Consider the following 230,686-nt stretch of genomic DNA (forward strand, 5'->3'; position numbering starts at 1 on the left):
ATCCGCACCGGCCGGCCCGCCTGTTCAGGGACCGCTCAGCGGTCTGTCGCTCGGAGGGCCGGCTTCGTGAAGCCCGGCCGTCCGGGTCAGAAGGTCAGCGCCCAGCTGTTGAGCGTGCCCGTGTCGTAGGACGCGACGTCCTGGACGCGCAGCTTCCAGGTGCCGTTGGCCGCCTCGCTGGAGGCGTCCACCGTGTAGGTGGTGTTGACGTTGTCCGCGGAGTCGGAGGAGCTGGAGTTCTTCAGCCGGTAGGCGGTGCCGTCGGGCGCAACCAGGTCGATGACCAGGTCGCCCCGGTAGGTGTGGGTGATGTTCACCGCGACCTTCAGGGTGGCGGGCGCGTTGCCGCTCAGGCCGCTGACCGCGAGGGACGAGGTGATCGCGGAGCCGGCGTCCGGGATGGCGACCGCGGTGGAGTTGGTGAAGGTGGTGCCCCCCGTGGAGCCGCCGGAGCCGCTCACCGCCTGCACGGTCTTCGCCGCGTCCGCGAGGCCGGCGCCGCAGCCGCCGGAGCAGGTGCCCGGCAGCGGGCGGGCGTTGGCCTTGATCGCCGACTCGATCTGCGCCGGGGTCAGGGACGCGTTGGCGGACTTCATCAGCGCGACCAGGCCCGCGATGTGCGGGGTGGCCATGCTGGTGCCCTGGTAGTAGGCGTACGACTCGGTGGACGGCGTCCGGGTGCCGGAGTTCAGCGTGGACAGGATGCCGTTGGCGGTGCCGGTGCTGGTCTGGCCGCCGGGCGCGGAGATGTCCACCAGGGAGCCGTAGTTGGAGTAGGAGGCCTTCGAGCCGGTGCGGTTGGTCGCGGCGACCGAGATGACGTTGTTGCAGTTGCCCGGCGAGTGGTTCGCGACGTTGTCGTTCTCGTTGCCCGCGGCCACGACGACGGTGGTGCCGCGGCTGACCGCCGCGTTGATGGCGTTCTGGGTGGCCGAGGTGCAGGCGCCGTCGCCGCCCAGGGACATGTTGATGACCTTGGCGACGTTGGAGTTGGCGGGCACGCCGGAGACGGTGCCGCCGGACGCCCAGGTGATGGCGTCGATGATGTCGGAGTCGTAGCCGCCGCACTTGCCGAGGACGCGCAGCGGGGAGATCTTCGCGCCGTAGGCGATGCCGGCGACGCCCTTGCCGTTGTTGGTGACGGCGGCGATGGTGCCGGCGACGTGGGTGCCGTGCCAGGAGGAGTTGCTGCCGGGGACGTTGGTGCCGCACTCGTTGTCGGCGTACCAGTCGCCCGGGTCGGCCGGGTTGCTGTCGCGGCCGTCGCCGTCGACGGAGACGGCGGTGTCGGAGATGAAGTCGTATCCGCCGACGATGTTGGCGGCCAGGTCGGAGTGGGCGACGTAGCCGGTGTCGATGACGGCGACGGTGACGCCGCTGCCGGTGGCGATGTCCCAGGCGCCGGGCACGCGCATGCCGGCGGTCTCCTCGAACAGGTCCCACTGCTTGCCGTACTCGGTGTCGTTCGGCGTGGCCATCGGCTTGTTGAGGCGGTCCGGCACGACGTAGGCGACCTGCGGGTCGGCCCTGAACTCGGCGACCACGTCGGCGACGTCCGCGCGGGTGGCGCGCGCGCCGAGGTCGACGAGGGCGGCGCCGGTGCCGAGGCGGCGCCGGAAGTCGGCGTCCGTTCCGGCCTCCTTGCCCTTGGCGGCGGCGTCGGCCTCGGCGGCCCGGTTGGAGGTGGCCTCCTCGGCGCCCGGCTTGTAACCGACGATGAGCCGCTCGGCGGGCACGCCCGGTGCGGCCTCGGTCTGGGCGGCGGGAACGGCGGCCTCGGCCGTGGGGGCCTGCGGGGCGGCGGCGACCGCGGCGGTGGCGGCCGTGAGCAGGGCCGCGGAGACCGCGGCGACGGATATCAGCTTCCGTCCGGTGGCGTGGGGTGTACGCAAGGGCTTTGCCTTTCGTGGCCGATTCCGCGCAGGGCGGAGCGGCGGGTGGACGCGCTTCGTCGTCGAAGCGGAGGGGGGTGTGCCGAAAAGCGGCGCGATGGCCGGCCGTGCGCGGGTCGCCGTCCCACCGGGGTTACCTGTGGGTCAGCTGTGCAGGAACGATAGGCAAACCGCAGGTCGCGGGGATACAGAGGAAACCCTCGATCTGGCCGGAAACTCCCCCTGCCCTACGGCGGGTTGGGCGGGTTTTACGGCCCTTCGTCACCCTCCGGGCGGCCGGTGCCGGCCGTTGAACGCACGGAACCGGATGCCCGTACTGATGGGTGCAGGCCATGCCCCTCCCCCGGCCGAGGAGACCTCCCCGATGCCCCGGAAGACCACGCCCCGCCGCCGTACCGCCCTGGCGGCCACCGCCGCCGCTCCCCTGCTGCTCGGGCTGTGGGCGGCGGGCCCGGCCGGGGCGCACGGCGCGCCGACGGACCCGGTGAGCCGGGTGTACGCCTGCTCGCCGGAGGGCGGCGCGGCGGCCCGGTCGGCGGCGTGCCGGGCGGCGGTCGCGGCGAACGGCGGGACGCCCTTCACGGCGTGGGACAACCTGCGGGTGGCGGACGTCGGCGGCCGGGACCGCCGGGTGATCCCGGACGGTGAGCTGTGCAGCGGCGGGCTCGCCGCCTACCGCGGCCTGGATCTCGCCCGCACGGACTGGCCGTCGACACGGCTGACGCCGGGGACCACGGTGACGCTGCGGTACGCCTCGACGATCCCGCACACCGGCACGTTCCGGCTCTATCTCACCGAGGCCGGCTACGACCCGTCCCGGCCGCTGACCTGGTCGGACCTGCCCGAGCGGCCCCTCGCCGAGGTCAAGGACCCGCCGCTGACGGACGGGGCGTACCGCATCCCGGTCAGGCTTCCGGCGGACCGCACCGGACGCCATGTGCTGTACACGGTCTGGCAGAACAGCAGCACGCCGGACACCTATTACTCGTGTTCCGACGTGGTGTTGGCGGGAGGTGCGCCAACGAGGCCGAAGCCGTCCCAGGCGGCCCCTGCCGCCGGCCCGAAGCCGTCCGGCGCAACCCCCGCCGGCACGACGCCCGCGAGCACGACCCCTGCCGGCACGACACCCGCGAGCACGCCCCCCGCCGGCACCGCGCCCGCACCGACCGCTGTCGTCGGCGCTGCCCGTACGGCCGCGGACACCGGCGGCGCCTCCTTCGCCCCCGGTGCCCCGCTGCTCGCGGGCGGCGCCGCCGCGGTGCTGCTGCTCACCGGGGGCGCCGCCCTGGCCGTACGGCTGCGCAGGCGCTGAACTGACCGGCTTGGTCGCTCAGTTGACGTAGACGGCGGCGCCTCCGGTCGTCACCGGGGCGTACTTCGCGGTGAAGTAGGCGTTCGAGAAGCACAGGGACGAGCCGGAGATCTTCGTGAAGTGCTGGTCGTCGAACGTGATGGAGTTGTCGGCGTTGCTCGCGGTGCCGGACAGGCCCGGGCCCTGGTAGACACAGGTGACGGTGCCGAGCAGGGTGCGCAGCTTGACGGTGGTCTGCACGGTGGAGCCGGCCGGCGGGGTGACATCGAGCGCGCCCGCGGAGGTCACGGTGGCGGTGTAGGGCAGGTGGTCGACGGTGATGCCGCTGACGCCGAGCACCCCGGTGACGTTGCTGGTGCAGCTCGCCGCGTCGAAGGTGTGGGCGGTCACGGACTCGGTGGCCGTGCCGGGCGCGCTGGGGTTGCCGGTGACGGTGGCGGTGAACTGCGAGGACGTGCAGCGCAGACCGCTGGTGCCGTCGGCGCTGGAGTAGAAGGTGGCGGCGGTGCCGCTCGCCAGGGAGGCGGTGAGGACGGAGCCGGTGGCGACCGGGGTGCCGCCCGCGCCGCCGGTGGTGAGGACCGCGGTGTCGGCGGCGGAGGCCGGCAGGGTGGCGGGGAGCGCGAGGGCGACGACGGCTCCGGCGACGGTGAGCAGGCTGCGAGTACGCATGCGGGTGCCTCTTTCTCAGGAAGTGGGGGTCGAACGAGGGCTGCACGCAGGACGCCCGTCGTGCGCCCGGCCGAAGGGCGTGGGGGGTGTGGGGAGACCTTCGGCCGGGCCGGGCGGAAAGGGCTTGTGCCGGACGATGTGTGGCGGCGCGCCACGGGCATGCCGGGCGCAGTGGATCCGGCGCCACGGATCCGGGCTGACGTAGCAGAGTTGTAGACCTGAATTTCTGTCAACGTCAAGGCTTCACAGGGAAGTTGAAGTACGTGCACGGATCATGCACAACACCCTTGACCCCCGACTGTAACCATCGGTAACTTCCGATTGGCTACTACCGCGTAACACGAAAGCCCTTGCGGCCCACGGAAGGTGCGGAGGGCGGGCGCGGCAGTCGCCGTCCGCGCCAGGACATCGCGTCAGTGCACGTCAGTGAAGGTCAGCGCACTCCATCACCCCGCGTTCACCATGCTTACGGGAGCAGACATGGAAAGCGGTTCCGCAGCCAGCGCACCGGAAGAGACGGCGGGCAGCGCCCCGGAGGACACCGAAAGACGCGGCCGGGTCCGGCTGCGGCGCGCCGCCGTGCTCGCGGTGCCCGCGACCCTGGTCGCCGCCGGCCTCGCGGTCCTCACCGCGCAGGGCGCCCTCGGCGTGCAGTTCGCCATCTCCGGCATGCCGTTCACCGTCACCGCCACCGACCTCGAAGGGACCGGCTTCGAGCAGTTCGGCGCGCTGGACAACATGGCGGAGGGCAGCCCCAACGCCGGTGACACCGGCGGTCAGGTGCTGGTCGTCACCTCCGCGATCAAGAACGCCACCCTGACCAAGCTGTGCCAGAGCGTCGACCTCGGCGGCACCAACCTGCTGATCACCGCGGGCGGCGGCAAGGACAAGGTGACCGCGACCGACCTGACCACCGACTCCACCGAGCTGTCCGGCAACGCCGACTTCGGCAACATCGAGATCGGCAACGACGCCAGCACGCTCACCAAGGCCGGGGTGAAGGGGCCGATCGGCGTCTTCAGCCAGCAGGCCGACACCGTGCACATCGGCGACCTGCGGCAGACCAACTACGCCACGACCGCCGCGGTGTTCCGGCTGCCCGGTCTGAAGCTGCGCTTCAGCGACAAGGGCTGCTGAGCCGATGCCCGGGCGCGCACGGACGGGGCCGCGGGCGGCCTTCCGCCGCTGGCGGCACGGGCGGCCGTTCTGGGGTGGGCTGCTGCTCGCCCTGGGCGGCGGCGAGATCCTGCTGACCGAGAAGGCGTCGCTCAAGGTCGTCCTGCACATCGGGATGCAGGGGCTGGCCGGGTATCTGCTGCCGGCCCTGATGGTGCTGCTCGGCGTGCTGATCCTGGTCAACCCGGCCCAGCGGCTGTTCTACTCGCTCACCGGCATCCTGCTGTCCCTGGGCACCTGGCTCACGTCCAACCTGGGCGGCTTCTTCCTCGGCCTGCTCCTCGGCGCGACCGGCAGCTGCCTGGCCTTCGGCTGGCTGCCGGACCAGGAGCCGCGCCGCGGCCCGCTGCGCCGGCGCAGGGAAGCCGCCGCACGACGGCGGTCCCCGGCGCCGGTCACCACGGGCGAGGAACCGGCATGAGTCGGGGCGGGCCCGCGCCCCGACTGCGTCAGGCCAGGCCCGCCGACTCCAGCCACGCCCGGGCCACGTCCAGCGGGTCCTTGTCGTCCAGCTGGACCTGGGCGCCGAGGTCGAGCAGCGTCTTGGTGTCGAGCTTGGCCGAGACGGCGTTCAGCGCGTCGACGCCCTGCTGGGACAGGCCGCCCTTGTAGACGAGCGGCTGCACGTTCGCGAAGCCGAAGAGGTTCTTCGGGTCCTGCAGGACGACGAACTTCTCCTTGGCGATGGTGGGGTCGGTGGTGAAGATGTCCGCGGCCTGCACGGTGTTCTTCTTCAGCGCCTCCTTGGTGAGCGGACCGCCCGCGTCCAGCGCCTTGAAGGACTTGAACTCCAGGCCGTAGACCTCCTTGAGGCCGACCAGGCCCTGCTGCCGGGTCTGGAACTCCGGCGAGCCGCCGATGACCAGGTCCTTCGCGATCCCCTTGAGGTCGGCGATGCTCGACTGCGAGGTCAGCTTGTACTTGCTCGCCGTCTCGGCGTTGAGCGTGACCGAGTCCTTGTCCTGGGCCGCGGACGGCTGCAGCAGCGTCAGCTTGTGGTCGAGCTTGGCGTTGATCGCCGCGGTCGTCTCCTCGGTGCTCTTCGGCGCGGCCTTCTTGTCGAGGTAGGCGAGGAGCGAGCCGTTGTACTCGGGCAGGACCGTGATCGAGCCGTTCTTGATCAGGCCGTACGTCGTCTCGCGGCTGCCGATGTTCGGCTTGTAGGTGACCTTGACGCCCTTGGCCTTCAGTGCCTCGCCGTAGATGTCGGCGAGCAGGATGCTCTCGGGGAAGTTGTTCGAACCGACGACCACGGTGCCGCCGTCGGCCTTGCCGCCGTCCAGCGGGTCGCCGCCGTCGGAGGAGGAACAGCCCGCCAGCAGGCCGGTCGCGGCGAGAAGCGCCGCGGCCGTGGCCGCCGTACCCGAGAGCCTGCTGAGGGACCTGTTGCTGCCGCCGGTAGAAGTCACGGTTCGATCCAAGCCAGCACCTTCTCGATCAGTCAAGCGAATTCGGACCGCCGCGCGGCTTCGTTACGCGGCCGGAACACCCCGGACGCACCCGTCCGCAAGGGCCACGGCGGCCAGGGCAGTTGGGGCGGAGTGAGCCGTCAGCCGCCGCGGCGCACCCCCGGTGACACGGCGAGACGGCCCGCCGCCCAGAAGAGCGCGAGGGTCGCGAGGGCGAGGGCGGCCACCAGGGTGGCGCCGCCCACGACCTTCTCGTAGTCGTGCTGGTAGAGGCCGTCGATGATGTAGCGGCCGAGGCCGCCGAGGCTGACGTACGCCGCGATGGTGGCCGTCGAGACGATCTGCACGGCCGCCGAGCGCAGGCCGCCGAGGACGACGGGGAGCGCGACCGGCAGTTCCACCTGGAGCAGGACGCGGCTCTCGGACATGCCCATGCCGCGGGCCGCGTCCACCGGGGACGGGTCGACGGACCGCACCGCCTCGTACGTGGTGACGAGGATCGGCGGGACGGCGAGCACGACCAGCGGGATCATCACCGGCACCAGTCCGAACCCGAACAGGATGAACATCAGCACCAGCAGCCCGAAGCTGGGCAGCGCGCGGGCGGCGGTGGCGAGGAACGCCAGGACGTTCCCGCCGCGTCCGGTGTGCCCGGTGAGCAGGCCGGCCGGCAGCCCGACGGCGGCGGCGATCGCGAACGCGGTCACCGAGTACCGCAGGTGTTCCAGCAGGCGGGCGGGGATGCCGTCGTAGCCGTGCCAGTGGGCGCCGTCGCCGAAGAAGGCGCTGACGAAGTGGAGTACGTTCACCGGGCTGCGTCCTTGCGTGCGGTGGCGGCCGGTCCGGGCCCGTCCGTGGCGAGGCGGTCCGCGGCGGCCGGGTCCACGGCGGGCCGGGGCCGGGTGCCGCGCGGCATCCAGGGGGTGAGGATCCGGCGCACCAGGACCAGCAGCGCGTCCACGGCGATGGCCAGGACGGCGGTGCTGATGACGGAGAGCCAGATCAGGCGGGGGCGGCCGTACGTCATGCCGGTGTAGAGCATGTTGCCGAGGGCGCCCTGGTTGCCGATCAGCATGCCGACGCTGACCAGGGAGATGCTGGACACGCTCGCCACCCGCAGGCCGGCGACGATCGCGGGCGCCGCGATCGGCAACTGCACCTGGAAGTAACGGCGTACGGGGCCGAGGCCCATGCCGGTCGCGGCGTCCAGGGTCTCCTGCGGGACCGAGCGCACGCCGTCCACGATGGCGGGGACGAGGACGACGAGGCTGTAGACGGCCAGCGGGATCATCACGGTGGTCTCGGTCTGGCCGGTGTAGTCGATGAGGACGACGAAGAAGGCGAGGGACGGGATCGCGTACAGCACGGTCGTCAGCCCCAGCACCGGCGCGTACAGCCAGCGCAGCCGGACACACAGCTGGGCGACGGGCAGCGCGAGCAGCAGTCCGGCGGCGACCGGGATCAGGGCCTCCCGCAGATGCAGGCCGACGAGGCCGAGGTAGCTGTGCTGGAGGTCGCTCGGGAGGTCGAACAGGCCACTCATCGCGCGGCCTTCGCGGCCGTGCCGTCGGTCCCCGGTTCTGCCGTGCCGTCGGGCTCCGCACCGGTCGCGCCCTCGGTCTTCGCCCCCGCCGCGTGGGCGGTGCGGATGGCGTCGCCGATGGCCTGCTGGGAGACGACGCCGGTGACGCGGCCGGTGTCGTCCACGGCGACGGCCCAGCCGGTGGGTGACAGGACGGCACAGTCGAGGGCGGCCCGCAGCGAGTCCCGGCCGGCCACGAACGGACGCCCGTACGACAGCAGTCGGGCGGCATCGACCGGCCCGGCGGCGAGCGCGTCGGGCTCGGCCCAGCCGAGCGGCCTGCCCTCGGGGTCGGTGACGAGCAGGCGGGGGGAGCCGCCGGTGTCCCGGGCGGCGATCTCCTCGGCAGTGGCACCGGCCGGGACGACCGGGCCGGTGAGCAGGTCCAGCCCGGCGGAGGAGAAGAAGGAGAGCCGGCGGATGCCGCGGTCGGCGCCGAGGAAGTCCTCGACGAAGGCGTCGGCCGGGTCGGACAGCAGCTCGGCGGGCGGCGCGTACTGCGCGAGCCGCCCGCCGGTGCGCAGGACGGCGACCATCGTGCCGAGCTTCACGGCCTCGTCGATGTCGTGCGTGACGAAGACGATGGTCTTGCCCAACTCGTCCTGGATCCGCAGCAGTTCGTCCTGGAGGCCCTTCCTGACCACCGGGTCGACGGCCGAGAACGGCTCGTCCATCAGCAGCACCGGCGGGTCGGCGGCGAGCGCCCGCGCCACGCCGACGCGCTGCTGCTGTCCGCCGGACAGCTGGTAGGGGTACCGCTCGGCGAGGGAGGCGTCGAGACCGACGCGTTCCATCAACTCGCGTGCCCGGTCTCGTGCCTTGCCCTTGTTCCAGCCGAGCAGGCGCGGCACGGTCGCGATGTTGTCCACGATGGTGCGGTGCTGGAAGAGGCCGGCGTTCTGGATGACGTATCCCATCGACCGGCGCAGGGTGTTCACGGGCTGCTGCCGGCTGTCGACGCCGTCGATGAGGATGCGGCCCTCGCTCGGCTCGACCATCCGGTTGATCATGCGCAGGGTCGTCGTCTTCCCGCAGCCGGAGGGGCCGACGAGGACGGTGATCGCCCCGTCGGGTATGTCGAGGGAGAGCCGGTCGACCGCCACCGTGCCGTCCGGGTACCGCTTGGTGACTGCATCTATCCGTATCAAAACGCCGAATGCCCTTCGGGTCTGGCAGCTTCCGCCCGCTCGGCTACCGAACGTGATCATGCGGGCGCCGTTGCCGGGCAGTCTAGACGTCGGGTGTGACAGGACTTCGGCGGTGATGTGAAGGACGCCGGCCGGCCGCGGTGGGGCGAGCCGGCCGGCGCGGTGTCTCAGTCCTCCGCGGGGGTCAGCCGCAGGGAGATGGAGTTGATGCAGTAGCGCTGGTCGGTGGGGGTCGGGTAGCCCTCGCCCTCGAAGACATGGCCGAGGTGGGAGCCGCAGCGGGCGCAGCGGACCTCGGTGCGGACCATGCCGTGGGAGCGGTCCTCCAGCAGTTCGACGGCGTCGGTGTCCTTCGGGTCGAAGAAGGACGGCCAGCCGCAGTGCGACTCGAACTTGGTGTCCGAGGTGAACAGTTCGGCGCCGCAGGCCCGGCAGGAGTAGACACCCTGGGTCTTGGTGTCGGTGTACTCACCGGTGAACGCGGGCTCGGTGCCGGCCTGGCGCAGGACGGCGTACTCGGCCGGGGTCAGCTCCGCGCGCCACTGCTCGTCCGGCTTCTCGACGTCGTATGCCATGAGCCTCAGCCCCTCACTTCGCCAGTCGGTCCAGGATGCGCGGTCCGAGGTCGGTGACATCGCCCGCGCCCATGGTGAGAACGAGATCACCGGCCCTGGCCATTCCCGCGACGGCGTCCGGCACCTCGGCCTTGTCGTGTACGGCGGTGACGTCGGCGCCGGCGGCGCGGGCGGCGTCGATGATCAGCTCGCTGGTGACGCCGGGAACCGGGTCCTCGCGGGCCGGGTAGATGTCGAGGACGAGGGAGGCGTCGGCCAGGGCCAGCGCCTCGCCCATCTCCTTGCCCAGCTCCTGGGTGCGGGAGAACAGGTGCGGCTGGAAGACGACGAGGATCCGGGCGTCGCCGGCCGCGCCGCGCATGGCCTCCAGGTCGGCGGTCATCTCGGTGGGGTGGTGGGCGTAGGAGTCGATCACCTGGACGCCGGCCGCCTCGCCCTTGAGCTGCAGGCGGCGCTTGACGCCGGTGTACGCGGCCAGCGCCGGGGCCAGCTCGGCGGCGGGGATGCCGAGCGCGGCGCCCGCGGTGAGGGCGGCGACGGCGTTGAGGGCGTAGTGGCGGCCGGGCACGGAGACGGTGAAGGTGATCTCCTCGCCGTCCAGGCGGACGGTGACCTCGCTGCGCAGGCCCTGCGGCACCACGGACAGGACCCGCACATCGGCGTCCTCGGCCTCGCCGTAGGTGACGACGCGCACGCCGCTGACGCGACGGGTCAGTTCCCGGGCGCCCTCGTGGTCGGCGGAGATCACCAGGGTGCCGCCGGGCACGATCTTCCCGGCGAAGGTCTCGAAGGACTCGTAGATCTCGTCCATCGAGGCGTAGTTGGCGTGGTGGTCCAGCTCGACGTTGAGGACGATCGCGACCTCGGGGGCGTACTTGTGGAAGCTGCGGTCGCTTTCGTCGGCCTCGGCGACGAAGATGTCGCCCTCGCCGTGCAGGGCGTTGGAGCCGGGGGCGTCCAGGTCGCCGCCGATGGCGTACGACGGGTTCAGGCCCAGCTCGCCCAGCGAGACCGCGAGCATGGAGGTGGTGGTCGTCTTGCCGTGGGTGCCCGCGACGGCGATCGGGCGCAGGCCCTCCATCAGCGCGGCGAGCGCGTCGGAGCGGTGGACGACGGGGATGCCCAGCTCGGCGGCGCGGGCCAGCTCGGGGTTGTCCTGGCGGATCGCCGAGGAGACGACGACGCAGCTGGCGTCGTCGGCGAGGTGCCGCGCCGCGTGCCCGATGTGCACGGTCGCGCCCAGCGCCCGCAGCGCCTCGGCGGTGGCCGACTCCTTCGCGTCGCTGCCGGCCACCTTCGCCCCGCGCTGCGCGAGGATCTTCGCGATCCCCGACATCCCGGCGCCGCCGATACCGATGAAGTGCGGTCGCTCCATGGCGGGGGGAAGACCGGGTGCCATGCGTGTCTCCTGCGTACTGGGGTGGGACGGACGTACAGCGCCCCACCCTACTGGCCGTGCGGTGCGCGGCCGGTCCACGGGGACGCGGCGCGGGGAGGCCGCGGGCGGGGACGCGGTCAGGCCTTGCTGTGCGAGAACAGCTTCAGCACCGGGACGCCGACCTTGTGCCGGGCCCGGGAGGCCCAGTCGCGGTGGAAGAACTCCTCCACGTAGTGCGGGTCGGTCAGCACGATCACCTCGTCCGCGCCGACCTCGTCGACGAGGCGCTTGAGCGCGTCCAGCGGGTGGTCCTCGATGAGCCGTCCGTCGGCCGCGCTGCCGGCCGCCCGCAGTGCGGCCAGCGACACGTCCAGCGCCTGCTGCCCCACGCTGCGGGCCTGTGGCCCCTCCGGCGTCTCGTTCTCGCGGGCCGCCTCGTCCAGCTCGCCGAGGGCGATGTCGTCGATGGCCCGCAGCAGGCGGTCGGCCTGGTCGCCGCGGGGCTGGAGCAGCACATGGAAGGTGACCGGCTCGTCGCCGTGCAAGGTGGTGACGAACTCCACGTCGGCGGACGTGAGGGCCTTCTCGATCATCAAAACGCTGGTGAACACCGGGCGCCCCTTCTGCTGTGCGGGCCCCCTGGGCCCTTCGTCCTCCGTGGGCCGCACCAGGCCCTGAGGAAACCATCCTGCCCCGTGATCGCACGGGTACTGCCGGGGATTAGTGTGCCCGGCCGCGGCTAAACGGAACGACAGATTCCGTTAATGTCGGACCCACGGGTGACGATCACCGCGCGGCGGGCGGCCCGAGACCGGCCCGGCCGCCCTCGGCACGCTCATGACCTGCGGTAACGGCTGTACAGGAACCCGTCCTCCTCCAGTAGGGACATCAGTGCGAAGCGGTGCGGAACGGTGACGGAGGGGCCTCCGGCGATGCGCTGGGCGTCGCCTGCGGTGAGCATCGGGGAGACGGTCAGGCACAGCTCGTCCAGCACCTCGGCGGCCACCAGCTGACCCAGCAGCCGGGGACCGCCCTCGGTCAGCAGACGGGTGTGGCCCAGCTCGGCCAGGGCCCGGACGGCCCGGACCGGGTCGACGCCTACCCCGTCACCGGCGATGACCACCCGCGCGCCGGCCTTCTCGGCGGCCGCCCGGCGCTCCGGGGAGGCCGCGGCGCCGGTCAGCAGCAGGGTGGGCACGAGCGGGGAGGTGAACAGGGGCAGCGAGAAGTCCAGGTCCAGGCTGGCGGTGACCACGGCGATGGCCGGCGCGGGGCCCTGCCCGGCCGCCGCGCGCCGCTCCGCGAACTCCTCCCGCGCGCGTGCGGGGCGGTAGCCCTCCTGGCGTACCGTTTCCGCACCGACGATCACCACGTCGGCGAGGGCCCGCAGGGTGCCGAAGACCCGCATGTCCGTGGCGTTGGAGATGGGCTGCGAACGGCCGTCGTGCTGGGCGGCGCCGTCGAGGGTGGACACCATGTTGGCCCGCAGCCAGGGCCGCGGCTCCCCCGGTGGCAGCTGCGGATACGCGTAGGCGTCCGCCAGCTCGGCGAGACTCCACTCCCGCGCCTGGACCGCGGCCCCCACCCCCTCGTCCGTCGCTGGACCGGCCGCTTCTTCGCTCACAGGGAACAGGCGTCGCATGCCGTGCAGTCTGGCACGCCCGTGGCCGGAACGAGTGGGTGGAGGGACGGGAGGGGCCGCGGGTGCGGGCTGGTCGTCTCCGGTGAGGGCGGTGGTGGCACAGGCCACGACCGGCATCGGCCGTCCACCCCCTAGCATGGGGAAACGTGTCGTCCTCCACCCCCGCCTCCGACCTCGCCCCCATAACCGGCGCGGCCCCTCTGTCCCTGTGCGCCCGTGAGCCGCACGTGCCCGCGGACCGGCTGGTCGCCGAGATGGTGCCGCCGCCGCGCTTCGACTCGGTCCGGTTCAGCACCTACATCCCGGACCCGAACCAGCCGAGCCAGACCGAGGCCGTACGGGTGCTGGAGTCCTTCGCGGCGGGCCTCGGCGGCGCGCACGCCACCGGCGGCGGCCGGCGCGGCTTCTTCGGCTTCGGGCGGGCGGCGAAGGCCCCGAAGACCCCGGCAGGTCCCCGCGGGGTCTACCTCGACGGCGGTTACGGCGTCGGCAAGACCCACCTGCTCGCCTCCCTCTGGCACGCCACCCCGGCCGCCCCCGAGCTGAAGGCGTTCGGCACCTTCGTGGAGCTGACCAACCTGGTCGGCGCCCTCGGCTTCCAGCAGACCGTGCGGACCCTGTCCGGCCACCGCCTGCTGTGCATCGACGAGTTCGAGCTGGACGACCCGGGCGACACCGTCCTCGTCTCCACCCTGCTCGGCAAGCTGGTCGAGGCGGGCGTCGCGCTCGCCGCCACCTCCAACACCCTGCCCGGCAAGCTCGGCGAGGGCCGGTTCGCCGCCGCCGACTTCCTGCGCGAGATCCAGGGCCTGTCCGCCCACTTCCGCACCCTGCGCATCGACGGCGAGGACTACCGCCACCGCGGCCTGCCCGAGGCACCGGCGCCCTACGCCGACGAGCAGGTCACCCGTGCCGCGCACGCCACCGAAGGTGCCTCGCTGGACGCCTTCCCGCAGCTGCTGGAGCACCTGGCCAAGGTGCACCCGAGCCGTTACGGCGCCCTCACCGACGGCCTGAAGGCCGTCTGCCTCACCGGTGTGGCGCCGGTGCCGGACCAGTCGACGGCCCTGCGGCTCGTCGTGCTGGCCGACCGGCTGTACGACCGCGAGGTGCCGGTCCTCGCCTCGGGCGTTCCCTTCGACCAGCTGTTCAGCGAGGAGATGCTGAACGGCGGCTACCGCAAGAAGTACTTCAGGGCGATCTCCCGGCTCACCGCCCTCGCCCGCGACGCGCAGCGGCTCGTGCGGTAGTCGATCGCCCCACCTTGATCAAGAGCGGGTTCCGGCCATCGGACCCGCTCTTTTCACGCTCTCTCGCGCTGGAAACCTGTTGTTAACCCAGCAAAGGCCTTTACCGGGTTAACGTCTTTCTTGACCAGTTGTTGACCAAGCATTGGTCCGTACTTGAGACGCGCGAGCTGCCGGAGGGGGGCGTATGTTCCGAGGTGCGACGGCCCGGACGGTGATCGGCGTCCTCGCCGCCGTCCTGCTCGCCCTCCAGATCTTCGCGCCCACCGGAACCTTCGCATCCGCGCATACGGGCCGTCATGCCGAGGCCAAGGCCCTGCCCGGGGTGATCCCCCAGGGCGCGGCACCGCGCGACGAGACGGCGACGCCGCACGACTGCGGCCCCGCCGGCGGCACGGGCGGCACCGGCGGTCCCGTCGGACCCCGCGACCGCCACCGGCACGCCGACCTCTCGCCCCAGGCTCCCGACCGGCCCCTGCCGGTCCCCGATCCGACGGCGGCCGTACCCCGGCCCGCCGTGCCCGCGGCCGCCTACTCCCGACCGTCGAGACCCTCGGCGGACCGCACACCCGCCGCGCTGCAGGTCTTCCGCTGCTGAGCACGGGGCCCTCCCCGCCCCGCCTCTGTCAGTGCGGAGCAGTCTCCGCTCCCGAGCAGAGCCCCACCTCTGTCCACGAGACCCGACGCGCCCCCGTGGGCGCGCCAGGAGGAGTCACCACTCATGCAACCCCTCATCGACAACGCCCGTTCCTTCGGACAGCGCCCTGAGGAGTTCGCCGGGCTGGCCGCAGGCCAGTCGCCGCAGGTCCTGTTCATCACCTGCTCCGATTCCCGGGTCGTCCCGGCCCTGATCACGGGCGCCCGCCCCGGCGAGCTGTTCGAGCTGCGCACCGCGGGCAACATCGTCCCGCCGTACGGCTCGGGCACCCCCACCGGTGAGGCCGCCACCATCGAGTACGCCGTGAACGTGCTCGGCGTGCAGGACGTCGTCGTCTGCGGCCACTCGCACTGCGGGGCCGTCGGCGCGCTGGTGCGCGGCGACGACCTGGCCGCCGTACCCGCCGTGCGGGACTGGCTCGCGCACGCCGCGGAGGATCCCAAGGCGTCCGACCCGCAGGACCCCACCGTCGCCGAGGCGGTGCAGAACCACGTCCTGACCCAGTTGCTGCGGCTGCGTTCCTACCCGTGCGTGGAGCGGCGGCTGACGGCCGGTCAGCTCCGGCTGCACGGTTGGTACTACGAGGTGCACACCGGCCGGGTCCGCGCGCACCGCGCGGAGACCGACTCCTTCGAGGCGCTGTGAGGAGGTGGCGACCATGCTGACATCTCTTTCCAAGTTCCCTTGTCTGAGGCAGGACTTCCTCGCCTCCATAGTCGTCTTCCTGGTCGCCGTGCCGCTGTGCGTGGGCGTGGCGGTGGCCTCCGGGGTGCCGGCCGAACTGGGCCTGATCACCGGCATCGTGGGCGGCCTCGTCACCGGACTCATGCCCGGCAGCAGCCTCCAGGTCTCCGGCCCGGCCGCCGGTCTGACGGTGCTGGTGTTCGAGGCGGTCAGCGAGTTCGGGGTGGCCACGCTCGGGGTGATCGTGCTGATCGCCGGGCTGCTCCAGCTCGCCATGGGCTTCGCGCGGATCGGCCGCTGGTTCCGGGCGATATCCGTGTCCGTCGTCGAGGGCATGCTCTGCGGCATCGGCCTGGTGATCATCGCCGGGCAGATCTACGCGGCGGCCGGTCTGAAGGCCCCGGAGACCGGGATCGGCAAGATCGCCGGGCTGCCCGGAGCGTTCGCGGACACCTTCGGCGACGGCGACGCGCTGGTCTCGCTCGCGATCGGCGCGGGCACCATCGCCGTGATCGTGCTGTGGCGGAAGCTGCCGAAGGCGCTGCGGTCGGTGCCGGGCGCGCTCGCCGCGGTCGTGCTGGCCACGGCCGTCACCCAGGTCTTCGGGCTGAAGGTGGCCACCGTCGAGGTGGAGGGCCTGCTGGGCGTCGTCCAGCCGCCCGGCGCCGAGGCCTTCGGGGAGCTGGCCTCCCCGGCGATCTGGGGCACGATCGTCGCCTTCACGCTGATCGCGTCCGCGGAGAGCCTGTTCAGCGCGGCGGCGGTGGACCGGCTGCACGACGGGCCGCGCACCCAGTACAACAAGGAGATGATCGCCCAGGGCGCGGGCAACACCGTGTGCGGGCTGCTCGGGGCGCTGCCGATGACCGCGGTGATCGTGCGCAGCTCGGCCAATGTGGCCGCGGGCGCGCGGACCAAGGCCTCGCGGGTGCTGCACGGCGTGTGGCTGCTGCTGTTCGCCGCCGCGCTGCCCTCCGCGCTCGCGCTGATCCCGATCCCGGCGCTGGCGGGCATCCTCGTGCACGCGGGCTGGAAGCTGATCCCGTTCCGCCAGATCGCCGACATGTGGCGGGACCACAAGGGCGAGGCGCTGATCCTCGTCGTCACGGCGGTGTCGATCGTCGCGGTGAACATGTTCGAGGGCGTGCTCATCGGTCTGGCCCTGTCGGTCGTCAAGACCGCCTGGGAGGCCAGCCACGTCCGGCTGGAGGTCGTCGACAAGGGCGCCGGCCCCGTCCAGGCGTACCTGACGGGCAATGCGACCTTCCTGAGGCTGCCGAAGATCCTCGACAGCCTGGAGTCCCTGCCGCAGGACCGCCCCGTGGAGCTGGACCTGTCGGGTCTGCACCACCTGGACCACGCCTGCCGTACGGCCCTGGAGTCCTGGGCCGAGCGGCACAGCGCCACCGGTACGGAACCGGTGAAGCTGACGAGGCTGACCACGGCGGCGTAACCGGGTGCCGGTCTCCGGTCTCCGGTCCGCGGGGTGCGGCCCCGCGGACCGGGGAACCGGGCATGTCGCCGTACGGACTTCCGGCCTATCGTGGCAGGAGCAGGCGAAGCGGCCCTCTGCCGGAGGAGGTCGTGATGCTCCAGGAGCTGGTCACGGTGGTGGTGGCGGCCGGTGCCGCGGGCGCGGTGTACGCCGCCGCGGCGGCGCGGGTCGTCAAGCAGTACGAGCGCGGCGTGGTGTTCCGTCTCGGCCGGCTGCGCGGGACCGTACGGCCGCCCGGGCTGGCCATGATCGTGCCCGGCGTGGACCGGCTGCGGCGGGTGAACATGCAGATCGTGACGCTGCCGATCCCGGCCCAGGAGGGCATCACCCGGGACAACGTGACCGTGCGGGTGGACGCGGTGGTCTACTTCAAGGTCGTGGACCCGGCCGCGGCCGTGGTGAACGTCGAGGACTACCGGTTCGCCGTCTCGCAGATGGCGCAGACCTCGCTGCGCTCGATCATCGGCAAGAGCGACCTGGACGACCTGCTCTCCAACCGGGAGAAGCTGAACCAGGGCCTGGAGCTGATGATCGACAGCCCGGCCATCGGCTGGGGCGTGCAGATCGACCGCGTCGAGATCAAGGACGTGTCCCTGCCGGAGAGCATGAAGCGGTCGATGGCCCGTCAGGCCGAGGCCGACCGGGAGCGGCGGGCCCGGATCATCAACGCCGACGCCGAGTTGCAGGCGTCGAAGAAACTCGCCGAGGCGGCGCAGCAGATGTCCGAGACCCCCTCCGCGCTGCAACTGCGGCTGCTGCAGACGATCGTGGCCGTCGCCGCCGAGAAGAACTCCACGCTCGTGCTGCCCTTCCCGGTGGAACTACTGCGCTTCCTGGAGCGCGCCCAGCAGACGCCTCCGGGGCCGCTCCCCGGGTGACACGTGCTACAGGCGTGGTTCCCGAGCCGCGCGTCGGGTGATAGACACAGCGGGTCACAGTTCCTGTCCGCCAGCAGGAAGGTCGCACCGCCATGTCCGCAACACGACGTCAGATGCTCGCGCGCACCGGTGCCCTGGGGGCGGGGATCGCCTTCACCGGCGCCCTGTCCGAACTGTTCGCCGGGACCGCCGCCGCCCAGCCGCTCGGCCACACCGGCTACGGCCCGCTGATCCCCGACCCGGACGGCCTGCTCGACCTGCCGGAAGGTTTCCGCTACCGGGTGCTGTCCCGCGAGGGCGACCAGCTCCGCTCCGGTGAGGGCAGGGTTCCCTCCCACCACGACGGCATGTCGGCCTTCCGGGGCAGAGGCGGCCGTACCCATCTGGTCCGCAACCACGAGAACCGCGTCACGGCGGAGATCCCCGTGCCCACCGTGGCGGGCCTGACCTACGACCCCGCGGGCAAGGGCGGCTGTACGGCGCTGACGGTCGACGCCCGTCTCGACGTGCTGTCGGAGCGGGTCGCGATCGCCGGTACGGCCGTCAACTGCGCGGGCGGGCCCACCCCTTGGGGCACCTGGCTGACCTGCGAGGAGACCGAGGACCGGGCGGGCACCAACGGCTACACCAAGGACCACGGCTTCATCTTCGAGGTGGACCCGGTCGACCCGCACCGCACCGGCGCCGTCCCGCTGACCGCGATGGGCCGCTTCCAGCACGAGGCGATCGCCGTCGACCCGCACCGCGGCATCGTGTACGAGACGGAGGACGCCTTCCTCAAGCCGTTCGGCCTGTTCTACCGGTTCCTGCCGGAGAAGCCGCTCGGCGGCACGGGTTCGCTGCGCGCGGGCGGCCGGCTCCAGGCGATGCGGGTGCCCGGGGTGCCGGACCTGTCGACGATCCAGGAGACCGGCGCCTCCTTCGACGGCATCGAGTGGGTGGACGTACCCGACCCGCTGGCCGCGCAGACGCCCACCCGGCTGCAGGACTACGGCCCGAAGGGCATCACGCACGCGCAGAAGCTGGAGGGCTGCTACTGGGGCGGCTCCTGCGTCTACTTCGTGTCGTCCTTCGCGCGCAGCGCGGACGGCTCGGCGGCCGACCACTACGGCCAGATCTGGCGCTACGACCCGCGACGGCGCCGCCTGACCCTGGTGGTCGTCTTCGGCCCGGACACCGACGTCCAGCTGCCCGGCGAGTCCCCGGACAACATCTGCCTCGCCCCGAGCGGCGGCCTGATGGTGTGCGAGGACGGCAACGGCGCCCAGCACGTCTTCGGCGTCACCCGCACCGGAGAGGTCTACGCCATGGCCCGCGGCCGGCAGAACATCGGCACCCCGGAGGAGCCGGAGTGGGGCGAGTTCGCCGGGGTCACCTTCTCCCCCGACGGGCGGACGATGTTCGTCAACTGCTACACGCCCGGCACGACGTTCGCCGTGACGGGCCCCTGGCGGGGCTGATCACCGCCGGGGGGACGCGGCCGTCTCCCCAGTGAAACGGGGCGAGCGGGGTACTCGTCGCCCCATGTCCGAAAAGCAGCAGGTCAGCGGCTCGTACTGGCTGGAGACGGCCCCGGGCGGGCCGCCGCACCCGGCCCTGGCGCAGGATCTCGTCGTGGACGTCGCGGTGATCGGCGCCGGGGTCGCGGGGCTCAGCACGGCCTGGGAGCTGGCCCGGGCCGGGCTCGGCGTGGCGGTGCTGGAGGCCGGGCGGGTCGCGGCCGGCGTCACCGGGCACACCACCGCCAAGCTCAGCGCGCAGCACACGCTGGTCTACGACAAGCTGCGGCGCACCCGCGGCCGCGAGGGCGCCCGGCTGTACGCGCGCTCGCAGACGGAGGCGATCGAGCGGGCCGCCGGGATCGTGGAGGAGCTGGGCGTCGCCTGCGCCTGGGAGCGGCGCAGCGCCTTCACCTTCGCCCGGGAGCCGGGCCGGGTGGGCGAGCTGCGGGCCGAGGCACGGGCCGCGCGGGAGGCGGGGCTGCCGGCGTCGTTCGTGACGGAGACCGAGCTGCCGTTCCCGGTGGCGGGCGCGGTGGAGGTCACCGGGCAGGCGCAGTTCCATCCGCGCCGCTACCTCCTCGCCCTCGTCGACGAGCTGATCGCCCGGGGCGGCCAGGTGTACGAGAACACGCGGGTGACCGGCCTGCGGGAGGGCGAGCCGTGCCGCGTGACGACCGAGGGCGGTGCCGTGGTCACCGCGAAGGACGTGGTGGTCGCGACCCACTACCCGGTCTTCGACCGGGCGATGCTGTTCACCCGGCTCTCCCCGCGCCGTGAGCTGGTCGTCGCGGGCCCGATCGACGCGGAGCGGGACCCGGGCGGCATGTACATCACGCCCGAGGAGAACACCCGCTCGGTGCGGACCGCGCCGTACGGTCCCGGGCAGCGGTTCCTGGTGGTCACCGGCGAGCACTTCACGCCCGGCACCGGCGACACCCGCGCCCGCTTCGCCGAGCTGGCCGGCTGGGCCACCCGGCACTTCCCGGACCTGCGGATCACGCACACCTGGGCCACGCAGGACAACGACCCCACCGACACCGTGCCGCTGGTCGGCCCGCTGCACCCGGGCGCCCGGCACACGTACGTGGCGACCGGCTTCGGCGGCTGGGGAATGAGCGGCGGCATCATGGCGGGCCGGCTGCTGACCTCGCTGATCCGGGGCGAGCCGTGCGCGTGGAGCGGACTGTACGACCCGCGGCGGATGCGCAGCCAGGTCCGCGAGGCGCCGGCCTTCCTGAAGAACCAGGCCAAGGTGGCCCGGCACTTCGTCGGCGACCGGCTGCGGCCGGGCCGGTCCGTGGCGGACCTCGGCCCCGGCCAGGGCGCGGTGGTCCGCGTCGGCGCGGACCGCCTGGCCGTCTACCGCGACGAGGACGGCGAGACGCACGCCCTGTCCGCGCGCTGCACCCACATGGGCTGTCTGGTCTCCTTCAACTCCGCCGAACGCGCCTGGGAGTGCCCCTGCCACGGCTCCCGCTTCGACACCGACGGCACCGTCGTGCAGGGCCCGGCGGTGAAGCCGCTGGAGCGGCGGCGGCTGCGCGGCCCGGACGAGGAGCCCCCGGCCGGGTGAACCACCGCCGGACGCGGGGCGCGGCGCCCCCGGACGCCCCGGAAGGCATTCGTAATGTCATACGGTGATCAGACCTCTCCGCCGTGTCACCGCCGTCTGTGCCCTGGCCGCCGCCGCGCTCACCGCGTGCGGCACGGCCCCCTCCGGTCCGCCGGCCCATCGGCAGGCCGCCCACCCCGCGCCGTCGGTGGCCGTCTCCCGGCCGCCGACGCTCGCCCCCGGCCCGGCGGGTCTTACCCCCGTCTTCGAGCACGGGCCGCGGGCCGGCCGGGAGAAGACGGTGGCGCTCACCTTCGACGCCGACATGACCGCGGACCAGGGGCCGCGCGCGGCACGGGGCGAGCGCTTCGACAACCCGGGGCTGATCGCGGCGCTGCGCGCGCTGAAGGTGCCGGCGACCGTGTTCATGACCGGACGGTGGGCGGAGCAGTACCCGGTCCAGGCCCGCACCATCGGCCGGGACCCGCTGTTCGAGATCGCCAACCACTCCTACAGCCACTACGCCTTCACCGGTGACTGCTACGGCCTGCCGACCGTCTCCGCGGAGCGGATGCGGGCCGACGTGGAGCGGGCCTACGCCGCCTTCCGCCGGGCGGGGGTGCGGGACGCGATGCCGTACTTCCGCTTCCCGGGCGGCTGTTACGACCGGCAGGCGCTGAAGGCGCTCAGCGGCACCGGGGTCACCGCGGTGCAGTGGGACGTGGTGAGCGGGGACGCGTTCGCCACGGACGCGGACGCGGTGGCCCGGCAGGTCCTGGACGGGGTGCGGCCGGGTTCGGTGGTGGTCCTGCACTGCACCCGCAGCGCCGCCCCGACCACCGAGCGGGTGGTCCGCACGGTCGTGCCCGAGCTGCGGGCGCGCGGCTACCGCTTCGTGAAGGTCTCCGAGCTGATCGGCGCCACCGGCGCCCGGCGCTGACCGGCCCGCGCGCCCTACGCTGGGGGTATGAGCGAGGACTACTGCACGATCGGCACGGCCGAGAAGCCCCCGAAGGCGGACGGCCCGCCGTACGCGGAGTGCGTGCTGTGCCGGGAGCCGACGGAGTACCCGGAGTCGTACAAGGGGATCACGCTCTGCCCGGTCTGCGAGTGGCAGGAGGCGCAGCGCACCGCCTGCTCGGGGTGACGCTCAGGGTGCCCGGCGGGCGGTGAGCGCGCAGGCCAGGGCGGTCGCCCCGGCCGTGAGCAGGGCCGCCGCGGCGAGCGGGAGCAGGGGCAGCGGCACCTTCCCGGACTGCGAGCCGGTGACCAGCCCCTCGACCGCCGCCTGGGCCGGTGACCCCGTCACCACCAGCGCCAGCAGGGCCGCGAGCAGCAGCGCGGGCACGGCACGGCCGGTCGAGCGCAGCAGCGGCCACGCGGTGAGCGCGCCGACGGCCGTGCCCAGCAGGACGCAGACCAGCACGGCGAGCAGGCCCGCACCGGCCGCCGGGAGCAGCGGCACGCGCGTGCGGTGGTCGGTGCCGACCGGGTCGCCGACCAGCGAGACCAGCACGACGGCGGCCGTGCCCAGCACGGTGGCCGTGGCGGCCGCGACCAGCAGGCAGGCCAGGTGGGCGCGGGCGGGACCGGCCGCCGCGGCGACGACCGCGCGGGCCGCGGGCGGCTCGCCCGTGACGCAGATCCGCACCAGCCAGGCGGCGACGGGCAGGAGTCCCGCGGCGGCGTACCCGAGCGAGTCCAGCACCGGCTGCCCGGCCTGGACACCGACGGCGAGGAACGCGGCGTACAGGATCACCGGCGGCAGCCAGCGCTGCGAGCGCAGCAGCAGGGCGGCCTGATAGCGCAGCAGGGCGGTCACGGACGGCTCCTGGGGGTGTCGGCGGGCGGGGAGGCAGGGGCGACGCGGACGACGTGGCGGGGCGGACGGCCGGTGGGCAGGGGGCGCGGGATCGCGGTCACCGGTGGCTTTCGGGGGTGTCGGTGGGCGGGGTGGCGGGGGCGACGCGGACGACGTGTCGGGGCGGACGGCCGGTGGGCAGGGGGCGCGCGATCGCGGTCACCGGTGGGTCCCGGGGGTGTCGGTGGGCGGGGAGGCGGGGGCGACGCGGACGACGTGTCGGGGCGGACGGCCGGTGGGCAGGGGGCGCGGGATCGCGGTCACCGGTGGGTCCCGGGGGTGTCGGTGGGCGGGGTGGCGGGGGCGACGCGGACGACGTGTCGGGGCGGGTCGGCGGTGAGCAGGGCGCGCAGCACGGTGTCGGAGTGGGTCGCGGGGACGGTCAGCCGGTGGGTGCCGGGGGCGGTCTCGGTGGCCGTGGCGGTCATACGGAGCACGTCGGGCGGCGGGGGCGGTCCCTGGACGACGACGGTGACGCACGGGCCCGGCTCGGACGGATCTTCCGCCGGGGTACGGCGGACCAGGGTGCCGTCGGCCACCGTCCAGACCGCGTCGACCGCGCCGGCGAGGCGCCGCGGGTCGTGGTCGACGAAGACGACCGCCCCGCCGGCGGCGGTCCGCTCCCCCACCGCCCGGTCCAGCTCGTCGCGCGCGGCGGTGTCCAGCCCGGTCCACGCCTCGTCCAGCACCAGCAGCCCCGGCTCGGCGAGGAGGGCCTGCGCGACCGCGACCTTCTGGCTGCTGCCCTTGGACAGCCGCGCCAGCGGGGTGCCGGCGTGGGCGTCCGCGTCGAACCGCTCCAGCCAGGCCCGCGCCGCCCGGGCCGCCTCGGGCCGGGACAGGCCGTGCACCGTGCCGAGGTGGGTGAGGTAGCCGGCCGCGGTGAACGGCAGCGCGGCCGGGAAGCGTTCGGGCACATAAGCCGTGCGGGGACGGCCGCTGACCCGGCCCTCGCTGGGCGCGTCGAGTCCGGCGAGGACACGCAGCAGGGTGGACTTGCCGGTCCCGTTGGCGCCCTCGACGCGGGTGAGCGTGCCGGGCGCGACCGCCAGGTCGACATGCCTGATCACCCACCGTCCGCGCGGCCCGTACCGGCGTCCCACGTCGCGGAGTCGAAGCTCACGGTGCATGCGGGCCATCCTCTCGTGCCGTGGGGCACGCCCGGGGGCCGATCGCCGGGAACCGCACAGCCCGTGCGGCTCGGTCGGCGTCCGGGCGGCTTGGCAGACTGAACGGCGTGAACAGTGAAGCGACCCCCGTCCAGGACAGCCCCTTCCGCCCCGAGCGCAGCGACCGCGACACGGCACCGCAGTTCGTGCTGCCGATGGTCGTACGGATCGAGCGCGCCGCCCCGCCCGCGCGGACCGACGCGCTGGAGACCGCGGCGCGTGCCGTGCTGGTGATGCTGGCCGACGAGCGGTCGGTGGGCGACGGCGAGTGGGCGCAGGCCGTGCGGGACTGGCAGGACGCGCGGATCCGCAAGGTAGTGCGGCGGGCGCGGGGTGCGGAGTGGCGGCGGGCCGAGGCGCTGCCCGGGATCACGGTGACCGGCAAGGCGGCCGAGGTGCGGGTCTTCCCGCCGGTGCCGCTGGACGGCTGGCCCAAGGATCTGGCGCGGCTCCAGGTCTCCGGCACCGATCTGGACGACCCGGAGCCGCCCGCGGCGCCGGACCCCGCCGGGCCGGTGCTGTGGATGAGCCCCGAGGTGGAGATGTCGGCCGGCAAGGCGATGGCTCAGGCCGGGCACGGCGCCCAGCTCGCCTGGTGGGAGCTGTCCGGCGAGGAGCGCGCCGCCTGGCGCGACTCCGGCTTCGCCCTCTCGGTGCGCACCGCCGACCCGGACCGCTGGCGTGACCTCACCACCAGCGGCCTGCCGGTGGTGCGGGACGCGGGCTTCACCGAGATCGCCCCGGGCAGCTGCACGGTCGTGGCGGACCACCCGGCGCTACGGCCCTGAGCACCCAACCTCAAATGTTGCTCTGAACCTCCCCGGCCCGCGGTTCGGCACCGCCGGGCGGGGCCATACCCCCCTCACCGAGAAGGAGGGGGAGACATGCGGCGACTGGGTACGGGCATCGGATGGCGGCCGGAGATCGCGGACGCCGTGGAGCGCATGCCGGGCATCGACTGGGTCGAGGTCGTGGCGGAGAACGTGTGCCCCGGCCACCTCCCCGACTCGCTGCGCCGGCTGCGCGAGCGGGGGGTGACGGTCGTCCCGCACGGCGTCTCCCTCGGCCTCGGCGGCGCCGACCGCCCCGACGAGGGACGGCTGCGGGCCCTCGCCGAGCGGGCCGAGGCACTGGGCTCGCCGCTGGTCACCGAGCACATCGCGTTCGTCCGCGCGGGCGGGCCGCTGACCGCTTCCGCGCACCTGGAGGCCGGCCACCTGCTGCCGGTGCCGCGCACCCGGGACGCCCTCAACGTGCTGTGCGAGAACGTCCGTATCGCCCAGGACGCGCTGCCCGTGCCGCTCGCGGTGGAGAACATCGCCGCGCTGTTCTCCTGGCCCGGCGAGGAGATGACGGAGGGCCAGTTCCTGTACGAGCTCGCCGACCGCACCGGCGTGCGGCTCCTCATCGACGTGGCCAACCTGCACACCAACCACGTCAACCGCGGCGAGGACCCGGCCAAGGCGCTCGCCGAACTCCCGCTGGAGGCCATCGCCTACGTCCATGTCGCGGGCGGCTACGAACGCGACGGCGTCTGGCACGACAGCCACGCCCACCCCGTCCCGCGCCCGGTCCTGGACCTCCTCACCGACCTCGCCGCGCAGGTCAGCCCGCCCGGGGTCCTCCTGGAACGGGACGAGAACTTCCCCGCACCGGCGGAGCTGGAGCGTGAGCTGGGATCCATCCGGGACGCGGTGGAGCGGGGCGGGGCGGCGGCCGGGCCCCGGCAGGCCGGGGGCGGGCCGGTGACCGAGCCCCGGCAGGCCTCGCCACGTCAGAGCGGGCACGAGTCGGCGTGCGGCGCGGTGGACGAGGTGCCCCGGCAGCGGCTCGCCCTCGCCCAGACGGCGCTGCTGTCCGCGCTGGTGGCGGGCACCCCCGCGCCGGAGGGCTTCGACCGGGTCCGCCTCGGTGTCCAGTCCCGCGCGCTGGCCGCCAAGCGGGCCGGGGTGGTGGCCAAGGTCGCCCCGGAGCTCCCGGAGATCCTCGGCGAGCTGTACCGCCCCGCCTTCCTCGCGTACGCCCACACCCACCCCATGACCGCGGGCTACCGCCACGACGCCCTCGCCTTCGCCGCGCACCTGCTGCGCGAGCGCCGGGTGCACGACCCGGCGGCGCACCGGGAGTTGAGGGAGTGGTGGCTGGACCGCTCGGGCCCCGAGCCGCGCTCGCACCGGCCGGCGGCCCGGCTGGCGCGGGCCACCCGGAGGGTGCTGCTGCGCAGGTGAGGCGGGCCGGGGCCGCCCGGCACCCGCACCGCCCGACCGGACGGCCGGGCACCCCGCAGTAATATTCGGTGCCGCAAGCAGGAGGGCACCATGCGACCCCGACCCCCCATACCCGGCCGACGATTCTTCAGCGGCACCGGTCTCATCATCACCGGCCTCGCGGCCACCCTCGCCGCCCTGGTGTTCCCGATCTGGTCGTACGCCGACCGCTCCGGCACCGCGGCCGCCACCCTCGACGCCGAGTCCGTGTCGACGCCGTACGGACCGCTGTCCGCCCTGGACCGGGACTTCATCACCAAGGTGCGCCTGGCGGGCCTGTGGGAGCTGCCCGCCGGCGGGCTGGCGCTGCGGAAGGGCACCACGGACGCCGTACGCGTCGCGGGCCGGCACCTGATCGAGGGGCACACCTTCCTGGACCAGCGGGTCCGCGACGTCGGGGCGCGGCTCGGGCTGGCGCTGCCCGAGGAGCCGAACGAGCAGCAGCGGGGGTGGCTGAAGGACCTCACCGCGGCGCAGGGCACGGAGTTCGACCGGACGTTCGCCAATGTGCTGCGGGTCGCGCACGGCCGGGTGTTCTCGGTCGTCGCCCAGGTCCGCGCGGGCACCCGCAACACCCTCGTCCGCGACCTGGCCGACGACGCCAACACCACGGTCCTGGACCACATCAAGGTGCTGGAGGCCACCGGGTACGTCGACTACGACGCGATGGCCCGCGACCTCGCCGCCGACAGCGCTCCGCCGCCCGCCGGCTCCTCGGTGCCGCCCGGCCCGGTGTCCGACCCGCCGCCGGCGCTCCCGGCCACCCCCGGCCCCACGGACCCGGCGAGCCCGGCGAACCCGCCCGATCCGGCGGACCCGGCGACCGGTTACCCGCTGCCGCCGCCTGCCGTCAGTCCGCCGCCGAGCCGGGCCGGGACGACCGGCTGAGCGGGCCAACCGAACGGAACGTCACATACCGGCAACGCTGTGTCCGGATAATGAACAGGGCATGGCGCGGCCCCTTCCCCCTGGCATAGAAACACGGCATGTTCTGGGTCCTTCTCCTGCTGCCGGCCTGGGCCGTCGCCGGCCTCGCGTGCACCCGGCTGTGCCTGGCCGCCGTCCGCGCGGCGGCGGTCGAGAGGCAGGACACGGCCGTGGTCCGGGAGCACGATCTGACGCTGTACGAGGCCGCGTTCCTCTCCGGCGGCCCCGCCCGGGTCGCCGACCTGACACTGGTGTCGATGGCCCGGCAGCGCCGGCTGCTGCTCGCCCACACCGGCTGGGCCACCGTCGTCGACCCGCGCGCCCGGGACGACATCGAGCGGTCGGTGATCGGGGCGATCGGACCGGAGGGCCAGTCCCGTATCGCGCCGGTACGGGCCGCCGCGTCCGCCGCCGACGCGGTCCGCCACCTCGCCGACCGGCTGGTCAGCGCCGGGCTCGCGGTCCCCGACGGGGCCCGTACGACGGTCGCCTCCGGCATGCGCCAGGTACGGCTCGCCGCGGTCGCGGTCCTCGCCCTCGGCGCCACCGCGCTGCTGCTGCCGGTGCCGTCGGACCTGCCGCGCACCCTGATGGCCCTCTGGTTCACGCTGCCGCTCGCGCTCACCCTGAGCTGCCTGGCGATAGCCCGGATCGAAGTGCACCCGTACGGGCGCTGGGCCTCCCCCGCCGGTCAGCGCCTGCTGGCCGCCCTTGCCCGGCGCGCGGGCGGCACCGCGAGCGGCGACGACCGCTCCTTCCTCGCCACCGTCGCCGTCCGGGGCGTGCGGGCGATAGGCGAGCCGGAGCTGCGGGCCGCGTTCTCCCACCGCGACGCCGCCTTCGGGGAACGGCCGTACTGACCGGCACCGCCGGCCGCGGCCGCCCGGGGGCGCACAGGGGGCATTGACGCCGACACCGGCGAACGGTGCTTGCCTTCCCCACCCCGCGAACCAACGATCCCTTGTGTCGCCGCCGCGCACGAAAGGGATCCGCCATGCGAGCTGCCGCCCTCCCCTCGGCCGCCGGGTCGTTGCTGCTGACCGTCCTGGCCGCCGCCCCGGCCGGCGGCGCGCCGGACGTCCCCGGCACCGGGGCCACCGCCGCCGAGCTGCGCGGCACGCTGGTGGCCACCGCGCGGGCCGCGGCCGAGGGCATCGCGTTCGGCCCCTGCGCCGACGCCCAGGACATGCCCGGCAGCATGCAGTGCGGCACGGTCGAGGTGCCGCTCGACTACGCCCACCCGGACGGCCGGAAGATCAACCTCACCGTCAGCCGGGTGCAGGCCACCCAGCGCGACCCGCTCAACAGCAAGCGCCGCGTCCCCCGGCAGGGCGCCCTCGTCTTCAACCCGGGCGGCCCCGGCGGCGACGGCCTGTACTTCCCGCTGACCGGCCTGCTGCCGCAGTGGAAGCGCCTCGGCGCGGCCTACGACCTGATCGGCTACTCCCCGCGCGGCGTCGGCCGCTCCGCCCCCCTGTCCTGCCAGGACCCCCGACAGCTGTTCAAGGGGCCGTCGCAGGCGCCGACGCACCCCACGGAGTCGTACAAGCGGGAACGGATCGCGCAGGCGAAGGCGTACGCGCGCGGCTGCGCCCGGCGGGCGGGCAGCGCGCTGCGGCACTACACCTCCCTGAACAACGCCCGCGACCTGGACGTCCTGCGCGCCGCGCTCGGCGAGCACCGGCTGACCTTCATGGGCGCCTCCTACGGCACCTACTTCGGCGCGCTGTACGCGACGCTGTTCCCCTCCCACGTACGGCGGATGGTGTTCGACTCGGCGGTCAACCCGGACCCGGAGCAGATCTGGTACCGCAACAACCTGCGGCAGTCCGCCGCGTTCGAGAGCCGCTGGGCGGACTTCCGGGAGTGGATCGCCCGGCACGACAAGGTGTACGGCCTCGGCGACACCCCCGAGAAGGTACTGCGCAGCTACGAGCGGGCGCGCGCCCGGCTGGCGCGGAAGCCCGCCGGCGGGAAGGTCGGCCCGGGGCAGCTGCAGGGCGCGTTCCTCCAGGCCGGCTACTACGACGACTACTGGCCGCACCGCGCGCACGCCCTGTCCGCCTACCTGAAGGGCGACCCGCGGCCGCTGATCGAGCAGGCCGCGCCGGTCACCGAGGCGGCCGCCGAGGCGGAGAACGCGGACGCGGTCTACACGGCGATCGAGTGCAACGACGCGCCCTGGCCGACGGACTTCCGCGTCTGGGACCGGGACAACACCCGGCTCGCGCGCGTCGCGCCGTTCGAGACGTGGGACAACGCCTGGACGAACCTGCCCTGCGCCTACTGGCCCGCGCCCCGGCAGCAGCCCCTCGACGTACGGACCGGGCCGGGTGAGCTGCCGCCGGTGCTGATCCTGGCGGCCGAACGGGACGCGGCCACGCCGTACGACGGGGCGCTGGAGCTGCACCGGCGGCTGTCCGGCTCGGTACTGGTCACCGAGCGGGACGCCGGCACGCACGGCCTCGCCGGCGGGCCCAACCGGTGCGTCAACGGGCACCTGGAGGCGTACCTGCTGGAGGGGCGGCTGCCGGCGCGGCGGGCGGCGTGCGCGGGGCACGCCGAGCCCGAGCCGCGCGCGGGCGGGCGCTGACCGGCGCCCTGAACAGGCCTGTTCGGGCGTGCACAGGCCTGTTCGGGCCTGACCAGGCCTGTTCAGGCCTGACCAGGTATGGGACCGGTCAGGTCGGGGGCGGCGTCAGGCGAGGCCCGCGATCAGGTCCGAGACGTCCTTGCGGCGGCCGGTGAAGAACGGCACCTCCTCGCGGACGTGCATCCGGGCCTCCGAGCCGCGCAGGTGGCGCATGAGGTCGACGATGCGGTACAGCTCGTCGGCCTCGAAGGCGAGGATCCACTCGTAGTCGCCGAGCGAGAACGAGGCGACGGTGTTGGCGCGCACGTCCGGGTAGCCGCGGGCCATCTTGCCGTGGTCGGTGAGCATCCGGCGGCGGTCCTCGTCGGGCAGCAGATACCAGTCGTAGGAGCGCACGAAGGGGTAGACGCTCACGTAGTTGCGGGGCGTCTCGTCGGCGAGGAACGCCGGGATGTGCGAGCGGTTGAACTCGGCGGGGCGGTGCAGCGCCATGTTCGACCAGACCGGCTCCAGGGCGCGGCCCAGCCTCGTGCGGCGGAAGAGGTTGTACGCCTCCTGCAGCTGGTCGCTGGTCTCCGCGTGCCACCAGATCATGAGGTCGGCGTCGGCGCGCAGGCCGGACACGTCGTAGGTGCCGCGGATCGTCACGTCCTTCGCGGCGAGCTGGTCGAACAGCTCCTGGACTTCCTCGGCGTACCCCGAGCGGTCCTCGGGCAGCACGTCCTTGAGCTTGAAGACGGACCACAGCGTGTAGCGGATGACCTCGTTAAGGTCCTTGGCCAGCTTGCCCTTGTTCGGGATGCGCTCGTTCGGGATGCGCTCGTCACTCATGGTTCTTATTCTCCCGCTCCGCCGTGCAGGCTCTGCACCGGGTGGGCGGTGAGCTGCTGCACACCGGTGAGATCGCCGCCGAGCTGGTCCACGGCGGCGTACGCGCTCGCGATGCACGCGGGGATGCCGACGCCGTCGTACGGCGCCCCGCACACCGCGAGGCCCGGCAGTGCGGCGACGTGCGCACGGATGCGGGCCACGCGCGCGTGGTGGCCGACGGGGTACTGGGGCAGGCCGTCGTCCCAGCGGGTGACGCGGGTGCGGAGCGGGGTGGCGTCCAGGCCGGTGGCCTCCCGCAGGTCGCCACGGGAGATCTCGACCAGGTCGTCGTCGTCCCGCTGGAGGATCTCCGTCTCGCCGTACCGGCCGAGCGAGGTGCGTACGACCACCACGTCCGGGTCCTCCTCGGCGATCCAGGCCCACTTGTGCGAGGCGAATGTCGACGCCTTGATCGTGTGGTCGTCGACCGGCGGGACGAGGAAGCCACTGCCCTCGGGGAGGCGGGCTTCGGTGTCGGAGCGGCGGTAGGCGAGGGTGACCAGGGCCATGGAGGCGTATTCGATCGCGCGCAGCTCGGCGGCGGCGGGCGGGGACTCGGGGCCGAGGAGGCTCGCTGCGGCTCGGGCGGGGGTGGCGACGACCACGCCGTCGGCGTGGAGGGTGCGGTCGCCTGCGGTGACGCGCCAGCCGCGTTCGCCGTCCCGGCGGAGGTCGGTCACCGGGGTGCCGGTGAGGATCTCGGCGCCGCGGGCGCGGAGTGTCTGCGCGACGGCGAGGGGGAGGGTGCCGATGCCGCCGCGGAGGCCCATGAAGACGGGGGCGGGGGTGGTGGGGGTCGTGGGGGTTGGGGTGCTGGGGGCGTTTGCGGTGGCCTTTGCCTGGATCTCTCGGACCGCCTCCGTGAGGGAGGTGTGGGTGCGGGCGGCCTCGAAGAGCTGGGGGACGGCCATGCGCATCGAGATGCGGTACGCGTCACCGGCGTAGACGCCGCCGAGGAGCGGTTCGACGAGGCGGTCGACGACCTCGCGGCCGAGGCGGGCCGCGACGTACTCCCCCACCGCCACGTCGTCGCCGATGTCCGTGGGGGGCAGGTCGGCGTCGCGCTCGATGCGCGCCAGGCCCTGTTCCGAGAGGATGCCGGCGACGGCGGCCGCGGTGCCGGGTACGCCCATGACGTGGCCCTTGGGCATGGGGCGCAGGGCGCCGCGGGTCCAGAGCGAGGCGGTCGCGGTGGCGGGGGGCTGGAGGTGGTCGGCGAGGCCGGTCTCGCGGGCGAGGGTGACGGCCTCGGGGCGGCGGGCGAGCATCGACTCTGCGCCGAGGTCGACGCGGACGCCGGCGATCTCGCCGGGGAGCAGCTTGCCGCCGACGCGGTGGTCGGCCTCGACGACGGTGACGCGGGTGGTCTGGTCGAGGAGACGGTGCGCGGCGGCGAGGCCGGCGATGCCGGCCCCGATGACGACGACGTGGCGAGATCCGCTCATGGGTCCACCTTCTCAGGTGGTTGCTCGTCTGCGGGTGGTGGGTGGTTGCGCGCAGTTCCCCGCGGTGTGCCTGCGGCGGCCTGTGCGGGTGGGTGGGTGGTTGCTCGCGGTGTGCCTGCGGCGGCCTGTGCGGGTGGGTGGGTGGTTGCTCGCGCAGTTCCCCGCGCCCCTGAATGCCTGCGGCGGCCCGTGCGGGTGTGTGGGTGGCTGGTGTAGCGCGTTGTGCCGGAGGGTGGGTCGGGGCCGCGCCGGGGGGTATCCGTCCTCGGTGCGCCGCTGCGTACGGTCAAATTCGTGCCGCTTCTTTCCGGCGCCCGCTGCGGGCGGACACCCCCCGACACGTCCCCTTGCCGCCGTGGGCGACTGCGGCCCGCCAGTGGCGCGCCCGCCCCGCTGGAGTAGCGGGCAGCCCTCCCACTTAGCTGCGGGCAGCCGCACCGCTGGGCCGGCGCCCACCCAGCAGCGGCGGGCCGTATGCCTGCGTAGCTGCGGGCAGTCGTGCCGCTGGGGCGGCACGGGTGGGCGCAGCGGCACCCCCGTAGCGCCGGGCTGCGCGACCCACCCCCGGCCAGCACCAGCGCCGGGTGCGGAGGGCGTGCCGTTGTCTGAACGTGACCCGCAAGAACCAACGTCCGGTGTGGTCCGTGCGTCGAAGGTGCGTCTGTGATTCAGCGACCCGGGGGAAGCCCATGGTTCACCTGCGTACCCGACGCCCCGTCCACACCCTGGCCGGCCTGCTGCTGGCCACCGCGCTCGCGCTCACCGCCTGCTCCGGTGCCGCCGACTCCGGAGGAGGGAGCAGCGCCGATGCCAAGGCGGCCGTGCCGGAGGGCGCGGCGGGGAGCGGCGCGCGGAAGGCCACCGCCGCGCCCCGGCTCCCCGCGGCGCACATCATCCGCACCGCCTCCCTGACCGTGCAGGTCAAGAGCGTCGGCAAGGCGCTGGCCGACGCACGGAGCACCGCGGAGACCGCGGGCGGCTACGTGGGCGAGGAGAACACCACCCGCGACGAGGAGGGCCACGAGGAGACGCGCGTCGTGTTGCGCGTGCCGGTCGAGCGGTACGACGCCGTGCTCACCGAACTGCAGGGCGCGGGCAAGTTGCTGGAGCGTGAGGCGAAGGCGCAGGACGTCACCGACCAGGTGCTGGACGTCGACAGCCGCGTCAAGTCCGCGCGGGCCAGCGTGGCCCGGGTGCGCGAGCTGATGGATCAGGCGACCCGGCTGAGTGATGTCGTCGAGCTGGAAGGGGAGTTGAGCCGCCGCCAGGCCGACCTGGAGGCGCTGCTCGCCCGGCAGGCATCGTTGAAGGACCGGACGAGTCTCGCCACGATCACGCTCGCGCTGTCGCAGACGCCCGTCGAGATGGCCGCGCGGGACGACGGGCCCGGGTTCGTGGACGCGCTGGCCGGCGGCTGGGACGCGTTCGTGACGATGCTGCGGTGGGTGGTCGTCGGTGTCGGTGCCGTTCTGCCGTTCGCCGTGGTCCTCGCCCTGCTCGTGTGGGGGTGGGTGAGGGTCGTCCGGCCGCGCCGGCGGCAGGCCGTCGCCGTGGCGTCCGCGCCGGAGCAGCAGGGCGCGCGGGAGTGAAATGCCTGGCCCCCGTAGCGTGTTCGCATGGACATGAGTGCTGCGCGGGGTGCGAGGGAACGACTGGTCGTCGTCGGGGGCGACGCCGCGGGGATGTCCGCGGCGTCGCAGGCACGCCGGATGCGCGGGCCGGACGAGCTGGAGATCGTGGCGTTCGAACGCGGCCACTTCACCTCGTACTCGGCGTGCGGCATCCCGTACTGGGTCGGCGGGGATGTCGAGGAGCGTGAGCAGTTGATCGCCCGTACGCCCGAGGAGCATCGGGGGCGGGGCATCGATCTGCGGATGCGTACGGAGGTCGTCGAGATCGACGTGGCGGGGCAGCGGGTCCGCGCACGGGACGTCGACACCGGGGCCGAGTCCTGGGCGTCGTACGACAAGCTCGTCCTCGCCACCGGCGCCCGTCCGATCCGGCCCGACATGCCCGGCGCGGACGCGCCCGGCGTGCACGGTGTGCAGTCGCTGGACGACGGTCAGGCCCTCCTGGACACGCTGGCCCGTACGCGTGGCCGCCGCGCGGTCGTCGTCGGCGCCGGGTACATCGGCGTGGAGATGGCGGAGGCGCTGATCAACCGCGGGTACGAGGTGACGGTCGTCAACCGGGGCTCCGAGCCCATGGCGACGCTCGACCCGGACATGGGGCGCCTCGTGCACGAGGCCATGGAGGGGCTCGGCATCACCATGGTCGGCAACGCCGAGGTCACCAAGGTGCTGACCGGCGAGGACGGGTGGGTGCGTGCCGTCGCCACCGAGGATGCCGAGTTCCCGGCCGACGTGGTGGTGCTGGGCATCGGCGTCCGGCCGGAGACCTCGCTCGCCGCCGCGGCCGGGCTGCCGCTCGGCGCGCACGGCGGGCTCCTCACCGACCTGGCGATGCGGGTGCGGGGGCACGAGAACATCTGGGCCGGCGGGGATTGTGTCGAAGTGCTGGATCTCGTGTCGGGGCAGGAGCGTCATATCGCCCTCGGCACCCATGCCAACAAGCACGGCCAGGTCATCGGCACCAACGTCGGCGGCGGCTACGCCACCTTCCCGGGGGTGGTCGGTACGGCGGTCAGCAAGGTGTGCGACCTGGAGATCGCCCGTACCGGCCTGCGCGAGAAGGACGCGCGCAGGGTCGGCCTCCGGTTCGAGACGGTCACCATCGAGTCCACCAGCCGCGCCGGCTACTACCCTGGTGCCGCCCCCATGACGGTGAAGATGCTGGCCGAGCGCCGCACCGGCCGTCTGCTCGGCGTGCAGATCGTCGGCCGTGAGGGCGCCGCCAAGCGGGTGGACATCGCGGCGGTGGCCCTGACGGCCGGTATGACGGTGGAGCAGATGACGGCCCTGGACCTGGGCTACGCTCCCCCGTTCTCACCGGTGTGGGACCCGGTGCTGGTGGCGGCGCGGAAGGCCGTGGCCAAGGTGCGGGCGGCCGCCGACGGCTCCTCCGGCGGCCCGGCCGGCGGTCCTATGCCGACCCGCTGATCCTCGGCAGTGCCGAGACCGCCGCGGGCTGCTCGGCCGGCTTCGCGTGCGCCGCGGGCACCCGCGCGGAGCGCAGCCGGTGGCTGACCGCCTCGTCCAGCGTCACCGGCCGCTGCATCTGCGCGGCGAGGCGTCCCGCCTCCTGGCCCAGCCGTGCCACGTCCTCCCACGGCAGCCGCACCACGAGGGCCAGCTCGGCCTCGCCGTCCGGCAGCGCGTGCATGGCCGGAGAAGCAACCCGCTCGTTCATCGCCCGATCCTCACGTCGTTCCCGGGGCGCGCCTCGGCCGCGCCCCGGACGGTCGAGGAGTCATACGCAGACCCGGCCCCGCGTGTTCACCGATTCGCCGCACGCAGGGCGGGCAGTAGTTCCTCGTGGTCATCCCCGTCCATGACGTGAATCCGGTCCGCCGTACGCCCTGGGTGACGTACGCGCTGATCGCCGCGAACGTGCTCGTGTTCCTGTTCATGCCCGGCCTCGCCGGTTCCGTGGCCGGGGAGTCGAGCCTGGCCCAGTCGTGCCATCTGCACGCCTTCCTGGAGCAGTACGCGGCGGTGCCGCAGGAGCTGATCCACCATCGGATGCCGCAGATGGTGCCCACCGGCGAGGTGGGGATCGGCGCGCACGGCGCGGGCTGCCTGGTCGGGCCGCCGTCGTACGACAAGTCGCCGGCGCTGAGCGTGTTCACGGCGATGTTCCTGCACGGCAGCTGGCTGCACCTGCTGGGCAACATGCTGTTCCTGCTGATCTTCGGCAACAACGTCGAGGACCGCATGGGCCACGTCCGCTTCGCGCTGTTCTACGTGGCGTGCGGCTACGCGGCGTCGTACGGCTTCGCGCTGCTCAACGCCGGCTCCGGCGACCCGCTCATCGGCGCGTCCGGCGCGATCGCCGGGGTGCTGGGCGCCTATCTGGTGCTCTACCCGAAGGCCCGGGTGTGGGTCCTCGTACCGTTCCTGGTCTTCCTGCCGCTGCGCCTGCCGGCCTGGCTGGTGCTGGGTTTCTGGTTCGTGCTGCAGGCGGTGTACTCGTCCGGCGAGGGCGTCTCCGACGCGGGCACGGTCGCCTACGCGGCCCATGTCGTCGGGTTCCTCGCCGGCATGCTGCTGGCCTGGCCGCTCAAACCGGGCACGCCCCCGCCGCCGGAACCGCGCGGCCTGCTGTTCGGCAGGAACGCGCGGCCCCGGCAGACCTGGTGAGTCGGGTCAGCGCGCGCTCCGCGCATGAACGTACTCCACGAGCCGCGTCAGCGCGTCCGGGTCGGTGGACGGCATGACGCCGTGGCCCAGGTTGAAGATGTGGCCCTCCAGGGCCTGTGCCGCGTCCAGTACCTCGCGGGTCTTGGTCTCCACGGCCTCCCGGGAGGCGAAGAGGACCGTGGGGTCGAGGTTGCCCTGGAGCGCCTTGCCGGGGCCGACGCGGCGGGCGGCCTCGTCGAGCGGGACGCGCCAGTCGACGCCGACGACGTCGGCGCCCGCCTCGCCCATCAGGCCGAGCAGTTCGCCGGTGCCGACGCCGAAGTGGATCCGCGGGACGCCGTATCCCTCGACCGCGCGGAAGACCTTCGCGGAGGCCGGCAGCACGGAGCGGCGGTAGTCGGCGGGGGCCAGGGCGCCGGCCCAGGAGTCGAACAGCTGGACGGCGCTCGCGCCCGCCTCGATCTGCACCTTCAGGAAGGCGGCCGTGATCTCGGCGAGGCGGTCCAGCAGGTCGGCCCACAGCTCCGGGTCGCCGTACATCATCGCCTTGGCGTTCTCGTACGTGCGTGACGGACCGCCCTCGACGAGGTAGCTCGCGAGGGTGAACGGGGCGCCCGCGAAGCCGATCAGCGGAGTGCTGCCCAGCTCGGCCGTCAGCAGGCCGATGGCCTCGGTGATGTAGGGGACGTCCTCGGGGGTGAGGTCGCGCAGCTGCGCGAGGTCGGCGCGGGTGCGGATCGGGCGCTCGACGACCGGGCCGACGCCCGGCTTGATGTCGAGGTCGACGCCGATGGCCTTGAGCGGGACGACGATGTCGCTGAAGTAGATCGCCGCGTCCACGCCGTGCCGGCGCACCGGCTGCAGGGTGATCTCGGTGACCAGCTCGGGCCGCATGCACGACTCCAGCATGCCGACGCCCTCACGGACCTTGCGGTACTCCGGCAGCGAGCGCCCGGCCTGCCGCATGAACCATACCGGGGTGTGCGGGACCGGTTCACGCCGGCACGCCTTCAGGAAGGGGCTGTCGTACGTCGCTGTCGGCTGCTTGCCCGAGGGGCTTCCGTTGGCACTCACGTCGGCAAGTCTCGCACGGCGGTACGCCCGCCCCGGCCGCGCCCGGCCCTTTACGCCCTTGGCCGACGAGGGGTGTCTTGCCCTGCGCGACGGCCCCGTTCCCCTTACTCTTCCCCGCATGGCTGCGGCTCAGGGACGACTGTCGGACGGCGCTGGCGGAATGGACGAGGCGAAGGACACCAACGAAGAGGGACCCGGGGGCGGGTCGGTTCCGCTGCCGTTCCGGGCCGCGGTGGAGGCGCTGCGCACGGCGCGGCTGCGCCCGCAGATCGAGATCGAGCCGACCCGGCCCCCGCAGCGGCTCGCGCCCTTCGCGTACGCGCTGGAGGCCACGGTCGTCGACGGGGACCAGGACCTGGCGGACGGGCGGCTGGTGCTGCTGCACGACCCGGCCGGGCACGACGCCTGGCGGGGGACCTTCCGGCTGGTCACGCTGGTGCGGGCGGAGCTGGAGCCGGAGATGGCCGCGGATCCGCTGCTGCCGGAGGTGTGCTGGTCCTGGCTGACGGGCGCGCTGCAGGCGCGCGGGCTGACGTACGGCGAGCCGAGCGGCACCGTAACGCGGGCCGGTTCCCACTACTTCGGCGGGCTGTCGGCGCGGCCCGCGGCCTCGCAGATCGAGATCCGGGCGTCGTGGACGCCGCGGGAGGGGCTGGGCGGGGTCCCGGACACGGCGGCCCATCTCGCGGCCTGGTGCGATCTGCTGGCGCAGGTCGCGGGGCTGCCGCCGGCCGGGCCCGGCGACGCCTCCGTGGTGACGCTGCCGCAGCGCCGGGGGCCGCAGTCCCGCTGACGCCCTCGTCCGTCGAGGCCGTGCCGTCCGTCCGACGGCACGGCCTCTCGTTTGTTCAGCCCTCCCCCCGGCTCCCGCGGGGACCGTCGGCCGCCCGCACTCCTGTCCGCCGGTTCAATCCTCCACGGCCGCACTTTGGGGATCTCTTTGTCGATACGGACACTTTGTGACCTGTCTCGCCACCCAAACGGGCCCGATCGCACCCGACCGATCCGATTCGATCTTCGGATGATCGAGCACCTGTCCGAATTGCACGTATTGTTACTCACTAGATCGTGATCATTTCCTAAAGCCCACCGGGCTCGGTGCCGAAGACGACTGTGACCTTGAAAGCAGGGTTCGTCCCCATCCCGCACCCCAGGAGGCCTGGTGTCCGTTCTCCTCGAGCAGCCCTCAAGCCTGGTCGCCTACCGCCCGAACAAGCCCACCGCCATGGTCGTCGTCGCCGACCCGCGCGTCCGCTCCACCGTCACCCGCCACCTGTGGGCGCTCGGTGTGCGCGACGTCATCGAGGCCTCGTCCATCGCGGAGGCTCGTCCCCGCATCGGCAACCCCCGCGACATCTGCGTCGCCGACGTCCACCTGCCCGACGGCAGTGGGCTGACCCTCCTGTCGGAGACGCGCGCCGCCGGCTGGCCCAACGGGCTCGCCCTCTCCGCCGCCGACGACATCGGCGCCGTGCGCAACGCCCTCGCGGGCGGCGTCAAGGGCTACGTCGTCACCGGCACCCGCACCAACGTCGGGCTCCCCACCCGGCCCGGTGCCGCCCCCATCGGCGCCGCCGCCGCGCGCCTGCACCGCCGCCCCCCGGGTGCCCCGAGCCACCCGGGCGGCTACCGCGAGCTGTCCGGCCGCGAGGTGGAGGTGCTGCGGCTGGTGGCGGAGGGCCAGTCGAACAAGGCGATCGGCGTCTCGATGGGCCTGTCCGCGCTGACCGTCAAGAGCCACCTCGCCCGCATCGCCCGCAAGCTGGGCACGGGCGACCGGGCCGGCATGGTCGCGGTCGCCCTGCGCACCGGCATCATCCACTGAGCCCACGCCACAACGTCCCCCTTCGCCTTCGCCTTCGCCTTCGCCTTCCCCTTCGCCTTCCCCTCGCCCCTCCCCGTCCCTTCCCTGCCTCTCTCCCCTCCTGCACCGGCCGTTTGACGAAACCCGGGCGCCTGTCGACGGAACGTTCCGTCGGTGGGCGCTCCGGCGTGTGCGGGCCGAAAAATCGGGCGCGGACGCGGTGCGGGCCGTGCCAGGCTGGCGGATCGCCCGGACCGGTCCGACCCAGGAGCGTCGATGACGACCCCGCCCCGCCTGTCCCCCCTGCTGGAGCAGTACGACTTCGCCCGCGAACGCCTGACCGCCCGCCTGACCGGCCCGGTCATGGACAGCGGCGACGGCTCGGACACGAAGGTCGGCCCCCTCACCGACGAGGAGTACCTCTGGGAGCCGGTGGCCGGCTGCTGGTCGGTACGGCGGCGTACGGACGGGCCGGGAGCGCGGGCGACCTTCCTGGCCGGGGCCGGGGACTGGGGGCGCGACGCGGCGTCGTACCCGCACCCCTGGCCGCCGCCGTTCACCACCCTCGCCTGGCGCCTGAGCCACCTCACCGAGATGCTCGCCCTGCGCGCCGACCACACCGCCGGCACCCGCGCGCTCACCCGCGACGACCACACCGTCAGCGGCACCGCCGCGGAGGCGATCGCGGCGTTCGACACGGCGGCCGGGGCCTGGCGCACGGCGCTGCTCGGCGCCGACGACTCCGCGCTGGACACCGTCGGGTACTGCACCTACCCGCATGGCAGCGACGCGGAGGAGCCGTTCGTCGACATCGTGTGGTGGGTCAACCAGGAACTGCTGCACCACGGGGCCGAGATCGCGCTGCTGCGTGACCTCTACCGGGAGCGCGGCCCTCGGCAGGGGTGAGCCGGGCCCGCCGACGGGGGTGTCGATTTCGCGACGGCACATCCGGGGCACACAGGACGAGTGGCACCCGGAAACCGTGACACATGCTGAGAAGTCGTTTCTGCAGGTCAGCCGAACTTTCGACCGAAACCGCAGGTCAGGCGTTCGCTCGTTACGGATACCCTTGACAGGTGACCGACGCCCAAGACACCGCAGCAGACACTTCACTGCGAACCACCGGAGGCGCCCCTCCGGACGACGGCGGATCGACTGCTGAGGGGGCGCCGATTCCTTTGCTGGAGCCACGGGAGGGCATTCCGCCCGTGATCGCGGACGAGTCCGCGCTCGCCGAGGTGATCGCCGCCTTCGCCGCCGGGTCCGGGCCCGTCGCCGTCGATGCCGAGCGGGCCTCCGGCTACCGGTACGGGCAGCGCGCCTACCTCGTGCAGCTGCGCCGCGAGGGCGCCGGCAGCGCGCTGATCGACCCCGTCGCCTGCCCGGACCTGTCGGGTCTCGGCGAGGCGCTGTCCGGCGTCGAGTGGGTGCTGCACGCCGCCACCCAGGACCTGCCGTGCCTGCGCGAGATAGGCATGGTGCCGACGCGGCTGTTCGACACCGAGCTGGCCGGACGGCTCGCCGGTTACCCGCGGGTCGGCCTCGGTGCCATGGTCGAGAACGTGCTCGGCTTCGTCCTGGAGAAGGGCCACTCCGCGGTCGACTGGTCGACCCGCCCGCTGCCCGAGCCCTGGCTGCGTTACGCCACGCTGGACGTGGAGCTGCTGGTCGACCTGCGGGACGCGCTGGAGAAGGAGCTGGACCGGCAGGGCAAGCTGGAGTGGGCCCTCCAGGAGTTCGACGCCATCGCCGCTGCCCCGCCGGCCGAGCCCCGCAAGGACCCCTGGCGGCGCACGTCCGGCATGCACAAGGTGCGGCGGCGCCGGCAGCTGGCCGTCGTACGGGAGCTGTGGCAGACCCGCGACCGCATCGCGCAGCGGAGGGACGTTTCGCCGGGGAAGGTGCTCTCCGACGCGGCGATCGTGGAGGCCGCGCTGGCCCTGCCGGCCAATGTGCACGCGCTGGCCGCGCTGAACGGTTTCGGCCACCGGATGGGGCGGCGCCAGCTGGAGCAGTGGCAGGCCGCCGTCGACCGCGCCAAGGCGCTGCCGGAGGCGGAGCTGCCGCAGCAGGGGCAGCCGGTGCTCGGCCCTCCCCCGCCGCGGGCGTGGGCCGACAAGGACCCGGCCGCCGCGCAGCGGCTGTCCGCGGCGCGGGCCGGGGTGACGGCGCTGGCCGAGGAGCTGAACCTGCCGCAGGAGAACCTGATCACGCCGGACACGGTGCGCAGGGTCTGCTGGGAGCCGCCGAAGGTGGTCGACGCCGGGTCGGTGAGCGCCGCGCTGGCGGGCCACGGCGCCCGTCCTTGGCAGATCGAGCTGGTCACGCCGGTCCTGGTGAAGGCCCTCACGGCGGCGCCCCAGGCGTAAGGCCGTCGTAGACCGGCCCGGCCCGCCCGTCGGCGGCGGACACCCGACGTGCGCGGGCCGGCCGGCGACTTCTCCAGGGGCGCTCCCGGTGTGACCTTCACCGCTTGCGGCTCCGGGACTGTGCAGCAACATTACCCATGAGTAGCATGGGCCTGAGCGCGCGCTCAGCGTGTCGCAGCAGTGCCATCCCGCACCCTGGAGGAGAGCCATCGTGCCTCGTACCGTCAGGGACGTCGTCTTCGTCGACGGCGTCCGCACCCCGTTCGGCAAGGCGGGCCCGAAGGGCATCTACCACGAGACCCGCGCCGACGACCTTGTCGTGAAGGCGATCCGGGAGCTGCTGCGCCGCAACCCCGGCCTGGACCCCAAGAAGATCGACGAGGTCGCCATCGCCGCGACCACGCAGATCGGCGACCAGGGCCTGACGCTGGGCCGCACGGCCGGCATCCTCGCCGGGCTCCCCCAGTCCGTGCCCGGTTACTCCATCGACCGGATGTGCGCGGGCGCGCTGACGGCCGTGACGACGACGGCCGGCTCCATCGCCTTCGGCGCCTACGACGCCGTCATCGCCGGCGGTGTCGAGCACATGGGCCGCCACCCGATGGGCGAGGGCGTCGACCCGAACCCGCGGTTCGTCTCCGAGAAGCTGGTCGACGAGTCCGCCCTGTTCATGGGCATGACCGCGGAGAACCTGCACGACCGCTACCCGTCGATCACCAAGCTGCGGGCCGACGAGTACGCGGTGCGCTCGCAGGAGAAGGCCGCCAAGGCCTACGCCAACGGCAAGATCCAGGCCGACCTGGTGCCGATCTCCGTGCGCCGCACCAGCCCCGAGGCCGGCGAGACCGGCTGGGGCCTGGTCACCGCCGACGAGCCGATGCGCCCGGGCACCACGCTGGAGAACCTCCAGGGCCTGAAGACGCCGTTCCGTGTGCACGGCCGGGTCACCGCGGGCAACGCGGCCGGTCTGAACGACGGCGCCACCGCGTCGATCATCGCGAGCGAGGACTTCGCCCGCGAGCACGACCTGCCGGTCAAGATGCGCCTGGTCTCCTACGCCTTCGCGGGCGTGGAGCCGGAGGTCATGGGCTACGGCCCGATCCCCGCCACCGAGAAGGCGCTCGCCAAGGCGGGCCTGTCGATCTCCGACATCGGCCTGTTCGAGATCAACGAGGCCTTCGCCGTGCAGGTGCTGGCCTTCCTGGAGCACTACGGCATCGCCGACGACGACGCCCGCGTCAACCAGTACGGCGGCGCCATCGCGTTCGGCCACCCGCTCGCCTCCTCCGGCGTCCGTCTGATGACGCAGCTGGCCCGCCAGTTCGAGGAGCAGCCGCACGTCCGCTACGGCCTGACCACCATGTGCGTGGGCTTCGGCATGGGCGCGACGGTCATCTGGGAGAACCCGCACTTCGACGGAGGCGACAAGTGAGCACCACCGCTGAACTCCTGAAGGGCGCGGCCGAGCTGTTCCCGGACGAGGTCGTCACGCAGGCGCACGTACGCCACTTCGACCTGCCGCTGGGTGCGGGCCGCTTCGCGCTCATCACCCTGGACAACGGCCACGACCACACCAAGCCGACCACCTTCGGCCCGCAGTCGCTGGCGAACCTCAACGCCGCCATCGACCAGGTCGAGAAGGAGGCTGCCGAGGGCGGAATCGTCGGCGTCGGCATCACCGGCAAGCCGTTCATCTTCGCCGTCGGCGCCGACCTCAAGGGCGTCGAGCTGCTGAAGGAGTGGGACCACGCCTACGCCATCGGCAAGGGTGGCCACGACGTCTTCAAGCGGCTGTCCGGCCTCGCCGTGCCGACCTTCGCGTACTACAACGGCGCGGCCATGGGCGGCGGCGTCGAGGTGGGCCTGCACTGCACCTACCGCACGGTGTCCGCGGCGATCCCCGCCTTCTCGCTGCCCGAGGTCTTCCTCGGCCTGGTGCCCGGCTGGGGCGGCTGCACCCTGCTGCCGAACCTGATCGGCCCGGAGAAGGCCGTCTCGGTGATCATCGAGAACAGCCTGAACCAGAACAAGCAGCTCAAGGGCAAGCAGGTCTACGAGCTGGGGATCGCCGACGCGCTCTTCGAGGGCGCCGACTTCCTGGAGCAGTCCCTGATCTGGACGGCGTCCGTCCTCAAGGGCGAGATCGTCGTCGACCGACCGGTGATCGACCGCGGCGAGGCCTGGGACCAGGCCATCGCCAAGGGCCGCTTCATCGCCGACTCCAAGGTGCACGGCGCGGCCCCGGCCGCCTACCGCGCCCTGGACATCATCGCCGCCGCGAAGAACGGCGACCTCCAGCAGGGCTACGACGCCGAGGACAAGGCGCTCGCCGACCTGATCATGGGCGGCGAACTGCGCTCCGGCATCTACGCGTTCAACCTGGTGCAGAAGCGCGGCAAGCGCCCGGCCGGCGCGCCGGACAAGAGCCTGGCCCGCCCGGTCACCAAGGTCGGTGTCGTCGGCGCCGGTCTGATGGCCTCGCAGCTGGCCCTGCTCTTCCTGCGCCGCCTGGAGGTCCCGGTCGTCCTCACGGACATCGACCAGGAGCGCATCGACAAGGGTGTGGGCTACGTCCACGCCGAGATCGACAAGCTGCTCGGTAAGGGCCGTATCAACCAGGACAAGGCCAACCGCCTCAAGGCGCTGGTGACCGGCGTCCTGGACAAGGCCGAGGGCTTCGCGGACGCGGACTTCGTCATCGAGGCCGTGTTCGAGGAGATGGGCGTCAAGCAGCAGGTGTTCGCGGAGGTCGAGGCGGTCGCCCCGGCGCACGCGATCCTCGCGACGAACACGTCCTCCCTGTCGGTGTCGGAGATGGCGTCGAAGCTGAAGAACCCCGAGCGGGTCGTCGGCTTCCACTTCTTCAACCCGGTGGCGGTCCTGCCGCTCCTGGAGATCGTCCGCGGCGAGAAGACCGACGACGCCTCGCTGGCCACGGCCTTCGCCGTCGCCAAGAAGCTGAAGAAGACCGCGGTCCTCGTCAAGGACGCCCCGGCGTTCGTGGTGAACCGCATCCTGACCCGCTTCATGGGCGAGATCCAGAACGTCATCGACGAGGGCACCCCGGTCGAGGTCGCGGAGAAGGCCGTCGAGCCGCTCGGCCTGCCGATGTCCCCGCTGGTCCTGCTGGAGCTGGTCGGCCCGGCGATCGGCCTGCACGTCTCGGAGACCCTCAACGGGGCCTTCCCGGACCGCTTCAAGGTCTCCCCGAACCTCAAGGCGGTCGTCGAGGCGGGCAAGCGCGGCTTCTACGTCTACGACAGCGGCAAGCCCGAGCTGGACCCGGAGGTCGCCGCCCTCCTCAAGCAGGGCGACGTCGTCCTGACCGAGGAGCAGGTCCGCGCCCGCGTCCTGGACGCGGTGGCCCAGGAGATCGCCCTCATGCTCGACGAGGGCGTCGTCGCCGAGGCCCAGGACATCGACCTGTGCCTGATCACCGGCGCCGGCTGGCCCTTCCACCTGGGCGGCATCACGCCGTACCTGGACCGCGAGGGCGTCTCGGAGCGGGTGAACGGCAAGCGGTTCCTGGAGCCCGGGGTGGCTTCGGTCCCGGCGTAACACCGATCCGGTCCTGAACAGGAGAGGGGGCCTCCGCCGCGGCGGAGGCCCCCTCTCCTGTCGTCTGCCGTCAGACGGCCTGCCAGGGCGACAGCGCCAGCCCCGGCTCGTCCTTGCGACGGGTCAGGAACAGCCGGCCCGTGGAGGGCGAAAGGGCCGCCGCGGCGACACGGCCGTCGGCGTCCACGGCCAGGGACACCTCGACGTCCGCGGGCAGCTGCGGGCCGGACGCGGTCCACGAGGCGCCGGCCGACTCCTGCTCGCTCGGGTAGGCCGCGAAGGCGACCCCGCCGTCGGCCGAGCGCTGCGCGAGGACGGTGACGTCGTGGCCGTCCAGCTCACAGCGCAGGGCGGAGAGCCGGCCGGGGCCGGCCGCCGCGAGCAGGACGACCGGCTTGCTGCCGGGGCGCCAGGCGCAGACCTGCCCGGAGTCGTCGTCGGTGTAGAGGAGCGTGGTGCTCTCCGCGGAGGTGGCCAGCGCGCGCAGGGTGCCCGGGCGGACGGTGACCTCCAGCGCCTCCTCCAGCTCGAAGTGGGTGGCCGGCTTCTCCTGCCGCCAGTACAGGACGGCACCCGGGACCGTGGCGTACACCTCGATACGGCCGTCCTTGCCGGCGACCGCCGAGGGCGCGCCCTGGATGTCGGCGCCCTTGAGGTCCCGCCACGGGCCCCAGCCGCCCTTCAGCGCCTGGGCGCGCATGCTCAGGCCGCCCTCGTCGTTGCGGACGAAGACATGGGCGCGGCCCTGGTGGTCGACGGCGACTGCGGGCTCGGCGGTGCGGTCGCCCTTGCCGTTGGGGTGGCCGATGGGCTCCCAGTCCAGCGCGGCCAGCAGCGGCCGGAAGTGGGTGGAGTGCACCAGCCCGGACTCGCCGGGCACCGTGGGCCGCCAGGAGACCAGATGACCGTAGGAGTCGATGCCCTGGCCGACCGCCGGCACCGGGTACACCCGCTGCTCCCCGCCGATCCTGCGGGGGGCGTCCCAGGAGCCCCCCGGTACCCGCTCCGCCCGGCACAGCACGGCGTCGCCGGAGAGCTGATAGACACTGAGGCGGCCGTCCCGACCGCGTATGAGCCACTCGCCGTTCACCGGATCACTCTAAGCCGCCCCCGGGAGTGCCGCCGCACCCGGGGGCAGGCGCTCGGATGCGCGTGGGAGGCTTGCCGCATGGACGACGGCACCCCCCTTCTCGTGATCGTCGACGGCGCGAACGTCGTCGGGTCGGTGCCCGACGGCTGGTGGCGGGACCGGCAGGGGGCGGCGCGGCGGCTGCGGGACCGGCTCGCGGCCGACGGGCTGCCCGGGCACCCCGGCCCCGTGGAGATCGTGCTGGTGGTCGAGGGCGCGGCGCGGGGCGTGGAGGCGGTGCCCGGGGTGCGGGTGGAGGAGGCCGACGGCAGCGGCGACGACCTCATGGTCGACCTGGTCGCCCGCGCCGCCGGCCGCCCCGTCCTCGTCGTCACCGCCGACCGGGAACTGCGCCGCAGGGTCGTGGACCTGGGCGCGGAGGTGACGGGACCGCGGGCGGTGCGGCCCGGGCGTTAGGGAGTACCGGGGCCGGGCCGCATGGCCTCTTCCGGGGTGGTCTCCTCGCGGCGGGCGAGGCGGCTGTGGGAGCGGCCGTAGAGGAAGTAGACGAGGAAGCCGATCGCCATCCAGATGCCGAAACGGATCCAGGTCTCGGCGGGCAGGTTGAGCATCAGCCACAGCGAGGCGCAGACCGACAGGATCGGGATGACCGGGACCCACGGGGTGCGGAAGGCGCGGGGCAGGTCCGGCCGCTTACGGCGCAGGATGATCACGCTGATCGCCACGACGACGAACGCGAACAGCGTGCCGATGTTCACCAGCTCCTCCAGGGTCTTCAGGCTGGTGAAGCCGGCGACGACGGCGATGATCACGCCGAGCAGGATCGTCGGCCGGTACGGCGTCCGGAAGCGCGGGTGGGTGTGGGAGAAGAACCGCGGCAGCAGCCCGTCGCGGCTCATCGCGAAGAACACCCGGGTCTGCCCGAGGAGCAGGATCATGCAGACGGTGATCAGACCGATGGTGGCACCGAAGCTGATCGTGCCCGCGAAGAAGGGGTGCCCGGTGGCCTTGAAGGCGTTCGCCAGTGGGGCTTCCTTGATGAGTTCCGTGTACTTCTGCATGCCGGTGACGACGATCGACACCGCCACGTAGAGCAGCGTGCAGATCAGCAGGGAGCCGAGGATGCCGCGGGGCATGTCGCGCTGCGGGTTCCGGGTCTCCTCGGCGGCGGTGGCCACCACGTCGAAGCCGATGAAGGCGAAGAACACGATGGAGGCGCCGGTGAAGATGCCCATGACGCCGAAGTCGGACGGTGCCCAGCCGAAGATCAGCTGGATCAGCGGGGCCTTGAGACTGCTGCCGGCGGGCTTCGGCTCGCTCGGCGGAATGAAGGGGTCGTAGTTGGCGGAGTCGACGATGAACGCGCCCGCGATGATCACGATGAGGACGACGGTGACCTTGACGGCCACGACCACCGAGGTGACGCGCGCGGAGAGCTTCATGCCCAGGACGAGCAGCCCGGTGAGGGCCAGCACCAGCAGGGCCGCGAAGAGGTCGAAGCCGAACCCGTGGGCGTCCTGACGGCCGCCCAGCGCTTCGGGTACCTGCCAGCCGAGGATGTGGTCCAGGAAGTCCCGGAAGTAGGCCGACCAGCCCGTGGCCACCACCGCCGTGCCCAGCGCGAACTCCAGGACGAGGTCCCAGCCGATGATCCAGGCGGGAAACTCGCCGATGGAGGCGTAGGAGAACGTGTACGCGGAGCCCGCCACCGGCACGGTGGAGGCGAACTCGGCGTAGCAGAGGGCTGCGAGTCCGCAGGCCACGCCGGCGACGACGAAGGAGATCGCGATCGCCGGACCCGTGGTCGACCTGGCGACGGCTCCCGTGAGGACGAAGATGCCCGTGCCGATGATCACGCCCACGCCGAAGACGGTCAGGTCCAGCGCGGAGAGGGACTTCTTGAGCGCGTGCTCGGGCTCCTCGGTGTCGCGGATGGACTGCTCGACGTTCTTCGTCCTGAAGAGGGTTCTGCTCACGGGCGTACCTCCCACGCTGTGTCGTCCTCGACATGATCGAGAGGGGGCGTGGTACGTATGCCCCGGCACGGGCCCTTTCACGCGAATGGGCCGGTTTCACCACTCTCGCAGAGGTGAAACCGGCCCGCTCGTCAGCAGGGTCGGCCGGGTCAGTCGCGCGCGGCCTCGACCGGGTCGGCGTCGGCCGCGGTGCGCTCGTAGCGCCCGTCGAGCTTGGCGACCAGGCCGGTGACCTGGCGCGCGATGTCCGGCGCGGTCAGCCCGATCTCGGCGAGGACCTCGGCGCGGGAGGCGTGGTCGAGGAAGCGCGGCGGGATGCCGAAGTCCCGCAGCGGCACGTCCACGCCCGCGTCGCGCAGGGCCTGGGCGATCGCGGAGCCGACGCCGCCGACGCGGGAGTTGTCCTCGACGGTGACGACGACCCGGTGCCGCTCGGCGAGCGGGGCCATGGCCTCGTCGACGGGCTTGACCCAGCGCGGGTCGACGACCGTGGTGGAGATGCCCTGCCTGTCGAGGAGGGCGGCGACCTCCAGGCACATCGGCGCGAGGGCGCCGACGGAGACGAGCAGGACGTCGGGCCGGTCGGTGCCCGGCTCGCGCAGGACGTCCATGCCGCCGACGCGGCCCACGGCCGGTACGGCGGGGCCGACGGCGCCCTTGGAGAAGCGGACGACGGTCGGCGCGTCCTTCACCTGGACCGCCTCGCGCAGCTGGGCGCGGACCTGGTCGGCGTCGCGCGGCGCGGCGAGCCTGAGGCCGGGGACGACCTGGAGGATCGACATGTCCCACATGCCGTTGTGGGAGGCGCCGTCGGTGCCGGTGATGCCGGCCCGGTCCAGCACGAAGGTCACCCCGCACTTGTGCAGGGCCACGTCCATGAGGACCTGGTCGAAGGCGCGGTTGAGGAAGGTGGCGTAGACGGCGAAGACGGGGTGCAGGCCGCCGGTGGCCAGGCCCGCCGCGGAGACCGCGCCGTGCTGCTCGGCGATGCCGACGTCGAAGACCCGCTCGGGGAAGCGCTTGGCGAACTTGTCGAGGCCGACCGGCTGGAGCATGGCGGCGGTGATGGCGACGATGTCGTCGCGCTCCTCGCCGAGCCTGACCATCTCGTCGCCGAAGACGGAGGTCCAGTCGGCGCCGGAGGAGGAGATCGGCAGGCCCGTGTCGGGGTGGATCTTGCCGACGGCGTGGAAGCGGTCGGCCTCGTCCTGGAGGGCGGGCTGGTAGCCGCGGCCCTTCTCGGTGAGGCAGTGCACGATGACCGGGCCGCCGAAGCGCTTGGCCCGGGCGAGCGCGGACTCCAGCGCCTCGATGTCGTGGCCGTCGATGGGGCCGACGTACTTCAGGCCGAGGTCCTCGAACATGCCCTGCGGGGTGATGAAGTCCTTCAGGCCCTTCTTGGCGCCGTGCAGGGTGTCGTACAGGGGGCGGCCGACGACCGGGGTGCGCTCCAGGAGGTCCTTGGTGCGGGCCAGGAAGCGCTCGTAGCCGTCGGTGGTGCGCAGGGTCGCCAGGTGGTTGGCGAGGCCGCCGATGGTCGGCGCGTAGGAGCGCTCGTTGTCGTTGACGACGATGACGAGGGGGCGGTCCTTGGCGTCGGCGATGTTGTTCAGCGCCTCCCAGGCCATGCCGCCGGTGAGCGCGCCGTCACCGATGACGGCGGCGACGTGGCTGTCGCGCTTCAGGAGCTGGTTGGCCTTGGCGAGGCCGTCGGCCCAGCCGAGCACCGTGGAGGCGTGGCTGTTCTCGATGACGTCGTGCTCGGACTCGGCCTGCGAGGGGTAGCCGGACAGGCCGCCCTTCATCTTCAGCCGGGAGAAGTCCTGCCGGCCGGTGAGCAGCTTGTGCACGTAGGACTGGTGGCCGGTGTCCCACAGCACCTTGTCCTTGGGTGAGTGGAAGACCCGGTGCAGAGCGATGGTGAGCTCGACCACACCGAGGTTGGGGCCGAGGTGGCCGCCGGTCTTGGAGACGGCGTCGACGAGGAAGGTGCGGATCTCCTCTGCCAGCTGGTCCAGCTCTTCCAGGCTGAGCCGGTCCAGATCGCGCGGTCCCCTGATGCGGGTCAGCAGCGGCACCCGTGCCTCCTTGCAGTAAGAGCTGATCGAGCTGTTGCCGGGCTTGTCGAGTCTAATGTTCCGCCCCGGCGGGCGGCGCCCGGACCCGTGACACACCCGTGCCCGGCGCCTTGTGGGCACCGGGCACGGGCAGGGCGTGGGGGGCCGTGGGGCCCCCGCGGACCCGCGTCTAGGCGCGGCCCGCGGCCTTCTGGCTGCGGCGGGAGACCGAGTCGATGACCACGGCGCCTAGCAGAACACCACCGGTGATCATGTACTGGATCGAGGTGTTCATGTTCAGCAGGTTCAGGCCGGTGGTGATCGACTGGATCACCAGCATGCCGAGCAGCGCGGACCACACGGAGCCGCGGCCGCCGAACAGGCTGGTACCACCGATGACCGCGGCGGCGATCGCCAGCATCAGGGTGTTGCCGCCACCGGCGCTCAGCGTCGCGGACGCCGTCTGGCCGGCGAAGAACATGCCGCCGATCGCGGCGAAGCCGCCGGAGATGGCGAACACGCTGATGCGGACCATGGGCACGCTGATACCGGCGCGGCGCGCGGCCTCGATGCCGCCGCCGACCGCGAAGACCTTGCGGCCGTACGTCGTACGGCGCAGCACGAAGTCCACGATCACCAGCGCCGCGAGGAAGATCACCAGCGCGTTGGAGACGCCCTGGGCGTTGTTCAGCACGGCGGCCGCGACGAAGGACGCGATCGCCAGCAGGCCGACCCGGAAGAGGATCTCGCCGGTGGGCCGGAAGGGCACACCCGCGGCCTTGCGGCGGCGCTGCTCGCCGAAGTTGCCGATCAGGGACAGCACGACACCGAGGCCGGCCAGCAGGTAGGCGCCGATGATGGCCTGGTCCATGAAGAAGGAGCTCTGGCCGAACAGCTTCACGGGGCCCTCGTCGGAGGGGATGTTGATGGTGCCGCTGGAGCCGAGCAGCCACAGCATGAGGCCGTTCCAGCCGAGGAAGCCGGCCAGGGTCACCACGAACGCCGGTACGCCGATCTTGGCGAAGAACCAGCCGTGCAGGGCACCGATGGCGACGCCGGTGATGATCGCGAGGACCAGCGCCAGCCAGCTGTTCATGCCGTGTTCGACCACGAAGACGGCGAACAGGGTGGAGGCGAGGCCGCTGACCGAGCCGACGGACAGGTCGATCTCGCCGAGCAGCAGGACGAACACCAGGCCGATGGCCAGCATGCCGGTCGCCGACATGAAGAAGCTGATGTCCGACAGGTTGGCGGCGCTCAGGAAGCGGTCGTTCTTGGCCTGGAAGATGGCCCAGATGATGATCAGGCCGATGACCACCGGCAGCGAGCCCAGCTCGCCGCCCTTGACCTTGCGCTTGAACTCCGTGACGTAGCCCTTGAGGCCCTCTTCGCGGACCAGCAGGCGCGGGTCGACGACGGGCACCGCGGCGGCGGTGGGGTCCTCGACGGACGCGGTGGTGGCGCCGGCGTCGGTCGTGCCCGCGGTCACGCCCTTCTCCGGTCCCGAGTCGCTCTTCACGGTCTTGGACGTGTCGCTCACTTTGCCGCCTCCGTGGTGCGACGCCCCGCACGACGGGTGACGGCATTGTCCGTGGCACCCGTGATCGCGGCGATGATCTCTTCGTGGGTGGTGTCCTTCACGGGGAAGGAACCGTTGTTCTTGCCCAGGCGCAGGACGGCGACGGTGTCCGCGACCGCCTTGACGTCGGCCATGTTGTGGCTGATGAGGATGACCGCGAGGTCGCGCTCGCGCAGCCGCTCGACGAGGTCGAGGACCTGGGCGGTCTGCTCGACGCCGAGGGCGGCGGTGGGCTCGTCGAGGATGACCAGCTTCGGCTCGCCGATCAGGGCGCGCGCGATGGCGACGACCTGACGCTGACCGCCGGAGAGGCTCGCGATCGGGATGCGCACGCTCGGGATGCGGATGGAGAGCGTGGACAGCAGCTCGCGGGCCTTCTTCTCCATCGTCACCTCGTCGATGACGCCGCGGTGGAGCAGCTCACGCCCGAGGTAGAGGTTGCCGACGACATCGAGGTTGTCGCACAGGGCGAGGTCCTGGTAGACGGTGGCGACGCCGAGTCCCTGGGCGTCGTGCGGCTTGTTGATGCTGACCGCCTTGCCCTCCCACTCGATGACGCCGTCGTCGATGGGGTGGACACCCGCGATCGTCTTGACCAAGGTCGACTTTCCTGCGCCGTTGTCACCGACCAGGGCGACGACTTCTCCGGCGTGGACCTCCAGGTCGACATCGGTGAGGGCCTGGACCGCACCGAATCGCTTGGAGACTCCGCGCAACGCCAGCACGGGCGTAGCGGACACGTGAACCATCTCCTTCGCCGCCTGACCGGCGGGGATGCCGCGCGTGGGATATGCGCGGAGGGATGTGCGGGACGCGCCGTCCGCGGGGGCGGCGGCGGTGACGCACGAGGTTTACAAGATGAACATGCGCGATTCCGCTGCGCTTGGCAACGGTCTCCATCCGACGCCCGCCCCGCAGCGGGGTTGGAGGCGGGCCGGGCGTCGGAGGGGTCTCGCGGGGCCGCCGGCGGTCACGGGGACCACCGGCCGGCGTGGGGGTGCCTTACTGCAGGCCGGCGGCCTTGCAGGCGGCGGCGTACTGGGCGGTGCAGATCTGCGCGACGGTGTACAGACCGTCCTTGACGACCGTGTCCTTGATGTTGTCCTTGGTGACCGACACCGGGACCAGCAGCTTCGAGGGCACCTTGTCGCCGGAGGCGCTGGTGAGCTCGGTGGAGGCCATGGACTTGATGTCCTTGCCCTGCAGGAGGGCGACGGCCAGCTCGGCGGCGGTGTCGGCCTCGGGCTTGTAGGCCTTGTAGACGGTGGAGGTCTGGGTGCCGGCGACGATCCGCTGGATGGCGGCCAGCTCGGCGTCCTGACCGGTCAGCGGGAGGTCGCTGAGACCCGCGCCCTTCAGGGTGTTGGCGATGCCACCGGCCATGCCGTCGTTGGCGGAGTAGACACCGGCGATGTTGTTCTTGCCCAGCTGGGTGATCGCGGCCGACATCTTCTCGGCGGCGACGGTGTCCTTCCACAGGCCGGACTGCTCGTAGGCGATCTTGACCTTGCCGTCCAGCGCCTTGTGGGCGCCCTGCTTGAACTGGGCGGCGTTCGGGTCGGCGTCGTCACCGTTGATCATGACGACGTTCGCCTTCGGGTTGGCCTTGGAGCCCATGGCCTTCAGCAGCGCCTCGCCCTGCAGCTCGCCGACCTTCACGTTGTCGAAGGAGACGTACGCGGAGACCGGGCCCTGGGCCAGACGGTCGTACGCGACGACCTTGACGCCCTTGTCCACCGCGGCCTTGATGGAGGACTTGATCGCGGCGGAGTCCTGGGCGGAGATCACGATGACCTTCACGCCCTTGGTCACCATGGTGCTGACCTGCTGGGCCTGCTTGTTCGGGTCGGCCGCGGCGTTGGCGTACTCGACGGTGCAGTCGGAGCAGAGGTCCTTGACCTTGGCCTCGAAGTACGGCTTGTCGAACTTCTCGTACCGCGCGGTGACGTTGTCGGGGAGCAGCAGGCCGATGGACTTGCTGCCGCCGGAGCTTTCGCCGCCGGACTCCTTGTCGCTGTCGCCCGCCTTGCCGCACGCGGCAATCGACAGGGCCATGGAGACGGCGGTCGCGCCGATCACGACTCTACGCATCGTTGCGTTCATTGGGTTGTGCCTCCCTGACAGGGCCGCAACGCTGCGGCCGAGGTGGCTGGAAGTCAACTCGGCCACACGTGCGACGTCAAGAAGTAAATACTTAACGAGATGGCAACGGGCTCATTCGTTCTCTAAGTGAAGGCGGGTGCCGCCACCGGGAGGGAGCCGTCCAAAAGGGTCGAGTCACCCATCTCGCTGAGCGCGAGAGCGAGTGCCCCGAGCACCTCCGCACGGCCCCCGAGTGCCCCTGGGAGAACGGACAGTTGACGCGCTGCACTGGGGATCGCGTAGCGGCCGACGGACTCACGGATGGGCCCGAGTACCAGCTCACCGGCCTCGGCGAGATCACCGCCGAGGACCACGCGGCTCGGGTTCAGCAGGTTGCAGAGGTTGGCGACTCCACTGCCGATGTGGCGGCCGACGTCGGCGATCACCCGACGGCAGCCCGGGTCTCCGTCCTTGGCCAGCCGCACGACGCCTTCCATCGTCAGATCGGTGCCGTGGCTGGGCTGGAGGAGCGGCAGCACGTATCGTGCGGCCGTGAAGGTCTCCAGGCAGCCGCGGTTACCGCAGCGGCAGACCGGGCCGGACTCATCAAGCGTAATATGTCCGATTTCTCCCGCAGTGCCACCGGGACCGCGATAGATCTTCCCGTCGATCACCAGACCGGCTCCGACGCCGCTGGCGACCTTGATGTAAGCAAGATCACGAACGCCCCTGCCGCTGCCCCAGACCATCTCGCCGAGGGCGCCCAGGTTGGCGTCGTTGTCCACGTGAACGGGCACGCCCAGCCGCTCTTTCAGCTCTTCCGCGGGCTTCGTGCCGCCCCAGCCGGGCAGGATCGCGGTGGACCCCAGGGTGCCCGACTCCACGTCGATCGGACCGGGCACGCCGAGGCCCACTCCGGCGACCTTCGACCGGTCGACGCCCGTTGCTGCGATCAGGCGACTGACCAGCTCCTCGGCCCGGTCGAAGCCCTCCCGGGCGGAGGCGTCGACGTCCAGCGGCTCGGACTCCTCGGCGAGCACCTGATGGGCGAGGTTGCCGATCGCCACCCTGAGGTGCGTATGGCCGAAATCAACCCCGATCACGATGCCGGCGTCCCCGCTCAGCGAGACGCTGCGGGCCCGGCGGCCGCCCGCCGACGTGGGCGTGACCTCGACGGTTCCGCCGTCCTTGAGTTCACGGACGATGTTGGAGACCGTCGCCGCCGACAGGCCGGTGGTCCTCGCGATCTCCGCCTGGGTGAGGGATCCCGCCAGTCGCACAGCGCGTACGACCCGCTCCAGGTTGGCTCGGTGCAGCGACGACTGCGACCCCGGAGTCTCCACGACGACCTCCTGCGCGCGGGGCCGCTTCGGTGAGACCCCGTCCATGTCCAACTAGTGAACTCTAAGCTGAGCCGTTCGGGGTGCCGCCCGTCAAGAGGTTGAACAGTTTCCGCGTCTGTGCACACACCGGGACGCGCCGCCCCCGAACCCGGAACGGCCTGCTTACGGACGACTGCGGAGCGCTGCGCCGAAGCGCCTCCAGCGGCCCTCCCCGCACAGCAGCGCGCCGCCCCCCGAAGGGAGCGGCGCGCTGCCGGAACGGCCGGCTGCCCCGGCGTCGCCGACGCCAGGCCCGCTACTTCAGCGTCGCCGACGCCAGGCCCGCTACTTCAGCGTCGCCGACGTCAGGCCCGCCTGTACCTGGCGCTGGAAGGACAGGTACACCACCAGCATGGGCACCATGGCGATGGTGACGCCGGCGAAAAGGACCGGCAGGTCGGTGGCGTAGCCCTGCTGCTGCTGGAGCTGGATCAGCCCCTGGGTGAGCACGTACCGCTCGGGGTCGTCGCCGCTCTGCGGCTGCATCAGCACGGTCGGCAGGATGAACTGGTTCCACTGCCCCAGCGTGTTGAAGATGCCCACGCTGAGCAGGCCCGGCTTGGCCATCGGCAGCATGACCTGGAAGAAGGTCCGGCTGTGCGAGGCGCCGTCCAGGATCGCCGCCTCGAAGACCGCCGTCGGCAGGGTCCGGAAGAAGGCGTGCATGAAGAAGACGGTGAACGGCAGCGAGTAGGCGACGTACACCAGGATCAGGCCCTGGTACGTGTTGAGCATGTCCAGCCGCTTCACCATGAAGAACAGCGGGACCAGGGCGAGGAACACCGGGAACATCGCGCCGGCGACGAAGAAGTAGTACAGCAGCCGGTTGCCCCAGAACTGGTACCGGGCCAGCACGTACGCCGCCATCGAGCCGAACAGCATCGTCAGCGGCACCGAGAACACCAGCACGATGACGGTGTTCAGGAAGTAGTCGCCGATGCCCTTGTCCCAGGCGCGGGTGAACACGTCCAGGGACCAGTGCTGCGGCCAGCCGAAGGCGGAGGCGCCGATCTGCGCGTCGGTCTTGAAGGAGCTGAGCACCAGCCACAGCAGCGGCAGCACGATCAGCAGGGCCCACACGGCGAGGAAACCGTGGCTGAAGGCGTTCAGGACGACACCCTCGCCGCGCCGTTCGCCGGAGCGGGCGGGGACCTTGTCCACGGGCCGCGGCGCCGGTACGGGGGACGTCTCCTTGGTGAGTGCACTCATCGTCGTCTCTCCCGCTCAGAACTCGATGCGCTCGCGGCGGGTGGCGCGCAGCATGACCACGGACAGGATCAGGGTGAGCAGCAGCATGACGACGCCCATGGCGCACGCGTAGCCGCTCTTGCCGTAATAGAGGAAGTTGCGCATCATCACCGTCGCCATGACCTCGCTGTGATGGTCGGGGCCACCGCCGAACTCACCGGAGGTCATCGTGGAGACCAGGATGAACATGTCCATCGCGGCGATGCCGAGGTAGACCCAGGCGGTCTGCACGGAGTCCCACAGCAGCGGCAGCGTGATGCGGAAGAAGGACTGGGCGCGGCCGGCGCCGTCGATGAGCGCGGCCTCGTAGATGTCCCGGGGGATGGACTGCATCGCGGCGGAGAAGAGCACGAGGTAGAAACCGACGCCGTGCCAGACGACGACCGCGATGAGCGCCCACAGGACGAAATTCGGCTCGTTCAGCCATTCCACCGGGCTGTCGGCGTCGATCAGACCGAGTTTCAGCAGGACGCCGTTGAGCATGCCGCCGGTGTCACTGCGGTACACGGCGCCGAACAGCACCGCGAGAATGGCCAGCGACAGCACCTGGGGGAAGAAGTAGACGACTTTGTAGAACTTCGAGCCGGCCACGCCCCGCACGCCGCCGGCCTTGCTGCGCCCGCCCGCGTTCAGCATGAAGGCGAAGAACAGCGCGAGCAGGATGGTGATCACCGGGATGAACACCAGGAACAGGATGTTGTGCCAGATGGCCTCGGTGAAGATGTCGTCCTTGAACAGCGCCTTGTAGTTGTCCAGGCCGACGAACTTGAAGGTCTGCGACTGGCCCTTCCAGTCGGTCAGCGAATAGCCGAACGTCTGAAGGTAAGGCCAGATGACGAAGATCAGATAGAGCGCCACGGGAACGAGGAGAAATCCCGCGACGAACCGGTACTGCCCTTTGCGCATGGCGTTCCTGCCCCTGTTTTCCGGTCGGTGGCCGCGCCCCCACCATAAGGAGAAGGAGGCGCGGCCGGGCGGAGCTAACCGCTTCGCTAGTCGCGGTGGTTCTTCTTGGACGCCGGGTCCTTCGCCGCCTTGTCCACCGCGGCCTGGGCCCGCTTCAGCCATTCCTTGGGCTGGATGCGCTTGGCCATCAGCTCGTTGGAGGCGTTCTGGATCTCGGTGTCCATCTCGCCGTACCACTCGGTGTACAGGAAGCGGAAGGTGTTGTCGCCGGCCGCCTTGGACACCTCGACGGTGGACTGGGTGCCGGGCCGCAGCTGCACGCTGGGGTCGACGCCGTCCTTGAGGATGGTGAGCGAGTTGGCCTCCTTGGCGAACATGGTGGACCACTCGCGGGAGAGCATGCGGCGCATGAACTCCTTGGCCGCGGGGAGGTTCTTGGCCTTCGCCGGGATGATGAACGGCTCGCCGGAGCCGGCCCGGATCGCCTCGAAGGGCAGCTTGCTGCCGGGCAGGGCGGGCATCGGCATGAACTTCATGTCGAAGTCCGCCGGGGTCTGCTTGAGCTGCTCGTTCTCCAGCCAGGAGCCGCAGGTGATGAAGGCGGCCTTGTACTGGTTCCAGCGGGTCTGCGACTCGGTGTGGGTCAGGCCGTTGGTGCCGGGCATGAGGTAGCCCTTCTCGACGACCTCGTAGATCGCCTCGACACCGGCCTGCGCGGCGTCGGAGCCGACGAATGCCTTGGGGTCGAGGTTGTCGATCGCCTTCATGGCGTCCAGGCCGCCCTTCTTGGCGATCAGGTCCATGATGGCGACGTTGATGTAGTACGGGAACTTGCCCTGGTGGGCGAGGCCGCCGATGCCCTGGGACTTGGCGTCCTTGCAGATGGCGAGGAAGTCGTCCCAGGTCTTGGGCTCCTCCCAGCCCTTCTCCTTGAAGAGCTTGCCGGAGTACCACAGACCCCACACCGTGTAGATGTAGTTGAGGGCGACGACCTTGCCCTCCTGCAGGCCCGGGTCGAGGGTGCCGGGGATGAGCGTGTCGCGGACCTTCTTGGAGGGGTCGTCGACGGAGGGCGCGTCGAGCACCTCGGCGAGGTCGAGCAGCTGCCCGTTCTTGTACAGGACGTCGATCTTGATCTTCTGGGCGCCGGAGTCGTCCACGATGTCCGGCGGGTTCCCGGCGTTGAAGCGGGGCTGGAGCTTGCCGGTGATCTCCTGCGTTCCGGTGTGGGTGGAGGTGACGCCGAGTTTCTTCTGGAAGTCGGCCTCCCACGCCTTGGCGTAGTCGTCGCCGTAGCCGCCCTTGAAGATGACGACGTCGAGCTTGCTGCCCTTCTGGGCGCCGAAGGGGTTGTCCTTGGTGGCCTTGCCCTTGGTGTTGCCGTCGCCGGAATCGTCGCCGCCGCCGCTGGCACAGGCGGAGAGCAGGCCCATCGCCGGCACGGAGACCAGGCCGAGCGCGGCGGACCGCTTGATCAGATCACGGCGGCCGACCCCCTCGGCCGTGTGGTGCGAACCGAGGTTCTCTTCGGAAGTGGATCCCATGCTCAAGTCCTCGCCTTCTCACAGGACTCAGGCGGTGAACCGGATCCTTCCCGGCACCGCGGTCAGGTCGAGCGGAGTGGTGCAAGTGCATCAGGTGGTGCAGGTCGCGCTGGAAGTACGGGATCGTTCGGATCGTGTGAAGTGCCGACAGGTATAGTCCACTTCCCGCCAGCTGAGCAAGATCGAATGCAAGGTTGGCCATCGGTCTTTTCCGAGTTGAGACCTCGCGGAAATATGAGCGGCCTGTGCGCCGCTTGCCGGAAAAATCCGCTGCACAGGCCCCGAATGCCACACGCAACACCCTTGACATCTCTGCCCACTTGACCACTACTGGTTCCTGCGCCACGAAGTTGACAACGTTGTCCAGCGTGCGGGAGGGGTCTTCCTCGATGTCCAGAGCCCGGCTCAGATACGGTCCGGCGGTCGTGTTGACGGCCGCCTTTGTCATGGCGGTGGGCGCGCAGGGGGCGGCGGTGGCGCTCCCGCGCGAGGAGCCGGCCGCCGACCGGTCCTTCGCCTCGTCCTTCGAGGCGGGCGAGCCCGCGCCGGACTGGCTGAACACGGTGGACACGACGGCCGGCGGCGGCAAGCGGGCCTCGGGCGTGGACGGCGGGTACAGCAGCGGCATTCCGGGCAATGTGACCGACCATGTCACGGACGTCCGGGCGAGCGGAGAGAACACCGGCGCCGGCGAGGTGAAGGAGAACCTGGTCGACGGCGAGCCGAGCACCAAGTGGCTGACGTTCGAGCCCACCGGCTGGGCCGAGTTCGACCTGGACGGCGCGCAGACCGTCCGGACGTACGCGCTCACCTCGGCCAACGACCACGCCGAGCGCGACCCGAGGGACTGGACGCTGAAGGGCTCGGCCGACGGCACGGCCTGGACGACCCTCGACACCCGGACGGGCGAGTCCTTCGGCGAGCGGTTCCAGACGAAGACGTACGACATCCCCGCGGCCGCCGTCGGCGCCTACCGGCACTTCCGTCTGGAGGTCACCCGGAACAACGGCGCCGCCGACATCGTGCAACTCGCCGACGTGCAGTTCTCCACCGGCGGCGGTGACGGCCCGGTGCCGCAGGACATGCTGTCCCTGGTCGACCGCGGCCCCAGCGGCTCCCCCACGGCCAAGGCGGGCGCCGGCTTCACCGGAAAGAGGGCCCTGCGTTACGCCGGACGGCACACCGCGGACGGGCGGGCGTACTCGTACAACAAGGTCTTCGACGTGAACGTGCGCGTCGGCCGGGACACCCAGCTGGCGTACCGCGTCTTCCCGTCGATGGCGGACGGCGACCGCGACTACGACGCCACGAACGTCTCCGTGGACCTCGCCTTCACCGACGGCACCCACCTCAGCGACCTCGGCGCACGCGACCAGCACGGCTTTCCGCTGACCCCGCGCGGGCAGGGCGCGGCGAAGGGCCTGTACGTCAACCAGTGGAACAACGTGACGGCGCGGATCGGGACGGTCGCGGCCGGCAAGACGGTCGACCGGATCCTGGTGGCGTACGACTCCCCGAAGGGCCCGGCGAAGTTCCGCGGCTGGATCGACGACGTGAGCCTGCGGCCGGTCCCGCCCGAGCCGCCGAAGGCGCATCTGTCGGACTACGCGGTGACGACCCGCGGCACCAACTCCAGCGGCGGCTTCTCCCGCGGGAACGACTTCCCGGCGACGGCCGTCCCGCACGGCTTCAACTTCTGGACGCCGGTGACCAACGCGGGCTCGCTGTCCTGGCTGTACGACTACGCCCGGATGAACAACGCGGACAATCTGCCCACGATCCAGGCGTTCAGCGCGAGCCATGAGCCGAGCCCCTGGATGGGCGACCGGCAGACCTTCCAGGTGATGCCGTCGGCGGCGGCCGGCACGCCGGACACCGGCCGGGAGGCGCGGGAGCTGCCGTTCCGGCACGAGAACGAGACCGCCCGCCCGTACTACTACGGGGTGCGTTTCGAGAACGGCCTGAAGGCCGAGATGACGCCGACCGACCACGCGGCGATGCTCCGCTTCACCTACCCCGGCGACGACGCGAGCGTGCTGTTCGACAACGTCACCGACCAGGCGGGGCTGACCCTCGACAAGGAGCACGGGACCCTCACCGGTTTCTCGGACGTGAAGTCCGGCCTGTCCACCGGGGCGACACGGCTGTTCGTGTACGGCGTCTTCGACAAGCCCGTCACCGACGGCTCGGCGAGCGGCGTCAAGGGCTATCTGCGGTTCGACGCGGGCGAGGACCGCACGGTCACGCTGCGCTTGGCCACCTCGCTCATCAGCGTCGACCAGGCGAAGGACAACCTGGCCCAGGAGATCCCCGACGGCACCGGCTTCGACGCGGTGCGCAACCGCGCCCGCAAGGCGTGGGACGGCCTGCTCGGCCGGGTCGAGGTCGAGGGCGCCACCGCCGACCAGCTGACCACCCTCTACTCCAGCCTCTACCGGCTGTACCTGTACCCGAACTCCGGCTTCGAGAAGGCCGACGGGAAGGACCGGTACGCCTCCCCCTTCTCCCCGATGCCGAGCCAGGACACCCCGACACACACCGGCGCGAAGATCGTCGACGGCCGGGTGTACGTCAACAACGGCTTCTGGGACACCTACCGGACCACGTGGCCGGCGTACTCGCTCCTCACCCCCGGTCAGGCGGGCGACCTGGTCGACGGGTTCGTGCAGCAGTACAAGGACGGCGGCTGGACCTCGCGCTGGTCCTCCCCCGGCTACGCGGACCTGATGACCGGCACCTCCTCCGACGTGGCGTTCGCCGACGCCTACGTCAAGGGCGTCGGGTTCGACGCGAAGGCGGCGTACGACGCGGCCGTGAAGAACGCCACGGTCGTGCCGCCGACCTCGGGCGTGGGCCGCAAGGGCATGGCGACCTCCCCGTTCCTCGGCTACACCAGTACCGACACCCACGAGGGCCTGTCTTGGGCGCTGGAGGGCTACCTCAACGACTACGGCATCGCCCGGATGGGCCAGAAGCTCTACCGGGAGACGGGCGAGAAGCGCTACCAGGAGGAGTCGGCGTACTTCCTCAACCGGGCCCGCGACTACGTCAACCTCTTCGACACCAAGGCCGGCTTCTTCCAGGGCCGCGACGCCAAGGGCGGCTGGCGGGTGGAGTCCTCGAAGTACGACCCGCGCGTGTGGGGCTACGACTACACCGAGACCAACGGCTGGGGCTACGCCTTCACCGCCCCGCAGGACTCCCGCGGCCTCGCCAACCTCTACGGCGGCCGGTCCGGGCTCGCCGACAAGCTCGACGAGTACTTCGCCACCCCGGAGACGGCCTCGCCGGACTTCGTCGGCTCCTACGGCGGTGTCATCCACGAGATGACCGAGGCGCGGGACGTGCGGATGGGCATGTACGGGCACTCCAACCAGGTCGCCCACCACGTGATCTACATGTACGACGCGGCCGGGCAGCCGTGGAAGGCGCAGGAGAAGGTGCGCGAGGTGCTGTCCCGGCTGTACGTCGGCAGCGAGATCGGCCAGGGCTACCACGGCGACGAGGACAACGGCGAGCAGTCGGCGTGGTTCCTGTTCTCCGCGCTCGGCTTCTACCCGCTGGTCATGGGCAGCGGCGAGTACGCCATCGGCTCCCCGCTGTTCAAGCAGGCCACCGTACACCTGGAGAACGGCCGGGACCTGGTGGTGAAGGCGCCGGAGAACAGCGCGAGGAACGTCTACGTACAGGGGCTGAAGGTCAACGGCCGCACCTGGACGTCGACCTCGCTCCCCCACCGGCTGCTCGCGAACGGCGGGGTGCTGGAGTTCGACATGGGTCCGCGGCCGTCGGCCTGGGGCACCGGGAAGAACGCCGCCCCGGTCTCGGTCACCCGGGACGACCGGGTGCCGGACCCGCGGTCGGACGTGCTCAAGGGCGAGGGTGCGCTGTTCGACGACACCTCGGCGACGAACGCCAAGGTGACCACGGCCGACCTGCCGGTCCCCGCCGACGGCACGAAGGCGGTGCAGTACACGCTCACCTCGGCCGGTCACGCCGAGGCGCCCACCGGCTGGGTCCTGCAGGGCTCGGACGACGGCACACGGTGGCGGGATCTCGACCGGCGCACCGGCGAGTCCTTCCGCTGGGACCGGCAGACCCGCGCCTTCTCGGTGCCCGAACCGGGGTCGTACCGCCACTACCGGCTCGTCCTCGACGGTGAATCGACGCTGGCGGAGGTGGAGTTGCTGGCCTGATCCCACCCCTGGTCATGGGACGCCCCGTACCCCTCGGGCGTCCCATGACCCACAATGACGACCACGCCGCCCGGTGCACGCCGGGCGGCTCGTCGACGTAGGGGGAGGACGCACGCATGAGCATCACCCGACGGCTCACGGGCCTGCTCGCGGCAGCCGCCGGAGCGGTGGCCCTGCTGGCCGGCACGACCGCGCCGGCCCAGGCCTACAGCCCGAACCCGGCGTTCTCCAAGTACTACTACGACACCGACAGCTGCCCGTGCAGCGGCGGGAACCTCACGGACCCGTTCGACAACACCTACTTCGCGTACGACGCCGGCGGGCTGGCGGTGAAGATGGAGCTGGTCTCCGGCGGCGCGTTCGTCGGCAAGGTGGAGTTCCACCCGAACGACGAGAAGCTGTGGGTGTACGACACCCGCAACGACGGCGACAGCTTCTACGTCACCATCGGCTACGCGTCGGGCGGCACCTACCACAGCCTCGGCACCGTCAGCCCGCCCGGCACCGACGAGGTCGTCGACCTCACCGTCAAGGACTACGACATCCCCGACGGCGCCTCCGTCGACATCTCGGTCTACGACGACGCCGGACCGAGCGACCTCATCGGTGCCGCGCGCGGCACCGGCGCGGCGGTGGCCTGAGGTCAGCCGACGGCCAGCGTGAACACGTGCAGGTCGGTGTCGTCGGGCAGGGTCACGCTCGCGATCCGCTTGCCGTCCGGCGCGGCGAACGGCTTCGTGGCGAAGACGTACGTGGCGACCGGGTCACGGTCCGCTCCGGCCACGTTGCGGTAGGCGGTGCGGGCGACGACCTCGTTGCCGTACTGCACGCCGCCGCCCCCGCCGCCGAGGGTCCAGTCGGAGAAGGACAGGTCGGCGGTGCCGGTGGTGCCGTCGGTGTAGGTGATCCGGGCCTGGGCCTGCTGGTTGCCGTTGACCGCGCTGCCGACGAACGCGAGCCGGGCGGCGGGTTCGGCGAGGCGGATCGTCTGCCCGGTCGCCGCCGCGTTGTCCGGGCGGCCGCCGGGCGAGGCGGGCCAGGTGAAGGACAGGCCGCCCACCTCGCCCTGCCCGCCCGGGGTGAGTCCGGCCGCGGCGAGCGCCTGCCGTGAGTAGCTCCAGCCGCCGCCGTCGTAGTCGGCCTCGTCGTGCTCGCCGGAGTCGTCGGAGACGCCGGTGTTGTTCCAGGCGGCGAGCAGGCTGCCGGGCGCGGCCACCGTCAGGGTGATGGGCTGGGTGTACGACGTGTCGCCGGAGACGACGGTGATCTGGGCGTCGTAGAAGCCCTGGGCGGTGCCGTCGGCGGCGGACAGCACGACCTGCCGGGCGCCGTCGGTGACCGTCCCCTCGGAGGGCGTCGCGGTGATGCCCGCCGGTGCCGTCACCCGGAACCGCACCTCGGGGCCGGTCCCGCCGCCGAGCGCGAGGGCGCGGATGCCGACGGTCGCGCTGCCGCCCGGCGGGATCGTCGCCGAGGTCGGCCCGACGCCGATCTGGTACGGCTGCTCGCCCTGCCGGAAGGACGGCGGGGCGTCGGCCGGGTCGCTGCCCCACGCGGGGTCGGGGGTGCCGGCCAGCGTGAAGTCGAGGCGTCCGCCGTCCCGCACGAACGAGGCGGGCAGCCAGGGCCGCTGCGTGCCGCGGCCGTCGACCTTCAGGGCGTGGACGTACGGTGTGTCGGCGGCGGCCCGCGGCGCGCGGACGGTGATGTCGTTGCCGTCGGGGCGGTCGATGTCGATGCGCGGGAACAGCGGTGAGGCGAGGACGAGTTCGGCGCGGGAGGGCACCTGGGGGTACATGCCGAGCGCGGAGAAGACGTACCAGGACGACATCGCGCCGAGGTCGTCGTTGCCGGGGATCCCGCCGGGCTGCGTCGACCACAGCTGCCGCATGGCGGCGCGGACGGTCTCCTGCGTCTTGTACGGGGCGCCCGCGTAGGCGTACAGGTAGGGCACGTTGATCGACGGCTCGTTGTCCAGCTCGGACTTCTCGCCGCCGGCGCCGGTGAACGCCCAGGTGCCGTCGGCGTCGTGGAAGAAGGCGTCGAGCCGCCGCAGCGCCTGGTCCCGGCCGCCCATCGCGGCGAAGAGCCCGGCCGGGTCGTGCGGGACCATCCACGTGTACTGGGCGGCGGTGCCCTCGACGAAGCCGGTGCCGGTGCCCGGGGTGAAGCCGGTGACCCAGCTGCCGTCGGCCTTGCGGTCGGCGATGTAGCCGTCGCTGCCGTGGGCCGCGATGTTGAAGTTGTTCTGCCACCACTGGGCGCGGCGGGCGAAGAGGGCCTCGGTGTCCCGCTCCCCCGCCGCCGCGGCGAGCCGGGAGAGGGAGAAGTCGGCGGTGGACATCTCCAGCGTCTCGGCGGCGCCGCCCCAGGCGTTGGAGACGGACGGCATGTAGTGCAGTTTCAGGTACTTGTCGAGGGAGGGCCGCTGGCCGACCGACAGCACCGGCTTGCCGGCGGCGGACAGGTCCTGCGCGGTGGGCACGGTCGCCGCCCGCACCAGTGAGGCGAGCGCGCCGCGCAGGTCGAAGTCCGTGCCGCCGAAGGCGTGGATGCCGGCGAGGGCGGTGGTCGAGGGGTCGCCGTTCATCACGTGCGTGCCGCTCGCGCCGTGCAGCCAGCGGTCCCACACGCCGCCGTTCTGTCGCGCGAGTTCGTACAGCGACTGGGCGATGTCGGAGCCGGTGCGCGGGTCGAGGAGGGTGACCAGCTGGAGCTGGTCGCGGTAGACGTCCCAGCCGGAGAAGGTGCCGTACTGGGCGCGGTGGCGGCGTCCCACGGTGTGCACCGCGCCGTCCGGGCCGCGGTAGCGGCGGTCGGCGTCGCTGATGACGTTGGGGTGCAGCAGGGAGTGGTAGAGCGCGGTGTAGAAGGTGGTGCGCTCGGCGTCGGTGCCGCCGCCGACCCGGATGCCGCGCAGCCGCTCCCGCCAGGCGCGGCGAGCCGCGTCGCGGACGCTGTCGAAGGAGCGGCCGGGCGGGTTCTCGGCGGCGAGGTTGGCCTCGGCGCCGGCCCGGCTGACGTAGGAGATGCCGATCTGCACGCCGACGTCCTCGGTGCCGGGCGCGAACCGCACGTACCCGCCGGCGCCCTTGCCGGCGACGGGCCGGCCGCCGGCCGCGAACCCGCCGGTGCCGCCGGAGGCCTGCAGGGAGCCGGGGCTGAGCTTGTCGTCCTGCCAGGTGCCGACGGCGTCGAAGGGCCGGTCGAAGCGGGCGGTGAAGTACAGGGTGTAGTAGGCGCGGCGGCCCTCGGGGTCGAGGTAGCCGCAGAAGTTGCCGGAGGTGACGGACCCGGAGACGGTGTGCCGGGCGGGGTCGATCTCGACGGTGGAGTCGGTCGAGCCGACCTCGGAGTTGGCCGTGCGCACCAGCAGCGAGGCGGGCTTGTCGGCGGGGAAGGTGAAGCGGGCCGAGCCGGTGCGGGCGGTCGCGGTCAGGTCGGCGGTGACGCCGGAGTCGAGGGCGACCCGGTAGTGGCCGGGCTCGGCCCGCTCGTCGGCGTGCCGGAAACCGGAGGCGTAGACGGCGTCCTTGGTGTCGCTCGCCGGGGAGGAGGTGACCTCGCCGGCGAAGGGGAAGAGGGGGATGTCGCCGCTGCCGCCCGCGCAGCCGGTGCCGGACATGTGGGTGAGGCTGAAGCCGCGGACGCGGGTGACGTCGTAGTGGTAGCCGCCGGGGGCGGCGGTTCTGGTGGCGTCGCCGCGGGTGTTCTCGGGGCTGAAGGAGAACATGCCGAAGGGGGTGACGGCGCCGGGGAAGACGTTGCCGCCGTTCTTCGTGCCGATGAGCGGGTCGACGTACGCGGTCGGGTCGGTGACGAGCCGGGGTGGTCCGGCGGCGGTGGCCGCCACGGCGGGGGTGGCGCCGCCGGCCGCGAGCGCGGCGGCCAGCAGCAGGGACACAGGACGGAAACGCATGACGCGGCCCCTCCTCCTCGGACGGGTCGCGCACACCTCGGGTCGCACAAGCCGCAGGGACAGTAGCGTGCGACAGGGTTACCACGGAAGACCGCGTGCGGCGGTGCGGGCACGGGCGGGGTCCCCCGGACGCGTGGTGGACCCAAGTGCCTTGACATCGTTGTCCGTTCACGCGGTAGAGTCTTGTACAGACCAATCCAGACAACGTTGTCGCGCATGCTGTGGCGCACACAAGCCAGCACCACCCCGTTCGGCCGCCTCCCCCGAGGCCGACCGGCTCGCGGACCCGGTGGGCGTGAAGGGCTCTCCGCCCACCGGGTCCGCCCCGAGCGGTAGTTCAGCCCACCCGGCAGGGCAGGCCGGTCGTACTGTCCCCGCCGGAGCCGGTCACCACGTATCCGAAGGTGGCGCTCTGCCCCGGCGCGAGCGCGCCGTTCCAGCCGGCGTTGTGGACCATCACGTCCTGGCCGTCGTAGGTGGCGTTGCCGCTCCAGAGGCTGTCGACCTTCTGGCCCGCGGGCAGGGTCCAGTCGACCATCCAGCCCAGCATCGGCACGTCGCCGGTGTTGGTGACGGTCACCTCGGACTGGTAGCCGCCGGACCAGCTGCCCGTGGTGCGGCGGGTCGCGGAGCAGGTGCCCGGCACCGGGTCGGTGGGGTCGCCCGGCTCGTGGATGCCGGTCACCTCGCCGTTGCCGCCGTCGAAGACGACGTCGGAGCAGGAGTAGAAGGTCTCCTGGCTGTCCGAGCGCTGCCAGACCATGTAGACGATGTGGCGGCCCGACTTTCCCGCGGGGAGCCTGCCGGTCCAGGAGTAATTGGCCTCGACCGGCCGGGGGTGCCGTTGAGCGGCGGGTGGTCGGCGGTGAGGAAGGGCTGGTCCTCCAGCGCGTCCCAGGTGAGGGTCCGGGTCGGGTCGAAGCCGTCCTTGGTGAGGTAGACGCGGAACCAGCCCGGGTGGGCGGCCCAGGCGTTGTAGGAGAAGTCGACCGTGGCGCCCGAGGTGAGGTGGGTGACCGGCCAGTCCGCGCGGGGCTGGTCGAAGCCGGTGAAGTTGGGGTTGCCGCCGCTGCACAGCGCGCCGTCGGGCACGAAGCCGCGGGTGCGGCCGGCGCCGTCGGAGCGCAGCACGGAGAACCAGTTGTAGAACGGCGTGGTCCCGCTGACCTGCTGGGCGGCCCGGCAGGCCGGGTTGACGGGCTTGATCTCGCCGGTGTCGGTCAGGGCGTCCTGCCAGCACAGGAAGGTGCGGCTGCCCGGCTTCATGGGGGTGCCGTGGGCCTGGGCCGGGGCGCCCGTGGTGATGATCAGGGTGAGGGCGGGGACGGTGGCGAGGAGGGAGACGAGGAGGAGGAAGAGGGTTCTGGCGCGTAAGAGGGGGCGGGCGGGTCCGGGAGCCTTGCTTATCAGGTTCATGACAGGAGAGTCCGTCCTTCCGTGTACGGACCGCGCGGTGACATGCCGGGGCGTCACGGGCAGGCGGGAGTGCTGCGCGGCGGGTTCCGGTCCACCGCTGGGAGCGCTCCCACCTGCCCTGTGGCGGAAGTTAGCGCTCCGGCGCCCGGTTGTAAACGCCCTGGACAGGGCTCCGGGCGTCGAAAAGATGCGAGGGCCGCACCCCCGGTCGCCGGGGATGCGGCCCTCAACCGCCGTGCCGTACCGCTTACTTGCGGATCAGGCTGCGCAGCACGTACTGCATGATGCCGCCGTTGCGGTAGTAGTCGGCCTCACCGGGGGTGTCGATGCGGACGACCGCGTCGAACTCGACGCCCGTGTCGGTGGTGACCTTCACCGTGCGCGGGGTGGTGCCGTTGTTCAGCTCCTCGACGCCGGTGATGGAGAAGGTCTCCTCGCCGGTCAGGCCGAGCGCCTCGGCGGACTGGCCCTCGGGGAACTGCAGCGGCAGGACGCCCACGCCGATCAGGTTGGAGCGGTGGATGCGCTCGTAGGACTCGGCGATGACGGCCTTGACGCCGAGGAGCGCGGTGCCCTTGGCCGCCCAGTCGCGGGACGAGCCGGAGCCGTACTCCTTGCCGGCCAGGACGACCAGCGGGATGCCGGCGGCCTGGTAGTTCTGCGAGGCGTCGTAGATGAAGGAGACCGGGCCGCCGTCCTGCGTGAAGTCACGCGTGTAGCCGCCCTCGGTGCCCGGCGCGATCTGGTTGCGCAGGCGGATGTTGGCGAACGTACCGCGGATCATGACCTCGTGGTTGCCCCGGCGCGAGCCGTAGGAGTTGAAGTCACGACGCTCCACACCGTGCTCGGTGAGGTACTGGCCGGCCGGGGTGTCGGCCTTGATCGCACCGGCCGGGGAGATGTGGTCGGTGGTGACCGAGTCGCCCAGCTTGGCCAGCACGCGGGCGCCGGTGATGTCGGAGACCGGGGTGGTCTCCATCGTCATGCCCTCGAAGTACGGGGGCTTGCGGACGTAGGTCGACTGCGGGTCCCACTCGAAGGTGTCGCCGGTCGGGACCGGGAGGGACTGCCACTGGGCGTCGCCCGCGAAGACGTCGCTGTAGGACTTGGAGAACATGTCCTCGCCGATGGCGTTGGCGACGACGTCGTTCACCTCGGCCTCGGAGGGCCAGATGTCCTTCAGGTAGACCGGGTTGCCGTCCTGGTCGGTGCCGAGGGCGTCCTTGGTGATGTCCACCTTCATGGAGCCCGCGATCGCGTAGGCGACGACCAGCGGCGGGGACGCCAGGTAGTTCATCTTGACGTCGGGGTTGATCCGGCCCTCGAAGTTGCGGTTGCCGGACAGGACCGAGGTGACGGCGAGGTCGTGGTCGTTGACCGCCTTGGAGACCTCCTCCGGCAGCGGGCCGGAGTTGCCGATGCAGGTGGTGCAGCCGTAACCGACGAGGTTGAAGCCGAGCTTGTCCAGGTACGGGGTCAGGCCGGCCTTGTCGAAGTAGTCGGTGACGACCTTGGAGCCCGGGGCGAGGGTGGACTTGACCCACGGCTTGCGGGTCAGGCCCTTCTCGACGGCCTTCTTCGCCACGAGCGCGGCGGCGACCATGACGTACGGGTTGGAGGTGTTGGTGCAGGAGGTGATGGCCGCGACCGTCACCGCACCGTGGTCGATCTCGTACGACGAGCCGTCGGGGGCGGTCACGGTGACCGGGTTGGACGGTACGGCGCCGGTGCCCTGGCCGTGCTGCGGGGCGCCCGCGCCGTTCTCCTCGTGGCCGTAGGCCGGGGCGTCGGAGGCCGGGAAGGACTCGGCGCTGGCCTCGTCGACCGGCGAGGTGGCGGCGGCCGGCGTCTGGGCGACGGGGGCCTCGACGTAGTTGAGGACGTCCTTGGCGAACTGCTCGGCGGCCTCGGCGAGGACGATGCGGTCCTGCGGGCGCTTCGGGCCGGCGATCGACGGGACGACGGTGGAGAGGTCCAGCTCCAGCTTCTCGGAGAAGTCGGGCTCGGCCTTCGGGTCCAGCCACAGGCCCTGCGTCTTGGCGTACGCCTCGACGAGCGCGACCTGCTGCTCGGAGCGGCCGGTCAGGCGCAGGTAGTTCAGGGTCTCGTCGTCGATCGGGAAGATCGCGGCGGTGGAGCCGAACTCCGGCGACATGTTGCCGATGGTGGCGCGGTTGGCCAGGGAGGTGGCGGCGACGCCCTCGCCGTAGAACTCGACGAACTTGCCGACGACGCCGTGCTTGCGCAGCATCTCGGTGATGGTGAGCACCAGGTCGGTGGCGGTGGTGCCGGTGGGCAGCTCGCCGGTGAGCTTGAAGCCGACGACGCGCGGGATCAGCATGGAGACCGGCTGGCCGAGCATGGCGGCCTCGGCCTCGATGCCGCCGACGCCCCAGCCGAGGACGCCGAGGCCGTTGACCATGGTGGTGTGCGAGTCGGTGCCGACCAGGGTGTCGGGGTACGCCTTGCCCTCGCGGACCATGACGACACGGGCCAGGTGCTCGATGTTCACCTGGTGGACGATGCCGGTGCCGGGCGGGACGACCTTGAACTCGTCGAAGGCGGTCTGGCCCCAGCGCAGGAACTGGTAGCGCTCCTTGTTGCGGCCGTACTCCAGCTCGACGTTCTGCTTGAACGCGTCGTTGGTGCCGAACTTGTCGGCGATGACGGAGTGGTCGATGACCAGCTCGGCCGGCGCCAGCGGGTTGATCTTGGACGGGTCGCCGCCCAGCTCCTTGACGGCCTCACGCATGGTGGCGAGGTCGACGACACAGGGCACGCCGGTGAAGTCCTGCATGATGACGCGGGCCGGCGTGAACTGGATCTCCTGCGACGGCTGGGCCTGGGAGTCCCAGTTGCCGAGCGCCCGGATGTGGTCGGCGGTGATGTTCGCGCCGTCCTCGGTGCGGAGGAGGTTCTCCAGCAGCACCTTCAGGCTGTAGGGAAGGCGCGCGGAGCCCTCGACCTTGTCCAGCCGGAAGATCTCGTACGACTCGTCGCCCACCTGCAGCGTGCTGCGGGCGTCGAAGCTGTTCGCCGACACGACAGTCTCCTTCATTGATGTGCGCGTACCACCGTCAATCGTGCCGCCACGCCGGCTTGGCCGTTCCGGTAAGGTCAGGCTAAGTTAGGGTCGCCTTACTGGAGTAGCGGCTACGGTGCGCCTCGGCAGATATCTCGATGTCGAGATAACAGTAATACATGGGCGGCGCCTGGTCATGCCCGACCCGGCGCCGAGCTTGGCGCGACCCGGCGCCGAGCCCGGCGCGGACCGGTCCGCCCGCCGGTCGCGGGCCTGTCGGTCACCAGTCCTTCTCCGCGGTCATCTTCGCGGGGGCCAGGACCTCCACATGGCCGTGGTCGCCGTACACCGAGTGGCGCCAGTGGGCGAACACCGCCGCGGTGCGGTCCAGGGCGTCCGAGTCGTCCACCTCGAAGGAAGCGCGTACGCGGGCCAGGGTGCGGGCGCCGCCCCGGGTCGTGCAGACGCTGACGCTCTCCAGCCGGGCGGCGAGGGCCCGGTCCTCCTTCGAGGCGCTCGCGTCCAGGTACGCGCGGAAGTCGCCGGTCATCGAGTACCAGCGGTCGGACAGGTCGGCGTCCTCCTCGGTGTCGACCGGGGTCCGGCCACCCTGGTCCTCGGAGGTGGTGTCGGGCAGGCCGGTGCCGGTCGCGTCCTCGTCGGTGTCCGGGCCGGTGTAGGTGCCCGGGTCCTCGTCGGTGTCCGGGCCGGTATAGGTGCCCGGGTCCTCGTCCGTGTCCGGGCCGGTATAGGTGCCTGCGTCCTCGTCCGTATCCGGGCCGGTGTACGGGCCCGTGTCCTCGTCGGTGTTCTCCGGTGTCTGTACGTCGCAGGGCGCGTCGGACGCGGACGGGCGCGGTGAGGCCGGCGGGCCTGCCGACGCCGGCTCGCCCGCGCGCTGCGTACCGCACGAGGTCAGCGCACAGCAGACGAGCGCCACGGCGACGGCGAGGCGCCGCATCTGGATGTCCATGTGGGTCCCCCTTTCGGACGAGGAGAGGGGAACGAGCCGAACGGGGTTCCCGGTGCCCAACGGAAGCGCGGCCGACGGGATCAGGACATGGGCGATTTGCCGGTATCTTTCGGCGCACCGGGGCACCCGTACCGTCCAACGGCACTGACGGGCCGTCATGGGCGTCACTCGCGTGCATCACCCGAACGGACCCCCCGGCAGGCGCCATCTCATATCTGAGATAACCTCAGTCTCATGTCAGACGACTACCTCGTACGCATCGGCAAGCTCATCCGCGACGCCCGCCAGCACCGTGGCTGGACGCAGGCGCAACTCGCCGAGGCGCTCGGAACCAGCCAGAGCGCCGTCAACCGCATCGAGCGCGGCAATCAAAACATCAGCCTTGAGATGATCGCTCGAATCGGTGAAGCCCTGGACAGCGAAATCGTCTCACTGGGCTACGCGGGCCCGATGCACCTGCGGGTCGTCGGCGGACGCCGCCTGTCCGGTGCCATCGACGTCAAGACGAGCAAGAACGCGTGCGTGGCCCTGCTGTGCGCCTCGCTGCTCAACAAGGGCCGCACGGTGCTGCGCCGGGTGGCCCGCATCGAGGAGGTGTACCGCCTCCTGGAGGTCCTCAACTCCATCGGTGTGCGCACCCGTTGGATCAACGACGGCGTCGACCTGGAGATCGTGCCGCCGGCCGAGCTGGACATGGGCGCGATCGACGCCGACGCGGCCGTGCGCACGCGCTCCATCATCATGTTCTTCGGCCCGCTGCTGCACCGTATGGACCGCTTCAAGCTGCCGTACGCCGGTGGCTGCGACCTCGGCACCCGCACCATCGAGCCGCACATGATCGCGCTGCGCCGCTTCGGGCTGGACATCGCGGCGACGGAGGGTCAGTACCACGCCCAGGTCGACCGTTCCGTGCGCCCGGACCGCCCGATCGTGCTGACCGAGCGCGGCGACACGGTGACCGAGAACGCGCTGCTCGCCGCGGCCCGCCACGACGGCGTGACCGTCATCCGCAACGCCTCCTCCAACTACATGGTCCAGGACCTGTGCTTCTTCCTGGAGGCGCTCGGCGTACGGGTGGAGGGCATCGGCACGACCACGCTCACCGTGCACGGCGTGCCGGACATCGACGTGGACGTCGACTACTCCCCCTCCGAGGACCCGGTCGAGGCGATGAGCCTGCTGGCCGCGGCCGTGGTGACGGAGTCGGAGCTGACGGTGCGCCGGGTGCCGATCGAGTTCCTGGAGATCGAACTGGCGGTCCTGGAGGAGATGGGCCTCGACCACGACCGCACCCCGGAGTACTTCGCCGACAACGGCCGTACCCGCCTGGTCGACCTGACGGTCCGCCCGTCCAAGCTCGAAGCCCCGATCGACAAGATCCACCCGATGCCCTTCCCGGGCCTGAACATCGACAACGTCCCGTTCTTCGCGGCGATCGCGGCCACCGCCCAGGGCAAGACCCTCATCCACGACTGGGTCTACGACAACCGGGCCATCTACCTGACCGACCTCAACCGCCTCGGCGGCCGCCTCCAGCTCCTCGACCCGCACCGCGTCCTGGTCGAGGGCCCGACCCGCTGGCGCGCCGCCGAGATGATGTGCCCGCCGGCCCTGCGCCCGGCGGTGGTCGTCCTGCTGGCGATGATGGCGGCCGAGGGCACGTCGGTGCTCCGCAACGTGTACGTCATCAACCGCGGGTACGAGGACCTCGCGGAGCGGCTCAACTCGATCGGGGCGCAGATCGAGATCTTCCGGGACATCTGACCAACGGCTGCCGCCGCACCCTATGTGACCTGCACGAATGTCGGTCGGGAAGGGTGCGGCGGCGTCCTGCATCAGTGCAAGCCGGAGGGTCGCTCCCTTCCCAAGGGCGAGCACTGATAGCGCACCCCCCTGCTGACCGTCCTGAAGCGGTCGCGCCCCGGCGCCGAGAACGGATTCGGCAGGTCGAAGACGCGGCGTTCCTCCGGGACGAGGGCCGAGGTGATCAGCAGGATGCGGTAGCGGTTGCCGCGGGCGTGGCGGCGGGCCTCGTCCACCTCGGACGGTCCCAGCTCGAACTCCACCCGATCGGCGGCCGGGTCGCTCGACGCCTTCACCTCGTACAGGCGGGTGGTGCCACGCCAGGTGACCTCGAAGTCGTAGCCCAGGGAGTCGGACGCCTCGTTGTCGCCGTTGACCACGGCCGCGTAGCCCGAGACCCACCGCACGTCGGGGTAGTGGCGCTGGAGCCAGGCGCGCGCGGCCACCTCCCCGACGAGGCCGATGGCAGACCGCTGGTCCTCGGTGGTCGGCTTCGTCTTCGCGACGACGATGCGCGACTTGGCGGCGGAACTTCCTCCGCTTCGTGGCCGGGGCACCCCGGCCACGGTGTCCAGGCGCACTCTGCCCGACTGGGCGAGAAAGGCCTCGTCGATGGTCTTCGAGGCGATGTCCGCGATGGTGGAAAGCTGGTCGCTGCCGACCCTGACCTCGGCGTCCCCGATGATGATCGTGCGCGGGGCGACGGTCGTGGAACCGCCGGAGCCCGGGGTCCGTGGCGCCGTCTGCGCGAAGTCCTTGTCGGTAAGGCCCAGGGCCGCGGGGTCCGTATCGTGCGGCATTCCGTCGGGCCATCCCACGGCCCGTTCCACCGCGTCGAGCAGCTGTTGCTCGCTCAGCGGCAGCAGGTCGCCCAGCCCGGTCCCGTCGATGTGGCTCCTGCATTCCAACAGCACCGCTCCGTGCCATCCGGCGGGCACCTGGACGCCGTGACGTCGGCACCAAGCGGTCACCAGGGGGGTCAGCGCCGGGACGAGCGCGTCGAGTGCGGCCGTGTTGCGTGCGCGGAGCCGGTCGACGGAATCCAGTTCGGTGGCCCGTTCGAGGTCATCGTCGGCTCCATGCGCCCGGAGCCATTCCCGCACTCTGTCGCGCATCTCCTCTTCGGGCGGGGTGATGAAGCGGGGAAGCCAGTCCGGGTCCGGCTGGAGATCGTGGAGACCGCGGGCCGCTGCGTAGCCGGAGATGTCCTCGCCCTGCCGTGCGGCGGCAGCGTATCGCTCGCGGAGTCGGTCGAGGAGGATCCCGGCACGGGCGCGCACGAAGTCGCCGAAGACCTGTTCGTGCCGGTCAGGGTGGTGGTCCGGGGCGTATCCGGGGCCGAGGGCGGCCAGTGCGGCGTTGAACTGCTGGAAGTCGAGCCCCAGTTCGTCCCTCAGCTCCGCCGGTTGTGTACAGGAGCGGGCCAGGGCCACCAGCTCCGCCGCCGGCAGCGGCAGGTCGGGGGCGATTCGATCCAGGATCCCGGCGAGTTCGCGCTCGCCGGCCGCACGGCCGAGGAGGTGAGCGGCCTCCTCGTTCCAGGCGTCGGCGGCCAGGCACGCCAGTACCGGGCGCAGCAGTCTCACCGTGTCCTGCACGTCACCGGTCAGGTTGCGCCGGATCTCGCTGACCTTGGCCTCGGTCGTGTCCAGTGCGGCGGCGAGGACGCTGTCGTCGACAAGTGCCGGGCTGGTGCCGCCGAAGCTCCGCTCGAGTTTGACCAGGACCAGTTCCAACGCGTCCTGCAGCCACGGCCTGCCCAGCAGCTGCGCGACGGCGGGCGTCGCCGCCTGCAGCTCGTCCCAGCCCTGCTCGCTCCTCCACACGACCACCGTGGGGTGTTCGTCGTCCGGCAGCGGCAGGGCACGCGTCGACGACGGCGGTTCCGCCGGCGTCCCGGAGACAGTGATCTCCACGTCGTCGGTGTGCACGACGCGGAGGGCACGGAGCCGTTCGAGCGCGGCACGAAGACCGCGCTCGCTGCGGCGCACGAATGCCCCGGACTTGAGCTCCATGGCGAGCGCGACCACGGTGACCAGCCACTCACGCCCTCTGATGAACACCGCCGCCTGTCCCGACGGTGTGATGAGAGCTCCGTCGCGATGACGTACCTGCACGTGGGTGGCCGACGTGCGCTGCGCCCTCAGTCCGTTCGCCTCGGCCAGGCGGACGACGGCGTCACCGGACTCCGCCGGGGCGATGAGGACGGGATGTCCCGCCGGCTCGATGAGCGCCTCTTTCAGGGGGTCCGTCTCGTCGCAGACGATGACCGGTGCTTCGTCGGCCGACGATGTGAAGGTGCCGAGCATGTGGGATCGGCTGACCACGAGACGGACTTCCTCACCCGGTGCCCAGGGCCACCGGCCTGTCCTTGCGATGTTCGACCACGCCCGCTCGCAGTGCCGTTTGAAGGAGACGCTGAGGTACTCGGGCACCTCGCCCTTGTCGAGCACGTCAGCGAGCTGTTTCACCGCCGCCCCGGCGTGCTGCGGATCGTCCCACCTGCGGAGACCGAGCCGGAGCAGCCGCTCGACGATGCCTGCGTCACTGAGCAGGCGCCGCGTCGACAGGGGCAGCGCGGGCACGAAGGCCGGTAGCTCACCGTCGGTGCTGAACCAGGCCCGACGGGGCTCGACGAAGGACGGGCCGTCCGGGTCCTCCACGGGGAGCCAGGCCATGGTGCGCAGATAGGAGGCCAGCGGGGTGGGCCAGATATGGGCGTCCTTGAAGGGGTACGTGGGCCTGTGCACCGTGACGGCGAGAACCTCCTCGCCCCAGGTGCGGAGCCCGTGCATCAGCAGTTCGGCGAACTCGCGCCGAGCGGTGGAGCCGAGCCCGGCAACCTCGGTCGCTCCGGCCAGGTGGGCCGGAGGCTTCGTGAACTCGTACGGCGTGTAGGGGTGTGCGAACTTGGTCCACCCGCTCCTGACGTCGGCGGACCAGGCTTCGGCAAGAGCATCGTCCAGTCCGAGCCGCACGGCGAGGCGCGGGGGCGCCAGTTCATAGCCTTGGCAGGCACCGAGGCGTTCCCCGACGGCTCCCGGCCTCAGGCCGTCGCACACGCCGAGGGCCTCCAGGAACTCGGTGTAGGCCACCCGGTTCCGGATCTGCGCGGGCCAGTCGTCGGGGGCGCTGATCCACTGGTCCCGCTGTGCGGCCAGGGCCGGGATCCGGGATCCCCCTTCGGCGAGGAACCGCTCCAGCCGCAGCGCCCCCTCGGTGCCCCAGGCGGGCGAGAAGGAGCAGTGTGCGGCTCTGCCCCACCGGCCGGTGCCGGCCAGCGGCAACCGGAAGGGGATACGGGCCAGCCGACGACGCTGGGCCTGGGTGAGCAGGGGGTACTGCCGGAAGGCGAAGGTGAGGGCGTCGCGGCTGAGCGCCTCCGAAGGATGGTCGGAAAGCAGGTCGTTCAGCGCGTCGAAGACGCGGTCCAGTTGGTAGGGACGCACCAGTTCGTTGCGCTCGAGGAAGCCGCGTCCGGCCATGTCCCAGGCGATCGCCGGGTGAGTGAAGGAGATACGGCGCCGGAGTGCCTTGAGGTCGCCCGGGACGCGGGTGACGGCATCGCCGTCCGCGATGTCGTCGGCCTCGGGGTGGAAGAAGACGGTCGCGTCCTGCCTGCCGGCCCCGGCCCGGCTGCCGAGGGCGCTTCTCAGCCGCATGTCCTGGGTGAGGATGATGCGCCGGCCCCGCAGGACGCCCTGGTCCCGGGCAAACGCATGGGACAGGTCGCTGTAGAAGTCCGCCCATACCTGCCCCGCCGGTTCCGTACCGGCGACCAGTGACTGGGCCACGGTCTCGGCCCACTCGGCGGTGAGCAGCGCCGGCGGGCGGAAAGGTCTGGAGAGAACGGCTCGGCACAGTTTGTCCAGCCGCGCGTGGCGGACCGGGCCGACGGACGGGGTCAGCAGGTCGGCTCCAGCGCTCGTGAGTGCCTCGGTGGTGAGAACACGCCAGGAGCGCTTGCCGTCGGGCCGCCAGCCGTAGGAGTCCTGCAGCGAGCCCCATGCCTCCCGGCCGTGCAGGGGCACGATCGATTCGGCGGCGAGCTTCCCGTCCATGGCGGCGTTCAGCCGGTCGGGAACGTCCCAGCACATGAGGTCGAGTACCAGGTCCGCGGCGCGCGGGCGCGGGGTCTGCGAGCGGATGCGTTTGCCCAGTTCCACCGTCAGCATGGCGATCTGGTCGAGGAGGAAGGAGTTCAGAGCCACCGTTTCGCTGATGTCGAGGCGGGCCAGCTTGGTGAAGAACGGGGCGTGGGCGTGACCGGGGAACGGGGCGTGGACGCCTTCGGCCATCGGCAGGAAGGTGTACATGCGCCCGTGGGTGAGCGGCTCGTCCAGCCGCAGCGCGACCGCCACCCATGCCTCCGCGTTCCAGCTCTCCCAGGACGCGTCGATCTCGCGCGCCCGGACACTGCGGCTGACCGCCGCGCTCAGAGCCTCCGCGTCGAGGGTGCGGCGCGCCAGCAGATAGCGGCCCGTCCCGGCCAGGTCGACCTCCCGTACCCAGTCGTTCTCGGCCGCGGTGACCAGGTCCGATGCGCACTCGGTACGCGAGAGGACTTTTCGGAAGCCGGTGTCGGAGCCGTCGCGCACCTCGACGAGGAGTTCGGCCACTCGGTCGAGGAAGAGCAGGAGGGGCGCCTCGCCGTTCACCATGTCTTCCGCCTGCGCCACAGCGAGGCCCCAAGCGTGCCGGTCGCGCAAGGGCAGCCGGACAACCGTTGAGTAGCCGTCCTCGGCGAGTTCCTTGAGCACGGGGTCGGTGACGTCGGCCGGTACCGGTAGTGCCAACGGGGAGATGTCCTCGATCACCCGGGCCGCGAGCGCCGGGTCGTCCACCAGGGCGCGCACGTCCTCGGGCCTGGCGAAGCGGAAGCAATAGCCGTCGAACGTCCCGGAGTCGGGTAAGGACTTCGAGTAGATCTCCGGCCAGTCCGTCAGTTGCAGCACACTGCGGAAACCGAGGCCCTTGTTGCCGATCCCCTCACCCGCCGCCTTGCTCGACAAGGCCAGCTCCGTGATGGCGCGGAAGTTCTGCTCGGTGAACACCGCCCCCTCGTTGGCGACGTAGAGGACGCCGCCGTACTCCCGGGCGACCGCCAGGACGGCGATCCTTCCCGGGGCGGCCTGCCCGAGCGCGTCATGACCGTTCTGAACGAGTTCAAGGATCGTGCGGCCCTCGTACTCCTGGGCGGTGTCCTCGCTGACGGACTTCAGGCTCTCGGCGAACCGCCATGTCCTGCCGGCATCTCTGTAGATCTCGACTCGCCGCCGGGTCAGGGCGTGCACGGCCGCCCGGAACCCGTCTCCCTCAGCGGCATTCCACGTCGATGTCATGGCTGTCCCCCCTCGTTCACGCACAGCCTGCGCACGCCAGAAACACCTGGCTGTGCCATCCAACCAAACCAGGGGGCATGACTACCGGTGAACAGAAGCACCTAGCATTTTCAAAAATACGTTCGAGCAGATCACCACATCCGCCGAGCCGACCTATCCGGGCGCATGGGGGCATACTGGCGGATATCTCCGATGAGTCCCTGCCGTGCGCCGAACAGAGGGCGATCGATGACGACGATCGGTGTCGAAGAGGAGTACCTGCTGCTCGACCCGGTCACGGGTCTGCCGGTACCCCTCGCGGACAAGGTGCGGGCCGCGGCCGGCCTGGGGCGTCTCGTGGCCGACCAGGAGGTGCATTTCGAGCTGCTGCAGGCCCAGGTGGAGGTCGCCACTCCGGTGTGCAGCACGCTGGAGGAGGTCGGCGGGCATCTGCTCCGGCTGCGGCACGCCGTCGGAGCGGCCGCCGAGGCGCACGGCTGCCGGATCGCCGCCTGCGCCACGCCCCCGCTGCGCCACGGCCACCCCGTGGCGGTCACCGACCAGGCCCGGTACCGGACCATGCTCGCCCAGGCGCCCCAGCTCGTGGCCGAGCAGCTGGTCAACGGCATGCACGTGCACGTCGGCGTGCCCAGCCGGGAGAGCGGCGTGCGGGTCCTGAACCGGATCCGGGTGTGGCTGCCGGTCCTCACCGCCCTGTCCGCGAACTCTCCGCTGTGGGACGGCCACGACACCGGCTTCGCCAGCTGGCGCACCGTGATCTTCAGCCGCTGGCCGGTCAGCGGCATGCCCCCGCGCTTCGCGGACATCGCCGACCACGACCGGCGCGTGCAGCAACTGCTGGACAGCGGTCTGATCTCGGACACCGGGCAGCTGTACTGGCAGGCCCGGCTCTCGGCCCGGTACCCCACCATCGAGGTGCGGTGCCTGGACGTGCAGCTGCGCGCGGACGACGCGGTGATGCTCACGGGCCTCGTCCGGGCCCTGGTGGAGACCGCGCTCGCCGAGGCCGCCGCCGGTGCTCCGGCGCTCGACTGCGACCAGGAACTGCTGCAGGCGGCCATGTGGCACGCCGCCCGCCACGGACTCAGCAGCACCCTGATCGACCCCGCAGGCCGGCAGCGCCGGGCCGGCGAGATGCTGTACGAGCTGCTCAGCCATGTCGCTCCCGCGCTCGACGCGTCCGGCGACAACCGGCAGGTCACGGCGCTGGTCCACCGGCTCCTGCAGAGCGGCACCGGCGCGGACCGGCAGCGTGCCGCCCTCACCGCGGGCGGCCCGCGTGCGGTCGTCCGCCTCGTCCTCGACCAGAGCACCACGCCCTGACCCGCGGTCCCCGGGAAAACCCTCGCCTGCGCCGCCGCCCCCGGGAAAAGTCCGCCTGTGCCGTCAGCTCACGGGCGGGGGCGTACGCGCTGCCAGCGCGGGCGTGCGTCGCTGCCGCGGCGTCCGGCCACGGAGGCACAGCGAGGGCACACCCGCTGCACCCGGTCGGCCGCGCCGCCGGACTCCGGGAAGGTGTCGGCCCAGCCGATGTGCGGGAAGCGCACGAGCTGCGAGCGGCTGAGGGACAGCCCGCACACGGTCTCGTTCCGGCCCGGCTCCCAGGCGTGCACCTCGCCGGCGGGCAACCTGCGCCGGCCGCCGTCCTCCTCCTCGGACCACTGCCCTGAGGCGGCCACGGCGTACTGCTTGCCCCGTCTCATGCGCCGCCCCGCCCGCCTGGATCCCTGCTCCCGCTCACCTCGTCACCGCCCTCCCCCGGGCGCCACGCCCGGCCTGGTCGGGCCGCACGGTCGGATCGGGCGGCCCGCGCCTGGCGAGTGCCACCTAGGGGACCGGCCTACACGCACGGCGATGACCCGGCGCGGGCCCAGCCCTGCACGCACGGCGAGAGACGCCCCGGGCGGTCCCCCAGCGGCTTGCCCGTCGCGGATCAGCCGGCCCGCCGGACCCCGCCCGCAGCCCCCAGCCCGCAGCCCGCAGCCCGCAGCGCGTAAATGCGATGACCGGGCAGGGGGCCCGGCGACTACGCTCGACGCCGCGCCACGCGGTCACCGGGACGACGGGCGCGCGAGTCGAGAGGTTGTGGAGTGCTGGCTGACGCCGAGGCCGAGAGCGTGCGGCGGTTGCTGCGCGGGGCGCGGCTGTGTTCCGTCGGGCGGGCCGCGGACATGGGGGTCCTCGCGCTGGCGGGTGCGGGCGGTGAGGACGTCGCGGTGCACGTCCAGTGTCCGTTCCGGGTCGTGCACGGCGACCGGGTGATGCTGGGGTCGGGCGATCTGCGGTACGTACGGGACGGGCTGGCGGGCGAGGGGGCGTTCGACGCCTTCGCGACGATGTACGACGAACGGGCGGCGGACCTGAACCGGGTCCTCGGCGGCGCCGGTCCGGTGGTGGGGAACGTCGTCCTGGGGCCGGGGGGTTCGCTGACGCTGGAGGCCGGGCGGGAGCTGCGGATCGAGATCGTCCCGGACCGGTCGGGGCGGGACGAGTGCTGGCGCGCCCTCGTCCGGGGCGGGCCGCACTACGGCTATCCGCCGGGCGTGGTCTGAGGCGGTCAGGGGACCGTGCGGGGCGGGACACGGGTGGCCGCGTCCCGCCCCTGGGTGCGGGTCAGGCGGTCGTGCAGGTCCTGCCGTTGAGGGTGAAGGACGTCGGTGCGGTGTTGGCCGTGCCCTTGGTGCCGGTGAAGCCGACCGAGACCGAGCCCGCCGCGGGGATCGCGGCGGTGTAGGAAGCGGAGGCGACGGTCACCGCGGCGCCGGTCTGGGTCGGGGTGCCGCCCCACATGTTCGTGACGGTCTGGCCGCTGGGGAAGGTGAAGGCCAGCGTCCAGCCGTTCACGGCGGTCGTTCCGGTGTTGCGGACGGTGATCTCGCCCTGGAAGCCGCCGGGCCACTCGCCCGCCACGCGGTAGGCGACGGAGCAGCCGGTGCCCGGGGTGCCGGTGTCCTTGGCGGTGGTCACGGTGACCGTCGCCGAGCGCGCCGAGCGGTTGCCGGCCGCGTCCCGGGCGTACACGGCGAAGGTGTACGCCGTCTCGGGCGTCAGGCCCGTGACGGTCACCCCGGTGGTGGTGCTGGAGGCGACCGCGGTCTCGGTGGTGCCGCTGACGCGCACCACGTCGTAGCGGGTCACGGCAACGTTGTCCGACGCCGCGGGCCAGCTCAGAGTGAGCGAGGAGGACGACACGGCGGAGGCGGTGGGGGTGCCGGGGGCGGTGGGGGCCTGGGTGTCGGTGCCGGTACCGGCGAACACCGTGGCCTCGCGGGCGGTCTGGGCGATGCCGTTGGCGCCGTGGAAGACGCGCTCGCCCCAGGAGCTGAGCCGGGCCGGGTCGAAGCCGGTCGCGAGGTCGAGGATCGGGTCGGTGTTCCCGCTCCAGGACCAGGCCAGGTAGCCGAGGCGGAGCTGCTGGGCGGCGGCCATCATGGTGTCCTCGTCCGGGTCGCCCCACTGGTCGGCGGGGCCGCCGAACTCGCCGATGACCAGCGGGAGTTTCGCGGTGACGAAGGCGTTGAGGTAGTCGGTGATCTTTTGCGCCGTGTTGTAGACGCTGTACATGTGGATGGAGAAGAGCAGGTTGCCGGTGGGGTCGGCGGAGTAGACGGACCGTGCGTTGGTCCGCATCACGCCCTGCGAGTCCTGGCCCCAGTTCGGCGCGTCCACCATCAGCGTGTGCTGGAGGCCGGCCGCCCGCAGCTTCTTGATCGCGGCGATGGTGGGGTCGGTCCAGCCGGCCGGGTTCGTGTTGCCCCAGGGCTCGTTGCCGATGTCGACGATGACGTAGTTCTCCTGGCCGGCCAGGACGTCCTTCAGGCTGATCCAGTAGTCGGCGGCGTGGTCGAGGGTGCCGGCGGCGGAGTCCTCGCCGTATCCGGTGGTGTCGTGCACCTCCAGGACGCAGATCAGGCGGTTGGCCTTGCAGTCGGCGATGACGGCCGCGACGTCCTCGGGGGTGTTGCGGGTCCAGCGGTAGCCGTCGGAGAGGACGACCCGGACGGTGTTGGCGCCGAGCGCCTTGATGTCGGCGAGCGACCGGGTCTGGCCGGGATACCAGGTGTGGGCGTGGTTGACGCCGCGCATGACGAAGTCGTTGCCGTTGCCCTCGACGAGGCGGCCGTCGCTGATGTGCAGGCCGGTCGCGGCGGCGGCCCCGGCCGGCGGGGCGGCGTGGGCGGGGGTCGGGGCCAGCGCGAGCAGGCCGAGGAGCGTGGCCAGGGCGGTGATCCACAGGGACAGGGGATGGTTGCGTGTCGTGCTTCTTGTGCTTCTCACTGCGACTCCAGGAGTGAGGCAAGAAAGCGGGGCAGAAAGTAGGGTGATGGATCTTCAGCCCCGTGGGAGCGCTCCCACGAGGCGCAACCATGACGCCATACCGCCAGGGACACGTCAAGACTTGGGGCGCGAGGAGGGACGGGCCGCCCCGCGGAGCGGGACGGCCTTCGCCGGTCAGTCCGCGACGAGCGTGACGTCCTGCTGCCGCGCGGCGTGGAACCGGGGCATCGGCAGCAAGCCCTGGATGCGCAGTTCCATGAGCGTGGCCTCGACGCGCGCGGTGCCGGGCTCCAGGGAGCCGGGGGTGGGCCGGCCGGTGTTCACCCAGCGGTGCTCGGCCCCGTCGCAGACGGCGCGGGTGCTGCCGATGCCGTAACGCACGTTCATGGTGGAGGTCTGCCGGCCGACGGAGGAGCTGACGAACACGGGGCCGCTGCCCAGGCAGCGGTAGGTGCCGGACAGGGTGACCGTGCCGTCGGCGGCGATACGGCCCGTCGGGTCGACGGTGACGGCCTCGTACGGGTCGGCGGCGTGGCGCGGGGCCGCGGACGCGGCGGCCGGCAGGAGCAGCGCGGCACCGGCGGCGGCGACGCCGAGGATGCCGCACAGGGTCCGGCGGAGGGTGGGGCGAGGGGAATGGTTCATGGAAACCTCCTGGTGGTGGGGCTTCCACTGGTACCGGGCGGGCGGCTCCCGGAGTGTGATCGTCACCCCTTCGGTGGCGAGTCCGCGCCGGCGGTCGTGGAACGATCCCGGCATTGTCCGGGTGTTGTCACACCTGCCGACCGGGCCTGGCGGCGGTGCGGGCGGCGGGCGCATGGTCGTGGCACAGGACGGCCGGTCCGCTCGGCCGGCCCCCCGACGTGGAGGTGTGCCATGTGTACCCACCGCCTTTCGTGCCCCCGGCCCGACGCCCCGTGCGCGCACGTCGTGGCGGCCCGCCCCGAACAGGGCTGGAGCCTGCTGTGCGACGGCACGATCGTCTTCGACGACACCGGCGAGCTGCGCCCGGACGGCCGCGTGGTCGCTCCGCACCGGGTGCCCGGGGAGGGGCTGGCGATGGCCGCCTGACGCAGGCGCGGGCCTGCACGGGCGTGGCTGACGCAGGCGCGGGCCTGCACGGGCGTGGCTGACGCAGGCGCGGGCCTGCACGGGCGTGGCTGACGCAGGCACGGCTAACGGCAGTACAGCGCGGGCTCTGCCCACGGCAGTACAGGGCGGGCGCGTCCCACGGCGTGCGCGGCGCCGTCTCGCCCTACGGCAGTACGGCGAACCCGTCCAGCTCCACCAGCGCCTGCTCGTCCCACAGGCGTACGACGCCCACGACCGCCATCGCCGGGTAGTCGCGCCCGGCCCGCTCCCGCCAGATGCGGCCCAGTTCCCGCGCGTGGGCGCGGTACTCGGCGACGTCCGTGGCGTAGACGGTGACGCGGGCCAGGTCGGCGGGGGTGCCGCCGGCCGCGGTGAGGGCGGCGAGCAGGTTGCCGAGGGCCCGCGCGAACTGCTCCGGCAGCGTACGGCCCGTGATCTTGCCGTCGGCGTCGAGCGCGGTCTGTCCTGCCAGGAAGACGACGCGGGAGCCGGTGGCGACGACGGCGTGCGAGAAGCCGGCCGGCGGGGACAGGTCGGGCGGGTTGATCCGTCGGGCGGTCACTCGGCCTCCAGATGGGCGTACAGCTCCTTGGCGATGATGCCGCGCTGGACCTCGCTGGCGCCCTCGTAGACGCGCGGGGCGCGCACCTCGCGGTAGAGGTGCTCCAGCAGGTGGCCGCGCCGGAGCGCGCGGGCGCCGTGCAGCTGGACGGCGGCGTCGACGACGTACTGCGCGGTCTCGGTGGCGAGCAGCTTGGCCATCGCGGCACGGGCGGGGACGCCGGGTGCGCCGTCGTCGTACGCCGTCGCCGCCGCGTAGACCATCAGGCGGGCCGCCTCCGTGCGCAGCGCCATCTCGGCGACCTGGTGGGAGACCGCCTGGAGGTCGCGCAGGGTGCCGCCGAAGGCGCGGCGGCGCGCGGTGTGGGCGACAGTGGCGTCGAGGGCGGCCTGGGCCATGCCGACGGCGAAGGCGCCGACGCTGGGGCGGAACAGGTTGAGGGTGCCCATGGCGACCCGGAAGCCGCGGTCGACCTGGCCGAGCACGTCGTCCGCGGTGACGGGCACGGCGTCGAAGCGGAGGGCGCCGATGGGGTGCGGGGAGAGCATCTCCAGCGCCTCGCCGGTCAGGCCGGGGCGGTCGGCGGGGACGAGGAAGGCGGTGACGCCGCGGGCGCCGGCGCCGGGGGTGGTGCGGGCGAAGACGGTGTAGAAGTCGGCTTCCGGGGCGTTGGAGATCCAGCACTTCTCGCCGGTGAGCCGCCACCGCCGCGGCCCGTCGGGTACGGCGGCCAGGGGGGCCGGCGAGTCACCGGTGAGGGAAGACGCCCACCCGGCGGACGACCCCGCGCTGTTCACCGTCCCCGCCCCGAGCCCGCTCGCCCCCTCCTCCTCGGCCCGCAGCCGCAGCGCCCCCGCATCCGAGCCCGCGTCCGGCTCGGTCAGGGCGAAGGCCGGGACCGCCGTCCCGTCGGTCACCGCGGGCAGCCAGCGTGCGCGCTGGGCCGGGGTGCCGTGGGCGTGGACGGGGTGGGCGCCCAGGCCCTGGAGGGCGAGGGCGGTCTCGGCCTCGGTGCAGGCGTAGGCGAGGGACTCGCGCATCAGGCAGAGGTGGAGCGCGCCGGAGGCGAACACGCGCCGCAGCAGGCCCAGCCGGCCGAGTTCGGCGAGGAGGGGGCGGTCGACGTGGCCCGGCTCGCCCTTCTCGGCGAGCGGGCGCAGCCGGTCGGCGGCCAGCGCGCGCAGCTCCGCACACCAGGCGGTCTGTGCCGGTTCGAGCGAGAATGCGGGCATCGCCGGTCCTCTCTCTCCGCGGCCGCATGGCCGCTCCCCCGACGATATCGCGCTGTATTGACTGTCGTCACCAAGGCGATACGCTCGCTGGTGCGGTGCCAGGTCGGTTCCGATCTCACCGCACCGACCCCGTCGAGCCCACAAGGCACGGCCCACCCGGCAAGGGGGCGAACCGCCATGAACGTCTCGGCCCACGTCGACACCTTCGCGCGCGACCACCTGCCCCCGCCGGACGAGTGGCCCGAGCTCCGCTTCGACCTGCCGGAGCTGCGCTACCCCGAACGGCTCAACTGCGCCGCCGAGCTGCTGACCGGCCCCCCGGACGACCGCCCCGCCTTCCGTACGCCGGACGGGGCCGTGTGGACGTACGGCGAGCTGCGCGCGCGCGTGGACCGCCTCGCCCATGTGCTCGGCGGCGAGCTGGGCGTCGTACCGGGGAACCGGGTGCTGCTCCGGGGCCCGACCACGCCGTGGCTGGCGGCCTGCTGGCTGGCGGTGCTGAAGGCGGGCGCGGTCGCGGTCACCGTGCTGGCGCAGCAGCGGCCGCACGAGCTGAGGACGATGTGCGGGATCGCCCGCGTGGAGCACGCGCTGTGCGACGTGCGCGCGGTGGACGACCTGGTGAAGGCCGACATACCGGGGCTGCGGATCACGACGTACGGCGGTGACGCGCCGGACGACCTGCTGCGGCGGCCGGCGCCGGACACGCCGTACCGGGCCGTGGACACCGCCGCCGACGACGTGGCGCTGATCGCGTTCACCTCGGGCACCACCGGCCGCCCGAAGGGGTGTCTGCACTTCCACCGGGACGTGCTCGCGATCGCCGACACCTTCTCCAAGCACGTGCTGAAGCCGAGGTCCGAGGACGTCTTCACCGGCTCTCCCCCGCTCGGCTTCACCTTCGGCCTCGGCGGGCTCGTGGTGTTCCCGCTGCGGGCCGGCGCGAGTGCGCTGCTGCTCGAACAGGCGCATCCGCGGCAGTTGTTGCCCGCGATCGCCGAGCACCGCGTCTCCGTGCTGTTCACCGCCCCGACCGCGTACCGCGCGATGCTCGGCGAGCTGGACGCGTACGACGTGTCGTCGCTGCGGCGCTGTGTCTCGGCCGGCGAGAACCTGCCCGCGGCGACCTGGCACGCCTGGCGGGAGCGGACCGGCCTGGCGATCATCAACGGCATCGGCGCCACCGAGCTGCTGCACATCTTCATCTCCGCCGCCGACGAGGCGGCCCGGCCCGGCACCACCGGGCTGCCCGTGCCCGGCTGGCAGGCGCGCGTGGTCGGCGAGGACGGCCGGGAGCTGCCCGACGGCGAACCGGGCCTGCTCGCGGTGCGCGGGCCCGTCGGCTGCCGCTATCTCGCCGACCCGCGGCAGCGGGAGTACGTGCGCGACGGCTGGAACATCACCGGTGACACCTACGTCCGCGAGCCCGACGGCTACTTCCGGTACGTGGCACGCGCCGACGACATGATCATCTCGGCGGGGTACAACATCGCCGGACCCGAGGTCGAGGACGCGCTGCTGCGCCATCCGGATGTGGTCGAGGCGGCCGTGGTCGGGCGGCCGGACGAGGACCGCGGGCAGGTGGTCGTCGCCTACGCCGTGCTGAGGGAGGGCGCGCCGCAGGACACCGAGGCACTGCGGACGTTCCTGAAGTCGGAGCTGGCGCCGTACAAGTGTCCGCGCGAGATCGTCCTGATGGACGCGCTGCCGCGCACCGCGACCGGCAAGCTCCAGCGGTTCCGGCTCCGCGCGTCCGAGTGACACCGAACGTGACCAGCAGCGATGCCGACGACCTAAGATGATCAACGTGTCCGACCAGCATGCACCTCGGTCTTTGATCGTCACGCTCTACGGCGCCTACGGCCGCTTCGTGCCGGGCCCGGTACCGGTCGCCGAGCTGATCCGGCTGCTGGCCGCGGTCGGCGTCGACGCGCCCTCCGTCCGCTCGTCGGTCTCCCGGCTCAAACGCCGCGGCCTGCTGCTCCCGGCGCGCACCGCGCAGGGCGCGGCGGGCTACGAACTCTCCCCCGAGGCGCGGCAGTTGCTGGACGACGGCGACCGGCGGATCTACGCCACCGCGCCCCCGGCGGACGAGGGCTGGGTGCTGGCGGTGTTCTCGGTGCCGGAGTCGGAGCGGCAGAAGCGGCATGTGCTGCGCTCCCGGCTGGCCGGTCTTGGCTTCGGCACGGCGGCGCCGGGCGTGTGGATCGCGCCGGCCCGGCTGTACGAGGAGACCCGGCACACCCTGAAGCGGCTGGGCCTGGAGGCGTACGTCGACTTCTTCCGGGGTGAGCACCTCGGGTTCGCGGCCACGGTCGAGGCGGTGGCCCGCTGGTGGGACCTGGCGGCGATCGCCAAGGAGCACGAGGCGTTCCTGGACCGGCACGCGCCCGTGCTGCACGCCTGGGAGCGACGCCCGGACACGCCACCGGAGGAGGCGTACCGCGACTATCTGCTCGCCCTGGACTCCTGGCGCCACCTGCCCTACGCCGACCCGGGGCTGCCCGCCCGGCTGCTGCCCGCCGACTGGCCGGGCGTCCGCTCCGCGACCGTGTTCCGCGCTTTGCACGAGCGACTGCGGGACGCGGGTGCGGTCTTCGCCGGGGTGTCCGGGCCGGAGGCCGGTTCGTGACCGGGGCGGGGATGGGGCACTGATCGGGGCCGGGGAACGGTCGGCCGGGGCCGGTGCACGGTCGGGGGCCGGGGCCGGGGCCGGGGAACGGTAAGCGAACCCTCACGGTTCTCCGACCGTCCTCTCAGCTTCCTTACCTAGCTTCGGGCGCATGAGTCTCCTGCGTAGCCTGAACCGCCAGCTCCAGGTCGCCTTCGGCAGTTCCTTCCCGCAGCGGGCGATGGCCGGGCTGGAGCTGGAGCGCGGCGATCTGGAGCACCTGCTGTGGGACCGGGTGCTCCACCGCGAACTGCTGCGCTCCGGCAAGGACTCCATCGTGGAGAAGACGCCGGGCAACGCCTTCGCCTTCCGCCGCATCCCGGACTGCTGGCCCGACGCCCGCTTCGTGTTCCTGCTGCGCCATCCGGAGTCCGTCGCCCGCTCCTGGCACGAGAGCGACCCGGTGAAGCGGCCGTACGACACGGCGGTCGCGGACGTGCTGCGCTATCTGGAGGCCGTCGAGGAGGCCCGCAGCGCCACGCCCGACGGCTGCACCGTGCGGTACGAGGACATCACCGCCGGCCCGGAGCGCGAGATGCGCCGGCTGTGCGCGTACCTGGGCGTCGGCTACGAACCCGGCATGCTCACGTACGGCGCGAAGGACGACCGCGACCTGGTCAGGGGCCTCGGCGACTGGCGCGCCAACATCCGCACCGGCACGGTCCAGCCGGGCCGGGCGCTGCCCGGCGACGACGAGATACCGGCGCCCCTGCGGCCGGTCTGCACGGCCTGGGGTTACGCGGCGTGACGGGCGGACTCGCTCAGCGTCCCAGGGTGAGCCGGGGTTTGGGCGCGTCCGTGCGGCCGGTGCGCGGGGGCCGGCTGCCCGCCCGGTACGGCGCCGGCCAGACGGCGCCCGGGCCGTCGTAGCCCTGCTCGGCGGCGGCGTGCAGCGTCCAGTGCGGGTCGTACAGGTGCGGCCGGGCGAGCGCGCACAGGTCGGCGCGGCCCGCCAGGATCAGCGAGTTGACGTCGTCCCAGGAGGAGATCGCGCCGACCGCGATCACCGGTACCCCCACCTCGTGGCGGATGCGGTCGGCGAACGGCGTCTGGTACGACCGCCCGAACTCCGGCCGCTCGTCGGCGACCACCTGCCCGGTCGACACGTCGACGGCGTCGGCGCCGTGCGCGGCGAAGGCGCGGGCGATCGCCACGGCCTCCTCGGCCGTCGTACCGCCCTCGGCCCAGTCGGTGGCGGAGATCCGGACCGTCATGGGCCGCTCCTCGGGCCACACGGCGCGTACGGCGTCGAAGACCTCCAGCGGGAAGCGCAGCCGTCGCTCCAGGGAGCCGCCGTAGGCGTCGGTGCGGTGGTTGGTCAGCGGGGAGAGGAACCCGGAGAGCAGATAGCCGTGGGCGCAGTGCAGTTCGAGCAGGTCGAAGCCGGCGCGGGCGGCCCGCCAGGCGGCGGCCGTGAACTGCTCGCGGATGTCGGTCAGCTGGGCGCGGGTGAGCTGGCGCGGGGTCTGGCTGCCCGGCTTGTACGGCAGCGGGGAGGCGGCGACGAGGGGCCAGTTGCCGTCGGGCAGCGGCTCGTCCATGCCCTCCCACATCAGCTTCGTGGAGCCCTTGCGGCCGGAGTGGCCGAGCTGGACGCCGATCGCGGTGCCCGGGGACTGCGCGTGCACGAAGCCGACGACGCGCTTCCATGCCTCGCCCTGCCGGCCGGTGTACAGGCCGGTGCAGCCGGGGGTGATCCGGCCCTCGGCGCTGACGCAGACCATCTCGGTCATCACCAGGCCGGCGCCGCCGAGGGCGCGGGCGCCGAGGTGGACGAGGTGGAAGTCGCCGGGGACGCCGTCGACGGCCGAGTACATGTCCATGGGCGAGACGACGACACGGTTGCGCAGGGTCAGGCCGCGCAGCCGGAGCGGGGTGAACATGGGCGGGGTGCCGGGCGGGCAGCCGAACTCCCGCTCCACGGCGGCGGTGAAGCGCGGATCGCGCAGGCGCAGGTTGTCGTGGGTGACGCGGCGGGAGCGGGTGAGCAGGTTGAAGGCGAACTGGCGGGGCGGCTGGTCGAGGTAGGAGGCCAGGTTCTCGAACCACTCCAGGCTGGCGCGGGCGGCCCGCTGGGTGGAGGCGACGACGGGCCGGCGCTCCTCCTCGTAGGCCGCGAGGGCCCGGTCGAGCGACGGCTGTTCCTCCAGGCAGGCGGCGAGCGCGAGGGCGTCCTCGACGGCGAGCTTGGTGCCGGAGCCGATGGAGAAGTGGGCGGTGTGGGCGGCGTCGCCGAGCAGGACGACGTTGCCGTGCGACCAGTGCTCGTTGACGACCGTGCGGAAGGAGGTCCAGGCGGACTTGTTGGAGTGCAGCGGACGTCCCCCCAGCGCGTCCGCGAAGATCTTGGCGCAGCGGTCGATGGACTCCTGCGGGGTGACGTCGTCGAACCCGGCCGCCTGCCAGACCTCCTCGCGCATCTCGACGATCACCGTGGAGGCGTCGGCCGCGTACGGGTAGGCGTGCAGCTGCATCACGCCGTGCTCGGTCTCGGCGATCTCGAAGCGGAACGCGTCGAAGGCGAAGTCGGCGGCGAGCCAGATGTAGCGGCAGCGGTGGGTCGTGATGTGGGGCCGGAAGGTCTGCGGGTAGGCCTCGCGGGTGGTGCTGTTGACGCCGTCGGCGGCGACGACCAGGTCGTACGACTCCGCCAGCCGGGCCGGGTACGGGGCCTCGGTGCGGAAGCGGAGGTCCACGCCGAGGTCGCGGCAGCGGTCGTGGAGGATCTCCAGCAGCCGTTTGCGGCCCAGGGCCGCGAAGCCGTGGCCGCCGGAGGTGTGCTTCACGCCGCGGTGCACGATGTCGATGTCGTCCCAGCGGACGAAGTGGCGTTGCATGGCCTCGTGGACGGACGGGTCGGCGTGCTCGATGCCGCCGAGGGTCTCGTCGGAGAGGACGACCCCGAAGCCGAAGGTGTCGTCGGGCGCGTTGCGTTCCCAGACGGTCACCTCGCGGGCCGGGTCGAGGCGCTTCAGCAGGGCGGCGGCGTAGAGGCCGCCGGGGCCGCCGCCGATGATCGCGACGCGTGCCCCTTGGGTGCGTGCAGTCACCGTCCCCTCCATTTCGGGGGTCGTTTCTGCGTGAACGCCTCGTGGAACTCCGCGTAGTCCTCGCCGTTCATCAGCAGGGCCTGCGTCGAGGCGTCGAGTTCCACGGCCGCCGCGAGCGGCATGTCCAGTTCCGCCGTCAGCAGGGCCTTCGTCTGGGCGTACGCCAGGGCCGGGCCGTCGGCCAGGCGGCCGGCCAGGTCCCGGGCGGCCTCGTCGGCGCGGCCCTCCTCGGTCAGCTCGCTGATCAGGCCGATCCGCTCGGCCTCGGGTGCGCGCACTGGCTCGCCCAGCATGAGCAGGCGGGTGGCGTGGCCGAGGCCGACCACGCGGGGCAGCAGGTAGGCGGCGCCCATGTCGCCGCCGGACAGGCCGACGCGGGTGAACAGGAAGGCGAACCGGGCGGAGGGGTCGGCCACCCGGAAGTCGGCGGCCAGGGCGAGGACCGCGCCGGCGCCCGCGGCGACGCCGTGCACGGCCGCGATCACCGGGAAGGGGCATTCCCGGATGGCGCGGACGACCTGGCCGGTCATCCGGTTGAAGTCCATCAGCTGGGCGGTGTCCATGGCCAGGGTGGCGCCGATGATCTCGTCGACGTCGCCGCCGGAGCAGAAGCCGCGGCCTTCGCCGGCCAGCACCAGGGCGCGCACGGAGCGCTCCCGGGACAGTTCGGCGAGCAGGTCGCGCAGGTCGGCGTAGGCCTCGAAGGTCAGCGCGTTGAGCTTCTCGGGGCGGGCCAGGGTGACGGTGGCGACGCCGTCGGCGTGCTCGACGCGCAGGTGCCGCCAGTGGGGGGTGCGGGCGGCGGAACCGGTGAAGGGACTCATCAGGAGGGCCTCCCTCGACCACGGTGACCCTTCGAAGTTATCACCGATTCGTGACTGTCGTCAGGAGTGCGCGATACGTCGATCGGGGCGCCGTCATGATGTGACCGGAATCCGCCGGGTTCTCGACAGGGCGGTAACGGCGGGGGCCGTCGTGCGCGGCGGGCCCCGGGGGTGGGTAGGCCGCTCGGTGCCGGGGCCGGAGGCCCCGGACGGTGCCCGCCGGGAAGCTCCGCGGGCGGCGCCGTACCATTTCTGAGGTTGAAAGCAGGACAGCCTGCTCCATGAACGGACTCGCCTTGCACGAACGCCCCGCCTCGTCCCCCTCCTGGCGCATCGCGCTGCCGCACACCGCCGCGGCCGTGCCCGTCGCCCGTGCGCTGGTGCGCAACGCGCTGGCCGAGCGCGAGCACGGGGCCGACTGCGACACCGCCGAGCTGCTCACGGCGGAGCTGGTCGCGAACGCGGTGGAGCACACCTCGGGCAGCTCGCCGATAGAGCTGGTGGTGGAGCTGCTGCCGAGCGGCTGCCAGGTCGAGGTGCACGACCCGGACCCGGAGCCGCCCGGTGATCTGACCCAGCCGGCCGGCGGGATGCCCGACCCGTGGCAGGAGGGCGGGCGCGGGCTGCTGCTGATCCGCGCCCTGAGCCAGTCCTGCGGTCACCGCCCCACCGGCTCGGGCAAGGCGGTGTGGTTCAGACTCCCAGTGGTTCCCGCTCAGCGGCGTCCGGTGTGACGTCCGCGGCGGCGGCGAGCCGGGAGTGGCGGCGCCCGTAGGCCGCGTACACGGCGAGGCCCACCACGAGGAACGCCGCGAACTGGAGCCAGGCGGTCCAGCCGGTCTCGTACATCAGGTACAGGCAGAAGCCGACGCCGAGCAGCGGCAGCACCGGGTACAGCGGCACGCGGAAGGTGCGGGGCAGGCCGGGCTCGCGGCGCCGCAGGGCGATGACGGCGATGTTGACCACGGCCATGATCGCGAGGGTGCCGATGGTGCACAGGTCCACGACCGCGTCCAGGGAGGCGAAGGCGGCCGGGACGGCGAAGACGACGGCGACGATCAGGGTGCCGGCGACCGGCGTCGCGGTGCGCGGGGAGACCTTCTCGAAGACCCGCGGGACGAGCCCGTCGCGGGACATCGACATCAGGATGCGGGTCTGGCCGTACATGACGGCGAGGACCACGGAGGCGATGGCGACGACCGCGCCGAACGCGATGACGCCGCCGCCGACGGAGGACCCGGTGACCTGGTTGACCACGTAGGACAGGGCGGCGGGGCGCCCGCCGACCGCGTCGCCGCCGATGGCGCCGGTCGCGGCGAGGGCGACCGCGCAGTACAGCAGGGTGACGATGCCCATGCAGACGAGGATCGCGACGGGGATGTCCCGGCGGGGGTTCTTCGCCTCCTCGCCGGCCGTGGTGATCGCGTCGAAGCCGATGTAGGAGAAGAACGCGGCCGTGGTGCCCGCGCCGATGCCGCCGAGGCCGGCCGGGGCGAACGGGGTGAGGTTGCCGTCCTTGAAGGCGCTGAAGCCGATCGCGCAGAAGGCGAGCAGGATGGCGAGCTTGACCGCGGCCATCGCGGCCGTGGCGCGGGCGCTCTCGCGCACTCCGCGCACCAGCAGCACGCAGCCCATGGCGATGACGATCACGGCGGGCAGGTTGACGACGCCGCCGTCGCCGGGCCCCGCGGACAGGGCGGCGGGGAGCTGCCAGCCGACGAGGCTGTGCAGGAGTTCGTTGACGTACTGGCTCCAGCCGACCGCGACGGCCGAGATGGAGATGCCGTACTCCAGCAGCAGGCACCAGCCGACGAGGAAGGCGGTGGTCTCGCCGAGTCCGGCGTAGGCGAAGGAGTACGACGATCCGGAGACCGGGATCGCGCCGCCCAGCTCCGCGAAGGAGAAGGCGGTGAACACGCAGGTGATCGCCGCGAGGACGAAGGAGACGACGACGGCCGGGCCGGCCTGGGCGACCGAGTCGGACAGGCCGACGAAGATGCCGGTGCCGACGATCGCGCCGACGCCGAAGCAGATCAGCTGGAACAGGCCCATGGTGCGGGCCAGGCCGTGGCCCTCACGGTCGGCGCCGGATTCGGCGACCAGCAGGGCCGGGGACTTGATGCGGGGCATGCGGGTGGTGCTCGTTTCTCGGGGACGGGGTGCGCCCGGGTGGGGGCGCGCGACGGCCGCGGAAGGGGTGGCTCCGGGCCGCCGGACAGCATAAGGCCTGGTGACGAGGGCTGGTCCCAGCGTCAGGCGAGGGTGGCGACCAGGACCGCCTTGATGGTGTGCAGCCGATTCTCGGCCTCGTCGAAGACGACCGAGTGGGCGGACTCGAAGACCTCGTCGGTGACTTCCAGGGAGTCCAGGCCGTGCGTCTCGAAGATCTCCCGGCCGACCTTGGTGCCGAGGTCGTGGAAGGCCGGCAGGCAGTGCAGGAACTTCACGTCCGGGTTGCCGGTGGCGCGCAGCACGTCCATCGTCACGGCGTACGGGGCGAGGGCGGCGATCCGCTCGTCCCAGACCTCCTTGGGCTCCCCCATGGAGACCCAGACGTCGGTGGCGACGAAGTCGGCGCCGAGGACCCCCTCGGCCAGGGACTCGGTGAGGGTGATACGGGCCCCGCTGGTCTCGGCCAGCTCGTGGGCGCGGTCGACGATCTCCTGGGCCGGCCAGTAGGACTTCGGGGCGACGATCCGCACGTCCATGCCGAGCAGGGCGCCCGTGACCAGGTAGGAGTTGCCCATGTTGAAGCGGGCGTCGCCGAGGTACGCGAAGGCGATCTCCGTCAGGGGTCTGGCGCTGTGCTCGGTCATGGTGAGCACGTCGGCGAGCATCTGGGTGGGGTGCCAGTCGTCGGTGAGGCCGTTGTACACGGGCACGCCCGCGTACGCCGCCAGCTCCTCGACCTTCTCCTGGCTGTCGCCGCGGTACTCGATGCCGTCGTACATCCGCCCGAGGACCCGTGCGGTGTCCTTCACGGACTCCTTGTGCCCGATCTGCGAGCCGGACGGGTCCAGGTAGGTGGTGTGGGCGCCCTGGTCGGCGGCGGCGACCTCGAACGCGCAGCGGGTGCGCGTCGAGGTCTTCTCGAAGATCAGGGCGATGTTCTTCCCGCGCAGGTACGGCGTCTCGGTCCCGGCCTTCTTGGCGGCCTTCAGCTCGGCGGCCAGCTCGATCAGGCCGCGGAACTCCTCGGCGGTGAAGTCCAGCTCCTTGAGGAAGGGGCGGCCGGCGAGGACGGTCGGGACGGTCGCCATGGGGCGCTCCAGTGGGGACGGGGAACAGCGGACCTATGGAATTCTATACGAGCTTCAGAATTCTTATACGACCCCTCCCGTGGCGTCGCTCACCCCGCCGGATCGCGCTCCACCGGGCAGCTCATGCACCGTGGCCCACCCCGGCCCCGGCCCAGCTCGCTGCCCGGGATCTCGATCACCTCGATGCCCTGCTTGCGCAGGTGCGTGTTGGTGGTGGAGTTGCGCTCGTAGGCGACGACGACGCCGGGCTCGACGGCGAGCACGTTGCAGCCGTCGTCCCACTGCTCGCGCTCGGCGGCGTGCACGTCCTGGGTCGCGGTCAGCACCCGGATCTCGCTCAGGCCGAGGGCGGCGGCGATCGCGCGGTGCATGTGCTCCGGCGGGTGGTCGGTGACCTTCAGCTCCTTGTCGGCGGTGCCCGGCTCGATGGTGTACGAGCGGAGCATGCCGAGCCCGGCGTACTGGGTGAACACGTCGTGGTCGACCTGCGTCATCACCGTGTCGAGGTGCATCAGCGCGCGCCGCTTCGGCATGTCGAGGGCCACGATGGTCTGCGCGGACCCGGCCGCGAACAGCTTGTGCGCGAGCATCTCGACGGCCTGGGGCGTGGTGCGCTCGCTCATGCCGATGAGCACGGCGCCGTTGCCGATGACCAGGACGTCGCCGCCCTCGATGGTGGAGGGGTAGTCGGCCTGCCCCTCCGACCACAGGTGGAAGTCCTCCTGCCGGAACAGCGGGTGGTGCCGGTAGATCGCCTCGAAGTGCACGGTCTCGCGCTGCCGGGCGGGCCAGCGCATCGCGTTGATGGCGACGCCGTCGTAGATCCAGGCGGAGGTGTCGCGGGTGAAGAGGTGGTTGGGCAGCGGCCGCAGCAGGAAGTCGTCCAGTTCCATGACGTGGAAGCGGACCGAGACCGGCTCCGCGTGCGCGTCCAGGAACTCCCGCTTGGTCATGCCGCCGACCAGCGCCTCGGCCAGCTCGCGGGCGGGCAGCGTCTCGAAGCAGGCGCGCAGGTGGTCGGTGGCGAGGGGGCCGTACTCCTTCTCGTCGAAGACGTGGTCCAGGACGAGCTTCCGGGCCGCCGGGATCTCCAGCGTCTCGGTGAGCAGGTCGCCGAACAGGTGGACGGTGACACCCCGGTCGCGCAGCACGTCCGCGAACCCGTCGTGCTCGGCGCGCGCCCGGCGCACCCAGAGCACGTCGTCGAAGAGAAGGGCGTCCTTGTTGCTGGGGGTGAGCCTTTTGAGCTCTAGATCGGGCCGGTGCAGGATCACCTGACGCAGCCGCCCGGCCTCGGAGTCGACGTGGAATCCCATGCCTCCATCCTGACCGCGAATCCCGCCCTTCACCCGCCGCTCGGGGGTTTCGGTACGCGCTGGTCGCCGGTGCCGGGCGTCAGCCAGGCGGAGGATAGGAGAGGGAACCTCCGCTGACCCGCGCGTGCGGGCTCAGGGCGGCCGGTTTCGCCGACGTCTCCGACATGATGTGCACGACCTCCGCACCGGAGACGATCAGGGCGTCGGTGATCAGCCTTCGATGGCACCGCCAGGGCACCGCCTCGCTGCACATGATCGCGGGGCACTCGTGCCCGGCCAGTTCCAGCAGCTCGCCCAGTCCTTGGGCGAACGTGTCCGTGCTCATGTAGTCCGCGTAGTCGCGGAAGGCCTTGACCTGCCACGCCCCGTTGGGACTCGGCACACCCTTGGGTGTGTGGCGGCGGCCGCCCAGTTCGCGGATCCAGCGGTACCCGATGTCGGGCGGCAGTGCGTCGACGACGGCCGACTGGTTCCACTGCGGATGCTTCCGGGACGAGGGGAACGAGCGGACGTCGACGAGGCACGTGACACCGTTCCCGCGCAGCATGCCGAGCACGGTGTCGAAGCTGCGGGTCGAGTGTCCGATCGTGTAGACGCGATCTGTCATGGCACTGCCCTGGATGACGTCCCCGGCTCCGCGCCGCGGTGTCACGCCGGGTTCCCCCTGCCGTGCCGGCCAACCCCCGGTGCCGCGGGACCCGGCCCCCGGGAGGGGCCGACGCTCCTCCCGGGTGCCCGGCCGGCTACAGCCGCGGGTCGACCGGCTCCGACTCCAGGGCCAGCACCCCGAAGACCGCCTCGTGCACCCGCCACAGCGGCTCGCCCTCCGCCAGCCGGTCCAGGGCCTCCAGACCGAGGGCGTACTCGCGGATCGCGAGGGACCGCTTGTGGTTCAGGAACCGCTGCCGAAGCCGGGCGAGGTTGTCGGGGCGCGTGTACTCCGGGCCGTAGATGATCCGCAGGTACTCGCGGCCCCGGCACTTGATGCCGGGCTGCACCAGCCGGCCCTCCGGGCTGCGCACCAGCGCGCCGAGCGGCTTGACGACCATGCCCTCGCCGCCGCGGCCGGTCATCTCCAGCCACCAGTCGACGCCCGCCCGCACCGACTCCGGGTCGCCGGTGTCGACGTAGAGGCGGCGGGTGGTCTGCAGCAGCCCGGTGGGGTCGTGCTCCACCAGCCGGTCCAGCAGGGCGAGCTGCTCGTCGTGCGGCAGCCCGGCGAGGCTGCGGCCCTGTACGGCCAGGATCTGGAAGGGGGCCAGCCGGACCCCGTCCAGTCCCTCGGTCGTCCAGCAGTAGCGCCGGTACGCCGCGGTGAACGCCGCCGCGTCCGCGGCCCGCTCCCGCTGGCGGTCCAGCAGACCGGTCACGTCCACGCCCCTCGCCGCGGCGCCCTCCAGCGCGGTAAGCGCGGCGGGCAGCACCGCCCCGGAGGCGGCGCCGACGGCGGCGTACTGCGAACGCAGCAGCCCGGACGCCTTCAGCGACCACGGCATCAGCTCCGCGTCGAGCAGCAGCCAGTCCGTGTCGAGCGCCTCCCACAGGCCGGCCTCGCCGACCGCCGACCGCAGCCGGCCGAGGATCTCCTCGGTGACCGCCTGGTCGTCGAAGAAGGGGCGGCCGGTACGGGTGTACAGGGACCCGGTGGGCCCTCCCCCACTCCCGGCTGCGCTCGAGCGGGAGGTGCCCCCAGCGCCGAACCGCTTCCGTGCCGTCTCCGCGTCGCGGCACACCAGCGCCACGGCCCGCGAGCCCATGTGCTTCTCCTCGCACACGACCCGCTCGACGCCGTCCTGCGCGTAGCTCGCGAAGGCCTCCGCCGGGTGCTCCAGGTAGCTGTCGACGTGGCTGGTCGCGGTCGGCGCCATGGTCGGCGGCAGGTACGGCAGCAGCCGCGGGTCGATCGCGAACCGGCTCATGACCTCCAGCGCCGCCGCCGCGTTCTCCTCGCGGACCGCGACCCGGCCGGCGTGCCGGGTCTCCACCACGCGGCGGCCGTGCACGTCCGCCAGGTCCAGCGGACGCCCGTCGTGCCCGCCGGGCGCCTCCGAGCGCAGCGGCTTGACCGGCTCGTACCACACCCGCTCGGCCGGTACGTCGACCAGCTGCCGCTCCGGCCAGCGCAGCGCGGTCAGCTTGCCGCCGAAGACCGCGCCGGTGTCCAGGCAGATGGTGTTGTTCAGCCAGGTCGCCTCGGGGACGGGGGTGTGGCCGTAGACTACGGCGGCCCGGCCGCGGTAGTCCTCCGCCCACGGGTAGCGCACCGGCAGCCCGAACTCGTCGGTCTCGCCGGTGGTCTCGCCGTACAGGGCGTGCGAGCGGACCCGGCCGGAGGTGCGGCCGTGGTACTTCTCCGGCAGGCCGGCGTGGCAGACGACCAGCTTGCCGCCGTCGAGGACGTAGTGGCTGACGAGCCCGTCGATGAACTCCCGCACCTCGCGCAGGAACTCCTCGCTCTCGCCCTCCATCTGCGCGATCGTCTCGGCGAGGCCGTGGGTGTGCTGGACCTTGCGGCCCCTGAGGTGGCGGCCGAACTTGTTCTCGTGGTTGCCGGGCACGCACAGCGCGTTGCCCGACTTCACCATGGCCATCACGCGGCGCAGCACGCCCGGGCTGTCCGGGCCGCGGTCGACCAGGTCGCCGACGAACACGGCGGTCCGGCCCTCGGGGTGGACGCCGTCGACGTAGCCCAGCTTGCCGAGCAGCGCCTCCAGTTCGGCGGAGCAGCCGTGGATGTCGCCGATGATGTCGAACGGGCCGGTGAGGTGGGTGAGGTCGTTGAACCGCTTCTCGGTGCGGATCGTGGCGTTCTCGATCTCCTCGACGCCCCGCAGCACGTGCACCTTGCGGAAGCCCTCGCGCTCCAGGTGGCGCAGGGAGCGGCGCAGTTCGCGGATGTGCCGCTGGATGACCCGGCGGGGCATGTCGGCCCGGTCGGTGCGGACGGCGTTGCGCTCGGCGCACACCTCCTCCGGCACGTCCAGCACGATGGCGATGGGCAGCACGTCGTACTGCCGGGCCAGGTCGATCAGCTGCTTGCGCGCCTCGGACTGGACGCTGGTGGCGTCGACGACGGTCCGGCGCCCTGCGGCGAGCCGCTTGCCGGCGATGTGGTGCAGGACGTCGAAGGCGTCGCGGGTGGCGCTCTGGTCGTTCTCGTCGTCGCTGACCAGGCCTCGGCAGAAGTCGGAGGAGAGGACCTCGGTGGGCTTGAAGTGGCGGCGGGCGAAGGTGGACTTGCCCGAGCCGGAGGCGCCGACGAGGACGACCAGGGAGAGGTCGGTGACGGGCAGGACGCGGCCCTGTGCGGTGCTCTCGGTCATGCCGCCTTCGCCTCCTTCTCGGTGTCGGTGCCGGTGCTCATCGTGAACACGGCCATCTGGGTGGGCGGGCCCACCTCGGGGTCGTCCGGGCCGACGGGGCGGAACTCCACGTCGTAGCCGTGCCGTGCGGCGACGGCGGCGGCCCAGGCGCGGAACTCCTCGCGGGTCCACTCGAAGCGGTGGTCGCCGTGCCGGACGTGCCCGGCCGGCAGGGTCTCCCAGCGCACGTTGTACTCGACGTTCGGCGTGGTCACGAGGACCGTGCGGGGGCGGGCCGCGCCGAACACCGCGTACTCCAGGGCGGGCAGCCGCGGCAGGTCGAGGTGCTCGATCACCTCGCTGAGCACAGCGGCGTCGTACCCCTTGAGCCGGCGGTCGGTGTAGGCGAGCGAGCCCTGTACGAGTTGCACGCGGGAGGCCTGCCGCTCGCCCATGCGGTCCAGCTTCAGCCGCCGCGAGGCGATGGTGAGGGCTCGCATCGACACGTCCACGCCGACGATCTCGGTGTACGCCGGGTCCTTCAGCAGCGCCTGCACCAGCTGGCCCTGCCCGCAGCCCAGGTCGAGCACCCGGGCGGCGCCGGCCGCGCGCAGCTCGGCGAGGATCGCCTCGCGGCGCTGCACGGCGAGCGGGGTCGGCTTCTCCTCGTCCTCGGTCTCCGCCTCGACCGCGTTGTCGATCTCCTCGACCTCGCTGTCGTCGGCCTCGGCGAGCCGGACCAGCTCCAGCCGCTCCATCGCCTGCCGGGTCAGCGACCAGCGGCGGGAGAGGTAGCGGGAGGTGATCAGCTTCTGCTCCGGGTGGCCGGGCAGCCAGCCCTCGCCGGCCCGCAGCAGCTTGTCGACCTCGTCGGGCGCGACCCAGTAGTGCTTGGCGTCGTCGAGGACCGGCAGCAGCACGTACAGGTGGCGCAGCGCCTCGGCGAGGGTCAGCGCCTCCGCCTCCAGGACGAGACGGACGTACCGCGAGTCGCCCCACTCCGGGAACGCGGTGTCCAGCGGCACGCGCTCCGCGGTCACCGTCCAGCCGAGCGGCTCGAACAGCCGCGTGACGAGCTCGGGGCCGCCGCGAGCCGGGAGTGCGGGCACCTCGACGCGCAGCGGGCGGGCCTGCTCCGGCAGTTCCGGCCGGGCCCGGCACACGCCGCGCATCGCGCTGCTGAAGACGCCGCTCAGCGCCACGGCGAGCAGCGACGAGGCCGCGTACGGCCGGTCGTTGACGTACTGCGCGAGCGCCGCGTCGGGTGCGCCGCCGCGTCCCTTGCCCTTCCCGCGCCGCACCAGCGCCACCGCGTCCACCTCCAGCAGCAGCGCCGCCGTGCAGCGCTGCTCGTCCGCCTCGGGGTACAGGACGTGCGCGGTGCCGTAGGAGGTGGAGAACGCCTGCGCCTTGTCCGGGTGCTTGTGCAGCAGGAAACCGAGGTCGGTGGCGGGGCGCTCCGGGGTGCCGGTGGTGCCGATGGTCAGGAACATGCGTCCGAGTCTCGGGCCTGGCCGCGCCCGTGACCACCGGTTTTCCCGGACGGGCCGGGTCAGTCGTGCTGGTCGAGGACGGCGCGGGCGGTGCGGACGGCCTGCTCGTTATAGCGGCGCTGGTCGCGGAGTTCGTCGCGGTGCCGTGCCACCAGGGTGTTCTGGATGCGGACGTCCAGGGCGTGGGCGGTACGGAGGTAGCCGCTGCTGTGCTTGCAGCGGGCGTCGGCGGTGGCCACGCGCTTGTCCAGGGGGGTCGGCCGGCCGAGGTCGAGCGGCCCGGAGGCGTGCGCCATCGCGTCCTGAAGTCGGTCGCGGCCCTCCTGCGCCTCGGCGGGGGTGGCGTAGTCGAAGCCAGCCGCGCGCATGCACGCCGACCAGGCCTGTTCGGCCCGTTTCCAGGCCGGGTCGCGGCGGGCCTGCTGTAGGCTCTCCGACCCCAGCGTCCAGACGGGGTCCTTCCGGCCCCACGGGTCCTCGCCGTAGATCCTGCGCTGCGCCTGGCCCAGGCAGCCGCGCTCGGGGATGCGGTGGCCGTGCACGCTCTTCGGATCGTCGGGCAGTTCGGGGCCGGCGAGGGCGAGGTACTCCTCCAGCGTCCAGGTGCGCTGCGGGTGGCGGCGCTCGTAGGCGACGGCCGGTGCGCGATAGCCGTACCGGGCGGCCTCAGCGGGGTCGGTGACGCCGTACCGGGCGTCGGTGGAGGAGACCATGACGGCCGCGAACACGCCCGACTGGGCCGGGCGGCGCGGCCAGTCCGGGACCGGGTCGACGTCCAGCTCCCGCAGCGTGCCGAACCCGAGGCCGGCCATGCAGTCCTTGGCGAGGGTCCAGCGGGCCCGGCCGATGGTGTCGGCCTCCTCGTCGGTGAGGTCGTAGGCGTCGAGGGGCTGGAAGCGGGGGTCGTCGGAAGAGATCGGACGGGGCCCGGCCGCGGAGGGGGCGGAGCCGTGCCCACAGGCGGTGAGGACGAGGCTCAGCACGGCGGCCAGGGCCAGGGCGGCGGCTCGGGCGGGGGTGGTGGCTCGGGCTGGGGCGGGGGCCGCGGCTCGGGTGAGGGCGGGGGCGAGGCATCGGGCGGGGGCGGTGGATAGGGCTCGGGCGGGGGCCACGGCTCGGGCGGGGACCACGGCTCGGGCGGGGACCACGGCTCGGGCGGCGGCCACGGCTCGGGTGGTAGCGATGGCTCGGGCGGGCGCGGTGGCTCGCGTGAAGCCGGTGGCTTGGGTGAAGCCGGTGGCTCCGGCCGAGGGGCGGGCGGCGGCTCGGAGGCGGGCGGCGGCTCGGTGCATCCCGTCAGCCCATCAGGGCACCGGCCGCCCCGGCTGTGACGGAGGCCATAGTTCCGGGCACGGCTGTCACAGCCGGGGCGGGTGTCCCGCCGGGTGGGTCTGTCGCCGGGGGGTGTGTCGCCGGGGCGGGTCTCCCGCCGGCGCCGCGGCCCGGTCTAGGCGAGCTGGGACTGGACCTCGGCGGAGATCAGCTCCAGGTGGTCCAGGTCGTCCAGGTCCAGGACCTGGAGATAGATCCGCTGCGAGCCGATCTCCGCGTACTTGCCGATCTTGTCGACGACCTCGGCCGGGGAACCGGCCAGCCCGTTGGCCTTCAGTTCTTCCACCTCGCGGCCGATGGCGGCGGCGCGGCGGGCGACCTCGGCGTCGTCGCGGCCGACGCAGACGACAAGGGCGTTGGAGTAGACGAGGTCGTCGGCGCGGCGCCCGGCCTCCTCGGCGGCGGCGCGCACCCGGCCGAACTGCCGCTCGCTGTCCTCGATCGAGGCGAAGGGGATGTTGAACTCGTCGGCGTAGCGGGCGGCGAGCCGCGGGGTGCGGGTGGCGCCGTGGCCGCCGATGAGGACCGGGATCTTCTCCTGGGCGGGCTTGGGCAGCGCGGGCGAGTCGGTGAGGTCGTAGAACCTGCCGTGGAAGTCGAAGGTGTTGCCGACCTTGGTCTGCCACAGACCGGTGACGATCTCCAGCTGCTCCTCCAGGCGGCCGAACTTCTCCTTCGGGAAGGGGATGCCGTACGCCGTGTGCTCCTCCTCGAACCAGCCCGCGCCCAGGCCCAGCTCGACCCGGCCGCCGGACATCTGGTCGACCTGCGCGACCTGGATGGCGAGGACGCCGGGGAGGCGGAAGGTGCCGGCGGTCATCAGGGTGCCGAGGCGGATCCGCTTGGTCTCCCGGGCGAGACCGGCGAGGGTGATCCAGGCGTCGGTGGGGCCGGGGAGGCCGTCGACGTTACCCATCTTGAGATAGTGATCAGAGCGGAAGAATGCGTCGAAGCCCAGGTCCTCGGTGGCCTTGGCCACGGTGAGCAGGGTGTCGTAGGTGGCCCCCTGCTGGGGCTCGGTGAAGATGCGAAGATCCATACCTCCATCCTGCACACGGCCCCCGGAGCCTTGGCGTCCGGGAGGGGGTGCGGCGTGGCGGGCGCGCGACCCCGGGGGGGGCCACGGGCACCGACCTGCGCGCCGGGGACCGCCGGTCCCGGTTCCCGCCGCCCCGGTCGGGTCCCGGTTCCTGCCGCCCCGGTCGGGTGAAATTCGTCAACCCCGCGCACGGGGGCTGCCCGGGCCAGTGACCCGGTTCGGCGGTGATCGTTGGCCGGTGCGGAGCCGGACCGCCCGGCACCCGCGCCGGCGGTGGCTGCCGGGGCGTCACCCGTGCCGGCCTCCCGGGGGCCGGGGGCCGAGGAGGCCGTCATGTCCGAAGAGACCGTGCCGCAGCAGGGCGGAGGCACCGCCCGGCCGAAGGGTCTGCTGCAGCAGATGGAGGAACTCATGGCGGCGCTCAACGCGGACCTGTCCGCACTCGACGCGGACCTCCAGTCGTCGGCGACGGCCGGCCGCATCCCCGTCGAGGAGCCCGAGGCCGGCTGACGGACGCCAGAGGCGCGGGCCGAGCTCGGAGCCGGAGTCTCGTCGGCCCGCCCGCCCCCGCCGGACCCGCCGGCGGCCTCTCACCGCTCCGGCAACGCCTCCTCCCGCGCCGCCAGTTTGCGCAGCATCTCCAGGACGCGGTCGCGGGACTCGTCGGCCGCGTCGATGGCCTCCATGCACTGCCAGTACCTCGCCTCGTCGGAGGCTCCGCTGGCCACGCCCACGAGGGCGATGCCGACCTCGCCGAGGAGGCCGCCGAGGGCGAGCAGGGCCTCGCGGGCGTCGTCCAGCTCGGTGAGCTGGGCGGCCCGCAGGGCGCCGGTGTCGAGGTCGGGTGCGTCCAGCACCCCGCATCCCCGCCCCGCCAGTTCCGTCAATCCCAAAGCCTCGCCGCGCAGTTCGGGCGGTCCGGAGACCGCCAGCCGACTGCCTATCGCCTGGGCCAGTGCCTGTGCCTGCCACACCTCCGTCAGCGTCCCGGACATCTCACTGCTCGCTGCGAGCGCCTGCCTGCTCGTCAGGATGAGCCGCACCGCGTCCATGTGCCGCCCCCGTCCGTCCCCGACGTACTCCTCGCACGTCTCCGCCCGAACTCCCTTGTCCACTACCCAGAGTGAAGGCATGTGGTGCGAAAAGCCAGAGGAAGACGGAAATCTGTGGACAACAAATCGGTTTCGGACGGTTGAACAACTACCCAGAGTGAAAGCGGACGCTGTCACTCCTCCGGTCGCGGAAACCTCCGCTCGTTCCGGTCGATCTTCGCGGAGAGTTCGGCCAGCGGGTCGATGCCGAGCACCTCGCACAGCTGCAGGAGATAGGCGAGCACGTCGGCCACCTCGTCCCGGACCCGGTCCGCCGTGCCGGGGTCGTCCATCACCCGGGCCGACTCCTCCGGTGTCAACCACTGGAAGATCTCGACCAGTTCGGACGCCTCCACGCTCAGCGCGGAGACGAGGTTCTTGGGCGTGTGGTACGGCTGCCAGTCGCGGGCCGCCGCGAACTCGGCCAGCCTGCGCTGGAGTCCGCGGACGTCGAGGGGTTCGCTCACGGCTCCAGGTGTACCACCGTGACGCCTTCTGCCCCGGCCGCCCATCCCGCGTCGCTCACCGCCCCGACGCACCGGATGTGCCCGCCCTCCCCCATCCGCACGGCGAGCCGCGCCAGTTCACGGCGCTGACGGACGTCGAGCCCGCGGTCGAAGCCGTCGGCGAGGACGGTCAGCGTGCGCAGCGCGTCGGGCACCTCGCCGACCGGGTCCTCCACCTCCAGCACGCCCGCGCCGGTCAGCAGCACCAAGGCAAGGGCGAGATAGCGCAGTTCGCCGTCGCCCAGCCGGACGAACTCGGTGACCGTGCCGTCGCCGCGGTCCAGCAGGCCGCGCACCGTGCCGCCCGGGCCGGGCTCGGCGCGTACGTCCGCCACCGGGCCGGTGCAGCCGACGCGGGCCGCGTCCACGAACTGCGCGTGCCGGCGCCCGCACTCCGCTCGGGTGCGCCACAGCACGTCCGCGAGGTTGCCGCAGTCGCCGAGCAGCCGCCCGGCGCCGATCGGGACCGGGGCGCGCATCCCGCCGGGGTGAGGGTCGCAGGCGAAGACCGACCTCAGCGCGACCACGGTCTGCTCGGCGGCGGCCAGCACATGGCGCTGCCCGTCCGTCTTGCCCGCCACCCGCAGCGGCAGCAGCGCCGTGCCGAGCCGGTCGTCGGGCAGCGGCGCGCGGGTCACCGGCGCCTGCCCGGCGGTGTGCCAGGCGGCCTGCACAGCCCGCCGCCCGGGATCGCGCAGCGCGGTCTGGAACAGCACGACACCCCGCGCGGTCAGCCGCTCCCCCACGACGCGCAACTCGGGTTCGGCCTGTACGGCGAGGTCGAGGCGGACCGGTCCGGCGGGCCCCACGGACGTGCAGCCGATGCGGAAGCCGCGCCGCCGTTGGGCGTCGGGGCGGGCCCGGTCCGGCACGAGGGAGACGGGGTCCGGGAACACCTCGCCCAGTTCGCTGCCGGCCGCGAGCCGGGCCAGGGCCTCGTAGGCCCGCAGCGCCGTCGTCTTGCCGCCTCCGCTGGGCCCCGCCAGGAGCGTGAACTCCCCGAGCGGGAGCCGTGATCCGCGGTGCCCGGCGAACGCGGAGAGCCGCAGCTCGGCGAGGCGGGGGCGGGCGGTGACCCCGGCGCCGTCCGGGGCCGGGGCCGTCGCGGGGCCGCCCGCCTGCGGCGGCACCCTCGGCCCGCCGGGCGGCGCGGCTCCCGGTGTCACGCGGGAAGGGGCCCCGGGCGCCACGGACGACGGGGAGGCGGGGGACGCGGAAGAGGCGGCCATGGCCCGGACGCTACGACCCCGCCGTACGGCGAACCGTTTTGTCTGGGCCACCTTCCTACGAACGGGCTATGCGGCCCGCCCCGTGGCCGCGACCGCGTTCCGGCGTCAGGCGCCCGACAGGCCCACGCCCTCCATCAGTCCGCTCACCTCGGTACCGGGCGGCGTGAGCAGGAACACATTGCGGTCGACCCGGTGCATACCGCTGCCGAGGCCGAAGACCACGCCCGTGGAGAAGTCCAGGACCCGCTTGGCCACCTCGTTCTCCGCGCCGGTCAGGTCGAGCAGCACCGGGATGCCGGCCATGAGGGTCTCGGCGACGTCGCGGGCGTCCGCGAAGACGTTGACCCGCAGGACCACGAAGCGGCGCCGGGTCTCCGTCTCCGCGTCCGGGAGCGAGCGGTGGTTCACCGCCGACGGCCAGGCATCGCGTCCGCGCAGTGGTACGACCTGGGCGAGCCCTTCCCACTGTTCATCGGTGACGTCGTGACGGTTCACCGGCTCCCCCCGATCTGACTCGCTCTCACATCGTGCACCGGCCAATTCTTACGCGAAGTCACCCGATCGGCCCAACAGCGACACGGTCGGCCACCGGCCGTGACCGGTTTCGTCCGTCGTCCGGGGGTCTCCGCCCCACCCCCAGGGCCCGGCCGTCGGGGCTCGGCGGCGGCGGGCGCCCCCGCCGGGGGAATCGGCCCGCCAGGGGCCCCGCCCCGCCAGGTGCGTCGGGCCGCCAGGTGCGTCGGCCCCCCCGGGGGCGTCGGCCCGCAGCCCGCTCGACCGGCCGCCCCCTACCCTCCTGACCTGCGGATACCCGCCCGGTGTGGTCCGCCGCGCCGGTGGGTACCCGGGGCGCGCGGAACCCGCCGCAGGCGGGGTCGCTGACGTGTCGCCGTAGCTGTCGCGAGGAGGCCCCCATGGTGGCGTCGGATCTGCCCGCACCCGTCGGCCCCCGGCCCGCCCCGCCGGACGTCGACGCGGCCGCGCTGGCCGCCGCACTGCGTGAGCGGGTGGACGGGGAGGTGCGGTTCGACGCCGGGAGCCGGGCCGCGTACTCCACGGACGCCTCCAACTTCCGGCAGACCCCGATCGGCGTGGTCGTGCCACGGACGCCGGAGGCCGCGGCCGAGGCGGTGGCCGTCGCCCGGGAGCACGGGGCGCCGGTGCTGTCGCGGGGCGGCGGGACCAGTCTGGCCGGGCAGTGCACGAACACCGCCGTGGTGATCGACTGGTCCAAGTACTGCCACCGGGTGGAGTCCGTGGACACCGACGCGCGCACCTGTGTCGTTCAGCCGGGCATCGTCCTCGACGAGCTGAACCGGCAGCTTGCGCCGACCGGCCTGCGGTTCGGGCCGGAGCCGGCCACCCACGCGAACTGCTGCATCGGCGGCATGATCGGCAACAACTCCTGCGGCGCGACCGCGCAGGCGTACGGCAAGGTCGTCGACAACATCGTCCGGCTTGAGGTGCTCCTGTACGACGGCACGCGCTTCTGGTGCGGGCAGACCAGCGACGAGGAGTACGCCGAGATCGAGCAGCGCGGCGATCTGCGGGCTTCCGTGTACCGGCAGCTGCGGGCGCTGCGCGACACCTACGCGGACGCCGTCCGCCGCGGCTTCCCCGACATCCCCCGCCGGGTCTCCGGCTACAACCTGGACTCCCTCCTCCCCGAGCACGGCTTCGACGTGGCCGGGCTGCTGGTGGGCAGCGAGTCCACGCTGGTGACGGTCCTGCGGGCGGAGCTGAAGCTGGTGCCCGTGGTGAAGGAACGCACACTGGTGGTGCTGGGGTTCCCGAGCATCGACCGGGCCGCCGACGCCGTCCCGTCCGTGCTGCCGTACGAGCCGATCGCGCTGGAGGGCCTGGACAAGCACCTCATCCGCGACGAGCGGCTGAAGCATCTGAACCCGGACGCCATCGCGCAGCTCCCGGACGGCAAGGCGTTCCTGATGGTGCAGTTCGGCGCGGACACCCTGAAGGAGGCGGAGGAGCGGGCACACCGGATGCTCGACGGGCTGCACGAGTCCGAGCACGACCCGGACGTCGCCTTCCTGGACGACCCGTCCCACGAGGAGCAGTTGTGGCAGGTCCGGGAGGCGGGCCTGGGCGCGACCGCGCATCTGCCGGCCCGGCCGGACACCTTCGAGGGCTGGGAGGACTCGGCGGTGCCGCCGGAGCGGCTCGGCGACTATCTGCGCCGGCTGCGGGAGCTGTTCGAGGAGTTCGGCTACCAGAGCGACACCGGGCCCAGCCTGTACGGCCACTTCGGGCAGGGCTGCGTGCACACCCGTATCCCCTTCGACCTGTACACGGCGGAGGGGGTGGCGACCTACCGGCGGTTCCTGGAGCGGGCGGCCGATCTCGTGGTGGAGTTCGGCGGGTCGCTGTCCGGGGAGCACGGCGACGGGCAGACCCGGGGTGAGCTGCTGCCGCGGATGTTCGGGCAGGAGCTGGTGGAGGCCTTCGGGCGGGTCAAGGCGGTGTTCGACCCGGAGAACCGGATGAACCCGGGCAAGGTGGTGGCGCCGTACCGGCTGGACGAGCACCTGCGCCTCGGCGGCGACTGGGCGCCGTACGACCCGCAGGACCTGTACTTCCGCTTCCCGCACGACGGCGGCTCGTTCGCCGAGGCCGCCAACCGGTGCGTGGGCGTCGGGAAGTGCCGGCAGCACACCAACAGCGGCGGTGCGGTGATGTGCCCGTCGTACCAGGTCACGATGGAGGAGGAGCACTCCACGCGGGGCCGGGCGCGGCTGCTGTTCGAGATGATGGACGGGCACGGGGACAGCGCGATCCGTGACGGCTGGCGCTCCGAGGCGGTGCGGGACGCCCTCGATCTGTGCCTGGCGTGCAAGGGCTGCAAGAAGGACTGCCCGGCCGATGTCGACATGGCGACCTACAAGGCGGAGTTCCTCGCCCACCACTACGAGGGCCGCCCGTGGCGTCGGCCGCGGTCCGACTGGTCGATGGGCTGGCTGCCGGCGGTGGCGCAGGCGGTGGGCCGCGCCCGGCTGGGCCCGCTGGTCAACACGCTGACGCACACGCCGCTGCTGGCGCGCGCCGCGGTGGCGGCGGCCGGGGTGGAGAACCGCGAGCTTCCGCTGTTCGCCGCGGAGACGCTCCAGCAGTGGTACGCCCGTCACGAGCCGCGCGGCACGGGCGAGCGGGGGCGGGTCCTGCTCTGGCCGGACACCTTCACCAACTCCTTCCACCCGCACCTGGGGCAGGCCGCCGTGCACGTCCTGGAGGCGGCGGGCTGGGAGGTGGACCTCCCGACGGAACCCCTGTGCTGCGGTCTGACGTGGATCTCGACGGGGCAACTGGGCACGGCGAAGCGGGTGTTGCAGCGGACGGTACGCCGCCTCGCCGACCACGTCCGCGCGGGCGGCCTGGTGGTGGGCCTGGAGCCGAGCTGTACGGCCGTGTTCCGGGCCGACGCGGGCGAGCTGTTCCCCGGCGACCGGGACGTACGGCGGCTGGCGGCGCAGACGGTGACCCTCGCGGAGCTGCTGACCGAGCACAGCCCCGGCTACGAGCCGCCCCGCGTCCCCGAAAGCTCGGCGCGCGCGCTCGCCCAGGTGCACTGCCACCAGCACGCGGTCATGGGCTGGGACGCGGACCGCGAACTGCTGCGCCGGGCCGGCGTCGACGCCGAGCACCTGGAGTCCGGCTGCTGCGGCCTGGCCGGCAACTTCGGCTTCGAACGCGGCCACCTGGACGTCAGCCGCGCCTGTGCGGAACGGGTCCTGCTGCCCCGGCTGCGCGCGGCCGACGAGGAGACGGTGGTCCTGGCGGACGGCTTCAGCTGCCGCACCCAGATCCACGAACTGGACAGCGGCGGCCACGAGGCGGTCCACCTGGCGGAACTCCTCGCCCAGGGCCTGCCGGACGCCCCGGGCACCGCGTACGGCGTCTCCCCCGCCGCCCGCCCGAACACCCCCGGCCGCCCGGCCCAGACACTCGCACTGGCCGGCGCGGGCCTGGCGGCGGCGGGCGCCGTGGTCGGCGCGGCGGCGGGGGTGGCGCGACTGTTGCGGCGGTGACGGGCACCTGGCCCAAGGGCACCTGGTCGGTCGGGGGGGCAGGTCGGCTGAGCCCGGGGGCACTCGGCCGACAGTGCCGCGGCAGGCGCGGGTCGGCCGGGCCCGCGGGGCACCCCGGCCAACCAGGGGGCTGGTCGGCCGTGCCCGCAGGCCAGTCGGCCGACCGGCGGGCAGGTCGGCCGTGCCCCCGGGTCAGTCGGCCACGTCGACGCCGTAGCCGCGGGCCAGGTCGGCGAGGCCGTGGTCGTATCCCTGGCCGACGGCGCGCAGCCGCCAGCGCTCTCCCCGGCGGTAGATCTCGGCGAGGATCATGGTGCGTTCGGTGGTGGCGGCGTCGAGGGTGGCCCGGGCGGCCGGGGCGGCGCCGACGCCACTCGTGGCGGTGATCTCGACGGCGCCGATGTCGGAGAAGGTCGCGGCGCCGTCGATCGCGGCGGCGATGACGACCCTGTGGGTCTCCAGGGGCAGCCGCTCCAGGTCGACGGTGACGGCCTGCTCCGTCGGTCCGTCCGTGGCGAGCCGCAGCGTGCCGTCCGGGTGCTCGGGAGCGCCGTAGAACACGAAGTCCTCGTCCCCCGCCACCTGCTCCTGCGCGTCGACCGCGAATGCGACCACGTCGACGTCACAGGGCGCCTGCTGGCGCCACGCGGCGGCCACCGTCCAGGCCGTGCCGGTGTCGGCCAGGTCGATGACGGCTCCTCGGACCAGCACCCGCGCCGCGTCGGGCCGGCCCTCGGCCGCGCTCCCCGCCGTGGCCGGTGCGGGCCTCTCCGCGGCTTCCGGTGCCAGGAGCCAGGCGGCGTCGTGGACGGGGAGCCCGAGAGCGGCGATACGGCTCATGCGCCGGTCCGCCTCGCCGCCGGGCAGGACGACCACATCGGTCACACCGGCCGAGAGGTTGACCGCCGCGGAGGCACCCAGCGCGACGACGCGCCCTCGGGCTTCCACGGCCGCCTCGTGGGTACCGCCGAGGACCAGGACCCTGCGACCGGCGAGGGGACGGTCCGGCGTCGCAGGGGACACGACCGGGGCGGCGGCCCTCTGGGCCGGGATCTCGGGCGTCGGCGCGGGCGGCGCGGGCGGCGCGGTGATGGTGCGGTCGGGTGCGGTGGTCGTGCGGTCGGCCGGTGCCTCCGCGCCGCGCTGCCGGGCGACGCCCTTGGCGCGGCCGGGCCGCACGTCCTCCAGCAGCCGCAGGTACGTCGGCTCGTCCACGAGCGGGACGCCCTCGTCCACGGCCCGACGGAGTTTGGCGGAGGCCGCGGCGGGGTCGTTGGTGACGACGAGGCTGGTCCGGCCGCTGACCGACGTCATCATGTTCAGCCCGGCCGCCACCGAGCGGGCGACCAGTTCCTCGCGGGAGACCCGGGTGTCCCCGGTGATGGCCACCTTCATGCCCTGCACCAGGGGCCCGCCCGGGGTGTAGCGGCCCGGGTTGCGGTACGGGCAGGGCGTCTTCGGGACGTAGGGCTTGTAGTCCTGGCGGGGCGGGCAGTCCAGCAGCGGCAGGGACAGGCCCAGTCGTTCGGCGGCCTCCAGCGAGCCGCGCAGGATGCCGGAGAGGACGCGTACGTCGTCCTGCGCGTCGTGGGCGCGCTCCTGGCGCACTCCGTAGTGCGCGGCGAGCGTGCCCAGCTTGAGGTCGGGGACCGCGGGCCCGATCAGGCGGTTGAGGGCCAGCGTGCACAGCCGCCTGCCGACCGGCACCCACGAGCGGACGTGGGCGAACTCATGGGCCAGGAAGTCGTAGTCGAACTGTGCGTTGTGCGCGACGAGGACACGGCCGCCGAGCAGCGCCCCCACGCGAGGGGCGATCTCCTCGAAGGTGGGCGCGCCCGCGAGACGGGCGGCGGTGAGGCCGTGGACGTGCACCGGCCCGGGATCGCAGCCCGGGTTGAGCAGGGTGGAGAACTCCCCGGTCGGGTTGCCGCGGGCGTCCAGCGTGAGGACCGCCAGCGAGAGGACCCGGTCCCGGCCCGGCCTCAGCCCGGAGGTCTCCACGTCGACCAGCGCCCAGTCGTGGAAGTAGTCCGGCAGGGTGGGCCACGTGGGTTCCGACGACAACAGGACCATGCGCGGCGCCCCTCCTCGAGGTGCGGCAGGCTCCCCACCTTCTCCGCACCGGTGATCGATCGGTGGGATTTTCGCACGCTCCGGATCGCTGTCGAGAAACCCCGGCCGTCGCACGACCGGGGTTCCTCGGCACGGTGATCCTCCGTCAGCGGGCAGGGGCGTTCACGCCGCGCGCCGGGGAGGTCAGCGCTGCAGGGTCAGGACGCCCGGCCGCCACGGCAGCTGGTCGTACGGGCCGCTCGCGGTCGGCGACTTGCCCTGGTAGAGGAGCTGGAGGTTGCAGGGGTCGATGGTCATGGTCTGGTCGGGGTTGTTGCGGACCAGGTCACCGTGGCTGATGTCGTTGGTCCAGGTGGCACCGCTGTTGGCCTTGCCGGCGAAGGGGTTGCTCTCGGTCGCGGCCTGCGGGGTCCACGAGCCGCTCAGGCTGGTGGCGGTGAAGGAGCGGAAGAAGCGCTGCTCGTTCGCGCCCCGGGCCTCGACGATCATGAGGTACTGGTTCTGGCCCTTGACCTTGTAGACCTGCGGCGCCTCGAACAGGTTCTTCGTGGTGTCGCTCAGGACGGTCGTGTACGACGAGCCGAAGTTGCCCGGGAAGTTCCCGATCGGCATGCTCGCCCGGTAGATCTTGCCGTTGTCACCGGCGAAGAACAGGTACATGTTCTGGCTGTCGGCGATCAGCGTCTGGTCGATCGGCCCGGTGCCGGAGTCGGGGAGGCTGCCGGTGAACAGGGGCTGCGGCGCGGACCAGCCGTTGGGGTTGGTCGGGTCGCTGGACGTGCGGTAGATGAAGGGCCACGCGCCCCACTGGTAGGCCAGCACCCAGATGTTCTTGGGCGCGAAGTAGAACAGGGTGGGGGCCACCGCGGCCTGGCTCATGCCGGTCTGGCCGGCCGACGCCATGTCCGACCAGTTGGTGAACGGGCTGAACATCATCGAGCCGTACGACGATCCCGACACGTTGGACGCGTAGACCAGGTGCTTGCCGTTGTACGTCACGTTGGTGAAGTCCTTCAGCGCGGCCCACCCGTTCGCCGGCTGCGCCAGCGCACCCGTCGACGACCACCGGTACGTGGACGGAAGGGCGCACGTGCCGTCCGGCGGGGTGGTGCCCCCGGACAGGCCGGTCCACTTCTGGTTGCTGCCGCCGTTGCACGTCCAGATCTGCACCGCCGTGCCGTTGGCCGTGCCGGAGCCCGCTGCTTCCAGGCACAGCCCGGACTCCACGCCGACGACGGTGCCGTCGGAGTTGACCCGCCACTGCTGGTTCGCCCCGCCGGAGCAGGACCAGATCTGCACCCGGGTGCCGGCCGTGGTGGCGTGGCCGGGAACGTCCAGGCACTTGGAGCCGTACACGGTGAGCTGGTTGCTGTCGGTCAGCGTCCACTGCTGGTTGGTCCCGCCCCAGCAGTCGTAGAGCTGCAGGGCGGTGCCGTCGGTCTGGCTGGCGCCCGGCACGTCGAGACACCGGTTCGAGCCGACCCCGCGCAGGGGGCCGCTGGTGGCCGCCTGGGCCGGGGTGGCGACGAGCATCGCCGCCAGCGCGGCCAGGACCGCGGCCACGACTGCGAGCGCCGCGGGCGTATGCCTGCGGCGGAAACTTCCTCTGGGCAAGGGGTGCGTGGGGTGCATGCGGGCTTCCTCAACCTCGGGCGGAAAACGGTTGGCGAGTCCATGACATCTGTGACGTTCGGAATGTCGGACGCGGGTCGGAGGGTCGAGCAACTGAATGATAGGGAACCGCCGAACGGCGTCAACCCTTCTCGCATGTGTCGACAGCCGGGCCGAAACATCTGACGTGAACTCGGCTTGAAACGCACGTTCTTCGCAGCACCGCCCGACTGATCGGCCGGTCCCACGGCTCAGTTGGCGTGGTAGGGGACTTCGAAACATTCGAAGAAAAATCAGAAAGTTACTGTGTGACGAGTATTGACGATGCGTCATCGCTGCCCCAACCATTTGGGCCTGAGAAACCGGCCGCAGGTCGATATCCCGAACCACATGGGCCTCGAGTTCGTGCTCTCCGGCAGCGTCCGGTCGCTCCGTGCTGCCCGGGCTCCGGCCCGCCTGCGCACCCGCACTTCCGTGATGTCCACCTTGGAGGCACAGTGATGGGCTCCTCCGCCCTCCCCAGACCAACAGCCCGCCGGACCATCCGCGGCCTGCTGCTGACACCGCTCGTCGGCGTCCTCGCCGCGGCCGCCGCACTGGTCACGCCGCCGACCGCGCACGCCGCCGAGAGCACGCTGGGCGCCGCGGCGGCGCAGAGCGGCCGCTACTTCGGCACCGCCATCGCCTCGGGCCGGCTCGGCGACTCGACGTACACGTCGATCGCGAGCCGCGAGTTCAACATGGTGACGGCCGAGAACGAGATGAAGATCGACGCCACCGAGCCGCAGCGGGGCCAGTTCAACTTCACCGCCGGCGACCGCGTCTACAACTGGGCCGTGCAGAACGGCAAGAAGGTGCGCGGCCACACCCTGGCCTGGCACTCCCAGCAGCCCAGCTGGATGCAGAGCCTCAGCGGCAGCACCCTGCGCCAGGCGATGATCGACCACATCAACGGCGTGATGGCCCACTACAAGGGCAAGATCGCCCAGTGGGACGTCGTCAACGAGGCCTTCTCCGACGACGGTTCGGGCGGCCGGCGCGACTCCAACCTGCAGCGCACCGGCAACGACTGGATCGAGGTCGCCTTCCGCACCGCGCGCGCCGCCGATCCGGCGGCCAAGCTCTGCTACAACGACTACAACATCGAGAACTGGACCTGGGCCAAGACCCAGGGCGTGTACAACATGGTCCGCGACTTCAAGTCGCGCGGTGTGCCGATCGACTGCGTCGGCTTCCAGTCGCACTTCAACAGCGGCAGCCCGTACAACAGCAACTTCCGCACCACCCTGCAGAACTTCGCCGCCCTCGGCGTCGACGTGGCCATCACCGAGCTCGACATCCAGGGCGCCTCGTCCTCGACCTACGCCGCCGTGACCAACGACTGCCTGGCCGTCTCGCGCTGCCTCGGCATCACCGTCTGGGGCGTGCGCGACAGCGACTCCTGGCGGTCCGGTGACACGCCGCTGCTGTTCAACAACGACGGCAGCAAGAAGCCTGCCTACACCGCCGTCCTCAACGCGCTCAACGGCGGCTCCACCACCACGCCTCCCCCCACCACCGGCGGCCAGATCAAGGGCGTCGGCTCGGGCCGCTGCCTGGACGTGCCCAACTCCAGCACCACCGACGGCACCCAGGTCCAGCTGTGGGACTGCAACAGCGGCACGAACCAGCAGTGGACGTCCACGGACGCGGGCGAGCTCCGGGTCTACGGCAACAAGTGCCTGGACGCCGCCGGCACGGGCAACGGCGCCAAGGTGCAGATCTACAGCTGCTGGGGCGGCGACAACCAGAAGTGGCGCCTCAACTCCGACGGTTCCATCACCGGCGTCCAGTCCGGCCTCTGCCTGGACGCCGTCGGCACCGGCACGGCGAACGGCACCCTGATCCAGCTCTACACCTGCTCGGGCGGCAGCAACCAGCGCTGGACCCGTACCTGACCAAACGTGGGTCCTGGGTCGCCGTCCCGCCGGGGCGGCGGCCCTTTTCGTTGTCCGCCGGGACGGCTCCTTGGCGCCGGGGCGCGGGTACAGTGGCAGGCCCCATCCGCTTCATCCTTTCCCGGGCCCCTCGGCCGGACCTTCCGGCCTCTGCCGGAAGCGACGGATTCATGGCTCTGGTGGTACAGGACCGCACGTTTCTCGATGTCCTCAGCGCCGAAGCACGGAAGGATCTGTTCCGGATCAGTGTGGAGCGGACGTTCCGGGCGGACGAGCACCTCCTGCGGGAGCAGGACGACAGCAGCCATGTGCTGGTGCTGCTGGAGGGGTGGGCCGTGGTGTCGACGGCGACCGACCGGTCCTCCGCCAGGTTGATCCTGGCACTGCGCCGACGCGGTGAGGTCGTCGGCGAAATGGCCGCGTTGGGCGGCATCGCGCGCAGCGCCTCCGTCACCGCGCTCGGTCCGGTGCGGACCCTCGTGGTGCCCGGCGCCCGGTTCCGCGCGTTCGCCGGGCGCGACCCCGAGGTGTCGGCGCTGCTCATGGCCCAGCTCGTCTCCCGGCTGCGCACCGCCGACGAGGAGCGGCGCACGCTCGCCTCCCTGACCGTCATCCAGCGGGTGGCCGGGCGGCTGCTGGAGCTCGGGGAGCTCCAGCGGGCGGCCTCCGGTCGGGCGGGCACGCGGGACACGGGTGGGCCCGGGGACGAGTTCCCGGTGCTCGCGCAGTTCGCCCAGCACGACCTCGCGGACGCCGTCGGCGCCACCCGCGAGGCCGTCGCCAAGTCGCTGCGGCTGCTGCGGGCCGCCGGTGTCGTCCGGACCCGGCCCCGCCGCATCGAGCTGATCGACCACGACGCGCTGCGCCTACTGGCGGCCGGCGGGAACATCGGGTTCCCGGCTCCCTGAGCGACTCTTCGTACGGCTGTTCCCCTCCCCCAGCAGTCACCCCTGCCCCCATGCGTGTGACCACGCGGCTGTCAAGGGCAGCCCGGGGTTGTGTGGAAGTGCGGGGCGCAGAACGGCACAGCGTGCAAGGCGCGCGTTTTCGGAGCGCGATCCATGTGCTGCCACCCGATGTGTAAACGACCACATCGTGAGTCGGCGTGAGCCGCCATGCTGACGGTCAGTCACTGCACTAGAGGGGGGTGGCAGATGGCTGATGGAGCCGTCTACAAGACCTTGATGAGCGTGGACACCCGGGAATCGGGCAGCTACCTCGACGGCGCGAAACGGCGGATGCGCGCACGGATCTACGACCTGGCCCACGCGTCCTTCGCGGCGGCGGGCGTGGCGAGGTCCATGCTCCACCTGGAGGACCGGGGGGACGGGTTCATCGCCGCGGTGGACGCGCGCATCCCGCCCGTCAGGCTGCTCGGCACCTGGCTGGCGGAGATGCACCAGCGGCAGCGGGTGGGGAACGAGGATCTGGCACGCCGCCTCGGCCTGCGCGTCGGACTGCACGTGGGTCCGGTGGAGCACGACGAGGAGGGGTTGTCGGGCCATGCGATGGACCTCGTCTGCCGGCTGGCGGACTCACCGGTGACGCGCACGGTGCTGGACCGCTCGGGGCGCGATCTGGTCCTCGTGGTCTCCGCCTCACTGCACCACGAGGTGGTCCGGCACGGTGGGCGGTTCGTGGAGCCTTCCGCGTACCGCTCGGCCCGGGTCGCGCTGAAGGAGGGCCCCGTCACCGCGTGGTTCCACGTGCCCGGCGAGGCCCGGCCCCGGGTTCCGGGTGACGAGGGGTTCGACACGCTTCCCGTGGACGCGTCTTCGGGGGAGAACGGGGGTGGCGCGTCCACGGGAGCCGAGGCGGAGGGCCGGCCGGGACCGGGCAAGGACGCGGGGCACGCCGCTCCGGACCCGGCCGGCCGGCCCGCCGCCGACGGTGATCCCCGGGTGCCCGGGACAGAGGCGTGGCCGGTGGACACCGGTTCCGGTGCCCACTGGGACATCAAGGTGGAGGGCGGCACCAGCGTCGTCCAGGACCGCGCGACCTTCCGGGGACCGGTCCGCTTCGGGGGCGGCGGGGGCGCGGACCACGAGGACTGGCCGACCCGCGGCGACAGAGGGCTCGAAGGCCGGGGGGCGGCCGACGACAGCGCCCCGAACGACAGCCGGAGCATGGGGCAGGACAACGGCTCGACGGAGAACCCGCGTTGAGCGGCGACGGCGAGCACGCAGGCGCCGAGAGCCCCGGAGGAGTCCAGGGCGCGTCTCCCGGACCGGACCAGTGGCGGGCCGGGGACGAACCAGCGGGGCAGGACGGTGAACGGCGGTCCGGCCGGGATTCCGGCAAGGACGCCGAAGGGGAGACAGGGCCGGACGGCGCCCCGGACAGGGCGGACGAGGCGGAGCGCGCGGAGCGGCGGGACCGTCAGGAAGAGCGCTTCCGGGAGGCGACCGGGGACCCGCTGGCCGACTCGGGCGTGCCCGGTGAGGCACGCGCCGCGGCCCGGGTCCAGCGGGCCGCGCAGGCCCGGTTCGACATCCGGGGCAACAGCAGCGTCTTCGACCGGACCAGCTTCGACCGCGCCCACTTCGGCGATGTCTACATAGGCGCCCGGGACACGGCGGCTCCGGTCTTCGGGGACGTGCCCGAAGACGAGTTGGACCGGCTGCGCCAGGTCTACCGGGCCCCGGCGGGCTACCCGACGCTGAAGCGGGTGCTCCGCGCGCGCCGGGTGCTGGTGCTGGGCGGCCCGCCCGGCACGGGCCGCCTCACCACCGGGCTCTGCCTGCTGGACGAAGTCACCACCGCCGTACGCGACACGGCGTCCGGCGCCGGGGAACCCGTACCCGAGGCGGCGGAAGCCGACGGCCGGAGGGGCACCGGAGTCCTCACCCGGGGGCGGGTCACCCGGCTCGCCCCGTCCGACCTGAGGCTGCTGTCCGCCGACCCGGGCGCGGTGGCATCCGGTGTGCGGGACGGTGGCGGTCTGCTCGCCCAACTTCCCGAGAACGCGGGAGATTTCGCCCCGCCGCAGGAGCTGCACCTCGACGCCCTGGCCGCGAGGCTCGCCGCGAAGGGGTCGTACGCGGTGCTGGTCGTCTCCCCCTCCTCGCCCGCCGGGCATCTGCTGGCGGGGCGCTACGGGCTGGCCTGCCCACCGGCACCAGCCGGGGAACTGCTGGAGTGGCAGCTCGTACGCCACCTCGCGGACTGCCCGGACCCGGACGCGCTGGGCCGGGGCGAACAGATCCTCAAGCACCCGCTGTTCCTGGACGCGCTGGGCATCCTCCCGGAGGCGCTGCGGCCGTCCGAGACCGAGCTGGTCGCGGAACGGGTGGCCCGGCATGTGCGGGGCGAGCTGAGCCGGGACGCGCTCTTGGACGCCTGCGGCCGGATCGCGCGCCGGCAGGCCCGCGAGTGGTTCACCGGGACGGCCGACCCGCTGCCCCCGGCGCCCGAGCCCGGCCCGGCCGGAGCGGACGGGCCGGTGGACACCGCCGCACCCCGGGTGCGGGAGGCCTCGTTCCGGATCGCGCTCGCGGTGCTGGACGGGGAGGCGGTCAGCTCGGTGGCCGACGCCGCCGAACTTCTCGCCCAGCAGATCCTCGCCGTACGGACACCCGGGCGGGCACACGGACGGCCGGTGTTCGCGGAGGACCTGGAGGGCCTGCTCGCCGCCTGCCGGGCCGAGGTGCGCACCGCCGAGGAGGAGTCGGTGGGCGGGGTGCCCGTGCCGGTCCGCACGGTCGCCTACCGGGGCACGGCGCTGGCGGGCTCGGTGCTGGCCGAGGTCTGGCACCGGCATCACGCGGCGCGCGGTCCCGTGGCACGCTGGCTGCGCGATCTGGCGGTCGACCCCCGACCGCAGGTCTGGGTGCGCGCCGCGGTCGTGGCGGGCGAACTCGCCACCGCCGACCTCGGGTACGGCTTCGCGGAGCTGATCCGGCCGCTGTCGGTGGCCAAGGACACCCGGCGCCGCTTCTTCGCCGCGACCGCGCTCTCCCAGGCCGCGGGCCGCGAGCCATACCGGTCGGCGGTGCGCGGCGTGGTCACGGACTGGGCGGACGCCCCCGTGCCGGCACTGCGCTGGACGGCGGCGCTGGCCCTCGGCTCCGGACGGATCGTGGACGACACCCGGCAAGCCATGGAGCTGCTGTGCCGCATCGGCGGCCGGGACGAGGGCGCCCAGGCGCTCGTCGCCTCCTACGGCGCGACCCGGCTGGTGGCCGGCAGCCGGGCCGGGGAGGCGGCCACCGTGCTGCGCGAGTGGTCCGAGAACGGCTCCGCCGAGCAGCTGAACCTGGCGATGCTCTGTGCCGTACGGCTGTTCTGCGCGCGGACCGACGACATGTGGCAGGCGGAGGAGCGCGACGGGCCCGGCGCGCCGCCCGCTGACGCCGCCACGTCCGTCCCGGCGTCCGTCAGCCGGGTGTGGGGGCCGGGCGGGGTGCGGCTCGCGGGCCGGATGCCGGGGCAGCCGGGCGGTGCCGGGCAGCACGCCCGGACCGGGCAGGACGAACGGCCGCCGGTGCCGCGCGCGTCGGTCGAGGTGACCGACGCGGAGCTGGCCCGGCGTGCGCACTGGCCGCTCGTGCCGGCCGTGGCCGTGGCGGTGGAGAGCGCGGCCGAGCCGCTGGCCGACCTGCTGTGGCGGTCGCTGGCGAACCGGCTGTCGCACCAGGCCGCGACGGAGGGCCTGGCGACCTGGCTGCGGGCCGCCGAGGCGGACGCCGTGGTACCCGGACGGGCAGGCCGCACCTATGTGTTCGAGCAGGCGGCCGGGGACGGACCGGCCGACGGCACCGCCGGACGGCCCGGGGAGATCCTCCAGGCGCTGCTGTGGCTGCTGCCCCGGATGATCCGCGACCGTCGGGACGCCGAACGGTTGCGCTGGCTGCTGCGGTTGCTGGTGGACGCGCCGGAGGAACCGATGACCGCCGCCTTCGCCCGCCATGTGGTGGCCGCGATGGCGGCGGCGGGACGCGGCCGGAGCGGCCGGGGGGAGGAGCACAGGTGACGTCGGGACAGGAAGAGGAACTGGTCATCCCGGAGAACCTCGCCGGGCCGTTCCTGCACGAACGGAAGGTCGGGGGACGGGGGTTCAGGCACATGGGCGCACAGGTGGCCTCCGTGCTCTACTACCAGGACGGCGGGCACAGCGTGATCACCGCGCGGGGCGCCGACCACCGCGACCGGATCAGCCGGTGGTCCCGGCCGAGCAGTGTCTGCGAGGTCGCCTGCGGGCGGCACACGACCTCGTTCGCGCTGAAGCTGCCCGCGCACGGCTCGGCGACCTTCTTCGAGACCCGGGTGAAGCTGCGCTGGGAGGTCGTCGACTACCGGCTGGTCGTGGAGAAGCGCCTGTTCAGCGTCGAGGAGGACCTCGGCCCGGAGATCGTGGACCGCCTCCAGGGCGTCACCAGCCGGTACTCCGTGGACCAGGCGCACGAGGCCAACCAGGCCGTCCGGCTGGATATCGAGGCGGGCCGCTGGGCCGACCTCGGGCGGGAGGTGGGGCTGCGCACCAAGGTGTTCGTCGAGGTCGGCACCGACCGCACGCAGATCGGCTTCGTCAGCCAGTCCCGCAAGGACGAAGCGGAGGCCCAGCGGGTGAGCGCCCGCTTCCGGGGGTTCGCGGCGATCGCGCACGGCACCGACGCGGAGAAGTACGCCTATCTGATGGCGTCCGGCGGCACCGCCGAGGTCGGCCGGCTCATCAAGATGATGCTGGAGAGCCAGGCCGAGGAGCAGCGCGCCAACCGCGAGTTCTTGGTCCGGATGGCACACGAGGGACGGGTCAACACCCCCGAACTGGACGCGTACATCCGCCGGATGGTGCTCCCTGGCCAGCCGGCCGGGCAGCTCCCGCCCCCGGCGCTGGAACCCCGCGCCGCGCTGCCGCCCGCGCCCGTCGCCCCGGCCCCGACCGCAGCGGCACGGCAGGACTGGCCGGACACCCCGGCCGCCGGGGACGCGGACCCGTACGACACCCCGGAGCGCGGGACGGCGCGGACCGCCGGGCCGCCGCGCCAGGAGGAGGACGACTGGTGGGGAGAGCCGCAGGAGGTCGTCGCGTACGAGACGGGCCCCGCGGCGGCGCGGGACGGCTACGACACGTCCGCGCACCTCGACGGCCACGGCTACGCGCACGCGTACGGCGGTAGCTCCCCAGGTGCCGGGCGCACGGAGTCCGCGGCGGGATCCGCGTCCGGTGCGGGATCCCGTGAGGGGGCCGGCGAGGACGACGACATCTGGGGCGACCCGTCGGACGGCGCCCCGGGCGGCGGACGATGACGGCCGCACCGGGCGCGCCGACGGCCGCCGTCGCGGAGGCGCGGTACGTCGCCGAGCGGCTGCTCGCCACGGTCCGCGAGGACACCGGGCGGGCGGACGTCAAGGCGTCGGTGCTGCTGTCGGTGACCCTGGGGGTGCCGCCCCTGGTCGCCGGGGTCGGGCAGCGCCCGCCGGACCGGCCCTCCGTGCTGTGGCTGGTGCTGGTCGTGGCGGGGCTGCTGATGTGGCTGGCGGGGTCCGTTTCACTCGTTCGGGCGGTGCTGCCGCACGGCGGAACTGAGCGGGTGGGGCCCGGCATCACCTTCTTCGCCGACGTCGTCGCGGTGCACGCGGCGACCGGGTCGGGCGGCGTGGCGGAGGCGGTCGGAAGAGCGGGCGAGGACGTCACGGCCTGGCTGCTCACCCAGGCCGTCGATCACAGCCACATCCTCGTCCGGAAGTACCGGTGCATCCGCTGGGGAGCGATCTGGCTGGTGCCGGGGGCGCTGTCGGCGACGGCCGGGCTGACGCTCGGCTGATCCCGGCGCGCCGGGGGGGAGAGAGAACCGGGCGGGCACCAGCCGCCGGCACCGGGGGCGCACGCGGGCCCACGCAGGTCCCGCACGCCCGACATCTACGCCTATCACATGACATCTGAGGGGGACGACATGGACGCACACGACACCGCACCGGTGCGCGGCGGCCCGAGGCGCGCGGCACGGGGGCGAGGGGGACGTACGGCGTCCGACCCCCGTACGGCGCCTGCAAGACGGCTGGGGCCGTCCGGGGTCCGGCGGACCGCCGCCGTGCTGGCGCTGCTGCTGCTCGGGCCGGCCGCACTCGGCCGGACGGCGCAGCCCACGCCGCTCGCCCCGGCCGCGTCGGACGCCACGGACGCCGTGGACCTGGCCGTCGCGGTGGACGAGTCGAGCAGTCTGAGCGCGGCCGACGTGGAGCGGGAGCGGGACGCCGCCGGACGGATCGCCGTCGGGGAGATCTCCCCGGCGTCGCGGATGACCGTCCTGGGGTTCGCCAGCGCCGACAACGACGACCAGAGCCCGGTGGACGAGGTGTGCCCGACCACCGCACTCGACGCGGTGGCCCGGGAGAAGATGGACGACTGCCTCCGCCGGCTGGCCCGGCGCGGCCCGGGACGGGGCACCGGGACCGACTTCCCGAACGCGATCCGGCAGGGCGTGACCCGGCTGAGCGAACACGGCGGCAGCCGCCCGCGCATCCTCTTCCTGCTCACCGACGGCAAGCTGGACGTGAGCGGCAGCCCCTCCTACGGCACGGACGTGGACAGCCGCGAGGAGAACGGCCGCCGCGAGCTGACCAAGGCGCTGGCCGAGGCCCGCGCCGCCAAGGTGCAGATCTGGCCGCTCGGCTTCGGCGACGACCTCGACATGGACGCGCTGGGGGACATGGCGGAAGGCGGCTACCGGGGCGGCTGCACCGACCTGGAGGCGGCCCGCCCCCGCGCGGACAGAGCGACGGATTCCCAGACCCTGGGCGACGCCGTGCAGCGTGCCTTCGCCGGGGCCCGCTGCCTGGTCACCGACCCGCCACGCAAGGACACCCCGCCGGCGGACATCTCCGTACCGCTGTCCCCGCTGGCGACGCTCGCCACCATCGTCGTCTCCAAGGGCGACCGCGCGGTGCGGGCCACGTACTACGACCCGCGCGGCCGGAAGATCGAGCCCGGCAGCCGGTCCGACGGCTCGACGTTCACGCTGGCCGGGTCCGGGGGCGAGGTGGAGTCGCTGCGCATCACGGACCCCCGGCCGGGCCGATGGCAGGTCCGGCTCGACGCTCCTGAGGGGCACCGGGAGCGGCTGGCCAGTGTCTCCGTGCAGTGGCGGGGGGCCGTGCGTTCCTCCATCGTCCTGACGCCCGCCGCGCCCCGGCCGGGTGAGAAGGCCCGCGTCGAGCTGACCCTCCAGACCCGGGACGAGCAGGGCATCGGAGACCCGGCGGACCTGCGCCGGCTGAAGGTCTCCGGACGGCTGACCGGCGACGGTTTCGCACCCCTGGACCTCGCGCTCGCCGACGACGGGGAGAGGGGCGACAAGGAGGACGACGACGGCCGCTTCACCGGCACCGTGACGATCCCCCGGCAAGCGACGGGCGCGGTCAAGGCCGTCGGAGTGCTCGGTGCCGTCGGACTCACCGCCGACCACCGCCCGTTCCTGACCCGCATCGCCTCGCCCAACCCCGAGGTACGCGCCGGACTCCGGGTGGGCGATGCCGAGGTGCACCCCGGCGGCAGTGTGCCGTTCCGGCTGCTGGCGTCCAACGACTCGGACCGGCCACACACCCTGCGCCTTACGCTGCGGGACACCCAGCCGGGCGCCGTCGCCCTCTCCCTCACCGAGGTCACACTGGCCCCCGGCGACTCCGTGGACCGGGCCGGCCGGCTCACCGTCGGCGGCGAGCTGAGCCCGCGCGCACTGACCGCGCGGATGGAGGTGTCCGACGCGGACGACGCTGCCGGGCCGCTCGACGCGAAGCTGGTGCAGGTGGACGTCACACCGGTGCCCTCCTGGCCGCACCGGGTCTGGGACGCGTGGTGGTGGGCGCTGGTGACCGGTGCCGTGCTGCTGGCCGCACTGCTCGGCGGGTTCGTGTGGCACCGCAGGCAGGTACGCGAGGACGTCTCACCGGGCGGACTGCTGCTCCGGCTCAGCGTGTCCGACGACTCCGGGGAGTGGACGACCAGCGAGACGGCGGTGCCCCGCAAACGCGACCCCTGGTACCGGTTCGACGTCTCCGACCCGGACGGCCCCAGCCCCCGTCTGGACCCGCGCCCCACCGGCCGGTACGCCGTGCAGCGCGACCCGAGTACCGGGTTCCGGCTGCGCGCTCCGGACGGGCGCGACCAGTCGTATCCGCTGGGCCGTGACGTCCCGCTGGAGGGCCGGGTCCGGCTGCGGGCGGAACGCGGCACGGGCGGGCGGCCCGCCGCCCGGCGGCCGGGACGGCCCCGGTGGCTCGCGGACCTGCTGCCCCGGCAGCGGACGCCCGTCACGGCACCGTCCGACCGCAGGGACGCGTACGACCCGGGAGGGCGGGACTCGTACGGGGGTTCCTCGTACGGCGGTTCCTCGTACGACGAATTCGACGAGGCCACCTGACACCGGACGGCGGACGACCGGGGTCGGCCGCCCGCGAGGCGGCCCGGCCACCGGAACCGCACCACCACCCCACGGCAGGTCCGCTCACGGGACCTGGGGGCCCATCGAACGCCCGGTGCACATGCACCGGACAGGGGGGAATCGAAGCGATGAAGATCTTCCAGCCGATGCTGTTCGTCGGCCTCGGCGGCACGGGCGGCCTGATCGGCGCCGAACTGGAGCGACGGCTGCGCGCCGAACTCTGCGGCCCGGACGGCACCGCCCTCACCGCCAACGGCCGGCTGCCCCACGAGCTGCCCGGTTGCCTGCAGTTCGTGTACGCCGACTACAGCGAGGCGGAACTGCACCGGCTGCCGCACCTGAGCGCGGACACCGCGCTGCGGCAGGCCTACAGCCGCACCTCGCGCGCCACGCACGACCTGCTGCCCGCCGACTACGACAGTTCACCCGAGGTGACCCGGATGCTGCGCGCGCTGCTGCGCGACGAGGTGTCCGACTGGCTGCCGCCGCACGGCGGCGAACCCAAGATCAATCCGCTGCGCAACGGTGCCGGCCAGCTGCCCACGGTGGGCCGCGCCGCCCTGTTCGCCACCCTCGCCAACGGTCCCGCGCCGGTGCTGACCCCGCTGCACCGGGCCATCGACGCGATCGCCGGGTCCGGTGGGGAACTGCAGGAGGTGGGCGGCGACAGCATCAACGGCTGCGACGTGTTCGTGGCGTTCTCGGTGGCCGGCGGGACCGGCGCGGGCATCTTCCTCGACTACCTGCACCTGATCGGGCAGGCGTTCAAGGACAAGAAGTTCCGGGGTGCGCGGATCTATCCGCTGGTGGTCATGCCGTCGGCGTTCCCCGAGGCCAAGGGCGGCGGCCGGGAGGCCGAACTCAACGCCGCCCGCGCGGTGGTGGACCTGTCCCGGCTGGTGGACGAGCAGAACGCGCCGGACGCGGAGGCCGAACTGGGCGACGTGGACCTCCAGGAGTCGCTGCGCATCCGCTACCCGCAGACCCACCCGGTGTCGCTGCGGCCGGGCACCGTGCCCACCGCGTTCCTGTTCAGCCAGACGGCCGGCATCCGCCCCGACGACCTGCGCCGCTCCATCGTCTCCCTGGTGGTGTCCCTGGTCGGCACCGACCTGAACCTGGGCGAGGCCAAGGGCGGCGGACGCGACGACGACTACCAGACCTTCGCCAGCAACTTCGTCAACGGCGACATCAGCCGCCGGACCCGCTCCGCGACCGGAATCGGCCGCAAGGGCATCTCCACCAGCCTGGTCGCGTCGATGACGGCGCCGCTGGACGAGCTGGCCGAGCTGGTCGCGGCCAAGATGCTGGCCCACGCGGTGACCGGGCTGACCGACGCCTCCGCCGCCGTACCGCATGCGACGGCGCCGCTGGTCCGGGAGATGTTCACCGCCGCCGGGCTGGGCGAGCTGTGGCGGCGGGAGCGGCTGGAGGTGGCCGCGCCGAACCCGCTGCCGCGCGGCAGCGGCGAGATCGAGTCCGCGCTGCAGGACCGGCTGGATGAGATGCGGCGGTTGCTGGCCGACCTGGAACGGCAGGTGGCGCACCGCATGCCCATGCTGGTGGACGGCTTCTCACCACGCGCGGCGGCCGAGCAACTGCTGTCGAAGACCGACCTCTTCACGCTCGGCCGGGTGGTGTCGGGCGTGCCGGGTGAGACCAGCACGGCGGCCCGGCTGGGCTTCCTGGGCATGCTCGACCGCTGCCGGCAGGACCCGGCGCGGCCCAGCGGGGTCGAGGCGCAGCCGCCGCAGGTGCCGAGGATCAAGGGCCGGGTGGTCGGGCCCCGGCTGCGCTGGACGGACGACGAGGTGGCCGTCGCGCTGGAGGCGCAGGACCGCTGGTACAAGTGGCGGGCCCACACGATCTGGCACCGCGCCTGGAGCGAGCACGAACCCCGCTGGCGGCAGGCCGCGAACCTGCTGCGCAACGACGTGGACGGGATCACCGACGCATTCCGCAAGCACGTGGACGACCAGCCGCGGACGCACGCCGCGCAGGTCAAGGAGCTGTACGACGACCGCGCCGGCGTCTCCTACCTGCTGCCCCCGCAGGGCAACCTGGGCCGCTTCTACCAGGCGCTGATGGAGCGTCTGGTGGAGAGCCACCAGCTCGGGCCCAACGGCGACGAGGCCGCGCTGCTGCACAAGCTGGTCGACGCCGATCTGCGCCGCAGCGCCTTCGCCGCCTCCCGGCACTCCCCCGACGCGGCCGTGTCGGAGGTGAAGGCCGCGTTCAAGCACCGGGTGCAGCGGCTGTTCTCCGAGCGTCCGGACGGACGGCAGGCCCGCGCGCTGCTGCCCAGGATGAGCACGCTGCTGGCCGCCGAGGCGGGCGACACCGAGGCTGCCCAGCAGGTCAGCACGCGGGCGCTGGTGCAGTTCCGGCACAAGCTGGCCGGTCTGCTGCCGGCCGCGTTCACCCCGGAGGGCAACGGGCGGCTGAAGATCCTCATCACCTACCCGGGCTCGCGCCGGATGGCCGTGGACACCTACCTGGAGGATCACCTGCGGCTGCCCCAGGACAGCCAGCGGACCATCGAGTACCGGGCCGTGGACACCGACTCGATCTCCGTGGTGCTCTTCCGCAGCGAGATGAGCCTCACCGAGGTGCCGGAGGCCCGCAAGGTGCTGCGCCAGTGGGCCAGGGCGCAGGAAAGCCGCCGCGACGAGGACGTGCTGCGCTGGCGGCAGCGGCTCGGGTACCGCGACGACTGGCTGGCCAGCACGCCCGACGACCGGGCGCACATCCTCAACCGGCTGCTGTGCGCGCTGTGGAACGGCCAGATCGACTACCAGGGCGACCCGGCGTCCCCGCAGCGGCTGCGCATCCGGCTGCACGACGACGCCGGCCAGGACGCGCTCGGCATCCAGTTGGCGCTCACCGACTTCCAGGACGGCATCTCCAGCTGGGCCGGGCTGCTGCGGGCGTACGAGCGTTGGGCGCTGCTGGCGGAGGAGAACATCGTGCAGAGCTACTGCAAGGTGGTGATGAACACGTTGCCGCGCGGGCTGGGCACCTCGGGAAGCGAGCCCTCGGAGCTGTATCTGAAGCTGGTCCACGAGGTGGCGCCGCGTCAGCTGCGGCTGCTGGACGAGCGGGAACGGCGTTACGGCGCGCGGGTGACCGACTGGACGCGCCGGTTGCGCGAATTCTGGGCGGAGACCCTCCCCGACGCGCTCGACCTGCCCTTCCCGGAGGGCGAGAACCGCGCCCACCCGACCCTGCGCGAGCTGGAGGAGTGGGTCCGCGAGAGCCGGGGCGCGGGCGAGGACCCGCTGCACCCGGAGGCCGGGGAGGGGTGGGCCTCCGACCGGGCCTCGGACGGGTCGCAGGCGCGGGCCTGGGACCGGTCCTGGGAGCAGCGTCCCGCCGAGCGTCCGCAGCGCCCCGGCCCGGCGAACGGCGGGCCGTCCGCCGATCCCTACGGCGTGGCACGCGGCGCCGGGCCCCGGCGCGCCGACGGCTGGGACGTGCCCGCGCACGGCAGGCCGGGCGCCGACGGCGCGCCGGGTTCCGGCAGCCGGCCGGGAGGTGGGCCGTCCGCCCCCGCCGGTGAGGTGCCCGCCGCCCGGCACGGCGGCGACGGGGACATGCGGTGGCCGTCGCCGGCCCAGCACGACGAGCGCACCCGGCACTGGCCGGACACCCCTCCTCCGGCCGGCGCCGTTCCGGCGGAGCGCCCGCGCCAGGAGGCGGGCCGGGCGGCGCCGGCGGACCCGGGCCGGGTCCGGCCGGTGCCGCCTGCCGGCCGGCCCACGGTGGGGCAGGCGCCGGCCGGGTGGCCCACGCCGGGGCCGGCGCCCGCTCGGGCGCCGGAGTACCCGCCCTTCCCCCCCGCCGCCGAACAGGACCCGGGCTGGCCCGGCGCCGGTTCCACCGCGCCGTGGGGCATCTCGGACGCGGACGGCGACGCCGACTGGCCCGACGAGGAGATCACGTCCGACGGCGAGGGCGACGACGCCCGCGAAAGCTGGGAGAGGCACGCGTGAACGCCATGGAATGCCCGGTCGTCGTACTCGACTTCCGGGACGGCCGGGACGTGCCCGGGGACGGCGCCGATCTGCGGCGCCTGGTGGGCGGGCGGCTGCCGGACAGCGGCCGGGCCGGCGCCGGGAACCTGCGGTTCCTGGTCGTGGACGAGCCGGACGGGCTGACGGCGCACGCGGAGGCGTACGAACTGGTGGCCGCCTCGCCGACGCTGGGCGCGGTCAGCCTGCTCTGCCTGGTCGTCGGCGACCTGGAGCGGCGGCGGTCCACGGGCCCGCCGCCCTCGGACGTGCCGGACGAGGCCCTGTCGTACCCGGATCCGGTCCACCGGGAGGCGTCGTACGCGGAGGGCCGCCCGGTGGAGGGTGGGCGTCGGCTGCGGCTGGCGTCCGTGCTGCAGTCCTCCCGTACGGGGGTGCTGTGGGCACCCGATCCGCGGGCGGGGCACGATCCGCGCACCGCCGACCCGGCCGGGGAGACGGAGGCGGCGCTCGTCGCGCTGACCGATCTGCTGCGGGTGCGGGAGATCTTCGACCGGGTGCTGTCCGAACTGCACGACGCCCCGGTGTCGGTGGCCACCCTGTCGCTGCGGGTGCTGGAGCACGACCTGACGCCGGACGCGCGGGACAGCGCGTGGACCGGCGCGCTGGCCCGGTTCGCAGGGGGCGAGGTACCGGTCGCTGTCCTGCCCGCCGGGCAGGATCTCCCGCGGGGACTGGCGGAGTTGCTCGGTCCGGGGCCGGAACGCCCGGTGACGGCGCTGCTGCGTCCGGACGGCCCGGTGGACGCCGCCCGCGCCGCCTGCGTGCGGGCCGTGGACGCCCTTGCCGCTTCCCGGACCGAACTGGGCGCCGCACGGGCGCTTTTGACGGGACGACGGGTCGCGGACGGCGTGCCCTCCGCGCTGGCACGGGCGGTGGAATCGCTGCACCGGTACCGGGACGTGGTGGCCCGGGTGCTGCGGGACAGCGGCTCGCCCGGTGTCCCGCACGGCGACGCACTGGCCCGGCTCGCCGACGGGGGCGTGGCGCTGCCGGAGGAGACGTGGGGACGCCGGTCGCGCGGCGGCGACTCGGACGAGGGGCTGCAGCGCTGCACCGCGCGCTGGCTGGCCTCGGGGCTGCCCCTGCGCGCGGTCGCGGCCCGGCTGACGGCGCTCGCCGAACGGGTCGCCCCGGTGCCGTCCGCCGCGCGGCTGCGGGATCTGGAGCGGGCGTGCCCGAAGGAGTCACTGGGGCGGATGTCGGCGGCGGTGCCGCTGTACTTCGCCCGTGCCCGCGCGGGGCAGCTGGTGCCGGCGGCGCTGGCCGCCTTGGTCTCCGCGCTCGCGCCGTGGCCCGGCACGCTGCTCGCGCTGCTGCCCGCGGCGGTGTTCCTGCTCGGCGGCGCGCTGGCCGGCGCGGTCCGGCCGGGCCGGGCGGCGGGCGGCCGGGTGCACCGGGCGGAGGCGGCCCGCGCCGTCGCGCTGGCGGCCGGCGCGGGTGCCGGGTTCGGTCTGTCCGTGCTGGTGAGCGTCCCGCGCGAGCTGGTGCTCGGGGGTGTGCTGATCGGGGTGCTCGGCGCGGCTCTGTGCGTCGGGGCCTGGTGGCGCCGGGGCGTGGCCGACTGGTGGGAGGCGACCGGCACCTCCGAACTCGGGCCGTGCCTGGCCCGGGTGGACGCCGTCCTGGCGGACGCGCTGCGCCGGCAGTGGTGGGCGGCCGAGGAGCGCACCCGGTGCGCGGACCGCGCCCGGACGCTCGCGGCGGTGCTGCGGGGCGCGGCGGTCGAGGCAGATGCGGGACACCCGGTGTCCGGCCCGCCGCACACCTCGGGCGGGGCAGCGGCCGCTGCGGACGGCTGGTCCGACCCCGGCTGGGACGAGTCGTCCTGGGCGGACGACGGCCAGGAGGCCCCCGCCGCCTGGCAGGCCCCGTCGCGGGCGGAGGCGGCACAGGGCTGGGTGACGGAAGCGTACGGGGCATCCCCGAACGGCGCACCGCCGTACGCGGCGGAGCCGCAGGCCTCATCACCGCCGTACGCGGCGGAGCCGCAAGCGTCACAGACGGTCGGACCGCGCCGGTACGCGTCGCACCCGGCCCCGGCGGAGCAGTACTCCCCCGGGCAGAAACCGCAGGGCCAGGACCCGTCGGGGCCGGACTCGTCCTGGCCGGAGGCCGACTGGCCCGACGACCCGCCGGTCGGCGCGTCGGCCGGCGTGCCCGGTGGCCGCGACCGGCATCTCCCCCGGGTGGACCCGCCGTGGCTGCTCCGGGGCTCGGGCGAGGGCGGCCCCGACCTGGTGCCGACCCTCGTGGCGGATCTGGCAGACGCGACGGTTGCCGCGCTGCGCGACCACACCGGCTCCGACGGCGGCGCGGGCGGTGCCGGGCCCGCGGGCGGGGCGCCGACCACGCTGGAGGCCGCCGTGTCCCGGGCCATCGCGGCGGCCGGGCTGCGCCTGCGCGACAACGGGGTGGTGCCCGCCCCGCCCTACGCCCGGCAGGACCGGGTTCGGGCAGACGCCTCGGCGCTGCTGGGCATCGGGGTGCAGCGGGTCCGGGACGTGCTCGACACCGGCTCGGAGCAGGGCAGGCCACTGCTGCTGTGTCCCCCGGCGCAGCTCTCGCTGCTCAGCCGGGACCCGGCCGAGGCGCGGTCCATCGCGTTCGCCCCGCAGGCCGTACGGCCCGAGGTGGAGGTGCGTGCGGGCGGGCCCGGCCCCGACGGCGTACCGGCCGCGATGGTGTGGACGGCGTCCGGCCGCTTCGCCGGCACGCTACGGCTGGTCCCGCTGCGTGCCGGTGTGGTGGAGAACGTGCGCGTGCGCACCTGGGTCGACGACGGCCCGCTCCCCGGCCCCGACCGCGGCACGACCGGAACCGCCCCGGACCCGGGCGAGGAATGGGCGCAGCGGTGAACCGTATCCGTACGACGACGACCGACCGCGCCCCGGGCGCACGGACCAACACAGTGGGGAAGTCATGGTGAACGACCACCGGCCCGCACCGCGCCCGGACCGGTTCGGGCCGGCGCCGGAGCCGTACGCGGCGGCCCACCCGCGGCCGACCGACCGTCAGGACCCCGTCCCCGGCGCGGAGGGCGACCGAGCGGAGCGGGTGCGGCCACGCGAGCACACCGGCCGGGAGCCCGGCACCGGCCCCGCCGCGTCCCGGCAGCCTGCCGTGGAGTTCTCGTTCGTCTCGCCGCAGGGCGTGACGCACCGGGTGCGGGCCAGGTTCGGGCCGGACCGACCGCGTCTGGTCCGGCCGCCCGCGCTGGCCCGGCCGGTCCGCTTCGAGGACGGCTGGCAGGGCTTCCAGGTCCGGCTGCCGCAGGAGGCGGGCGCGGACCGGGAGGCGTACACCCTGCTCCAGGCGGAGATCACCGCCGCGCTGGCGCTGCACCGCGCGTACGCGGGCACCCGCTTCGGCGGCCTCTTCCCGACGCCGGTCGGCTACGACGTCAACACGCCGACGCCGTTCGTGCTGTACGCCGTACCGCGCGGACGCCCGCTGTCCGGGCCGACCGAGCGGGTGTCGATCGGTGAGCAGCGGGCCGTGGAGCGCGATCTCGTGCTGGCGGTACGGCTGATGGAGGCGGTCGGCCTGGTGCACCGGGGCATCGTGCCGGGCGCCGTCCGCCGGGACCCGCAGGGCGTGCAGGTCTGGGACCTGGGCTCGGTGGTGCGGGACGGGCGTCCTCGGGTGCCGTACGGCATCCCGCCCTACGCCTCGCCCGAGCAGCGGGCCGGGGTGGGCACGACGGAGGCACGGGACGCGCTGTGGAGCGTGGCGCAGGTGATGTACCACCTGGTCACCGGTCGGCCGGGGAACGCCGACGGTCCGCCCGCCGACCTCGGCGCGCAGCGGTCGGTGACCGAGACCCTGGGCCAGGTGTTCGCCCGCCACGCCCAGGACCGGCCGACGCCGGACGCGCTGTTGCGCACCCTGGTGCCGGAGGTGGCCGCCGAGGCGGCGGGCGTGCTGCTGCCCGACCCGCTGGAGCACCACCGGCGGGAGTTCGACGAGATCCGGCGCCGCAAGCACGCCTCCCTCGCCCCGCCTCCCCCGGCGCACACCCCGTATCTGCCGGAGCGGCAACACACCGTGGACCCGGGCGGGTACGGCGCGGACAGGCCCCGCTACGCCGAGGCGCCGCCGGCGCAGTTCACCGGCTACGAGTATCCGGCCCGCGAGCGCGGCCGGCTGCGCACCTGGATCAGCGGAGGCCGTACCTCCGGGACGAACGAGCCCGGCGGGAGCCGGTCCGAAGGAGACACCCGCCGATGACCGTTCCGATGCCGCCGGGCGCCACCGCCCAGGAGATCCTCTGCCCGTACTGCCTGGAGATCATCTCCTACGACGAGCAGCAGTTGTTCGCCCGCAACGACAAGCAGCTCTTCGAGGAGCTGCGCGTGGACCGGCGGATCAGTCCGCTGCGTCTGGCCGACACCCTTCGCTCCGCCTATCAGCGGTGCGGCAACTCCGAGGGGCAGCAGGCCCATTACATCCCGGTGCCGTACCTGACCAACGGCAGTCCGCTGACCGTGGCGATGGTCGGGGACTCGGCCACCGGCAAGACGCATCTGCTCACCCAGATGATCGCCGAGATCGCCGACGGCGGTCTGAAGCGGTACGGGCTGCAGATGCAGTCGGTGAACCCGCAGGACCACCAGACGTTCATGACCGAGCGAGTGGAGCGGCTGCGGTCGGGGACGATGCTGGAGCACACCCGCAGTGCCGGTGAGTTCGCCGCGTTCGTCGACGCGCTGCTGCTGAGCCGCCCGGACGGGCCGGCCCGGCCGGTGGCGTTCTTCGACCTGGCCGGTGAGGACCTGCGCCGCACGGACGCGCTCACCCGGTTCATGGTGGGCGTGGACGCGCTGATCTTCGTGGTGGATCCGCTGCGGGCGCTGCCGATGCCGTATCTGGACCCGCTGCGGGGCGACCTCGGCTACACCCGGGGCGGCGATCCGGCCTTCCAGACCGTGCTGGACCGGCTGCCGCGCGCCGGCGGGCAGTATCTCGGGGTGGCGGCGGCCGTCGTCATCAACAAGAGCGATCTGGTGCGGTTCGAACCGCCTGTGGACCGCTGGCTGGGCGAACCCCCACCGGAACGGCGGCTGGCCGAGCGGTTCGCGGCCGAGAGCCGGGACGCGTACGCGTTCCTGCGCCACCACACCGGGCAGGCGTGGGTCAGCCCCTTCGACAGTGTGCTGCGCTGCACCCTGCACTTCGCCTCGGCCACCGGCAGCCACGACCACGAGGGCCGATTCCCGCACGGCACCCGGCCGTTGCGGGTGCTGGAGCCACTGGTCTCGGTGCTGGCCATGTGCGGGCTGCTCGACGACGGCGCCGAGGACGGACCGGCGGCGGTGGGCCTGTGACCCGGACGCAGCCCGGCCGGCCCGGCGACACGGCCGCACCCGACGACCGGGTGCACCAGGTCGTGTTCCGCTGGGCCGGCAACCTCGGCCACCGGGGCGCGGGGATCGCCGCGGTCGCCTACTCCTGCCCCGAGTCCGAGGCCCGCGCACTCGCCGACCGGCTCGGCCCCGTCCTCCGCGTGATGGGCGGCGAACAGCGCCCCAGCCTGGTCCGGCACATCCTCCCCGGCGGCCGCGTCCTCCTCGTCCGCCGTACCCCGGGCTCCGACGCCCAGGGGCGCGACAGCACGGTGTGCCATGCGCTGCTGGGGCCGGCGAAGCTGCTGGTGCCGCTGTACTGCGTCAGCCTGGGCGCGGTCCCCTGGGCGGAGCGCGGCTGGGCCGACCGGGTGACGGGGCGGATCGAGCCGATGCCGCGCGAACGGCTCAACGCCCTGGCCAATCACATGCGGGACCGCATGTGGGAGAACGTACGGCTGGTGCGGCGGCCGCTGCTCTGTCTGGTGGCCCAGTTCCTGCGCACCCCGGGGGCCCGCCTGTCGGCTCTCGTGGGCGAACTGGACGATTCCCTGGCCACGGCGCACGCCCAGGCCCAGGAGCACCGATCCGTGTCCCCCGTCCAGGAGTTGCCGGAGCCGGCGCTCCTGGTGCTGTGGGGCCTGTGGTGGATCTTCGGCTCCTCGCTGGACCGGGGCTCGGGAAGCTGGCAGTTCGCCACCTTCGACACGATGGACGACCAGGCGTATCGGGTGGTGTTCGTACCGGCCTGGCGTGTCTCCCCCACCGAGGACAGCCGTCTGCGCCGGATCGACCTGCTGGACCCCGGCACGGACCTGGCCGCCGAACTCGCCGCCACACTCGTGGACCACTACCTGCACTGGCCCGGCGTCAAGTACCGACGTCTGCTGGACACCGACCCGAACACGAGCGACCCCGTCCACCGGCGGTTCCACGCCCGGCTCCGCGAAGTGTGGCCCGCCAGGTACGAGGTCCCGGACACCACGGACACGGGTTCCGTCCCCGTGCTCTCCCCACCGCCGGCCCGAGCCCCGGACCGGGCCCAGGAGCCGCCACCGCCACAACAGCCCGTCACCCAGGACGAGTCGCGTGCGCGTCCGCCGGCCCGCCACACCTCCGCACCCGCACCCGCACCCGCCGTGAGCTGGACCTCACCGCCGGAGTGGCGCCATCAGCCACCCGGGGCGCAGGGGGAAGGCCCAGTCGAAGCGACGGAAGTGCAGTGGAACGGCACGGAGACCTTGTCGTCGGCGTCGTCACCGGACGGATCGACGTCTGCGACGCCACAGGGGACGTACATCTCGGGGCGGTCCGTGGAGCCGGGGCAGCGCACCCACTCCACACGGTCGGGGCAGGGGATCCACTACGAATACCCGGAGCCGCCGAGCACCCCGCCCCTGTACCCGCCACCCCCGAACCCGCCATCGCCGAACCCACCACCACCGAACCCACCACCACCGAACCCACCACCATCGCACCCGCTGACACCGCACCCGCTGACACCGAACCTGCCACTCGAGTTCTCCCCACGGGTGGACGCGCCCATCGCCCGCCAGGCGACGGGCCACGCCACGGGGGCCGGCCCGGGCTCCGCGAAGGCCGCCCCGGCGATCAGGGCGATCACCGACTGGCTGACGCCGGACCACCAACGCGCCCTCAGGGCCGAGGCGTTGCCGGAGTTGTTCGACCAGCCGGTCATGGGACGATCGGCGGTCTCGAAATTCCGGGTGCACAAGGGCCGCCGGACCCGTATGGACATGTCGCAGATCCGAGCGCTGGCCGAGGACCTGACCTGCGCGACGAACCGTGCGGGGCACGCCGCCGATCTGCGGCACAAGGCGGAGGAACGTCTGGCCCACACCCACCACGAGGACCTTCTGACCCTCCTGCGGGAACCCCTGCCGTACGCCGCCCAGAACATCGTCCTCGGGTACCTCCCACCCGCCGTCCCGACGGAGGAGTCGGCCCGCGACCTGCTCACCAGGCTCCTGGCGATCGACTTCCGGATCACCGACCCCCCCGACCCCTCGGACCCGTACGCGACGGACCTCCACACCCAGCGCACCGCCCGCATGATCCGCTGGTTCTTCAGCTGGCTCGTCGAACCCCGGACCACGAAGACCGAGAGCCTTCGGCTCACCAGGTACCTCAGCTCGATCGCCTCCTCCGACGCCCCGGCCGACCACCGGATCCTCCAGGAACTCCTCATCGACACGGAGGAGGACCGGATCCCGTCACTGCCGAAGGAGACGTGGCTGGCGATCACCCGCGCGCTGTACGAGAAGGCACACCCTTGAGTGCATTGCTGAGTGCACTGCGGAAAACAGGAGACCGGCCTGCCCGGGACTGTACGAAGGACAGGGGTGTGGCCCGGGGCGAGGCCGCCGTCGATACGGTGAGCGGCGGACACGGCAACGGCATGTGAGGCAGGTCACGGGAAGTCGGGCCAGGGGACAGACAGCTCATAGAGGTGAGCATTGAAATGCGCGCCCGACTACGGGCTGGGGAACCGGCCGCGTTCGCCGAGTTGTTCGACAGTCATGCCCGCGGCGTCTACAACCACGCCTTCCGGCTGACCGCCGACTGGTCGACGGCCGAGGACGTCATGGCCACGACCTTCATGGAGGCCTGGCGGCTACGCGACAGGATCGATGCCGAGGGGGACTCGCTGCGGCCGTGGCTGCTCGGCATCGCCACCAACATCGCCCGCAACCAGATGCGCAGCAACCGGCGGTATCGCCGGGCGGCGTTGGCCACCGCTGCTGCCGAGCTGCCCCTCCCCGACCACGCCGACGCGGTCACGACCCGGATCGACGACCAGCGCGAGCTGGCGGCCGCTCTCCGGGCTCTCGGCGCGTTGCGCAGGGCGGAGCGCGAGGTCGTCGCTCTCTGCCTGGGAGAGGGGCTCGACTACGAGGCGGCGGCGAAAGCGCTCGGGATCCCCGTGGGTACGGTCGCCTCGCGGCTGTCACGGGCCCGCCGGAAGCTACGCACTCTCACGGACGTCGAGCTCGAACAGCGCGACAGTGCCGCGATGGACGGTCCGCGCGTGACGGGTGAAAGCGTTCGGTACGCGGCGCGGGCCGGAAGTGCGGGGGGATCCGAAAAAGTCGGGAGCAGACGGGAAGCCGGGGTGGCCGGCCGACAGATACCAGGTGACCGCATCACCACCACCCGGCCCGCCCAGGAGGGAAACCGATGAGCGCGAACACGCCCCGGCACAGCCCGGGCACTCGCCAGGAAGCCGCACAGCTGCTCTCCCGCACTGCGCGTGACCTGCCGACGGGCCGCCACGAGCACCACAAGGAGCGCCTGATGGCCTACATCGAGCAGACACAGCGCACCCAGGAAGCCCCCCGCGCCACCACGCCCCGACGCCTGCGGCTGTCCCGTCCCGCGATCGCGCTGCCCGCCCTGGCGGCCGCCGTCGCCGCGACCGTCATCGCCGGAACAGCGCTGACCGGCGGCGGAAGCGGGAACGGCCCCGTCCGGCTGGCCACCGGACCGGCGCTGACCACCGAGATCGGCGCCACCAGCCCCCACGGGGTCACCCGACTGCTGGACCAGGCCTCCCTGACCACGGCACGGGATGCCCACCCCACCCCCAGGCCGGGCCAGTACATCTACATCGCGTCCAAGACGGCCGACACCTTCGTCAGGACCGACCACGACAACACCAGCCTCGCCAGCCACGCCCTCCACGACCGCCAGGTGTGGTACTCCCCCGACGGGACCAAGGGCTGGCTCATCGACCCCGCCGTCAACGACAGCCCCGAAGGAGAGACCCTCAGCCTCCCAGACGAGCAGGGCAACACCCCCGTCGCGGGCCTCAACCACCCCTCCTACGACTACCTGGCCAAGCTCCCCACCGACCCCGACGCCCTCCTCGCGAAGATCTACAAGGAGACCGCGGGACACGGGAACTCACCCGACCAGGAAGCCTTCACGACCATCGGCGACCTGCTCGGCGAGTCCTACCCGCCGCCCGCCCTGACCAAGGCCCTGTTCAAGGCCGCTGCGAAGATCCCGGGTGTCGTCACCGTCAACGACGCCGTCGACGCGGTCGGCCGCCACGGCACCGCGGTCGCCCGGCTGGACGACACGAGCGGTCAGCGAGAGGAATGGATCTTCGACAAGAACACCCACGTCTTCCTCGGCAAGCGAACCATCCAGGTCGGCAAGGCCGACGGCCCGGAGCACCTCATCAAGCCCGGAACCATCCTCTTCACCAGCGCCATCACGCAACGCGCCATAGTCGACGACATCAAGCAGGTCCCCGCACAGAACAGCTGACCCCACCGCCCCATCCCCGGACGCACGCACAGCAGTTGGCCGCCCTCACCCGCCAAACGGTCGGTGAGGGCGGCCAACTGCTGTGCTCCAGAGGGTGCTTACAGGGCGTGGAGCTGGGTGAGGAGCTGGAGGGTGTCGGAGTTCAGCCAGTACTCGACGAACTTGCCGTTCTCCATGCGCAGCGTGTCGGTGCCGGTGAAGCCGACGACGGTGCCGGGCCGGGCATCGGCTCCGGGGAAGCCGCCGGCGTAGGTGCCGGTGGCGGTCCACCGTACGGAGGCGTGGTCTCCGTCGACCAGAGGGTCGATCTGCACGGAGAAGCGCAGGTCGGGGAAGGCGGCGCGGGTCTGGGATATCCAGGCCACCAGGCCGTCCGCGCCGCGGATGCTGCTGCCGTCGCCTCCGTCGAGGAGGGCGGCGTGGACGGTGAAGTCCGGCGAGATGATGCGCGGGGCCTGGGTGTAGTCGCCGTTCCACAGGCGCAGCCACGCATCGAGCATCGCTTTCGGCTTCTTGGCGGCGGTCCGGTGGTTCTGCGCCGTGGCCGAGTGAGCGGTGGGTGCGGCGGACGGGGCGGACGCCGCGGCGGTCGTGGCGCTGACGGCCAGAGCTGCCAGGGCGGCGGGGACGAGCAGACGCATGCGGTTGCGGGCGGTGGCGGTCATGAGGACTCCTCGCTGGTCAGTGAGACGAACGGCGGTGGCGCACGGAGGTGCGGTCGGGCCGGGGTGTCAGTCGGCGCAGGTGGTGCCGGGGGCGGGCAGAGAGCGCGTGGTCAGGTAGCGGTTGGTGGCATCGCGCACGCACTGCGAGAGCAGGAACATGCTGTAGTCGTCGCCTTCGCGGCTGAGGACGACGCTGCCGGGCAGCTGGGCCGCCATGGCGAGGCCCGCGCTGTGCGGAGCGAGCGCCTGGTGGGTGGACTGAACGATCAGCGCGGGGGGCGCGCCGTGGACGGGGGCCCCGGCCCGGACGGGCTGAGCGGGGACCGGCCAGCCGAGGCAGCCGGTGAGGGCGGTCCAGGAGCGTACGGCGCCACCCAGGTGCGGGGAGATCCGGTCAAGGTCCTGGCGCAGGCGGGTGAGCTGGTCGAACGTCGCCACCGGGCGTGCGCTGTCCAGGCAGGCGGGGACGTGGACCTGGACGGGGTCGAGGGTGTCGTCGGGTTCGTAGGTGAAGTCGGTCGCGTCGCCCGCCTGGGCCTTCACGACGGCCTGGGCGAGGGCGGGCCAGGTGACGCCGGAGAGGGTCAGGTAGTCCTGGGTGGCTGTGCGGATGTCCTCGCCGGTCAGTGTCCGGCTGCCGTCGGCGGTGGGGATCGGGGCGCGGTCGGCACGGGCGACGAGGGCGTCGTACTCGGCCGCGGCGTCCTTGCCGTGCAGGGCGCAGTCCGTGGCTGCCGCGCACCAGGCGGTGAAGCGGTCGAACGCCTCCTCGGCTGTGGCCGCTTCGCGGCGGATGCGTTCGGTGGGCGTGGTCGTGTCGTCCAGCGCCGTGTCGAGGACCATGGTGCGCAGTCGGCCGGGGTAGAGGTCGGCGTAGGTGCGTCCGAGCAAGGTGCTGTAGTGGATGCCGTACCAGTTCAGCTGCTTCTCGCCGAGGCCGGTGCGCACGGCTTCGAAGTCCCGTGCGGTGCTGGTCAGGTCCGTGTGGGCGACCAACGGGCCGTTGTGCCGGAGGCAGTCGGCGGCGAAGGCGCGGTTGTGGGCCACGAGTGTGTCGAACGCGGCCCGGCTGCCGGGGAAATGGGTGACGCCGGCGGGCTTGAGGGGGAGGGTGCAGCGGATCGGCGTACTGTGTCCGACTCCGCGCGGGTCGACGGCGACCAGGTCGAAGTCGCGGCTCATGGCGCCGGCGAACGCGGGGAAGCCGATGCGCAGGGCGAGGCGGAGTTGTTCGATCGAGGATCCGCCGGCTCCGTCGTTGAGCAGGAGGGTGCCCCGGCGGTGGGCCTGGTCGTCGGCGGGGCGGCGGACCATGGCGAGGGTGAGGCTGCCGGCGCGTGGGTGGGCGTAGTCGACGGGGACCCGCAGCGTGCCGCACTGCAGTCCCTCGAACTCGGTGTCGGAGCAGGCGGTCCACTGGATCCGGCTCGCCTGGGTGGTCGGTGTGGCCGGGGTGACCGCCCGGCCCTGGGCCGGGGTGGCGAGGGTGGCCGTGGCGACGACGGTGGCGGTGAGGATGCGCCGGATGTGGGTGCGCAGTCTGGGCATGGGGCTGTTCTCCTGGGGACGCGCCTGCGGCGCGTGTGACGAGGGGACCGTGCGGGGAGGGGACCGCGGGTACGACGGTGTCCGCGTGGGTCGTCAGGGGTGCAGGACGACCTTTCCGGCGACGGTGCCGGACTCGGCCAGGCGCATCGCCTCGGCGGCCTGGGTGAGGGGCAGTTCGGCGGCGATCCGGGCGGTGATCTCGCCGCGCCGCAGCGCTTCGAAGACCTCGGTGAGGTCGGCGCGCAGCCGGGCCCTGAAGCGGTTGCGGCTGAGGGCGCGGCCGGCCCAGACGTTGAAGAAGTAGGCGCGGCGGCCGTTGGGCAGCGTGTTCCACAGCCACACCCGGCCGAGCAGCTTGAGCACGGGCCACTGCTTGGAGCCCTCGTCGTCGCGGGTGGAGGCGCTGCCGTAGGAGACGAGGGTGCCGCCGGGCGCGAGGAGGTGCCAGGAGTCGATGATGCTGCGGCCTCCGACGTGGTCGAAGACGGCGTCCACTCCGCCCGGGGCCAGCTCGCGGACACGAGCGGGGATGTCCTCGGTGCGGTAGTCGACCGGAGTCACCCCCTGTGCGCGCAGGGCGTCGTGATGGCGGGCGGAAGCCGTGCCGATCACGTGCGCGCCCGCGGCGCGGGCGAGTTGGACCAGGACCGAGCCGACTCCCCCGTTGGCGCCGTGCACCAGGACGGTCTGCCCGGCTCGCACGCGGGCCTTGCGGTGCAGCATCTGCCAGGCCGTGATGCCGTTGATCACCACGGTTTCCGCCTCCGCCGCGCCGATCCCGTCCGGCACCGGCACCACATCGGCGGCGTCGACGACCACGTGGCTGGCCCAGCCGCCGACCTTCAGCAGTGCGGCCACCCGGGTGCCGGCCAGGCCCGCGGGGACACCGTCGCCGGTCGCCGAAACGGTGCCGACGAGGTCGTATCCGGGGACGAACGGGAAGGGCGGCTGGTCGTAGTAGCGGCCCCGGCGCATCTGCTGCTCGGCGAAGGACACACCCGTCGCCTCCATCCGCACGACGACCTGGCCCGGAGCGGGGCTCGGGACCGCCCCCTGCCGTATCTGCAGGCCCTCGGGCTCCACCTTGCCCGGCAGCACGACCTCGACCATCGCTCCAGCGTTCATCACGACCTCCATCGACTCCCACCAGCTGTTGTTAGCGGGTGGCGCTTTCGTTAGAAGTTATAACTGACCTCACGCGTGACGGTCAAGAACGTTCGTAATAGGCTCTAACCAAGGGGCCGCACCGGGCGCCTCTACCGGCTTCAGCTCCACCTTCAGCAGCCGGTGATCAACAGATGAAGGGACAGCCCATGACCGTCGCGGACAAGGCGACACCACGCGAGCGCTACCGCGCCCAGGTGCGGGCCGAGATCAAGCAGCGCGCCTGGGACCAGATCGCCACCGCCGGCGCACCGGGACTGTCACTGAACGCCATCGCCAAGCAGATGGGCATGAGCGGCCCCGCGCTCTACCGGTACTTCGCCAGTCGGGACGAGCTGATCACCGAGCTGGTCCGGGACGCCTACCGCAGCCTCGCCGACACCATCCGCGCCGCCGCCGCGTCGGGAGCGGATCTGGCGGGCCTGGGACAGGCGCTGCGCGCCTGGGCGCTGGACGACCCCCAGCGCTACTTCCTCGTCTACGGCACACCGGTCCCCGGCTACCACGCGCCCGACGACATCACCCTGATCGCCTCAGAGATCATGGATGCCCTGCTGAACGCCGCTCAGCCGGCCGGCGCAGCCGCGGACACCCCTCCCGACGACGACCCCGACACCCCCCTGGAAGCACACCTCGCCCAGCACCGGCAGTGGGCGGCCGACCACCCGGCGCCGCCCGCCGCCCTGCGCCGCGCGCTGCGCTTCTGGACCCGCCTGCACGGCATCCTCTCGTTGGAGCTGGCAGGCCACTTCAACGGCATGGGCTTCGACCCGGTCGAACTGTACGAGAGCGAACTGCGGCATCTGACCCGGTGAGCGGCGGCCACGCGCCGCATGATGGAGGCCGAAGGGCCGCCGGATCCGTATGCCGCTCAGCCGCATAGACGGCCGAGGGTCTTCGGACGCACCGGATTCTGACGCCTGGCTCCGGCTGCTCACGGCCAGGCGTCGGAAGCGCTCCCCTTCGAACGGTGTGGGCGACTAAGTGGGCGCGCACACGGAACCGCAGGTCAAGAGCCCTTCGCGGCCGGTTCGAGAATCGCCACGCACTCCACGTGGTGCGTCATCGGAAGCAGGTTGCACGAGAGAGATTCGAAAAACAGCCAGGTCAGAAGGTGTCTCTCGGCCCTTCGAGAGGCTAGTAGATCCTCGGAGCGTCAAACGAGCGTCATGACCAGTGCATGCGCCGGCCTCTCCTTCCCACACCTGCTGATATTGCACAGAGCGACGCCGGTCTGGCCGGGTGAGGCCGAGCACACTTCGAGCACTTCGCGATCAAGCGCAAGACCGTCACCGGCCTCGTCGACCGGCTCCCCGCATCCCGCCGGAGCTACCCGGGCACTCGGACCGCCGATTTTGAGGCCCTTCGTGCACATCGCGCTCCCTCAGCCCCGACGACCCTTGCGAGCGGGGTGGAGACGAACTGCTCGGCCGGACCGGGGAGGGCGGGATGGGACGGGCGGCGACTCCCAAGGCTCCCGGCAGCGATTGGACCGTGGTCCAAACCAGGGATTGGCCCGAGGTTATTCCCCTATGGTCGGAGGGCCGGCCATAGGGACGCTCATCCCCAGTGCTCCTCCTGGTAACGCAGGAGGTCATCGCCGTGGAGTTGCTTGGTGGCGTTGCCGACCCGGACCCAGAAGTCGGTGGCTCCGTTACCGCCCTTGGCGGGCTTGGCGAACACAGGCTTACCTGCCGCAGCAACGCTGATCTGGCAGACGACCTTGCCGGAAATCTCGGGGAAGCGTACGCGGACGGTGGTCGCTGTCGGGGCCGACAGGCTGCTGTCGAGGAGTTGGCGTACGAAGAGCTCATACCCGTCGACGCTGGCCTGGGACTCCAGAGTGGTGAGGTCGTTCTCGATGCCGAGGACGGTTCCGTCGTCGGCGACACCGATGAACAGGTTTCCGCCCTCGCCGTTGAGGAAGCCGCAGACGGCCTTGACGATATTGTGCCGTAGGGACTTGTCGGCCTGTTGGGTGTGCACGTTCCAGCGAGCGCTGGCCTTGAACTCGGTGCCCTGGGACTCGCCGGCGGCGATCATGTCGGCCGGGGTGGTTGGGACGTACGCGGGGCGTTCCCCTGTGAGGGTTTCGAACGCTTCCCGCACGACCTTGGCGATGAGCTGGCGTCGCCGTTCCAGGAAGGTGAAATAGTCGAGCTGCTGCCAGCCGACGGGGAGTGCGTGCCACCGCACCTGCCGCTCAAGCACCATCGGGTCCATCGCGTCCGTGATTCTCGGCCAGTAATCATGTGGTGCGTCGGTGTTGGACGGTTCGTCTGCCGGCCACGTCACATAGGCCATGTTGGCGATGGCATTGACTTGGCGTCGGTCGGTGATGCCAAATCTGGCGAGCACCTTGCGGTGGAACAGGTTGTCTCGGTCGACAGCCTTGGCGGGCTGGACCGAAGGGTCCAGCAGATCACGGATTCGCTGGTTCCCAAAGAGCAGCTCGGCGTCAAGGATGTTGAGCGCCGCCTGGTAGGCGAACAGCACCGGTGAACGCGACGAGGATGTGTCCAGCCGGTTCGGCAGGGAGATGTCCCAGTAGTCGCCGGTGAAGTTCGCTGCGATGATCCGGTCGAGTTCCGCAGTAAAGGCTCGGCCGTCGCCTGGCGGCAGATTACCGATCCGTCCCAGGTCGAACTCCATCTGCGACTCGGGCGAGTTGGAGTACCGACCGGTGGTGTGCGCCATGAAGAACCACCGTCCGATCACGGGACGGAGTTCATCGACCGTCAGTCCGAAGTCGTGGCGCCCGATCAGCCAGATCGCGTAGCTGTACAGAAGGGCGTTGTCGGAGGTGATCATCTTCCGACTGCGGAAGCCGGCCGCCGTGACGCACTGGAAGAACTCGTGCCAGCTGGCCAGGTCCAGGACCTTTGTGTGTGCTTGGGCGAGCCGGTCGAACTGCTCCTGCCGTCGAGCGGCGGTGACCTTGCCGGTTTCGAGGTCCTTTCCTCGCAGGACGCTGTAGACGTGCTGCAGCCGGGCGCGCCGGAAGGCAACAGCAACGGCTACGCGCAGCAGTTGGTCAGGACTGGGGTCCAGGAAGGCGTTTCGAGGGCTTGGCCCGGGAGGTCCTGCGACCACCGCACCACGACAGAAATCTTCGAGCTGACGGCGGCCCTTCTCCCAGTGCACTGACATCAGGGTGAGGATGAAGTCGGACTGGTTGAGCTTCACGCCCTCGGAGTTGATGCGCACGAAGATGTCGGCGACCTGCTCCTCGCTGGCCGAGGCACCCAGCTCCACAACCTGGAAGCGGAACTCGTGCAGGTCCCGAACCCTGTCTACGCGTTCTTCGAGCTCATCCTTGGCAGCGTCCGACAGGGGTTCGCCGCTGGCCTGTTCGAGCCGTTGGAAGAACTGCCGGACAGTGGGCTTGTAACCACCTTGGGCCCAGAGCGCGGTGATGTCCGGAATGAAGTGGGCGTTACGCTCGATCGCCGCGTCCGTGACCTCGAACGTCTGATCCTCCGGATGGAACGCGATACGAACGTTGATCTCGTCGAAAGACTTAGTGACGATCTTGTGTCCGGTGAGGACAGCGAACAGGGCCGTGAGCCGCTGCTGCCCGTCAACGACCAACAACTGCGGTGCGCGATCACCGACTTCCGTCCCGATCTGCCGTGTCCCCACCTCAGCGCCGGTCTCCCAGAACATCAGGGTGCCGATCGGGTAGCCCCGATACATCGAGTCGAAGAGATCGCGGGTCTTTGCCGCAGACCAGACGAAGGGGCGCTGAATGTCTGGTAATCCGATACGACCGCCTTCGATGTTCTCAATCAGGTGCCGGAGCGTGTAGCCAGTGTCGCGATACAGAGTGGGGGGCACAGCCGAGGGCTCCTAACGTCTGAGGGCAACTGGTAGGCGGAAGCGGTCATGGCGTGGGAACAGCATCAGGTTAGCCTGCGTCACCCTGACCGAGCAGCGCCGCTTCAGTCCCGGGGTGCGGCTGGCCGACTCGCTCGCCTCTGGAGGAAGGAATGCCGCAGGGCGGTAAACAGGCTGGCACTGGAACCCTTTGACGCCCCCGAGATCGTCACCGCCGACACAGACGGGCTGCACGAGCTGGTCAGCCCGCACGTGACGGGTTCCTCACAGAGGCTGGTGGCCGGCGAGGGCACTGGTCGCCAACGGCCACTCGTATCCAGACCGGCTCTACCTCATCGACAGCTGGGAGCGCATCCGGGCCCAAGGACGCCGGATCGTTCTGCGTGGCCGGCAAGCGCTCGCCGACGTCTGGAAAGGGGGGCTCCGCCGGGTCCGTGGCTCAGGCAGTAGTCCCGTGGACGATCAGGTGGGCACTGCCCCGTAAGGACTGTGGGCCTCAGACAACTCCGGTGATCTTGAAGGCAGCCCAGAACAGCCTGTTTTCCTGTGCCTGTTGATCGAGGTGGTGTCTCCAGTCCGGAAGCATCGCGTCGATGGCTGATTCGGCAGCGCACACCGGACCTGCCTCAAAGGGAACGCGCCACCGGTGCTCACGTAGGTAGCGGATCGTGTTGGCGTAAGCGCTGCGGGAGTCCGCGCCGACACCGAGGTGTGCGTGGAGCACGGCGGAGAACACGACACCTTGCAGGTCAGTGATGTCCCACAGGGTGGAGATGACCGCTTTCGCGCCGCGGGCGAGAAAAGCGGACTCAATGCTACGCAAGGTCTGCACGGTACGGCCGGTGCCTTCGTGCTTGCCCGTTCTGCAAGCGTTCAGGATGACTAGGTCGACACTGGAGAAGACTCCGTCGGCGAGGATCCCGCTGGAAGTGAGCACGGCCTCTCCGAGCGAACCGCCGTGCAGAGCGAGTCCGGCAGCCCAGCGATTCGGGTGTGTGAGGCCGTGTGCCGCGACGTGCACGATCCGGGCCATGGGCATCATGAACAGAGCGCGGGCGGGAGTCGCCTCCTCCTGCGTGACAACTTTTACGTTGTGGTGAAGCCCTGCGATCACGTGGGCTTCACACAGTGGGCCGCCGATCGGCTCGAGGCCGGGGAGGTGTCCACCTCCGTGTGCCACCACCAACACCTCGACCACGGCTGCTTGCCGCTGGGATCTCTCGATGGCGGACACGAGACGAGCTGTGGGGGCATATACCACCTGATCGAAGGCATCGATCAAGGTGGAGGTGCGCGCGCTGTCGAGCGGAGCTGCGTGAAGGGGCAGCAGCTCCAGTGGAGCCGTGGGGCTGAGCACCAACCGACGGACTTCGTGAGGTGCGGCCGCCTCGATGATGGCTTGTGCCGGCCCAACGCACTCGGCGACCAACTGCTCCAGGTAGTCGTGCCACACACGTCGAGGGTGATCCGGTGCTTGCCGTGCCCATTCATCAACCGCGCCAGCGAGAGATCTGAGGGGAAACTCCTCGCAGGTAACCAGATCGAAGTGCGACTGGCCCGCACGGCTCCGACACACCGCGAGCTGAAGTGTTCCGTACCGGTTGATGAGGTGGACGAACGCTGTTTGTTCGCCCACAGAGGGCTTGTCGGAGTGGTCACTCCATCGCGCCTTGCCGTTCCCTCGCCCCGTGGCCGCCCGAAGGATTTCCAGAGTGCGCTGCCTGCCCTCGGCAGCGGCCTTCAGCTCCGTATCCCCCACCGATGGGCTTTTCTCGTCGAGCAGCCCGGCGGCATGCCGAGCACGTACCCAGGCGAGGTGACGCGCGGCTGTTATGAAGGACTCGTACTCAGCGGCGTCGGATTCCAGGGAAAGCTCGTCATGAATGTCCTCGCCCTTCGCGGTTTCGGACGTTCGGAAGGCAACCTCTGCGGCCTGATCGTGGCCCTCAAGGGCGATCCTCTGGTTTATCGTCTGTGTCTCGTCACCGACGAGCCGACGGAGCGCTGCGATCGCGGCTTCCTTGGCCAGGGCGCACACCTCTTCCGGCAGTCCGAGCCATACGCTGCCCACGGCGCTGAGCTCACCGTCGCCGACAAGCCGGACGATGCTGAGGCGGGCGTAACCAACGGTCGCAAGATGCAGGAGCTCCCAAGCATGCTCCGCCCAGGAGAGGGAGTAGGTGTACGGGGCTCGGAACGGAGGGTCGGGGTCGGCCGGAAGTGTGGGGAACTGGAACCACAGCCTCAGACCGTCACCGTAGTCCTCGACCTCGAAGCCGTACCGTGTTGGCGGCTCCATCAACCTCCGCACGGCCGCCATGTGCGTCTCAGCCTCTACTGTGGCCAGCCAGACGGGATGAGGACCTGCCTGGCTGTGGAAGAAGCGGGTACCGCACGTAATGACTTCCTCGGCCATCCAGTCGGGCATCGAAGAATTCAGGGCATCGGAATCAGGACGCCACAACAAAGCTTCGTCCGGGACCAGTTCGGCTCGGTGTCGGCCCCAGCCCGCCCGAAGGCACTCCTCGCCGTACCGTTCATCTTCCGTCATGGGCAAAATTAGCTTGAGCTCATGTGCCGTCAGGTGAGATGTCAGCTGACCCATCTGGACATCCCACGCGTCGAGGTCCCTGCGTAAACCCCTCAAGAGCTCTGGTGAGAGATCCCTGACTCGATGCACGGTCTCTTCCAGGTCGACGCGGTGATGCCAGCGCTTCACGACCTCCGTGAGGTCCGGCCTGTCAGCCAGCCCGGGCCTGGTGCTCAGAAAAGCATCAGGGAGGGTGATCTTCATCAAGCCTCTGGTGACGAGGAACTGCGCGCACGCCTTCGCCGTACCGGTGGCGGACTCGTGCAGGAGGTCGGAGGGCAGGAAGGCGAAGGGATCCTCCGCGTTGTCCAGAACGGTGTCGACAAGCCGGTCGTCCTCAAGGCACCAGACGGCCGTGAGTTCGTAACGGACCTCCTCCAGTGAGTGTGTCGACAGTCGGCGTCCCGCCCACAACTCGATCAGCAGGGCATGGAGTCCGCCCACGTCCCACCACCGTTCCCACGGGACCCCACCACTGCGAACCGTGCGCAGGACAGGCATGACGAGGTCGTGGGTCACTACCGATCCGGGTAGCCCGGGGAGGACGAGGCCGGTCGATCGGAGGCGATCGCCGATGGTCTGCGGAGAGCTGCATCCGATGTCGTCCGCGGCGATGCGGGTCAGCAAGGTGGCAAGCGTCAGTTGGTCATCCGCGACCCACGAGGGGAACATCTCGGAACGGCATGTCTCGGGTCTGAGTTTGTGGCAGATCCGCGCTGCGAGGCCGTCGGCCCATGTGATGCGCATGCGAAGCAGATGGTCCCGCATCAGTCTTCCCGGCCTCCCCCAAGGTGAGCAATCGCCACGCCAGTATGTCTGGGGTACCCGCAAGTCATCGCGGAATCAGGGGACATCAGGCCATCAGGTCGCGAGGATTCTGCACCCGTTGTTCGGAAAGGCATACGACGATGCCGCACGCACCTACCGCGGTCACCCAGGTCGTGATCGTTCTTCTTCTTGTACTCCCCGGCGTGACCTACCAGTTCATCCGCGAACGCGTCCGTGGCCCGGTCCCGGGCCACAGGGATCTCGGAGAGCGCATACTCCGAGCCGTGACCGCGGGTATCGCTCTCGACACCCTTTACGTCCTGCTCACCGGCCCGTGGTTGGTGCACCTCGTCTACGACCGTCGCCGGGGCTGGCTGACCGGCGCGGCCGACAATCCTCGCATCGCCGCGCTGACAGCGACAACCCTGCTGATCGTGGTGCCGGCTGCTGCCGCCGTGCTCACCTCATGGCTGGGCTCGCGAGGAAGCCGGTCCACCTACGACCCGATCCCCACAGCATGGGACAAGGTCTTCCAGCGTCGGAGCCACTGCCTGGTACGTGCCCGTCTGAAGAGCGGTCACTGGGTGGGCGGGTATTACGGGGAGAGGTCCTACACCTCCGGCTACCCGGAAGCCGCAGACCTGTATCTCCAGACCACATGGGCCGTGTCCGGCGCCGGATCGTTCGAACGTCCGCTGCCGCATTCCGGCGGGATCTATATTCGGATGGATGACGTGGAGTTCCTCGACTTCGTCGAGGTACCTGGGGCCGAAGAGGGAGACACGGCAGGTGACCGAGACACGACCGCAGTTGGACCCCGACGGGAAGAGGGGGTATCGACCCGTGGGCAGTCGGCCCGAGCCGACGCAGGCTCCGCCGACGCCGCCTCCGGTCGCTGAGCCGGACACCGGCACCGGCACCGGCACAGCCGACGAAGAGTGACGCGAGGCGTCCGCCCTGAGAAACCGTCGCGCCTTCACTGCGGCCCGGACCAGGGTTCGCCTGCGTCACCCGAGCTGAGTGGCGTGCCATTCCCTCAGGGTGTGGTCTAGCTTGGCAGGGGCTTCCTGCCCCGGTTCGACCCGCTGAAAGTGAGGCCTCAGGTGCACATCGCCCCCCTTGGTCCCGACGATCCCGCCGAGCTCGGCGGATACGAGCTGCTCGGCCGGATCGGGCAGGGCGGGATGGGTCAGGTGTACCTGGGCGAGTCACCCGGCGGGGAGCCGGCCGCCGTGAAGGTGATCAAGCCGTCCGTGGTCGACTCCGAGACGCGGACGAGGTTCGCGCAGGAGGTGGAGATCCTCAAGACGATCTGGGGTGCCCGGATCGCCGCCCTCCTGGACGCCGACCCGGACGCCGAGCGCCCGTGGCTGGCGACCGAGTACGTCGAGGGTCTCGACCTGAGCCGACACGTGGCCGCCCACGGCCCGCTTCCCGCGCTGCTGACGTCGGCTCTGGGTGCGACGCTGGCCGAGGCCCTGGCCACCGTGCACCGCCAGGGTCTGCTGCACCGTGATCTGAAGCCGGCCAACGTACTGCTCGGCCCGAACGGACCGAAGGTGATCGACTTCGGGCTCGCGGTGTTCGCGGAATCGAATGTGTCGCTGACCGCGCCGCACACGGTCGTCGGCACGCCCTCGTGCATGCCGCCCGAGCAGGCGAACGGGGAGAAGCCCCTGACACCCGCGGTCGACGTGTACGCGCTGGGTGCCGTACTGCTGTTCGCCGCCTCGGGCCATCCGCCCTATCGTGCGGACAACATCCACCTCCTGTTTCACCAGGTCGTCGACCCCGCGGTCGCACCGGACCTCTCCGGGACCCCGGACGAGCTGGTGCCACTGCTCACCGCCATGCTGGCCCACCGCCCGCAGGACCGGCCGGACCTCGCCGAGGTCGTCCGGCGGAGCCGCGCGCTCATCGAGGCACAGGGTCTGAAGGTCGCCCAGGCACGCCGCAGGCTCACCACGTACACGGCCGCTCCGACCCAAGTCCTGGACGATCTTCTCGCGGTCGGCCGTGCGTCCGGACCCCAGGTGCGCACGGAGCCCGGGGCGGCCGGGACTCCCTTCGCGTCTCCGCAGGCCGAGCGGCGACGGGAGGCGGCGGACAGCCGGCCGGCCCGGCAGCGGCAGGACGGCTTCCCGGCCGGCCCCGAGGTGCCACCGGTGCCCGGTCCGCCGGAACCGCCCGCCGATCCCCGTCTCCTGCTCCGCCGCGTCGACACTCCTTCGCAGCCGTCCGCCGACGCCAGCGCCGACTCCACGCCCGCCGACCGGTCCCCGGCCGGCGCCGGGACGGGAGCCGGCGCCGACCCGGCCCAGGACCCCACCGCCGCGAAGTCCGCCGCTCCCCTGTCCCCGCGCCATGCCTCCGAGCGCGGCGGGGCGGCCCGGCCCTCCCTCCGCGGCTCGGCCCAGGCCCGGATCACCGCCCGGCGGCTGCGCGAGGCGTATGCGGCCAGTACGCCCTTCTGACCCGCAAGCGCCTGGGACCCGCGATAATGGGCGGGCCCTGGAGAGGGGCCGCCCGCACGATCGACCCGCTTCAGGAGGCCACCGGTGACCGCCGTCCAGACCAGCGTGGAGCAGACCGGCGAGGAACGGACCGGTGCCACGAGCGGCCAGGACCAGTACCCGGCCGGTGCCCTGGTGGTGGTGCGGGACGAGGAGTGGCTGGTCAGAAGCTCGATGCCGACGGCCGAGGACGGCACGCGCATCGAGGTCACCGGGGTGTCGGAGTTCGTCCGCGACCAGGAGGCCGTGTTCTTCTCCGGCCTGGACCGCATCGAACTGCTCGACCCGGGCGCGACAAGGCTCGTCATGGACGACTCCCCGAACTACCGACGCTCCCGGTTGTTCCTGGAAGCGGTGCTGCGCCGCACCGCCCTGCCCCAGTCGGAACACCGCCTGGCCCTGGCCGACTCGTTCCTGATGGACCCGCTGCCGTACCAGCGGCGACCCGCCCAGCTGGCCCTGTCCGGTGCCAATCTGCGTCCGCGGCTGCTGATCGCGGACGTGGTGGGGCTCGGCAAGACCCTGGAGATCGGCCTGACCCTGGCCGAGCTGATCCGCCGCGGTCGCGGCGAGCGCATCCTGGTGGTCACCCCGCAGCACGTGCTGGAGCAGTTCCAGCACGAGCTGTGGACGCGGTTCGCGATCCCGCTGGTGCGGCTGGACTCGGTGGGCATCGAGCGGATCCAGCGGGAGATCCCGGCGGGCCGCAACCCGTTCACCTCGTTCAAGCGGGTCATCGTCTCCATCGACACGCTCAAGAACACCCACCAGTACCAGCACCACCTGGAGCAGATCCGCTGGGACGCGGTCGTCATCGACGAGTCGCACAACCTGATCAACCGCGGCTCGCTGCGCAACCAGCTCGCGCGCACCCTCGCCCCCCGCACGGACGCCCTGATCCTGGCGTCCGCGACCCCGCACAACGGCGACGCGAGGTCCTTCGCCGAGCTGATCCGGCTGCTGGACCCGGTGGCGATCCGCGACCCGGAGAACTACCGCGCGGCCGACATCGAGCACCTGTTCATCCGGCGGACGAAGATCAGCCCGGAGGTCCGCGAGCAGATGAAGGGCCAGTGGGCGGACCGGGGCCCCTCCCTTTCGGTGCACTGTCCGGCCACCCCCGCGGAGGAGCGGGTCTTCGAGGAGCTGGCCGCCGTCTGGCTGCCCGGTGACGACGGCACCTCGGTCAGCGCCTTCCCCCTCTTCCCCTACACGCTGCTGAAGTCGTTCCTCTCCTCCCCCGCCGCGCTGCGGGCCACCGTCTCCGCGCGGATCAGGACGCTGGAGAAGAAGGAGGACCGGCGCGAAACCGAGGCCGAACTCGCCGCCCTGCACCGGCTGTCGGAGCTCGCCGCCGGCCTCACCGAGGAGAACTCGGCGAAGTTTGCCGCACTGGTACGGCAGTTGCGCGAGGAGATCGGGGTGGGTCCCGGTTCCGAGACGCGGGTCGTGGTGTTCTCCGAGCGGGTCCAGACCCTGGAGTGGCTTGCGGAGGTGCTGCCCGCCGCCCTCGGCTTCCGTGGCCGCGCCGCCCGCGACTGCGTCCGCGTCATGCACGGCGGCCTCTCGGACGAGCAGCAGATGGCCCGGGTCGAGGAGTTCGGCCTGGCCGACACGCCCGTCCGGGTGCTGCTCACCGGTGACGTGGCCTCCGAGGGCGTCAACCTGCACCGGCAGTGCCACCAGCTCGTGCACTACGACGTGCCGTGGTCGCTGATCCGCATCGAGCAGCGCAACGGCCGCATCGACCGGTACGGGCAGGCCCACCCACCGGAGTTCCGGGCGCTGATCCTCACCAGTGAGGTACCGGGCGCCAAGGACGACACGGTGGTCGCCGAGCGGCTGCTGGAACGCGAGGACCAGGCGCACCGCGCGCTGGGCACGGCGGAGGCGGTGACCGGCCTGTACCGTGCGGAGGCGGAGGAGCGGTCCCTCATCCAGGACCTGCTGCGGGGCAAAACTGTCGACGAGTCCCTGGACACCCCCCGCTCCGGGGCCGACGGGCAGGACGCCGGTCTGGACGACTTCCTCGCGGACTTCTTCGGCTCGGTGGACGCGACCTCGGCGGCCTCCGGCGACCCGGACGCCGACGGACACGACGAGCCGGCCCCCGCGGGGGTGCCGTCGCCTGCCGACGATGCCGACACGAGCCCGGTGCTCCCCCGCCTCTTCGACTCCACCGCGCACTTCGTGGACGAGGCGCTGCGCGAGGTGTATCCGGACGCACGCGACCGGCTGGACCTGGACCGCGACCAGCAGTCCGGGCTGATCTCCTTCCGCCCGCCGGCCGAACTCATCCACCGTCTCAAGGCACTGCCCTCGGACTACCTGCGCGAGCAGCGGCTGCGGGAGCGGCTGCTGGTGACCTTCAACCGCCGCCTCGCCGAGCACTCCCTCCAGCGGGCCCGGCAGTCCGCCACGTCGAGCTGGCCCGAGATCTCCCTGCTCACGGACCTGCACCCGGTCGTCGAATGGCTCACCGACAAGGTCCTCGTCGGCCTGGGACGCCAGGAGGCGCCGATGATCACGGCCAATGTGGCGGAGCCGGTGTACCTGGTCCAGGGCGTGTACTCCAACAAGCTGGGCCGGCCCACCGTCGTGAAGTGGATGGGCGTGACCTGGCGGGAGGGCGCCCGGGAGGGACTGGCCGTCGACGACATGGTGTCCCTGCTGCGGCGCGCCGGTGTCGGCCCCGCCATGGCGAACAAGCGGGGCTACCGCGACCCCGCCCCCCTCAGCGCGGCGCTCCCCCGCGTGCTGGAGACGGCCGAGGCGTTCCTCAACGCCCATCGTGACGCCTGGGACGAACCGCTGCGCCGGCCCGTCGAGGAGTACAAGCTGCGGCTCGGCGCCTGGGAGCAGCCCACGCTGGGCGGGGAGCGCACCCGGGAACGCCTCGCCGACCTCGCCGACTCGCTGCTGACGACGGGCAGGCCCCTGCTGCGGGTCCTCGCGGTGCTGGTCCCGGACACCGACGCGGACACCGGCCGCGGGAACGGTGCCGGGGCGCCGCCCGTCTCCCTGGCCGCCCCGCCGTCGTCCCCCTTCCGCTACGTGCCCGTGCGCGCCGCCCTGTGACCCCGGTCTGTGACCCTCTGAGAGAAGCCCTGTCATGACGTACGACTCCCTGGTCAACCGTGGCGACTACTTCTCGGCTCACTACCTGGCCGAGGTGCTGCCGAAGGATCTCAAGTCGGGCCTGCTGCAGAAGTGGAAGGAGCGCGAGGAGGCGGCGAGGCCGCCCGCCGCCGACGAGCGCGGAAGCGAGGAGGAGACGTCCGCCGCGCCGGCGCCCGGCCGGGCCGAACTCCCGGTGACCCCGCGCGTGGGACTGCGGGCGCTGCGCCGGGACTACTTCCGCGCGCGGTCCTCCTTCGCGCTTCCCGAGGACGAGGACGGCATCATCACCGTCCGCGACGCCGACGACGACGCCCTGACCTACGGGGCGCCGCGGTGGCGGGAGCGGGTACGGGCCCTCAACGCCGAGGTGCTGCGCGCGCTCGGCTACGACGCCAAGCCGCGCGTCCTCCCGGTCGAGCGCGCGGGCCGGGTGTACGAGGTCCCGGTCGCCCACGCCGAGAAGGGCCTGGTCGCGCTGGACTGCGGCTGGGCCGCCGAACCCGATGCCGCCCTCGACCCGAGGGGCCGGGGACGCCTGCTGGAACCGGTGCCGCTGGACGGCCCCGACCCGGTGGAGACCGGCGCCAGACTCGCCGCCTTCCTGTTCGCCTGCGAGGAACCGCCCCGGTACGTGCTGTTGCTCGGCGGCGGGGTGATCGTCCTTGCCGACCGCGCGGTGTGGGGCGAAGGACGCTATCTCGCCGTCTCCCTGGACACCGCGCTCCAGCGCAACGACACCCGTGCGGGCGGCGAACTCGACACCGTGGCCGCGCTATTCGGCGCGGACTCGCTGCGCACCCCGGAGGAGGGCGGCGAGAACCCGCTGGCCGAGCTGGTCGGCAAGTCGGCCAAGCACGCGGTCGGCGTCTCCAGCGAGCTGCGCGACGGCCTGCGCAAGAGCGTCGAGCTGATCGCGAACGAGGTCCTGGAGCGGCTGCGCGAGCAGGGCGTCCGCCCGGAGGACGTCGGCGAACTTCGGGATCTGGGACGGCAGTTGACCCGCGAGTCACTGCGGTACCTGTACCGGATCCTGTTCCTGCTGTACGCGGAGGCCCGCCCCGAGCTGGGCATCCTGCCCGCCGACTATCCCGAGTACCAGCAGGGGTACGGGCTCGGCCGGCTCGGCGAACTCGTCGCCGAGCGGGAGCCGGTCAGCGACTTGGCCCGCAACGGCTTCTACCTGTACGAGTCCCTGGACCTGCTGTTCCGCAAGGTGCAGGACGGCTACCGCGCCCGTCGCACGCATGGTGTGGAGCCGGTCGAGGCCGGCGAGACGGACGCACGGATCAGCGAGGACGTCGGCCTGCGCTTCGAACCGCTGCACAGCAAGCTGTTCGAGCGTGACGCCATCCGCCTGATCGGCGCGGACAGCCTCCCCGACCCACGGTACGACTCGGACGAGGCCCTGGCGCGCGGCGAGTCGGTCCGCTACCTGGACACCCGGCTGCGCAACGCCACCCTCCACCATGTGCTGCACAGCCTCATGATCACGCAGGGGAAGCGCGGGGAACGCGGCGGCTTCATCTCGTACGCCCAGCTCGGCATCAACCAGCTCGGCGCGGTCTACGAGGGCCTGATGTCGTACAGCGGCTTCATCGCGGGCGAGGAGCTGTACGAGGTCGCCCGGCACGGTGACCCGAAGGACGGCTCCTGGCTCGTCCCCGCGTCGAAGATCGCCGACTACGACGACTCCGTGTTCGTACGGCGCCGGGACCGGCTCACCGGTGAGGAGCTGCGCGTGCGGTACGCGCCGGGCACGTTCGTGTACCGCCTCTCCGGGCGCGACCGGCAGACCTCCGCGTCGTACTACACGCCGGAGTCGCTGACGCGGGTCACCGTGCAACTGGCCCTCCAGCAGCTCCTCACCGAGGAGACCGAGGCGAAGGACCTGCTGAACTGGCGGATCTGCGAGCCGGCCCTCGGCTCGGGCGCGTTCCTCAACGAGGCGATCAACCAGGTCGCGGCGGAGTACCTGCGGCGCAGGCAGGCCGAGCTGGGGCGGTCGATCGACACCGAGCAGTACGCCGTCGAGCTCCAGAAGGCGAAGGCGTACATCGCGCTGCACAACTCCTACGGCGTCGACCTCAACGAGACGGCCGTGGAGCTGGCGGAGGTGTCGCTGTGGCTCAACACCATGCACCCTGGCATGGAGGCCCCCTGGTTCGGCCTGCACCTGCGGCGCGGCAACTCCCTCATCGGCGGTCGGCGCGAGGTGTACGCGCCCGAGCGGCTGAAGAAGGGCGGCTGGCTGGGGACCACGCCGGAGCGCTTCCCGCTGGCGGAGGCGGTGGAGGGCGCCCCGCTTCCGGAAGGCGCGGTGCACCACTTCCTGCTCCCCGCGAAGGAGTGGGGCGCGGTCGCGGCCGAGAAGGAGGCGAAGACCCTCGCCCCGGCGGAGGCGAAGGCGCTGGCCGCGTGGCGTAAGGCGGTCACGAAGTCGCCCAACGCGAAGCAGACGGCCAAGCTCCAGGGGCTGGCTCGCCGGGCCGAGTACCTGTGGGGTCTGGTCGTACGGCGGCTGGAGCTGTCGGAGCGGGACATCTCCCGTGACATCCGGGTGTGGGGAGCGGAGGACGACTGGCTGCGCCGGCCGAAGGCCGCCGTGCAGCGGGACGCGATCCTGGCCGACCTTCAAGCGGAGGACACCCCCTACTGGCGCCTCAAGACGCTCATGGACGCGTGGTGCGCGCTGTGGTTCTGGCCCGTGCAGAACGCCGCGCTGCTGGACGGCACGGACGAGCGGTACGCGCGGGCGGAGGCGCTGGCCGCGCGGGCGGCGGAGCTGGAGGCGGTGAGCGTCGGGGGTGGTGCGGAGAGCGGCGCCGACGATGTGCTGCTGGCCTGGGAGGCGGAGGCCCTGCCGGGCTTCACGGCCGAGCCTCAGCAGATGACGCTGACGCGGGACTCCGTGTCGCGTCGCCGCACCGGCCGCCGCAAGGAGCAGATCAAGGGCGAGCGCCGTGACGTCATCGCGCTCGCCGACCTGGACGACTGGATCGACTTCGCCGAGGCGCTGCTGGGCACGCAGGATGTGCCGGCGGAGTCGCTGGTGTCGACGTTCGAGGACCTGGATGACCTGTCCCGCTACGAGGACGAGCTGCCCGAGTGGATGGGCATGGACCGGTTCCATGTGCTGGAGGAGCGGTTCCTGTGGGCGGGGGCGGCGCGGGATGTGGCGCGGGCGCAGGGGTTCTTCCATTGGGAGCTGGAGTTCGCGCAGGTGTTTGCGCGGGGTGGGTTTGAGCTTCAGGTGGGGAATCCGCCTTGGGTTCCGCCGCGCTGGTATGAGGACCAAGTTCTCGCGGAACGCGAGCCATGGTTCACACTGTCTGAGCGGCCAAGTGCCGCGGAATGGCGCCTACGCAAGGAGGAGGTGCTCAGCAGGCCGGGGAATACAACTTATTTCCTCGGCGAACTGGCGGCGAACACGGGGATCGCGGCAACATTGAGCAGCCCAGGCATCTATTCACTACTTGTGGGGACGAAGACTGATCTCTACCGTGCATTCATGGTGCAAGTGTGGCAACACATCGCGCCTCACGGCAGTGCAGGCCTGATCCACCCAGATACACACTTCGGCGGTGTACGCGAAGCTGCAATCCGGGCTGCCGCCTACCGACATATCCGTATCCATGCCCATTTCGTCAACTCAGCCAACTGGGCATTCGAAGACCTCGGCCGAACTCAAGAATTTGGCGTCCACATCTACGGTCCGTCACGCGAACCTAATTTCATGCACGTCAGTGAACTACGCTCGGCTGGCGTGCTGCCCGAGTCGCTGACTCACGACGGCCGAGGGGAGACCCCTGGCATCAGACATGGTGACACATGGGATGTTCGACCTCATCAAAAACGCGTGGTACACGTCAATGCTCCCCTACTGAGCAGCTGGCAAGCGCTCACCGACTCTCCGGGCCCGGCCACGGAGGCACCACTGCTTTATCCGCTTCTACGCGGCGAGCAAGAGGCAATCGACGCGCTAGCTGCTTATCCAATCGCTCTGGCCGACTACGATCCCATGATTACAACCGGGTACGACGAAGGGGCCGCCAAGAAGGATGGACTGATCCGCTGGTCCAGCCAGACCGTTCCTGAGCTTTCAGATGTCATCCTGCAAGGGCCGCATATCTCAATAGCGCACCCCTTCTCCAAAGAGCCGAGAATTCCCTGTCGTAACCACAGGGACTGGGAAGCTCTCGCGCCCACCGAGCTGCCGCTCGCGTATGTGCCAGTGACCAATTACGTGCGAGCCACCAGCGAGGACGCATACCTCGCTGCCCAGAACTCTTGGCGGGGAGAGCCATCCAGCTACTATTTCCGGCTCGCTTGGCGAGCCATGGTTCCGTTCAACACCCACCGCAGTCTGCTGGCTGCCCTCTTCCCACCCGGGCCCGCCCACGTGCATGGGGTGCACTCGATGGCCCTAAAGAACAACCGTCTAACTGCCCTCAATGGAGGTTTCTGGGCTTCGCTCCCTCTGGATTACCTTCTGCGAATCACAGGCCGCTCCAACCTCGGACTCAACGAGGCCCGGAAAATGCCAGCTCCCGACCCTAACCACCCTCTTGCACCCGCACTCCTCCTGCGTACCCTCCGTCTAAACGCCCTCACTACTCACTACGCCCCGCTCTGGACGGAGCTGTTCGACCCCCGTTGGGCAGGCTATGAAGACTGGGCCAATCCCGGCTGGCCCTATCTGGGGCCCCTTGCCGCTGGCCTGAAGCCAACCTGGCAGTACAGCACGCCCCTCCGCACCGAGCACGAACGCCGAGCTGCCCTTGTGGAAATCGACGCCCTCGTATCCGTCTGGCTCGGAATCACCGCCGACCAACTCGCTGCCATCTTCAAGTCGCGCTACCCCCAGCTCTACGACTACGAGTCGGCGACCTGGTTCGACGCCAACGGCCGTAAGATCGCGGCCGACTTCAACACCTACGGCCACGGCCAGACCAAACAGGACTACCTCGACCTCATGGCCCACCTGGAAGACCCGGAGCGCACCCCGCCCCCCGAGGGCTACCAGGCGCCCTTCTACAAGGCCGACCGCGAGGCCGAGATGCGGGCGGCGCACGCCCACTTCCACGGGCGGCTGGACGCCGAGATCGCCGCCGGCCGCTGGACTCCGCCCGCCCGCGAGAAGGCGAACGCGTAGTCGGTCAACGCGGCCTCACACAAGTCTGCCCCCGGTGCAGGGCCGGGGGCAGACTTATCGCTCACTGAGCAGCGAAGCCAACAAACGCTGCCCAAGCCTCAGCGTCGACCGCAAGGCCACGACGTGCAACGTCCTTGGAGTCACGCACTCGAACGACACGAGGGCAGACGGCGACCTCGATGCACTCTCCGCCCGAGCCCGTGCTGTAACTGCTCTTGAACCACGCCAACGCAGACGCGGTGGACTTCTCGGCGTTCATTGTTCTCCCAGCAACTTTTCGACGAAGGCCAGTGACGCGCGTGGAGTGAGCGCTTGGGCCCTGAGGATGCCGTACTGCTCCTCAAGCTCCCGGACCGCCCTGCGTTCCGTATACAGGCGGCTGTCCTTGTACCCCTCCACGTAAGCGATCCTGCGCCCGTCACGCGTCTCGATCAAGGTGAACGGTCCCTCAAGTCCAGCGTGCTCGTCCAAGTCGGTCGGCATCACCTGAAGCTCGACGTTGCGACGCTGGCCGTACAGCAGGACTTGCTCCAGTTGCCCCCGCATGACCGCCCGCCCCCCCCAAGCGGCCTTCTCAGCACCGCCTCTTCGATGACGAAGCTGATCGTGGGCTGTGGCATGCGGGAGAAGATCTCCTGCCTGGCGAGGCGGGCCGCCACCCGCTCCTCGATGACGTCCTGCGCCAGTAACGGCCGCCACATGGTGAACACCGCGCGCGCATACTCGTCGCACTGGAGCAGCCCCGGCACAGCCTTCGTGGCGTACACGTGCAGCTCAACCGCCTCCCCCTCCAGCCGAGCCGCATCCCGAAAGAACGCCGGATACTGCGCCCGAGCCACCTCCTCCTTCATCTCCAGGAGGACCCCGCCCGCGTCCAAGACCTCGTCCGCCTGGTCGATGAACCTCGGCGGCGGCACTCGGCGCCCCTGCTCGTACGCGGCGATGGTGGAGACCGAGTAGCCCGTGATCGAGCCGAACTCGGGCCGCTCCAGGCCCGCCCGCACCCGCAACCGCTTCAGCTGGCGCCCGAAGACCCGCAGGACGCCGGAGCCGGCGTCCGGTTCGGGCTGCCGCTCCTCCCCGTGACCGTCGCCGCTCCCGGACACCTCGTCCACCAGTTCCGTCGATTCGCTCATCCCCGTACCGCCTCCCTCGGCCAACGCACCCCCGCGCCGGCCGTCACGCTCCGTCCCACCTACACCCGCATACAGGCCACTTACAGCGACTCTCCGTGTGCGCGCCGTATCTGGTCACGCTAGGACCGCACCGGAAGCATGGGCCACATGAACAGCCGAATCTCCACCCCACGGGTGCACGCCGCCGTCGCCCAAGCCGAGACCGAGACCGAAAGGGCCGCCCGCCCCCGCCACGAGTTCGCGATGGCGTTCACCTCTTCCCCGCGCGGCGCGCGCCTCGCCCGCAGGCTGGTCTCCCACCGGCTCGACGCGTGGGGGCATCCCTACGGCGGCCGGGTCAACGACACGCTCACGCTGATCACCGCCGAGCTGGCCGCCAACGCCGTACGGCACGGGCGCGTCGCCGGGCGGGACTTCCATCTGCGGCTCACCCACGGCACCGACACCCTGCGAGTCGAGGTCACCGACACCCGGACCGAACGCCTCCCCGTGCTCTCCGGCCCGGCACCGCAGGGCGACGCGGAGTCCGGCCGGGGTCTGCTGATCGTCGCGGGGCTGGCGTCCCGCTGGGCGGTCGCACCGCGCGAGGGCGCGCCGGGCAAGACGGTCTGGGCGGAACTGTGCCTGACGTGACCTGGCAGGAGATGCGCGGGACTCGGCCATCGGCAACCGTGTTCACGCCAACGGCGCCGCAGGCCAAGCCCGTTGGGCCGCCGGTGTCAGTGCCGGGCGCTAGTGTCGTTCGCCCGGCAAGGAGCCGGTGAACTCACGGGGAGCACGAGAACGCCATGCCCGACAACCACACCGGATACCGGATCTCCGTCGTCGACGAGGACCCGCTGCGCGCCCGCAAGGAAGCACGCGAACTGCTCGCCGTGCTCGCCGAGGCGGACTCCACGGCCAGGCTGGACCTGCCCGCACCCGGCGGCCCCGTGGGAGCCGGCAACAAGGGCGGCCCGTCCGCCGAGACCGTCGGGCTGCTGCTGAGCGCCGGCTCTTTCGTCGTCGGGCTGGTGCAGACGTGGCTGGCTCGGATCCCTCAACGCACCATCCTCGTCAAGCGGCCCGACGGCGCGGTCCTGCACATCACCGGCAAGGATGCCCGCGAGGACGACACGCTGATCGAGCGGTTCCTCGCGGACGGCGGCGACGAGGGCACGACGGCGGGCTGAGCGACGATGACCGACAACGACCGGCACGCCTTACTCGTCGGTGTCTCCACGTACGACAGCGAGGCGTACCAGGACCTCCCGGCCGTACGCGCCGACCTGCACTACATGCGGGCAGTGCTGGAGAACACCGAGATCGGCATGTACAACGAGTGCGCAGTGGCCGCCGAGCCGACGCGCGCGGAGATGCTGCACGCCGTGGAGACGTTCCTGGAGGCCCGGCAGGCCAGCGAGACGGCGCTGCTCTACTTCAGCGGGCACGGGGAGTACTGTGAGCAGGACGGCCAGCTGTACTTCCTGACCCGGGACACCGACCCCGCCGACCTGCCGGGCACGGCCGTACCGGCGGAGTTCCTGGAGCGGATGCTCCAGTCCTGCCGGGCCGCCTCCAAACTGGTCCTGCTGGACTGCTGCTCCAGCGGTTCCGTCGTCCAGGGCTGGACCGCCAAGGGGCCGTCGGGGGAACCGGACCGGCCCGCAGCGAGCACGCTGCTGCGGCCGACCGGCGTGTACTTCATCACCGCGTCCGACGCCCTCCAGGCAGCCTCCGCGATGGCGCCGCCCGGATCCAGCCTCGGCACCTCCCGGTTCACCGGGGAGATCGTCGAGGGGCTGCGCAACGGCCGGATCAAGGAGGGCGGCTGGATCACCCCGGACGACCTCTTCGACTACCTGACCACGCAGATGACCCGGGACGGCGTACCGGAGGAGCAGCGGCCCACCAAGTCCACGATCAGAGCCACCCGCAGTCTCCCCTTCGCCCGGTCGGTGGCACGACCAGTGCGGCTTCCCGCGCCGCCCCGCGACGCCGGCGAAACCGCCCGGCGCTCCCCCGCGCTGCTGAAGGCCCGGGCACTGGCTGAGGCGGACGAACGGGACGGCGTCGACGCGCAGCGGCTGCTGCGGTACTACGCGGACTGCCTCACCGCGCAGGCGGCGGCCGGCATGCGGCCCGACCGCGACAGCGGCCGGAACGAGAAGTACTTCCTGCTGGCCCAGGGCGAGGAGACCATCCAGTCGGGCCGCGGACCGCACATCGTCGCGCCCGGATCGCTGCCCCGGCCGCAGAACGGGCGGACCGGACCGGGCACCGAGGCGGGGACGCGGCAGGAGTACTGGTACGGGTACCCGGCGATCACGCTGCCCGCGCGGGACGGCGCCCGGGGGCGGCGCGCGACGGTGGAACTGGCGCCGTTGATCGTCCAGCAGATGGAGCTGGCGCCGGACGAGGACGGCCGGGACGTGCTCCGGCCCAGCGGTGTGCCGTCCCTGCACAGCGGCGTCGTCTCCGAACTCCTGGACGCGGGCGACGCCGCCGACCTGGTGGCCCGCTGGCAGCCGGCCTGGCAGGAGGGCAACGACGCCCAGATGCTGCGCGCCATAAGGGAGCTGCTGGACGAGCTGGGGCTGCCGGAACTCGAACCGCTGGATCCGTCCGCGCTCAGCGAGCGCACGGTCATGCAGGCACTGCGGCCCGGTGCGCACAACGCGGCCGTGCTGCTGGTGCCGTCCGGTGCGGAGGCCATGGCCACCCAGGCGCTGGTGGACAACCTGCTCCAGATCTCCACGCGGACCGAGCAGATCGCGGGCACCGCCCTGGAGGCGCTGCTGGGCGGCGGGGCCGGGCAGGCACCCGCCACCACCGCCGCCGCGGCGGACCCGGTGGCACCCGTCGCTCCGGGGCCGTGCAACGAGAGCCAGGAACAGGTGATCTCCTCGGCGATGACCCGGCCGCTGACGGTGGCGACCGGGCCGCCCGGCACGGGCAAGAGCGAGGTCGTCACGGCGGTCGTCACCACGTGCGTCGCCGCCGGGCAGACGGTGCTGGTCGCCTCCACGAACAACGAGGCCGTGAACGTCGTCGCCGAGCGCTGCGACGACATCGCGCCCGGCCTGCTGATGCGGACGGGCAACGCGGAGGCGCTGGAGCGGGAGGCGGCCAAACTGGAACGGCTGCTCGCCGAACCGGTCGAGGCGCCGAGGCGCGGATCGGCCACCGTCGGCGGCGAGCTGCGCAACACCCGGGGGACGGCGGACCGGCTCCGGGCGGAGGCGGCCCACCGCGTGGTCGAGGAGACGCGGCTGCTGGAACTCCTCCGCGACCGGGAGGAGCGAACCGCCGCCCTGGAGCTGCCCCTGTCCCTCCTCGAAGAGGCCTGGGCGGCGGACGGGAACGGCCTGTCCCCGCTGGACCGGTGGGCGGACAGGGCACGGAGGACGGCCGGGGCCCGGTGGTGGCAGCTCGGGGCGTGGCGGCGGGGGCGGGCGCTCGCCGCACTGGTCGCGGCGGTGGCGGAACACCCCGGGGGGTCCGGACCGGCATGGCCCCGGTGGGCGACGGAACGACCCGTGCCACCCGAGCTGCTGGAGTCCCTGGCCGGGATGGTGTCCGTGGAGCGGGAGGTACGGGCACTCGTCCACGAACACGGGGAATGGGACGAGGACGGGCTCAAGGCGTCCAGGGCCGCGGCGGCGGAGACCCTGTCCGGCCTGTCGGCGGAACTCTCCCGCGCGCTGTCCGCCGAGACCCTGGACCGGGCCACCGGGCTCATGAACCAGCGGCTCCAGGCGCTCCGCCGCCGCTCCGGCTACCAGCGCAGCCAGAAGAACCTGATGACGCACATCAAGGGGTGGGCCGTCAGCACCCACTCGGTGCGGCAGCTGGAACTCGCCCCGAAGCTGTTCGACCTCGTCGTCATCGACGAGGCCAGCCAGTGCTCCATCCCGTCGGTGCTGCCGCTGCTGTTCCGGGCACGCCGGGCGCTGATCATCGGCGACCCCATGCAGCTCGGGCACATCCCCGGCGTGTCCCCCCAGCAGGAGAGGCAGGCACGGACGCGGGCCGGGCTGAGCGCCGCGCAACTGGAGCACCGCCGCCTCGCCTACCACGCGTACTCCTCGTACCACGCCGCCGAACAGCACGGCGACGGCGCGCTGCTCCTCGACGAGCACTACCGCTGCCACCCGCGGATCGCGGACGTCGTCAACGGCCACTGCTACGGCGGCCGGCTGCGGGTGCTGACCGACGTGCGGCGGCAGGTACCAGCACACGACCCGGTGGGAGCGGCCGACCCCGCGCCGGTGCTCGGCTGGGTCGACGTACCGTCCGGGGAATCGGCGCGCGGCGGCGACGGGCGGTCCTGGCGGAACGCGGCCGAGGCGGAGGCCGTGCGGCGCGTGGTCGACGGACTGCTGGCGGGGCTCGCGCCGGACGCGACGGTGGGAGTGGTCACGCCGTTCCGGGCGCAGAAGGAGACACTGGCCCGGATGTGGCGGGACGACGACCGGGTGCGGGTCGGCACCGTCCACACCTTCCAGGGCGGACAGCGCGACGTGATGGTGCTCAGCCCGGTGGCGGCGCCCAACACCCCGCCCCGGACGACGCACTGGGTCGCGAGCCAGGTCAACCTGTGGAACGTGGCGGTCACCCGGGCCAAGTCGCAGCTGATCACCGTGGGCGGCCACGCCTTCTGGCAGGAGCAGAGCGGCCTGCCGGCCCTCCTCGCCGCGCGCTCGGCACCGCTGGGAGCGGGCGACGGCGGCACGACGGCTGAGGCCGGCCCGTGGGGCCCGGTGACCGAGGCCCCCGAAGACCTCGCCGACCGCCTCCAGCAGTACCTCACCGGACGCGGCGTCACCGATCTGGAGCGGACCGCGCTGGTCGGCGGACACCCGGTGGACCTGCTGTTCACCGACGCCGGCGAGAACACGGCGGTACTCATCGACCCCGGACCGAGGCCCGGCGAGGACCCCGCGCGGCACCTCAGGCTCGTCCACGCGCGAGGCGACCTGCTCACCGGACTGCCCTCCGGGGGACGTGGGGCCAAGGCCTGCCCGGTGAGCCGGACGGTGCGAGTGCCCGCCTGGCGGATCCTGGCGGGCGAGACCGCGCTGGCACCACTGTTCGACTGAGCCACGCACAGGACGACCAGGCTCCACGGAGCCTGCCTGGCTGCCCGCTCAGCCGCCGGACAGGCTCCCCACGACGTACGTCATGTGCTGCAGGTTTCCCGCGCGCAGCCACTCCGTGGGGCCGCCCACGCCCTCGCTGGTCGAGAGCGGGCCGTTCGCGCAGTCGCTCAGCCACTCCTCGCCCTGCCCGGCCCCCGCGCCCCGGAACTCGGGCGATTCGACGATCCGGCGGGCCGCGCTCCGGTTGACGGCGATCCGGTCGGCCCCGCGGGTCAGCGTCTTGACGAGGAGGTACGAGCTGTCGGTCGTGTAGCGGAGCACACCCCAGGGCGGTCCGCCCGTCCTCCCGGGTGCCGGGGCCTGCGCGAGGGCACCCGGGGGCTGCACCCCGTAGTCGCCGTAACCGAGCAGCGGAGCATAGGCCCTGCCCGCGGCGCGCACCTCGTGCCACATGCGCCACTCCGCCCGCGCGCCCTCCCACCCTCCTTCCTCCAGCATGTCGGCGGTGACCCGCGGAAAGGCCCCGCCGAGCAGAGCGGCGCTCCGCCAGACCGTCAGGGGCAGCAGCACGTCGAGAGCGCGCAGCGCCTCCTTGCCCGCGTCGGGCCGGTCGTCGAGGACCGCGCCCATGTCGAGCAACAGGTCCACGGGCACCTCCGGACCGGTCCGGGCCAGCAGGTCCCGGACGTTTTCCCCCAGGTGACCGTCCCACTCGCCCGTGACCCGCACCCGGACCCCCAGCCCGCGCAGACAGCGCCGGGCCGTCTCCACAGCCGCCGCCTGCTGCGCCCCGGTCCTTTCCGGCCCGGTGACCGGCCGCAGCCGCCCCAACTCGCAGTAGAGCGCCAGCGCTTCCGCGAGGGCCACGGTCTGGGCGGCCTCACCGAAGGGGGCGTCGAGCCATCCGCCGTGACGGCTCACGGCGCTCACCCGATCGACGTACTTGGCGACCACCGTGCCCAGCGTCTGCGGGGCCGCGCCCGGCAACGGCGGTAAATTCCCACAGTGGCCTGATCGCGGCTTGGACGTCCGGCCACAGCAGCCGGAACGCCCCGGCCGCGTGCGGCCTGGTCGGCAGAACGGGAACATAGAGCGGTCCGGACATCGCGGCTCCCCCTCGGCACCGTCCGTGCTCATCCCTTCCCATCAGGATCCGTTCGCTTCGGCGCAGTTGGAAAGAGAGCGATTTCGGCCCGGGTGGCCGATGTGTTCAAGTACCTGGTGACGGTGTGACGCAAGTTGTACGCTTCGTGATGCTCGGTGGTCGGACACTCCAAGTGGTCGATGCACAGGGGGAACTGAGCGGCACTCAGCGGCGGGGCTCGGGACCGTCCGCCGTGCGCCGAACAGTTCACTGACCGGGCGCGAGTGCCCGGCCGTTCCACGATGGGCGCGAGGCGTGAACCACCGGATACTCGGTCTGACCGTGCGGAACTTCCGCACCCTCACCGACGTGAAGCTGCCACTCGGCCCGCTGACCGTCCTGTCCGGCCCGAACGCGGCCGGCAAGTCCAACGTGCTGCAATCCCTGGAGTTCCTGGGCGACGTGGCACGGACGGGTATCGGGGAGGCGCTGGAGAAGCGCGGTGGCTTCGACGTCCTGGCCTTTCGTGGCGGACGGAACCCGGTGTCGCGTATCACGGTGGGTGTCGAGGGGCTCTGGTCGGACTTCGCCTCGGAGGAGGCACCCGACCGGTACGAGTTGAGCGTCTCACGGCCCCGTCTGCCCGAGGGTTCGCGCGAGCGCTACGCGATGTACCGCCGCGAGCGGTTCGTCCAGCATCCGGCTCAGGGCTCCGAGACCTCGGTGGAACTGGCGAGCGGTTCCGTGAAGGTCGACAGCGGCCTTCCGGGAGACCGCGCCGAAGGGCGGACGGACGTCGGACGCATGGCGTCGGCCCTCCACGAGGGACGGGTGCCTGTCCTTCCGGACACCGCGCCCTCCGCTCGCGCCATGACGGACGTCAAGCGCCACCTCACCCAGATCCGGGTGTTCGACCCGGACGTACGCGCGGCGCGGCAGCCCTACGGCATCAGCGAGTCGGGGCAGTACCTGGCGAGCGACGCCTCGAACCTCGCCGACTTCCTGCGCGGGCTCAAGGAGCACGAGGACGGCGAGGCCTGGGACATGCTCCTGGAGGACGTCCGGACCGTCGTACCCCAGATCCGGGACATCCATCTCGTCACACCGCCCGACTTCGTCTCCTACCGGACCGCGGTGGAACTGGAGGAAGAGGGACTGCGCGGCCGGACCCGCCTGACGGAGGCTTCCTGGGGCACGGTCCGCATCCTGTGCATGCTCGCGATCTTCCACGATCCCAACCCGCCGCTGCTGACCTGCATCGAGGAAGTCGATCACGGCATCCACCCGCACGCGCTGGAACTGCTGGCCGAACGCCTACGCGAGGCCAGCGAGCGCAGCCAGTACCTGGTGACCACCCATTCCCCGGTCTTCGTCAACAAGCTGGACGCCGACGAGTGGGTGCCCTGCGGCCGTCGGGTCAGCGGCGCCTCCGTCATCCCCGACCGGATGCCGAGCCGGATCCGGGAGGTCGTGGAGGAGTCCGAGCACGAACCTCTCGGCGACCTCTGGTACTCCGGTTCGGTCGGGGGCGCGCTGTGAGGCCGCGTCATCCGGGCGGGAGGCAGTCGCTGATCGTCGTAGCGGGTGAGAGCGGCAACGATCGCGGCGTCCTCAAGAAGCTGATACCGGCCCTGTACAAGGGAACCTGCCCCCGCATCGAAGAGATCCGGGACGAGATCAAGCTGGCGGCGGCCATCAACCAGCTCAGTCCCCGGGTCGAGGTGATCCGCAAGCGGGCGCTGGCCAAGGCCAAGGACTGCGATGCCGAGCTGGTCGGCATCGTGGTGCACGCCGACATGGACGCCGTGGCGGATCAGGGCTACGACAGAGTCCGCGAGCGGGTCACCGCCCAGCTCCGCGCCGGGCTGCCCTGCAACACCGCCCTCGCCCTGGCCGCCGTCGAGATGGAGGGCTGGCTGATGCAGTTCCCGGACGCCTTCCCCAAGGTGCATCCGGGATGGGAGATGCGTCCCCAGGACTGTCGCCGCGATCTGGGCCTGCTGCTGAACCCCAAAGAGCACCTGATGAAGTACCTGGGAAAGCCGACCTACCGGGAGTCCCACTCCCCGAAGATCATGGACCAGGCCGTCCGGCACGGGCACGTCAGCGCGCGTCCCAGCGGCAACAACCGCTCGTTCCGCGACTTCGCCGACGAACTGGCGGGCTGGAAGTAGCCAGCGCGGCTGTGACCAGGCCCGAAGACCGACTGACCGGCCTGTCGGTGACCCGCTATACGGTGGTACCGATCACCAGGGCACCGGCATCGCAAGGGGGACCGTCGTGAAGCCCACCGTGGCCGCCGCGCAGCTCCGCGGCAGTCTGACGCAGTACCTCACGACGACGTACGCTCTCGCCGACGAGACCACTCGCGCCGCCCTGGAGCGCTTCCTCGGGCACCCCGAGACCGGCATCTTCCGCGGGCCCTACCTGCGGATCCGGACACCGTTCCACGTCGCCGACGACGGCTGGCGGCGGGAGCTGGAGTGGTCCGCCGGATTCCCCGGGTTCACGCCGTGGCGGCACCAGGCCAGGGCGTGGGCCCGGCTGTCCACGCTGCGCGGGCCCGCCCGGCCGACCCTGGTGACCACCGGTACCGGCTCCGGCAAGACCGAGTCCTTCCTGATCCCCGTACTGGACCACTGCCGGCGCCGGAAGGCCGAGGGCGTGCGCGGGATCAAGGCCGTGCTGCTCTATCCCATGAACGCGCTCGCCACCGACCAGGCCGGACGCATCGCCGAGTACCTCGCGCGTCCGGAGTTGGCCCAGGTGACGGCGGGGCTGTACATCGGCGACCGGCCCGACACCGACTTCCGGCGGGTGATGACGCGGCGCGAGGAGATGCGCCTGACACCGCCCGACGTGCTGATCACCAACTACAAGATGCTCGACCTGCTGCTCCAGCGCGGCGAGGACCGGGGTCTGTGGGAGGGCGCCGAGCCCGCGTACGTCGTGCTGGACGAGTTCCACACCTACGACGGCGCGCAGGGCACCGACGTCGCGATGCTGCTGCGCAGGCTCGCCGCCGCCACCGGCGCGGCCCGGCCCGGCCGGCCCCTGGGGTCGATCTGCCCGGTGGCGACCTCGGCGACCCTCGGCGAGGGGGCGCCCGGGAAGGAGGCCGGGGGCATCCTCGACGTGGCGGCGCGGGTCTTCGGCATGCCGTTCGCGGCGGACGCGGTCGTGGGCGAGGAGCGGATGACCGCCGAGGAGTTCACCGGCGCCGTCGACTACGAGCTGCCCGAACCGCCGGGCCCACAGGAAGTCGTGGCGGTGTCCGGCGGGCCGGACGTCGAGGCCCGACCCGACCTGCTGGACCTGGACGCGCTCGCCACCCGGCTGCTGGGCCGTTCCGGTCTGGACGCCTTCCGCGTCGGACGGCTGCTGAAGCGGCACGACTTCACCCTTGGCGTGCTGTCGCTGCTCGACGGCGAACCGCTGGACGAGTGGACGCTGCGGGACCGGCTGGGCCGGTTCGGTTACGCGTGGGGACGCACCGCGCGCGAGAACCCCCGGCTGGCGCTCCAGGCGCTGTCCCGGTTCGTGGCACTACTGTCGGCCGCCCGCGACCCCGACTCCGACGAGCGCGCGCCCCGGCCGCTGCTGCACATCGAGGCGCACCTGTGGGTGCGGCCCGTGACACGGGTACTGCGCGGAGTGGGACCGGCCCCCGAGTTCCGCTGGTACGAGGACGACCGGACCGCCGCCCGCCGCGCCGCGCTGAACGCCGCCCCGCCCGGCGAGGAGGACGCGGACGCCTCCTCGGGCAGCACGCCGTCGTACCCGTCGAGCCTCCGGCCACAGCCCCTGCCGGGCGCCGACACCGCCCCGCGCCCGGCCCAGGTGCACCTTCCGGCCGTGTACTGTCGCAACTGCGGACGCTCCGGATGGGCCGCCCTGTCGCCCGAGGCCGACCCGCAGCAGCTCGTGACCGCGCAGGACCGCATCTGGCGGGCCGGCGTCGGCCGGGACAAGCGCCGCCTGCGCTACTTCATCGCCGCCACTCCCGGCGAGCGACGGCAGACACTCGACGCGCTGACCGGCGCCCGGCCCTCGGACGGCGGCGTCGACCCCCTGTCCGTCGTCGTCCTGGACGGCGGACGGGGCACCTACCGGCTGCCCACCCCCGCGGACGACGGGGAACTGGTCGACGCCTGGTTCGCGCTGGCCGTGCTCGACCGCAAGAGCGCCGACCAGGCCGCGAAGGACGACCGGTGCCCGGCCTGCCACACCGACAACAGCATCCGCTTCCTCGGCACCGCCCAAGCGGCCCTCGCCTCGGCGACGGTCACCCAGCTGTTCACCGGCGGCGACATCGCGCTCGTCCCGGAGGAACGCAAGACGCTGCTGTTCAACGACTCGACCCAGGACGCGGCCCACCGGGCGGGGTACGTCGCGAACGCCTCGTACAAGTTCTCCCTGCGCTCGCTGCTCGCGCACAACCTGGACGAATCAGGGGCTCTGACCACGCTCAACGACCTGATCGGCCTCGTCCTGGAGTCGGTGGACGATCCCGAGGCTCTGGCCGCCGTCGTGCCTCCCGACCTCCACGGCGAGCCCGGTGTCGACCGGCTGCTGTCCGGCCGGGGCTCGGGTGACGCACGGACCTGGCGGCTGATCGGCGAGCGACTGGCCTTCGCGACGGTCATGGAGTTCGGGCTGCGCAGCCGCATGGGCCGTACCCTGGAGCTCACCCGGACCGCGGCGGCCGAGGTGGCGGTGGCCGACCCCGACTCCGTGACCGACCTCGCGCGGGACGTGCACCTGGCCCTGCCCGGCCAACTGCTGGCCGTGGGCGGGCTGCCCACACCCGAACGCTACCTCGCCTACGTCCGGGGCCTGCTGGAACGGCTGCGGCTGCGGGGCGCGGTGCGGCACCACTGGCTCGACACCTGGATCAAGGAAGCCGGCACCAGCCGCTACCTCATCTCCGGCCGCAGGCCCGACGGCATGCCCGCCTTCCCGGAGGGCGTAGCTCCGCCCAGGTTCCTGTTGGACGGGCAGAAGGACGGATCCGAGTTCGACGCGGTCACCGGCCGGCTCGGCTGGTACCAGGACTGGACCCGCAGATGCCTGGGCCTGGACGCCGCCGGGGCGACCGAGTACCTGCGCAGGCTGCTGCCCCACCTCGCCGACGCCGGTGTCCTGTCCGCGCGGACCACCCGCGACCGTCAGACCCGGGTGTACGGACTCCAGCCCGGTCACATCCAGGTCCGGCTGCTCGACGACGCCGTCGTCAACAAGGCCTTCGTGGCCTGCGAGGACTGCGGCTGGCAGCAGGTCGTCGTACCCGAGCGGCGCACCCGCTGGTACGGCCACCCCTGTCCCCGCTACCGGTGCAAGGGACGGCTCACCGCGCCGCAGCCCGACACGTCGGCGGCTGGAGTCGAAGGCATCCGCCCCGACAGGCACGTGCGGGAGCGTGACTACCGACGGGACTACTACCGCCGCCTCTACCTGACGGGCGGCACGTTCCGCGTGGTGACGGCCGAGCACACCGGCATGCTCAGCCGCCCCGAACGCGAGCGCGTCGAGCGAGCCTTCAAGGCGGGCACGCACTACACCGACCCCAACGTCCTGTCGTGCACCCCCACGCTGGAACTCGGCATCGACATCGGCGACCTGTCGGCCGTGCTGCTCGGTTCCCTGCCCGCCGGGCCGGCCAACTACGTGCAGCGGGCGGGGCGGGCCGGACGGCGCACGGGCAACGCGCTGGTGGTCGCGTTCGGCGGACGCCGCGCACGCGACCTGTACTACCTCGACCAGCCGCGCGAGATGATCGCCGGGACCATCCTGCCGCCGGGCTGCTACCTGTCGGCCGTGGAGATCCTGCGCCGCCAGTACACCGCCCGGCTCCTGGACCTGGCGGCCCGCGGGGAACTGCGGACCTCGGACGGCGAGACCCTCCCACCCGTGCCCCGGCTGTCGTCGGCCCTGTTCGGTACCGAAGGATGGTGCCAGGACCTCGCGGACGCCGCACAGACGCACGGGGCGCGCCTCGTGGAGGACTTCCTCGCATTGTTCCCCGCCGTCGACGGCCCGGACACCGACGAGGCGGGCGTCTCGGAGCACGCGGCGGACGAACTGCGCGCGTACGCGACCGGCGGAATCGTCCGGGCGCTCCAGGAGGCGGAGGAGGACTGGACCGGCCGGCGTGAGGAGGTGCGCCGCAGGATCGCGGCGATCGACGAGGCGGCCGGGCAGCTGGCGCGGTCCGACGACTCGCAGGACCGGGAGCGGCGCGAACTGCTGGCCGAGCGCCGTGCCGCCGGGAACGTGCTGCGGGAACTGAGCCAGTCCCCCGCACACGCGACATTGGTGGACCTCGGACTGCTGCCGAACTACAGCCTGGCGGACACCACCACCCGGCTGGAAGCGACGCTGTACTGGTCGGAGACCCCCGACGAGGAAGACGGCCCGGTGGAGGGGACCCGGCCGGCCGCCGGTGCCAAGGTGTACCGCAGCGAGACCCGGGACTACGAACGGTCCAGCGCCCTGGCCCTCACGGAACTCGCCCCCGGGAACAGCTTCTACGTCAACGGCTACCGGCACGTAGTGCGGGCCCTCGACATCGGCGGTCCCGACCGGCGCGCCTGGTCGGTGTGGCGGCTCTGTCCCGCCTGCGGCTACGTGCGGACCGAGGACGCCGAGCGCGACACGGCGCCCTGTCCGCGCTGCCGAGGTCGGGAGATCGCCGACGCGGGCTGTGTCCAGTACGTGCTGCGGCCCCGGCGTGTGCTCTCCCGTGACAAGCGCGAGGACGCCAGGGTGCGCGACGACCGCGACGAACGCGACCGCAGGCACTACGCGACCCTCACCACCGTCGACATCGACCCCGACCGCCTCGTGCCCGGGTCCTGGCGGCACGACAAGGCGGTGTTCGGCGTGGACTTCACCCGCCACGCCACGATCCGGACCCTGAACCTCGGACTCGACCGCGAGGACGGCAGCAGCACGGTGCCGCTCGCCGGGGAGGACGTCCGCCTCAACCCGTTCTACGTCTGCACCGCGTGCGGCGGCGCGACGGCCGACGGCCGGCCGGTGGTGGACGTGCCCCAGCACGCGCTCACCGAGTCCGGCGCGACGAGCACCCCCGCCTCGGCGCACCATCTGCTGTGGTGCCCGCGCCGCCGGACCCGCGGCGCCGCGGCGAGCACGGCCGGTGCACCGGGCGCGGGCCGGGACGTGCCCCTGCTGCTGGCCCACGAACTGACCACCGAGGCCGTCCGCATCCTGCTGCCCGCCTCGGTGGCCCGCTTCAAGGAGCGCCTCGCGTCGTTCACCGCCGCCCTGTTCACGGGGATCGCCGCCCGCTACGGAGGCGACCCCGACCACATCGACATCGCCGAAGCGACCATGCCCGACGACGCGGGCGACCCGGACGCCGACTGGCCCCGGCGCTTCCTCGTCGTCTACGACCGGCTGCCCGGCGGCACCGGCTACCTGCACCGGCTGGCCTCCGCGGACGGCTTCCGCGAAGTGCTGCTGAGGGCACGCGAGGTCATCGAACGCTGCCCGTGCCAGGAGAAGGGGATGGACGGCTGCCACCAGTGTCTGCTGCGGCGGGTGCCGGCCGCCGACTACGACAGGGTCAGCCGCAAAGAGGTCCGGCAGATGCTGGACGAACTGCTCGGCGCCGACGGGGAGCGCTGGCGCACCTCACGGGTGACCACCACCCAGGAGATCCCGATCCAGCGGCAGGCCGAGAGCGACCTCGAGGTCCTGTTCGTGGAGACGCTGCGGGACTGGGCGAAGCTGCCGGAGTCGAAGGCCGCCGCAGACGCCTACACCACCTCGGCCGGCACCTACGCCCTCGACCTCAGGCTCACGGCGCCGGACGGCTCCACGGTGAGCTGGCGCGTCTCCCAGCAGCGCGCTCTGGACGGCACCCGGCCCGACATACTCCTGGAGCGGCTGGACTCCCCCGGGCCACGCGTCGCCCTGTACCTCGACGGCTACGCGTACCACGCCACCCGCGAGCACAACCGGCTCGCGGACGACGCCGTGAAGCGCACCCGGCTCCGGGCCGAGGGGCTGCGGGTGTTCCAGCTGACCTACCACGACGTGATGGCGTGGCGGCGTCGGATCAACGACACCGGGTACGCCGGGACCGACGCGGACACGTCCGTGTGGACGCCCTACGGCACCACCGGCCGGCAACGCGCCTGGGACTACTACGACCGAGTCGGCCGCGGGCTGCCCGGCGAACTCGCCGAGACCATGTGGGTCAACCCCGCCCGCATGCTCCTGGCCTACCTGCGCTCGCCCGATCCCGACCGCTGGCGGCGGCGGGCGGAAGCGGTGGCCGCGGGCATGAGCGGAGCCGACGGGGTCCGGGGCGCCGCCCTCACCGGTGCCGGGGCCGCCGCGGGCATCCGGGAGGCGCTGCGCGGCGGCGTACCCGCCGGGACCGCCGGACCGGTGCGGATGCTGTACGGCTCCGACGCCTCCGGCTGCCGCCTGGTGCTGGCCGCCGACGGCAGGAGGACCCCGCCCGTGTGGACGGGCCTTGCCGTCCTCGACGACGGCGTTGCCGCCCTGGAGGAGGGGCCGGCTCACAAGCGGCGCTGGCGCGCCTGGCTCTGGTGGGGCAACGTGCTGCAGTTCCTGGAACACGGCGGCGGTGACAGCGCCCAGCTGACATCCGGAACGCTCGACGGGTTCGCCCCGGAGGTCCTCACCGTGACCGGCGGAGAGGGCTGGTTGTCGTCCGTGCGTGTCCCGGTGCCCCGGCCCTCGGAGGAGCCCTCCGCCGTGGCAGCCGCCGCCGTACCGGCCGTCCCCGCCGTCACCGTCGACGAGACCACCACGCGGGAACCGGAGGCAGCGGAGCGGCACGGCGGCACGGACCACGGCCGGGATCGCCGCTGGGACCGGGTCATCGAGCTGCTGGACCCGGGAGAGCCTGGGCTCGCCGCCCTCGCGCACGCGCTGGCCTCGGCGGCGGTGCCGGTCCCGCGGGACGGCTACGAACTGGATGGCCATGGCTGGCAGGCCGAACTCGCCTGGCCGGACGCCCGGATCGGCGTGGTCCGGGCCCCCCGCCCCCTCGCCGACGAGCCGGACTACGAGGCCGAGGACCAGAAACGCGCGTTCGAGGCGGCCGGCTGGTCGGTCCGCACGGCGGCCGACTGGGAGGACGGCGCGGAGCTGATCGCCCGGCTCGGCGGCCGGAACCAGGACAAGGACACCACCAGCGACGGGGAGCCGAAGCGATGACCACCTCCGGCGTCACACTGCGCCTGCTCGACCGGGCCGACAAGGAGATCCTCAAGCTGCCCCGCGCGGTCAAGGGTGCCTTCTTCGACTTCCAGCACAAGTTCCGGACGAACCCGAACACCACCGGCCTTAAGCTCCAGCAGCTCAAAGGCGACCACCGGCTCTGGTCGGCACGCGTCAACGACGAGTACCGGGCCCTGCTGCTGCGCCTCGCTGACGACGACTGGCTGATCGTCTCCGTCAAGCACCGCAAGGACGTCTACAACCGGCTCTCGTACGGCGTCAACCAGGTCACCGGCGGCATCGAGTACGTCGATCTGGAGGTGGTGGAGGACAGCGTCCTGGGCAGGCTGCCCGGCACTGCGGCTCCGACACCGGCCGCGCCCGAGCCGCTCCCGCCGACCGCCCCCGCACCACTGCCCCCCGCACCACGCACCGAGCCGTTGTTCACCGCCTGGTCGGACCGCCAGTTGTCCGAACTCGGTGTCGCGGAAGCCCTGTTGCCCGTCATCCGCACGCTCACCACCGAGGAGCAGCTGCTCGGACTCGTCGAGTACGCGCCGCAGCTGACCGGCGAGGTGCTGATCGCGTTGTTCGACGGCGCGTCCTACGACGACGTCCTCGACCAGGTGACCAGGCCGGTGGCCGCCGCCGAGCCGGTCGACCCGGACGACTTCGCGGCCGCCGCCCGGCGGCCGGCGACAGTCGTCACCACCACGGACGAGGACCTCCGCGGGGCACTGGAGAGCGGTGACTTCGGCCGCTGGAAGAGCTTCCTGCACCCCACTCAGGCCAAACTCGTCGAGCGCCGCTACAGCGGCCCGGCCCGGGTCGGCGGCGGCCCCGGGACGGGCAAGACCATCGTCGCCCTGCACCGGGTACGCCACCTCGTCCGGCAGCTCCCCCCTGGGCACGACAAACCGGTCCTGCTCACCACCTACAACAAGAACCTCGCCGCCGACCTGCGCTCCCGGCTGCTGGAGCTGGGCGGGGAGGAACTACTCGCCCGGGTCGACGTGAGCCACGTCGACCAGCTCGCGCTGCGCGTCGTCCGCGAGGCCGAACCCGGCAACGGCAAGCAGGCCATCGACGACGGTCAGGCCGTACGCGAGTGGCGGGCCATGCTCGACGAACTGGGCGAGGACACCTGGGACCCGGAGTTCCTGCACGAGGAGTGGACGCAGGTCATCCTCGGCCAGGCCGTCGGCAACCGCACCGACTACTTCCGCGCCCGGCGGGCCGGGCGCGGCAAGAGCATCGGCCGTGGCGAGCGGGCCGAGATCTGGCAGCTCGCCGAACGCTTCACCCAGCGTCTCGACCGCCTCGGACGGCAGACCTGGGACCAAGTGGCGGAGCGTGCGGCACGCCTGGAGATGGGTCGCGAACAGCGCATCCTAAACATCGCACGGCAGCGGGAGGAAGCGGGCGGCCTCGACAACATCCACCTGCAGGACGGCTCCGGCGGCCGGCTGCGCTACCGGTACCGCCACATCGTGGTGGACGAGGCCCAGGACCTGCGCCCCGCCCACTGGAAGATGCTGCGCGCCATGGCCCCCCGTACGCCGGACGACCTGTTCCTGGTGGGCGACACCCACCAGCGCATCTACAAGAACCAGGTCACGCTCGGCAGTCTGGGCGTCAACATCCGCGGCCGGTCCGCGAAGCTGACCCTCAGCTACCGAACCACACGGCAGATCCTACGCTCGGCCCTGGGGGTCTTGGGCGAGATGACGTACGACGATCTCGACGGCGGCACGGAGACCCTCGCCGGCTACCGGTCCGTGCTCAACGGCGGCCTCCCGGCCGGACACGCCTTCCCGGACTGGGAAGCCGAGCGGGAGGGTGTGGCCGCTCTGATCAAGGAGTGGGACGCTGACCCGGACACTGCCGTCCCGCACGAGCGGATCGCGGTGTGCGTTCCGACCAATCAGATGGCGACCGAGATGGCGTACACGCTGAAGCTGCACGGCATCGACTCCGTCGAGATCCGCTCCGACGGGCCGAACGGCTCCGTCGGCGTGCACATCGGCACGATGTTCCGGTTCAAGGGGCTGGAGTACCAGCGGATGATCATCGCGGGCGTGACGGACGGGCTCGTTCCGCGTAAGGACGTGAGCCGGCTGCGTAACCGCGAGCCCACCCGCTACCGGCACGAGATGCAGCGCGCCAGGTCCCTGCTCTTCGTGGCCGCGACCCGGGCACGCGACAGCGTGGATGTCTTCTGGCACGGCAGGCCCAGCCCGTTCCTCGACAGCTCGTGGGTGGAGACGGAGCACGGCGGCAGGTGACACCAGTTTCGGGGCGGGTCCCCGCCTATGGCCACTGTGCCTTGGCTGCCGAGACGACGGAGCGGTTCCGTAGGCATCAGCGGGATGCTCCACCTAGGTTCGATAGCCGGCGAGCGAGCGCCATGACGCTCCGTCAGAATCAGCGTCGAACGAGCGTCAAGACGCTTTCCCGACCGCCCTCGCGAATGCGAGGAAAGGGCTCCCAACCCGCGCCCCGCTACACGGAGCCGCAGGTGAGACACGCGGCGCGAGCCTACGACAGGCTCCGCACGATGGGTTTCGAAAAATAGATCGAGCACACCCTGCCGCACTCGAACATTCGGAGGAACCCGCAGGTCACAGGCTCTTTGTGCTGGGCTCCAGAACCGCCACGCACTCCACATGATGCGTCATCGGAAACAGATCGAACGCCCGCAGCGTCCGCACCCGGTACCCGCCCTCCCGGAAGTACCCCAGATCCCGGGCCAGCGCGGCCGGGTCGCAGGCGACGTAGGCGATCCTGCGGGCGCCCAGGGACGACAGGTGCTCGACCGTCTTGCGGCCGGCGCCCGCGCGGGGCGGGTCGAGGACGATGAGGTCGACCTCCGTGATGCCGGTGCGCGGCAGGACCGACTCCACCTTGCCCTGTTCGATGCGGACGCGGGGGAAGTCGGCGAGGTTGTGCCGGGCGTCCTCGACCGCGCGCTTGCCGGACTCGATGCCGAGGACCGCGCCCTGCTCGCCGAGGCGGTCGGCGAGGGCGCCCGCGAAGAGGCCGACGCCGCAGTACAGGTCGAGGGCCGTCTCGCCCTTGCGGGGCAGCAGGCCCTGCATGACGGCCGTCACGAGGGTGTCGGCCGCCTTCGGGTGGACCTGCCAGAAGCCGCCGCTACCCACCCGGTGGGTGCGGCCGTCGGCGCGCTCGCGCACGAAGGGGCGGCCGTGGACGCGGTGCACGCCGCCGGACTTCTCGTCCACGCGCATCACCGACACGGGGCGGTCCAGCTCGACCAGGGGCAGCCGGGCGCCGGGGCGCGGCGTGAGGATCACCTGGCGGTCCTGGGAGCCGGTCGCCGCGATCGCCTCGACGGACTCCATGCCGGCCCAGTCGCGCTTCTCGATGCCCAGCTCGCTGACGCCCTCGGCGGCGATCATGCAGTGGTCGATGCGCTCGACCTCGTGGGAGCGGTGGCGGCGCAGGCCCGCGTGGCCCTCGGCGTCCACGGCGTACTGGACGCGCGTACGCCACTGCGGGACCTGCCCGGCGGGCAGCTTGTCGCCCTCGGCCGGGACCACCGTGCCGTCCCAGCCGGCCTCCTCGGGCGTGAGGCCCGCGAGCCGCTTCAGCTGCTCGGCGATCACCTCGGCCTTGAGCCGCCGCTGGGCGCCGGGCTTGGCGTGCTGCCAGTCGCACCCGCCGCAGCGGCCCGGGCCGGCGAAGGGGCAGGGCGCCTCGATGCGGTCCTTGGAGGCGTCCAGGATCTCGACGGCGTCGGCGCGCAGGAACCGCGCGCCCTCCTCGCCCTCGGTCACCCGGGCCACCACCCGCTCACCGGGCAGCGCGTGCCGGACGAAGAGGACCTGGCCCTCGGACGTACGGGCGATGCAGTGGCCGCCGTGGGCGACGGGGCCGATCTCGACCTCGTACTCCGTCCCCACCAGCGACCTCGCCCGCGACGTGTTCTGTTCTGCCTGCATGGCGGGGTGACTCCAGATCGGTGAGGGGCGAGGGGCACAGCCGGACGGCACCCCGAGGGATACGGCCGGACAACAGCCCACCAGTCTACGTGCTGCGCCGGGCCGCCGGAGCTACCGCCGGGTCCCGGCCTCCTTCGCCCGCTCCGCCTCCGTCAGCGGACCGCGCCGCACCGAACCGGGGGCGTTCCACTCCTGCCGCCTGCGGGCGCGCTTCTTCGCCGCCTCGGAGGACTGGAGCTGGTAGGGCACGGAGGTGACCATGATCCCCGGCGTGAACAGCAGACGGCCCTTGAGCCGCAGCGCGCTCTGGTTGTGCAGGAAGTGCTCGTACCAGTGGCCGACCACGTACTCGGGGATGATGACGGAGACCGCGTCGCGCGGGGACTCCTTGCGCAGACTCTTGACGTACTCGATGACCGGCCGCGTGATCTCGCGGTACGGAGAGTCCAGGACCTTCAGCGGTACGTCGATGCCGCGCCGTTCCCACTCCTCGCGCAGCACCTTGGTCTCGGCCGGGTCGACGTTGACCGTGAGCGCCTCCAGGGTGTCGGAGCGCATCAGCTTGGCGTAGGCGAGGGCCCGCAGGGTGGGGCGGTGGATCTTGGAGATCAGGACGACGGAGTGGACGCGGGAGGGCCGTACCGTGTCGTCGCCCGGCTCCTCGGGGGCCGCCAGCTCGGCCGAGACGCCGTCGTAGTGGCGGCGGATCGAGGTCATGGTGACGTAGAAGATGACCATGCCGAGCAGGGCCACCCAGGCGCCGTGCGTGAACTTGGTGATCAGCACGACGACCAGCACCAGGCCGGTGAAGAAGGCGCCGAAGGTGTTGATCGCGCGGGAGCGGATCATGTGGCGGCGCTTGACCGGGTCCTTCTCCGCCGCCAGGTGGCGGTTCCAGTGCCGGACCATGCCGGTCTGGCTGAGGGTGAAGGAGACGAACACGCCGACGATGTACAGCTGGATCAGCCGCGTGGAGTCGGCGCCGTAGATCCACACCAGCAGGGTGGCCGCGCCGGCCAGCAGCACGATGCCGTTGGAGAAGGCGAGCCGGTCGCCGCGGGTGTGCAGCTGGCGCGGGAGGTAACGGTCCTGGGCGAGGATCGAGCCGAGGACGGGGAAGCCGTTGTAGGCCGTGTTGGCCGCGAGGAACAGCACCAGCGCGGTGGCCGCCGCGAGCACGACGAAGAAGAAGCTGCCCTTGCCGAAGACGGCCTCGGCGACCTGCGTGATCACCGGGTTCTGGACATAGCCCGGGCCGATCGGGACGCCGTTCTTCAGCAGGTCCTCGGCCGGGTTCTCGGCCATGCGGACCTTGGTGGTCAGCGCGAGCACGATGATGCCGCAGAACATGGTGACTGCGAGCAGGCCCATCATGGCCAGCGTGGTCGCCGCGTTCTTCGACTTCGGCTTGCGGAAGGCGGGCACGCCGTTGGAGATCGCCTCCACACCGGTGAGCGCGGCACAGCCGGAGGAGAACGCCCGCAGCATGAGGAAGACCAGCGCGAATCCGGCCAGGCCCTCGTGCTCGGCCTTGATGTGGAAGCCGGCCGTCGGGGCGCGCATGGTGTCGTCGAGGACGAGTCCGCGGAAGGCACCCCAGGCGATCATGATGAAGACGCCGGCGACGAACACGTACGTCGGGATCGCGAAGAGCTTGCCGGACTCCTTCACGCCGCGCAGGTTCATCAGCGTCAGCAGCACGATCACGGCGACGGCGCAGGGCGTCTTGTGCTCGACGACGAACGGGATCGCGGAGCCCAGGTTCTCGATGCCGGAGGAGATGGAGACGGCGACGGTGAGGACGTAGTCGACGAGCAGCGCACTCGCCACCGTCAGGCCGGCCTTGGCGCCGAGGTTGGTGGTGGCGACCTCGTAGTCGCCGCCGCCGCTGGGGTAGGCGTGCACGTTCTGCCGGTAGGAGGCGACCACCGTGAACATCAGCACGACGACCGCGAGGGCGATCCAGGGGCTGAAGTGGTACGCCGACACGCCCGCGATGGACAGGACCAGCAGCACCTCCCCTGGCGCGTAGGCCACGGAGGACAACGGGTCGGAGGCGAAAACGGGAAGGGCGATGCGCTTCGGCAGGAGCGTTTCGCCCAGCCGGTCACTGCGCAGTGCGCGCCCGATCAAGATCCGTTTGGGCACGTCGGTCAGTTTGGACACAACAGAGAATCGTAGGCCTTCGAACAGGGGCTCGCCCACCTGCCCACGCCGATCTGCCGCACGAGTGGAAACAAGCCCGCTGCGGGCCACGGATTCCGCAGGTGGGACGGCACGCGTGCCTAGATGTCCAGACCCCCGCAGTCACCGCACCCCGGAGGTCCCGTGCCCGCCCTCCCAGAGCTGATCGGCGCCGCCGTCGCCCTTCTCGGCCTCGGATTCCTCACCTCGCGCAGCGTGCGCAGCATCACGCGCCGCAGACCCCGCACCCCCGGTAACCCCGCACAGGGGTGCACACCGGGTACCACGCGTGTGTAGCTTGGTCGCCGGTCTGAGACCCTGTTTGAGCCACGTCAGAGACTCTTGACACCGGAAGGACGGTCGTGCACATCGTCATCATGGGCTGCGGCAGAGTGGGGTCCGCTCTCGCCCAGACCCTGGAGCAACAGGGGCACACGGTCGCCGTGATCGACCAGGACCCCACCGCCTTCCGACGCCTGGGCTCCTCGTTCGGCGGTCGCCGCGTCACGGGGGTCGGCTTCGACCAGGACACCCTGCGCGAGGCCGGCATCGAGGAGGCCGGCGCCTTCGCCGCGGTCTCCAGCGGCGACAACTCCAACATCATCGCCGCCCGTGTGGCCCGCGAGATGTTCGGCATCGAGAACGTCGCCGCCCGGATCTACGACCCCCGGCGTGCCGAGGTCTACCAGCGCCTGGGCATCCCGACCGTCGCCACCGTCCGCTGGACGGCCGACCAGATGCTGCGCCGGCTGCTGCCCTCGGGCGCCGAGCCGCTGTGGCGCGATCCCACCGGCGGGGTGCAGCTCGCCGAGGTGCACACCTCCGCCGCCTGGGTCGGCCACAAGATCAGCAAGCTGCAGGAGGAGACCGGCGTCCGCGTCGCGTTCCTGACCCGGCTCGGCGAGGCGATCCTGCCCACGTCGCAGACGGTGCTGCAGGAGGGCGACCTGGTGCACGTGATGATGCGGTCGGACGAGGTCGAGAAGGTCGAGGCGGCGTTCGCCAAGGGCCCTGAAGAGGAGGGCGGTCACTGATGAGGGTCGCCATTGCCGGTGCCGGCGCGGTGGGTCGCTCGATCGCGGGCGAGCTGCTGGAGAACGGCCACGAGGTCCTGCTGATCGACAAGGCGCCGACCGCGATCTCGGTCGAGCGCGTCCCGCAGGCGGAGTGGCTGCTCGCCGACGCCTGTGAGATCACCTCCCTGGACGAGGCGGCGCTCCAGCGCTGCAACGTCGTGATCGCCGCGACGGGCGACGACAAGGTGAACCTGGTCGTCTCCCTGCTGGCGAAGACGGAGTACGGCGTCCCGCGCGTCGTCGCCCGTGTGAACAACCCGAAGAACGAGTGGCTGTTCAACGAGTCGTGGGGCGTGGACGTCGCCGTCTCCACCCCGCGTCTGATGTCGGCCCTGGTGGAGGAGGCGGTGAGCGTCGGCGACCTGGTCCGGCTGCTGCGCTTCAGCCACGGCGACGCGAACCTGGTCGAGCTGACCCTGCCGGAGGAGTCGGCGCTGGCCGGCACGCAGGTCGGCGATGTGGAGTGGCCGCAGGACACCTCGCTGGTCACGATCATCCGCGGCACCCGGGTGCTCACCCCGTCCCGCGAGGACTCCCTGGAGGCGGGCGACGAGCTGCTGTTCGTCGCCGCGCAGGCCCGGGAGCAGCAGCTGGAGGACCTGCTGTCGGTACGCCGGGAGGACGCGGCGAGCTGATCCGCCGGGGGCCCGCACGGCCTGTGCGTCGGGCCGGGCACACGGCGATACGACGGCGAAGGGCGCCCCGGTTCCCCGGGGCGCCCTTCCGCTGGTGTGACCGACCGCGGGGCCTACTCGGCCGGCCGCGCCGCCCGCTCCCGCTCGGCCTTCTCCTCCGCCTCCATCTCCGCGAACACGTCGATCGGCGCGGGTGCCTTCGCCAGGAAGACCCAGGTCAGCCAGACGGCCAGCAGGAACGGCGGGATCTTCAGGGCGACCAGGACCCAGCCCAGCTGGGTGGTGTCGGCCCACCAGTACAGCGGGAAGAGCACCGCGCACTTGGCGAGCAGGATCAGACCCCACGCCCAACTGGCCTTGGCGTACGCCTTCTTGCGGCCGGGGTTGCGGGTGCGCCAGGACAGGTTCTCCTTGAAGACCGGGCCGAGGATCAGCCCGATCAGCGGGACACCGGCCAGCGTCGTGACGATGTACGCGAGGGCGAGGCCCAGCGTGTAGAGCATGCCCGGCAGGTAGAAGTCCTTGGCGTTGCCGGTCATCATCGCGAAGACGACACCGAAGGCCACACCGAAGACGCCGCTGAAGGCGTGCTTGACGGTGTCCTTCATGGCCAGGCGCACCACGACCAGGATCAGCGAGACCGCCAGCGCGGCGATCGCCGACAGGTGGAGGTCCTTGTTGATGGTGAAGATCGTGACGAAGAGCAGGCCGGGGAGCACGGTCTCGACCATGCCCCGCAACCCGCCGAACGCCTCGAACAGCGCGGCCTCCGTCACCGCCCGGGCGTCGTCCGCCGCTGTGTCTTCGGTCGGCTTGTCGAGGGACGTCACCGGCTACTCCCGTCCGAGGGGTCTCAGTTCGTACTTCGGATTGAACAGCACCCGGCGGCCCCGGCTCATCGAGATCCGGCCCGATGCGATCAGCTTGCGCCCCGGTTCTATCCCCACTATGGAGCGCCGGCCGAGCCACACCACGTCCAGCGCGGCGGAACCGTCGAAGAGTTCCGCCTCCAGGGCCGGGACGCCGGCCCGCGGACGCAGCGTGACCGTGCGCAAGGTACCAGTTACGGTGACGATCTGCCGGTCCCGGCAGTCGCCGATCTTCGTGCAGCCGGCGGTCTCCGCGTCCTCGCGCAGCTCCTCGGACTCCAGGTCCTCCTGCGACGAGGAGAGCCGGTCGAGCATGCGCCGGAACCGGCCGGCCGGCTTTTCGGAACGAGGAACAGCACTCATATCTGAAGCGTACCGGTGTGCACGGACAGTGCCGTAGCCCAGCTCATTTCTCGAACCGGTAGCCCATCCCCGGCTCCGTGATGAAGTGCCGGGGGTGCGAGGGGTCGGCCTCCAGCTTGCGCCGCAGCTGGGCCATGTAGACGCGCAGGTAGTTCGTCTCCGTCCCGTACGACGGCCCCCACACCTCCTGCAGCAGCTGCCGCTGGCCGACGAGCTTGTCCGCGTTGCGGACGAGCACCTCCAGCAGGTGCCACTCGGTCGGGGTGAGCCGTACGTCCCTGCCGCCGCGGTCCACCTTCTTCGCGGCGAGGTCGACGGTGAACTCCTCGGTCTCCACCGTCATGTCGGCCTCGTCCCCGACGGGCTCGGCGCGCCGTACGGCGGCCCGCAGCCGGGCCAGCAGCTCGTCCATGCCGAACGGCTTGGTGACGTAGTCGTCGGCGCCCGCGTCCAGCGCCTGGACCTTCTCGTCGGAGGAGTGCCGGGCGGAGAGCACCAGGATCGGCACCCTGCTCCAGCCCCGCAGCCCCTTGATCACCTGGACGCCGTCCATGTCGGGCAGGCCCAGGTCGAGGACGACCACGTCGGGCCGGCGGTCGGCGGCGACGCGGAGCGCGGTGGCGCCGTCGTGGGCCGTGTCGACGTCGTAGGCGCGTGCCTTGAGGTTGATCACGAGGGCGCGCACGAGCTGCGGCTCGTCGTCGATCACCAGCACCCTGGTGGGGGTCCGGGGGCTCCCCGCGGCGGGGCTCACCATGTGGTCTGCCTTTCCGGTCGGACGGCGGGGGGTACGGCGGCCGGTACGGCGCGCCGGAGCGGCTCGGCCGGGGCGGGCGAGGCGCGCAGGCCCAGCACCATGGTGAGGCCGCCGCCGGGGGTGTCCTCGGCGTGCAGGGTGCCGCCCATGGCCTCGGCGAAGCCGCGGGCGACGGCGAGGCCGAGACCGACCCCGGCGCCGCGCGGCGCGTCGCCGTACCGCTGGAAGGGCTCGAAGATGCGCTCCTTGGCCTCGTCCGGGACGCCGGGCCCGCGGTCGACGACCCGGACCTCGACCCGGTCGGCCATGGCACTGGCGAAGACCCTCACGCGCCCGTCGGGCGGGCTGTACTTGACCGCGTTCTCCACCAGGTTGGCCACCGACCGCTCCAGCAGCCCGGCGTCGACCCGCACGAACGGCAGCGTCTCGGGGACGTCCAGCTCCACGCTGCCCTCGGGGACACCGCCGAGCGCCATCGGCACCACCTCGTCCAGGTCGGTGTCCCGCACGAGCGGCAGGACCGTGCCGGTCTGCAGCCGGGACATGTCCAGCAGGTTGCCCACCAGGTGGTCGAGGCGGTCGGCGCCCTCCTCGATGCCGGCGAGCAGCTCCGCCCGGTCCTCCTCGGACCAGGCCACGTCGTCGGAGCGCAGCGAGGACACGGACGCCTTGATGCCGGCGAGGGGGGTGCGCAGGTCGTGGCTGACGGCGGCGAGCAGCGCGGTGCGGATGCGGTTGCCCTCGGCGAGTGCCCGCGCCCGGTCGGCCTCCTCGCGCAGCCGGGTCCGGTCCAGCACGACGGCGGCCTGCGCGGCGAACGCCGCCAGCACCCGGCGGTCCTCGGCGGGCAGCACCCGCCCGGTCAGCGCCAGCGCCATGTGGTCCCCGGCCGGCACGTCCACATCGGCATGCTCGGGCCGCTCGGGCGACCGCCCGGGTCCGGCCCGGCCGGCGCAGGTCCAGGGCGCCACGTCGCTCTCCCGCTCCAGCAGCGCCGCGGAATCCATGCCGAAGGTCTCCCGCACCCGCTCCAGCAGGGCCTCCAGTCCGGTCTCGCCGCGCAGGACGTTCCCAGCGAGGTAGGAGAGGATCTCCGCCTCCGCGCGCAGCCGGGCCGCCTGGTGGGTGCGCCGGGCCGCGAGGTCCACCACCGAGGCCACCGCGACCGCCACGCCGACGAATATCGCCAGGGCGAGGATGTTCTTCGGGTCGGCGATGGTCACCTGGTGCTTGGGCGGCGTGAAGAACCAGTTCAGCAGCATCGAGCCGACCGCCGCCGAGGCCACCGCCGGCAGCAGCCCGCCGAGCAGCGCCGCCGCCACCGTCAGTGTCAGGAACAGCAGCATGTCGTTGGTCAGGCCCAGGTCGAGGTCGACATGGCCGAGCAGCAGCGTGAGCAGCGCCGGGCCGGCCAGCCCGACCAGCCAGCCCGCGGCGATCCGCGACCGCCCGAGCCGCGCCCCGCGCGCCACAGGCAGCCCCCGCCCCCGGGCGACTTCGTCGTGGGTGACGATGTGCACGTCGAGGTCGGGCCCCGAGTCCCGGGCGACGGTCGCGCCGACGCCCGGCCCGAAGACGTACTGCCAGCTCTTGCGGCGGGAGGAGCCGAGCACGATCTGGGTGGCGTTCACGCCCCGGGCGAAGGCGAGCAGCGCCGCGGGGATGTCGTCGCCGACGACGTGGTGGAAGGTCCCGCCCAGCTCCTCGACCAGGGTCCGCTGGACCGCCAGCTCCTTCGGCGAGGCGGAGGTCAGTCGCTCGCTGCGGGCGATGTACACCGCGAGTACCTCCCCTCCGGCGCCCTTCTCGGCCAGCCGGGCGGCCCGCCGGATGAGCGTCCGCCCCTCCGGGCCGCCGGTCAGGCCGACCACGATCCGCTCCCGCGATCCCCAGATCGCCGACACGTGGTGCTCACTGCGGTAGCGCTGGAGGTACTCGTCGGCCCGGTCCGCCACCCACAGCAGCGCCAGCTCTCGCAGCGCGGTCAGGTTGCCGGGGCGGAAGTAGTTCGACAGCGCCGCGTCGACCTCGTCCGGCCTGCAGATGTTGCCGTGCGCCATCCGCCGGCGCAGGGCCTCCGGCGACATGTCGACCAGCTCGATCTGGTCCGCCCGGCGCACCACCTCGTCCGGCACCGTCTCCGGCTCCCGCACCCCGGTGATCGACTGCACCACGTCGCCCAGGGACTCCAGGTGCTGGATGCCGACCGTCGAGACGACGTCGATGCCGGCCGCCAGCAGTTCCTGCACGTCCTGCCAGCGTCTGGGGTTGCGGGCCCCCGGCGCGTTCGCGTGGGCCAGTTCGTCCACCAGCGCCACCTGGGGCCGGCGGGCGAGGACGGCGTCGACGTCCATGTCCGCGCGGCTGCCGTCCTCGTGGTCCGGCGGCCGGCACGGCACCTGCTCCAAACCGTGCAGCAGAGCCTCGGTGCGCGGCCGGCCGTGGTGCGCGACGCACGCCACCACGCAGTCGGTGCCCCGCGCCACCCGGCGGTGCGCCTCCGTCAGCATGGCGTAGGTCTTGCCGACGCCCGGTGCCGCACCGAGATAGATCCGAAGCGTGCCGCGTGCCATGGGTCCCATGTCTTTCCGTGCCTGTCGTCTGCGCAGCGTCGACCTTACGACCGGCCTTGTCCGCAAATGGGACGAGGGGGTCGGTCAGCGGACGTCTTTGACGCAACCCTGACGCGGGGAACGCGCCCCTGACGCGGCGGACGGCCCGACCCGCGCCTCACTGCTCCACGATCTCCCCGTCCCGCAGCTCCAGCACCCGGTCGGCGAGGTCGAGCAGGGTCGCGTCATGGGTGGCCACCAGGGCGGTGACCTGCTCGCTGCGGACCACCGCCCGCAGCAGTTCCATGACGGCGTGCCCGGTCTCCGCGTCGAGCTGGCCGGTGGGCTCGTCGGCTATGAGCAGGGCCGGAGCGTTGGCCAGGGCGCGGGCTATGGCGACGCGCTGCTGCTGTCCGCCGGACAGCTCGGTGGGCCGCTGCGCGGCGTGGTCGGCGAGGCCGACCAGCGAGAGCAGCAACTCCACGCGCTCCTCGCGTTCGCGGGGGTCGGCGCGGCGCATCCGCAGCGGCACGCCGACGTTCTCCGCGGCCGTGAGGATGGGGATGAGACCGAAGGACTGGAAGACGAACCCGATGCGGTCCCGGCGCAGGGCGAGCAGCCCCTCCTCCCCCAGCGCGGACAGGTCGCTGCCGTCCACGGTGACCCGGCCCCGGTCCGGGGTGTCGAGTCCGCCGACGATGTTGAGCAGCGTGGTCTTGCCGGAGCCGGAGCGCCCCTTGAGGGCGACGAGTTCTCCGCGCCCGACCTCGAAGGAGACGCCCCGCAGGGCGTGGACGACGGCGGGTTCGCGGCCGTAGGACTTGTGGACTTCTTCGACGCGGACCATCGTCTCGGTGACGACCTGGCTCATGTGCGCTCCCCCGTTTCGTGTCCCCCGTGGGCCGGGCGTCAGTATCGCGGCGGACGCCCGGCCCCTCAATGGTCTGCCGGCTCCGGGCCGGTTTCCCGCCCTTCACCTCTTCATCGGACGAGGCCCCCGGATCGGTTCACGGTCCGGCGGAAATTTCCGGCAGAGATCGCGCGGAGATTCAGGCGGGATTGTCCCCGTGCGTGAGCGTCTCCCAGGCCACGAAGAGGTTGTTGCTGCCGGCCGGGCGCTGCCGCTGGGTCAGCGTCCCGGTGTTGGTCATGGCGATGCCGAGGCGGTTGTGCAGCGCGTTGTAGCCGACCTCGGTGACCGGGCCGAGCCCGAGGTGGAGCGTGCCGCCGCACAGCCAGCTCGGCACGGCCGTCCCCAGCTCGTACTTGGCCTGGAAGCCCAGCGCCTGCCGCAGCCGTTCGCCGACGTCGGTGCCGTACAGGTCCTGCCCCTGGATGCGGCTGGTCTCGGCGACGTGGGAGATGGCGGAGATGCCGTACCCGGTGTGCGTGAAGTCGCGGCAGGTCTCCTGCGTGAGGCCGGTGACGAATGTCGACTGGCCCTGCCAGTACTTGACGATCTTGTCGCGGGTGTCGAGGTTCTGGCTCGGCACGGTCTTCGGCAGCTCGCCGTCGGAGGCGAGGTACACATAGGCCGCGGCGCGGGTGCGGAAGCGGGCCATGGCCTTGTCGTAGGACGTCCGGTCCTCCAGGAAGACGGAGATGCCGATCGCGGCCTCCGTCATGGACAGCTCCCAGTTGCCGTTGGAGTTCGAGCCGTTGATCACCTCGGGCAGGTAGACGTCGCGCAGCATGGTCGCGAAGCGCCCGGAGTTCGCCCAGCCGCCGCCGTAGGTGTACTTGATGATCTCGGCGGCCCGTGGCCAGGTGGAGCCGGCCCAGCCGGTCTGGAGGGGCGCGTTGCTGTTGGTGTGGTCCTGGATCACCGCGGACCAGGCGTCCATCAGCTGGATGGACTTCCTGGCGTAGCGCTCGTCGCGGGTGACGTACCAGGCGAGGGCGTCGGTGTAGGCGGCGAGCGCGTCCTCGCGCTCGTCGGTGCAGCCGTAGTTGGGGTTGGAGTAGGAGCCGCACTCGACGATCGCGCGCGGCTTGGGGGTGCGGTTCAGGTCGGCGTACTTGCTCGCCAGCATCTGGTCGAAGGCCCCTTTCCACGGCTGGACCCCGGCCTGCACCTGGGTGCGGGCGAAGTCGAGCTGGGCGCGGGAGACGGTGACGCCGGGGTGCGCGAAGACGGTGGGGGCGGAGTGGGCGGCGGGGGCGGTGAGGGCGCCGAGCAGCAGGGCGGCCGCGGCTGTGGTGGCGGCTGCGAGCAGGGGGGTACGACGCACAGCGACTCCGTTCGTCTATGTGAACGATGAGCGCCTTTATGAACGTAGGCGTAGCCGGAGACCATAGGTACGGACCAATACGCCGTCAAGGGTTCCGGCACGCGCCGCCGTCCCCGCCCGGACGGGCGAAAGGGCGCCCACCGTCCATGTCCGGACAGACGAAAGGGCCGCATCCCGTCGTCGGGATACGGCCCTGGAGTGCCGGTGCGCCCGGCGGGACCTCAGCGGACCTCGGTGATCTCCGGACCGCGCTGGAGCTGCCCCATGCCACCGGAGAACCGGGAGCCGGCCTCCTCCTGCTGGACGCCCTCGGGCACCATCTGGGCGTCGTTCGGGAGCTTGAGCACGATCGGGTCGCGCGGGGCCATCGGGCCCTCGCCGCGGACGACGACCGTGTCCCGGAAGATCTGCTCCAGCAGACCCGCGGCCTGCGGCTGCACCGCGCCCTGGCCCGAGATCACACCGCGCAGGAACCAGCGCGGTCCGTCCACACCCACGAACCGGACCACCTGGAAGCCGCCCGTGCCGTCCGGCAGCTGCACCGGCACCTGGGCGCGCAGCTCCCAGCCGAGCGGGCCCTCGACCTCGTCGACGATGCCACCCTGCTGGGTGATGCCGGAGGCGATCTCCTCGCGCACCTCGCCCCAGATGCCCTCGCGCTTGGGCGCGGCGAAGGCCTGGAGCTGGATCGCGCTGTCGCGCAGCACGACGGTGGCGGCGACGATCGCGTCACCCGCGACCTCGACCCTGAGTTCCATGCCGTCGACGCCGGGCACGAACAGACCGCCGAGGTCCACCCGCCCCTCGCCCGGGTCGCGTACCTCGGAGCTGTCCCAGGGCCCGTCGGGCCGCGGCTCGGGCTCGAGCCTCACCCGCTCGCGGCCGCCCTCGTCGTCCGCCTCGGTGTCGACGCTGTCGACGACCTGCTCGGCCTCGCCGGCCGCGTCCTCGGCGGCATCCCTCTTCTTGCGACGTCCGAACACGTCACTGTCCTTCCCGGTCGGATACGACCGAAGCGTATCGATTCCCACCCGTCGGGCCGCCCTCGGCGACCTGACCGCTTGTGCCGCTCGCGCCGCCCACCGCGGCATGACCCCCGGTGGACCCGAAGCCCCCCTCGGCCCGCGCCGAGTCGGGAAGCTCCGCCACCTCCTGGAAGCGGACCCTCTCGACCTGCTGGACGACCAGTTGGGCGATCCGGTCGAAGCGCTCGAACCGCACGGACTCGCGCGGGTCGAGATTCACCACGATCACCTTGATCTCCCCACGGTACCCGGCATCAACCGTCCCCGGGGCATTCACCAGGGCGACACCGCACCGGGCGGCGAGACCGGACCGCGGGTGCACGAACGCCGCGTACCCCTCCGGGAGGGCGACAGACACACCGGTGGGCAGGACGGCCCGTTCGCCGGGGGCCAGTTCGCACGCCTCGGTGGTCCGCAGATCGGCCCCCGCGTCGCCGGGATGCGCATACGTCGGAAGCGGTACGTCCGGATCGACGCGCCGGATCAGCACCTCGACGGGGCCGCGGCTCACGGGTTCACCTCGAAGGCGCGGGCGCGGCGGATCTGGTCCGGGTCGCTCATGGCGGCCTGGATCTCCTCCTTGCGGCCGTGGTCGATGAAGTGGTCGACCTTGACCTCGATGAAGAGGGCGTCGGCCCGCACGGCGACGGGCCCGTCGGGGCCGCCGATGCGTCCGGTGGCCGTCGAGTAGATCTTGCGGCCGGCCACGGCGGTCACCTCGGCCTGGAGGTGGAGCGTGGTGCCGACCGGCACGGGCCGCACGAAGTCGGTCTCCAGCCGTCCGGTGACGGCGATCGTGCGCAGCAGCCAGTTCAGCGAGCCGAGGGTCTCGTCGAGGGCGGTGGCCAGGACGCCGCCGTGGGCCAGACCGGGAGCGCCCTGGTGGGCGGGCTGCACGGTGAACTCGGCGGTGATGCTGACGCCCTGACCGGCGCGGGCCGCCAGGTGCAGTCCGTGTGCCTGCCCGCCGCCGCAGCCGAAACAGTGTTCGTAGTGGGCGCCGAGGAGTTCGCCCGGGGCGGGTGCCTCGGGGTGGCGCACCGGTTTCACGGCGTCGGCCGGGGGCTGAAGGGCTGGGGAAGTACCACTCACAGGCGCAGACCTTACCCGCGCGCCGGCACAGTCCGGACACCGTGCCAAGCTTGGCTCCATGCAGCACTCCGCCACCCCGTACGAAGAACGCCTCACCGCCCCCCGCTCGTGGTGGCTGATCTCCTTCCTGGTGGGCCTCGCCCTGGCGCTGATCCTGCTGCCCTTCGGCACGCTGCCGATGCTGGGCGGGCTGGTCGGCGGGACCGCGGCGGCGGCCGTGACGGCCAGCGCGTACGGCTCGGTCCGCATCCGCGTGGTGGGCGACCTGCTGATCGCGGGCGAGGCGAAGATCCCGGTGGCGGCCCTGGGCGACGCGGAGATCCTTGACGCCGAGGAGGCGCGCGCCTGGCGCACCTACAAGGCCGACACACGCGCCTTCCTGCTGCTGCGTGCCTACGTCCCCACGGCACTGAAGGTCGAGGTCACCGACCCGGCCGACCCGACGCCGTACCTGTACCTGTCGACGCGGGAGCCGGAGCGGCTGGCGCAGGCGCTGCAGGCGGCGAGGGCCGCCGCGTAAAGCGCGGGCCGCCTTCCCCGAGGTGAGGCCGCCGCACGGCGGCAACGCTCCGGGCCCGGGTCAGGTCACCCGAGGTCCTTGGTGATCTCGTCCATGCTCACCGGCTTGTCGGGCTGCTCCAGCGGCGGCAGGCCGGACAGCTCCTCCCAGGGCACCTGGATCTTGCGCAGGTCACCCCGGATGCGCGCGGCGAGCTTTCTGGTCTCGCGCCGGTTCATGAGGGCGCCCACCGCCGCCCCGACCATGAACGGCATGAGGTTGGGCAGGTCGCGCACCAGCCGCTTCATGATCTGCTGGCGCAGTTCGCGCTTCATCTGGCCGCCGAGAGCGGAGTTGAACGTCGACGGCTTCATCACGTCGATACCGCGCTCACCCGACCACGAGCGCAGGTAGAGGGTGCTGCGCTCCTTGAGGTTGCCGGGCGGGCGTACGCCGTACACCTCGTGGAGTTCGGCGATGAGCTTCAGCTCGATCGCCGCCACGCCGGTGATCTCCGCGGCCAGTTCGGTCGGCATCGCGGGCGGCACGGGCAGCATGGCGGCGGCGCCGACGCCGGCGCCGACCGTGGAGGTCGCGCGGGCCGCGCCCGCCACGAGCTTGTCCGCGAGCTGTTCGGGGCCGAGGCCCGGGAACTGCCGGCGGAGCGTCGCGAGGTCCCGCACGGGCACGCGCGGGGCCAGCTCGATGATCCGGTCGGCGAGGTACGACAGCCCGGCCCTGGCGCGGCTGCCGCCCTTGCGGGCGCCCTCCCGGGCCAGGTCCCCGGCCTTGTGCCGGATCGCCGCCGTCCTGCGCCTCGCTACGGGCGCAGGACGCTGCGCAGGCGCCGGGACGCCGTCCCGGTCGCCCGTCGTTTCGAGCGAGGCCGTCCCCGACGATCCTGTGGAGGACGTCGTACCGGTGTGGCCTCGCTCGTCGTCACGCACGCCGTGGGGGCCGTCGGACGGCCCCGGGTCCGCTTTCCACCGTGGGAAGCGGCGCTTCCGGGAAGGGGTCGAGCCAGTCACGGCCGACCCGTCCTCAGTCGCAGTCGCGGCAGATCGGCTGACCGTTCTTCTCCCGGGCCAGCTGGCTGCGGTGGTGCACCAGGAAGCAGCTCATGCAGGTGAACTCGTCCTGCTGCTTGGGCAGGACCCGAACAGCCAGCTCCTCGTTGGACAGGTCGGCGCCGGGGAGCTCCAGGCCCTCCGCGGCCTCGAACTCGTCGACGTCGACCGAGGACGCGGACTTGTCGTTCCGCCGGGCCTTCAGTTCTTCCAGGCTGTCCGAGTCGACGTCGTCGTCGGTCTTGCGTGGGGTGTCGTAGTCGGTTGCCATGTCGCTCTCCCCCTCCGGGTGTCTGCGGGTGTCTCCAGCGCACGTAACGCGTGAGAGGCCGGACTTGTGCCCGACCCGAGGCGGAGATTTTGCCTCACATCAAGGTCTGTTACTCAATCGACACCCAACCGGACTCCTCAAGAGTGATCGGCTTGGATGGCGAACGGGACCGTACACGGTCCGTATGCCGCACTTCAAAGGCGTCTCACCGTGTACTTCCCGTGATCAGGACCCCCGAAAACCCGGACTTTCCAGGCTTTCCGGCGCTGGTCATGATCACGGAGAGTAGATGGCCGGAAATTCGTCCTTGTGATCGATCACACACGGAGAGGACCGCCGAGTACCCGGGAAATTCAGCGCAAAGCGAACATCCCCGCGTGTGTCGCGACATGATCTCAGAGAGGCAGGGTGACCCGCATCTCCAGCCCACCCCCCTCACGCGGCGTGGCCGAGATGTGCCCGCCGTGCGCCCGCGCCACGGACCGGGCGATGGACAGGCCCAGGCCCACACCCTTGTCGCTGCCCGTACGGTCCGTGCGCAGCCGACGGAACGGCTCGAAGAGGTTGTCGATCTCGTACGCCGGCACGACCGGCCCGGTGTTCGACACCACGAGGACCGCCTGGCCGTGCTGGACCTCGGTGGTGACCTCGACCCAGCCGCCCTCGGGGATGTTGTAGCGCACGGCGTTCTGCACCAGGTTCAGGGCGATCCGCTCCAGCAGGACGCCGTTGCCCTGGACCACCGCGGGCTCGCGCTTGCCGCGGATCTCGACGCCCTTGTCCGCCGCCTCGCCGTGCACCTGGTCGAGGGCCTGTCCCGCCACCTCGGCGAGGTCGACCGGCTTGCGCTCGACGATCTGGTTCTCGCTGCGGGCGAGCAGCAGCAGTCCCTCCACGAGCTGCTCACTGCGTTCGTTCGTCGCCAGCAGGGTCTTGCCGAGCTGCTGGAGCTCCATCGGGGCGCCGGGATCGGACAGGTGCACCTCCAGCAGCGTGCGGTTGATCGCCAGCGGGGTGCGCAGCTCGTGCGAGGCGTTGCCGACGAAGCGCTGCTGGGCGGTGAAGGCGCGCTGCAGGCGCTCCAGCATCTCGTCGAAGGTGTCGGCCAGCTCCTTCAGCTCGTCGTCCGGGCCGTCCAGCTCGATACGGCGGGACAGGTCGGAACCGGCCACCGCGCGTGCCGTGCGCGTGATCCGGCCCAGCGGGGACAGCACCCGGCCGGCCATCGCGTAGCCGAACGCGAACGCGATCACCGCCAGGCCCAGCAGGGCCAGCAGGGAACGGCTGAGCAGGTGGTCCAGCGCGACCCGGCGCTGCTGGTCGATGCAGGCGCTGATGGCCGCGTTGAACTCCGGCAGCGTCAGGTCGCCGGTGGTCACGGCCGGGCAGTTGTCGCTGGTGACCTTGATGTTCTGACCGCCGACGATCTTGAACAGCGGTTCGTTCCCCGTGTTCAGCGCCTGGGCGGCCAGCAGATAGATGATCGACAGCAGCAGGATGCCGGCGATCAGGAACATGCCGCCGTACAGCAGCGTGAGCCGTATGCGGATCGTCGGTCGCAGCCAGGGGAAGGCAGGCTCCGGCCTGCGGGGGTCCCAGGTGGGCTTCGGCGGCGCCTGGGGAGGCGCGGGAGTGGCGGCCACGCGGATCAGATCCGGTAACCCGAGCCGGGAACGGTGACGATCACCGGGGGCTCGCCGAGCTTGCGGCGGAGCGTCATGACCGTCACGCGCACCACGTTGGTGAACGGGTCGGTGTTCTCGTCCCAGGCCTTCTCCAGCAGCTGCTCGGCCGAGACCACGGCGCCCTCGCTGCGCATCAGGACCTCCAGGACGGCGAACTCCTTCGGGGCGAGCTGCACCTCCTTGCCGTCCCGGAAGACCTCGCGGCGGTTGGGGTCGAGCTTGATCCCGGCGCGCTCCAGCACCGGGGGCAGCGGCACACTCGTCCGCCGGCCGAGCGCACGCACGCGTGCGATGAGCTCGCTGAACGCGAAGGGCTTCGGAAGGTAGTCGTCGGCGCCGATCTCCAGACCCTCCACCCGGTCGCTGACGTCGCCGGACGCCGTCAGCATCAGCACGCGCGTGGGCATGCCGAGTTCGACGATCTTCCGGCAGACGTCGTCGCCGTGCACGAGCGGGAGGTCGCGGTCGAGGACGACCACGTCGTAGTCGTTGACGCCGATGCGCTCCAGGGCGGCCGCACCGTCGTACACGACGTCGACGGCCATGGCCTCCCGGCGCAGTCCGGTGGCCACCGCATCGGCGAGCAGCTGCTCGTCCTCGACGACGAGTACGCGCACGTCGCTTGTCCTTCCTCGGAACCGCCCGGGGCCATGACGGCACGCGGGCGGGAAATGCTGACGGGTTTGCTGGTCTCCATCCTGCCGCTTTCGGTCATAAACCGGTGGTAAGCCGAACTCCGGTGATCTTGAAGGGGAGGTGGGGGAATGCGGCGGCGGGCGGCGGGCAGGTGTCCCGCGGGAACGCCCGGCGGCCGGTGATCGTGCCGTCGCTGTGAACGGCCGCTCCCAGATTTCTTGGCGCCCGGAGGTTTCCGCGGTGTGGCCCGGGGGGAGGACGGCTTTACACCCCGCGATCACGCTCTGCTTGTGCCGCAGCACCATGCGGTACGTCGCTGTCCGCTTCCGCAGAGCGGGCGTGGGTGTCCGGCACCGTCGCCGCCCGGCTCGGGCAGCGCTGGGCACCTACGGGAGACGTGATCGCCCCTTCTTGATCGGCACACCCCCGTGCCACCGACCCACGACCCAGGACGAGGGGGCGCAGCATGGACGCATTCACCGCAGGACTTCTGCAGCGCATAAAGGCGACCGAGTCCGACCTGACGCGGGCTCGTGACGAGGGCGACGACTTCCTTGTCGAGGTGGAGCAGTCGGAGCTCGACGACCTGCGCCGCCTGGCCGCCGAACACGGTGTGGAAGTCGGCGCGTACAGCGTCTGACCCGGCCCACGGCACGACAGCAGACCCCCGGCGGGATCCAGCGCCGGGGGTCTGCTGCTGTCCGGGGGTCCTGAACGGTGGGGTCAGGCGCCGAAATCCACCAGAAGCCGCTGGAGGGGCTGGAAGACGGCCGGAGTGGCGGCGAGTGCGAGGGCGGCCGACGGGCGCTCTCCGGGGCGTCCACCGGTCACCGCGCCCGCTTCCCGGGCGATCAGGTCGCCCGCCGCGAGGTCCCACGGGTGCAGCCCGCGCTCGTAGTAGCCGTCCAGGCGGCCGGCGGCCACGTCGCACAGGTCGATCGCGGCCGAGCCGCCGCGGCGGATGTCCCGGACCAGCGGGACCAGCCGCCGGACCACCTCGGCCTGCTGCTCGCGGACATCGGCCACGTAGTTGAACCCCGTCGAGACGAGGGCCTGGTCCAGGGGGGCCGCGGGGCGGCAGGACAGGCGGCGCTCGCCGTCCCAGGCGCCGGTGGCCCAGGCGCCGCCGCCCAGGACCGCGTGGTACGTCTCGCCGCGCATCGGGGCGGCGACGACGCCCGCGACGGTCTCGCCGTCCTGCTCGGCCGCGATGGAGACGGCCCAGGTGGGCAGCCCGTAGAGGTAGTTGACCGTGCCGTCGAGCGGGTCGATCACCCAGCGGATGCCGGTGCTGCCCTCGGTGGTGCCGCCCTCCTCGCCGAGGACGCCGTCGTCGGGGCGGCGCTCGGCGATCAGGCCCGTGATCAGCTTCTCCGCCGCGATGTCCATCTCGGTCACCACGTCGACGGGGCTCGACTTGGTGTCGGCGACAGCGAGGTCGGCCGGGCGGCCGTCCCTGAGCAGGTCACCGGCGCGCCGGGCGGCCTCCAGGGCGATCTCCAGCAGGTCCTTGTGCAGGGGGTCGGTCACAGGTCTCCTCACGCGTAGGGGCTGTCGGCGCCCGCGGCGGCGGGACGGGGGGCGCGGGCCGGGCAGCAGCCGACCGGGCACAGGTCGTGGCTCGCGCCCAGCGCGCCGAGGGCGCAGGGGGTGACCCGCTCGCCGCGCTCGGAGCGGGCGCGTTCGAGGATCAGGTCACGGACCGCGGCGGCGAAGCGCGGGTCGGCGCCCACGGTGGCGGAGCGCCGCACCGGCAGGCCCAGTTCGGCGGCCTTGGCGGTGGCCTCCGTGTCGAGGTCGTACAGGACCTCCATGTGGTCGGAGACGAAGCCGATGGGGGCCATGACGACGGCCGGGACGCCCGCGGCGTGCCGCTCCTCCAGGTGGTCGCAGATGTCCGGCTCCAGCCACGGGATGTGCGGGGCGCCGGAACGGGACTGGTAGACGAGCTGCCAGGGGTGGTCGACGCCGGTGCGCTCGCGGACGGCGTCGGCGATCAGCCGGGCCACGTCCAGGTGCTGCCTGACGTACGCCCCGCCGTCGCCGTGGTCCTCCGCCGGGCCGGAGGTGTCGGCTGCGGACGTCGGGATGGAGTGCGTGGTGAAGGCAATGTGGGCGCCGGAGCGCACCTCCTCGGGCAGGTCGGCCAGGGAGCGCAGGACGCCCTCGATCATCGGCTCGACGAAGCCCGGGTGGTTGAAGTAGTGGCGCAGCTTGTCGATCTTCGGCAGGCCGAGGCCCTCGGCCTCCAGCGTGGCGAGCGCGTCGGCCAGGTTCTCGCGGTACTGCCGGCAGCCCGAGTAGGAGGCGTACGCGCTCGTGGCCAGGACGAGGATGCGGCGGCGGCCGTCGCGCACCATCTCGCGCAGGGTGTCGGTGAGGTACGGCGCCCAGTTGCGGTTGCCCCAGTAGACCGGCAGGTCCAGGCCGTGGTCGGCGAAGTCCTTGCGGAGGGCGTCCAGCAGGGCGCGGTTCTGGTCGTTGATCGGGCTGACCCCGCCGAAGAGGAAGTAGTGCTGCCCGACTTCCTTCAGGCGTTCCTTGGGGATGCCGCGTCCTCGCGTCACGTTCTCCAGGAACGGGACCACGTCGTCCGGGCCCTCCGGGCCGCCGAAGGAGAGCAGGAGCAGGGCGTCGTAGGGAGTGGCATCGAGCGCGTCTGGCATGACTCGATCCTGCCACCCGCCACTGACAGCGGGAAAACGGCGGTGGCGTGCCCCGACGTGACCGGCGGGCCGTGCGGAGAGGGGCCCGGTAAACCAGGTGCGTAAGGGTGCCCTTACCCGTAAGCTGTATCGACCATCTACGCGCCTTACGGACCCTCCGGAGACCCCGTGCCCAGCCCCTACCGCGCCCTGTTCGCCGCCCCCGGCACCAAGGGCTTCGCCGCCGCGGGCTTCATCGGCCGTATGCCGCTGTCGATGATGGGCATTGGCGTGGTCACGATGATCTCCCAGCTCACCGGGCGGTACGGGCTCGCGGGCGGGCTGTCGGCGACCATCGCGCTGGCGGCGGCGGTGCTCGGGCCGCAGGTGTCCCGGCTGGTGGACCGGCACGGGCAGCGCCGGGTGCTGCGCCCGGCGACGCTGGTGGCGCTCGCCGCGTCGGCGGGGCTGCTGCTGACCGCGCACTACGGCTGGCCGGACTGGCTGCTGTTCGTGTGCGCCGTCGGCATCGGCGCGGTGCCCAGCCTCGGCGCGATGATCCGGGCCCGCTGGGCGGCGCTGTACCGGGGCACGCCCCGACTGCACACCGCCTACTCGTTCGAGTCCGTGGTCGACGAGGTCTGCTTCATCTTCGGGCCGATCATCTCCATCGGGCTGTCCACGGCGTGGTTCCCGGAGGCGGGGCCGCTGCTGGCGGCCGGCTTCCTGGCGGTGGGCGTGTTCTGGCTGACCGCGCAGCGGGCCACCGAGCCCGCGCCGCATCCGCGTGAGCGGCACGGCGGCGGCTCGGCGCTGCGCGCGGCCGGGCTCCAGGTGCTGGTGGCCACGTTCGTGGCGACCGGCGCGATCTTCGGGGCCGTCGACGTGGTCACCGTGGCCTTCGCCGAGGAACAGGGCCACAAGGCCGCCGCGAGCGTGGTGCTGGCGCTGTACGCCGCGGGATCGTGTGTGGCGGGGATCGTGTTCGGGCTGCTGCACTTCACCGGGGCGCCCGCCCGCCGCTGGCTCCTGGGCGTATGTGCCATGGCCGTGAGTATGATCCCCCTCCTACTGGTCGGAAACTTGCCGTTTCTGGCCGTGGCGCTCTTCGTGGCGGGCCTGTCCATCGCACCCACGATGATCACGACGATGTCCCTGATCGAAGAGCACGTACCACGCGCGCATCTGACCGAGGGCATGACCTGGGTGAGCACCGGGCTCGCGGTCGGCGTCGCGCTCGGCTCGTCGGCGGCCGGCTGGGTGATCGACGCGGCCGGCGCACGGGCCGGGTACGGGGTTCCGGCGGTGTCCGGGGCCGTCGCGGTCGCGGTCGGTTTCCTCGGGTACCGCCGGCTCAGCAGGCCGGTTCCGCGTCGGGGAGGCACCGTTGAGCAGCACAGCGAGCGGCAAGAACGGCACGTGGCGTAACTGGGGCGGCAATGTGTCGGCCCGCCCGGCGCGGGAGGTCACGCCCGCCTCCGTCGACGAACTCGCGGCGGCCGTCCGGCAGGCCGCCGAGGACGGGCTGCGGATCAAGGCGGTCGGGACGGGGCACTCGTTCACGTCGATCGCGGCGACCGACGGCCTGTTGATACGTCCTCAACTGTTGACCGGTATCCGCAAGATCGACCGGGACGCCATGACCGTCACGGTGGAGGCGGGTACGCCGCTCAAGAGACTCAATGTGGCCCTGGCCCGCGAGGGACTGTCGCTCACCAACATGGGCGACATCATGGAGCAGACGGTCTCCGGCGCCACCAGCACCGGCACGCACGGCACCGGCCGCGACTCCGCTTCGATCGCCGCCCAGATCAGGGCGCTGGAGCTGGTCACCGCCGACGGCTCGGTGCTCACCTGCTCCGAGAAGGAGAACCCGGACGTCTTCGCCGCCGCCCGCATCGGACTCGGCGCCCTCGGCGTCGTCACCGCGATCACCTTCGCCGTGGAGCCGCTCTTCCTGCTCACCGCGTGCGAGGAACCGATGCCGTTCGAGCAGGTGCTCGCCGACTTCGACGAACTGTGGGCGGAGAACGAGCACTTCGAGTTCTACTGGTTCCCGCACACCGGCAGCACCAACACCAAGCGCAACAACCGCAGCGCCGGCCCCGCCCAGCCGGTGGGGCAGCTCAAGGGCTGGTTCGAGGACGAGTTCCTCTCCAACGGCGTCTTCCAGGTGGCCAACTGGGTCGGCCGTGCGGTGCCCGCCACGATCCCGTCGATCGCCCGGATCTCCAGCCGGGCGCTGTCCGCGCGGACGTACACCGACATTCCCTACAAGGTCTTCACCTCGCCGCGCCGGGTGCGGTTCGTGGAGATGGAGTTCGCCGTCCCGCGCGAGGCCGTCGTCGAGACGCTGCGCGAACTGAAGGCGATGGTGGACCGCTCCGGCCTGCGCGTCAGCTTCCCCGTCGAGGTGCGCACCGCCCCGGCCGACGACATCACCCTCTCGACGGCGTCGGGCCGCGACAGCGCCTACATCGCGGTGCACATGTTCCGCGGCACGCCCTACCAGCGGTACTTCACCGCCGCCGAGCGCATCTTCACCGCGCACGAGGGACGACCGCACTGGGGCAAGGTGCACACCCGGGACGCGGAGTACTTCGCGCAGGTCTACCCGCGCTTCGGCGAGTTCACCGCGCTGCGGGACCGGCTGGACCCGGAGCGGCGGCTCCAGAACGACTATCTGCGCCGGGTCCTGGGGGCGTAGCCGAGGCGCGGGGCGGGCATGGCACCTCTCGTGGGTTTACGTGAAGTACGCCACTTTCAAGATCGCGCAATCCCGCAACGGGCGGCCGAGTCCGTCCCCTTACGAGAAGTTGGGCGGCGCGCCAATCCACGCACGTGGCCCAAATGGAGTACTGTTGCGAGCCCTGGGTCCGGTCTCCCGCCAGGGCGTCCGGGGCCTTGCTGGACCGCCAGAAGGGGGGCTGGGTTGCACAGGGTGACGCTGTTGGTCACTTAGCGTGGCGAATAGGTAACCGTGCCATAACGGCGATCCAGGGCCCGTGCCCGACACGCCGGGCAACTCGGCAAGGTTGTGGCAGGCTGCACCCGGGCAGGCCACACTCGACTAGCGGAAGCAGCGACGCACGTGACGTCGGCAGGCACCACCCGGGAGGTCCCCATGCCCGAACTGCGTGTCGTGGCCGTCTCGAATGACGGCACACGGCTGGTGCTGAAGGCTGCGGACTCAACGGAGTACACGCTTCCGATTGACGAACGGCTCCGCGCCGCCGTGCGCGGCGACCGTCCCCGCCTCGGCCAGATCGAGATCGAGGTGGAGAGCCATCTCCGCCCCCGTGACATCCAGGCACGTATACGCGCCGGCGCGACCGCGGAAGAGGTCGCGCAGATGGCCGGCATCCCCGTCGACCGCGTACGGCGCTTCGAGGGCCCTGTGCTCGCCGAGCGCGCCTTCATGGCCGAACGCGCCCGCAAGACACCCGTGCGCCGGCCCGGCGAGAACACCGGACCCCAGCTCGGCGAGGCCGTACAGGAGCGACTGCTGCTGCGCGGTGCCGAGAAGGACAGCGTGCAGTGGGACTCCTGGCGCCGCGACGACGGCACCTGGGAGGTCATGCTGGTCTACCGGGTCGCGGGCGAACCGCACTCGGCGAGCTGGACGTACGACCCGCCCCGGCGGCTCGTCCAGGCCGTCGACGACGAGGCGCGCTCGCTGATCGGCGAGTCCGACGACCTCGCCGCGCCCGAGCCGAGCTTCCCGTTCGTGCCACGCATCGCCCGGCTCCCGCGCGACCGTCCGCTGGACCGCACCCTTGACCGGGAGCGGCCGAGCTTGCCGGCCCAGCCGTCCGAGCCGGCCGAGGAGACCACGGGCGAGCGGGACTCGCTGACCAGCCTGCTGGAGGCCGTACCGAGCTTCCGGGGCGATCTGGTCGTACCGGAGCGGCCGGCGGAACCGGCGGAGGAGCCCGACGAGGAGCCCGCCGCGGAGGAGCCTCCGGCACCGGCCGCGTCGGCCGGGTCGGCCTACGCGGACGTGCTGATGCCGCGTTCCATCGGCAGCCACCGGGACCGGCTCATCGGCGCCACCGACCGCCAGGCCGAGGCGGACGGCGTCCGGCCCGGCCGGCGTGCCGCGGTGCCCAGCTGGGACGAGATCGTCTTCGGCACGCGCCGCAAGAAGCAGGAGTAGCGGCCTCACGTGACGGCCTGAGGCGCCGACAGGCCCCTCCACGCGGTGGAAGTGCGCGGGCGGGGGCGGCTCTCTTCCGGGAGCCGCCCCCGCCCGCGCGTCCACGTGGCGGCTCTCCTTTCGGGAGTTGCCTCCACCCGCGCTTCCGCGGCCCCTACTGCGGGTCCGGGCCCACCGCCACCGGGCGGTCCGGGTCGGAGGACCACTCCGACCACGAACCGACGTACAGGGCCGCCGGGATGCCCGCCACGGCCAGGGCCAGCACCTCGTGCGCCCCCGAGACGCCCGAGCCGCAGTAGACCCCGACCGGCGTGCCGTCGTCGGCTCCCAGGGCCTTGAAGCGGGCCCTGAGTTCCTCGGCGGGCAGGAAGCGGCCGTCGGGGGCCACGTTGTCGGTGGTGGGCGCCGAGACCGCGCCCGGGATGTGGCCGCCGACCCGGTCGATCGGCTCGACCTCACCCCGGTACCGCTCCCCCGCCCGCGCGTCGAACAACACGCCGGAACGGGCCAGCGCGGCGGCGCCGTCCGCGTCGAGGAACCCCCTCTCCCCCGGCTCGGGCCGGAAGTCGCCCTCCTCCGGCCGGGGAACGTCCGTCGTCAACTCGCCTTGCCACGCAGGCAACCCGCCGTCGAGTACCCGCACGTCCGGGTGACCCGTCCACCGCAGCAGCCACCACGCGCGGGCCGCCGCCCAGCCCTGCCCGCCGTCGTACACGACGACCGGCCGGGCCGCCGACACACCGGCCCGGCGCATCGCGGCGCCGAACACCTCCAGGTCGGGCAGCGGGTGCCGGCCCGCCGGACCGGGCGCGGAGGCCAACTCGGCGTCCAGGTCGACGTAGACGGCGCCGGGGATGTGGCCGGCCGCGTAGGCGGCACGGCCGTCGAACGGCGGCTCACCGGCCGCCTTGGCGAGGCTGAGCTGCCAGCGGACGTCGAGCAGCACCGGCGGCTCGCCGCCGGCCAGCTCGGCCGCGAGGCCGGATGCGGAGATGATGGCGTTCATGGCCACCATCCTCGCGCACGGGGTGGCCGCATCGTCCATGTCCGGCTACTCTGCTCGGCCGGACAGGCTCGATCACCAGGCGTACGGGATCGGGCACATGCTGTACAGGCGATCATCATCCGTCGGCAGCCGCGCGGAAACGGACAGGGATACGAACCACGACCGTCCCGCTTCGTACGGCGGCGCGCCCGGAGCGCGCGGACGACGGGTGGTGCGAGCATCGCCACGGGGGTCCGGAGAGCGGAAGCGACAACGGCCGCCGCAAGGGGCCGAGAAGAGAGTGACGATGACCGAGGCACCCGGGACGGCCGGCCGAGACGGCGAGGCGCACGCGCGGTACGCGCCCGGCACGCCCTGCTGGGTGAGTCTGATGGTGCACGGGCTGGAGGCGGCCGAGGACTTCTACCGCGCCCTGTTCGGCTGGGAGTTCGAGCCCGGCCCCCCGCAGCTCGGCCCGTACGCGCGGGCGCTGCTGGACGGCCGTGAGGTGGCCGGCATCGGCCAACTGCCCGTCGACCGCCATCTGCCCATCGCGTGGACGCCGTACCTCGCCTCCGCCGACGTGGACCACACCGCCGAGGCGGTACGGCTGTGCGGCGGCACCGTCGGCGTCGGTCCGCTGGACGCGGCCGAGGCCGGGCGGCTCGCGATCGGCTCCGACCCGAGCGGCGCGGTCTTCGGCGTGTGGCAGGCGGCGGCACACCTCGTTACGACCGTCACGGACGTGCCCGGCGCCCCGGTCTGGAACGAGCTGCTGACCTTCGAGGCGGCCCCCGTCGCCAAGTTCTACGAGACCCTGTTCGGTTACGAGCAGGAACCGGCCGCTTCCGGCGACCTCGACCACATCACCCTGCGCCTCGACGGCCGCCCGGTCGCCGGCATCCACGGCGTGGGCCCCGCGCTGCCCCGCGACCGGGGCCCGCACTGGATGACGTACTTCCAGGTCTCCGACACCGACGAGGCCCTGGAGCGGCTGGCCGGCCTCGGCGGCCATGTCCTCACACCCGCGGCGGACAGCGCCCACGGACGCGTGGCGACGGTGTCGGACCCGGAGGGGGCGCGGTTCGCGCTGCTCCAGGCGGCGGGCTGACGCACGCGGCGGTCGGGGGGTCCCCGCCGGACAGCGGCCGTAGTCTGTTGCCGGAAAATCAAGGGGAGACGATGACTGACGACCGCAAGGCAATCGTTCCGGTGTGGATGCTGGCGACGGGTGACGTCCGGGTGCCCGAACTGGCCGGGGACGAGCCGATGACGGCTGAGCGCCTCGCTGAACTGCGCGGTGTGCTGGCCGGGCTGGCCGACGAGCCGATCGCCACGCTCGAGGCGCATCCGCTGCCCGACCGGCTCGACCGCGGCTCGGGTATCGCGCTCGACGCCGCGAGCCCCCTGGCGAAGCACCTGACCGAACTCATCACGCAGTCGGTGCGCACCTCTCCCGCGGCGGCCAAGGCGGCCGCTGCCGGGGAAGGCCTGTACCAGCTTGTGGTTCCGGCGAAGGTCGCCGCCCAGTTCGGTCAGGGCATGGTGCGCCCGATGGTGGCGAAGGGGACGGCCGACGGCATCCGTAGCGCACTCGTCGACTCGGCCGGACGCATCGTCGGGCACGGGACGTTCGAGCCGGTCGGCAAGGCGGCAGCCGCGGGCGCGGTCGGTGGAGCCGGTGCGACAGCCGGTGTGGCGACCGCCGGCGGCGCGGCGCTCACCGTGGCCGCGCCGCTCGTGCTCATGGCCTTGGCGGTGGGGGTGAGCGCCCATGCCGACCGCAGGCGTCAGCAGGCCATCGACCACATCACGGGGCTGCTGGAGCAACTGCACGAGCAGAAGCTGGAAGACGAGTACAGCGAACTCGACGGCTGTCGCGATGCCATCGACAAGGCCACCGCTCTTCTCCTGGACCAGGGCAAGCTGGGCGTCTCGTTGGGACTTGACTCGGCCGTCCATGCGATCAACACGGCGTTGGGAGCCGCTGACCGGCGCCTTGCCCAGTGGCGGGTCGCGCTCGACAAGCTGCCGGACGACAAGCCGGTCGAGATCGGCACGCTGACCAAGTCGTTCCCCGGGGTCGACGAACAGGACGGTGTGTTCCACGCCCACCTCGAACTCGCCGCCTTGGCGATCGCGCTGAAGCGGCGGGTCATCGTGCTGCAGGCCGTCGAGCATGCGCAGGAGGACCCCGACAACCTGTTCGCGCACTTCGTGCGTGCCCTCAAGCGGGATCAGCAGCGCCTCGACGAACTGGAGTCGGGCATCGCCGGTGTCCTGGTACGCCTGTCGGCACTGGAGCTGGCCCGTCCGCAGGGCCGGCGGCCCGTCTTCACGACCGCCGAGGTCGACCGGCTGATGCGCGCGGCACACCGGATCCACAAGCTGGGCGACGGTGTCGTCACCGACAGCCGGGCGACGGAGGTGGCGATCGAGATCGCGCGCGACCGGGACGGCTCGGTGGTGGTGTTCCCGGCGCGGCCCGCGTAGGCGGTCCTCCGGCGTCAGCCCGGCTGTACCGGCAGTACGTCCGGGGACAGGGCCGCCGCTCGGGCCGTCGCCGCTGTCATGCGGCGGCGGTGGTGGCGGCGGCACAGGACCTCGTAACCGATCTCGTCCGCGGACTGGTTGACGTCGCCGACGACGACCTGCGCGCCCTCGACGACCATCACGCCGCCCACCGTGCGGGCGTTGTGCGTGGCGCGGGCGCCGCACCAGCACAGGGCCTCCACCTGGAGGACCTCGACGCGGTCGGCCAGTTCGACCAGCCGCTGCGAACCGGGGAAGAGCTTGGAGCGGAAGTCGGTGGTGATGCCGAAGGCGTAGACGTCCAGCTCCAGGTCGTCGACGATGCGGGCGAGCTGGTCGATCTGTTCGGGGGCGAGGAACTGGGCCTCGTCGGCGATGACGTAGTCGGCGCGGCCGCCCTGGGAGAGGTGCTCGACGAGATAGGCGTACAGGTCCATGCCGTCCTCGACCTCCACCGCGTCGGTGACCAGGCCGAGCCGGGAGGACAGCTTGCCCTCGCCCGCGCGGTCGTCGCGCGTGAAGATCATGCCCTGGAGGCCGCGCGCGGAGCGGTTGTGCTCGATCTGCAGAGCCAGCGTCGACTTCCCGCAGTCCATGGTTCCGGAGAAGAACACCAGCTCGGGCATGGGGAGTTGAGAGCCTTTCGGGGAAAGGGAGAGACGTGGTGGAGGGGGTCAGGAGCGTACTTCGAGCAGCGGGACCAGCTGCTCGGCGGGGGTCATCGAGCCGTGGTTGCCGACCATGACCGACTCGTTCGGCTCGCGCTGCGACGCGATGAGCAGGACGTCGTCGTGGGCGGCCGCGACGACGTCGCCGATGCGCTCGTACACCCGCTCGTCGATGTGCGGTCCGAACCAGCCCGCCGCGATCGCCTCGTCGCGGGAGGCCACCCAGAACTGCTCGCCGAGCACCTCGCGCCAGACGGTGAGGACGTCGTTCGCGGCGCCGGGGACGGCGTAGACGTGCCGGGCGCGGCCCTCGCCGCCGAGCAGGGCGACACCGGCCCGCAGCTCCCAGTCCTCGTCGAAGTCGATGCGGTGCTCCTCGTCGAGCGCTACGTCGATCATGCCGTGGTCGGCGGTGACGTACAGCGCGGTGCGCGGCGGGAGCTGCTCGGCCAGGCGCTGGGCGAGCCGGTCGACGGTCATGAGCTGGCCGCGCCAGGTGTCGGAGGCGACGCCGTAGCGGTGGCCGGCGCCGTCGAGTTCGGCGTAGTACGTGTAGACCAGGGCGCGGTCGCCGGCGGCGAGCTGTTCCGCCGCCAGGTCCATGCGCTCCTCGCCGGTGAGCCGCCCGTGGAAGGTGCCGCCGCTCAGGGCGACCTTGGTGAGCGGGGTGTTCTGGAAGGAGGGGGAGGACACCTGCGCGGCGTGCACCCCGGCGTCGTGGGCGAGCTGGAAGACCGTGGGGTAGGGCTGCCAGGGCCGCGGCGAGGTCCAGGGGTGCCAGCGCAGCTGGTTCATCAGCTCGCCGGTGGCCGGGTTGCGCACCGTGTAGCCGGGCAGGCCGTGGGCGCCGGGAGGCAGGCCGGTGCCGACGGACGCGAGGGAGGTCGCGGTGGTGGCCGGGTAGCCGGCGGTGAGCGGGCGTCCGGTGCCGCCGCGCGAGGTCGGCAGGAGCGAGGTGAGGAACGGCGCCTCGTCGGAGTGGGCGCGCAGCTGCTCCCAGCCGAGCCCGTCGATGAGGAAGACGCAGTTGCGGTCGGCGGGGGCCAGCTCCTCGATGGCGGCGGTCGTGCCGGGCACGCCCATGCCCGCGGCGAGGGTGGGCAGCAGGTCGGCGAGCGAGCCGGTGCCGTACTCGGGGGCGGGCGCGGAGGAGACGGCCAGGGGCTCGGGATGGTGGTCCCAGACGGTGGGCTGCGCCATCAGCGGGAGGTGTCCGCGGTCGCCTCGGAGATGGCCTGCGCGAAGGCGAGCGCCTGGCGCACCGTCTCCGGGCCGTCCCCGGCCTCGCTCACGCGCAGGCTGAGGTCGTCCGCCGTCGAGTTGCCGGTGTAGCCGTGGTCGGCGTCGCAGTTCGGGTCGCCGCAGGCGGCGGGCTCCAGGTCGATGCGGGAGACGGCGCCCCAGCCGATGGTGAGGACGACCTCGCGGGGCAGGGTGCCCGGCGTGTACGACTCCGGGTTGGCGACCACGCGGCTGACCACGACGGAGGAGATGCGGCCCAGCTTGACCGACTCCGTGGACGTGGTGGCGTACGGCGTCGGGGAGGTGCTGTCGGCGGCCTGCTCGTCGGTGTGGCTGACGATGAAACGCGTGTCGGTGAGGACGAGGACGGTGACATGCCGCCGCACCTCGTTCTGGTCGAACGTCGTCTCCTGATGGACCAGGTACGACCGCACGGGCTCGCCGCCCACGGCGGCCTCCACCGCCTCGGCCACGAGGGCCGGGTAGTAGCCGCTGCGCTCGATCGCCGCACGCAGCCCCTGGGTCGTCGTACTGGTCTTGGCCATGATGTCCATCCTACGGGGGCCCACTGACTGCGAGGGACCGCTCGGCTCCGGCCGGTTCGGCCGGTCAGTAGGCGGGGAGGGTGCGCGGGCCGAGGTCGTCGCGGGCCGGTGGGGGCGCGAGGCGCACGGAGGCGCCGAGGACGGTCAGACCGCGCGGGGCGACGACGACCGGCTCCAGGGTGACCGCGACCACTTCGGGGTGGTCGTCGACCAGGCGGGACACGCGCAGCAGCAGCTCCTCCAGGGCCGGGGTGTCGACCGGGGTCGAGCCGCGCCAGCCGAACAGCAGCGGGGCCGTCCGGATCGAACGCACCAGCGAGGTGGCGTCCCGGTCGGTGACGGGGACGAGCCGGTGCGCCATGTCGCCGAGCAGCTGGGAGGCCGCGCCGGCGAGTCCGAAGGACAGCACCGCGCCGGCCGCCGGGTCGATCACGGACCGTACGACCGTGTCGACACCGCGCGGTGCCATCGCCTGGACCACGGGGCGGACCTCGTCGGGCTTGCCGAAGGTCTCGGTCAGCTCGGCGTACGCGCGGCGCAGCTGTTCCTCGTCCGCCAGGTCGAGGCGTACGCCGCCGAGGTCGGCGCGGTGCCTGAGGTGCGGGGCGGTGGCCTTGAGGGCGACGGGGTAACCGAGGGCGCGGGCGGCGTCGGCGGCGGCGTCGGCCGTCGGGGCGGGCAGCGCCGGGCGGACGTGGATGCCGTAGCGGCCGAGCAGCTCGCCGGTGGCCTCCGTGCTGAGGGTGAGGCCCTGCCCGCGCGCGAGCAGGCCGTCGATCAGCTGGGCGGCGCCCTTCTGGTCGATGTCGTCGTACTCGGGCACCTTGCCGGGCTCGGCGGCCTCCCGCCGCCACTGGGCGTAGCGCACGGCTTCGGCGAGGGCGCGTACGGCGCGTTCGGCGGCGGGGTAGGCGGGGATGAGGCGCGGGCCGGTGGCGGGGGGTTCCTCCGGCGGGGTGGTGGGGGGCAGCTGCTGCGAGGGGCGGATCCGGCGGGCGCCGCCGGGTGCCTGGTCGGCGGCCTGCGGGGCGGTGCTCGCCGCGGCGGACAGGGCTTCGGCCAGGCCGCCCAGCTCCACGTGGACCACCAGGACCGGCTTGCCGGGTACCGCCTCGGCCGCCGAGCGCAGCGCCTCCGCCAGTTCGGCGTCGCCGGGTGAGCCCTCTCCGATCGCCGGGATGGCGGTGACGACGACGGCGTCGCACGTGTCGTCGGCCAGCGCCCGTGCCAGGGCCGCCCGAAAGTCCTCGGCGGAGGCGGCCGTCGTGAGGTCCAGCGGTCGGTGCGGGCGCAGGCCGGCGGCGAGGCACTGGTCGTAGGTGAGCACGCCGAGGGACTCGGAGTTGCCGAGGATGGCGACGCGCGGGCCGGCCGGGAGCGGCTGGCGGGCCAGCAGCAGGCCCGCGTCGACCAGCTCGGTGATGGTGTCGACGCGGATCACGCCCGCCTGCCGGAGCAGCGCGGATACCGTGGCGTGGGGCAGCCGCGTGGCGCGGACGGCGTGGCCCTGGGGGGCGGTGCCGGTGCCCTGGACGACGACGAGCGGCTTGGCGGCGGCGGTGCGCCGGGCGAGGCGGGTGAACTTGCGCGGGTTGCCGATGGACTCCAGGTACATCAGCACGACGTCGGTGTCGGGGTCGTCGTACCAGTACTGCAGGACGTCGTTGCCCGAGACGTCGGCGCGGTTGCCGGCGGAGACGAACGTGGACACGCCGGTGACGCCGGTGACGCCGCCGCCGCGGCGGTGCAGCCGGGACAGCAGGGCGATGCCGATGGCGCCGGACTGCGCGAACAGGCCGATCCGGCCGGGCCGGGGCATCTCGGGGGCGAGGGAGGCGTTGAGCCGGACGCCGGCGGAGGTGTTGATGACGCCGAAGGCGTTGGGGCCGATGATCCGCATGCCGTACGCGCGCGCGTGCCGGACGAGTGCGCGCTGGCGTTCGCGTCCGTCGGGGCCGCTCTCGGCGTACCCGGCGGAGACCACGACGAGGCCCTGTACGCCGTGCTCGCCGCACTCGGCGACGACCTCGGGGACGTGGTCGGCCGGGACGGCGACGACCGCGAGGTCCACGGGGCCGTCGATGTCGCGCACCGAGCGGTAGGCGGGGACGCCGTCGAGTTCGCTGAGGTCCTCGGGGAAGGCGCGGTTCACGGCGTAGAGGCGGCCGGTGTAGCCGGCCTCGCGGAGGTTGCCGAGGATGCTGCGGCCGACGCCGCCGGGGCTGCGGCCGGTGCCGACGACGGCGAGCGAGCCGGGCATCAGCAGCCGCTGCACGGAGCGGGCCTCGGCGCGCTGCTCGCGCGCGTACTGCACGGCGAGGGAACGCTCGGTGGGTTCCAGGTCGAACTCCAGGCGGACGACGCCGTCCTCGAAGCTGCGCTTCTGGGTGTACCCGGCGTCCGTGAACACCTTGATCATCTTGGTGTTGGCGGGCAGCACCTCGGCGGCGAAGCGGCGGATGCCGCGCTCGCGGGCGACGGCGGCGATGTGCTCCAGGAGGGCGGAGGCGACGCCGCGGCCCTGGTGGGCGTCCTGGACGAGGAAGGCGACCTCGGCCTCGTCGGCCGGTGCGGACGCGGGCATTCCGTCGGTGCCGATCCGGTCGTAGCGTACGGTGGCGATGAACTCGCCGCCGATCGTGGCCGCGAGTCCCACCCGGTCCACAAAGTCGTGGTGCGTGAAGCGGTGGACGTCCTTGGCGGACAGGCGCGGGTAGGGCGCGAAGAAGCGGTAGTACTTCGACTCGTCCGAGACCTGCTCGTAGAAGCTGACCAGTCGGTCCGCGTCGTCGACGGTGATGGGGCGGATGCGTGCGGTGCCGCCGTCGCGGAGCACCACGTCGGCTTCCCAGTGGGCGGGGTACTCCTGCCGGTCCGAGGCGCTCTGCATGGGCCCCAGAGTACGGCTCGCGTACGACAACGGCGCGAGGCAGTCTGTGGAGGACGGCCGTCGGGCCGAGGCCGCGGCCCGGCAGCCGCCGCCGGGGCGGTCGCAGGACCTCTCCGGGCATGCTTCACGATGTGGGAAACTGGTCTAGACAACCCTGAACACCTGAAGGGCAGCAACACATGGCTGAGCGCCGCGTCAACGTCGGCTGGGCCGAGGGTCTCCACGCCCGCCCCGCCTCCATCTTCGTCCGAGCCGCCACGGCCGCAGGCGTCCCGGTGACGATCGCCAAGGCCGGCGGCACCCCCGTCAACGCGGCCTCCATGCTGGCCGTCCTGGGCCTGGGCGCCCAGGGCGGTGAGGAGATCGTCCTCGCCTCCGACGCGGAGGGTGCGGACGCCGCCCTCGACCGTCTGGCGAAGCTGGTCTCCGAGGGTCTCGAGGAGCTTCCCGAGACCGTCTGAGCCGTCCGTCGTACACGCCGGAGCCGTGTCGCCCTTTTCCCGGGGCGGCGCGGCTCCGCCGTTTTCCGGGGCGGCGCGGTCCGTCGTTTCCGGGCACACGGAAAACGCGTCGGCATGAATTCACGCCGCACGCGGAGAAAGGCAGCAGAAATACGCCGCCATCGAATATCCCCTCTTTGTATACGGCCCCTGTGTTAATGCCGCGGGCCCGCCACGTTTACGGGATGTTGCGAAGTCCTCACACGGTCCGCGGCCGTGGCGAACCGCAGCCGGTGGGCGGCGGTGAAACGCTCGGTGTGCTGCGCGGTGACGGCACGCGCGCGTTCGCTGTCGCCGCGGGCCACGGCGTCCACGATGGCGCCGTGCTGCGCCCAGGACTCCACGGGGTCGGCCGGTGCCTCCACGGCGTACATCCAGGCGATCTTGTGCCGGAGCTGGGTGAGCGTCGCGGTCAGCGCCTGGCTGCCGGAGGCCTGGGCGAGCGTCTCATGGAACCAGCCGCCCAGGGAGCGCAGGTCGTCGCTGTTGCCGCGCCTGGCCCGCTCCTGGCCGATCCGGACCAGTCCGCGCAGTACCTTCAGATGGGCCTCGGTGCGGCGCTGGGCGGCCCGGGAGGCGCCGAGCGGCTCCAGCAGCAGGCGCATCTCCAGCAGGTCGGCGGCCTCCTGCTCGGTCGGTTCGGCCACGCACGCGCCCGCGTGCCGGCGCGTCACCACGAAGCCCTCGGCCTCCAGGGTGCGCAGCGCCTCGCGGACGGGGACGCGGGAGACGCCGTAGCGGCGCGCCAGCAGGTCCTCGGTGAGCCGGCTGCCGCGCTCGTAGACACCCGCGACGATGTCGTCCCGGATCGCCGTGCACACCGAATGCGCCGGAATACGCATGACCGACCTCCGCCATAATCCCCGTGACACGTCGACGATTGACGCGTGTTCAGTGACTCTATGGCAATGCGGCCGAATTTCCGACGGCGGCCGGTAATCCATGGATATTTTTTGGCCAGGGAGACCGTGGAGACGGCGTGGAAACGCCGAAGCCCCGGCTCGGGCCGGGGCTTCGGGGAAGAGCGCGGTGACGCCGTCAGAGGCTGACGCCGTGCAGGCGGAGGTAGGCGACCGGGTCGATGTCCGAGCCGTACTCCGGGCTCGTGCGCGCCTCGAAGTGCAGGTGCGGGCCGGTGACGTTGCCGGTCGCGCCCGACAGGCCGATCTGCCGGCCGGCCTCGACGTGCTGCCCGACCGAGACGGCGATGGAGGACAGGTGGCCGTACTGGGTGTACGTGCCGTCGTTCATCCGGATGACGACCTGGTTGCCGTAGGCGCCGCCCCAGCCGGCCTCGACGACGGTGCCGTAGCCGACCGCGTGGACGGGGGTGCCGCTCGCGGCGTGGAAGTCGATGCCGGTGTGGCTGCCGGAGGACCACAGCGAGCCGCCGGTGCGGTAGCCGGTGGAGACGTACGAGTGGGCGATCGGCGCGACGAAGGTGTTCAGGCGCTTGCGCTCGGCCTCGCGGGCCGCGCGCTCCCTGGCCTCGCGGGCCTTCTTCGCCGCCTCGGCGGCCTTCTGGCGGGCGGCCTCCTCGGCCGCCTTGCGCTCGGCGGCCTCCTTCTGCGCCTCCGCCTGGGCGTCGATCTCCTCGGCGACCGAGTCGATCTGCTGGGCGACGGGGTTGTCCACGGCGAGGACCGGCAGCAGCCCGGTCTGCTCGGCGGTGGACTCCGCGGCGAGCGCGGGAGCGGCGAGGGAGCCGATGACGCCGGTGGTGGTGAGGGCGGCGATGCCGGCCGCCTGCGCGGTGGTCCGCTTCATCCGGCTCGGACGGCGGTGCTTACCGGTGGCGCAGATGAACGCCATGTACTGGCTGGTCCTTTCCTTCCCTCTCGCCTACCGGGTTAGCTGACGGGTTCGGAGCAGGAAGGTCTCCTACGGACCCCCTCGCACAGGCGCGGGCGTCCGATTCACCCCAGGGACTGCGATGGGTCCCCGGCTCCCCTGGCTCGCGCCGTACGGGGACTCGGCGATGACTGTCCGGTGCCGCGGGTGCGGCGCACTGCCTGACGAACAGCCCGGACGACGCTAAGGGGACGCACTTTCAATCCTCAAACGGAACAGGGGTTTTGTAGCGCATCCCACAGGCCAGATGGGCAACCTCCGCCCCAATTCGGACATATGGCGGCCCCGTCGCCTTTGGATGCAAAAGGGCCCTGGTGGTCCGTCACCACCAGGGCCCCACGCGCGTGTGCCGCGGCCCGGCTGCTACTCGGCCGGGACGACGGTGACTTCGCCGATGCCGAGCGCCGCCACGGGCTCCTTGATCTGCGCGGCGTCCCCGACGAGGACCGTGACCAGGCGGTCCACCGGGAAGGCGTTCACGACCGCCGCGGTGGCCTCCACGGTGCCGGTGACGGCCAGCCGGCGGTACAGCGCGGCCTGGAAGTCGTCGGGCAGGTGCTGCTCGACCTGGTCGGCCAGCGTGCTCGCCACGGCCGCCGCGGTCTCGTACTTCAGCGGGGCCACGCCGACCAGGTTCTGCACGGCGACGTCGCGTTCGGCGTCGGTCAGGCCCTCCGCGGCGAGGGTGCGCAGCACCTTGAACAGGTCGTCGAGGGCCGGCCCGGTGTTGGGCGTGTCGACCGAGCCGCTGATGGCGAGCATCGAGGCGCCGCTGCCGTCGGGCGCGGAGCGCAGGACCTGCCCGAACGAGCGCACCCCGTAGGTGTAGCCCTTCTCCTCGCGCAGGACGCGGTCCAGGCGGGAGGTGAGGGTGCCGCCGAGGCAGTACGTGCCGAGCACCTGGGCGGGCCAGACGCTGTCGTGCCGGTCGGGGCCGATACGGCCGATCAGCAGCTGCGTCTGGACGGCGCCGGGGCGGTCGACGATGACGACCCGGCCGGTGTCGTCGGCGGTCACCGGCGGCACGGGCCGCGGCGCGGCCGAGGAGCCCGTCCAGGCGCCCAGGGTGTCGCCGAGCAGCTCGTCGAGGTCGATACCGGTGAGGTCGCCGACGACCACGGCGGTGGCGGTGGCGGGCCGCACATGGCGCTCGTAGAAGGCGCGGACGGCCGCGGCGTCGATGCCGGCGACGGTCTCCTCGGTGCCCTGGCGCGGACGCGACATGCGCGAGGTCGCCGGGAACAGCTCCTTGGACAGCTCCTTGGCGGCGCGCCGGGAGGGGTTGGCCAGCTCGTGCGGGATCTCGTCGAGGCGGTTGCGCACCAGGCGCTCGATCTCGCTGTCGGCGAAGGCGGGCGCCCGCAGCGCGTCGGCGACCAGCCCGAGCGCCTTGGCCAGGCGGGAGGCGGGCACCTCCAGGCTGAGCCGGACGCCGGGGTGGTCGGCGTGCGCGTCGAGGGTGGCGCCGCAGCGCTCCAGCTCGGCGGCGAACTCCTCCGCGGAGTGCTTGTCGGTGCCCTCGGAGAAGGCGCGGGCCATGATCGTGGCGACACCGTCGAGCCCGGCCGGCTCGGCGTCCAGCGGCGCGTCGAGCAGCACCTCCACGGCGACGACCTGCTGGCCGGGGCGGTGGCAGCGCAGCACGGTCAGGCCGTTGCCGAGGCTGCCGCGCTCCGGGGCCGGGAAGGCCCACGGCCTGGGCTCGCCCGCCGTGGGCTGCGGGTGGAACTCCATCTGGGCGAGCTCGGTCACTTGGCCGCCTCCTCGTTGTCGTCGGTGGCTTCCACGGTGGCCGCGGACTCCGGGTCTTCGGTGCCTTCCACGTCCTCGGCGTGCTCCGGGGCGAGCGGCTCGTAGACGAGCACGGCGCGGTTGTCGGGGCGCAGGCGCGCCTTGGCGACCTCCTGGACCTCCTCGGGCGTCACCTCCAGCACGCGCTGCACGGCGGTGAGGGCGAGCTGCGGGTCGCCGAACAGGACGGCGAACCGGCACAGTTCGTCGGCGCGGCCTGCGACCGTGCCGAGCCGGTCCAGCCACTCGCGCTCCAGCTGGGCCTGGGCGCGCTCCATCTCCTCGGGGGTGGGCCCCTCCTCGGCGAACCGGGCCAGCTCCTCGTCGATGGCGGCCTCGATGACCGGCACCTCGACGTCACCGGAGGTCTTCACGTCCAGCCAGCCAAGGGAGGGCGCGCCGGCCAGCCGCAGCAGGCCGAAGCCGGCCGCGACGGCCGTACGGTCGCGGCGCACGAGCCGGTTGTACAGGCGGGAGGACTCGCCGCCGCCGAGGACGGTCAGGGCGAGGTCGGCCGCGTCGCACGCGCGCGTGCCGTCGTGCGGCAGCCGGTAGGCGGCCATCAGGGCGCGGGCCGGCACCTCCTCCTCGACGACCTCGCGCAGCTCCCGGCCGATGACGTCGGGCAGGGTGCCGTCGCGGGGCGCGGGCTTGCCGTCGTGGGAGGGGATGGAGCCGAAGTACTTCTCGATCCAGGCGAGGGTCTGCTCGGGGTCGATGTCGCCGACGACCGACAGCACCGCGTTGTTCGGCGCGTAGTAGGTGCGGAAGAACTGGCGCGCGTCCTCCAGGGTGGCCGCGTCCAGGTCCGCCATCGAGCCGATCGGCGTGTGGTGGTACGGGTGGCCCTCCGGGTAGGCGAGGGCGGTCAGCCGCTCGAAGGCGGTGCCGTAGGGGACGTTGTCGTAGCGCTGGCGGCGCTCGTTCTTGACGACGTCGCGCTGGTTCTCCATGGACTCGTCGTCGAGCGCGGCGAGCAGGGAGCCCATGCGGTCGGCCTCCAGCCAGAGGGCGAGCTCCAGCTGGTGGGCGGGCATGGTCTCGAAATAGTTGGTGCGCTCGAAGCTGGTGGTGCCGTTGAGCGAGCCGCCGGCGCCCTGCACCAGCTCGAAGTGACCGTTGCCCTTGACCTGGGCGGAGCCCTGGAACATCAGGTGCTCGAAAAGGTGAGCCAGGCCGGTACGTCCCTTGACTTCGTGGCGGGAGCCGACGTCGTACCAGAGGCACACCGCCGCGACCGGGGTCAGGTGGTCCTCGGAGAGCACCACGCGCAGGCCGTTGGCCAGGCGGTGCTCGGTCGCTGTCAGGCCGCCGGAGCCTGCCTCGGCTGTGGCCGTGTGACCCATGGGCATGTACGTCCCTTCGATCGCGGGCGGTCGTCGAAACCGCTCGTTTCCTGCCGGTCCTGCCACTGTATGCAAGCGGGCGGACGACCGGCGAAGTTCCCGCGGGAGGTACGCCGAGAGCGAGATCGCGTAGCCTCGGCGGTTGACCCCGGAACCGGACCGGGCGGCCGGGTGCGAGCGAGCCCCGCTCCGCGTGACGCCGGGGCCGGATCCCTGTCACGCCGGGTCCCGGCCCGCGTTGTCAGTCCCGCGGTCCACAATGGTCCGCGTCAGATCCCGTTCACGCTTCAGCAAGGAGCCAGGAGCGATGGCCCGCCGCAGCACGAAGACCCCGCCGCCCGACGACGCGTACGAGGAGAAGATCCTCGACATCGACGTCGTGGACGAGATGAAGGGTTCGTACCTCGAGTACGCGTACTCGGTCATCTACTCCCGCGCCCTGCCGGACGCCCGGGACGGCCTGAAGCCGGTGCACCGCCGCATCGTCTACCAGATGAACGAGATGGGCCTGCGCCCCGACCGCGGCTACGTGAAGTGCGCCCGTGTCGTCGGCGAGGTCATGGGCAAGCTGCACCCGCACGGCGACGCGTCGATCTACGACGCACTGGTGCGCATGGCGCAGCCCTTCTCCATGCGGGTGCCGCTGGTCGACGGCCACGGCAACTTCGGCTCGCTGGGCAACGACGACCCGCCGGCCGCCATGCGGTACACCGAGTGCCGGATGGCCGAGGCGACCGGGCTGATGACGGAGTCGATCGACGAGGACACCGTCGACTTCCAGCCCAACTACGACGGCCAGGAGCGCGAGCCGGTCGCGCTGCCCGCCGCCTTCCCGAACCTGCTGGTCAACGGCACCTCCGGCATCGCCGTAGGTATGGCGACCAACATGCCGCCGCACAACCTGCGCGAGGTCATCGCGGCCGCCCGCCACCTGATCAGGCACCCGAACGCCGACCTCGACGCGCTGATGAGATTCGTCCCGGGCCCGGACCTGCCCACCGGCGGCAAGATCGTCGGCCTGTCCGGGATCCGCGACGCCTACGAGACCGGGCGCGGCACCTTCAAGATGCGCGCGACGGTGACCGTGGACAACGTGACGGCGCGCCGCAAGGGCCTGATCGTCACCGAGCTGCCGTTCACGGTCGGACCGGAGAAGGTCATCGCGAAGATCAAGGACCTGATCAACGCGAAGAAGCTCCAGGGCATCGCCGACGTCAAGGACCTCACCGACCGCGAGCACGGCCTGCGCCTGGTCATCGAGATCAAGAACGGCTTCGTGCCGGAGGCGGTCCTGGAGCAGCTGTACAAGCTGACGCCGATGGAGGAGTCCTTCGGCATCAACAACGTCGCCCTGGTCGACGGCCAGCCGCTCACCCTCGGTCTGAAGGAGCTGCTGGAGGTCTACCTCGACCACCGCTTCGAGGTGGTGCGGCGCCGCTCCGAGTTCCGCCGCACCAAGAAGCGCGACCGGCTGCACCTGGTGGAGGGCCTGCTCACCGCGCTCGTCGACATCGACGAGGTCATCCGCCTGATCCGCTCCAGCGAGAACTCCGCGCAGGCCAAGCAGCGCCTGATGGAGCGCTTCTCGCTGAGCGAGGTGCAGACGCAGTACATCCTCGACACGCCGCTGCGCCGCCTGACCAAGTACGACCGGATCGAGCTGGAGGCGGAGAAGGACAAGCTCACCGCGGAGATCGAGGAGCTGACCCGGATCCTGGAGTCCGACGCCGAGCTGCGCAAACTGGTCTCGAACGAACTGGCCGCGGTGGCCAAGAAGTTCGGCACCGACCGGCGTACGGAGCTGCTGGAGTCGGCCGGCGTGCCGGTCGCAGCAGTGCCGCTGCAGGTCGCGGACGACCCGTGCCGGGTACTGCTGTCCTCCACGGGTTTGCTGGCCCGTACGGCCAACGGTGACCCGTTCGAGGACGACGGCGGCCGCCGGGTCAAGCACGACGTGATCGTCTCGGCGGTGCCGGCGACGGCCCGCGGTGAGTTCGGCGTGGTCACCTCGGCGGGCCGGCTGCTCCGGGTGAACGTGGTCGACCTGCCGACGCTGCCCGAGCCGATGACCTCGCCCAACCTGTCGGGTGGCGCCCCGCTGTCGGAGTTCGTCTCGCTCGACGACGGCGAGCGGGTGGTCTGCCTGACCACGCTCGACGAGTCCTCGCCGGGGCTGGCACTCGGCACCGAGCAGGGCGTGGTCAAGCGGGTGGTGCCCGACTATCCCGCCAACAAGGAGGAGCTGGAGGTCATCACCCTCAAGGAGGGCGACCGGATCGTCGGCGCCGTGGAGCTGCGGACCGGTGACGAGGACCTGGTCTTCATCACGGACGACGCGCAGCTGCTGCGCTACCAGGCCTCCCAGGTCCGCCCGCAGGGCCGCCCGGCCGGTGGTGTGGCCGGCATCAAGCTCGCCGAGGGCGCGAAGGTCATCTCCTTCACGGCGGTCGACCCGGCGTCCGACGCGGTGGTCTTCACGGTGGCGGGCTCGCGCGGCACGCTGGACGACTCCGTCCAGACGACCGCCAAGCTGACGCCGTTCGACCAGTTCCCGCGCAAGGGCCGCGCCACGGGCGGCGTGCGCTGCCAGCGGTTCCTGAAGGGCGAGGACTGCCTGTCCCTGGCCTGGGCGGGCACCGCGCCGGCCCGGGCGGCGCAGAAGAACGGCTCCCCGGCCGAGCTGCCGGAGATGGACCCGCGCCGCGACGGGTCGGGCGTGTCCCTGCCGAAGACGGTGGCGGTGGTGACGGGGCCGGCCTAGGCCCCCGTCGGCGGGCCCGGCCTAGACCTCCGTCGGCGGGCCCGGCCTAGGCCCCCGTCGGCGGGTCCTCGCCGTTCTGCTCGTCGGGGTGCTGGACGTAGCGCAGGACGCCCCACATGCCGTGCTCGTCGGCGGTGTGCGGGGCGTCGCTGCGGCACGCCTCCAGCGCCTTGGCCAGGCCCTCGGTATCGATGCCGGAGCCGATGAGGACGAGCTGGGTGAGACGGTCCTCGGCGGCGGCCCAGGGCTCCGGGTAGAAGCGCAGGAACCGGCCGACGGCGTGGACGCCGTACCGGTTGCGGGCGTCGTACGGCCCGAAGTCGACGTACCCCTTGATCCGGTACAGCCCCTCGGGCCTGCTGTCGAGGAACTCCATCAGCCGGCGGGGGTCGAGCGGGGTGCCGGAGGTGAAGGACAGGCTGTCGTAGGCGGTGTGCAGGTGACCGGCGTGGCCGTCGTCGTTGCCGGCGTCGTCATGGGTCTCGTCGTGGGTCTCGTCGTACAGGTCGTCGAAGGAGAGCTGCCCGACGCGTTCCTCGCTCGGCCGGCAGTCGAAGAGGAATGCGGGGTCGATACGGCCGTAGGTGGCCGGGACGACGGCGGCGCGGTCGGTCAGCGACCGGACGAGGCCGAGGACGCGCTCGGCGTCGGCGGCCCGGTCCAGCTTGTTGACCACGACGAGGTCCGCGATCTGGAGGTGCCGGTCGATCTCGGGATGCCGGGCACGGGTGTCGTCGAACTCGGCGGCGTCCACGACCTCGACCAGGCCGCCGTAGACGACGCGGGGGTTCTCGCTGGCCAGCACCATCCGGACCAGTTCCTGCGGTTCGGCGAGCCCGCTGGCCTCGATGACGACGACGTCGATGCCGAGGGAAGGGTTGACCAGCCGGTCCAGGTATTGATCAAGCTCACCGGCGTCGACCGCGCAGCACAGGCAACCGTTGCCCAGGGAGACGGTCGAGTCGCCGAGCGCGCCGGCGACGGCCATCGCGTCGATCTCGATGGCCCCGAAGTCGTTGACGATCGCCCCGATGCGGCTGCCGCCGCTGCGGTGGAGCAGATGGTTGAGCAGAGTCGTCTTGCCGGAGCCGAGGAAACCGGCGAGGACGACGACCGGCACCTGCCGCGGGCTCGTCTCCTGCTGCAGACCCGGTTGCTGGTGCGGACCCGGCTCCTGATGCGGGCTCGTTTCTTGGTGCGGAGCCGGCTGCTGGTGCGAACCCGGTTGCTGGTTCGGGCTCAGGCTCGGACCCAAGGTGCGACCTCTCTCACGCCGACGCGTACACCGGCTCGCGGGCCGGCGTACCTCTGGGGATGGAATGCGGCCCCAGGATACGAGCCGCGCGAATGCCGGCGAAGTGAACGATTGTTAGCAGCACTTGCGGGGCAGACGTTGGGCAAGGCGCCGGACTGTGCGACCCTCGCTTCCCTCCGTGCGCCTCCTCTCCGCCTCCCCGCCGATCAGAGCCGCTCGGCACCCTGGAGGCGGCAAGCGCCGCCCATCGCTCGCCGGTCCCCTCAGTCGACCCGCATCCCGACGACCGGCGGACGGCCGCCTGAACCGGGGGTTGACATGGCCACACGGAAGACACGGGTACGAGGCCTGGGCACGGCAACGGCAGTGGGCCTCGGCCTGGTGACGGGTGCCGTGGCCACGCTGGCCGCGCGGCACCGGGCACTCGCCGTGCTGCGACTGCGCCTCGACCACCTGGAGAAACGGGTCGCGACCAGCCACCGCGACGCCAACCTGGCGACCCAGCAGCGGCTGCACTGGGAACTGCTGAGCAAGGCGATCGACAGCCCCGAACTGGCCGAGGTCCTCGACATCTTCGAGGTGCCCGCCTCGCCGCAGAAGCGCCGTCAGTACCTGCTCGCCAACGCCCTCTACACGAACCTGCTCTTCTACTACCGGATCGGCAACCTCAGCCGTGAGGACTTCTACGGCCGGGTCCGCGGCCTGATGCAGAACCCCGTCGTCCGGGAGTACTGGACCGCCACCCACGGCCAGCGGGCCACCCTGCCCGAGGGCTCGGACGAGGCGGACCTGGGACGCATGGTCGATGACCTGCTGCGCCAACTGGACGAGGCGGACACCGAGGAATGGTGGGTGGTCGGCGAGCCGCCGACGGAGTGACCGGGCACAGACCGCACAGTCCGGGGGTGCGCTCCGCCCAGGCAGTAACCTGCCGAGAAATCACACCCTCGGGCCATAACGAACGCGTCACGGCCCGAGTTGAGCGGGACGCACTGGGGTTGACTCACGCCAGATCGCGTCGAGCGACTCCACAAGAGCGACACTCACGCCGCCGGACGGCGAGTGCACCCCACAGGGCTGCCTTCTCGCCCAGCAGGCCACCGTGCGCATCGACTTCAGCCGTGACCAGAGGAAGCAACAGTGAGTCAGATCATCCGTCGGATCGGTGTCCCTCCCGTCGAGCGGGGGAGCACAGGAGGAGGCAACTGCCCTGACATCTTCGAGCTGGCCGACGGGAACTTCGCCGTCATCGGCACGGAAGCCACCGACTCCCTCGACCCGGACCTTCCCGCGGACGCGTCGCGCGCCGACTACGAGCGCATCGTGGTCATCACCCGCGAGACGCTGATCCGCGCCAAGGCCGACATCCCCGACGCGTAGCCATGGACGAGGTCGTAGCCATAGCGACTGTCGTCGGGGCGGGGGCCGGCGTGATCTGCGCCGTCGTGGCCGTCGTGACCCTGGTCATGGCCATGGCCACCTGGCGCCGCCAGCGGGGACCGGAGCCGGGGACGGAGACGGGGACGGTGACGGCAAGGGAAACGGAGACGGCAAGGGAAGCGGAGTCGCTGCCACAGCAGCAGCCGCCACCCAGACGGGAGGCGGATCACCCGGGGTGACGAGCCCCCGTCAGGGTCCGGCACTGGCCAAGTGCCGGACCCTCACGCTGTCCCGAGCGCCGGAACCTTCACCGGCGGCTCCGGCCCGACGTAGCGCGCCACCGGTCGGATGATCTTCGGGTCCTCGGCCTGTTCCAGGATGTTGGCGCTCCAGCCCACCACGCGCGCCGCCGCGAACGTCGGGGTGAACATCTCGCGGGGCAGGCCGCACAGTTCCATGACCACGCCGGCGTAGAACTCGACGTTGGTGTGCAGTTCCCGGCCGGGCTTCAGCTCGGCGAGGATCGCCTCGACCCGGCGCTCCACCTCGACGGCGAACTCCACGCGCGGGCCGCCGAAGCGCTGGGCGATCTCGCGGAGCATGCGGGAGCGGGGGTCCTCGGTGCGGTAGATCGCGTGACCGAAGCCCATGATGCGCTCACCGGCCAGGACGCGGTCGCGGATCCAGGCGTCGATGCGGTCGGGGGTGCCGATGGCGTCCAGCGTGTCCAGGGCCCGGCTCGGCGCACCGCCGTGCAGGGGTCCGGAGAGCGCTCCGACCGCGGCGACGAGGCAGGCCGCCACGTCGGCTCCGGTGGAGGTGACGACCCGCGCCGTGAAGGTTGATGCATTGAATCCGTGATCAATGGTTGAGATCAGGTATTGCTCGACGGCACGGGCCCGCTCCGGATCCGGTTCCGTCCCGGTCAGCATGTACAGGTAGTTCGCGGCGTACGACAGGTCCTCGCGCGGTTCCACCGGTTCGAGTCCCCGGCCCAGCCGGTGCAGCGCGGTCAGCAGCGTCGGCACCGCCGCGGCGGCCACGAGGGTGTCCTCGCGGCGCCGGCCGGCGTCGATGTCGTAGACCGGGCGGAAGCCGTGGGCGGCACCGAGCAGGGAGAGGGCGGTGCGCAGGCCGGCCAGCGGGCCGGAGCCGCCGGTCGCCGCCGCGACGGCGGGCAGGGCCGCGCGCACCTCGTCGGGCAGCCGGCGCAGCGCTGCGGTCCGGGCGGCGAAGGCGGCGCTCTGCTCGGCGTCCGGCAGCTCGCCGTGGACGAGCAGATGCCATACGTCCTCGAAGCCGCGGGTCTGGGCGAGCTCGACGGCCGAGTACTGGCGGTAGTGGTAGAAGCCCTCAAGACCGCGGACGTCGCCGATCTCGGTGTCAGTGACGACGACGCCGGCGAGACCCCGTGGTACCTCGACACGGGTGCCTACGGACCTGTTGACAGTCATGTTTTCCTCCCTCAACTTGATTCGACTGTCGATGATTGACTGATTCGTTGTCAATATTGATTGAATCAATGCATGCATCAATGGTCCGAGAGGCGGCTACCGTGACCCCCATGCGCGATCAAGAACCCGGCCACGGCCACCCGGGACGACGGCTGACCACCAAGGAGGCCGCCGAGGTGCTCGGCGTGAAGCCGGAGACCGTGTACGCCTACGTCAGCCGGGGCCAGCTGAGCAGCCGGCGTACGCCCGGCGGCCGCGGCAGCACCTTCGACGCCGAGGAGGTCGAGGCGCTGGCCCGGCGCAACAGGCGCGAGACGCCCGGGACTTCGGGCTCCGGCACCGAACTCGCGGTGCGCACCCGCATCACGCTGATCGAGCAGGACCGGTACTACTTCCGCGGCGTCGACGCGACCGAGCTGGCCGCGCACCACTCCTACGAGGAGATCGCCGAGTGGCTGTGGACCGAGCAGCCGCGCCCGGGTGCCTCCTTCACCGCGCCGGAGACCTCGGTCGCCGTCGCCCGCCGCGCGGTGCGGGCGCTGCCCGAGCACACCGGCCCCACCGACCGGCTGCGGGTCGCCGCGATCGCCGCCGCGGCGGCCGACCCACTGCGGTTCGACCTCTCCGAGGAGGCCGTGCTCGGCACCGCGCGCGTCCTCATCCCGACGCTGGTCACCGCCCTGCCGACGGCCTATCCGACACACCGCGACGAGGGCCCGCTGGCGCAGCGGCTGTGGGGCCGGCTGAGCGTGCGCGAGCCGGACGAGGCCTCCCTGCGGGTCCTGGACACGGCCCTGGGCCTGCTCGCCGACCACGACCTGGCCGCCTCCACCCTCGCCGTGCGGGTCGCCGCGTCGGCCCGCGCCCACGCCTACGCGGCCGTCTCGGCCGGTCTCGGGGTGATCGAGGGCCCGCTGCACGGCGCGGCCAGCGGACTGGCCCACCGCATGCTGCTGGACGTGCTCGACGAGGGCTCGGCGGCGCCCGTGATCGCGGAGGAGCTGCGGGCCGGCCGCCGCGTCCCGGGTCTTGGCCACCGGCTCTACCCGGGCGAGGACCCACGCGCGCGTGCCCTCTTCGCGCTGCTGGAGCAGATCCCGCGCGCCGAGCCCGCCCTGCTCGCCGCCCGCGACATCGTGGCCACCACCGCCCGCCACACACCGCTGCACGCCAACGTCGACCTGGCCCTCGCCGTTTTCACCGTCTCCAGCGGCATGCCCGCCACGGCCGGCGAGACGATCTTCGCGGTGGCGCGCACGGCGGGCTGGATCGCACACGCCCTGGAGGAGTACGGCGAACGCCCGCTGCGCATGCGCCCGAGCGGCCACTACGTCGGTCCGAGGCCGCCGCGAGCGCTCCCGGAGTAGGGCGGAGGGCGCCGCCGGGAGCGGGACACGGAGGCGGCCGGAAGTCGCTCCGCGCCAAGTCAGGTTAGGCTCACCTGTGTGAGTACGTGCACGACCGTCTCGCGGGCCCTCGACGAGCCCGTTTCCGGGACCGCCGCCACCGCGAGAACCTGGCTGCTGCTGGAGCAGCCGGGCCCCTGGGGCGCCAGAGCGCTCACTTCGAGCCATCTGGACCCCGCGCTGGGTCGTGCCCTGGAGAAGGCCGCCAAGGGCACGGGCGTGCGCATCGCGCTGATCCGCCGGCCCGGCCGGCACGCCGACGTCGGCGACCCGCCGCCCGTGCGCCGGGTGTACGCGGCGCACACCACCCCGGGGAACGCCTGGCTGCGCACCGCGGTCACCGACGACCCCCGGCAGTTGCTCGACCTGGACTTCGGCGCGCTCGGCCGCGGCGACCACCGGGGCTTCGACGCCGTACTGGACGGCGGTGCGCACACCGGCGCCCCGCTCGCGCTGGTGTGCACCAACGGCAAGCGCGACCGCTGCTGCGCCCTGCTGGGCCGCCCTCTCGCCGCCGAGCTGGCCGCGTCAGGGGTGGAGGGCGTCTGGGAGGTCACCCATCTGGGTGGTCATCGCTTCTCGCCGACGGTGCTCGTGCTGCCGTACGGCTACGCCTACGGCCGCGCCGAGGCGCACACCGTCCAGGAGGCCCTGCGTGGCGTCCGGGAAGGCCGGATCGTCGTCGAGGGGTGCCGCGGCAGCTCGGCGTGGGAGCGGCCGGGCCAGGCAGCGGAACTCGCGGTGCGCGGGGCGGTGGGCGAGTACGCCGCGGACGCGTTGAGCGTCGTCCGCACCGACGGCTCGGCGCCACGCTGGGAGGTCGTCGTCGCGCACGCCGACGGGCGGCACTGGCGGGTGGTCGTGGCGCAGGGTGACGCGCTGCCGCCGCGGCCGGAGAGCTGCGGAAGCTCGGTGCTGGGATCGCCCGCGACGATGGACGTCGTGTCCGTGCGGGAACTGTCGGCGACGGCACTGGCGAGCTGACTCCCTCGGGGCCCCGTACGAGATCCGGGCCACACCCCCTACGGCGGGGCGCGCACCCCCACGTACCGTTCATGGGTATGAGCCCCACCTCCCCCGCACGCCGTCTGCGCCTCGGGCTGCCCCGACGCGTGTTCTCCCAGGTGCTGCTGATGCAGGTGGCGATCGCGGCAGGGGTCGCCGTGCTCGCGACCGGGCTGTTCCTGGCACCCCTCAGCCACCAGCTGGACGACCAGGCGATGCACCGGGCGCTGGCCATCGCGCAGACCACCGCGGAGCAGCCGCAGATCGCGGCGGACCTCCAGCACACCGCGCCGCGCCCGGACGGGCCGGTGCAGCGGGAGGCGGAGCGGATCCGGCTCGCCACCGGCGCCGAGTACGTCGTGATCATGAACCACAAGGGCACGCGCTGGTCGCACACCGACCCGGCGCAGATCGGCCGTCATGTCTCGACCGATCCCCAGCAGGCGCTGGCCGGCGAAGAGGTCATGGAGATCGACGAGGGCACGCTCGGCCGCTCGGCACGGGGCAAGGTGCCGCTGCGGGACGCGCAAGGGCACATCATCGGGGCGGTGTCGGTGGGCATCGCCTACGACAGTGTCCGCGCCCGTCTGATCAGCGCGATACCGGGGCTGCTCGCCTATGCCGGCGGCGCGCTGGCGGTGGGTGCGCTGGCCGCCTGGCTGATCTCCCGGCGGGTCCAGCGGCAGACGCGTGACCTGGCCTTCTCCGATATCTCGGCGCTGCTCGCGGAGCGCGAGGCGATGCTGCACGGCATCCGCGAGGGCGTCGTCGCCTTGGACCGCGCGGGCCGCGTCCGGCTGCTGAACGACGAGGCGCAGCGCCTTCTCGGCATCGGCGAGGAGGCCGTCGGCCGCTCCCCCGACGAGGCGCTGGGCGAGGGCCGTACGGCCGATGTGCTGGCCGGCCGGGTCACCGGCACCGACCTGCTCACCGTACGCGGGCACCGGGTGCTGGTCGCCAACCGGATGCC

167 protein-coding genes, 2 pseudogenes and 1 riboswitch (1 of these 170 only partly in view) are annotated in these 230,686 nt (G+C 72.2%); of the genes and pseudogenes, 81 read left to right on the forward strand and 88 right to left on the reverse strand.

Translation table 11 applies throughout. The annotated features are described in order from the left end of the window. Positions 1 to 86 precede the first annotated feature (86 nt). Entirely contained in the window at positions 87 to 1,892 is a 1,806-nt protein-coding gene (locus tag IE308_RS07740) for a S8 family peptidase (protein WP_190217129.1), read from the reverse strand. Between the two features lie 364 nt (positions 1,893 to 2,256). Here IE308_RS07740 and IE308_RS07745 point away from each other — a divergent pair, with 364 nt between their 5' ends. Continuing rightward, a complete protein-coding gene (locus tag IE308_RS07745; RefSeq protein WP_190217130.1) occupies positions 2,257 to 3,204 on the forward strand; it encodes a lytic polysaccharide monooxygenase auxiliary activity family 9 protein in 948 nt (315 codons plus the stop codon). A gap of 18 nt (positions 3,205 to 3,222) precedes the next feature. Here the strand turns inward: IE308_RS07745 and IE308_RS07750 are convergent, their stop codons facing one another. Further along, entirely contained in the window at positions 3,223 to 3,876 is a 654-nt protein-coding gene (locus tag IE308_RS07750) for a Tat pathway signal sequence domain protein (protein ID WP_110632053.1), read from the reverse strand. 480 nt (positions 3,877 to 4,356) lie between these two features. Here IE308_RS07750 and IE308_RS07755 point away from each other — a divergent pair, with 480 nt between their 5' ends. After that, positions 4,357 to 5,013, forward strand: coding sequence for a DUF6230 family protein (locus tag IE308_RS07755; RefSeq protein WP_373314460.1), 657 nt, complete (start codon positions 4,357 to 4,359; stop codon positions 5,011 to 5,013). Positions 5,014 to 5,017: 4 nt separating this feature from the next. After that, complete coding sequence (locus IE308_RS07760) at positions 5,018 to 5,473, forward strand: DUF6114 domain-containing protein (protein WP_110632051.1); 456 nt, start codon at positions 5,018 to 5,020, stop codon at positions 5,471 to 5,473. Positions 5,474 to 5,501: 28 nt separating this feature from the next. Here the strand turns inward: IE308_RS07760 and IE308_RS07765 are convergent, their stop codons facing one another. The 8 genes from IE308_RS07765 to IE308_RS07800 all read right to left on the reverse strand — a co-directional run bounded on the left by IE308_RS07765 (position 5,502) and on the right by IE308_RS07800 (position 12,786). Beyond that, positions 5,502 to 6,461, reverse strand: coding sequence for an ABC transporter substrate-binding protein (locus IE308_RS07765; protein WP_190217131.1), 960 nt, complete (start codon positions 6,459 to 6,461; stop codon positions 5,502 to 5,504). A gap of 140 nt (positions 6,462 to 6,601) precedes the next feature. Next, positions 6,602 to 7,270: an ABC transporter permease gene (locus tag IE308_RS07770; protein ID WP_110632046.1), complete on the reverse strand. Its 669-nt coding sequence runs from the start codon at positions 7,268 to 7,270 to the stop codon at positions 6,602 to 6,604. Then, on the reverse strand, positions 7,267 to 8,004 hold the full coding sequence (locus IE308_RS07775) for an ABC transporter permease (protein ID WP_110632044.1): 738 nt from the start codon (positions 8,002 to 8,004) through the stop codon (positions 7,267 to 7,269). The genes IE308_RS07770 and IE308_RS07775 overlap by 4 nt, the downstream gene beginning before the upstream one ends. After that, on the reverse strand, positions 8,001 to 9,191 hold the full coding sequence (locus IE308_RS07780; protein ID WP_190217132.1) for an ABC transporter ATP-binding protein: 1,191 nt from the start codon (positions 9,189 to 9,191) through the stop codon (positions 8,001 to 8,003). The genes IE308_RS07775 and IE308_RS07780 overlap by 4 nt, the downstream gene beginning before the upstream one ends. A 167-nt stretch (positions 9,192 to 9,358) precedes the next feature. After that, positions 9,359 to 9,766, reverse strand: coding sequence for a peptide-methionine (R)-S-oxide reductase MsrB (msrB, locus tag IE308_RS07785; RefSeq protein WP_110632042.1), 408 nt, complete (start codon positions 9,764 to 9,766; stop codon positions 9,359 to 9,361). Positions 9,767 to 9,779: 13 nt separating this feature from the next. Beyond that, the gene (murC, locus tag IE308_RS07790) at positions 9,780 to 11,165 is read right to left on the reverse strand and encodes a UDP-N-acetylmuramate--L-alanine ligase (protein WP_190217133.1); all 1,386 of its coding nucleotides are present in this window, start codon (positions 11,163 to 11,165) and stop codon (positions 9,780 to 9,782) included. A 116-nt stretch (positions 11,166 to 11,281) separates the two neighbouring features. Next, on the reverse strand, positions 11,282 to 11,755 hold the full coding sequence (locus tag IE308_RS07795) for an indole-3-glycerol phosphate synthase (protein ID WP_110632036.1): 474 nt from the start codon (positions 11,753 to 11,755) through the stop codon (positions 11,282 to 11,284). A 224-nt stretch (positions 11,756 to 11,979) separates the two neighbouring features. Continuing rightward, positions 11,980 to 12,786, reverse strand: coding sequence for a pyrimidine reductase family protein (locus IE308_RS07800; protein WP_190217134.1), 807 nt, complete (start codon positions 12,784 to 12,786; stop codon positions 11,980 to 11,982). A gap of 146 nt (positions 12,787 to 12,932) precedes the next feature. Here IE308_RS07800 and zapE point away from each other — a divergent pair, with 146 nt between their 5' ends. The 9 genes from zapE (at position 12,933) to IE308_RS07845 (ending at position 21,949) form a co-directional block, all read left to right on the forward strand. Next, positions 12,933 to 14,036, forward strand: a complete 1,104-nt coding sequence (gene zapE, locus IE308_RS07805) for a cell division protein ZapE (protein WP_190217135.1) — start codon at positions 12,933 to 12,935, stop codon at positions 14,034 to 14,036. Positions 14,037 to 14,220: 184 nt separating this feature from the next. Then, entirely contained in the window at positions 14,221 to 14,631 is a 411-nt protein-coding gene (locus IE308_RS07810; protein WP_190217136.1) for a hypothetical protein, read from the forward strand. A 123-nt stretch (positions 14,632 to 14,754) separates the two neighbouring features. Then, positions 14,755 to 15,336: a carbonic anhydrase gene (locus IE308_RS07815; protein ID WP_110632024.1), complete on the forward strand. Its 582-nt coding sequence runs from the start codon at positions 14,755 to 14,757 to the stop codon at positions 15,334 to 15,336. 13 nt (positions 15,337 to 15,349) lie between these two features. Then, positions 15,350 to 16,828, forward strand: a complete 1,479-nt coding sequence (locus IE308_RS07820) for a SulP family inorganic anion transporter (protein WP_190217137.1) — start codon at positions 15,350 to 15,352, stop codon at positions 16,826 to 16,828. Between the two features lie 134 nt (positions 16,829 to 16,962). Further along, a complete protein-coding gene (locus IE308_RS07825; RefSeq protein ID WP_110632018.1) occupies positions 16,963 to 17,748 on the forward strand; it encodes a slipin family protein in 786 nt (261 codons plus the stop codon). 92 nt (positions 17,749 to 17,840) lie between these two features. Beyond that, positions 17,841 to 19,208 carry a PhoX family protein gene (locus IE308_RS07830; RefSeq protein WP_110632016.1) on the forward strand — a complete coding sequence of 456 codons (1,368 nt, stop codon included), beginning with the start codon at positions 17,841 to 17,843 and terminating at the stop codon, positions 19,206 to 19,208. 64 nt (positions 19,209 to 19,272) lie between these two features. Continuing rightward, positions 19,273 to 20,823 carry an FAD-dependent oxidoreductase gene (locus IE308_RS07835; RefSeq protein ID WP_190217138.1) on the forward strand — a complete coding sequence of 517 codons (1,551 nt, stop codon included), beginning with the start codon at positions 19,273 to 19,275 and terminating at the stop codon, positions 20,821 to 20,823. A gap of 64 nt (positions 20,824 to 20,887) precedes the next feature. Then, positions 20,888 to 21,742, forward strand: a complete 855-nt coding sequence (locus IE308_RS07840; protein ID WP_190217139.1) for a polysaccharide deacetylase family protein — start codon at positions 20,888 to 20,890, stop codon at positions 21,740 to 21,742. A 27-nt stretch (positions 21,743 to 21,769) separates the two neighbouring features. Then, positions 21,770 to 21,949: a hypothetical protein gene (locus IE308_RS07845; RefSeq protein WP_110632007.1), complete on the forward strand. Its 180-nt coding sequence runs from the start codon at positions 21,770 to 21,772 to the stop codon at positions 21,947 to 21,949. A gap of 3 nt (positions 21,950 to 21,952) precedes the next feature. On the opposite strand, the gene IE308_RS07850 is transcribed toward IE308_RS07845, so the two are convergent. Together IE308_RS07850 and IE308_RS07855 are read right to left on the reverse strand one after the other, a co-directional pair. Further along, on the reverse strand, positions 21,953 to 22,624 hold the full coding sequence (locus IE308_RS07850; RefSeq protein ID WP_110632004.1) for an ABC transporter: 672 nt from the start codon (positions 22,622 to 22,624) through the stop codon (positions 21,953 to 21,955). Positions 22,625 to 22,923: 299 nt separating this feature from the next. After that, positions 22,924 to 23,793, reverse strand: a complete 870-nt coding sequence (locus IE308_RS07855; protein WP_190217140.1) for an ABC transporter ATP-binding protein — start codon at positions 23,791 to 23,793, stop codon at positions 22,924 to 22,926. 107 nt (positions 23,794 to 23,900) lie between these two features. Between IE308_RS07855 and IE308_RS07860 the strand changes: the two genes are divergently transcribed. From IE308_RS07860 to IE308_RS07880, 5 genes are all read left to right on the forward strand, one after another. Further along, positions 23,901 to 24,620 (forward strand): peptidyl-tRNA hydrolase, encoded by a 720-nt coding sequence (locus tag IE308_RS07860; protein WP_190217141.1) that lies wholly within the window; start codon positions 23,901 to 23,903, stop codon positions 24,618 to 24,620. Between the two features lie 96 nt (positions 24,621 to 24,716). Then, entirely contained in the window at positions 24,717 to 26,060 is a 1,344-nt protein-coding gene (locus IE308_RS07865; protein ID WP_190217142.1) for an MbnB/TglH/ChrH family RiPP precursor modification enzyme, read from the forward strand. Positions 26,061 to 26,150: 90 nt separating this feature from the next. Beyond that, positions 26,151 to 26,987, forward strand: coding sequence for a DUF4142 domain-containing protein (locus IE308_RS07870; RefSeq protein WP_190217143.1), 837 nt, complete (start codon positions 26,151 to 26,153; stop codon positions 26,985 to 26,987). A 98-nt stretch (positions 26,988 to 27,085) separates the two neighbouring features. Further along, positions 27,086 to 27,886: a TIGR04222 domain-containing membrane protein gene (locus IE308_RS07875; RefSeq protein WP_190217144.1), complete on the forward strand. Its 801-nt coding sequence runs from the start codon at positions 27,086 to 27,088 to the stop codon at positions 27,884 to 27,886. Between the two features lie 134 nt (positions 27,887 to 28,020). Beyond that, entirely contained in the window at positions 28,021 to 29,619 is a 1,599-nt protein-coding gene (locus tag IE308_RS07880) for an alpha/beta hydrolase (protein WP_190217145.1), read from the forward strand. A gap of 105 nt (positions 29,620 to 29,724) precedes the next feature. Here IE308_RS07880 and hemQ read toward each other — a convergent pair whose 3' ends face one another. Next, positions 29,725 to 30,450: a hydrogen peroxide-dependent heme synthase gene (hemQ, locus tag IE308_RS07885; protein WP_190217146.1), complete on the reverse strand. Its 726-nt coding sequence runs from the start codon at positions 30,448 to 30,450 to the stop codon at positions 29,725 to 29,727. A gap of 5 nt (positions 30,451 to 30,455) precedes the next feature. Continuing rightward, complete coding sequence (gene hemG, locus IE308_RS07890) at positions 30,456 to 31,934, reverse strand: protoporphyrinogen oxidase (protein ID WP_190217147.1); 1,479 nt, start codon at positions 31,932 to 31,934, stop codon at positions 30,456 to 30,458. A 689-nt stretch (positions 31,935 to 32,623) separates the two neighbouring features. On the opposite strand from hemG, the gene IE308_RS07895 reads away from it, so the two are divergent. Continuing rightward, a complete protein-coding gene (locus IE308_RS07895; RefSeq protein WP_190217148.1) occupies positions 32,624 to 33,523 on the forward strand; it encodes a DUF4349 domain-containing protein in 900 nt (299 codons plus the stop codon). Positions 33,524 to 33,550: 27 nt separating this feature from the next. Beyond that, positions 33,551 to 34,993, forward strand: a complete 1,443-nt coding sequence (locus tag IE308_RS07900; protein WP_190217149.1) for an FAD-dependent oxidoreductase — start codon at positions 33,551 to 33,553, stop codon at positions 34,991 to 34,993. Here the strand turns inward: IE308_RS07900 and IE308_RS07905 are convergent. Further along, entirely contained in the window at positions 34,977 to 35,243 is a 267-nt protein-coding gene (locus tag IE308_RS07905; RefSeq protein ID WP_110631983.1) for a hypothetical protein, read from the reverse strand. The two genes, IE308_RS07900 and IE308_RS07905, sit on opposite strands and share 17 nt — an antisense overlap. Before the next feature lie 125 nt (positions 35,244 to 35,368). Here IE308_RS07905 and IE308_RS07910 point away from each other — a divergent pair, with 125 nt between their 5' ends. Next, positions 35,369 to 36,193: a rhomboid family intramembrane serine protease gene (locus IE308_RS07910; RefSeq protein ID WP_190217150.1), complete on the forward strand. Its 825-nt coding sequence runs from the start codon at positions 35,369 to 35,371 to the stop codon at positions 36,191 to 36,193. A 6-nt stretch (positions 36,194 to 36,199) separates the two neighbouring features. Here the strand turns inward: IE308_RS07910 and hemE are convergent, their stop codons facing one another. After that, the gene (gene hemE, locus IE308_RS07915) at positions 36,200 to 37,267 is read right to left on the reverse strand and encodes a uroporphyrinogen decarboxylase (RefSeq protein WP_190217151.1); all 1,068 of its coding nucleotides are present in this window, start codon (positions 37,265 to 37,267) and stop codon (positions 36,200 to 36,202) included. Between the two features lie 118 nt (positions 37,268 to 37,385). Between hemE and IE308_RS07920 the strand changes: the two genes are divergently transcribed. The 6 genes from IE308_RS07920 (at position 37,386) to IE308_RS07945 (ending at position 44,998) form a co-directional block, all read left to right on the forward strand. After that, positions 37,386 to 38,060: a DUF3000 domain-containing protein gene (locus IE308_RS07920; protein ID WP_190217152.1), complete on the forward strand. Its 675-nt coding sequence runs from the start codon at positions 37,386 to 37,388 to the stop codon at positions 38,058 to 38,060. 369 nt (positions 38,061 to 38,429) lie between these two features. Next, positions 38,430 to 39,092 (forward strand): response regulator transcription factor, encoded by a 663-nt coding sequence (locus tag IE308_RS07925; RefSeq protein WP_110631975.1) that lies wholly within the window; start codon positions 38,430 to 38,432, stop codon positions 39,090 to 39,092. Between the two features lie 255 nt (positions 39,093 to 39,347). Next, entirely contained in the window at positions 39,348 to 39,977 is a 630-nt protein-coding gene (locus tag IE308_RS07930; RefSeq protein ID WP_190217153.1) for a DinB family protein, read from the forward strand. Positions 39,978 to 40,147: 170 nt separating this feature from the next. After that, positions 40,148 to 41,440, forward strand: a complete 1,293-nt coding sequence (locus tag IE308_RS07935; RefSeq protein ID WP_110631971.1) for a ribonuclease D — start codon at positions 40,148 to 40,150, stop codon at positions 41,438 to 41,440. Between the two features lie 211 nt (positions 41,441 to 41,651). Next, on the forward strand, positions 41,652 to 42,872 hold the full coding sequence (locus IE308_RS07940) for a thiolase family protein (RefSeq protein ID WP_110631969.1): 1,221 nt from the start codon (positions 41,652 to 41,654) through the stop codon (positions 42,870 to 42,872). After that, complete coding sequence (locus IE308_RS07945) at positions 42,869 to 44,998, forward strand: 3-hydroxyacyl-CoA dehydrogenase NAD-binding domain-containing protein (RefSeq protein WP_190217154.1); 2,130 nt, start codon at positions 42,869 to 42,871, stop codon at positions 44,996 to 44,998. Before IE308_RS07940 ends, IE308_RS07945 begins: the two co-directional genes overlap by 4 nt. Before the next feature lie 70 nt (positions 44,999 to 45,068). Here IE308_RS07945 and IE308_RS07950 read toward each other — a convergent pair whose 3' ends face one another. After that, a complete protein-coding gene (locus IE308_RS07950; RefSeq protein WP_190217155.1) occupies positions 45,069 to 46,088 on the reverse strand; it encodes a PLL family lectin in 1,020 nt (339 codons plus the stop codon). A gap of 78 nt (positions 46,089 to 46,166) precedes the next feature. Between IE308_RS07950 and IE308_RS07955 the strand changes: the two genes are divergently transcribed. Beyond that, complete coding sequence (locus IE308_RS07955) at positions 46,167 to 46,544, forward strand: PIN domain-containing protein (protein WP_190217156.1); 378 nt, start codon at positions 46,167 to 46,169, stop codon at positions 46,542 to 46,544. On the opposite strand, the gene IE308_RS07960 is transcribed toward IE308_RS07955, so the two are convergent. The 9 genes from IE308_RS07960 to ngcE all read right to left on the reverse strand — a co-directional run bounded on the left by IE308_RS07960 (position 46,541) and on the right by ngcE (position 58,862). Beyond that, a complete protein-coding gene (locus IE308_RS07960; RefSeq protein ID WP_190217157.1) occupies positions 46,541 to 48,064 on the reverse strand; it encodes an amino acid permease in 1,524 nt (507 codons plus the stop codon). The genes IE308_RS07955 and IE308_RS07960 overlap by 4 nt on opposite strands. Positions 48,065 to 48,213: 149 nt before the next feature. Beyond that, on the reverse strand, positions 48,214 to 50,142 hold the full coding sequence (gene dxs, locus IE308_RS07965) for a 1-deoxy-D-xylulose-5-phosphate synthase (protein WP_110631958.1): 1,929 nt from the start codon (positions 50,140 to 50,142) through the stop codon (positions 48,214 to 48,216). A 169-nt stretch (positions 50,143 to 50,311) separates the two neighbouring features. Beyond that, on the reverse strand, positions 50,312 to 51,661 hold the full coding sequence (locus IE308_RS07970) for a sugar ABC transporter permease (protein ID WP_190217158.1): 1,350 nt from the start codon (positions 51,659 to 51,661) through the stop codon (positions 50,312 to 50,314). Further along, on the reverse strand, positions 51,658 to 52,449 hold the full coding sequence (locus tag IE308_RS07975) for an ATP-binding cassette domain-containing protein (protein WP_190217159.1): 792 nt from the start codon (positions 52,447 to 52,449) through the stop codon (positions 51,658 to 51,660). The genes IE308_RS07970 and IE308_RS07975 overlap by 4 nt, the downstream gene beginning before the upstream one ends. Before the next feature lie 253 nt (positions 52,450 to 52,702). Next, positions 52,703 to 53,803 (reverse strand): sugar ABC transporter substrate-binding protein, encoded by a 1,101-nt coding sequence (locus tag IE308_RS07980; RefSeq protein ID WP_373314462.1) that lies wholly within the window; start codon positions 53,801 to 53,803, stop codon positions 52,703 to 52,705. A 122-nt stretch (positions 53,804 to 53,925) separates the two neighbouring features. After that, positions 53,926 to 55,125: an ROK family transcriptional regulator gene (locus IE308_RS07985; protein WP_110631946.1), complete on the reverse strand. Its 1,200-nt coding sequence runs from the start codon at positions 55,123 to 55,125 to the stop codon at positions 53,926 to 53,928. Between the two features lie 324 nt (positions 55,126 to 55,449). Further along, positions 55,450 to 56,373 carry a carbohydrate ABC transporter permease gene (locus IE308_RS07990; RefSeq protein WP_110631943.1) on the reverse strand — a complete coding sequence of 308 codons (924 nt, stop codon included), beginning with the start codon at positions 56,371 to 56,373 and terminating at the stop codon, positions 55,450 to 55,452. A 15-nt stretch (positions 56,374 to 56,388) separates the two neighbouring features. Further along, the gene (locus IE308_RS07995; protein ID WP_110631940.1) at positions 56,389 to 57,318 is read right to left on the reverse strand and encodes a carbohydrate ABC transporter permease; all 930 of its coding nucleotides are present in this window, start codon (positions 57,316 to 57,318) and stop codon (positions 56,389 to 56,391) included. Between the two features lie 86 nt (positions 57,319 to 57,404). Then, positions 57,405 to 58,862 carry an N-acetylglucosamine/diacetylchitobiose ABC transporter substrate-binding protein gene (ngcE, locus tag IE308_RS08000; RefSeq protein WP_190217160.1) on the reverse strand — a complete coding sequence of 486 codons (1,458 nt, stop codon included), beginning with the start codon at positions 58,860 to 58,862 and terminating at the stop codon, positions 57,405 to 57,407. Between the two features lie 446 nt (positions 58,863 to 59,308). Between ngcE and IE308_RS08005 the strand changes: the two genes are divergently transcribed. Continuing rightward, complete coding sequence (locus IE308_RS08005) at positions 59,309 to 63,058, forward strand: GH92 family glycosyl hydrolase (RefSeq protein ID WP_190217409.1); 3,750 nt, start codon at positions 59,309 to 59,311, stop codon at positions 63,056 to 63,058. Between the two features lie 116 nt (positions 63,059 to 63,174). Continuing rightward, the gene (locus tag IE308_RS08010) at positions 63,175 to 63,699 is read left to right on the forward strand and encodes a hypothetical protein (protein WP_110631931.1); all 525 of its coding nucleotides are present in this window, start codon (positions 63,175 to 63,177) and stop codon (positions 63,697 to 63,699) included. Between the two features lie 2 nt (positions 63,700 to 63,701). Here IE308_RS08010 and IE308_RS08015 read toward each other — a convergent pair whose 3' ends face one another. The 4 genes and pseudogenes from IE308_RS08015 to IE308_RS08030 all read right to left on the reverse strand — a co-directional run bounded on the left by IE308_RS08015 (position 63,702) and on the right by IE308_RS08030 (position 72,388). After that, entirely contained in the window at positions 63,702 to 66,977 is a 3,276-nt protein-coding gene (locus IE308_RS08015; protein ID WP_190217161.1) for a GH92 family glycosyl hydrolase, read from the reverse strand. A gap of 337 nt (positions 66,978 to 67,314) precedes the next feature. Next, positions 67,315 to 68,393, reverse strand: a pseudogene (locus IE308_RS08020) (lytic polysaccharide monooxygenase auxiliary activity family 9 protein). 247 nt (positions 68,394 to 68,640) lie between these two features. After that, positions 68,641 to 71,436 (reverse strand): aconitate hydratase, encoded by a 2,796-nt coding sequence (locus IE308_RS08025; protein WP_308440083.1) that lies wholly within the window; start codon positions 71,434 to 71,436, stop codon positions 68,641 to 68,643. A 259-nt stretch (positions 71,437 to 71,695) separates the two neighbouring features. Further along, positions 71,696 to 72,388: a hypothetical protein gene (locus IE308_RS08030; RefSeq protein ID WP_190217163.1), complete on the reverse strand. Its 693-nt coding sequence runs from the start codon at positions 72,386 to 72,388 to the stop codon at positions 71,696 to 71,698. Positions 72,389 to 72,622: 234 nt separating this feature from the next. Between IE308_RS08030 and IE308_RS08035 the strand changes: the two genes are divergently transcribed. After that, complete coding sequence (locus IE308_RS08035) at positions 72,623 to 74,152, forward strand: helix-turn-helix domain-containing protein (protein WP_110631915.1); 1,530 nt, start codon at positions 72,623 to 72,625, stop codon at positions 74,150 to 74,152. A gap of 71 nt (positions 74,153 to 74,223) precedes the next feature. On the opposite strand, the gene IE308_RS08040 is transcribed toward IE308_RS08035, so the two are convergent. Next, a complete protein-coding gene (locus IE308_RS08040; protein ID WP_190217164.1) occupies positions 74,224 to 79,533 on the reverse strand; it encodes a sacsin N-terminal ATP-binding-like domain-containing protein in 5,310 nt (1,769 codons plus the stop codon). A 228-nt stretch (positions 79,534 to 79,761) separates the two neighbouring features. Between IE308_RS08040 and IE308_RS08045 the strand changes: the two genes are divergently transcribed. Continuing rightward, positions 79,762 to 80,856: a carboxylate-amine ligase gene (locus tag IE308_RS08045; protein WP_110631909.1), complete on the forward strand. Its 1,095-nt coding sequence runs from the start codon at positions 79,762 to 79,764 to the stop codon at positions 80,854 to 80,856. 68 nt (positions 80,857 to 80,924) lie between these two features. Here IE308_RS08045 and IE308_RS08050 read toward each other — a convergent pair whose 3' ends face one another. Next, entirely contained in the window at positions 80,925 to 81,236 is a 312-nt protein-coding gene (locus IE308_RS08050) for a hypothetical protein (protein WP_110631905.1), read from the reverse strand. Between the two features lie 387 nt (positions 81,237 to 81,623). Here IE308_RS08050 and IE308_RS08055 point away from each other — a divergent pair, with 387 nt between their 5' ends. Beyond that, a complete protein-coding gene (locus tag IE308_RS08055) occupies positions 81,624 to 82,085 on the forward strand; it encodes a hypothetical protein (RefSeq protein ID WP_190217165.1) in 462 nt (153 codons plus the stop codon). A 61-nt stretch (positions 82,086 to 82,146) separates the two neighbouring features. On the opposite strand, the gene IE308_RS08060 is transcribed toward IE308_RS08055, so the two are convergent. Beyond that, positions 82,147 to 83,811: a cellulase family glycosylhydrolase gene (locus IE308_RS08060; RefSeq protein WP_190217166.1), complete on the reverse strand. Its 1,665-nt coding sequence runs from the start codon at positions 83,809 to 83,811 to the stop codon at positions 82,147 to 82,149. Positions 83,812 to 83,985: 174 nt separating this feature from the next. Then, positions 83,986 to 84,456 carry a DUF6299 family protein gene (locus IE308_RS08065; protein WP_190217167.1) on the reverse strand — a complete coding sequence of 157 codons (471 nt, stop codon included), beginning with the start codon at positions 84,454 to 84,456 and terminating at the stop codon, positions 83,986 to 83,988. A 231-nt stretch (positions 84,457 to 84,687) separates the two neighbouring features. Between IE308_RS08065 and IE308_RS08070 the strand changes: the two genes are divergently transcribed. Further along, positions 84,688 to 84,882, forward strand: a complete 195-nt coding sequence (locus IE308_RS08070) for a DUF5999 family protein (RefSeq protein WP_110631895.1) — start codon at positions 84,688 to 84,690, stop codon at positions 84,880 to 84,882. 184 nt (positions 84,883 to 85,066) lie between these two features. Here IE308_RS08070 and IE308_RS08075 read toward each other — a convergent pair whose 3' ends face one another. Further along, positions 85,067 to 85,465: a RidA family protein gene (locus IE308_RS08075; protein WP_190217168.1), complete on the reverse strand. Its 399-nt coding sequence runs from the start codon at positions 85,463 to 85,465 to the stop codon at positions 85,067 to 85,069. Continuing rightward, the gene (locus IE308_RS08080; protein WP_190217169.1) at positions 85,462 to 86,697 is read right to left on the reverse strand and encodes an acyl-CoA dehydrogenase family protein; all 1,236 of its coding nucleotides are present in this window, start codon (positions 86,695 to 86,697) and stop codon (positions 85,462 to 85,464) included. The genes IE308_RS08075 and IE308_RS08080 overlap by 4 nt, the downstream gene beginning before the upstream one ends. Positions 86,698 to 86,874: 177 nt before the next feature. Between IE308_RS08080 and IE308_RS08085 the strand changes: the two genes are divergently transcribed. From IE308_RS08085 to IE308_RS08095, 3 genes are all read left to right on the forward strand, one after another. Beyond that, positions 86,875 to 88,458, forward strand: coding sequence for an AMP-binding protein (locus IE308_RS08085; RefSeq protein WP_190217170.1), 1,584 nt, complete (start codon positions 86,875 to 86,877; stop codon positions 88,456 to 88,458). A gap of 37 nt (positions 88,459 to 88,495) precedes the next feature. Next, complete coding sequence (locus IE308_RS08090) at positions 88,496 to 89,329, forward strand: PaaX family transcriptional regulator (protein ID WP_190217171.1); 834 nt, start codon at positions 88,496 to 88,498, stop codon at positions 89,327 to 89,329. Positions 89,330 to 89,480: 151 nt separating this feature from the next. Beyond that, positions 89,481 to 90,116: a sulfotransferase family protein gene (locus IE308_RS08095; RefSeq protein ID WP_190217172.1), complete on the forward strand. Its 636-nt coding sequence runs from the start codon at positions 89,481 to 89,483 to the stop codon at positions 90,114 to 90,116. Between the two features lie 13 nt (positions 90,117 to 90,129). Here IE308_RS08095 and IE308_RS08100 read toward each other — a convergent pair whose 3' ends face one another. Together IE308_RS08100 and IE308_RS08105 are read right to left on the reverse strand one after the other, a co-directional pair. Beyond that, positions 90,130 to 92,430 carry a bifunctional salicylyl-CoA 5-hydroxylase/oxidoreductase gene (locus IE308_RS08100; RefSeq protein WP_190217173.1) on the reverse strand — a complete coding sequence of 767 codons (2,301 nt, stop codon included), beginning with the start codon at positions 92,428 to 92,430 and terminating at the stop codon, positions 90,130 to 90,132. Further along, positions 92,415 to 93,242 (reverse strand): enoyl-CoA hydratase family protein, encoded by an 828-nt coding sequence (locus IE308_RS08105; protein ID WP_190217174.1) that lies wholly within the window; start codon positions 93,240 to 93,242, stop codon positions 92,415 to 92,417. Before IE308_RS08105 ends, IE308_RS08100 begins: the two co-directional genes overlap by 16 nt. A gap of 281 nt (positions 93,243 to 93,523) precedes the next feature. On the opposite strand from IE308_RS08105, the gene IE308_RS08110 reads away from it, so the two are divergent. Then, the gene (locus IE308_RS08110) at positions 93,524 to 93,976 is read left to right on the forward strand and encodes an ATP-binding protein (RefSeq protein WP_110631873.1); all 453 of its coding nucleotides are present in this window, start codon (positions 93,524 to 93,526) and stop codon (positions 93,974 to 93,976) included. On the opposite strand, the gene IE308_RS08115 is transcribed toward IE308_RS08110, so the two are convergent. The 8 genes from IE308_RS08115 to IE308_RS08150 form a co-directional block, all read right to left on the reverse strand. Further along, on the reverse strand, positions 93,936 to 95,372 hold the full coding sequence (locus tag IE308_RS08115) for an amino acid permease (protein ID WP_110631871.1): 1,437 nt from the start codon (positions 95,370 to 95,372) through the stop codon (positions 93,936 to 93,938). The genes IE308_RS08110 and IE308_RS08115 overlap by 41 nt on opposite strands. 122 nt (positions 95,373 to 95,494) lie before the next feature. Next, positions 95,495 to 96,502, reverse strand: a complete 1,008-nt coding sequence (argF, locus tag IE308_RS08120) for an ornithine carbamoyltransferase (RefSeq protein WP_190217175.1) — start codon at positions 96,500 to 96,502, stop codon at positions 95,495 to 95,497. A gap of 89 nt (positions 96,503 to 96,591) precedes the next feature. Further along, positions 96,592 to 97,818 carry an arginine deiminase gene (locus IE308_RS08125; protein WP_110631865.1) on the reverse strand — a complete coding sequence of 409 codons (1,227 nt, stop codon included), beginning with the start codon at positions 97,816 to 97,818 and terminating at the stop codon, positions 96,592 to 96,594. Between the two features lie 79 nt (positions 97,819 to 97,897). Then, complete coding sequence (locus IE308_RS08130; RefSeq protein ID WP_190217176.1) at positions 97,898 to 98,425, reverse strand: DUF488 domain-containing protein; 528 nt, start codon at positions 98,423 to 98,425, stop codon at positions 97,898 to 97,900. 136 nt (positions 98,426 to 98,561) lie between these two features. Then, the gene (locus tag IE308_RS08135; RefSeq protein WP_190217177.1) at positions 98,562 to 101,141 is read right to left on the reverse strand and encodes a polynucleotide kinase-phosphatase; all 2,580 of its coding nucleotides are present in this window, start codon (positions 101,139 to 101,141) and stop codon (positions 98,562 to 98,564) included. Then, positions 101,138 to 102,613: a 3' terminal RNA ribose 2'-O-methyltransferase Hen1 gene (locus IE308_RS08140; RefSeq protein ID WP_190217178.1), complete on the reverse strand. Its 1,476-nt coding sequence runs from the start codon at positions 102,611 to 102,613 to the stop codon at positions 101,138 to 101,140. Before IE308_RS08140 ends, IE308_RS08135 begins: the two co-directional genes overlap by 4 nt. Before the next feature lie 59 nt (positions 102,614 to 102,672). Further along, positions 102,673 to 103,596 carry a hypothetical protein gene (locus IE308_RS37200; RefSeq protein WP_268256466.1) on the reverse strand — a complete coding sequence of 308 codons (924 nt, stop codon included), beginning with the start codon at positions 103,594 to 103,596 and terminating at the stop codon, positions 102,673 to 102,675. A gap of 464 nt (positions 103,597 to 104,060) precedes the next feature. Continuing rightward, positions 104,061 to 104,984: an LLM class F420-dependent oxidoreductase gene (locus IE308_RS08150; protein ID WP_190217179.1), complete on the reverse strand. Its 924-nt coding sequence runs from the start codon at positions 104,982 to 104,984 to the stop codon at positions 104,061 to 104,063. A 333-nt stretch (positions 104,985 to 105,317) separates the two neighbouring features. On the opposite strand from IE308_RS08150, the gene IE308_RS08155 reads away from it, so the two are divergent. Continuing rightward, complete coding sequence (locus tag IE308_RS08155) at positions 105,318 to 105,494, forward strand: hypothetical protein (protein WP_190217180.1); 177 nt, start codon at positions 105,318 to 105,320, stop codon at positions 105,492 to 105,494. Positions 105,495 to 105,574: 80 nt separating this feature from the next. On the opposite strand, the gene IE308_RS08160 is transcribed toward IE308_RS08155, so the two are convergent. From IE308_RS08160 to IE308_RS08175, 4 genes are all read right to left on the reverse strand, one after another. Further along, on the reverse strand, positions 105,575 to 106,036 hold the full coding sequence (locus tag IE308_RS08160) for a DUF6099 family protein (protein WP_110631851.1): 462 nt from the start codon (positions 106,034 to 106,036) through the stop codon (positions 105,575 to 105,577). 173 nt (positions 106,037 to 106,209) lie between these two features. Then, on the reverse strand, positions 106,210 to 106,542 hold the full coding sequence (locus IE308_RS08165) for a nucleotide pyrophosphohydrolase (protein WP_190217181.1): 333 nt from the start codon (positions 106,540 to 106,542) through the stop codon (positions 106,210 to 106,212). Continuing rightward, a complete protein-coding gene (locus tag IE308_RS08170; protein WP_190217182.1) occupies positions 106,539 to 107,810 on the reverse strand; it encodes an AAA family ATPase in 1,272 nt (423 codons plus the stop codon). Before IE308_RS08170 ends, IE308_RS08165 begins: the two co-directional genes overlap by 4 nt. A gap of 105 nt (positions 107,811 to 107,915) precedes the next feature. Then, positions 107,916 to 108,305, reverse strand: coding sequence for a cell division protein SepF (locus IE308_RS08175; RefSeq protein ID WP_110631842.1), 390 nt, complete (start codon positions 108,303 to 108,305; stop codon positions 107,916 to 107,918). 419 nt (positions 108,306 to 108,724) lie between these two features. Between IE308_RS08175 and IE308_RS08180 the strand changes: the two genes are divergently transcribed. After that, a complete protein-coding gene (locus tag IE308_RS08180; RefSeq protein ID WP_190217183.1) occupies positions 108,725 to 111,850 on the forward strand; it encodes an FAD-binding and (Fe-S)-binding domain-containing protein in 3,126 nt (1,041 codons plus the stop codon). Between the two features lie 192 nt (positions 111,851 to 112,042). Here the strand turns inward: IE308_RS08180 and IE308_RS08185 are convergent, their stop codons facing one another. Then, a complete protein-coding gene (locus IE308_RS08185; RefSeq protein ID WP_190217184.1) occupies positions 112,043 to 113,923 on the reverse strand; it encodes a TerD family protein in 1,881 nt (626 codons plus the stop codon). A 183-nt stretch (positions 113,924 to 114,106) separates the two neighbouring features. After that, positions 114,107 to 115,537 carry a non-reducing end alpha-L-arabinofuranosidase family hydrolase gene (locus IE308_RS08190; RefSeq protein WP_190217411.1) on the reverse strand — a complete coding sequence of 477 codons (1,431 nt, stop codon included), beginning with the start codon at positions 115,535 to 115,537 and terminating at the stop codon, positions 114,107 to 114,109. A gap of 497 nt (positions 115,538 to 116,034) precedes the next feature. On the opposite strand from IE308_RS08190, the gene IE308_RS08195 reads away from it, so the two are divergent. The 14 genes from IE308_RS08195 to IE308_RS08260 all read left to right on the forward strand — a co-directional run bounded on the left by IE308_RS08195 (position 116,035) and on the right by IE308_RS08260 (position 140,523). Then, positions 116,035 to 117,471, forward strand: coding sequence for an endo-1,4-beta-xylanase (locus IE308_RS08195; RefSeq protein WP_110631833.1), 1,437 nt, complete (start codon positions 116,035 to 116,037; stop codon positions 117,469 to 117,471). Positions 117,472 to 117,641: 170 nt separating this feature from the next. After that, a complete protein-coding gene (locus IE308_RS08200) occupies positions 117,642 to 118,379 on the forward strand; it encodes a Crp/Fnr family transcriptional regulator (RefSeq protein WP_190217185.1) in 738 nt (245 codons plus the stop codon). A gap of 246 nt (positions 118,380 to 118,625) precedes the next feature. Then, positions 118,626 to 119,636 (forward strand): hypothetical protein, encoded by a 1,011-nt coding sequence (locus IE308_RS08205; RefSeq protein ID WP_190217186.1) that lies wholly within the window; start codon positions 118,626 to 118,628, stop codon positions 119,634 to 119,636. Continuing rightward, entirely contained in the window at positions 119,633 to 122,443 is a 2,811-nt protein-coding gene (locus tag IE308_RS08210; RefSeq protein ID WP_190217187.1) for a hypothetical protein, read from the forward strand. The genes IE308_RS08205 and IE308_RS08210 overlap by 4 nt, the downstream gene beginning before the upstream one ends. Next, positions 122,440 to 123,720, forward strand: a complete 1,281-nt coding sequence (locus IE308_RS08215; RefSeq protein WP_190217188.1) for a hypothetical protein — start codon at positions 122,440 to 122,442, stop codon at positions 123,718 to 123,720. Before IE308_RS08210 ends, IE308_RS08215 begins: the two co-directional genes overlap by 4 nt. Further along, complete coding sequence (locus IE308_RS08220; protein ID WP_190217189.1) at positions 123,717 to 124,238, forward strand: Pycsar system effector family protein; 522 nt, start codon at positions 123,717 to 123,719, stop codon at positions 124,236 to 124,238. Before IE308_RS08215 ends, IE308_RS08220 begins: the two co-directional genes overlap by 4 nt. A gap of 108 nt (positions 124,239 to 124,346) precedes the next feature. Next, positions 124,347 to 126,833 carry a vWA domain-containing protein gene (locus tag IE308_RS08225; RefSeq protein WP_190217190.1) on the forward strand — a complete coding sequence of 829 codons (2,487 nt, stop codon included), beginning with the start codon at positions 124,347 to 124,349 and terminating at the stop codon, positions 126,831 to 126,833. A gap of 149 nt (positions 126,834 to 126,982) precedes the next feature. Further along, positions 126,983 to 130,846 carry a tubulin-like doman-containing protein gene (locus tag IE308_RS08230; protein ID WP_190217191.1) on the forward strand — a complete coding sequence of 1,288 codons (3,864 nt, stop codon included), beginning with the start codon at positions 126,983 to 126,985 and terminating at the stop codon, positions 130,844 to 130,846. Continuing rightward, a complete protein-coding gene (locus IE308_RS08235) occupies positions 130,843 to 133,743 on the forward strand; it encodes a hypothetical protein (protein WP_190217192.1) in 2,901 nt (966 codons plus the stop codon). Before IE308_RS08230 ends, IE308_RS08235 begins: the two co-directional genes overlap by 4 nt. A 64-nt stretch (positions 133,744 to 133,807) precedes the next feature. After that, entirely contained in the window at positions 133,808 to 135,115 is a 1,308-nt protein-coding gene (locus tag IE308_RS08240; RefSeq protein ID WP_190217193.1) for a hypothetical protein, read from the forward strand. Next, the gene (locus IE308_RS08245) at positions 135,112 to 136,212 is read left to right on the forward strand and encodes a hypothetical protein (protein ID WP_190217194.1); all 1,101 of its coding nucleotides are present in this window, start codon (positions 135,112 to 135,114) and stop codon (positions 136,210 to 136,212) included. The genes IE308_RS08240 and IE308_RS08245 overlap by 4 nt, the downstream gene beginning before the upstream one ends. Then, on the forward strand, positions 136,209 to 138,527 hold the full coding sequence (locus IE308_RS08250; protein WP_190217195.1) for a hypothetical protein: 2,319 nt from the start codon (positions 136,209 to 136,211) through the stop codon (positions 138,525 to 138,527). The genes IE308_RS08245 and IE308_RS08250 overlap by 4 nt, the downstream gene beginning before the upstream one ends. Positions 138,528 to 138,712: 185 nt before the next feature. After that, positions 138,713 to 139,432 (forward strand): RNA polymerase sigma factor, encoded by a 720-nt coding sequence (locus IE308_RS08255; protein WP_190217412.1) that lies wholly within the window; start codon positions 138,713 to 138,715, stop codon positions 139,430 to 139,432. After that, positions 139,429 to 140,523: a CU044_5270 family protein gene (locus tag IE308_RS08260; protein WP_190217196.1), complete on the forward strand. Its 1,095-nt coding sequence runs from the start codon at positions 139,429 to 139,431 to the stop codon at positions 140,521 to 140,523. The genes IE308_RS08255 and IE308_RS08260 overlap by 4 nt, the downstream gene beginning before the upstream one ends. Positions 140,524 to 140,621: 98 nt before the next feature. On the opposite strand, the gene IE308_RS08265 is transcribed toward IE308_RS08260, so the two are convergent. The 3 genes from IE308_RS08265 to IE308_RS08275 form a co-directional block, all read right to left on the reverse strand. Then, the gene (locus tag IE308_RS08265; RefSeq protein ID WP_229908728.1) at positions 140,622 to 141,188 is read right to left on the reverse strand and encodes an ester cyclase; all 567 of its coding nucleotides are present in this window, start codon (positions 141,186 to 141,188) and stop codon (positions 140,622 to 140,624) included. Between the two features lie 66 nt (positions 141,189 to 141,254). Beyond that, positions 141,255 to 142,736, reverse strand: coding sequence for an alpha/beta fold hydrolase (locus IE308_RS08270; protein ID WP_229908729.1), 1,482 nt, complete (start codon positions 142,734 to 142,736; stop codon positions 141,255 to 141,257). Positions 142,737 to 142,829: 93 nt separating this feature from the next. Beyond that, positions 142,830 to 143,861: a medium chain dehydrogenase/reductase family protein gene (locus IE308_RS08275; protein ID WP_190217197.1), complete on the reverse strand. Its 1,032-nt coding sequence runs from the start codon at positions 143,859 to 143,861 to the stop codon at positions 142,830 to 142,832. 188 nt (positions 143,862 to 144,049) lie between these two features. Between IE308_RS08275 and IE308_RS08280 the strand changes: the two genes are divergently transcribed. After that, positions 144,050 to 144,715, forward strand: a complete 666-nt coding sequence (locus IE308_RS08280; protein ID WP_190217198.1) for a TetR/AcrR family transcriptional regulator — start codon at positions 144,050 to 144,052, stop codon at positions 144,713 to 144,715. A gap of 745 nt (positions 144,716 to 145,460) precedes the next feature. Here the strand turns inward: IE308_RS08280 and IE308_RS08285 are convergent. Together IE308_RS08285 and IE308_RS08290 are read right to left on the reverse strand one after the other, a co-directional pair. Further along, positions 145,461 to 147,737, reverse strand: a complete 2,277-nt coding sequence (locus tag IE308_RS08285) for a GmrSD restriction endonuclease domain-containing protein (RefSeq protein WP_190217199.1) — start codon at positions 147,735 to 147,737, stop codon at positions 145,461 to 145,463. A 496-nt stretch (positions 147,738 to 148,233) separates the two neighbouring features. Continuing rightward, the gene (locus IE308_RS08290; RefSeq protein WP_190217200.1) at positions 148,234 to 151,074 is read right to left on the reverse strand and encodes a CHAT domain-containing protein; all 2,841 of its coding nucleotides are present in this window, start codon (positions 151,072 to 151,074) and stop codon (positions 148,234 to 148,236) included. Positions 151,075 to 151,235: 161 nt separating this feature from the next. On the opposite strand from IE308_RS08290, the gene IE308_RS08295 reads away from it, so the two are divergent. The 4 genes from IE308_RS08295 (at position 151,236) to IE308_RS08310 (ending at position 161,880) form a co-directional block, all read left to right on the forward strand. After that, the gene (locus IE308_RS08295; RefSeq protein ID WP_190217201.1) at positions 151,236 to 151,994 is read left to right on the forward strand and encodes a DUF6338 family protein; all 759 of its coding nucleotides are present in this window, start codon (positions 151,236 to 151,238) and stop codon (positions 151,992 to 151,994) included. A gap of 204 nt (positions 151,995 to 152,198) precedes the next feature. Further along, positions 152,199 to 153,569 (forward strand): serine/threonine-protein kinase, encoded by a 1,371-nt coding sequence (locus tag IE308_RS08300; protein ID WP_190217202.1) that lies wholly within the window; start codon positions 152,199 to 152,201, stop codon positions 153,567 to 153,569. Positions 153,570 to 153,653: 84 nt separating this feature from the next. Then, positions 153,654 to 156,686 carry a DEAD/DEAH box helicase gene (locus tag IE308_RS08305; protein ID WP_190217203.1) on the forward strand — a complete coding sequence of 1,011 codons (3,033 nt, stop codon included), beginning with the start codon at positions 153,654 to 153,656 and terminating at the stop codon, positions 156,684 to 156,686. A 34-nt stretch (positions 156,687 to 156,720) separates the two neighbouring features. Next, the gene (locus IE308_RS08310) at positions 156,721 to 161,880 is read left to right on the forward strand and encodes a DNA methyltransferase (protein ID WP_190217204.1); all 5,160 of its coding nucleotides are present in this window, start codon (positions 156,721 to 156,723) and stop codon (positions 161,878 to 161,880) included. A gap of 61 nt (positions 161,881 to 161,941) precedes the next feature. On the opposite strand, the gene IE308_RS08315 is transcribed toward IE308_RS08310, so the two are convergent. Both IE308_RS08315 and IE308_RS08320 read right to left on the reverse strand, forming a co-directional pair. Then, positions 161,942 to 162,139: a DUF397 domain-containing protein gene (locus tag IE308_RS08315; RefSeq protein ID WP_190217205.1), complete on the reverse strand. Its 198-nt coding sequence runs from the start codon at positions 162,137 to 162,139 to the stop codon at positions 161,942 to 161,944. After that, a pseudogene (locus tag IE308_RS08320) lies at positions 162,136 to 163,016 on the reverse strand (helix-turn-helix domain-containing protein). Before IE308_RS08320 ends, IE308_RS08315 begins: the two are co-directional and overlap by 4 nt. A gap of 147 nt (positions 163,017 to 163,163) precedes the next feature. Between IE308_RS08320 and IE308_RS08325 the strand changes: the two are divergent. The 3 genes from IE308_RS08325 to IE308_RS08335 all read left to right on the forward strand — a co-directional run bounded on the left by IE308_RS08325 (position 163,164) and on the right by IE308_RS08335 (position 168,097). Further along, the gene (locus IE308_RS08325) at positions 163,164 to 163,649 is read left to right on the forward strand and encodes an ATP-binding protein (protein ID WP_308440084.1); all 486 of its coding nucleotides are present in this window, start codon (positions 163,164 to 163,166) and stop codon (positions 163,647 to 163,649) included. Positions 163,650 to 163,804: 155 nt separating this feature from the next. Beyond that, entirely contained in the window at positions 163,805 to 164,188 is a 384-nt protein-coding gene (locus IE308_RS08330) for an effector-associated constant component EACC1 (RefSeq protein WP_190217206.1), read from the forward strand. Positions 164,189 to 164,194: 6 nt separating this feature from the next. Next, the gene (locus IE308_RS08335; RefSeq protein WP_190217207.1) at positions 164,195 to 168,097 is read left to right on the forward strand and encodes a caspase, EACC1-associated type; all 3,903 of its coding nucleotides are present in this window, start codon (positions 164,195 to 164,197) and stop codon (positions 168,095 to 168,097) included. A gap of 48 nt (positions 168,098 to 168,145) precedes the next feature. Here IE308_RS08335 and IE308_RS08340 read toward each other — a convergent pair whose 3' ends face one another. After that, positions 168,146 to 169,084, reverse strand: a complete 939-nt coding sequence (locus IE308_RS08340) for a beta family protein (RefSeq protein ID WP_229908730.1) — start codon at positions 169,082 to 169,084, stop codon at positions 168,146 to 168,148. Between the two features lie 412 nt (positions 169,085 to 169,496). Between IE308_RS08340 and IE308_RS08345 the strand changes: the two genes are divergently transcribed. The 4 genes from IE308_RS08345 to IE308_RS08360 all read left to right on the forward strand — a co-directional run bounded on the left by IE308_RS08345 (position 169,497) and on the right by IE308_RS08360 (position 180,685). After that, positions 169,497 to 170,720, forward strand: coding sequence for an AAA family ATPase (locus tag IE308_RS08345; protein ID WP_190217208.1), 1,224 nt, complete (start codon positions 169,497 to 169,499; stop codon positions 170,718 to 170,720). After that, the gene (locus IE308_RS08350; protein ID WP_190217209.1) at positions 170,717 to 171,355 is read left to right on the forward strand and encodes a hypothetical protein; all 639 of its coding nucleotides are present in this window, start codon (positions 170,717 to 170,719) and stop codon (positions 171,353 to 171,355) included. Before IE308_RS08345 ends, IE308_RS08350 begins: the two co-directional genes overlap by 4 nt. Positions 171,356 to 171,461: 106 nt before the next feature. Further along, positions 171,462 to 178,397, forward strand: coding sequence for a DEAD/DEAH box helicase (locus tag IE308_RS08355; protein ID WP_190217210.1), 6,936 nt, complete (start codon positions 171,462 to 171,464; stop codon positions 178,395 to 178,397). Beyond that, complete coding sequence (locus IE308_RS08360) at positions 178,394 to 180,685, forward strand: UvrD-helicase domain-containing protein (protein ID WP_190217211.1); 2,292 nt, start codon at positions 178,394 to 178,396, stop codon at positions 180,683 to 180,685. The genes IE308_RS08355 and IE308_RS08360 overlap by 4 nt, the downstream gene beginning before the upstream one ends. Positions 180,686 to 181,021: 336 nt before the next feature. On the opposite strand, the gene IE308_RS08365 is transcribed toward IE308_RS08360, so the two are convergent. Both IE308_RS08365 and IE308_RS08370 read right to left on the reverse strand, forming a co-directional pair. Continuing rightward, positions 181,022 to 182,362, reverse strand: coding sequence for a class I SAM-dependent RNA methyltransferase (locus IE308_RS08365; protein ID WP_190217212.1), 1,341 nt, complete (start codon positions 182,360 to 182,362; stop codon positions 181,022 to 181,024). Positions 182,363 to 182,473: 111 nt separating this feature from the next. Continuing rightward, positions 182,474 to 184,528, reverse strand: a complete 2,055-nt coding sequence (locus tag IE308_RS08370) for an APC family permease (protein ID WP_190217213.1) — start codon at positions 184,526 to 184,528, stop codon at positions 182,474 to 182,476. A gap of 380 nt (positions 184,529 to 184,908) precedes the next feature. Here IE308_RS08370 and IE308_RS08375 point away from each other — a divergent pair, with 380 nt between their 5' ends. Both IE308_RS08375 and IE308_RS08380 read left to right on the forward strand, forming a co-directional pair. Beyond that, entirely contained in the window at positions 184,909 to 185,580 is a 672-nt protein-coding gene (locus IE308_RS08375) for a potassium channel family protein (RefSeq protein ID WP_110631783.1), read from the forward strand. Next, positions 185,580 to 186,257, forward strand: a complete 678-nt coding sequence (locus tag IE308_RS08380) for a potassium channel family protein (protein WP_110631780.1) — start codon at positions 185,580 to 185,582, stop codon at positions 186,255 to 186,257. The genes IE308_RS08375 and IE308_RS08380 overlap by 1 nt, the downstream gene beginning before the upstream one ends. A gap of 113 nt (positions 186,258 to 186,370) precedes the next feature. Here IE308_RS08380 and IE308_RS08385 read toward each other — a convergent pair whose 3' ends face one another. The 9 genes from IE308_RS08385 to IE308_RS08425 form a co-directional block, all read right to left on the reverse strand. Then, positions 186,371 to 187,087, reverse strand: coding sequence for a DUF3159 domain-containing protein (locus IE308_RS08385; RefSeq protein ID WP_110631777.1), 717 nt, complete (start codon positions 187,085 to 187,087; stop codon positions 186,371 to 186,373). Positions 187,088 to 187,090: 3 nt separating this feature from the next. Beyond that, positions 187,091 to 187,489: an OB-fold nucleic acid binding domain-containing protein gene (locus IE308_RS08390; RefSeq protein ID WP_093474051.1), complete on the reverse strand. Its 399-nt coding sequence runs from the start codon at positions 187,487 to 187,489 to the stop codon at positions 187,091 to 187,093. A 43-nt stretch (positions 187,490 to 187,532) separates the two neighbouring features. Beyond that, positions 187,533 to 188,246 (reverse strand): response regulator, encoded by a 714-nt coding sequence (locus IE308_RS08395; RefSeq protein ID WP_190217214.1) that lies wholly within the window; start codon positions 188,244 to 188,246, stop codon positions 187,533 to 187,535. Then, positions 188,240 to 190,819 carry a DUF4118 domain-containing protein gene (locus IE308_RS08400; protein ID WP_190217416.1) on the reverse strand — a complete coding sequence of 860 codons (2,580 nt, stop codon included), beginning with the start codon at positions 190,817 to 190,819 and terminating at the stop codon, positions 188,240 to 188,242. The genes IE308_RS08395 and IE308_RS08400 overlap by 7 nt, the downstream gene beginning before the upstream one ends. Positions 190,820 to 190,976: 157 nt before the next feature. After that, positions 190,977 to 191,669 (reverse strand): ABC transporter ATP-binding protein, encoded by a 693-nt coding sequence (locus tag IE308_RS08405; protein ID WP_190217215.1) that lies wholly within the window; start codon positions 191,667 to 191,669, stop codon positions 190,977 to 190,979. 178 nt (positions 191,670 to 191,847) lie between these two features. Further along, the gene (locus tag IE308_RS08410) at positions 191,848 to 193,029 is read right to left on the reverse strand and encodes an alginate lyase family protein (protein ID WP_190217216.1); all 1,182 of its coding nucleotides are present in this window, start codon (positions 193,027 to 193,029) and stop codon (positions 191,848 to 191,850) included. Positions 193,030 to 193,250: 221 nt separating this feature from the next. Further along, on the reverse strand, positions 193,251 to 194,012 hold the full coding sequence (locus tag IE308_RS08415) for a DUF3710 domain-containing protein (RefSeq protein WP_110631761.1): 762 nt from the start codon (positions 194,010 to 194,012) through the stop codon (positions 193,251 to 193,253). A 1-nt stretch (position 194,013) separates the two neighbouring features. Then, positions 194,014 to 194,565 (reverse strand): dUTP diphosphatase, encoded by a 552-nt coding sequence (dut, locus tag IE308_RS08420; protein ID WP_110631758.1) that lies wholly within the window; start codon positions 194,563 to 194,565, stop codon positions 194,014 to 194,016. After that, positions 194,562 to 195,146: a PaaI family thioesterase gene (locus tag IE308_RS08425; protein ID WP_190217217.1), complete on the reverse strand. Its 585-nt coding sequence runs from the start codon at positions 195,144 to 195,146 to the stop codon at positions 194,562 to 194,564. Before IE308_RS08425 ends, dut begins: the two co-directional genes overlap by 4 nt. Positions 195,147 to 195,204: 58 nt before the next feature. Here IE308_RS08425 and IE308_RS08430 point away from each other — a divergent pair, with 58 nt between their 5' ends. Beyond that, positions 195,205 to 195,666, forward strand: coding sequence for a DUF3093 domain-containing protein (locus tag IE308_RS08430; RefSeq protein WP_110631752.1), 462 nt, complete (start codon positions 195,205 to 195,207; stop codon positions 195,664 to 195,666). Between the two features lie 65 nt (positions 195,667 to 195,731). Here the strand turns inward: IE308_RS08430 and IE308_RS08435 are convergent, their stop codons facing one another. The 4 genes from IE308_RS08435 to IE308_RS08450 form a co-directional block, all read right to left on the reverse strand. Then, the gene (locus tag IE308_RS08435; protein ID WP_110631749.1) at positions 195,732 to 196,673 is read right to left on the reverse strand and encodes a hypothetical protein; all 942 of its coding nucleotides are present in this window, start codon (positions 196,671 to 196,673) and stop codon (positions 195,732 to 195,734) included. A 13-nt stretch (positions 196,674 to 196,686) separates the two neighbouring features. Continuing rightward, positions 196,687 to 196,983 carry a DUF4193 domain-containing protein gene (locus tag IE308_RS08440; RefSeq protein WP_043504706.1) on the reverse strand — a complete coding sequence of 99 codons (297 nt, stop codon included), beginning with the start codon at positions 196,981 to 196,983 and terminating at the stop codon, positions 196,687 to 196,689. A 395-nt stretch (positions 196,984 to 197,378) separates the two neighbouring features. Continuing rightward, a complete protein-coding gene (locus tag IE308_RS08445) occupies positions 197,379 to 198,626 on the reverse strand; it encodes a sensor histidine kinase (RefSeq protein ID WP_190217218.1) in 1,248 nt (415 codons plus the stop codon). Between the two features lie 5 nt (positions 198,627 to 198,631). Continuing rightward, entirely contained in the window at positions 198,632 to 199,285 is a 654-nt protein-coding gene (locus tag IE308_RS08450) for a response regulator transcription factor (protein ID WP_003993508.1), read from the reverse strand. Positions 199,286 to 199,770: 485 nt separating this feature from the next. Here IE308_RS08450 and IE308_RS08455 point away from each other — a divergent pair, with 485 nt between their 5' ends. Continuing rightward, positions 199,771 to 199,944: a hypothetical protein gene (locus IE308_RS08455; RefSeq protein WP_190217219.1), complete on the forward strand. Its 174-nt coding sequence runs from the start codon at positions 199,771 to 199,773 to the stop codon at positions 199,942 to 199,944. An 83-nt stretch (positions 199,945 to 200,027) separates the two neighbouring features. Here IE308_RS08455 and IE308_RS08460 read toward each other — a convergent pair whose 3' ends face one another. Both IE308_RS08460 and IE308_RS08465 read right to left on the reverse strand, forming a co-directional pair. Further along, positions 200,028 to 200,834: an inositol monophosphatase family protein gene (locus IE308_RS08460; RefSeq protein ID WP_190217220.1), complete on the reverse strand. Its 807-nt coding sequence runs from the start codon at positions 200,832 to 200,834 to the stop codon at positions 200,028 to 200,030. Between the two features lie 8 nt (positions 200,835 to 200,842). Beyond that, positions 200,843 to 201,970, reverse strand: coding sequence for a ferrochelatase (locus tag IE308_RS08465; RefSeq protein ID WP_190217221.1), 1,128 nt, complete (start codon positions 201,968 to 201,970; stop codon positions 200,843 to 200,845). A 168-nt stretch (positions 201,971 to 202,138) separates the two neighbouring features. Here IE308_RS08465 and IE308_RS08470 point away from each other — a divergent pair, with 168 nt between their 5' ends. The 3 genes from IE308_RS08470 to sepH all read left to right on the forward strand — a co-directional run bounded on the left by IE308_RS08470 (position 202,139) and on the right by sepH (position 206,105). After that, positions 202,139 to 203,377, forward strand: a complete 1,239-nt coding sequence (locus IE308_RS08470; RefSeq protein WP_190217222.1) for an MFS transporter — start codon at positions 202,139 to 202,141, stop codon at positions 203,375 to 203,377. Further along, positions 203,337 to 204,656 (forward strand): D-arabinono-1,4-lactone oxidase, encoded by a 1,320-nt coding sequence (locus IE308_RS08475; protein WP_190217223.1) that lies wholly within the window; start codon positions 203,337 to 203,339, stop codon positions 204,654 to 204,656. Before IE308_RS08470 ends, IE308_RS08475 begins: the two co-directional genes overlap by 41 nt. A 417-nt stretch (positions 204,657 to 205,073) precedes the next feature. After that, positions 205,074 to 206,105, forward strand: coding sequence for a septation protein SepH (gene sepH, locus IE308_RS08480; protein WP_110631731.1), 1,032 nt, complete (start codon positions 205,074 to 205,076; stop codon positions 206,103 to 206,105). 154 nt (positions 206,106 to 206,259) lie between these two features. Here the strand turns inward: sepH and IE308_RS08485 are convergent, their stop codons facing one another. After that, positions 206,260 to 207,111 carry a sulfurtransferase gene (locus IE308_RS08485; RefSeq protein ID WP_190217224.1) on the reverse strand — a complete coding sequence of 284 codons (852 nt, stop codon included), beginning with the start codon at positions 207,109 to 207,111 and terminating at the stop codon, positions 206,260 to 206,262. Positions 207,112 to 207,397: 286 nt separating this feature from the next. Here IE308_RS08485 and IE308_RS08490 point away from each other — a divergent pair, with 286 nt between their 5' ends. Both IE308_RS08490 and IE308_RS08495 read left to right on the forward strand, forming a co-directional pair. Next, complete coding sequence (locus tag IE308_RS08490; protein ID WP_190217225.1) at positions 207,398 to 208,201, forward strand: VOC family protein; 804 nt, start codon at positions 207,398 to 207,400, stop codon at positions 208,199 to 208,201. Between the two features lie 71 nt (positions 208,202 to 208,272). Beyond that, a complete protein-coding gene (locus IE308_RS08495) occupies positions 208,273 to 209,583 on the forward strand; it encodes a hypothetical protein (RefSeq protein ID WP_190217226.1) in 1,311 nt (436 codons plus the stop codon). A gap of 14 nt (positions 209,584 to 209,597) precedes the next feature. On the opposite strand, the gene IE308_RS08500 is transcribed toward IE308_RS08495, so the two are convergent. From IE308_RS08500 to IE308_RS08515, 4 genes are read right to left on the reverse strand one after another with little or no spacing between them, the layout of a single operon-like run. Further along, positions 209,598 to 210,248 carry a thymidine kinase gene (locus tag IE308_RS08500; protein WP_110631723.1) on the reverse strand — a complete coding sequence of 217 codons (651 nt, stop codon included), beginning with the start codon at positions 210,246 to 210,248 and terminating at the stop codon, positions 209,598 to 209,600. A gap of 48 nt (positions 210,249 to 210,296) precedes the next feature. Continuing rightward, positions 210,297 to 211,490 carry an alkaline phosphatase family protein gene (locus tag IE308_RS08505; protein WP_190217227.1) on the reverse strand — a complete coding sequence of 398 codons (1,194 nt, stop codon included), beginning with the start codon at positions 211,488 to 211,490 and terminating at the stop codon, positions 210,297 to 210,299. Further along, a complete protein-coding gene (locus IE308_RS08510) occupies positions 211,490 to 212,086 on the reverse strand; it encodes a DUF5998 family protein (RefSeq protein WP_110631717.1) in 597 nt (198 codons plus the stop codon). The genes IE308_RS08505 and IE308_RS08510 overlap by 1 nt, the downstream gene beginning before the upstream one ends. 55 nt (positions 212,087 to 212,141) lie before the next feature. After that, a complete protein-coding gene (locus IE308_RS08515) occupies positions 212,142 to 214,967 on the reverse strand; it encodes a bifunctional acetate--CoA ligase family protein/GNAT family N-acetyltransferase (RefSeq protein WP_190217228.1) in 2,826 nt (941 codons plus the stop codon). Positions 214,968 to 215,146: 179 nt separating this feature from the next. Here IE308_RS08515 and IE308_RS08520 point away from each other — a divergent pair, with 179 nt between their 5' ends. Further along, positions 215,147 to 215,428: an HPr family phosphocarrier protein gene (locus IE308_RS08520; RefSeq protein ID WP_030235221.1), complete on the forward strand. Its 282-nt coding sequence runs from the start codon at positions 215,147 to 215,149 to the stop codon at positions 215,426 to 215,428. A gap of 194 nt (positions 215,429 to 215,622) precedes the next feature. On the opposite strand, the gene IE308_RS08525 is transcribed toward IE308_RS08520, so the two are convergent. From IE308_RS08525 to IE308_RS08540, 4 genes are all read right to left on the reverse strand, one after another. Beyond that, positions 215,623 to 216,309 (reverse strand): GntR family transcriptional regulator, encoded by a 687-nt coding sequence (locus tag IE308_RS08525; protein WP_190217229.1) that lies wholly within the window; start codon positions 216,307 to 216,309, stop codon positions 215,623 to 215,625. A gap of 196 nt (positions 216,310 to 216,505) precedes the next feature. Beyond that, entirely contained in the window at positions 216,506 to 217,279 is a 774-nt protein-coding gene (locus IE308_RS08530) for a M23 family metallopeptidase (RefSeq protein WP_190217230.1), read from the reverse strand. Between the two features lie 12 nt (positions 217,280 to 217,291). After that, positions 217,292 to 217,455, reverse strand: a riboswitch (cyclic di-AMP (ydaO/yuaA leader). 226 nt (positions 217,456 to 217,681) lie between these two features. Next, complete coding sequence (locus tag IE308_RS08535; RefSeq protein WP_190217231.1) at positions 217,682 to 219,070, reverse strand: M16 family metallopeptidase; 1,389 nt, start codon at positions 219,068 to 219,070, stop codon at positions 217,682 to 217,684. Then, positions 219,067 to 220,461: a M16 family metallopeptidase gene (locus IE308_RS08540; protein ID WP_110631702.1), complete on the reverse strand. Its 1,395-nt coding sequence runs from the start codon at positions 220,459 to 220,461 to the stop codon at positions 219,067 to 219,069. Before IE308_RS08540 ends, IE308_RS08535 begins: the two co-directional genes overlap by 4 nt. Positions 220,462 to 220,762: 301 nt before the next feature. Between IE308_RS08540 and IE308_RS08545 the strand changes: the two genes are divergently transcribed. After that, a complete protein-coding gene (locus IE308_RS08545; protein WP_190217232.1) occupies positions 220,763 to 223,216 on the forward strand; it encodes a DNA gyrase/topoisomerase IV subunit A in 2,454 nt (817 codons plus the stop codon). 46 nt (positions 223,217 to 223,262) lie between these two features. Here the strand turns inward: IE308_RS08545 and IE308_RS08550 are convergent, their stop codons facing one another. Beyond that, positions 223,263 to 224,363: a CobW family GTP-binding protein gene (locus IE308_RS08550; protein WP_190217417.1), complete on the reverse strand. Its 1,101-nt coding sequence runs from the start codon at positions 224,361 to 224,363 to the stop codon at positions 223,263 to 223,265. A 426-nt stretch (positions 224,364 to 224,789) separates the two neighbouring features. On the opposite strand from IE308_RS08550, the gene IE308_RS08555 reads away from it, so the two are divergent. Both IE308_RS08555 and IE308_RS08560 read left to right on the forward strand, forming a co-directional pair. Further along, a complete protein-coding gene (locus IE308_RS08555) occupies positions 224,790 to 225,350 on the forward strand; it encodes a DUF6082 family protein (RefSeq protein ID WP_190217233.1) in 561 nt (186 codons plus the stop codon). Positions 225,351 to 225,611: 261 nt separating this feature from the next. Continuing rightward, entirely contained in the window at positions 225,612 to 225,851 is a 240-nt protein-coding gene (locus tag IE308_RS08560) for a hypothetical protein (RefSeq protein WP_190217234.1), read from the forward strand. 281 nt (positions 225,852 to 226,132) lie between these two features. Here the strand turns inward: IE308_RS08560 and IE308_RS08565 are convergent, their stop codons facing one another. Beyond that, complete coding sequence (locus tag IE308_RS08565) at positions 226,133 to 227,305, reverse strand: citrate synthase/methylcitrate synthase (protein WP_190217235.1); 1,173 nt, start codon at positions 227,303 to 227,305, stop codon at positions 226,133 to 226,135. A 110-nt stretch (positions 227,306 to 227,415) separates the two neighbouring features. Here IE308_RS08565 and IE308_RS08570 point away from each other — a divergent pair, with 110 nt between their 5' ends. The 3 genes from IE308_RS08570 to IE308_RS08580 all read left to right on the forward strand — a co-directional run. Further along, positions 227,416 to 228,672 (forward strand): citrate synthase, encoded by a 1,257-nt coding sequence (locus tag IE308_RS08570; RefSeq protein WP_190217236.1) that lies wholly within the window; start codon positions 227,416 to 227,418, stop codon positions 228,670 to 228,672. Positions 228,673 to 228,750: 78 nt separating this feature from the next. Continuing rightward, positions 228,751 to 229,695, forward strand: a complete 945-nt coding sequence (locus IE308_RS08575) for a ferredoxin family protein (protein ID WP_190217237.1) — start codon at positions 228,751 to 228,753, stop codon at positions 229,693 to 229,695. A gap of 77 nt (positions 229,696 to 229,772) precedes the next feature. After that, positions 229,773 to 230,686 carry the 5' portion of an ATP-binding protein gene (locus IE308_RS08580; RefSeq protein ID WP_190217238.1) on the forward strand. Its footprint extends 757 nt past the window's final position, so the window shows 914 of its 1,671 coding nt (coding positions 1-914); the start codon lies at positions 229,773 to 229,775; the stop codon falls past the right edge of the window.

It is taken from the genome of Streptomyces griseosporeus (genome assembly GCF_014656055.1).
GTDB lineage: Bacteria > Actinomycetota > Actinomycetes > Streptomycetales > Streptomycetaceae > Streptomyces > Streptomyces griseosporeus.

Excerpts from the sequence above, each read along its gene's own strand:
- IE308_RS07930 (WP_190217153.1), top strand. The coding sequence starts at position 39,348 with ATGACGACCCCGCCCCGCCTGTCCCCCCTGCTGGAGCAGTACGACTTC.
- IE308_RS08265 (WP_229908728.1), bottom strand. The coding sequence starts at position 141,188 with ATGACCGCCACCGCCCGCAACCGCATGCGTCTGCTCGTCCCCGCCGCC.
- IE308_RS08570 (WP_190217236.1), top strand. The coding sequence starts at position 227,416 with ATGCGCGATCAAGAACCCGGCCACGGCCACCCGGGACGACGGCTGACC.
- IE308_RS08090 (WP_190217171.1), top strand. The coding sequence starts at position 88,496 with ATGATCAACGTGTCCGACCAGCATGCACCTCGGTCTTTGATCGTCACG.
- IE308_RS07760 (WP_110632051.1), top strand. The coding sequence starts at position 5,018 with ATGCCCGGGCGCGCACGGACGGGGCCGCGGGCGGCCTTCCGCCGCTGG.
- IE308_RS08050 (WP_110631905.1), bottom strand. The coding sequence starts at position 81,236 with ATGAGACGGGGCAAGCAGTACGCCGTGGCCGCCTCAGGGCAGTGGTCC.
- IE308_RS08400 (WP_190217416.1), bottom strand. The coding sequence starts at position 190,819 with ATGGCACGCGGCACGCTTCGGATCTATCTCGGTGCGGCACCGGGCGTC.
- IE308_RS08395 (WP_190217214.1), bottom strand. The coding sequence starts at position 188,246 with ATGGTGAGCCCCGCCGCGGGGAGCCCCCGGACCCCCACCAGGGTGCTG.
- IE308_RS07990 (WP_110631943.1), bottom strand. The coding sequence starts at position 56,373 with ATGAGTGCACTCACCAAGGAGACGTCCCCCGTACCGGCGCCGCGGCCC.
- IE308_RS08430 (WP_110631752.1), top strand. The coding sequence starts at position 195,205 with ATGCAGCACTCCGCCACCCCGTACGAAGAACGCCTCACCGCCCCCCGC.
- IE308_RS08035 (WP_110631915.1), top strand. The coding sequence starts at position 72,623 with ATGTCAGACGACTACCTCGTACGCATCGGCAAGCTCATCCGCGACGCC.
- IE308_RS07775 (WP_110632044.1), bottom strand. The coding sequence starts at position 8,004 with ATGAGTGGCCTGTTCGACCTCCCGAGCGACCTCCAGCACAGCTACCTC.
- IE308_RS07980 (WP_373314462.1), bottom strand. The coding sequence starts at position 53,803 with ATGAACGCAACGATGCGTAGAGTCGTGATCGGCGCGACCGCCGTCTCC.
- IE308_RS08505 (WP_190217227.1), bottom strand. The coding sequence starts at position 211,490 with ATGGCGCAGCCCACCGTCTGGGACCACCATCCCGAGCCCCTGGCCGTC.
- IE308_RS07800 (WP_190217134.1), bottom strand. The coding sequence starts at position 12,786 with ATGCGACGCCTGTTCCCTGTGAGCGAAGAAGCGGCCGGTCCAGCGACG.
- IE308_RS08225 (WP_190217190.1), top strand. The coding sequence starts at position 124,347 with ATGACATCTGAGGGGGACGACATGGACGCACACGACACCGCACCGGTG.
- IE308_RS07815 (WP_110632024.1), top strand. The coding sequence starts at position 14,755 with ATGCAACCCCTCATCGACAACGCCCGTTCCTTCGGACAGCGCCCTGAG.
- IE308_RS08130 (WP_190217176.1), bottom strand. The coding sequence starts at position 98,425 with ATGACAGATCGCGTCTACACGATCGGACACTCGACCCGCAGCTTCGAC.
- IE308_RS08500 (WP_110631723.1), bottom strand. The coding sequence starts at position 210,248 with ATGCCCGAGCTGGTGTTCTTCTCCGGAACCATGGACTGCGGGAAGTCG.
- IE308_RS08160 (WP_110631851.1), bottom strand. The coding sequence starts at position 106,036 with ATGGACGCGGTGCGGCTCATCCTGACGAGCAGGCAGGCGCTCGCAGCG.
- IE308_RS08155 (WP_190217180.1), top strand. The coding sequence starts at position 105,318 with ATGTCCGAAGAGACCGTGCCGCAGCAGGGCGGAGGCACCGCCCGGCCG.
- IE308_RS08045 (WP_110631909.1), top strand. The coding sequence starts at position 79,762 with ATGACGACGATCGGTGTCGAAGAGGAGTACCTGCTGCTCGACCCGGTC.
- IE308_RS08565 (WP_190217235.1), bottom strand. The coding sequence starts at position 227,305 with ATGACTGTCAACAGGTCCGTAGGCACCCGTGTCGAGGTACCACGGGGT.
- IE308_RS07835 (WP_190217138.1), top strand. The coding sequence starts at position 19,273 with ATGTCCGAAAAGCAGCAGGTCAGCGGCTCGTACTGGCTGGAGACGGCC.
- IE308_RS08205 (WP_190217186.1), top strand. The coding sequence starts at position 118,626 with ATGGCTGATGGAGCCGTCTACAAGACCTTGATGAGCGTGGACACCCGG.
- IE308_RS07820 (WP_190217137.1), top strand. The coding sequence starts at position 15,350 with ATGCTGACATCTCTTTCCAAGTTCCCTTGTCTGAGGCAGGACTTCCTC.
- IE308_RS08095 (WP_190217172.1), top strand. The coding sequence starts at position 89,481 with ATGAGTCTCCTGCGTAGCCTGAACCGCCAGCTCCAGGTCGCCTTCGGC.
- IE308_RS08105 (WP_190217174.1), bottom strand. The coding sequence starts at position 93,242 with ATGAGTCCCTTCACCGGTTCCGCCGCCCGCACCCCCCACTGGCGGCAC.
- IE308_RS08465 (WP_190217221.1), bottom strand. The coding sequence starts at position 201,970 with ATGCCAGACGCGCTCGATGCCACTCCCTACGACGCCCTGCTCCTGCTC.
- sepH (WP_110631731.1), top strand. The coding sequence starts at position 205,074 with ATGCCCGAACTGCGTGTCGTGGCCGTCTCGAATGACGGCACACGGCTG.
- IE308_RS08085 (WP_190217170.1), top strand. The coding sequence starts at position 86,875 with ATGAACGTCTCGGCCCACGTCGACACCTTCGCGCGCGACCACCTGCCC.
- IE308_RS08255 (WP_190217412.1), top strand. The coding sequence starts at position 138,713 with ATGCGCGCCCGACTACGGGCTGGGGAACCGGCCGCGTTCGCCGAGTTG.
- IE308_RS08275 (WP_190217197.1), bottom strand. The coding sequence starts at position 143,861 with ATGAACGCTGGAGCGATGGTCGAGGTCGTGCTGCCGGGCAAGGTGGAG.
- IE308_RS08360 (WP_190217211.1), top strand. The coding sequence starts at position 178,394 with ATGACCACCTCCGGCGTCACACTGCGCCTGCTCGACCGGGCCGACAAG.
- IE308_RS08380 (WP_110631780.1), top strand. The coding sequence starts at position 185,580 with ATGAGGGTCGCCATTGCCGGTGCCGGCGCGGTGGGTCGCTCGATCGCG.
- IE308_RS08220 (WP_190217189.1), top strand. The coding sequence starts at position 123,717 with ATGACGGCCGCACCGGGCGCGCCGACGGCCGCCGTCGCGGAGGCGCGG.
- IE308_RS08080 (WP_190217169.1), bottom strand. The coding sequence starts at position 86,697 with ATGCCCGCATTCTCGCTCGAACCGGCACAGACCGCCTGGTGTGCGGAG.
- IE308_RS07875 (WP_190217144.1), top strand. The coding sequence starts at position 27,086 with ATGTTCTGGGTCCTTCTCCTGCTGCCGGCCTGGGCCGTCGCCGGCCTC.
- IE308_RS08230 (WP_190217191.1), top strand. The coding sequence starts at position 126,983 with ATGAAGATCTTCCAGCCGATGCTGTTCGTCGGCCTCGGCGGCACGGGC.
- IE308_RS08125 (WP_110631865.1), bottom strand. The coding sequence starts at position 97,818 with ATGGGATTCCACGTCGACTCCGAGGCCGGGCGGCTGCGTCAGGTGATC.
- IE308_RS08515 (WP_190217228.1), bottom strand. The coding sequence starts at position 214,967 with ATGCAGAGCGCCTCGGACCGGCAGGAGTACCCCGCCCACTGGGAAGCC.
- IE308_RS08315 (WP_190217205.1), bottom strand. The coding sequence starts at position 162,139 with ATGAACGCCGAGAAGTCCACCGCGTCTGCGTTGGCGTGGTTCAAGAGC.
- IE308_RS07755 (WP_373314460.1), top strand. The coding sequence starts at position 4,357 with ATGGAAAGCGGTTCCGCAGCCAGCGCACCGGAAGAGACGGCGGGCAGC.
- argF (WP_190217175.1), bottom strand. The coding sequence starts at position 96,502 with ATGGCGACCGTCCCGACCGTCCTCGCCGGCCGCCCCTTCCTCAAGGAG.
- IE308_RS07810 (WP_190217136.1), top strand. The coding sequence starts at position 14,221 with ATGTTCCGAGGTGCGACGGCCCGGACGGTGATCGGCGTCCTCGCCGCC.
- IE308_RS07895 (WP_190217148.1), top strand. The coding sequence starts at position 32,624 with ATGGTTCACCTGCGTACCCGACGCCCCGTCCACACCCTGGCCGGCCTG.
- IE308_RS08545 (WP_190217232.1), top strand. The coding sequence starts at position 220,763 with ATGGCCCGCCGCAGCACGAAGACCCCGCCGCCCGACGACGCGTACGAG.
- IE308_RS08110 (WP_110631873.1), top strand. The coding sequence starts at position 93,524 with ATGAACGGACTCGCCTTGCACGAACGCCCCGCCTCGTCCCCCTCCTGG.
- IE308_RS08390 (WP_093474051.1), bottom strand. The coding sequence starts at position 187,489 with ATGAGTGCTGTTCCTCGTTCCGAAAAGCCGGCCGGCCGGTTCCGGCGC.
- IE308_RS07995 (WP_110631940.1), bottom strand. The coding sequence starts at position 57,318 with ATGCGCAAAGGGCAGTACCGGTTCGTCGCGGGATTTCTCCTCGTTCCC.
- IE308_RS07830 (WP_110632016.1), top strand. The coding sequence starts at position 17,841 with ATGTCCGCAACACGACGTCAGATGCTCGCGCGCACCGGTGCCCTGGGG.
- IE308_RS07955 (WP_190217156.1), top strand. The coding sequence starts at position 46,167 with ATGGACGACGGCACCCCCCTTCTCGTGATCGTCGACGGCGCGAACGTC.
- IE308_RS08510 (WP_110631717.1), bottom strand. The coding sequence starts at position 212,086 with ATGGACATCATGGCCAAGACCAGTACGACGACCCAGGGGCTGCGTGCG.
- IE308_RS08140 (WP_190217178.1), bottom strand. The coding sequence starts at position 102,613 with ATGTTCCTGACCATCGGCACCACCGGCACCCCGGAGCGCCCCGCCACC.
- IE308_RS08335 (WP_190217207.1), top strand. The coding sequence starts at position 164,195 with ATGACCGACAACGACCGGCACGCCTTACTCGTCGGTGTCTCCACGTAC.
- IE308_RS08010 (WP_110631931.1), top strand. The coding sequence starts at position 63,175 with ATGAGCATCACCCGACGGCTCACGGGCCTGCTCGCGGCAGCCGCCGGA.
- IE308_RS08530 (WP_190217230.1), bottom strand. The coding sequence starts at position 217,279 with ATGGCGTTCATCTGCGCCACCGGTAAGCACCGCCGTCCGAGCCGGATG.
- IE308_RS08490 (WP_190217225.1), top strand. The coding sequence starts at position 207,398 with ATGACCGAGGCACCCGGGACGGCCGGCCGAGACGGCGAGGCGCACGCG.
- IE308_RS08065 (WP_190217167.1), bottom strand. The coding sequence starts at position 84,456 with ATGAACCATTCCCCTCGCCCCACCCTCCGCCGGACCCTGTGCGGCATC.
- IE308_RS08100 (WP_190217173.1), bottom strand. The coding sequence starts at position 92,430 with ATGGAGGGGACGGTGACTGCACGCACCCAAGGGGCACGCGTCGCGATC.
- IE308_RS07870 (WP_190217143.1), top strand. The coding sequence starts at position 26,151 with ATGCGACCCCGACCCCCCATACCCGGCCGACGATTCTTCAGCGGCACC.
- IE308_RS08270 (WP_229908729.1), bottom strand. The coding sequence starts at position 142,736 with ATGCCCAGACTGCGCACCCACATCCGGCGCATCCTCACCGCCACCGTC.
- IE308_RS08150 (WP_190217179.1), bottom strand. The coding sequence starts at position 104,984 with ATGGATCTTCGCATCTTCACCGAGCCCCAGCAGGGGGCCACCTACGAC.
- IE308_RS08555 (WP_190217233.1), top strand. The coding sequence starts at position 224,790 with ATGGCCACACGGAAGACACGGGTACGAGGCCTGGGCACGGCAACGGCA.
- IE308_RS07905 (WP_110631983.1), bottom strand. The coding sequence starts at position 35,243 with ATGAACGAGCGGGTTGCTTCTCCGGCCATGCACGCGCTGCCGGACGGC.
- IE308_RS08520 (WP_030235221.1), top strand. The coding sequence starts at position 215,147 with ATGGCTGAGCGCCGCGTCAACGTCGGCTGGGCCGAGGGTCTCCACGCC.
- IE308_RS07825 (WP_110632018.1), top strand. The coding sequence starts at position 16,963 with ATGCTCCAGGAGCTGGTCACGGTGGTGGTGGCGGCCGGTGCCGCGGGC.
- IE308_RS08310 (WP_190217204.1), top strand. The coding sequence starts at position 156,721 with ATGACGTACGACTCCCTGGTCAACCGTGGCGACTACTTCTCGGCTCAC.
- IE308_RS08440 (WP_043504706.1), bottom strand. The coding sequence starts at position 196,983 with ATGGCAACCGACTACGACACCCCACGCAAGACCGACGACGACGTCGAC.
- IE308_RS08200 (WP_190217185.1), top strand. The coding sequence starts at position 117,642 with ATGGCTCTGGTGGTACAGGACCGCACGTTTCTCGATGTCCTCAGCGCC.
- IE308_RS07865 (WP_190217142.1), top strand. The coding sequence starts at position 24,717 with ATGCGGCGACTGGGTACGGGCATCGGATGGCGGCCGGAGATCGCGGAC.
- IE308_RS08455 (WP_190217219.1), top strand. The coding sequence starts at position 199,771 with ATGGACGCATTCACCGCAGGACTTCTGCAGCGCATAAAGGCGACCGAG.
- IE308_RS07745 (WP_190217130.1), top strand. The coding sequence starts at position 2,257 with ATGCCCCGGAAGACCACGCCCCGCCGCCGTACCGCCCTGGCGGCCACC.
- IE308_RS07920 (WP_190217152.1), top strand. The coding sequence starts at position 37,386 with ATGGCTGCGGCTCAGGGACGACTGTCGGACGGCGCTGGCGGAATGGAC.
- IE308_RS08030 (WP_190217163.1), bottom strand. The coding sequence starts at position 72,388 with ATGGACATCCAGATGCGGCGCCTCGCCGTCGCCGTGGCGCTCGTCTGC.
- IE308_RS07845 (WP_110632007.1), top strand. The coding sequence starts at position 21,770 with ATGAGCGAGGACTACTGCACGATCGGCACGGCCGAGAAGCCCCCGAAG.
- IE308_RS08525 (WP_190217229.1), bottom strand. The coding sequence starts at position 216,309 with ATGCGTATTCCGGCGCATTCGGTGTGCACGGCGATCCGGGACGACATC.
- msrB (WP_110632042.1), bottom strand. The coding sequence starts at position 9,766 with ATGGCATACGACGTCGAGAAGCCGGACGAGCAGTGGCGCGCGGAGCTG.
- IE308_RS07900 (WP_190217149.1), top strand. The coding sequence starts at position 33,551 with ATGGACATGAGTGCTGCGCGGGGTGCGAGGGAACGACTGGTCGTCGTC.
- IE308_RS07880 (WP_190217145.1), top strand. The coding sequence starts at position 28,021 with ATGCGAGCTGCCGCCCTCCCCTCGGCCGCCGGGTCGTTGCTGCTGACC.
- IE308_RS08295 (WP_190217201.1), top strand. The coding sequence starts at position 151,236 with ATGCCGCACGCACCTACCGCGGTCACCCAGGTCGTGATCGTTCTTCTT.
- IE308_RS08195 (WP_110631833.1), top strand. The coding sequence starts at position 116,035 with ATGGGCTCCTCCGCCCTCCCCAGACCAACAGCCCGCCGGACCATCCGC.
- IE308_RS08180 (WP_190217183.1), top strand. The coding sequence starts at position 108,725 with ATGGTGGCGTCGGATCTGCCCGCACCCGTCGGCCCCCGGCCCGCCCCG.
- IE308_RS08005 (WP_190217409.1), top strand. The coding sequence starts at position 59,309 with ATGGCGGTGGGCGCGCAGGGGGCGGCGGTGGCGCTCCCGCGCGAGGAG.
- IE308_RS08135 (WP_190217177.1), bottom strand. The coding sequence starts at position 101,141 with ATGACCGAGAGCACCGCACAGGGCCGCGTCCTGCCCGTCACCGACCTC.
- IE308_RS08115 (WP_110631871.1), bottom strand. The coding sequence starts at position 95,372 with ATGCCCCGCATCAAGTCCCCGGCCCTGCTGGTCGCCGAATCCGGCGCC.
- IE308_RS08040 (WP_190217164.1), bottom strand. The coding sequence starts at position 79,533 with ATGACATCGACGTGGAATGCCGCTGAGGGAGACGGGTTCCGGGCGGCC.
- IE308_RS08260 (WP_190217196.1), top strand. The coding sequence starts at position 139,429 with ATGAGCGCGAACACGCCCCGGCACAGCCCGGGCACTCGCCAGGAAGCC.
- IE308_RS08245 (WP_190217194.1), top strand. The coding sequence starts at position 135,112 with ATGACCGTTCCGATGCCGCCGGGCGCCACCGCCCAGGAGATCCTCTGC.
- IE308_RS08070 (WP_110631895.1), top strand. The coding sequence starts at position 84,688 with ATGTGTACCCACCGCCTTTCGTGCCCCCGGCCCGACGCCCCGTGCGCG.
- IE308_RS07750 (WP_110632053.1), bottom strand. The coding sequence starts at position 3,876 with ATGCGTACTCGCAGCCTGCTCACCGTCGCCGGAGCCGTCGTCGCCCTC.
- hemG (WP_190217147.1), bottom strand. The coding sequence starts at position 31,934 with ATGAGCGGATCTCGCCACGTCGTCGTCATCGGGGCCGGCATCGCCGGC.
- IE308_RS08405 (WP_190217215.1), bottom strand. The coding sequence starts at position 191,669 with ATGAGCCAGGTCGTCACCGAGACGATGGTCCGCGTCGAAGAAGTCCAC.
- IE308_RS08185 (WP_190217184.1), bottom strand. The coding sequence starts at position 113,923 with ATGGTCCTGTTGTCGTCGGAACCCACGTGGCCCACCCTGCCGGACTAC.
- IE308_RS07975 (WP_190217159.1), bottom strand. The coding sequence starts at position 52,449 with ATGGTTCACGTGTCCGCTACGCCCGTGCTGGCGTTGCGCGGAGTCTCC.
- murC (WP_190217133.1), bottom strand. The coding sequence starts at position 11,165 with ATGGCACCCGGTCTTCCCCCCGCCATGGAGCGACCGCACTTCATCGGT.
- IE308_RS08495 (WP_190217226.1), top strand. The coding sequence starts at position 208,273 with ATGACTGACGACCGCAAGGCAATCGTTCCGGTGTGGATGCTGGCGACG.
- IE308_RS08325 (WP_308440084.1), top strand. The coding sequence starts at position 163,164 with ATGAACAGCCGAATCTCCACCCCACGGGTGCACGCCGCCGTCGCCCAA.
- IE308_RS07855 (WP_190217140.1), bottom strand. The coding sequence starts at position 23,793 with ATGCACCGTGAGCTTCGACTCCGCGACGTGGGACGCCGGTACGGGCCG.
- IE308_RS08290 (WP_190217200.1), bottom strand. The coding sequence starts at position 151,074 with ATGCGCATCACATGGGCCGACGGCCTCGCAGCGCGGATCTGCCACAAA.
- IE308_RS08330 (WP_190217206.1), top strand. The coding sequence starts at position 163,805 with ATGCCCGACAACCACACCGGATACCGGATCTCCGTCGTCGACGAGGAC.
- IE308_RS08365 (WP_190217212.1), bottom strand. The coding sequence starts at position 182,362 with ATGCAGGCAGAACAGAACACGTCGCGGGCGAGGTCGCTGGTGGGGACG.
- ngcE (WP_190217160.1), bottom strand. The coding sequence starts at position 58,862 with ATGGGATCCACTTCCGAAGAGAACCTCGGTTCGCACCACACGGCCGAG.
- IE308_RS08485 (WP_190217224.1), bottom strand. The coding sequence starts at position 207,111 with ATGAACGCCATCATCTCCGCATCCGGCCTCGCGGCCGAGCTGGCCGGC.
- hemQ (WP_190217146.1), bottom strand. The coding sequence starts at position 30,450 with ATGAGTGACGAGCGCATCCCGAACGAGCGCATCCCGAACAAGGGCAAG.
- IE308_RS08240 (WP_190217193.1), top strand. The coding sequence starts at position 133,808 with ATGGTGAACGACCACCGGCCCGCACCGCGCCCGGACCGGTTCGGGCCG.
- IE308_RS08280 (WP_190217198.1), top strand. The coding sequence starts at position 144,050 with ATGACCGTCGCGGACAAGGCGACACCACGCGAGCGCTACCGCGCCCAG.
- IE308_RS08540 (WP_110631702.1), bottom strand. The coding sequence starts at position 220,461 with ATGCCCATGGGTCACACGGCCACAGCCGAGGCAGGCTCCGGCGGCCTG.
- IE308_RS08170 (WP_190217182.1), bottom strand. The coding sequence starts at position 107,810 with ATGGCCGCCTCTTCCGCGTCCCCCGCCTCCCCGTCGTCCGTGGCGCCC.
- IE308_RS08015 (WP_190217161.1), bottom strand. The coding sequence starts at position 66,977 with ATGCGTTTCCGTCCTGTGTCCCTGCTGCTGGCCGCCGCGCTCGCGGCC.